This window comes from Pseudomonas sp. PD9R (genome assembly GCF_019200975.1).
In the GTDB taxonomy this organism is placed as follows: domain Bacteria; phylum Pseudomonadota; class Gammaproteobacteria; order Pseudomonadales; family Pseudomonadaceae; genus Aquipseudomonas.
In genome coordinates, this window is sequence record NZ_JAHTMR010000003.1 from 171,851 (window position 1) to 402,536 (window position 230,686).

The window sequence follows — 230,686 nt, forward strand, 5'->3', positions numbered from 1 at the left end:
CCGGTGATCGTGGTCCAGGCCAGCTTGCCTGGCGCCAGCCCGGAAGTCATGGCGTCAACCGTGGCCACGCCGCTTGAGCGCTCCTTCGGTGCCATCGCCGGGGTCAACACCATGAGCAGCCGCTCCAGCCAGGGCTCGACCCGGGTGATCCTGCAATTCGACCTCGACCGTGACATCAACGGTGCAGCGCGGGAGGTGCAGGCGGCGATCAACGCTTCGCGCAACCTGCTGCCCAGCGGCATGCGCAGTATGCCGACCTACAAAAAGGTCAACCCGTCCCAGGCGCCGATCATGGTGCTGTCGCTGACGTCGGATGTGCTGGAAAAAGGCCAGCTCTACGATTTGGCTTCGACGATTTTGTCCCAGAGCCTGTCGCAGGTGCAGGGCGTCGGTGAAGTGCAGATCGGCGGCAGTTCCTTGCCGGCGGTGCGCATCGAACTCGAACCCCAGGCGCTCAATCAGTACGGAGTAGCGCTGGATGACGTGCGCAACACCATCGCCAACGCAAACGTGCGCCGCCCTAAAGGTTCGGTCGAAGATGACCAGCGGCTGTGGCAGGTGCAGGCCAACGATCAACTGGAAAAAGCCAAGGACTACGAGTCGCTGATCATCCACTACAACGGCGGCGCGGCCCTGCGCCTGAAGGACGTGGCCAAGGTCAGCGACGGTGTTGAAGACCGCTACAACAGCGGCTTCTTCAATGATGACGCGGCAGTGCTGCTGGTGATTAACCGGCAGGCCGGCGCCAACATCATTGAGACGGTCAATGAGATCAAGGCCCAGTTGCCGGCGTTGCAGGCAGTACTGCCGGCCAGCGTCAAACTGAACCTGGCGATGGACCGCTCGCCAGTGATCAAGGCCACGCTGCACGAAGCGGAGATGACCCTGCTGATCGCCGTGGCCCTGGTGATTCTGGTGGTGTTCCTGTTTCTCGGTAACTTCCGCGCGTCACTGATTCCGACCCTGGCGGTGCCGGTGTCGCTGGTTGGCACCTTTGCGGTGATGTACCTGTACGGATTTTCGTTGAACAACCTGTCGTTGATGGCACTGATCCTGGCCACGGGCTTGGTGGTCGATGATGCCATCGTGGTGCTGGAGAACATTTCCAGGCACATCGACGAAGGTGTGCCGCCGATGAAGGCCGCTTACCTCGGCGCCCAGGAAGTTGGTTTTACCTTGCTGTCGATGAACGTTTCGCTGGTGGCGGTGTTCCTGTCGATCCTGTTCATGGGCGGGATTATCGAAAGCCTGTTTCGTGAGTTTTCGATCACTTTGGCAGCCTCCATCGTGGTCTCGCTGGTGGTCTCGCTGACGCTCACCCCAATGCTCTGCGCCCGCTGGCTCAAGCCGCACACGCCGGGCGAGGAAAATCGCCTGCAACGCTGGAGTCAGGGGGCTAACGAATGGTTGGTCGGCAAGTACGCGACCAGCCTCGACTGGGTGCTGCGTCATCGTCGCTTGACCTTGCTCAGCCTGATCGTAACGGTTGGCGTCAACGTTGCCCTGTATGTGGTGGTGCCGAAGACGTTCCTGCCGCAGCAGGACACTGGCCAGCTCATCGGTTTCGTACGTGGTGATGACGGCCTGTCGTTCAGCGTGATGCAGCCGAAAATGGAAATTTTCCGCCGCGCCGTGCTCAAGGACGAAGCAGTGGAAAGCGTCGCCGGCTTCATCGGCGGCACCAACGGCACCAATAACGCGTTCATGCTGGTGCGCTTGAAGCCGATCAAGGAACGCAACCTGTCCGCGCAAAAAGTCATCGAACGTTTGCGCAAGGAAATGCCCAAGGTGCCCGGCGCGCAATTGATGCTGATGGCCGACCAGGACCTGCAATTCGGCGGTGGCCGTGAGCAGACCACCTCCCAGTATTCCTACATCCTGCAAAGCGCTGATCTTGGCGAGCTGCGCGAGTGGTATCCGAAAGTGGTCACGGCGCTGAAGGCCTTGCCGGAACTGACGGCGATTGATGCCCGGGAAGGTCGCGGCGCGCAACAAGTGACGCTGATCGTCGATCGCGATCAGGCCAAGCGCCTGGGTGTCGACATGGACATGGTGACGGCGGTACTCAACAACGCCTACAGCCAGCGGCAGATTTCGACCATTTATGACAGCCTCAACCAGTATCAAGTGGTGATGGAGGTCAACCCGAAATACGCCCAGGACCCGATCACCCTTAAACAAGTGCAGGTGATTACCTCCACGGGTGCGCGAATTCCTCTGTCGACCATCGCTCACTACGAAAATAGCCTGGAAGACGATCGGGTCAGTCACGAAGGCCAGTTTGCCTCCGAAAGCATCTCCTTCGACATGGCCGAAGGGGTCACGGTGGAGCAGGGCACGGCGGCCATCGAGCGGGCGATTGCCATGCTCGGGATGCCGGAAGACGTGATCGTGAAGATGGCCGGCACCGCGGACGCCTTTGCCGCCACCCAGAAGAGCCAGCCGTTCATGATTCTCGGCGCGCTGGTGGCGGTGTATCTGGTGTTGGGTGTGCTGTATGAAAGCTACATTCATCCGCTGACCATTCTTTCGACCTTGCCTTCGGCCGGGGTCGGAGCGCTGTTGTCGATCTACGCGCTGGGCGGCGAGTTCAGCCTGATCTCGTTGCTGGGCCTGTTCCTGCTGATCGGCGTGGTGAAGAAAAACGCCATTCTGATGATCGACCTGGCGTTGCAACTTGAACGCCAGCAAGGCATGGCACCGCTGGAATCGATCCGTAACGCCTGTTTGCAACGTTTGCGGCCGATCCTGATGACGACGCTGGCGGCGATCCTCGGTGCCGTGCCGTTGCTGCTAAGCCGTGCCGAAGGAGCGGAAATGCGCCAACCGCTGGGCCTGACCATCATCGGCGGGCTGATCTTCAGCCAGGTGCTGACCCTTTACACCACCCCGGTGGTTTATCTCTATCTCGACAAGCTGCGCCATCGCTTCAACCACTGGCGTGGGGTGCGCACCGATGCTGCTCTGGAAACTCCGCTATGACTGACCGTTCGCTTTTCAATCTGGCTGCACCGATCATCACGGCCCGAGGCTCACGCTTGTTGAGCTTGTCGCTGTGCGTGGCGATGCTCAGTGCCTGCGCTGTCGGCCCCGACTACCAGCGCCCGCAAACCGCTGCGCCGGTGCAGTACAAGGAAGCGACAGGCTGGCGTCAGGCCAACCCGAGCGATTCCCTGGCGCGCGGTGCGTGGTGGGAGCTGTATGGCGATCAACAGCTCAATGGCCTGATCGAGAAACTTAACAGCTCCAACCAGACAGTCGCCCAGTCCGAAGCCCAGTACCGTCAGGCCCAGGCACTGGTCCGCAGCGCCCGGGGCGCGTTTTTCCCGACGGTGGACCTGACTGTCGGAAAGAACCGTTCCAGCCAGGGCACTGGCAGCAGCAGCTCAAGCCTGACCAGTTCTTCCAGTGGTATTCGCGACACCTATACCGCTCAGGCCGGCGTCAGTTGGGAAGCGGATGTCTGGGGCAAACTGCGCCGAGGCCTCGAAGCGGATACCGCCAACGCCGAAGCAGGCTATGCCGATCTCGCGGCGATGCGTTTGAGCCAGCAGTCGGAACTGGTGCAGAACTACCTGCAATTGCGCGTGATCGATGAGCAGAAACGCTTGTTGGAGGCGACGGTCGAGGCCTATCAGCGCTCGCTGAAAATGACCGAAAACCAATACCGCGCCGGCGTCTCCGGCAAGGACGCGGTGGCTCAGGCACAGACGCAGCTCAAGAGCACCGAGGCGGACATGGTCGATCTGATCTGGCAGCGCGCCCAGTTCGAACACGCCATCGCCGTGCTGATCGGGCAGCCGCCGGCCGAGTTTAGCCTGGCGGAAATTCGCAACATCCCGACGCTGCCGCAGGTGCCATTGAGCCTCCCGTCGCAGTTGCTGGAGCGTCGTCCGGACATTGCCTCCGCCGAGCGTTCGGTTATGGCCGCCAACGCCAACATTGGCGTGGCCAAAGCCGCTTATTATCCGGACCTGACGCTGAGCATGAATGGCGGTTACAGCAGCAGCACGTATTCCAACTGGATCAGCCTGCCGAACCGCTTCTGGTCGGTCGGCCCGCAATTGGCCATGACCCTGTTCGACGGTGGCCAGCGCTCGGCGGAAGTCGATCGCAGCGAAGCGGCCTACGACGAAACCGTGGCCAAATACCGCCAGACCGTACTCGACGGTTTCCGGGAAGTGGAAGACTACCTGGTGCAACTCAAGGTGCTGGAAAACGAAGCCGGTGTGCGACAGCAAGCCCTGGATGCGGCGCGTGAATCCTTGCGTTTGACCCAGAACCAGTACAAGGCGGGGTTGATCGCTTATCTCGATGTGGTCGTGGTGCAGGCCACGGCGCTGAGCAACGAACGTACTGCGTTGAACCTGTTGCAGAGCCGCTTGATTGCCAGCGTGCAGTTGATTGCCGCGTTGGGTGGTGGCTGGGACGGCCAACTCGAAGTAAGCAACAACTGACACTCCCCATGTAGGAGCTGTCGAGTAAAACGAGGCTGCGATCCTTTGATCTTGTTCTTCAAAAATCAAAATCAAAAGATCGCAGCCTCGTTTTACTCGACAGCTCCTACAGGTCTTATGGGCTGAGTTAGAGCGGTTTACGGCCGATCAAACGAGCGTTTCATCGGCTTGATGGCCCTTTGCTAATTTTGTGAGTGCGTTCTCATTTGGAATCAGTACAATCGCCGGATTTGCCCTGCCGAGAATGAATGCCATTAACGGGGGGAACTCGCGAGAAGTCTCATGCTCATCGGTAGCTATTCCCCCACGCTGGTTATCATCTCGCTTTGTGTGGCGATTCTCGCCTCATACACCGCGCTCGACCTGACCGGTCGCATTGCCACCGCAAAGGGGCGGGCCGTGCATTTGTGGACGGCGGGCGGCGCTTTTGCGATGGGTATCGGCGTGTGGTCGATGCATTTCATTGGCATGCTTGCGTTCAAATTGTCCATTGATCTGGGTTACGACATCACCCTTACAACGCTGTCACTGTTAATCGGCATTCTGTCTTGCGGTTTTGCCCTGTGGCTGGTCAGCCAACCGCAATTGCCGGCGTGGCAACTGGCTTTCGGTGCGCTGGTGATGGGCGCCGGGATCAGTGCCATGCATTACACCGGCATGGCCGCCATGCGCATGCAGCCCGGTATTGATTACGACCCGACGCTGTTCAGCGCGTCGTTGCTCATTGCGGTAGGCGCCTCCGGTGCAGCGTTGTGGATCGCATTCCACTTGCGTCAGCACACGCCTTATGTGCGCCTGATCCGTGGCGGCGCGGCGGTCATTATGGGCATCGCCATCGTAGGGATGCATTACACCGGCATGGCGGCTGCACGCTTTCCGGATGGCAGCTTTTGCGGCGCCGCCGTCGACGGTCTGAACGGCAAGGGCCTGGACAACCTCGTGTTGATCACCACCCTGGCGGTGTTGAGCATTGCCTTGTTGACCTCGATTCTCGATGCACGCCTCGAAGCTCGCACTGCAAGCCTTGCCCAGTCCCTGACCGAGGCCAACCGCGAACTCACCCAATTGGCGCTGCACGACACCCTGACCGGCCTGCCGAACCGCGTGCTGCTGGCCGATCGCATCGACCAGGCGATGTCCAGGGTTGACGCCGATGGCAATTGTTTTGCGTTGATGTTCATCGACCTGGACGGGTTCAAACCAGTCAACGATGCGTTCGGTCACCACATGGGCGACCTGTTGTTGCGCGAAGTCAGCCTGCGACTGCGCGAGGATCTGCGTAACCAGGACACCCTGGCGCGGATCGGCGGCGATGAATTCGTGCTGCTGGTGCAACTGAGCGAGCCGAATGATGCCCTGAGCCTGGCAGCGCGACAGGTCGGGTTGATCGCTCGTTCGTTCCGGGTGGCCGAACATGATCTGCAGATTTCGGCCAGCGTCGGCATTGCGCTGTATCCGGGCAACGGCCAGACCGCCCATGAATTGCTGATGAACGCCGACGCGGCGATGTATTCCGCCAAAGGCGCGGGCAAAAATGGCTACCGCTTTTTCGATGCGTCGATGAACAGCAATGCGCGCAAGCAACTGCAACTGCTGCAAGACTTGCGCAATGCCGTGGACCATCAAGAGTTCAGCCTGTATTACCAGCCGAAGTTCGACGCCAGCAACGGTCGCCCGGTCGGCGCCGAGGCATTGTTGCGCTGGGAACACCCGACCCAGGGCATGTTGCTGCCGGACAAGTTTATCGAGCTGGCGGAAAAAACCGGGCTGATCATTCCGATTGGCGAGTGGGTGCTCAACGAAGCCTGCCGCCAAATGCGCGAGTGGTACGTGCTCGGCTATACCGACTGGCGCATCGCGGTCAACCTTTCGGCCTTGCAGTTCTGCCATGCCGGTTTGGTGCAGAGCGTCGCCAAGGCACTGGCCACACACCATTTGCCGGCCAACAGCCTGACCCTTGAAATCACTGAAACCACCGCCATGAGCGACGCCGATGCGAGCATGACGGTGCTGCAGGAACTGTCGGAAATGGGCGTCGATTTGTCCATTGATGACTTTGGAACCGGCTATTCAAGCCTGATGTACCTCAAGCGACTACCTGCCAATGAATTGAAGATCGACCGTGGGTTTGTTCGCGATCTGGAGCGTGACAGCGATGACGCGGCCATCGTTTCCGCCATCGTCGCGCTGGGTCAGGCGCTGGGCCTGCGGATCGTTGCCGAAGGCGTGGAAACCGGTTCGCAGCAAGACTTCCTGACCCAACTCGGTTGCGACTCGTTGCAGGGTTATCTGCTCGGTCACCCGCTGCCGGCTGAGCGTTTCATGGTGGAAATTCACCGCTCGGAGCAATTGGCGCTCGCCTGAAAAACCTTTGTGGCGAGGGAGCTTGCTCCCGTTGGGCTGCGAAGCGGCCCCTGCGATCTAAGTCGACACCGCGTCGCATGAGGCATGACGACTGCTTCGCAGCCGAGCGGGAGCGAGCTCCCTCGCCACATTGACTGACGACAGTCCCATGCAAAAACCGAAAATGGCGGTTATTCTTCCCCCGGACCGCTTACGCTTGAAACGGGGAAAGCTTGCATGGACAAAGTCATCGTCATCACCGGCGGCAGTCGCGGCATCGGCGCCGCCACAGCCCTGTTGGCCGCCGAACAAGGCTATCGGATCTGCATCAACTATCAGGCCGATGAACAAGCGGCGCAAAGTGTGCTGGACCAAGTCCGCGCCCTCGGTGCGCAAGCCATCGCCGTGCGCGCCGACGTCAGCATCGAAGATGAAGTGATCGCGCTGTTCCACCGAGTGGACACCGAACTCGGCCGCGTCACCGCACTGGTGAACAACGCCGGCACCGTCGGGCAGAAGTCGCGGGTCGACGAAATGTCCGAATTCCGCATTCTCAAAATCCTCAAGACCAACGTCCTGGCACCCGTTCTGTGTGCCAAACACGCGATCCTGCGCATGTCGCCCAAACACGGCGGGCAGGGTGGCAGCATCGTCAACGTCTCTTCGGTAGCCTCGCGACTGGGTTCGCCCAACGAGTACGTCGACTACGCCGCCTCCAAGGGCGCGCTCGATAGCTTCACCATCGGCCTGTCCAAGGAAGTGGCGGGCGAAGGCATCCGCGTCAACGCTGTGCGCCCCGGCTACATCTACACCGACTTTCACGCATTGAGCGGCGATCCGGACCGGGTCAGCAAGCTGGAGTCGGCCATTCCGATGGCTCGCGGTGGGCGGCCGGATGAAGTGGCCGAAGCGATTATCTGGTTGCTGTCGGACAAGGCGTCGTATGCGACGGGGACGTTTGTGGATTTGGGTGGTGGGCGGTAATTGAAGTCTTCAGGGTGACCATCCTGTTATTTGTGACAGTAGACGCGACTGACGAGCGCGCCTAGATTGGCGTTGAGCCGCGCAACCTGAATGCTGCGTGCGCAAAGGCCTTGCAAGGATGGGCGCCCCGCACATGGACACTCATACACCGTCGATCAACGTTGTTGAGCCTCGCGGGTTGGCCATTCGTGCCGTGGCTTATCACCGGTGCGCGGCCGGGGATCCTCTTGAAGCGCGAGTGACGCATCAGCATCACGATGCGGCCGGTCGGCTTATTCGCCAGCGCGATCCACGATTGTTTGCGTTGGCGCAGTTTGATCCATCGGTGCCGGCGAATCTGTCCACGGTTTTCAGCCTGTCGGATCAGGCGCTCTGCACTGACAGTGTCGATGCGGGGTGGCAGCTTGGTTTGTTCGGTGCCGCTGGGCAGGCGCTTGAGGCGTGGGATCAGCGCGGTTGGCATCGTCGTACCGAACATGATGCGTTGTTGCGACCGCTAACGGTGTTTGAGCGAGGTGCTGGGGATTCGGAACGCTGTGCCGAGCGGATCAGTTGGGGCGGTGCCGGACACGATGACCTTCAGCACAATCGCTGTGGCCAACTGACGCGACACGACGATCCAGCGGGTAGTCGGTTGATTGCCGAGTACGGGCTGTCAGCGGCGGTGCTGGTTGAAGTGCGACATTTCCTGAGCAGTCTTGATCCGCCTGACTGGCCTGTAGCCGAAGCTGATCGTGACGATTTGCTGGAGCCAAACGATGGCGCACAGTCTTCCTGGCACTTCTTGGCTTCCGGCGAAGTTTCGCATTCGACGGATGCCAAAGGTCATACCCAACATTTCGTCTACGACCGCGCCGGTCTACTGCACTCTGTTGGGTTGCAACGCGCCGGCCAGCCCACTGCCGACACGCTGGTCAATGCCGTCGAATACAACGCCTTCGGCCAAGTGGAACAGGAACTGGCCGGCAACGGCATGCGCACCACCAGCGCTTATGACTCCGCCAATGGGCATCTGACGTTCCTCGGTACACAAGGCCCCGACCAAAGTTTCCTGCAGAAGCTCAGCTACGACTACGACCCGGCCGGCAACATCACCGCTATCACCGATGCTGCATTACCCATCCAGTATTTCGCCAACCAACGCATCGACCCGGTGCGGCGCTTCGTCTACGACACGCTGTATCAATTGATCAGCACCACCGGCTGGGAAACCGCCAAGCCCTCATTAGGTCCCGCATTGCCCGAATGGCAGGCGTTTGGCCCGCCGGACGCCAGCCGCTGGTGCAACTACAACGAAACCTATCACTACGACGCAGCGGGCAATTTGCTGGAACGCATCCACCACGGCGCGCTGGACGACACCTTGAACATGCGAGTAGCGCCGCACAGCAATCGCAGCGTCAAGGATCAACCGGGGCGGGTGCTGGATGAATTGTTCGACGCCCGCGGCAATCTGCTGGAACTGCAACCCGGTCAAGGCTTGCAGTGGAACGGGCGCAACCAATTGGCAGAAGTCACTCAAGTCGCCCGCCTCAACAGGGCCGCCGACGTGGAGCGCTATGGCTACGACGCCGAAGGCAATCGCCTGCGAAAGTGGCGCACCGTAGCGGCTAAATCCGTCACCCACACCGCTGAGGTGCGCTACCTGCCGGGCATCGAGTTGCACAGTAACAGCGCCACCGGGGAGCAGTTACAAGTCATCAGTGTTCAGGCCGGCCGCTGCACGGTGCGCCTATTGCATTGGGACAGTCCACCGCCCACGGGGTTGGAAAACGATCAACTGCGTTACTGCTTCGACGACCACCTGGGGTCGAGTGCTTTCGAGGTGGATGCCCGGGCGAAAACCATCAGCCAGGAAGTGTTCTACGCCTTCGGCGGTACGGCGTGGCTCGCGGGGCGGCATGAGGTGGAAAGCAGTTATAAGACCATTCGGTATTCAGGGAAAGAACGGGATGCGACGGGGCTTTATTACTATGGGGCGCGGTATTACGCGCCATGGTTGCAGCGCTGGTTGAATCCGGATCCGGCGGGGGATGTGGATGGGTTGAATTTATATCGGTTTGTGAGGAATAGTCCGGTTAAGTTTTTTGATCGACAAGGCTACTTCCCAGTATTAAGGAGTTATCTCGATTTTCGACTTGAAAGGCGCTTGGGAATTCGTCAAATAGTGCTCTGGCGGGGAATGAAAGATATAGAAAGGAATGCGCCTGAGATGGCGAAGGTTTTAAACGAAAGTATTGTAATGGCTAAGTCCGCAATAAAGGGAGCATTTGAAAGCATTTCCAATCAAAATTTCAATGCGCGAACATATAAGGCTTATTTTGGGTTGTTTCAGTCAGGTGATAGGGATGAGCTAAAAGAACGGTATCAGAGAATATTACTTAACCTTGATAGATTAGAATCGAAACCATCTAAGATTGTCACTTTTCGGGATGCAGGGGGAACTTATGAAAGGGTAAACGCGTTTATTAATAATTTAGATCGTAGACATAAAATTTATATAAATGAAAGACATCTGTTAGGTCGGTCAGTCGCGGAGTTGGCGCAAACTTTAATTCATGAAGCAAGCCATCAAAGTAGAGATGGTTATTCGTTGGATTATTATTATATTGTCCCTAGTAGTGCTGAAAGAGCCAGGGCAAAGTTAAAATTTGGTGGGGGTGGAGATGTAGTGTTCAGTGTGGCGATGGAGAGGAATTCAAAAAAAATGTTATCGGGCAACGCCGAGGATATTGATTTGCCAGAAGCCTCGGAAGATTTTATTCTAGAAGCACGTGGTGCTAATCCTGCAAATGCTTTGCATAAATATAATAACAATCCTGCGCTTCGCAGTCGGATGGCTCGAAACAATGCGGACAGTCTTTCTGGCTTCGCTATGTCTTCGATGATAATGTCCAATTGGTCCAAAAACGACCGTAATGCGCGTTCGTGAAAAGTTTATTTCAGTATATTTATTAAAACGACCGCACAATCCGCCCCAACGTCTCCATCGCCTTCTCCGAACCCTCATCCCACGGCCCCCCATAATTCAACCGAATACAATTCCTGAATCTTTGCGTCGGCGAAAATATCGGGCCCGGCGCAATGCTGATTCCCTGTGCCAACGCCATCTGAAACAACTTCAACGAATCCATTTGCTCTGGCAATTCCAGCCATAAAAAGTACCCACCTGCTGGCTGACTGACGCGTGTCTGCGCCGGAAAGTGGCGGGCAATGGCTGCGAGCATGGCGCTTTGCTGGTCTTCCAGCGCGTGGCGCAATTTGCGCAGGTGCCGATCGTAGCCGCCGTGTTGCAGGTAATCAGCAATGGCGGCCTGGGCCGGCATCGAGGCGCATAACGAAGTCATCAGTTTCAGCCGTTCGATTTTCTGCGCATAACGCCCTGCGGCAACCCAGCCGATGCGATAGCCGGGCGCAAGACTTTTGGCGAACGAGCCGCAATGCATCACCAAGCCTTCGGTGTCGAAGGCCTTGGCCGGTTTCGGTGCCTGCTGGCCGTAATACAACTCGGCGTAGACATCGTCTTCGATCAGCGGCACTTGGTGGGTGCGTAGCAATTCCACCAGTTCCTGTTTCTTCGCCTCGGGCATGGTTGAGCCCATGGGGTTCTGGAAACTGGTCATGCACCAGCAGGCCTTGATCGGGTGGCGTTCAAGGGTTTGCGCCAACACGCCGAGGTCGATGCCATCGCGCGGATGCACCGGGATTTCCACGGCTTTGAGTTTCAAGCGTTCGAGTATTTGCAGGCAGGCGTAGAACGCTGGGGCTTCGATGGCCACCAGATCGCCGGGTTGGGTGACCGCTTGCAGGCACAGGTTCAGAGCTTCCAGTGCGCCGTTGGTGATCAGCAGTTCTTCCATGGGCAACATCAGCCCGCCGACCATGTAGCGCAGGGCGATTTGCCGACGCAGTTGCGGGTTGCCCGGCGACATGTCGGTGACCACCATGCGCGGGTCCATCTCGCGGCTGGCACTGGCCAGTGAGCGGGATAGCCGTTGCAGCGGGAACAGGGTAGGGCTCGGGAACGCCGAGCCGAAGGGCACGGTGTTCGGGTCTTTGATCGAGTCGAGCACCGAGAACACCAGTTCGCTGACGTCGACTTCGGTGGACTCGTTGACCTGGCTACTGATGACCGGCTCGGAAAAGGGACGCGGTGCATGGGCGTTGACGAAATAGCCGGAGCGCGGCCGGGCGCGGATCAAGCCGCGACGTTCGAGCAGGTAATAGGCCTGAAACACCGTGGACGGGCTGACGCCGTAGGTCTGGCTGGCGTAGCGCACTGACGGTACGCGTTGGCCGGGACCAAGGACGCCGGAGCGGATCAGTTCAGCGATGTCGTCGGCGAATTTTTCGTAGCGTTTCATCGATTGCCCGATTTGCTGTCATTTATTGAAGAATGGGTAAAAAGTCAGACCGTCAAGATCGCAGCCTTCGGCAGCTCCTACAGTGGATCGGCGTACCCATTTAGGCGCTGCCGAAGGCTGCGATCTTTCAGGCTCTGCATCTTAAAGGCTCAACGATTCATTGGCGCAACAAACCGGCTCTTCGCCACGCTGTAGATATCAGGCTCATCGCTGTCGGCGACTTTGAAACTGATACTTTGCGAACTGCTGCTCGGCCGTTCAGTGGTCATCGCCACCGACACCGGCACATCGACAATCTCACCCGGTGCCAGGGTCAGTTCAGTCTTGCCTTGCAACTGGAAGCCGTCGCTGTCGAGCAAGGTGACGCGGTAGTCCTGGCGTTGCTGAGTCTTGTTAATGACCTTCAGGCTGTAGATGTTTTCGATCTGCCCCTGACTGTTCTCGCGGAACAGACCACGGTCTTTGCTCACGTCCAGTGACACCATTGGCCGTTCGACCAAGGCCAACACCAGTGCGCCGATCATCACCAGCAGCACGGCGCTGTAGCCGATCAATCGGGGCCGCAGCAGGTGCGTCTTGCCACCTTGCAACTGATGCTCCGAGGTATAGCTGATCAGCCCGCGAGCGTAGCCCATCTTGTCCATGATCGAATCACAAGCATCGATGCATGCAGCGCAGCCGATGCATTCCATTTGCAAACCGTCGCGGATGTCGATGCCGGTCGGGCAGACCTGCACGCAGAGCTGGCAGTCGATGCAATCGCCCAAACCGACTTCGGCGGGTTTGACCTCACGTTTGCGCGGGCCACGGTTTTCGCCGCGGGCCACGTCGTAGGAAATGGTCAGGGTGTCTTTGTCGAACATCACGCTCTGGAACCGCGCATACGGGCACATGTGCATGCACACCGCTTCACGCAGCCAGCCGGCATTGATGTAAGTGGCGCCGGTGAAAAACAGTACCCAGAACAGGCTGGTGCCGCTCATTTGCAGGGTCAGCAGTTCTTCGGCCAAGGGCCTGATCGGAGTGAAATAGCCAACAAAAGTCAGGCCGGTCAGTAGGCTGATGGACAGCCACAGGGTGTGCTTGGCCGAGCGACGCATCAGCTTGTTCAAGCCCCAGGGCGCGGCTTGCAGCTTGATGCGCTGGTTGCGTTCACCTTCGGTGATTTTCTCGCACCACATGAAAATCCAGGTCCAGGAACTCTGCGGGCAGGTGTAACCGCACCATACGCGGCCGGCGAACACGGTGATCGCAAACAGGCCGAATGCGGCGATGATCAACAGCGCCGAGAGCAGGATGAAATCCTGCGGCCAGAAGGTTGCGCCGAAGATGTGGAATTTGCTTTCGCCAAGGTCCCAAAGCACCGCCTGACGGCCGCCCCAATTCAACCACACCGTGCCGAAAAACAGCAAAAACAGAAACCCCGCGCCGCTCATGCGCAGGGTGCGGAACAAACCGGTGAAGCTGCGGGTGTGGATCAGGTTGTCGCTGGATTTGACCTTCATCTTTGGACGTGAAGGTTCAAAGGTCTCTACGGTTCGGACGGGGATTCTTTCGCTCATGGTCTTTCGCTCATCAGCCTCCATCAGGCATGAGCACTATGAGCGGCGATCTGTTTGCATAACAGACTCAGGTCTTGCAATAAAAACCGGATCAGATGCGCTGTGCGGCGACCCTGCGACAAGTTGAAGCACCTGCTGTGGCAGCCCGCAGACGGCTATAACAGACGCCTGCGGTCGGCGTCAGTCAAATCACCGAATCACTGTCAGTGGCCTTCAGATGCTTACGGCCATCGACCGCGCCTGCTACGGTCAATGCGTCGGCTTCTGCTTCGGTGATGTAAACGCGCTGGCCGTTGAGTTCCACGGCCGACATGGCTTTGGCCGAGTCGGTGATGATGGTGACGTCGGGGCACAGGCGAATTTCTTCGCCATTTTCGGTGGTGAAAAAACAGGTCTGGTTCTCGATGCGCACAGTCATAGCGTGATCCTTTTTATCAACGGGTACTTGAGCGTTAGGGCATTCGTTTCGGCCATCGTTCTGTGCAACCGATTAATGGTCGGCGCGGTCCATCCTCCATAGCCCTTTACAAGGACAACCGCATGAACGCCTGGTGGCATGAAGTCTGGATGACCCTGCAAGCCGAGTTCGCCGATATCGGCGACGCCGCGCAGTTGACGCGCATTACCGTGCGCCTGTTGATTGCGGCGATCCTGGGCGGGATTCTCGGTTTCGAGCGCGAGCACAAGGGCAAGGCTGCGGGTGTACGCACCCACATGCTGGTCGCGCTCGGTGCGGCGCTGTTTGTGTTGGTGCCGCAGATGTCCGGCTCCCAGGCGGATGCCATGAGCCGGGTGGTGCAGGGTGTGATCGCCGGGATCGGCTTCCTCGGTGCAGGCACCATTCTGAAAAATCATGAAGGCGACGAAGGTCACGTCAAGGGCCTGACCACCGCCGCCGGGTTGTGGATGACCGCTGCCATCGGCGTTTCGGCCGGGTTGGGTCGGGAAGCGACCGCGGTGTTCAGCACCTTGCTGGCGTTGGCGATTTTCAGCGTAATGCCGAGGATTGTGAAACTGCTCGATAAAGACCGTGCCCCCCTGTAGGAGCTGTCGAGTGCAACGAGGCTGCGATCTGTTGATTTTGATCTTTACAGAATCGCCGAGGCGTCACAGATCAGGAGCAGGATCAAAGGATCGCAGCCTCGTTGCACTCGGCAGCTCCTACAGGGTTTTGGTCAGGGATGGACGATCGATTTTCAGCATGATGCTGAGTTTTGTGAAACCGCTCCATAAAGACCGTGCCCCCCTGTAGGAGCTGTCGAGTGCAACGAGGCTGCGATCTGTTGATTTTGATCTTTATAGAGTCGCCGAGGCGTCATCGATCAGGAGCAGGATCAAAGGATCGCAGCCTCGTTGCACTCGGCAGCTCCTACAGGGTTTTGGTCAGGGATGGACGATCGATTTTCAGCATGATGCTGAGTTTTATGAAACCGCTCCATAAAGACCGCGATCCCCTGTAGGAGCTGTCGAGTGCAACGAGGCTGCGATCTGTTGAATTTGATCTTTACAGAGTCGCCGAGGCGTCACAGATCAGGAGCAGGATCAAAGGATCGCAGCTTCGTTGCACTCGGCAGCTCCTACAGGGCATTGGGTCAGGGATTGACGATTACCGGCGGCATGGTCGTCGGTGGTTCTTCTCGTGGCGGTGGCTGGGTGCCCGGCGGCTCTTGCTCGGGTACGGGTTGCGGGTCGGTCGGCGGTATCACCGGGTTGTCGATATTCGGATCAGGCGTTTCACCCGGGAAAGGATTGGTCATTGTTCAAGCCTCCAGTGGCACATGGCGTGAGTCGTGCTTAAGTTGGTTGACCACTGCGCAACGGATTTGATTCCAGCCAATTGCCGATGAACTTTTCCCAGCACCTATCGCTCGGAACCTAAGTGAGTTCATTGGGATGACAACCAGACACAAGAGCGTCCTTGGGGCGTTAAGGAGAGATGCTCGATGACTGCTGAAAAGCCGACTGAGTTGAGCTACAACCCGCACATGCCGCTGTCACAGGCTCTGTTGCTGCCGCGTATCGTGATCGAAAACACCATGCCGATCCTCGAAGGCGGGCAGTTCGCCGTCAAGGCTGTGGTCGGCCAAGACGTAGTGGTGACGAGCAAGGTGTTTGCCGACGGTCATGACAAACTCGCCGTGCGGGTGCGCTGGCATGCCGATGGCGATGAGGTCTGGCAAAGTGAAGTCATGACCGACCTGGGCAACAACGGCTGGCAGGGCCGCTTTCGTGTGTTGGATCAGGGCCGGTATGTGTTCTGTATCGAAGCCTGGATCGATCAGTTCGCCAGCTTCCGTTACGAGCTGGAAAAAAAACACAACGCCGCCGTACCCGTCAGCCTGGAATTACAGGAAGGTCGGCTTCACGTGCAGCAAGCTGCCGAACGCACCGAGGGCCAACTCAGCGAACAGCTGGCAGCGTTGCACCATGAATTGTCCGGGCTGCTCGAAACCGAGCAGGTCGCGCTGTTTCTGCACCAGCGTAGCGCCGAGTTGATGGCCCAGGCCGATCACCGCGCTTACCTGAGCCTGAGCCCCGAGTACCCGTTGGATGTCGAGCGGGAACTGGCGCAGTTCGCCAGTTGGTATGAATTGTTTCCGCGTTCGATCACCGACAATCCCGCCCGTCACGGCACCTTCAATGACGTGCATTCACGGTTGGCGATGATTCAGGACATGGGTTTCGACGTGTTGTACTTCCCGCCGATCCACCCGATCGGACGCAGCTATCGCAAAGGCCCAAACAATTCCCTGACGGCCGGGCCGAACGATCCCGGCAGCCCCTACGCCATTGGCAGCGAAGAGGGCGGTCACGAAGCGATACATTCCGAGTTGGGCAGCCGCGAGGACTTCCGCCGTCTGGTGGTGGCGGCGGCCGGGCACGGGCTGGAAATCGCTCTTGACTTCGCCATCCAGTGTTCCCAGGATCACCCTTGGCTCAAACAGCATCCGGGCTGGTTCAACTGGCGCCCGGACGGCACCATCAAATACGCCGAGAATCCGCCGAAAAAATATCAGGACATCGTCAACGTCGACTTCTATGCCGTCGAGGCGATTCCCAGTCTGTGGACCGAGCTGCGCGACATCGTCGTCGGATGGGTCGAGGAGGGCGTGAAAATCTTTCGCGTCGACAACCCGCACACTAAACCACTGCCGTTCTGGCAATGGCTGATCGCCGACGTTCGTGCGCTGTACCCCGAAGTGATCTTCCTTGCCGAAGCCTTTACCACGCCAGCGATGATGGCGCGGCTGGGCAAGGTCGGTTATTCCCAGAGCTACACCTACTTCACCTGGCGCAACACCAAGCAGGAACTGGCGACCTACTTCACGGAGCTCAATGAATCGCCGTGGCGCGAGTGCTACCGGCCGAATTTCTTCGTCAACACACCGGACATCAACCCGGCGTTCCTGCATGAATCCGGGCGCCCCGGCTTTCTCATTCGTGCGGCGCTCGCGACCATGGGCTCGGGCCTGTGGGGCATGTATTCCGGATTCGAGTTGTGCGAATCGGCGCCGGTGCCGGGCAAAGAGGAATACCTCGACTCCGAGAAGTACGAGCTCCGCCCACGGGACTTCACCGCACCGGGGAACATCATTGCCGAGATCGCCCAGCTCAACCGCATCCGCCGCCAAAACCCGGCGCTGCACAGCCATCTGGGACTGAAGGTCTACAACGCCTGGAACGACAACATTCTGTACTTCGGCAAGCGCAGCGCCGATGGCAGCAATTTCATTCTGGTCGCCGTCAACCTTGATCCGCATCACCCGCAGGAAGCGAATTTCGAATTGCCGTTATGGGAAATGGGCCTGCCCGATGATGCCAGCACCCAGGGCGAAGACTTGATGAACGGTCATCGCTGGACCTGGCACGGCAAGTACCAGTTCATGCGGATCGACCCGGCGTATCAACCGTTCGGGATCTGGCGCATTACCACATCTTGAAATGATCCCCCTGTAGGAGCTGCCGAAGGCTCGGGCCGCGTTCGGACGATCTTTTGATCTTGATCTTTGCAATTTGTGATTCAGCAAAAAACAAGATCAAAAGATCGCAGCCTGCGGCAGCTCCTACCAGGGGATCGGCGAATCAACAGGAGTTTCAAATGGCGAAGAAACCCAAGGCAGCCACTTTCATCAAGGACCCGCTCTGGTACAAGGATGCGGTGATTTATCAAGTTCACGTCAAATCCTATTTCGACTCCAACAACGACGGGATCGGTGATTTTCCCGGCCTGATCGCCAAACTCGATTACATTGCCGACTTAGGCGTCAACACCATCTGGCTCCTGCCGTTCTACCCCTCGCCACGCCGCGACGACGGTTATGACATCGCCGAGTACCGTGGCGTCCACAGCGACTACGGGACCATGGCCGACGCCAAACGCTTTATCGCCGAGGCGCACGAACGCGGATTGCGGGTGATCACCGAACTGGTCATCAATCACACTTCCGACCAGCACGCGTGGTTCCAGCGTGCGCGCAAGGCCAAGAAAGGTTCGGCGGCCCGGGATTTCTACGTGTGGTCCGATGACGATCAAAAGTACGACGGCACCCGCATCATTTTTCTCGACACCGAAAAGTCCAATTGGACCTGGGACCCGGTCGCCGGCCAGTACTTCTGGCACCGTTTCTATTCCCACCAGCCGGACCTTAATTTCGATAACCCGCAAGTCATGAAAGCCGTGCTATCGGTGATGCGTTACTGGCTGGACATGGGCATTGACGGTCTGCGCCTCGACGCCATCCCGTACCTGATCGAGCGCGATGGCACCAACAACGAAAACCTGCCCGAGACCCACGACGTACTCAAACAGATCCGCGCCGAAATCGACGCCAATTACCCGGACCGCATGCTGCTGGCCGAGGCCAATCAATGGCCGGAAGACACGCAGCTGTATTTCGGCGACACCGATAAAAAAGGCCTGAACGGTGACGAATGCCACATGGCGTTCCACTTTCCGCTGATGCCGCGCATGTACATGGCGTTGGCCCAGGAAGATCGCTTCCCGATCACCGACATCCTGCGCCAGACCCCGGAGATTCCTGCCAATTGCCAATGGGCGATTTTCCTGCGCAATCACGATGAATTGACCCTTGAAATGGTCACCGACAAAGAGCGCGACTACCTGTGGAATTACTACGCGGCCGACCGTCGAGCGCGGATCAACCTGGGGATTCGCCGGCGTCTGGCGCCATTAGTGGAGCGCGACCGGCGACGCGTAGAACTGCTCAACAGCCTGTTGCTGTCGATGCCGGGTACGCCGACCTTGTACTACGGCGATGAAATCGGCATGGGCGATAACATTTATCTCGGCGATCGCGACGGCGTGCGCACGCCGATGCAATGGTCCATCGACCGCAATGGCGGCTTCTCCCGTGCCGATCCGGCCAGTCTGGTGTTGCCGCCGATCATGGACCCGCAATACGGCTACCTGTCCGTCAACGTCGAAACCCAGGCCGGCGACCCGCATTCGCTGCTGAACTGGACCCGGCGCATGCTCGCGGTGCGCAAGCAGTCCAAGGCTTTCGGGCGCGGCACGCTGAAAATGCTGTCGCCGAGCAATCGACGGATTCTGGCCTACACCCGCGAATTCACCGGGGCGGACGGCAAGCACGAAATCATCCTGTGCGTGGCCAACGTGTCCCGCAGCGCGCAAGCCGCCGAGTTGGACCTGTCGGCCTATGTCGGCATGGTGCCGGTGGAAATGCTCGGCGGTAATGCGTTCCCACCCATCGGCCAGTTGAATTTCCTTCTGACCCTGGCACCTTACGGCTTCTATTGGTTCGGTCTCGCCGCAGAAAACCAGATGCCGAGTTGGCACGTGGAACCGGCGCAGAGCCTGCCGGACTTCACCACCCTGGTGCTGAAAAAACGCATGGAAGAACTGCTCGAAGCGCCGTCTCGCGCCATGCTGGAGCAGGGCATCTTGCCCAACTGGCTACAGAACCGCCGCTGGTTTGCCGGCAAGGATGCGGCCATCGAACAAATTCATCTGGCCTACGGTGTGCGCTTTGGCGATGCGCAGCACCCGGTATTGTTGAGTGAAATCGAAGTCACCAGCGGCGGCCAGACCAGCCGTTATCAACTGCCGTTCGGCTTCATTGCCGAAGACCAGGTCGGTACGGCGTTGCCGCAGCAACTGGCGCTGTCACGGGTCCGCCGTGGGCCTCAGGTCGGTTTGATCACTGATGCATTCAGCCTCGAAGCCTTTATCCGCGCGGTCTTGAAGGGCATGCAGAACAACACCGTGTTGCCTTCGGACGGTGGCGAAATCCGCTTCGAACAGACCGACGAATTGGCCAGGTTGGGCCTCACGGCGGAATCGGAAGTGCGTTACCTGTCCGCCGAGCAATCGAACAGCTCAGTGGTGATTGGCAACAGTCTGGTGCTGAAACTGATCCGTAAAGTCGCCTCGGGTGTGCACCCGGAGCTGGAAATGAGCGCCTTTTTGACCCGCGCCGATTTCCGCAACATCTCGCCGCTGCTGGGCGCCGTGGTTCGAAAGGATGCCGCTGGCGAAGACAATTTGTTGATGATCGCCCAAGGCTACTTGAGCAATCAGGGCGATGCCTGGGAATGGACGCAAAACAATCTGGAACGGGCGCTGCGTGATGAGTTGGCGGACGCCATGTCCGAGCAGGAACAACACTACAACGCCCTCGGCGAATTGAAAGATTTCGCTGCCATGCTAGGTCAGCGCCTGGGGGAAATGCATCAGGTGCTGGCAGTGCCGGGCAACAATCCGGACTTTGATCCGCAAATCACCACACAAAAAGATGCGCTGAGCTCGGCCAAGGACGTCACGGCGCAAATCGAGCACGCGTTGAAACTGCTCAAGCAGCATCAAAATGAACTGAACCCGTCGGACAAAAATCTGGTCAGCCAATTACTGGACAACAAAAAAGCCATCCTCAGTCATGTGCAAACCTTGGGCAAACAGACGGCGGGTGGCTTGCGGATTCGTGTGCACGGCGACTTGCACCTGGGGCAGGTGCTTGTGATCAAGGGTGATGCCTACCTGATCGACTTCGAAGGTGAACCGGCGCGACCGCTGCATGAGCGCCGGGGCAAACACAGTCCGTATAAAGATGTGAGCGGCGTTTTGCGATCTTTCGACTACGCTGCGGCCATGGCCATTAACGTGCACAACGTTGATAACACTGCAGAAGCTCGCGCGGCTCGGCAACGGGTTTCCGATCGCTACCTGAGTGAGGCGCGCGCGGCATTCGTCGACGCTTATCGGCTGGCGGCAGCTAGTCTTGGCCATGCATGGCAAGATCCTGAAGGCGAAGACGCCGCACTGGCGTTATTCGGCCTGGAGAAGGCAGCGTATGAAGTGGCCTATGAGGCAGAGAATCGCCCCGCCTGGCTAACCGTGCCGTTGCACGGTTTGTACGGGTTATTGAATGGGCTCAAACCCTTTTCCGATCTTGGTGGAGAGTAGTCATGAGTTTCTCGAACAGGGAACAGGGTCATCATCATAAAGAAGCGCTGCTGCCCAGGGCGCGGGATATCGATGCGCTGGTACGGGCCGAGCATCACGACCCTTTTGCAATACTCGGCCCCCACGACGATGGTGCCGGCGGGCAGTTCATTCGGGCATATTTGCCGGACGCCTTGAGCGTGCAAGTCGTCGCCAAGGACTCCGGGGAAGAACTCGGCAATCTTGAAGCGACCCAGACGCCGGGGTTGTTCGTCGGCCATTTCGACCGGGCACAGCCGTATCTGTTGCGCACGCGCTGGGCCGGCGGCGAGCAGATCGCCGAAGACCCGTACAGCTTTGGCCCACTGCTCGGCGATATGGATTTGTACCTGTTCGCGGAAGGCAATCACCGCGATTTGAGCAGCGCCTTGGGCGCGCAATTGAAAAACGTGGATGGCGTCGACGGCGTGCGCTTTGCCGTGTGGGCACCGAATGCCAGGCGGGTGTCGGTCGTCGGCGACTTCAACGTCTGGGACGGTCGTCGCCACCCGATGCGTCTGCGCCATCCCACCGGCGTCTGGGAGTTGTTCATCCCGCGCCTGCAAGCGGGGGAGGCCTACAAGTACGAAATCCTCGGCAAGCAAGGGATCCTGCCATTGAAGGCTGACCCGATGGCGCTGGCTACGGCGCTGCCGCCAGACACCGCTTCAAAGGTGGCGTCACCGCTCAAGATCGACTGGCAGGATCAGGCGTGGATGCAGTCTCGTGGCGATCGTCATAGCCCGGCAGCACCGCTGTCTATCTACGAGCTGCACGCCGGTTCGTGGCAATGTGAGTTGGACGACCTCGGCGAAGTGGCCCGTCAGTACACTTGGCCTGAGTTGGCCGAACGGCTGATTCCCTATGTGAAAGACCTAGGCTTCACCCATATCGAACTGATGCCAATCATGGAGCACCCGTTCGGTGGTTCGTGGGGCTATCAATTGCTTTCGCAATTCGCCACCAGCGCCCGATATGGCACCGGCGACGAGTTCGCAGCCTTCGTCAACGCCTGCCACCAGGCCGAAATCGGCGTGATCCTCGATTGGGTGCCGGCGCATTTCCCGACAGATACCCACGGTTTGGCACAATTCGACGGCACCGCGCTCTACGAATATGGCAACCCGCAGGAAGGCTTTCATCAGGATTGGGACACGCTGATCTACAACCTCGGACGCACCGAAGTGCACGGCTACATGCTGGCCTCGGCGCTGCACTGGCTCAAGCATTTCCACGTCGATGGTCTGCGGGTGGATGCCGTGGCGTCGATGCTGTATCGCGACTATTCGCGCAAGGCCGGCGAATGGATTCCGAACCGCCATGGCGGTCGGGAAAACCTCGAAGCCATCGACTTCCTCCGTCATTTGAACGACGTGGTAGCGCTGGAAGCACCGGGCGCACTGGTGATTGCCGAAGAGTCCACTGCGTGGCCGGGTGTCAGCCAAAGCACGCAACAGGGCGGTCTGGGCTTCGCCTACAAGTGGAACATGGGCTGGATGCACGATTCGCTGCATTACATCCAGCAGGACCCGGTGTACCGCGCCCATCACCACAACGAGCTGAGTTTCGGCCTGGTCTATGCCTGGTCCGAGCGTTTCATTCTGCCAATCTCCCACGACGAAGTGGTGCACGGCAAGCATTCACTGATCGACAAAATGCCCGGCGACCGCTGGCAGAAATTCGCCAACCTGCGCGCCTACTTGAGTTTTATGTGGGCGCATCCGGGCAAAAAACTGTTGTTCATGGGCTGTGAGTTCGGCCAATGGCGCGAGTGGAACCACGACCAGCAACTGGACTGGTACTTGCTGCAGTACTCCGAGCATAAAGGTGTGCAGAAACTGGTCGGTGATCTCAATCGCCTGTACCGCGAAGAGCCGGCGCTGCACGAGCAGGACGATGTGCCGCAGGGTTTCCAGTGGCTGATTGGCGATGATGCGATCAACAGCGTTTACGCGTGGTTGCGCTGGAGCAAGGATGGACGCCCGGTGTTGGTGGTGGCGAATTTCACCCCGGTACCGCGTGAGGCTTATCGCATCGGCGTGCCGTTTGCCGGACGCTGGACCGAGGTGCTGAACAGTGATTCGGCGACGTATGCCGGTTCCAATTACGGGAACAGTGGCGGGGCGTTTACCGAGGAGGCACCGAGCCACGGGCAGGCGTTGTCGCTGGTGCTGAATTTGCCACCGTTGGCGGTGTTGATGTTGCGGCCGGAGGGCTAATCCGAAACCGCCTTCGCGGGCAAGCCTCGCTCCTACCGTTCTGAAGCGCTCATAAATGCTGTGACCGCCTCCGAACTGTAGGAGCGAGGCTTGGCCGCGAAGACGTCAAGCCGGCAATGCAATCTTACTTCTACATTTTCGCTGCTTCCCTGCAACTAATGTTTTGCCGAAATCTTTAATGAGGCAAGGGGATTCGATGGCCTTCATACCCTCGTAACTCTTTGAGATGGATTACATTGGCTTGTTCGTCGATCTTGGTCACCTTAAAATCTGCATGGGGTGAAAATACAGAACCTTTTATAACGGAAAGACCACCGTTCATGCTGGCGGCGCTAAATCCCGTAATAATAAAAAGACCGCTTTCTTTTGTTGATCTGAAGTCATCGGTAACTGATTGGTCTAGCGCTGCTGACAGAAAACTCAGGGAGTGAAGGACAGAACTATTATCTTTGGCTGTTTTATATCCTTCCAGTGCTGACTTCGTTAGCCTGCCTGCTCGATAGTATATTCTCGATGAAGGATTTGACTGATGATAAAGTTGATAACTTACCTTGTCGGCATCATCAAGCCTGAAGGTTGCTGCTGAAGCCTTGATATCCTGTTTTAATTGTGTTCCGCTTTTCCCTTCAAAGTTGCTGATGTCATGCCTCTCTTTTAACTCCCTCATAACCTCTGATTCATTTATATATATTTCTTTCTTGTTTCTCATGGCGTTGTTGATCATTTCTGAGCCGTGAGTTGTTGTGTAAAAGTTGATGAATTTTTTAATGTCATATTTACTTTTAGGTCTTGTGATATTTTTTTGAGGTAGGTGGATTGGTTTTTCTGAAAATTTTTTAATCTGTTCTGCTGCGAGTTCTTTTTTTGCGTCAAAGTGTTGTCGGGCTCTTTGCACTGCAAGTTCAATAATTTCCGGGGCGTAATTCTGATCAAGTAACGAATCTAGTATGTCGGACATGGCTTTCTTTGGGTCATCCCAATATACGGAGCCGAAATCTGTTGTATGTATTATTTCTCTCGCCAGATCTCCTTCAGGTGACAAACCGTCGAAGTCGTACAACGCGATTGGATTATTTCTCACCATGCGAAAAAAATTGAGCCCATCAATAGCCCCGGCCGGATCCGGATTAATCCACCGCTGCAACCACGGCGCGTAATACCTGAACCCATAGTAATAAAGCCCTGTCGCATCCCGCTCCTTACCCGAATAACGTATCGTTTTGTACTTCGCTTCAGTCGCCGACCGTGCGGCGTAGCAGGCGGTGTCGCCAAACGGGTAATACCATTCCTGGCTGATCAGGTCCGCATTCTGGTCCAGTTCCAACGTGCTGGACTTCAGGTGATCGTTGAGGTTGTAACGCACTTGATCGTTGAGGATCTCATCGGGTGGTTTGGCGACCCAATGCAGCACTTGCACGGTGTTACTGCCCGCGCTGGCGTTGATCACATGAAGAATTTCCCCAGTGCCATGGCTGCGGATTTCTATGCCGGGCAGGTAACGCACTTCGCTGATCAGCGTGCGGGCGTTGGTTTGGTTCGTGCGGATTTTGCGAACGCGTTGGCCGCTGCCGTCGTAGATATTCGTTTGGCAGTCGTTCGCGCCGTCATCTCGCTCTATGGGATATACAGCGCAGAGCTGATTACGCAGATCCCAACTCAACGACTGGCCGGCCTGCAGTTCACGCAAGTTACCATTGGCGTCGAAACCCGCCAGCAGTTCCGCTTCGGTGGGTGGCCGGCCATCGCGCTCGGGCAGGCATCGGTTGCTGTAGCGAGCACGGCTCAGCGTGCGGCCATGGGCCTGGGTGCCGACGTGCACCAAGTCCAGTAGGTTGCCGCCCGCGTCGTAGTAATAGGTCTGGCTGTAATTTGCGAGCTGGTTGGGGTCGAGGGGCAGGGGATAGACGTCTGATAGCGCGGGACCATTCCGACCTGCTTTGGCTTCCCAACCTGTCGCGTGGATTAATTGGTCGAGGGTGTCGTAGCTGTAAGTCTTGATCGGTTCGATGCGCTGGTTGCTGAAGTAGCGGATGGCTTGCGCGGCATCTTCGATGCTCAGGACATTGCCAACGGCGTCGTAGCGGTAGTTCAGGTCTTGCAGCGGTTGGCCATCGGCTTTGTGCGCGCTCAACTGGGTTAGTCGACCATTGGCAGGATCGTAACGGTGGCGGGTGATAACCCCGTTGCCGGCGGTTTCCGTTTCGATCTGATCGGACGGGTTGTACTCGATATTGTTGACCAACAGCTTTTCGACCTGCCCGGCACTGGCGAGAGTCAGTCGAGTATTTTTCAATTCACCAGCCACGGTGTAGGCGAAGGATTGGCGGTTACCGAACGCATCGATCTGATGGAGCAATTCGCCACTGGGCGCGTAATCCTGCAAGGTGCTGGCACCCTCGCCGGGTTCGAGCAAGGCATCTTGTTCGACCGTAGCGGTTGGCCAGTCCGGCGCATGGGTGTCACGCAAAAAGTGCCGGGTCTGCTTCAGCCGCGCTCCACCCAGCCCAAGATCGACCAGATGCAGCGTACCCGCCGGGTCATCCTTTCGAACCAATTGGCCGCAGAGGTTACGCAGGGCAGCGTCATCATCAACACCGGCATAGGAGAACCGCTCCAATACATGTTCCGCGACGCCCAGGCCACGTTCGCGCACAGCCGTCGGACGCAGCAACTCGTCGTATTCGGTAGATGAGTGACTACCACGCCCGTCCCAGCGTTCGATGATTTGCGCGGCAGCACCCAGCAACGCCACACGCCAACCAGCATCCACGCTGTCACTCGCCAGCGGCACGCCGGACAGGCTGAAAACCTGGCTCAGGTTGGCCGGCACCGACGCGTCGGTCCGGGCCAGGTCAAACAGATACGGATCCCGACTGGCCACGGGACGGCCGGCGGCGTCGAAACGTTGATGCGTGACTCGCACGTCAGCAGAGTCGGCCGATTGCCGCCGATGGAACTGCATCGTCCTGACAACCAATCCACGCGGGTCCGCCACCTGAAGTGTCGGCGTGCCGCGATGAACGTTATCTGCTGGCATCGAAGGCATTAGCAATGACCCCGGTCGAGAACGAGTGCCCATCACAATGCACGACCTTCAGTGCCCTGAATACTGGCAAAACTGTCAGGTCACGGCAGTGTTTTACCAGCGCATCCGCACCCCTAGGCTGCCGATCAAGCCGTTCAAATCATTGTCATCCACATCACTGCTGTAATCGGCGCTGACGTACAGGCTTACGGCGGGCGTCACTCGGGCCACCAGGCCCAGACCCAGTTCGACGGTGGAAGAATTTCGGCTGCTGCTGATCTTGTCGACCTGATCGAGGGTCACGGTATTGCCGGTGTACACCGTGTGCCACAAGTTGGTCCGTACATAGGGTTCGACGGGCAGGCCGTTGAGGTCGTAACTGCCTTTCAATTTGGCGCCGACCCGGCCACTCCATGCCGTCAAGTCAGTGGATGAGGCATTGCCCGAACCTGCATAGGGGGTGTCCAGGGTGATCCGTTGATTGATCAACTGCGCCTGGGGTTCAACCACCCAGTTTTCGCTCACGCCGATGGGGAAGCCACCTTCGACCGACACGGTCATCGCGGTGCCTTCGGTGGCTTGTCGGGCACCTTGTTCGTTACGGCTGAAACCGCTGACTCGACCTCCGCTGGCCGTCAGGTCCACGTGCCAGCCTTGTGCGCCGGTCAGGCTCCAGTAGGCGCCGAGGCTTTGGCCTTGCAGATTGAGGGTGTCGCTGTTCGGGTCAGACAGGGCGCGATTGTTCAGCAAGCCGTTGCTGTTGCCCTGAATCTGACTGGTGCCGCCGATCAGGCCGACCCGTTGGGTTTGACCGTTGCCGCTTTGCAGGGTCAGGATCGCCGGGCTTTTGAGTTCGCCTGAGCCGGGGATGGAAAAACCTTCGGCTTGAAAATCGGTTTGTGCCTGGCGCGAAGCCCGCCCATACAGTTGGTCCCAGGCAGAAGGTGCGGCTTCTTCGGTGGTCAGGCTTGAACTTCGCAGGTCGGGCGTGGTGCTGAAACGATGGGGATACGAGGCGGCGAGGGCGGGCAAAGTGAGCGCCGGGATGTCCTGGCTATACCAGGGCGTCGTTTCTTCCTCGGCCGGTGAGGCCTGCACTTCCATGGAAGAGCACAGCAGGAGTGAACTCGAGACAGTGCAAAAAGTGACTTTAATCTCTTGTTGGGTGAATGAGGTTTTCATGGGGGTCTACCTTGCAATCGCATGCCGTACTCGCTCTGGCGTCTCTCCTACCCCGAATGAGGGGCGACCGAATGGGTGGGGGCAAGCCGGGGGCCGCCCGTGTTAGCGGGTGTCTTGGGGGCTTGCCCCTGATTGTGTTTCCGGGGGTAGTACCGTGAAGTCAAGAAGACCCGTGCCACTGCGTCAAGAAAATGGCCGATAAATGGTAGGGCTATTTTAGTAGTTATAAGTGGCTGATTTTTTGAACTTCTCTAAGTTCTTGTTTATTGGAAAAAACATCCGGAAGCTCAGGAGCTAGAGCCTTTGCTCGGTATTACCAGCTGACCCTGAGGCCCAGATTACCGGTCATTCCCCGCTGCTGGTTGCTGTCGATATTGCTGCTGTAATCGGCGCTGGCATACACGCTGACAGAAGGCGCAAGGGTCAACACGGCGCCGATACCCAGATCGGCATAAGAGGATTTTTGTTCAGTATCAATATCGGTGGCTCTGGCAAATGTGACCGTATCGGTGCCGGAAAAGGTGTGCCACAGGTTGGCGCGCAAATAGGGTTCAAATGGCAGGCCACTGACGTCGTAGCGCCCTTTGAGTCGGGCACCTAGCCGGCCGGTCCAGGCGGGATCGGAATCGAAAGACACTTGTGAAATGCCATCGTCCTGGCTGTCCAGGTAAACGTTCTGATGGATCACCTGCGCCTGGGGCTCGATCACCCAGTTGCCTGTCAGTGCGACGGGATAGCCGGCTTCCGCCGAGAGGGTGACGACGTGCCCTTGATTGTCGAGTTTGATGCCACGGTCAGAATGACTGTCACCGTCCAGCCAGGTGTACATGGCAACCGTGTCGACGTACCCGCCCAAGGGATCTGTCAGTGTCCAATAGATACCGAGGCTGTCGCCCTCAAGTTCGACTTTGCCCGCTTGCTTGCCTTCGAAACCCTGGTTGAAACCGTCAACATCGCCTTTCAAACGGCTGTGGCCGACAAAAAATCCAGTGCGCTGGGTTTGGCCTCCGGAGGTTTGTGAGCCGTACAAATCGTTGCCCACCTGAAACCCGTCGAGCGAGCCGTCGAGGCGTGGCGTCACAGTACCGGCCCAGGTCTGGTCGAAGTTTTTTCCATAGACGCGGCCCCAGCCCGCACCGAACGACCCGGTCTCGGTCAACAGGCGCTGATCGCCCTGGCGATCGTGGAACGTGCCGAGTGCGGTCAAGGTCAGTTGCGCAGCCGCAGGTGGCAATACCGACCAGGTCGGCACTTCCGGGCGGTACAGGGGAATCGGTGCGGCACCGGGTTGGACGACGGGTAACGACGGTGTTCCGAAAGCCGCCACCGGCAAGGCCACCAAAGGCACCAGAATGGGCGGCAAGGTTGGATCAGGGTTGGGCACCGCCACCAGCGGCGGTACAACGACGGACGAACGCAAGTACCAGCTGTTTTCGCTACCCGGGGTAACGCCGCCCTTGAAAAAGTAGTAGTCGTAGGCACCGGCCGACACTGGGGTTTTTAGGGTAAAGGCACTGTTGTCGCTGGTTGCCGTGCCTTGGGCCTGTACCAGCTGGATGCCGTTCTGCTCGGTCAATGCCCCAAGACCGCCCACGTTGCTGACGGTAATCGCGGTATTGCCGGACAAAATCCCGTTGTTGACGACCAGTTTGTCGCTGGGGGAGCCGTCCGTGCCCAGTGCACTTTGCAAAAACAGTTGCCCGTTATTGCCCGAATAGTTGCCCTGTACCGTCAGGGTATCGCTGGTGCTGGTAGTACCGCTGCTCAGGTCAATCACACCCGCGTTATTAAGAGTAGTGAGCCGGCCAGCGGTGAAAGGCGTGATGCTGCCTTGCGTCGAAGTCAGTACGCTGCTGCCATCGATGTTGAAAATGCCGGTGCCGGTGCCGCTGTCACCGAGAACGAAATTGCCCGCAAGATTGAACTGCGAACCGTTGCTCAAATTGACCGTTTCCCAATTGATGTAACGGTCGGGACCGGCGGAGGAAGTGTGATCGAAAGTCAGCAGGTCGTTGCCTGTGCCGCCATTGATGCTCGGGGTCTGGGCGAGGGTGCTTTCACTGAGATTGCGCAAGGTTGCACTGTCGTTACCGTCCTCCATCAGGACCGCGGAGCGGATAATGCCACCGCCGTCCCATACAAAGGTGTCGTTGCCAGTGCTGGTGCGGATCTCGCCGACAATCTCGCCACCGGTAACGGTGATACTGTCGTTGCCGCCGCTGACGCTGATGTTGCCGCCAATCCTGCCGCCGGAAACGATGATGGTGTCGGTGCCGAAACCGGTGACCAGGTTGCCGTCGATGAGCCCGCCGGACATGTCGAACCGGTTGTTGTCGAGCTTCATGTCGACCCGACCGATCTGGCCGCCGCTCATTCTGGCCGTGTCGCCGTCCTCGAATGCACCGACGATCCTGCCACCGCTCATCTGGAAGAAGTCGCGGCTATCACCCTGAGCCAGGGATGCGATGGTCCCGCCGCTCATGGTGAAGTTATCGATGCCATTGCCCTGGCTGACTGCGCCGGTAATCTGGCCAGCGCTGATGTTGAGGGTATCGGCACCATCGCCCTGATCGACCGCGCCATTGATGCGGCCGGAATTCATGAAGATCGTGTCTCGGCCTGCACCGAACGTCACATTGCCATTGATCGAGCCAGTGCCATTGGGCGGGAAGGTCAGATTGTTGTTACCCGCCAGGTCGGTCAGTGGCCCGTTACTGGCGCTGTCGCACACGAAGTTGTCGTCACCGGCGGTGGGAGTGAGGGTGCAGGCAGCTTGGGAAATTTGAGGCCAGCTCACACAAAGCCAGATAGAAAAGGCGCAGGCGCTGTAACGGTACTTGGGTAGATCATTTGAGAAGCTCATGCATGTCTCCCGCGTTGGGGTCGGCATCCGATCGGCCACTGATTGAACGTGACGAGACATCGGATGCACCGGCAGCGTAAGTTGCGAGACAGCATCAGGAAGGTAATCAACCTTCAGGCAACGGCGGCTACTGTGGGTTGCAGGTCTGTTCGGTTATCGAAACCGACGTGGGCACCGTAACAATAGGTTGGGAATGTTGCTACTGTCAGAAATAACAGTTGAGGCAAAGACGGTTTCAATGTCGGGATAAGTTGTCAATGAAAAACGTTTTAACCAAAGCGGGGCGCGGCTGAACTGTTGAGTGTTTAAGTTCGTGTGCATCAGCTAACTCATAGGCGTGAGAGATGATCGCCGTGTTCGTATTTTTACTATTGATATAACTTGACTCGTTATATTCTGATAATTCCTCTATTGAGGGTTCGACATAAATGTCGAAGGTATTATCGGCTTGCATTATTTTGATAACTTTGAGTCCGAAGGTGTTCAGGATTTCTTTTGTCGATTTTCCATTTTGTGTTTTTTCCATGAATATATTCTTTAGCTCTTCTGAACCACTGTCCAAGTTTCTGGTTAAACGACGTGTCTCTCGGTTGTCAACCGCCCACCTGCGTATTATGGAAGGTAGATGCCCAGAAAAGCCTGCCGACTTCGAAACCATACTGTATTGATGAATCGTGACGTCACTCGCAAAAAAATCAGTTTTCTTTGATCCGTCCGGGTGTTGTGAATTGCGATAGTTATCTTCAAAAGTCCAGACATCTCGCTCATATATGTTGGTAAAGCTATCGGCTCTGAGGACTGAGGCCTGCGATTTTGCAACTGATTGGATTTCATTCTTTAAATCCAGCATGTGTATTAGTTGGTTTTTAGTCCGGTTGAGCCGTGCTTTAGATGTCTCGTCGCGCGAATTAAGGCGTTGGCTTAAGTTTGGATCAAAATATGAAGTTTTAGACTTGCTGGTGCGCTCGTCAATTGGCGTACGCCCCAATCCATCCTCATCAAAAAAACCCACCGGATTATTCTTCACCATCAAATACCGGTTCAACCCATCCACATCCCCCGCAGGGTCCGGACACATCCACCGCTGCAACCACGGTGCGTAATATCGATATCCATAGTAATAAAGCCCCGTCGCGTCGCGTTCCTTGCCCGAATAACGATGGGTCTTGAACGTTGTTTCCAACGCATTCCTGCCTGCCCACCACGCCGTACCGCCGAACGCGTAATAACCCTCCTGACTCAATAATCCAGCCTTGTCATCCAGCTCCAGGGTACAAGAACCGAGCAGATCGCTGAGGCTGAAGCGCAACTGATCATTGATGACCTCCTTGGGTGGCGCTGTTTGCCAGTGCAGCAGCCGAACTCGGTTGCGTCCTGCCTCGGCAGTGATCACATGGCGCTCTTCACCGCCCGCGCTGTCGAAGTGGATCTCCAGTCCCGGCAGATAGCGGGTATCGGTGCGCAAGGTGCGCCTGCCGGTTTGGGTGATGCGTACTTTGCGCAGGCGCTGTCCGCGACGGCCGTAGCGGTAGCACTCATGATCATCCGGCCCGTCCTCGCGCTTGACCATCGTGACCAAACCTAACTGCTGGCGACCATCCCAACTGACAGCCTGCCCAGGCTGCAACTGAAGCTGGTTGCCGCAGGCGTCGAAGCCTTTGGTGATGTCTTCTTCGTCAGGCAGCGAGCCATCCTCGCGCTGAGCGAGGCTGCGGTTGTGGGTGCTTGAAATCTTCATGCTGAAGTTCGGTGCGCCGCTGTGGTGGCGGGAAAGCAAATTACCCGCAGCGTCGTAATCGAAGGTCTGGGTGTAATGGGTCAGAAGATTCGGGTCCAGCGGCATCGGTCGCATGGTCGGGAGTGCGGGGCCGTAACTGGGCGTGAAGACTTGTCTGCCGCTGGCTTCGACCAGTTGATAAAGACTGTCGTAGCGGTAGCGGTTGATCGGATCGATGCGCTGATTGTTGAAGTGGCGGACAGATTGCGCCGTGTCTTCGAGACGAATGATGTTGCCGACTGGATCGTATTCGTAACGCAGATCCTGCAGCGGCGGGCTACTGGGCGAAGCGCTCAAGAGCTGCACCGGACGGCCATCATCGGCTGCATAAACAACATTGGTAAGCACACCATTGCCGGCCGTTTCAGTTTCGATTTGACCCGCGGCATTGTATTGAATGTCGCTGATCAGCAAGCGCGGTTCCGACATCGTTCCGGCCAGTTGCAGCCGAGACTCCCTGAGCTGGCCCGCCACCGTATAAACGAATGTGCGTTGATTGCCTTTGGCGTCGGTCTGGTTGAGCAGTTCGCCTGTGGTGGTGCGGCGTTCGCTTGATACAAATCCCTCGCCGTCTTCCAGCAACGCCTCACGCAGTTGAAAGTCGAGAGGCCAATCCGGTGTTTCCAGGCTGTTCAGATACCGGCGGATGTCGACCAAAGGCACACCGTTCAAATCGTATTCCGTCAGCCGCTGACTGCCAGCGCCATCATCGTATTGCACAAGGCGACCGCACTGGTTGTGAGCCGCGTACTCGTCGCTGGCGGTTGCGTAGGTAAAACGCTCGATCACCAAAGAGGATTCATTAGCCATCTGTTCGACAATCGCGATCGGCCGCTGAAGCGGGTCAAATTCGGTCTGATGCTGAGTTCCGCGACTGTCCCAGCTGAAGCGCAAGGCCTGCGCCTCAGTCAGGCAATTCAGCTGCCAACCGGCGTCGACGCTGTCGCTCAGAAGCGTCTGGCCGGACAGCCCAAAAGTCGTCACAAGGTTCGGTTTTTGCGCGTGGTCCCAGAGTCGCGGGTCCCAATGGGCCACTAAACGCCCGGCAGCATCGAAGAGTTGACGGGTAATCCGCATCTCGGCGACGTGCTCGACACGCTGTCGACAGTAAGCCACGTTCCGAACGGCGAGCCCGCGAGGATCTGACACCGCCAATGTGGGGGTGAAGCTGTCGTGAAACGCTCGGGAGATCATCTCGGTCCGTCGTAACCCAGTTCAGTGTAGGCCGAGCATGACTTTGATTCAGAGCGCCGGATACTGTAAGAACTACCAGATCTGACCGGATTACAGATGCACTTCCACCGCCAACGGCAGATGATCCGACAAGTGCGTCCAGGGCTTGTGCCCGAGGATTTTCGGTTCATGGCTGCTGGCGTTGCGCAGATAAATCCGGTCCAGGCGCAATAACGGAAACCGTGCCGGGTAGGTTTTGGCGGGGCGGCCGAGGTGCCGTTCGAAGGCTTCATGCAGGTAATCGCGGCGGGCGAGGGCGGCGTTGCCTTGGAGCTGCCAGTCGTTGAAATCGCCGGCGATAATCACCGGCGCGCCTTCGGGCAGGGATTCAAGTAGCTGGCAGAGCAACTGCAACTGCAGTTGGCGATGGCTTTCCAGCAAACTCAGGTGAACGCAGATCGCATGGACTTCGGCGTGGCCGGGAACGTCGAGTATGCAATGCAACAGCCCACGGCGTTCCGGGCCGGTGATCGAGACATCGAGGTTGCGGTGTTCACGGATCGGGTACTTCGACAGCAGTGCGTTGCCATGGTGACCGTCGGGATAGACCGCGTTGCGACCGTAGGCAAAGTCGCTCCACATGCTGTCAGCGAGGAATTCGTATTGAGAGGTTTGTGGCCATTGGTTATAGCGCGAAGAATGTCGCTCATGTTCGCCGACGACTTCCTGCAAAAACACCAGATCCGCCGACGTGCTGCGTACCGCTTCACGCAGTTCCGGGAGGATGAAACGTCGATTGAGCGCGGTAAATCCCTTGTGGGTGTTGACCGTCAGCACACGCAATCGATGAATGGCCGGTGGTGTGTTCAACGGCACTGATTCGACCGTCCGGCGTTTGGGATCGCTGATCACTTTCACTCCTCTGAATCCGAGTTGCTTATGCATGCGACTGATGGGGCGGCGGGCAGTTCAGAGTGATTCGTCGTGATGCTAAAAGATCGCAGCCTGCGGCAGCTCCTACAGGTGTACGCCATTCAAATGTAGGAGCTGCCGAAGGCTGCGATCTTTTGATCTGCTCAGACAAAAACGATTTCATAGGGCAGGCGCATTCGCTCCAGCAGCACCTTGGGCAGCAGCGGTGCGATGCCCAGGGCCGGCTCGCCATCGAGCTGGCTGGCATAGGCGTGGGTGGCGTGGCTTTTGCGCGCGACCGTCCAGCTGTCCAGACGGACTTTGCGGGCGCGATGCCAAGGGATCAAAACGTGTTCACGCGTCGGCCAGTGCCAGGCCCAGACCGGGACTTCGTTGAACGTTGCCCCAGCGATAGTCGCCGCATTGGCGCTGGCGCGGCCGACAGCGTCATGGTCGGGGGTGCCGTCCTCGCACCAGGTGCTGAACACCACATCGCCGGGGCGCAGGTAGCGGGCGAGGAATTGTGTCAACTCAAGCTCCTGCTCGGCCAAGGCGTTGTCGGTGAAGCCACCACGAATCCATTTCAGGCTGTGCATCGGCAACCCGAGCCGACGCAAGGCCTCGACGCTTTCCTGGGAACGAAACACGCTGAGGCGTTTTTCCGACCATTGTTGTGTTCCCGGTTGAGTGCCGCTGCCGTCGGTCACGGAGATCAATTGCAAGGGGTGGCCCATGGTGCTGAGCAATTGCAGCAGGCCACCGCACATCACCACCTCATCGCCGGGATGCGCAGAAATCACCACCGCACGTGAGCCAGACGGGACCAAAGACTGAGTGCCAATGACGGGAATATTGTCCAGCTGCGGAGCGTTGTTCCAGATTTGCCCTGGCAGGCCGGTTTCACTGAGGGAAACAGGTTTCATGAGATGACGTCCTTGTTTCGTTTCACGAGCCGTGAAGGCTGGTTGATAGCAATGCGCGGCCATCCGAACCCTGGATGGCCGCGCATCAAGTATTGCTCATGAAAAGGTATCCGTCGCGTCCGGGATTGATCCGGGGCGATATTTCATCTGCCGTGTGTCCGGCTCATCTCAATCCTCTTCCTCATGCTGCAATTCGAACAGCAGCAGTGAACGCCCGGTGACCGAATACTCATGGCCGAACTCGAAGCGTTCCTGGCCGCGAATCGCCGGTTGATTGGTGTCGATCATGCAGGTCCAGAAACCACCATCGGGCACTTCCGGCAGCGTGAAATTGACAATGTCGTGATGGGCATTGACCACCAGCAACAGGGTGGCGTCGGCACCTTTGCGGCGGATGCCGGTCTCCTGGGCGCGGCCATCGAGCAGCATGCCAAGGCACCGATTGTGCGCATCATGCCAGTGCTCGGTGGTCATCTCGCTGCCATCCGCCGCCAGCCAGGTAACGTCCTTGACGCCGATGTCCTCGTTGTAATTGCCAACCAGGAAGCGCCCGCGACGCAGGATCGGGTAAGCCAGGCGTAACTTGATCAAGCGCTTGACGAACTTCAGCAGCGCCTTGCCGTCCTCGCTCAAATCCCAGTTCACCCAACCGATTTCGCTGTCCTGGCAATAGGCATTGTTATTGCCGTCCTGGGTGCGGGCGAATTCGTCGCCCGCCACCAACATCGGCGTGCCTTGGGCCAGCAGCAAGGTGGCGAAGAAATTACGCATCTGCCGGTGGCGCAGGGCATTGATCTCGGGATCGTCGGTGGGGCCTTCGACGCCATGGTTCCACGACAGGTTGTTGTTGCTGCCGTCCTGATTGTTCTCGTCGTTGGCTTCGTTGTGTTTGTCGTTGTACGACACCAGGTCGTTGAGGGTGAAACCGTCGTGGGCGGTGATGAAGTTCACCGATGAGTAGGGCCGCCGACCGCGCTGGTTGAACATCTCGCCGGAAGCGGTCATGCGACTGGCGAAGTCAGCGATTTGCCCATCGTCGCCTTTCCAGAACGCACGCACGGTGTCACGAAATTTGTCGTTCCATTCCACCCAGCCCGGCGGGAAGTTGCCGACCTGATAACCGCCGGGGCCACAGTCCCAGGGTTCGGCGATCATCTTCACCTGGCGCAGCACCGGGTCCTGACGGCAGGCCACGAGAAAGCTGTGACGCTCGTCGAAGCCATCGTGGTAGCGCCCGAGAATGGTTGCCAGGTCGAAGCGGAATCCGTCCACGTGCATCTCCGAGGCCCAATAGCGCAGGGAGTCGGTGACCATTTGCAGCACGCAAGGGTGGCTCAGGTCCAGTGTGTTGCCGGTGCCGGAATCATTGATATAGAAGCGCTTGTCGTCGGGCATCAAGCGGTAATACGAGGCGTTGTCGATGCCGCGCATGGACAGAGTCGGGCCTTGTTCGTTGCCTTCGGCGGTGTGGTTGTAGACCACGTCGAGGATCACTTCGAGGTTGGCTTCGTGCAGGTGCGCGACCATCTCCTTGAACTCGGCGATCTTGCCGCTGGCCAGGTAGCGCGGATCGGGAGCAAAAAACGCAATGCTGTTGTAGCCCCAGTAATTGGTCATGCCTTTGTGCAGCAAATGCTGGTCATTGACGAACGCGTGGATCGGCAGCAACTCCACGGTCGACACGCCGAGTTTGCGGATATGTTCCAACACGTCATCGACCATCAACCCGGCAAAGGTGCCGCGCACGTTTTCGGGGACGGAGGGATGACGCATGCTGATGCCGCGCACGTGGGTTTCATAAATGATCGTTTTGTCCCACGGCACGCTGACGCGGTGATCGTGACCCCAGGTGTGCGCCGGATCGATCACTTTGCACTTGGGCACGAAAGGCGCGCTGTCGCGCTCATCGAAGCTCAGGTCGGCATCGGGGTGGCCAATGGTGTAGCCGAACAACGCCTCGGACCATTTCAACTTGCCGACCAATTGTTTGGCGTAGGGATCAATCAGCAATTTGTTGTGGTTGAAGCGATGACCGCTGGCCGGGTCGTAAGGACCGTAGACGCGATAACCGTAAATCAGCCCCGGATGGGCGTCGGGCAAGTAACCATGGTAGATCTCGTCGGTGTACTCCGGCAGTTCGATGCGCTCCAGTTCCACCTCGCCGGCATCATCGAAAATGCACAGTTCGACCTTGGTGGCATTGGCGGAAAACAAGGCGAAGTTGACCCCCAGACCATCCCAGGTCGCCCCCAGCGGAAAGGGCAGACCTTCACGGATTCGCGACGGTTCGGTGTGCGGTGCCGGGGTGTCTTTCTTTGGACGGGTCATAAGTACTCCTGAAACGGGGGCAAACTCACACTGCTCTTTGTAGGAGCGAGCTTGCTCGCGATGGGCGTTAACGCAAACGCGTGTTTTCTGGATAAACGAGTCACCCTCAGGTCTTTCGCGAGCAAGCTCGCGCCTACGAAGAGCAGTTTCGTTTTTTGCGCGGGCAAGCCTCTCCTCTGTGGCGAGGGGCTCGCCACGAGGTCAATCAGGACATCCGGAGAAACGTCAGACGGCTGGCGGCTTGCGCGCCGCACGAGGCTTTTTCTCGGCAGCTTTTTCCCCAGGCGGAATCACCGTCGAAGCAGCAGCAGGCTTGGCTTTGGATTTGGGTTTTGCCGCGACGGCGGCCTTGCCATCGAGACCTTTGCCATTGAGCGCCTTGCCGTCGGCGGCTTTGCTCGCGGCGACCTTGCTACCAGCGGCTTTCGCCGGTTTTTTCGGTGTCAGGGCTTCGGCTTCGGCCAGTTTGCGCGCCATCTCCCAGTGGCGAGCTTCCTGACCCTCGGGTTGTCCTTCTGACTCCCAGATCTGATAGGCAAATTCGCGTATGCGTTTATCTTCGGTACTCATCGCAATGCTCCTGAACTGAACTCAAGTGTCGGTAGTTTGGATAAAGAGATTGACCGGGAAGTCCCCCAGCGCGGCGCTGATCATCAGCTCCCTGTGTTTTGTGACTGCGACGCTTGAAAAAAGTCCCTTCAGATTTTCCTCTGCGGTCACGAATGGCAAATTGATCCTCGTATCGCCCCACAGCGGCGCGTTTACCTGTGGTTCAGCACTGTTTTCCAGCAGCGGCGCACAGCGGATCGGTACGATCACGATGGCGCGTTTTCCCTTCCACTCACGGACAAATCCCAGCACCCGATGTGCCTGGCTGCCGACGATTTCCAGGGCCTGATAAGTCCCTCGACGGAACAGCTCGACATGTTCGACACGCAGGTTCAAGGTCTGCGCAATCAGGGCCTGCTTGATGCGCCCGTCACGCCAGTTCGCCAACAGGTCCGGCAGATTCACCGTTTGCTGCAAAGCCTGTTGGCGGCTGGCGTAGTCCACTGGCCGACGGTTGTCCGGATCGACCAGGGTAAAGTCCCAAAAGTCGTTGCCCTGATACAGGTCCGGCACCCCCGGCACGGTCATGCGCAGCAAGGTTTGCGCCAATCCGTTGAGTGCTCCGGGTACGGCAATTGTCCGGACCGCCTTGTCGAGCGCCCTGCGCAGCAGGTCACCTTCGGGGCCCAGCAGCAGACGCTGGATAAAGACTTCGGTCGCCTGTTCATACGCTTCGTTTGGCGCACTCCAGCTGCTCTGAAGCTTGGCTTCGCGCAAGGCTTTGCGTTGCCACTGCCACAGACGTTCAGCGTAAGCCTCCAGGGCCGGCCGGTCATCGCTGCGCAGTTCCAACGGCCAACTGCCGAGGATTGCCTGATACAGAATCAACTCATCACCGGCTGACGGCAGATGAACTTCGTTGCGTACCGGGCGAGCGAGGGCGCGCCAAAGGCCGATCTGTTCGACGTACCACTGACTGCATTCGCTCAACACCGCCAGGCGCGCGCGGGTGTCTTCGCCACGCTTGTGATCGTGGGTCGCGGTGGCGAGCAAGTTGTCCGGAAATTCGGCAAGGCGCTGCGCACAGGCCGCGTGAAAGTCTTCAACCGGTGCACTGAATTGCTCGGTGCTGAAGCCGACGTCATTGCGCGACAGCAGCACCGCCGAGCGATAGAACGCGGTGTCTTCCACGGCCTTCGCCGCTGCCGGTGAAGTGAGCTGCTGAAAGCGCACGCAGGCATGCTTGAGCCGTTTGCGCACACGCCCCACCGGGCGTTTGCGCCAGGGCTCGCCGCCCAGCCAGCCAGCCAGGCAATCGAGCACTGGCCAGTCCGCTTCGCCGAGGGTTTGCCGGGCGCCTTCCATGGCCTGCTGGAAAAAAATATCGTCTTGCGCCGAACGCCCGAGCGGGCTGATGTAAGTGCGGTACACCGGGAAATGCACGATCAGTTCCTGCAACGCCCGGCGGATCGCGCCGAGGGTCAGGTCGCGGGTCATCAGGTCGTCACGGGCCACTTGCAGCAGGGCCTGGGCAACACTTTCAAAATCCCCGGCCAGGGAACCATTGAGAATCTGCTGCCGGGCCAATTGTGCTTCCTGGCGGAAGTCGGCGGGGCGTTCGCTGTGCCGGCGCCAGATTTCGCCCAGTGCCTGTTCACCGTCGGGATCGTGTTGCAGCAGCGACAACTGGTTCATGAATTCATAGCCGGTGGTGCCATCCACCGACCAGTCGCGGTGTAGGGTTTCGCCTTCTCCGAGGATCTTCTCCACGAAGATCGGCAAGTGCCGGCCGGGTGACAGGCTGTCGACCCGGCGGCGCAATTTGCGGCAGTAACCCCGTGGGTCGGCGAGACCGTCGATATGGTCGATGCGCAGGCCGTCGATCAGCCCTTCGGCCACCAGTTGGAAAATTTTCGCGTGGGTGGCTTCAAACACCGCTGGCCGTTCGACCCGCAGGCCGCCCAGTTCATTGACATCGAAAAAACGTCGCCAGTTGATGTCGTCTGCGGCGGTGCGCCAACTGGCGAGGCGATAGCTCTGGCGCTCCAGCAGATTGTGCAAGCGCTGGAAACTTTCGCGGGTGAGCGGGTCGTAGGCTTTCAGGTTGTGTTCGATAACCTGCCGCATGGCCGGATCGCGGACCAATTCGCGCAGCTCGTTTTGCAGCGGCACCGCCAGGCTGTGGGCATCGGTCTGATAGCTCAATGTGTTGAAGCGGTCTGCCAGGGATTTAAGCTGCTCGGCATCTGCCTTGAGCAACTCGCCGTAGTTCATCGGGCAAATCGGAAAGTGATGATCGTAATGTTCGACAAAAAACGCACCGCGCTGTGCATCGAAACGCAGGGCCAGCGTGCCGTCCTGCAAGGCAATGCCGTAGTCGCTGCCGAGGAACGGCAATAGCAACTGACCTTCCATCAATGGATCGGGTGAATGCCATTGAATATCGAAGAACTCGCCGTAAGGGCTCAGGCGCCCCCATTCCAGCAAATCCAGCCACCAGGGATTGTCGCCACCGCCGACCGCCATGTGGTTGGAGACGATATCGAGGATCAGCCCCATGCCCTGAGCGCGCAAGGCACTGACCAAACGGCGCAGCGCCGCTTCGCCGCCCAATTCCGGGTTGACTGTGGTCGGGTCCACCACGTCATAACCATGCATCGAACCGGCGCGGGCGCTCAGTAGCGGCGAGGCGTAGACATGGCTGATGCCGAGGCGGGCGAAGTACGGCACCAACGGCACCGCATCGTCCAGGGTGAAGCCCTTATGAAATTGCAACCGCAGGGTGGCTCGCAGTGGCTGCGATGGCAGTTGACTCATTGGTCACGCTCTGCCGCCTGGAGTCGCGCGCAGGCGAGCAGTTCCAGGCGTCGGGCGGCGTCCGGGTCATCGAGCAGCGCTTCACTGTAACCGGGCAGTCGTCGCGACCAGTTGGGGTGGGTGTCGACGGTGCCAGGCAAGTTGGCCTGTTGTTCAATGCCCAGGGCATCTTCCAGCGGCAATAACACCAATGGCGCACGGGTATGGCCGAGGAAGCGCACGCTGGCGTCGAGCACCTGATCAGTTTCGTGGGATTCCTCGCGGAAGTTTTGCGGGTCCTGGCTCAGTGTCCGGCGCAGGCCTTCGCGCTCCCGTTCGCGGTGCTGGCGCCACTCGATTTCGCCGTTGGCATCGATGAGGTTCAGGCGCGCGTTCCAGTCGATGTCGCGGCCATGCCACCAGCCATTGAGGGTCGGCAAGTCGTGGGTGCTGGTGGTCGCCAATGCGTTGTCCGGCCAGTCGAGAATGGGTTTGAAGTGGGTGTTGTCCTGTTCAAACAGCAGCACCCGCATGCCCAGCATGGAGCGGGCGATGAGTTTTTCTCGCAGGCCGTCCGGCACCGTGCCGAGGTCTTCACCGAGGACGATGGCCTGGTGGCGATGGGATTCCAGGGTCAGCAGTCGCAACAGGTCATCCACCGGGTAATACAGGTACGCACCGTCGGCGGGCGGTGCGCCGTTGGGGATCACCCACAGGCGTTGCAGGCCCATGACGTGATCGATGCGCAGGCCACCCGCGTGGGCGAAGTTGGCCCGCAGCATTTCAATGAAGGCGCGATAGCCGTTGCGTACCAACCCTTCGGGAGAAAACGCGGAAATCCCCCAGCCTTGGCCGGTGCGGTTAAGAATATCCGGCGGCGCACCGACGGTGAGGGCGGCAAGCAATTCGTCCTGACGACTCCAGGCCTGGCTCCCGCCGCCATCGGCCCCCACGGCCAAATCAGCGATAAGGCCAATGCTCATCCCGCTGCTGCGAGCGGCAGCTTGCGCGCGTTCCAGGCAACGGCTGATCAGCCACTGGCAGAAAGCGAAGAAGCCGATACGTCCGGCGTTCTCTTCGGCAAATTCAGCCAGCGCGGCGCTGCGCGGGTTGCGCCATTGTTCGGGCCACTGGCGCCAGTCGAGGTGGTCACCCGTGGCGGCACGGGCTTCCTGGATGGCTTCGAACCGGCAATGGTTTTCCAGCGCCTCACCCCCAGCGTGGCGAAAGCTGCTGAAGTCGGCATGCAAAGGGTGTTCGCCCTGCACGAAACCTTCGTACAGCGCCTGCAGCAGTCGATGCTTGGCTTCGGCGGCTTCGGGCCAATTGATTAATGGGAGCTGCTCCAGATCGTTCAACTCGGCGCTCAGGCCAGTGGCGTCGATAGCGGTACGCATCGCACGCTCACCGAGGATCGCTCCCGGCGCACAGTACAAACTATTGAGAAACAGGCGACTTGACGGGGAATAAGGGCTGTAGCGCTGGGTGTCGCTGGCGAACATGGCGTGCAGCGGGCTGATCGCCAGTGCTTCGGCACCGCGTTCGCCGGCAACCCGGGCCAGGTCTTCCAGCGCCTGGGTATCGCCGAACCCACCATCGCCGTTACGCCGCAGGGCGTACAGCTGAACACTCAGGCCCCAGGCGCGAGGAATCGGACTGTCCACGGCATCGCCCACGCTGTAACAACGGGCCGGGGCCACGGCGAGGGTAAAGGTTTGGCCGTCAATGCTGACGTGTTGGTAACCCACCGGAATCAGCCCCGGCAAAACCGCCTCGGCATCCAGTTTGAGGTTGAGCCGAGAGCCGTCTTCGAGGTGTATCTCGCAGGGTGTTTGTGGCTCGAAGTAATGCGCCAGGTTGAGACCGACGCCAACGTCGGCGGTGATCAGCGGCGGCAGGTGCCGGGTTTGTTGTGCCTGCTGCAATTCTTGCAGGCTGGCATCGATTTCCTGAGCACTGCCGGCCGGGTGCCCGAGGCCGGTAAGGACGTTGCGCAGGACCGAGGGCGCGACTTTTTGCGGGCGTCCATTGGCGTCGATCCAGTCGACTGCGAGGCCAGCCCGGCTGGCCAGAATTTCCAGTTGCGCATCGCTCATTGGCGCTCTCCATCAAGGGGTAGCAAAGGGGCTGCGGCCGTGAGGCTGACAAGCGCGCAATACGGGTCCAGGGTGCCTTGGTCGAGCCGATGGGCTGACTGTGGCGGGTATTGGAACAGCAGAGAAGTACCCGTCGGCAGACTGTGGAGTACCGGCGCAGCACTAAGGTTCAGGTCGATGCGCAGATGACTGCCATCGCCCAATCGCCAGGAGGCGCTTACCGCACCCACGGCCAGTACCTCGGCGCCCAGCGCTTGGGTGCCGGGCAGATGCGGGATGATGTGCCGATGGCGGATTTTCAGCAGTCGTCGATAAAGATCCGTGGTTGACGAAGCGCTGTTCGCTGGCAGCACTGGTCGGGATGCTTCGAATGTTTGCGGAGCATTAGGATCGGGAATCTGTTCGCGTTTATGCGGATCAGTAAACGCACTGAACGCGGCAAATTCGTTCCGCCGGCCTTCGCGTACCAATTTCGCCAGCTCGCCGTGGTGGCTGGTGAAAAACAGGAACGGTTGTTCGGCGGCGAATTCGTCGCCCATGAACATCAGTGGGATCATCGGCGACAGCAGCAACAGCACAGAGGCGGCGTGTAACGCTTGCGGGTGAGCGAGTTGATGCAGGCGCTCGCCGAAAGCGCGATTGCCGATCTGGTCGTGGTTTTGCAGAAACAGTACGAAAGCGCTGGGGGGCAGGTGGCCGCTGGGCTCGCCACGCGGCTTGCCATGGCGATTGATATGGCCCTGAAATACGAAGCCCTGACTCAAGCAGCGGGCCAATTGTTCGGTCGGGTTTTGCGCGTAATCGGCGTAGTAGGCATCGGTTTCGCCGGTCAGCAGTACGTGCAGGGCGTTGTGGCCGTCGTCGTTCCACTGCCCGTCGTAACCTTGTTCCAGCAGGCTGGCCTGGTTGTGTTCGTTCTCGACCATCAACCACACATGCCGCGCCGGATCGGTCTGCTGGCGTACGCGTTGCGCCAGTTCCTGGAGAAAGTTAGGGTCTTCGATGGCGTGCACAGCGTCCAGGCGCAAACCGTCGAATCGATACTCCAATAACCACATCAATGCGTTGTCGATGAAAAAGTCGCACACCTCGCGTCGCCGGAAATCAATGGCCGCCCCCCAAGGCGTGTGCACGTCCTCGCGAAAGAAGCCTTTGGCATAGCGATGCAGGTAATTGCCGTCCGGGCCGAAGTGGTTGTAGACCACGTCGAGAATCACCGCCAGACCATGACCATGGGCGGTGTCGATCAGGTGCTTGAGTTGTTCGGGCGAACCATAGGAAGCCTGAGGCGCGTAGGTTAAAACGCCGTCATAGCCCCAATTACGTTCGCCGGGAAACTGTGCCAACGGCATCAGTTCAATCGCGGTCACACCCAATTCAACCAGGCGCGCCAGATGCTGCTCGACTGCCACAAAGCCGTCGAGCGCACCGACGTGCAACTCGTAAATCACCGCCTCATTCCACGGACGCCCCAGCCAGGTGCTGTGTTGCCATCGATAGGCGAGCGGATCGACCACCACACTGTGCTGGTCAATATCACCGGCCTGGGCACGGGAGGCCGGGTCGGGGACTTCCAGTTCGCCGTCGATGTTGTAGCGATATTTCGTGCCCGCCGGGCAGCGGGTGGTGATCACGAACCAGCCATCGGCCAGAGGCAGCAACGGCAAGGATTGTCCATTTTCCAGTTCGACACTGACGTAAAACGCATCTGGCGCCCACAACGCAAATCGCGTGTGTTCTGCGTCCAGCATAATTGCGCCGTGGGGCCAGGTCTCAAGGGTCCGTAACGGCATCTTTAAGGCCTCATTTACTGTTTGTGCGATTTCCCCAATGCTTTGGCCACAAGCTGTTCGTAGAGTTCGGCGTAGGGTTCGACGGCCTTGCACCAGTTGAATGGCGCCGCCATGGCCCGGCAGCGCATGGCATGCAGCAAACCAGGGAAAGCGAACACTTTGAAGGCGCGGCTCAGCGCTTCCTGATAACTCTCGACGGTGGATTCATCGAACAGGAAACCGGTCACGCCGTTTTCAATGGTGTCGGCCAGACCACCGGTATTGCGCGCTACCGGCAGCGAGCCGAAACGCTGGGCGTACATCTGGCTCAAGCCACAAGGTTCATAACGCGACGGCATCAGCAGGAAGTCGCTGCCGGCAAACATGCGTCGGGCGTCAGTTTCGTTGAAGCCGATGCGAACGCCGATCTGCCCCGGAAAGCGCAGCGCCAGTTCGCGCATGGCTTGCTCTTCTTCCGGCTCGCCACGACCGATGATCGCGATCTGGCCACCGGATTTGACGATGTATTCAGAGACCGCTTCGGTCAGGTCCAGGCCTTTCTGATAGACCAGTCGCGAGACCACAGCGAACAATGGGCCTTCAGAATCTTCCAGGCCGAAGAGTTCGCGCACGTGGGCGGCATTGACCGCTTTACCTTCCCAATCGCCAATCTCGAACGGGCGGAACAGGTGCGAGTCAGTCGCGGCGTCCCAGCTTTCATCGATGCCATTGGGGATGCCGCTGAGCAGGCCTTGCTGGGTCTTGGCGGCAAGAAAACCGTCCAGCCCGCAGCCGAAATCCGGCGTGGTGATTTCTTGGGCGTAGGTCGCGCTGACCGTGGTGATGTGGCTCGAATAAGCCATGCCGGCCTTGAGGAACGACATCTTGCCGTAGAACTCCATGCCTTCCTGTTGCAGCGCGTGATGGGGAATGCCCAGTTCAGGGCAGGAGCCCAGGCTGGTCACGCCTTGGTATGCCAGGTTATGGATGGTGAACAGCGTCGGTGTGCGCTGCCCGCGCCAATGCATGTAGGCGGGCGCGAGGCCGGCGGGCCAGTCATGGGCGTGCACCAGGTCCGGGCACCAGTGAATTTGGGCGAGATTGGCGGCGATATCGGCGGCGGCCAGGCCCAGGCGGGCGAAACGAATGTGATTGTCCGGCCAGTCGCGACCGTTGTTGGCACCGTAAGGCGAACCTTCGCGCTCGTAGAGTTCAGGGCAGATCAATACATAAATAACCAGACCGTCGGGCATGTCCATGCGCCCGATCTTGCACGGTGGCAGCGCGGCGTGGCCACCCAACTCACCGATGATATGAATTGGATTTTCGCTGTGCAGCACCTGCGGATAACCGGGGATCAGCACACGCACATCATGCAGGTGTGCCATGGCCCGCGGCAGCGCAGCGGAAACGTCACCCAGACCGCCGGTTTTCACCAGGTCGGCAATTTCCGAGGTTACAAACAAGACTCTTTTCTTGTTCGGATTCTGGCTGGCAACCGGTGTCAGCGTCTTGGTGCCGGGAACGCTGATCGATTGGGCACTGGGAGCACTCACGACGCTCGATTCGCCGACATGCTGATGAGCACGCTCTCCCTGAACATCTAAAGCCGCACTGATCATATGAATCTCCCGTGTTGTTGATCTAATTCTTAGGTCTGGCAAACGGTATTTCGTGGCCAATCCCTGTGGCCGCGCACAAAAGCGCTACGCATTGGTAAGCAAGCGCTGCCCAAATGCGCTGGAGCAGAATGGGTGAATTAACCATTGCAAAGATTGCACCAGTCGCAACGTACCTGCCTTTCAGTCGACCGATCGCTGGAGGCAAAAGTTTCGACTTTTTTCCCACTTTGTGACCGACCGGTTTCGACCCGCGAAAATCAGTCTAGGCCAGAACTTAGAGCGGTAAAGCCCGGATGGCAAAATTGTTCGACAATCGGTTTAAAGAGGTACGGACGTGCCGGATTGAGGGGCAAACGCACCGACGAAGTGCAGTTTTTTTTGCGGAATTGGCATGAAATGAAGCAGAACTGTCACATCAGTGTGCGTAGGGGAACAGTTGTGTTGCACCATTGCGGTGCATGATTGTAAGAGGTCTCCTGTAGGAGCTGCCGAAGGCTGCGATCTTTTGATCTGGGTTTTAAGATCAAAAGATCGCAGCCTTCAGCAGCTCCTACCCCCCAGGTCCGACGCAAGGGCAGGATCGGTAAGGGCGAACAGGTTTCAGCTCAATAGGCGAATCGGCGCACCTTCGGACCAGGCCCGAATATCCTCGATCATCTGCGAGAAAAACAGCTGGTAGTTCTGCTGACTGACATACCCGACATGCGGTGTCGCCAATACATTCTTAAGCGTCCTGAACGGATGCTGTGGCGGCAATGGCTCGACGTCGAACACATCCAGCGCCGCACCCGCCAACCGCCGTTTCTGCAAGGCCTTGATCAGCGCCGCCTCATCGACAATCGGCCCGCGCGCCGTGTTGACCAGCAGCGCCGAAGGCTTCATCCAGCCCAACGCCTCGGCGTTCACCAGACCTCGGGAGCGATCGCTGAGCACCAGATGCACCGATAACACATCGGCCTGTTCAAACAGTTCTTGCTTGCTGACATAGGTCACGCCAAATTCCCCGGCTCGTTCTGCCGTGAGGTTTTCACTCCAGGCGATCACGCGCATGCCGAACACCTGACCGAATTGCGCTACACGCTGGCCGATACTGCCCAGGCCGAGGATCGCCAGGGTCTTGCCATGCAAATCGCCCCCCAGGCCCTGTTGCCATTCACCAGCACGCAAAGCATTGGCTTCGACGACCAGGTTGCGGGTGGCGGCCATGATCAGTGCCCAGGTCAGTTCGGGGGCGGCGTGTTTGTAGCTGTCGGTGCCGCACACCTGAATGCCCAGTGCAGCGGCGGCTTTCAGGTCAAGCGCGGCGTTGCGCATGCCACCGGTGACCAGCAACTTCAGTTTCGGTAGCTGGCGAAGCAGGTGCTCATCAAAGCGTGTGCGCTCGCGCATTACGCAGATCACCTCGAACCCGCTAAGGCGGCTTGCCAAGGTTTCATTGTCGGCAGGGTAGTCATGAATAAAACTCACCTGGCCAAGGTCTTCCAGCACTGACCAGTCGACCACGCCCCGCGCCACATCCTGCCAATCGTCAATTACTGCAATCTGCACCGCCATACGCCTTACCTCATTAATGCACGGGATTGGTTGTGTTCAGCCAGTCGAGCAGGGCCTTGTGAAACTCCGCCGGCTCTTCCATCTGCGGCGCGTGGCCCATACCGGGGAATTCGACCAGGGTCGACCGGGGAATCAGTTTTGCCACTTGCTTGCCGAGTACATCGTAATGCCCGAGTTTGGCCTTGACCTCGGGCGACGCGATATCACTGCCGATGGCCGTGGTGTCGGACGTGCCGATCAGCAACAGGGTCGGCATCTTCAGGTTCTGGAACTCGTAGAACACTGGTTGGGTGAAGATCATGTCGTAGATCAATGCCGAATTCCACGCGACTTGTGTATGCCCCGGGCCCTTGTTCAGGCCGGCGAGCATGTCCACCCAGCGTTCGAACTCGGGTTTCCAGCGGCCGCCATAGTAGGTGTTGCGTTCGTAATTGCGGATGCCTTCGGCATTGAGCTTCAGTTCCCGCTCGTACCATTGGTCAACCGTGCGATAAGGCACGCCGAGTGCCTTCCAGTCTTCCAGGCCGATGGGGTTGACCAGTGCCAGTTGCTCGACTTGTTCGGGGTATTGCAGTGCATAGCGGGTGGCGAGCATGCCGCCGGTCGAGTGACCGAGGATGCTGGCTTTCTGAATGCCGAGGGCTTTGAGCAATTGCTGGGTGTTGCTGGCCAGTTGCTGGAAGCTGTACTGATAGTGCTCCGGTTTGCTGGAGGTGCAGAAGCCGATCTGGTCTGGAGCGATCACCCGATAACCGGCGTCGCTCAGGGCTTTGATTGATGTGTCCCAAGTCGCAGCGCAAAAGTTCTTGCCATGCATCAGCACTACGCTGCGCCCGTTGGCCTTGCCATGGGCGGCGACGTCCATGTAACCCATTTGCAGGGATTTACCCTGGGACTCGAAGGCAAAATGCTTGACCGTGTAAGGGTATTCGAACCCTTGTAGCTCAGGACCGTAGGTCGGGGTTTCGGCGGCGATGACGGGCAGGGCCGCCGTCAGCAATAGACCGGGCAACCAGCGGGAGAGGGTGGGCGACATGGGAGAACTCCGAAGGAAATCCGCCGATGCTGGATCGGCATGATTAGGGCGACATTAAACAGGCAGTTGCCATCGTCGTTGGTTCAACTCATCCAGCCCAGAGTGATCAGGGCCAGCACCCCATAGCGGGCGCCTTTTGCAAGCGTCACGATCAACAAGAAGCGCCCCAGCGGCTCGCGCATGACGCCGGCCACCAGGGTCAGCGGATCACCGATCACCGGCAGCCAACTGAGTAGCAGCGACCAATGGCCGTAACGCTGGTAGTGCCGTCGGGCTGTTTGCAGATGAGCTGGGCTGACCGGAAACCAGCGTCGGTCGCGGAATCGCTCGACGGCGCGCCCCAGCCACCAGTTCACCACTGAACCGAGTACGTTGCCCAGTGTCGCCACGGCCAGCAATGCCCACAGCCAATAGCGGTCGCTGAGCAAGAGGCCCACCAACACCGCTTCGGATTGCAAGGGAAGTAATGTTGCAGCACCGAAGGCTGCCAGGAACAACCCAACATAGGCGCCGAAAATCAATGCGCCGGGTAGTCCGCCACCACCACATCCGTGCCGTCTTTTTGCAGGCCGATCACTTGGTAGGCATCGCTCATGCCGTCCATCTCCATGCCGGGCGAACCCATCGGCATGCCGGGGGCAGCGACGCCCAGCAGATCATCGCGCTTGCTCAGCGCCAGCACCTGATCGGCTGGCACATGACCTTCGACGAATTTGCCGTTGATCAACGCGGTGTGGCACGACGCCAGACGCGGTGGCACGCCGTGCTGTTGCTTGAATTCGCTCATGTTGGCTTCGACATGGTCCTCGACCTTGAAGCCGTTGGCCTCCAGATGACTGATCCATTTTTTGCAGCAACCGCAATTGGCATCACGGTGAACTTCGATCGGGATCAGATCGGCGGCCTGAGCCAGGGACGAAATCAACAGGGCGCTCAAGGCAGCCAGACGCAGGTGGGTTCGCATGTGGGATGGGTCTCTTCGTGCGGAAAAAAGGGGCATTCTGACCGGATTTTCTTGCGGGGCATTCCCAGTGTGTTTCGAATTAATACAAAGGTGGAGCCCCATCATCGTAGATCAAAACTGTCAGGCTGCTGATGACAGCATTACAACGCTGTCATGTTCGTTGTGGTGCTCCGATATTAATAAGCAAATCAAAACTTACGGGTGCTCTTAATTGGTTGTCTCGATCAGGCGTAGGAAAGGTCTGTAGGTCAATTAAGTAAAGTGCCTGATTGTCGGCTTTTCAATTGTAAGTTGCTGGAAATACTTGTTGGTGAGGGTGGGCAAAAATCCAATCGCGCTCAACGCGGAGAAGATGGATAAGCTGAAACTGTACAAGCCCCTCAAGGGTTTCGACCCTGCGAATGTGACGGTCAAGTCACTCGGCAATCTCAGTGTGTTATTGAAAGATCGAGGGCTAATTAGTGATGTGACTGCGCTGACGCTGACAAATGCCGGTGACAAGTTCGACCGGTTCGGTATTCCGACTGATCCGGAAGCCACGTTCAATGCGCTTGAGTATTTTGCGATGCAGTTGGATAACATCCAAAAAAACGACATAAAAGGTAACAAGTATGCCAGCTACTTGATTCCCGAGTTTAAAAAAGCAATTCATGTATTGCAGAACGTGGAAACTTACGGCAAATACGGTCCCAGACCGCCGCCGATCGAGAGCAATATTTCTGAAAAGGCCTGATATCAGATTGTGCGCTGGCCCGTACGGAAAACCGTACGGGCCAGCCAGCAGCTTTGTTCCTGACTAAACCTCCAAAGAATACGCATTGTTCGCGTGCTGTTCGGGCGTTCGGCTGCCCGATAAATAAAGGGCGTTATCGATGCTGGTAGTAACCGGGTCCGCCATGGTCGTAGTAATGGTCATGGTGCCAGCCACCGTGGGGGAACACGATGCAGCCACTCAGGGACAGCAGGGCCAGCAGGGGAATCAGCAGTGTGATTCGACGCAACATTTGAAAATCCTCATGGTTAACGCCGCTATGAAGCTAAAACTCTTCATCGGCTGTAACATGAGACCCCGTTTGCTGCGACGCATCCCCGAAACACGGTAGGGGCTTGGCATGCATTCGGATACAAAGCGGATACATTTTTTTCAGCTTCAGGCTTACATTTCAGGAAATGCCAATGACTCAGTCGCAACGTTTGAAATACTCGATTCTGATCTCCCTGGTGGTGCTGGGGATCATGTTTGGCCTTTCGTATTTGCAGAGCACCGGCGTCATCAGCGAAAAGCTGTTCCAGTACATCGCCATTGGCGTTGCGGTGATCGTGGTGGTCATCAATGGCGTGATGCGGCGCAAGGTCAAGCCCTGAGCCGATTGCCCTGCGTTTGATTATTCGTGGCGCAGAGCGGCGGCGGCCCGTGGATGCAGGCTATAGCTTTTGTCCGGATTGAGAACAATCACGCCTTCACTGCATAAGCGTTTCAACACTTCGCGCACACTCAGGAAGGACAGGGGAATATCCAGTTCGAGCAATTGCGTGTGCACTCCACGCACGCCCAGGCTGCGGTCGCTTTCGGCGGCCGTCAGCAAGGCGTCGATGACTTTCAGGCGAATCAGGCTGGTGCGCAGGCCGAAGCTTTTAAGGAGGAATCGGATCCGCTCGTTTCCGTGGCGTTCGGTACGCTGGTCGAAGACACCGACCCCAATGGAAGTGCCCGTTGGCGCGTTGCTACCGTCCGATGGCAGTTGCGAGTTGTACATTGCAAAACTCCTTTTCCGAGCCTGATCAGGAAAAATTGGGCGCTCTTAGGTAACTAGACGTATGAGCCGCTCAAATCATGAAGTTTCAAATGTAGAAATTTCGTCGTCATTGCGTCACCAACCTGTAAGACCCCCGCAGAGACACGTTCCAATCGCCTAAATTTTTGTCGTTTGCTTCGTTCCTAAAAGGATGCGCAGTGCCTGTCAGTACGCAGAACTGTGACCATCGTTTTTTTGATCAGGAGCGAGTGTGATTATTTCCAGCCAGTTAACCAGGTTGAGCCTGGCGGGTATGGTGCTAGGGCTGAGTCTTGCAGCGAATGCACGCAGCACGCCTGAGCAGGCGAGTGCCGATATTCGCCGGACCAGTTTCGGCGTGCCGCATATTCGAGCTGAAAACGAACGTGGACTCGGCTACGGAATCGGTTATGCCTACGCGCAGGATAACCTCTGTTTGCTGGCCAACGAGATCGTCACGGTGAACGGTCAACGCTCGCGGTTTTTCGGTCCGGACCAGTTCACGGTTGAAGAGCGCGAGAATCTGGTCAGCGATCTGTTTTTCAATTGGCTGAACACGCCGCAGGCCGTCGCCGGTTTCTGGCAGGCGCAAACCCCTGAGGTGCGTGAACTTATTGATGGCTATGTGGCCGGCTTTAATCGTTCGTTGACCGAGCGCCGCGCTGGGGGCTTGCCGCCACAATGTCAGGGTGAATGGGTGCGGGACATCACCTCGATGGACCTGGTCAAATTGACCCGCCGGCTGTTGGTCGAAGGTGGCATTGGGCAGTTTGCCGAAGCCTTGGCAGGCGCAACGCCGCCGGCTGCCGTCGCTGGCGTGGAGGGCCAACAGGCGTCGTTCCAGGTTGCGGCCTCGCGCATGCAGCGCTTTGCCCTCGACCGCGGCAGCAATGCGGTGGCGGTGGGCGCTGATCGCTCTTTCAACGGTCGCGGCATGTTGCTGGCCAATCCACATTTTCCGTGGGTCGGCGGCATGCGTTTCTATCAGATGCACTTGACCATCCCCGGCAAACTGGACGTGATGGGGGCTGCATTGCCAGGCCTGCCAATGATCAACATCGGCTTCAATCAGCACTTGGCCTGGACCCATACCGTGGATTCGTCCAAGCATTTCACCCTTTATCGCCTGCAACTGGACCCCAAGGACTCCACCCGATACCTGCTGGATGGCAAGTCCTTGCCCCTGCACAAACAAACCCTGACGGTCGATGTGAAGCAGCCGGACGGTTCGGTGAAAGCAGTTTCTCATGTGGTGTACAGCTCGCAATTTGGCCCAGTGGTGCAGTGGCCCGGCAAGCTGGATTGGGACAATCAGTTTGCCTACAGCCTGCGCGACGCCAACCTGGAAAACGATCGGGTGTTGCAACAGTGGTACGCCATGAACCGCGCCGGCAGTCTTGAGGAACTTCAGGCCAGCGTGCACAAGATCCAGGGCATTCCGTGGGTCAACACACTGGCGGCGGATGATCAGGGGCAAACGCTGTACATGAACCTGTCGGTGGTGCCGAACGTGAACGCGGACAAACTGGCTCAGTGCAGTGATCCGCGGATTGGCTTGCAGATGATCGTCCTCGACGGTTCCAACAGCGCCTGCGCCTGGGACATCGACCCGCAAGCCGCGCAAAAAGGTATTTTTGCGGCGGACAAGTTGCCGCAACTGCTGCGTAAGGATTTTGTGCAGCATTCCAATGATTCGGCGTGGATGGCCAATCCGGCGAATCCGCTCACCGGTTTTTCGCCGTTGATCAGTCAGGACAGCCAACCCTTGGGCTTGCGCTCGCGCTTTGCTCTGGACCGTCTCAGTACACTGGCCAAGGCCGGCCCGGTTACGGCGGTGGATTTGCAACATATGGTGATGGATGACCAGGTGTATCAAGCGGCGCAAGTGATGCCGGACCTGCTGCAATTCTGCGCGGCTGATTTGGGCGCGGATGCGAAAACCCTTGCGCCGCTGTGCGCCAGTCTCAAGGCTTGGGATCGTAAAGCCAATCTCGACAGTGGGCTGGGATTCGTGCACTTCCAGAACGTCATGGAACCGTTGGAGCAGGCGCCGGATGTCTGGCGGGTTGCGTTCGATCCAAAAGACCCGCAACACACTCCGCGTGGTCTCGCAGTCGATCACCTGGAAGTGGCGGCGGCGCTTCGCCAGGCGATGTTGGCGTCGGTAGAGCAGGTCAATGCTTCCGGGCTGAAGAATGACAGCCGCTGGGGTGATATTCAGGTAGTCAGCAGTGGTGGGCAACAAACGCCGATTCACGGCGGGCCGGGTACGCTGGGGGTTTACAACGCTATCCAGAGCGTGCCGAGAACCGACGGCAAGCGCGAAGTGGTCAGTGGCACCAGCTATTTGCAGGTGGTGACTTTCGATGACAAGGGGCCGCAGGCCAAAGGGGTGTTGGCGTTCTCGTTATCCAGTGATCCGTCCTCGAAATACGCGAGCGATCAGACGTTGGCATTTTCCAGGAAGCAACTGAATGTGTTGCCGTTCACCGAGCAGCAGATCACCTCCGATCCGCAATACCAGGTCCGGACAATCCGCGAACAGGACAAAAGGGCCGGGACGGTGGCTGCGCAGTAAATTCAATGTGGGATCGAGTCGGCTCTCGCGGGCGGATTGTAAGGTGACATTGATGTTGGATGGGCTGGCGCTATCGCGGGCAAGCCTCGCTCCTACAGGTAATGCTGTTCAGTTAAGCAACCTGTGGCGAGGGAGTGTTGGTCCTTAGGTGAACAGCATTAGGGTCCTACAGGGAAGTTGTTCGGGATATGAATGAAGGCCGCACCCCGCAAGGGTTGCGGCCTTCAGCTTTTAGGGGCTTGTTGCGGGATGGAGTTGAGGACAGGGTTGCCGTCCTTGTTGCGGGTCAGGTAGACCGGCAGGACTTTGGGCAGGGACGCCACCAAAGTGTTGAGTTCTTTGATGTTGTAGATACCGCCGATGCGGATCGCGCCGGTGCTGTTGTCCGCGACCATCAACGGGGTTTTCAAGTATCGATTGATCAACGGCAGGGCATCGCGCAACGCCAGATCATCAAGTACCAGTTTGCCGTTGAGCCAGGCCAGCGAATTGTCGTTGTCATAGGTCTGACTGATCCGTGGAATGTAATCACCATGACCATAGCTCGCCTGCATCGCAGGGCCGAGTCTCAAACCATCCCCCGGCAAGTCATCATTGCTGCTGACCAGTACCGAGCCTTCAATCAGGTTCACTTTTACCTGGTCTTCATACATCCAGACGTTGAACTTGGTGCCAGTCACGCGAATCTTGCCTTCGGCGGCCTTGACGACAAACGGATGGGTGGTGTCGTGGCTGACACTGAAGAAGGCCTCGCCTTTTTTCAGGGTGACGCGGCGCTGATCTTTGTAATTGCTGAATGTCAGCTCACTGCCCAGGTTCAGTTCGACCTGGCTGCCATCCTGCAAGGTGACCTGGTGAACATTGTCCGTCGCCTCGAAATGCTGGTACGAATTCGGCAGCCAACCCAGGTTCCAGCCGCTATAGGCGGCCAATGGCAACGCCAGTGCACAGACGGCCGCGGCCATGCCGAAGGTGCGCCAAGGTGTCCGGACCTTTGCTTGAACCATCGGGACAACAACGGGTTCGGGACGCGGCAAGTCCCCGGCGACATCCCAGATTTCCAACATCGCCTCATATTCGGATGCGTGCAACGGGTGAACATCCAGCCACTGTTCGAACGCCTGACGCTCCTCGACCGTGCAGTCATCGGCGTGCAAGCGCATGCACCAGTGCGCGGCTGCATCGGTGACGGCGTCATATTCGGTTTGCGAGAGAGAATTGTCGGTCATTGACTCATCCTGATTTCCTGCATTCTAACCTTGAGGGAAGTCTGCGAGAACATCGGTCATGGCAATTACCCATCAAAGTGTACTTATTTTCACTTCAAGGCTTTGAGAAAGCCTGATTGTGCCGGGCAGTATCCACAAACGGAGTGAAAAAATGGTGATGCGCAGCCCACCGGATCTGCGCATTTTTGTCGGGTTCAAGGTTGTGAAGTGGCCATGGTGGGCACCGGGTCCAGTTGCCGTCCCATTTCGCAGATCAGAAACGCAATCGAATCGGCATTGCGCAAAATAATGTCAATTCTCGTGTCAGGGTTCAGCGGGTTGAAAAATGCTTCGCGCGCAGCCTCCATGGTCTGGGCCCCGGCAACCTTCAGGATTTCCTCACCCACGTGATAAGCGCCTGGAATCGAGTCAAGGCTGATCCATGATTGCAATGTGTTATTCCAGCGGGCGAACAATTCCTCCCTAGGCGTCCCAAGGGATAATGCCTCGCGCTGGAAATCCAGTTGGTTTTGTTTCATGGCGTGGCCGTAACCGGTGATAGGCGTGACGAGGTCGCTAAAAGGGCGTCTTGCTTCCAGTGATGCAATATCCACGGCCTTCGAAAAAAGATGAGCGAACTCGTGAATCAGCGTCGCGGCTTGGCTGTGGCCATCGACATTGAACGGTTCAGTCAGGCAGGACTTGTACCAATCGAGTTGTTGATCGAAGAACCTTTCGGTGAAATGCACCGTCTTGCGTAAATCCTTCTCCACAACGAATGCGATCAGATCGGCGTTCTGGTATTTGTTCGAGCCTACGACAAAGCGTTCGGTGTTCATCAAGTCTTCGTCTGGATCCACCAGTGCCGTGCAGATCGGAACAATGGCCTGTTTGATTTTGTCGAGCAGCCTGTCATCGACCCGACCGACATCAAAAAAACGCTTCAGGAAGGTATCCACCCGCGTACCGGGGGCAAGGTGCCTGGCCTGCGCCAGGTTATGCAGGCTGTTGAGCGCGTAATACCGCGCCATATCGATGGCCTGCACAATCATGCGGGCCTTTTCCGGGTGGTTGGTGCGGATGTCTTCCATGCCCCGTGCTTCGATATTCAATACTCGACTGACTTCGTAGCTGGTCGCATATTCATTGTGCATTTTCGTCAGGGCTTTTCCGAAGTGCACCGTGTGTACGTCCGGGTCGATGACCATTTGCTGGTCTGGGGTTTTAAGCAGGAAAGGCCCGTCCTGCCTGGCATTGAGTATTTGCCAGACGGCACCTGGTTTGGCCACGCGGTAGACCTTCCCTGCGATGGGGGCGTACTGGTGTTTGCTGATCGGTTCTACAAAAGTGCCATCGAGCGGATTTTTTGTCAGGTCTTTCAGAGCCACGGTTTGCACTTCGAAGGGTTGTAATGACGTGCGTGCCGGCGCTATCGGGCGCACGTGCGACCATTGCGGAGCGACCGCGGGGCGTGCGACAGGCGCCACATCGTCAGTAACCTGTGCCGTGCCGGCCGAGGCCTCAAGGGATAAGCGCCCCATCGTCACCATTTGCACCGTGCCGGCAATAAAGTCCTGCAAAGCCCGCATCCAGTGGTGGTCCTGCAGTGCTTCAGCGGAGCTTTCGAAGTCCTTGAAGCTTCGCCACAAAAATTGCGCATAGGCCAGTTTGCCCGGCAAGACGCGGGCAATCAGCTGGATCCCGGAGCTGCACAAATGTTTGACCGCCTCCCAGTCGGATTGACCGGTAATCTGCGATTGACTGCCAAGCATTTGCCCAAGGACGCTGACATTGTCGACGAACAACTGGCCAAGGAAGTTGCCGTCGATGGGGGACGACGCCAGCGTGATTTCACTCTGTTGCCCGACGGTAGTCTTGAACAAGTTGCTGAATACCGACCGTTGATTCTCGGGCAATCTTCGTACAATCAGGTCCTGCAATGGCCCTGGTACGTTGATCGCCGCAACAACGTTGGCCTCATTCTCGAACTCGCGGAACACGGAACCTGCGGAGTATGGCGCATAGAGGATTTGCGGCCCGGTATGCCCGACACCGGGGCCGATCAGATACAAACCGAGGGTTTTGACGGCGGCGGCCCCCGCAGTCTTGATCAGCTCAAGTGGCCTGACAATGGCGTGGGCATCTTTCACCGTCCCCCGAGCGATGGCGTCCGGCATATCCAGCACCTGCCAGATGAGGTCGAATGCGCCGGCGGACAGACGTTGCTGCAGTTTCAGTGCATGTGCGTGTTGTAACAATTGCCACGGTAACTGACGGACGAAACGCAGCTTTCGACTGTCAGCGTCGGCGCCGGAGTTGGTCAACGTATCTGTCAGTACCTTTGCATAGTCACGCTCGATATTCAGCGACTGCAACAGTTGCCGGACGGCCTCTTGGTTCAAGCGCTCCGGCAGGGGCTGTTGCGACGTTGATGCAATGCTGAACCCCGTACCTTGGGCAAGGTTAATGTGGTTCAGGGCAAATTCGGTCAGGGTTTGAGTCGATCCGGCCAGGGCCAGGTTGGGGGTGATTTCGATCTGGTCGGGGTCAGCCCGCGTCTCGGAGAAGCGGCTGCCAAGCAGCGATTTCAGTCGTTCGTGGACATAGGACGACAGCGTTTGTAGGCCGTGCAAGTAATCTTTGTCGTCGACGACGCTGTTGCGAAATTGCTCAAGTAATTCGATGTGCAACTGTTGTTCGTCAACGGGGGCCATGCTGAGCCAGGCGGGCAATGCTTGCTGTCGGGAAATTGCCCTGGCGATCCATGTGGCTCTGCGCAAATTGGTATCGATGACGGTTTTTGCCAGTGTTTTAAGTGCTTTGTGCTGTTTCGCTGGCGCAAGTTGCAAGGCGCGCAGGTGTTCGCAAGTGCTCAGAAAATGGTCAATGGATGATTGCGTGAGGTGCTGTAGAACATTGCCTTCAATCAATCGTAATGAGCTGAGCGAATAGATCGAGTGGAATTGGCGCTGGCCCCGGTTAAGGTTTTCCAGGAGCATCAGGCGTTTGCGGGGATCGAGCAGGCGTCGATTCAGTTCCTGTTTTACCCGTTCGACCGTATCAAAAATTTCCAGCCCCGCCGCAGGCGTCCATAGAATAGCTCGACCTGAATGCTGGATGTCGAGCCCGCCACGCTCGGTCACTAGCACGCAATTGGCCAAGGGCACTACATCGGTCTGCCCGGAACATTCAAGCATCAAGGCGTAGGCGTCGGCCCGAAAACCGTTGAGTGCGAGACGACTTTTACGGTCTGCCTGGTCGGGGTTGAACACGCTGTGGACGATGGCCTGCTCGACCGTTTGTAACGTAGCGTCGAGAACACGCAGGCTGGCTTCACCCCGTATCCCCACGGAAAGGGCGTGTGCCAATCGGGGTTTCATCTCTTGCAGATAAACGCGTTGCAGGGCCAGCGAGGAAACTGGCTGGGCTGCGAAGTCTGCGCGGACCAGGGCTTCGACATCGCGGAAGGTTTTCACGAACGCTGCCGCGGTGTCTGCCCGGACGATGGAAGGCTGTTGATTGCCAGTCAGCACAGGCCGGGTGGTCCAGCGTCCTTGAGCGTCAAGCGTCAGCAAGCGTTCGCTGAGCATCGAGCGTATATCCAGCGCTTTATCGAACAAGGCATGGATATCCACAATGCCGTCGCTTTGGCGGAAAACCTGCAGGGCATATTCGATGTTTTGCAGTTGTTTGGTGATGATCGCCTCGAACAATGTGCTGAAAATCGGGCCTGAAATGACCTCGCCGGAGACATGCGGCTGGGCAAACCCGATGAACCGGTTGCGTTCATCCAGATTCAGTAATCCGTAGAGTTCATCCTCATGACCTGAGGCATTGAACTTGCTCAATAACGTAGCTTTGAGGTCCTGATAGTCCTTCAAAACCTGTAGTCCCAGAGTCGGGGTATAGAGGCAGGCGTCGGAGTGGCTGATCATCAATGAGCCCGCCAGCTCCACGTAATTGGCCTGGTATTCCCACAGGCGCACGGTTTCCAGCGTCGGCGGTCGAGAAATGCCCGACGTCGGCTGAATCATCTGGTGCAAAACCTGGCTTTGTTCCGGGCTGATGATCTCGGCCTCTCGCTTGAGCAGGATGTCGGCCCGTGCCTGTTCACGGATGGCTCGCGCGAAAAACTCACGTCGGGTTACCCCGTCGGCACTGGGCGCATTCCAATAGCGCTCAAGTTGCCCCGATAGAAGGCTGATCAATTTTCCGGAGGCGGTTTTGACGCCAGCCTCCCAATGCTGCTGATCGGTGCTTGCCGGCGTTTTTTGGGGGTGGAAAAATTCAGGTTGTTCTCCGATTGGCCACCGTTGATCGCGGTAGTGCGCCAGTACCGCATCGCGCAACGAAGTGGAATTAATCCAGCGGCGAACCGGGCTGGCCTCCTGGTCGGTGGTGGACGAGGCGTAAAAATTGACGCGGGTCCGGATTTGATCCAGTTCCGCAAATGTCGGTTGCAGCACCTCATTAAGCGTCGAATCGAGTAGCGACGTGAGCGTCGGCAGCGCGAGTAATTCGACAAGCATGGCCTGGTCGTTCAGTCGCTGGTTGTGGGCGATGACCGTGCTCTGGTCGTCGAATACGTCGCCCGCGATAGGCTGGAACGACACTTGAAGGTTGAGGGCCATTGTCAGTGCCTTGCGCTGGGCCAACGACAGGAAGGCTATCAAGTCGCTGTTCTCTGTCACGCTTTTAAGTTGCAGTACAAGGTGGTCGGCCAGGGCTGAGCGGCTGTAAATCTTCTGAATGCCGGTATAGGGGGTGTAGAGAATCACCCCGTTGTTTTCCGGGGCAGGGCTCAACACGAAACTGCCGGCCAAAGGGAAGGGGTCGTGGCCTGCGATCTTGAGCAGGATTTTTTCGGCGAGCATTGGCGGGCTCTGTTGACTGCGCAATGTTTGGCTAGCCAGCTGCAGGTGGCTGAGCCATTCGAATTCCTTGCGCGTCAGCCCGTGAATTTTGCCAAGTTCGGCCCATAAGCCGGGAGAGTTCAGGGCTTCGGGGAAAAACAGTGGTGCAGGAGAAGTAGGCATCGTCATGTCTCGTTCTGGACGCGGCGAGGTACGCCGGTGAGTGATGCCTGGAGACTAAAAGGCGCTGCCGGGGTGCAGGTGGTAGATAGTTAACGCACGGGCCGCTGCTGTTCGTGCCAGCGGGCGTTATCGAAGGGTTGACAGGGCGCTTGCTGAGCGTTGTTAATCGACGGTCTTCGTACGCTGTTGCCCCCTCCAATAATTAGTCTGGAGCTTCAGATGTCTGCGTCTCACGATCATGTGTCTACTGTTGTCTCGCAAAACCTGTCCTTTGAAGAGCTGACAGCCTTGCTTGAGAAGATTTTCCTGCGCCACGGCACCTCGGCCGATGTGGCTCGTGTACTCGCACAAAACTGCGCCGGAGCCGAACGCGACGGCGCGCACAGTCACGGGGTGTTCCGAATTCCGGGGTATGTCTCGACGCTGCAGAGCGGATGGGTGAACGGCCAAGCCGTGCCGGTGGTGGAGGATGTGGCTTCAGGGTTCGTCCGGGTCGACGCCGGAAATGGTTTTGCGCAACCGGCCCTTGCTGCTGCACGGGCACTGCTGGTGGAAAAGGCCCGCAGTGCCGGAATCGCGGTGCTGGCGATCCGTAACTCGCACCATTTCGCCGCGTTGTGGCCAGACGTCGAACCCTTCGCCTATGACGGTCTGGTGGCGCTGAGTGTGGTCAACAGCATGACGTGTGTCGTGCCCCACGGCGCTGATCGGCCGTTGTTCGGTACCAACCCGATTGCTTTCGCCGCCCCTCGGGCCGACGGCGAACCCATTGTCTTTGACCTGGCCACCAGCGCCATTGCCCATGGCGACGTGCAGATCGCCGCGCGCAAAGGCGAGCGTTTGGCGCCGGGCATGGGCGTGGACGGCCTCGGCCAGCCCACCCAGGACCCAAAGGCGATCCTCGAAGGTGGCGCATTGCTGCCGTTCGGCGGGCACAAAGGTTCGGCGTTGTCGATGATGGTGGAGTTGCTGGCGGCAGCATTGACCGGGGGTAATTTTTCCTTCGAGTTCGACTGGAAAAACCATCCCGGCGCCAAGACGCCATGGACGGGGCAATTGCTGATCGTGATCGATCCGAGCAAAGCGGCGGGGCAGAGTTTTGCCGAGCGCAGCCAGGAACTGGTGCGGCAGATGCATGGCGTGGGATTGAAACGGTTGCCGGGTGATCGGCGTCACCACCAGCGTGCCAAGTCGCAAGCCAACGGCATTGCGCTCGATGCCCAGGCACTGGCGAACCTGCGAGAACTAGCAGGAATTTGAACCTGTAGGAGCTGTCGAGTGAAACGAGGCTGCGATCTATTGCCTTTGATTTTTTAAAACCAGGATCAAAAGATCGCAGCCTTTGGCAACTCCTACATGGATCGTTTAGCGCTTGGCCAGCAGCAACCCGACCACCAAACCAAACCCGGCGGAGACCGCCACGGTTTGCCACGGATGACCGCCAATATAGGTTTCGGTGGCGTCAACCGCAGGCTTGGCCCGATCACGTACACCGGTCACCGAGTCCCGGGCCTGCTGAAGTTTCTGGGCAATCTGCCCGCGAAGTGTCTCCGCTTCCTCACCGACCAGTGAGGCACTGCTTTTCAACAGTTTTTCCGACTCTTCGATCAGGGCCGTCAGCTCGCTGAAAGCCTGGTCCTTGATTTGATCTTCGGCGATTTGCGCGGCGGTTTTCCGGGCCATTGAAGTACTCCTTGCAGGTAAGTGGACAGTGAACAATGGAGTGCGCCGCGATTGAAAAAGTTGCAGCGATTTTGCGTGCAGTCTCAATCCCGAAGAAAATCCAGCGCAGGACGTTTCGTCCTACAGTGTAAGATGTCGCCTATTTTACGCAGCAGGAAATCCCCATGAGCTTCAATCTGGCCGACAGATCCCTTGCCGAGCGCGCAGCGCTTGAAGATGAGAAATCCCGACTGTTCGAACTCTGGCAAAACAACCTGGGCAAAGCCAAGGGCGAGGCCGCACGGTTGTTTGGCGAACGCGCCAAGCGCAAAGGCAAATGGGCCGAGTGGGTCCGCGCCGAGCTGGACGGCATGTCGCCGCCGGAGTTCTCGAACATGGTACGCAGTGAAGTCAATCGACTGATGGCGGCCAAATAACACACGCCCCCTGTAGGAACTGTCGAGTGAAACGAGGCTGCGATCTTTTGATCTTACAAAACCAGGATCAAAAGATCGCAGCCCGCGGCAGCTCCTACAGGGGGTATGCGTCAGGGAGGTGGGAGAAACACGCCACAATCGCTTCGCGCACTGTCAGCACCACCGGATCGAGCTGGGTGCTGGTACGCCAGCCCAGCTCAATCGGGTAACGCGGCAACGCCAGAGGGCAGGGAAGCAGCGTCAGTCCGCTGAGTGCCGCGATACTTTGGGCCGCGTGGGCCGGAATGGTCGCTACGGCCTGACTACCCTTGAGCAAATGCGGCAACGCTGCAAAGTGGGTGGTCGAGGCACAGACCCGTCGGCTCAACCCCACCGCCGCCAAGCCCTCGTCAGTGATCCCGATAAAGCCGCCCGACGACACCAGAATGTGCTCGCGGGCGACGAACTCCTCAAGGCTGATCGCTTGTTGCCCTTCGGCCAGACTGAGCGGATCGACCAGACACAAATAACTTCCCTCACCCAGCACCTGTCGACTGAGCAGGCGTTCGGCAAACCCGCCGGCGGTAATCGCCAGATCGATGCTGCGCTCCATCAAGGCCTGGGCCACGATCTGGCTGTGGGTCTGAAGAAAGATCAGCCTCAACTTGGGCGCGCAACGCGCTATTTCTTCGATCAAGCGCCGGCCATACGCAATCTCGAAATCATCGGACATACCCACCGTCACCGAGCGCCCTTCGTAGTGGTTGGCCGTCGGGTCGACCATCGCCAGGCTCTGCCGACATTTGTTCAGCGCATCACTGATCACCGGTTTCAACTGATTGGCCTTGAGCGTGGGCGCCAGACCGCGACCGGTACGTACGAACAGTTGGTCGCCGTAGACTTCGCGTAATCGTCGCAACGCCGCACTGACCGCCGATTGCGTCACACCGAGGCGCAGGGCCGCGCGGCTGGCGCTGGACTCTTCGTGCAGGGCTTCGAAGACTTTCAGCAGGTTGAGATCAATGTTTGCGATAGTCATACGGTTCATATCATTCAGCAGTAAATGGGGCTTTATTCATGATTGCGTGACGCTGGAGAATGAGCAACACCTGATGCAAACGGAGTTACCGTGATGCCCAAGTCAATCGTTGCTGCACTGCAAATCGGTGCCTTGCCCGGCGGCAAGGCCGAGACCCTGGAGCAGATCCTGTCGTATGAAAACGCGATCACCGAATCCGGCGCAGGGCTGGTTGTCATGCCTGAAGCGCTGCTCGGCGGTTATCCAAAGGGGGAGGGGTTTGGGACTCAACTGGGGTATCGATTACCGGAGGGGCGCGAAGCCTTTGCCCGCTATTTTGCCAATGCCATTGACGTGCCTGGCGTGGAGACAGAGGCGCTGGCGGGTTTGTCGGCGCGTACGGGCGCCAATCTGGTCATTGGCGTGATTGAACGGGCGGGCAGCACGTTGTACTGCACGGCCCTGTATTTCGATCCGCAGGCCGGGCTGGTGGCCAAGCATCGCAAACTGATGCCCACCGGCACCGAGCGCTTGATTTGGGGCAAAGGCGATGGCTCGACGCTGCCGGTGATCGATAGCCAGGTCGGGCGGATTGGCGCGGTGGTGTGCTGGGAAAACATGATGCCGCTGCTGCGCACCGCGATGTACGCCAAGGGCGTGGAGGTGTGGTGCGCGCCGACGGTGGACGAGCGCGAGATGTGGCAAGTCAGCATGCGCCATATCGCCCATGAAGGGCGCTGCTTTGTGGTCAGTGCCTGTCAGGTTCAGGATTCGCCGCAGGCTTTGGGTGTCGAGATTGCCAACTGGCCGGTGGAGCGGCCGCTGATTGCCGGCGGCAGTGTGATCGTCGGGCCGATGGGTGACATTCTGGCCGGACCGCTGCGTGACGTGGCGGGTTTGCTCACGGCTGAAATCGACACCGACGACCTGATCCGCGCCCGTTACGACTACGACGTGGTCGGGCACTACGCGCGCCCGGATGTGTTTGAGCTGACGGTGGATGAGCGCGCCAAACCGGGCGTGAAATTCACCTTGTAGGAGCTGCCGCAGACTGCGATCTTTTGATCTTGCTTGTAAAAACCAAGGTCAAAAGATCGCAGCCAGCGACAGCTCCTACAGGGTTGTTATCTTACCGGCTGCCAGTCATCGGCCCCGGCAGGCTGAGCTTGCCACTGTCCACGAAGCGTTTGGTGCCAAACAACCCGCCACCCAGTTTGCCGCGTAAAACGTAGGGCAGATTGTTCAGCGATGGCGTTTCAACCAAACCAAGGGTCTGGCGCAGTACCGAGAACGCCGACACGCTCACCGGTACGCTCAGCACGGTATCGGAAAAACGCCCGATCGAGCCCGTCTGATCGCTGACGCCGGAGGCGAAAGGTTGGCCATTGATGTCCAGGTCCAGCGCCACACCGTTGTAATTGACGTTCATGCCATTGGGGTTTTGCACGCGGATTTTCACCGCAAACCGTACTTCCATCCCCTGGCCTTGCAATGGCTCGACGCCGACGACGTTGACACTCAACGGGTCGCTATTGGGAAACGAGCTACAGGCGCTCAGCCCGAATAACAGCAGGGAAAGGAGGACCGCATGGAGGCTGCGCATGGACGTGCTCTCGTTGGGAAAGGGGCTGAACCGCCGTGGCTCAGCCCTTGAGCACGATTTAGCGGTTCAACTGTGCGACACCCGCAGGTGTTTTGGGTTCACCCTTGCTGGGAACATCCGGATTTTGCATCACTTGCAGCACCGAGGCTTCGGGGTCGAACTCGTCTTCTTCCAGCTCGATGAATTCTTCGGGAAGGAAGATATTCAAAACGATAGCGCACAGCGCGCCAACGGTGATGGGCGATTCGAAAATGTTGTGCAGCGCCTTGGGCAGTTCACGCAAGACTTCCGGCACCGCCGCCACACCCAGGCCCATGCCGAGAGAGATTGCCACGATCAACATGTTGCGCCGATGCAGCCCGGCTTCGGCGAGGATCTTGATCCCGGCCACGGCCACGGTGCCGAACATCACCAGTTCGGCACCACCAAGCACCGGTTTGGGCATCAGTTGCAGCACCGCGCCGATCATCGGAAACAACCCCAGCACCACCAACAGACCGGCAATGAAAAACGCGACGTAACGGCTGGCGACGCCGGTGAGCTGAATCACGCCGTTGTTTTGCGCGAAGGTCACCATTGGCATGCTGTTGAAGACGGCAGCCATGGCCGAGTTGAGGCCGTCGGCCAACAGCCCGGACTTGATCCGGCGGATGTACACCGGCCCTTTGACCGGTTGCCGGGAAATCATCGAGTTGGCGGTCAAGTCGCCCGCCGCTTCCAGGGGCGACACCAGGAAAATCACCGCTACCGGCACGAACGCCACCCAGTCGAACGAGAACCCGTACTTGAACGGCACCGGCACGCTCATCAACGGCACGGCGGGCATGCTGGAGAAGTCGACGTTGCCCATCAGCCAGGCCACGACATAGCCAAGGGTCAGGCCTATGACAATTGCTCCGAGGCGCAGGAACGGTACGTCTACCCGGTTCAGCACCACAATAGTCCCGAGCGCCAGTGCCGCCAAGCCCAAGTGGCTCGCCGCACCAAGATCGGTCGCGCCGAAACCACCGGCGATATCCGTCATGGCGACCTTGATCAGCGACAGGCCCATCAGCGTAATAATCGTGCCGGTAACCACTGGGGTGATCAACATCCGCAGTTTGCCGATGAACTGACTCAGTACCACCTCGATGAACGCCGCGAAGAAGCACACGCCGAAGATGGTCGAGAGGATTTCATCAGTGCCGCCACCTCGGGCCTTGACCATGAAACCGGCGCTGAGGATGACGCTGATGAACGAGAAACTGGTGCCTTGCAGGCACAGCAGGCCGGAGCCGATGGGACCGAAGCGCCGCGCCTGAACGAAGGTGCCCAGGCCCGAGACGAATAGGGCCATGCTGATCAGGTAAGGGATTTCACTCTGCAAACCCAGGGCGCTGCCCATGATCAGTGTCGGAGTGATGATGCCGACGAAACTGGCGAGCACGTGTTGCAGGGCCGCGAAGAGTGTGGCGGTCAGGTGCGGGCGGTCGTTGAGGCCGTAGATCAGGTCGGATCGGGGCTGGGTTTTTGCTGGTTCAGATGAGGTCACGAGGAAAGCGCCAGGGGCCAGGTCGAAAAATGGAGGCGCAGGATGCCAGAAAGATCAAAAGATCGCAGCCTGCGGCAGCTCCACAGGAAATCGCGGTTCAAAATGTAGGAGCTGCCGCAGGCTGCGATCTTTTGATCTTCAAACAAACGCCGACAACAAATCCTCTTCAAACGCCTTCTGCGCATCCCCCGGCACCTGCGCGCGATGTCGGGCCAGATGAAACGCCACATCGAAACTCATGCCCTCGTGACGCACCACTCGCAGCAACCCCTTGTCTTCCCAGCTACGGGCAAAATGACTGGGCAGATACCCGACATGTTTGCCGGACAGAATGAAGGCGAGGGTCCCTTCGACCTGTTCCGAGCGCGCCGAACACAACTTTCCTTGAAAAGGCTCGTCGCTGCGCAGGAAGCGGTAAGGGTGATCGACCCGGTCGCAGGCTTGCAGCGCCTCGTCGTCCGGGGCGTCATTGGTGAACAGCGGATGGCCAGGCGCGCAATATAAATGCTGGGTTTCGGTAAATAGTTCGCGGTAGTCAAATGCGCTTTGCACCTGCGAGAAATAACCGATGGCCAAGTCCAGCCGCTGTTGCAGCAGCAGGCGCTCCATTTCGCCGGGCATGGCGCTGATCAACTCGATGCGCACTGATTCGTCGCGCTCGCGAAAACGCCGGATCGCCCCGGCGACTTGTTGAAGCACCGATTGATCCAGCGCTTCGGACAAACCCAGGCGCACTTCACCGATCAAGCGCCCGGCCACACCGTTGGATTGATGGCGGAACGCTTCAATGGACTCGAACAGGCTGCGTGTTGCGCTGAGCAGTTGCTCGCCCTTGGGTGTAATGCTGAATCCGCTCTTGCCGCGACTGCACAAGCGATAACCGAGGCGGGTTTCCAGCTTGGCCATTTGCTGGCTGATGCTGGACTGGCTCAAGCCCAGTTCCCCCTGTGCCGCGCTGAAACCGCCGCACTCCACAACGCTGACGAACAGGCGCAGCAGTTGCAAGTCCAGATCATGCAGTTGACCGAGCATCAAACATTACTCCTGCGTAATGTCAGGTTAATAATCTTTATATTTTATCAATGTATCCGACGACGCATTCTGCAACCACTTCCTCTGGTCAGGTGTTCGTCATGGCTCCCTCGTTCAAGCTGTGTTTACCCGCGCTGTTCCTCGCCATGGCCGCCTCGGCCCAGGCCGAGGAAAAAGTCGTCAACCTCTACAGTTGGGCCGACTACGTCGCTCCGGAAACCTTGCAGCGTTTTGAGCAGGAAACCGGCATCCACGTGCGCTACGACACTTTCGATGCGCCGGAGGTGCTGGAAACCAAACTGCTTACCGGTGGCAGCGGCTATGACGTGGTGGTGCCTTCGTCCAGCGTTCTGGCCCGAGGTCTGGCGGCGGGGGCGCTAAAAGCGATTCCCCACGAAGGCCTGAAGGGTTACGCCAACCTTGACCCGGACCTGCTGGAGAAACTCTCGGCCGTCGACCCCGGCAATCAATATGGCGTGCCGTACACCTGGGGCACCCTTGGGTTGGGGATGAATGTCGAGGCGGTGCAGAAGCGCTTGCCGAACGTGCCGCTCAATAGCCTGGATCTGCTGTTTAAACCGGAATACGCCAGCAAACTGAAGGATTGCGGCATTGCGATTATTGATTCGCCGCAGGAAGTAATCGGCCTGGCGCTGCACTATCTGGGGAAAGATCCTTACAGCAGCGACAAGAACGATCTCGACGCGGCCCAAGCGCTGCTGCATCAACTGCAGCCTTCGGTGCTGTACGTCGCCAGCGGACGTCAGATCAACGACCTGGCCAATGGCAGCGTCTGCCTGGCGTTGGCTTACAACGGTGATGCGAGCATGGCCGCCGATCAGGCGCGCAAGGCCAACAAGCCTTACGAAATCGCCTACCGGATTCCCAAGGAGGGCACGATCGTATGGCAAGACAACCTGGCGATTCCCAAGGATGCGCCGCACCCCGAAGCCGCCCGCCAGTTCATCGAGTTCATGTTGCGTCCAGAGTCCGTCGCGGCGCTCACCAACACCTTGTTTTTTGCCACCGCCAACCAGGCCGCCACACCGCTGGTGGACGAAGCGGTGCGCACCGATCCGGACATCTACCCACCTGCCGACATCCGTGACCGTTTGTACGCCGACCGCAGCATGAGCCTCAAGGACATGCGCCAGCGCACCCGCGTGTGGACCACTTTCCGTAGCCGCCAATAATAAGGAACCTTCAATAATGGACGTCCCAGCGCAGAACGACCAAGCCATCACCCGTGACAGCCTTTATGGCACTGCCGCCGAAAGCACCTACGCCGGTATCACCAGTTTCATGCGTCGTCGCTACAGCCGAGACTTGCGCGGTGTTGACGTAGCGGTCAGCGGTGTCCCGTTCGACACCGCCACCAGCAACCGCCCGGGCGCACGATTCGGGCCACGGGGCATTCGTGCCGCGTCCACCGGAATCGCGTGGGAACGCCACTGGCCCTGGACGTTCGACCCGTTTGATCATCTGGCGGTGGTCGATTTCGGTGATTGCGACTTCGACTACGGTTCGCCGCTGTCGACACCGGAAACCATCGAAGCGCATGCCGAGCACATCCTCAACGCCGGTAGCGCGATGCTTACCTTTGGTGGCGATCACTTCATCACCTATCCGCTGCTCAAGGCTCATGCCCGCAAGCACGGTGCGCTGTCGCTGATCCACTTCGACGCGCACAGCGACACCTGGCCGGACGAAGAGGGCAAACGTATCGACCACGGCACGATGTTCTGGCATGCAGCCAAGGAAGGTTTGGTCGACCCGTCGCGCTCGGTGCAGATCGGTTTGCGCACCACCAACGACGATCACCAGGGTTTTCAGGTACTGGACGCACGGCAGGTGCATCGGCGTGGGGTGGATGCGATCGTCGAAGCCATTCGAGCTCGGGTCGGCGATAACCCGGTGTACCTGACGTTCGATATCGACTGTCTTGACCCGGCATTCGCACCGGGCACCGGGACGCCAGTGTGCGGCGGTTTGAGTACGGTGCAGGCCCTGGAGATCCTTGGCGGTTTGCGCGGGATCAATCTGGTGGGCATGGACGTAGTGGAAGTGGCGCCGGCCTATGACAATGCGGACATTACTTCACTGGCGGCGGCAACGTTGGCGATGGAGATGCTGTGTCTTTATGCGGCCAAGCATAAGGTTGACCGGTAACCAAGATTTGCGGTGTCTGTCGTAACGCCTTCGCGGGCAAGCCTCGCTCCTACAGGGACCGCATTTTTCCTGTAGGAGCGAGGCTTGCCCGCGAAGCTTTTTCAGGCGACGGGGATGATTGGCAGATCCAGTGTCTGACCACCACTAAACCGCGCAAACGAGCCGCTGATGGATTCGTGAGGCACACCTTTGGCCACATCGCTGACACCATCAAGTCGCGCCAACTGCTCAGCATTCAATTGCACATTCAACGCGCCCAAAGTCGCATCCAGTTGCGCGCGGGTGCGCGAGCCGAGAATCGGGATCAACGCGGTGGTCGAACGTTTGGCCTTTTCTCGCAGCCAGGCAATGGCTACGTGGGTCGGGCTGGCTTCCAGTTCTGCGGCAACGGTCAACAAAGTGTCGAGCAGGGCGGTTTCACGCTGGCTTTTCTCGGCGTGAATCAACATGCCGAGTTTGGCGGCGCGGTTGTCGCCATCGTTGCTGCGGTACTTGCCGGTGAGAAATCCACCACCCAACGGTGACCACAAGGTTGCAGCAAGGCCCAGCGCTTCAGCCATGGGCAATTGTTCGCGTTCGGCTGTGCGCTCGGCCAAGCTGTATTCGACCTGGATCGCCGCAATCGGCGCGAAGCCGCGTACTTCGGCTAGCAGGTCAGCGCGTGCGATGCGCCAGGCCGGGAAGTTCGACAGCCCGGCGTAATGGATCTTGCCGGCCCGCACCAGGTCGTCGAAACCGCGCAAGATCTCTTCCATCGGCGTCACGCCATCGCTCATGTGCGCCCAGAACAAGTCGAGGTGATCGGTTTTCAGTCGTTTCAGGCTCTCTTCGACAGCGCGCACCATGTTCTTGCGATTGTTGCCGGTGTGGGAAATGCCCGCGGCGGGTGTAGTACCCAAGGTGTATTTGCTGGCGACCACTAAACGATCACGTTCCGCGGCGATAAATTCGCTGAGCATGACTTCTGATTGGCCAGCCTGATAGCCGTTGGCGGTGTCGATGAAGTTACCGCCTGCCTCCAGATACCCATCAAAAATGCCCTTTGCTTCGTCACGCTCGGCACCATGGCCCCAACCGGTACCGAAATTACCGGCGCCCAACGCCAGTTCGGAAACCCGCAAACCGGTTTTGCGACCGAATACTTTGTAGTGCATGGGATGACTCCTGAAGATGGCGATTATTAGATGACTAGCAACATGTATTTAATATGATGTTAGTCATATAGGCCGTCAAGGTACTTTTTACTTCTGACATTTCACTGAAGAGGCGGCCGACGGATGGCATACTGCCGTGCATGAATGTCGACTCTCCGCTCAGCGCCTGGCAACACGCCATCGAACAAAAGGGTTTCGTCCAGGACGAAGCTCAGGAACATGCCGTCTGGGCCTTGCAAAAGTGCCACGAAGCCTTGCACGAAGGGCGTACGCCAATTACCGGTGTGTACCTCTGGGGGCCGGTCGGGCGCGGTAAAACCTGGTTGATGGACCAGTTTTACCAACACCTGCGAGTGCCGGCCCGGCGTCAGCACTTTCACCATTTCATGGGGTGGGTGCATCAGCGCTCGTTCCAGCTCACCGGCACTGCCGATCCGCTGAAGGCACTGGCGCGCGAGCTGAGCGAAGAGGTGCGCGTGCTGTGTTTTGATGAGCTGTTCGTCAATGACATCGGTGACGCGATCATTCTCGGGCGTTTGTTCCAGGTGATGTTCGAACAGGGCGTGGTGGTGGTCTGCACCTCAAATCTGCCGCCCGATCAGCTCTACGCCGACGGCTTTAATCGCGATCGCTTTATGCCGGCCATTGCGGCAATCAAACAGCACATGCAGGTGGTGGCGGTGGACGGCGGGGAAGATCATCGCTTGCATCCGGGGCAGGGCTTGCAGCGTTACTGGGTGGCCACGCCCGGGAAACCCAGCGCTCTGGGTGAGGTGTTCCAGGCACTGACTGTCGGCCAAGCGGTTTCAACCGATCCGATCCAGGTGGGTTATCGCTCGCTCGATGTGGTGCAGGCCAGCCAAAGCGTGCTGTGGTGTCGCTACGCCGATCTCTGTGAACAGCCCTTTGCTGCCATGGATTTCATGGCCCTGTGCGACACCTTCGGCGCTATTCTGTTGAGTGACGTGCCCAACCTCAGCGCGCAAAAGCGCGCAGGGCGCATCGCCCGTGGCACTGAAGACGGCGTGGAGCGAGTGGTCGCCGGCGACCGCGAGTTGCCGCAATTGTCAGTGCATGACGACGGCGTGCGGCGTTTCATCGCCCTGGTGGACGAGTGCTACGACCGCAAAGTGCCGCTGTACCTCGAAGCGCAGGTGCCTATGGACTCGCTCTACACCGAGGGCTATCTGGAATTTCCGTTCCGCCGCACCCTCAGTCGCCTGCAGGAAATGCAGCTGCAACGTTTCGCCGAGGCGTGAGATTCAGGAGGCGTGAAGATGAATCAACCTCTGTCACACCATTTATTGACCATGGCTTACCAGAACGCCTGGGCCAATCACCGCCTGGCCAAGGCCTGGTGTCAGTTGAGCCCCGAGGAACTGGCGGCACCGCGGGTCAGTTTCTTTCCAAGCCTGCGCGCGACCCTCAACCACATCCTGACCTGCGACTGGTTTTACGTGGATGCCCTTGAGCGCGAGCTGCGTGGCGATGATCCGCATCCAGACTGCTTTGTGTTCTTCAAGGACGACGAACCGTTCAGCCATGGCAGTGACCTGAGACGTGAACAATCCCATGTGGATCAGCGCTTGATCGCCTACTGCGAGCAAATGCGCGACGCGGATCTGGCGAAGATCGTGACTATCGCCCGGGACACGCCACAACACGACAGTCGCTTGCGCATGATGTCGCACCTTTTCGAGCACCAGCTCCATCACCGTGGGCAGGTACACGCAATGCTCAGCGATACGTCGGTCAAACCGCCGCAATTGGATGAGTTTTTCTGTGCTGGCGAATCTGGCTTGCGGGCTGAAGATTTTGCCGAGTTGGGGTGGACTGAGGCGCTGATTTGGGGCCATTAAGCAGCCTTCGGCAGATCCTGCTTTATTCCGTGCCGGAGCTGGCGAAGGCTGCGATCTTTTGATTTTCAAGGGTTGTCGCCGCAACCGGGCTCACGATATGGTCGCCCGGGTTAATTTAATGTGATTGGGGATGGAAATGGATTCCGCAGAAATTCTTGTACTTCAGGCCAGCTACACCAATGCGGTGCATGCCGAGGCGATTGGCCTGGTGTTGAACAGTTATGCCGAAGACCCGATGGGAGGTGGTCATTCGTTGCCTGCCAGCGTGCTGGAACACCTCCCGGGCGAGCTGGCCAAGCGTCCTCATGCGTTCAGCGTGCTGGCGTTTGTCGGCGGTGAACCGGCCGGGCTGGTCAATTGCTTTGAAGGGTTCTCGACGTTCGCCTGCCGGCCGCTTGTCAACGTGCACGATGTGGCGGTGGTACCAAAATTTCGCGGTTTGGGGCTGAGCCAGAGAATGCTGCAAAAGGTCGAGGAAATCGCCCGTCAGCGCGGCTGCTGCAAAATCACCCTGGAAGTGCTGGAGGGCAATGCAGTGGCCCAGGCGTCCTATGGCAAGTTCGGCTTTGCCCCCGGCGAGTTCGACCCCGCGCACGGGCGCATGATGTTCTGGATCAAGGCGCTTTAATCCAGGCGAAAAAAGGGCGTCCATCAGGACGCCCAACAGTAATCTCTGACTGAAGAGCAAACAGTCAGAGGTGTAACAATCACTTCGGTCTATAAGATTCGGTCATTTGTGCGGTTTGATCGTCCGGAACCCGCAGTTCTTTCGCCTGCCCTGGCGTGATGGTGCCCAGCGCCACTTGTTGGTTGTAGTGCAGGGTTTCGTAGTAGTAGCGCATGCGTTCAGCCCCCCCTTCAGCAAAAGCGCTGGCCGAGCCTAACGTCATCAGTACGGCGAGGATCAATGTAGAACTTTTCATGGTGTGCCTCCTACTTGCAGCTGTCGGATGCCTTTCGTCCATGAACCAATGAATCAAAGTCGAACGCACATTATCCGCCGATTCCGTAAATTGGGAATCAGTAAGCACTAGAGTTTCCAAACCGGGCGCAACGTATCACCGCATAGCTTTCAGGCAGTCAGAAACGCCTGTGGGAGCGAGGCTGTTCGCGATAGCGTCCTTACATTCAACACGTATGTTGACTGAGAGGTCGTCATCGCGAGCAAGCTCGCTCCCACAGGGTTGGACAGGGTTATTGCTGAACGACGTTCGGCACGGCCTTGGGCTTCATCAGGCTGAAGTCGATCAGTGGTCGCACCTGACGCTCGTACGGGTTGCCGATCATCAATGGCAATGGCTTGAAGCTGTCGCTGACCAGGCTCTTGCTGCGATCCAGTTCATCGAAACTCAGCCCGGCCAGGTCGGCCCAGGTATGGATCAAATGGGAGCTGCTGTACGGTCGCGCCAGATCAGCGGCGAAACTCCAGTCATGGGTTTCACGCCATTTCGGTGAGGCCCAGGCCATGAACGGGATGGTGTACATCGGTGCCGTTGGCTTGTTTTCGTTGCGTCCGAGGGTGTCATGGCCAACGGAATCGAAAACGTCCTCACCATGGTCAGAAAGGTACAGCAGGAAACCGTTCGGATCCGACTTGGCGTAATCCTTGATCAGGCTCGACACCACGAAGTCGTTGTACAGCACCGCGTTGTCGTAGCTGTTGTAGGTTGGCAGTTGATCATCACGCACGCCTGCCGGAACGCCGGTGCGGTCCTTGAACTTGTCGAAGGTCGAAGGGTAGCGGTACTGGTAGCTCATGTGCGTACCCAGCAAGTGCACGACGATCAGCTTGCGCGGTGCCGCGTCGGCCAGGGCCTTGTTGAACGGCTCGATCACATCGCCATCGTACTGGGCGGCATTCTGGTTGCGGTTGTTGTTCAGGTACACCTGCTCGTCGGCCTGTTCGGAGAAGGTCGTCAGCATCGTGTTGCGCTTGGTCATGGTCTGCTGGTTGGTGATCCAGAAGGTCTTGTATCCAGCCTGTTTCATCATGCTGACCAGCGATGGCGTCGACAGGTACAGGTCCGGGCTTTCTTCGTCAGCGAAGGTCAGTACCTGCTGCAACGCTTCGATCGTGTAGGGGCGTGGCGTGATGACGTTGTTGAAGACCGCCAATTGATCCTTGAGCTTGTCCAGTTCCGGGGTGGTTTCCCGAGGATAGCCGTACAGGCTCATGCGCTGACGGTTGGTAGACTCGCCAATTACCAGGACCAAAGTCGCCGGCTGGTTGGCCATCGAGTCCTTGAGATTGTGCAATGGCGGGATCTTGCTGGCGCTATTGAGCATATCTTGCATGCCGGCCAGGGTTTCCAGGTAACGGTGATAGGCCACGGCCATTTGCCAAGGCACCGCAGGCTCGATGCGGGTTTCGAATTTGTCGAAACCTTCGGCGAAACTGCCGGTACGTGCAGTCTGTTTGATCAGCGGATAACCGACCACCGCCACCAGAATGGCAGTTGCAGCCACCAGTGCCTGACCTCGCGGCAGGTACACCGGGCGCAAACGCGTCCAGAGGTAATAGGCAAAGGCCGTGTGGGCGAGGAATGCGAACACCATCCACCAGGCAAAGTACTGGGTCATGTACTCGCCGGCTTCAGAAATGTTCGACTCGAACATGATGAAGATGACGCTTTGGGAAAATTCCTGCTGATAGATGAAGAAGTAACCCAGGCTGGCCATCGAGCAGGCCCACAGCACCACGCCGATTACCGCGGCCATGACGCGCGTTTGTCGGGGAAACAACAGCACCGGCGCAAGCCAGATGGCGCTCATCACAAACGCCTGACGAAACCCGGTAAAACCGGAGGTGCCTGTCAGTTGGATCAGCAGTTGGGTGATACCGGAAAAATACCAGAAGAACAGGAACAGCCAGAGAAATCCTGCCCAATCGAAACCTTTCGCAGACGTATCGCTGCGTTTAAACCAAGCCATTCCACGCTCCAGCCAAGATTACTTCCAACGTCAGCCACCGCAGTTGCCGACGAACGGAGGGCGCACGGAAACCGCGGCCACAAAACCATCGAGTATCACCAAGCGAATGTGAAAAATTCGTGAGCTGCCAGGAATTGGCAAGGAGCTATGGCAGGTCGGAAGCAGTGGCAGTGCTGCTTCCGATTCAAGCGAGGGAGTCAGGCGTGAGGGGCACGTTGGGTAACGGGTAAGGGGTGTTGGCCCTGGACCAGCAAGAGCAGTTGCGCCAGCTCCTGTTTCAATTGATCGCGCTCGTCTTTCAACTGACGCAACTCATCGCGACGAATAGTGACGTAAAGGGTTTGTGCTGGCAGTGCGGTGTGTACTGTGCCCATTGCTCACCTCGCAAATGGCGTGTCTCAACTGTAGATCCGCCCGGAAATCAGCGGCTGACCTACTATCGGCGCCAATTTTGATTTCTTTTGCCCTCGAAGGGAACTTTTTTATTTTTCACGGTCGTTGTGTCTTCGGACTGATTCCCGACGTTATCAATCAGGATCGGGCACAATGCCCGGAAACTTCAGCCCGACGCTCTGGACTAACCTCATGAGTCGCGTTGGGCTATAACCATTGACACACTTTATTTGTAGTAGGGAGCATCAGCACATGCAACTCGGGATTATTGGACTGGGCCGCATGGGCGGCAATATTTCGCGGCGCCTGATGCTCAACGGACATACCACCGTTGTGTACGACCGCAATACCGACTTCGTCAAAACCTTGAGTGACGAAGGCGCCACGGGCGTTGCCGATTTGCCGGCCCTGGTCGCCGGCCTGGCCAAACCACGAGCGGTGTGGGTCATGTTGCCGGCAGGCGCACCGACCGAAGACACCATCGACACCCTGAGCACTTTGCTCGAAGCCGGCGATACCATCATTGACGGCGGCAACACCTTCTATAAGGACGACATTCGCCGGGCGAAAATCCTCGCGGAAAAAGGCCTGCACTACATCGACGTCGGCACCTCCGGTGGCGTCTGGGGCCTGGAGCGCGGTTACTGCATGATGATCGGCGGCGATGCCGAGACCGTTAAGCGTCTCGATCCGTTGTTCGAGAGCCTGGCACCGGGTCTGGGCGACATTCCGCGCACCAAGGACCGCAAATCCGACGATCATCGTGCCGAGCATGGGTACATTCATGCCGGCCCTGCGGGCGCCGGGCATTTCGTGAAGATGATCCACAACGGCATCGAATACGGAATGATGCAGGCCTTCGCCGAAGGCTTCGACATCCTGAAGACCAAGGCGAGCACCAATCTGCCGGAAGACCAGCGTTTTGACTTGAACGTCGCCGACATTGCCGAAGTCTGGCGTCGTGGCAGCGTTGTGTCCTCGTGGTTGCTCGACCTGACTGCCGACGCCCTGGCCAGCGATCCGAAGCTCGACGGTTACTCCGGCTCTGTGGCCGACAGCGGCGAAGGGCGCTGGACCATCGAAGCCGCCATGGAACAATCGGTGCCGGTGCCGGTGCTGTCGAACTCGCTGTTCTCCCGCTACCGTTCCCGTGGTCAGGGCACCTTTGGCGACAAGATCCTCTCCGCCCAGCGTTTCGGCTTCGGCGGCCATGTGGAGACTCCGAAAAAATGACTCATGTGATCCGCAGAAAATCCAAGGCTGAACCCGCGCCACCGACCACGCTGTTTCTGTTCGGCGCCCATGGTGATCTGGTCAAGCGCCTGCTAATGCCGGCGCTGTACAACCTCAAGCGCGACGGTTTACTCGGGGATGGACTGCGGATCGTCGGCGTTGACCACAACGCCATCAGCGATGAAGGCTTCGCGAAAAAACTCGAAGACTTCATTCGCAGCGAGGTGGCCGGCAAAGTGGGCAAGGGCGATCAGTCCCTTGACCCGGATTTGTGGGCCAAACTCGCCAAAGGCATCAGCTACGTCCAGGGCGACTTCCTGGACGACAGCACTTATTCAGCGCTGGCGGCAAAAATCGCCGCCAGCGGCACCGGCAATGCGGTGTTCTACCTGGCCACCGCGCCACGCTTTTTCAGTGAAGTGGTACGCCGGCTCGGTGCCGCCGGTCTGCTGCAAGAAACACCGGAAGAATTCAGGAGGGTGGTGATCGAGAAGCCCTTTGGTTCCGACCTGCATACCGCCGAAGCTTTGAACTCGTGCTTGCTCAAGGTGATGTCGGAAAACCAGATTTACCGGATCGACCATTATCTGGGTAAGGAAACCGTGCAGAATATTTTGATCAGCCGGTTCTCCAACAGCCTGTTCGAAGCGTTCTGGAACAACCATTACATCGACCACGTGCAGATCACCGCCGCCGAAACCGTCGGCGTGGAAACCCGTGGCAGTTTCTATGAAAACACCGGTGCCCTGAGAGACATGGTGCCCAATCACCTGTTTCAACTGCTGGCGATGGTGGCCATGGAACCACCGGCCGCCTTCGGCGCTGATGCGGTTCGTGGCGAGAAAGCCAAGGTCGTCGGTGCGATCCGGCCATGGTCAGTCGAAGAAGCCCGGGCCAATTCGGTTCGCGGTCAATACACCGCTGGCGAGGTCGATGGCAAACCACTGCCAGGGTATCGCCAGGAAGACAAGGTCGCGCCGGACAGCACCACCGAAACCTATGTGGCGCTCAAGGTCATGATCGACAATTGGCGCTGGGTCGGCGTGCCGTTTTACCTGCGCACCGGCAAACGCATGAGCGTGCGCGACACCGAAATCGTCATCTGCTTCAAACCGGCACCGTATGCGCAGTTCCGTGATACCGAGGTCGATGCGCTTGCGCCGACGTATCTGCGAATCCAGATTCAGCCTAATGAAGGCATGTGGTTCGATCTGTTGGCCAAACGGCCCGGCCCGGCGCTGAAGATGGAAAACATCGAGCTGGGTTTTGCCTACAAGGATTTCTTTGAAATGCAGCCGTCCACCGGCTACGAAACCCTGATCTACGATTGCCTCACCGGCGATCAGACGCTGTTCCAGCGCGCCGACAACATCGAGAACGGCTGGCGTGCGGTGCAGCCGTTCCTCGATGCTTGGCAGCAGGACTCCTCGGTGCAGAGTTATGCCGCGGGTGAAAACGGACCGCCGGACGCCGAAGAGTTGCTGACCCGCGACGGCCGCGTCTGGCACGGCCTCGGATGAGTGGCGTGACGCAGCATCCTATCCGTTTTCTGCTTAGCGACATGGACGGCACTTTGCTGCTGCCCGATCACAGCCTCAGCCAGCGCACCCTCGAAGCAGTTCGTTCGTTGCGCGAGGCCGGTGTACTGTTCAGTCTTGCCACCGGTCGCCCACCCAAAGCCATGCTGCAGATGATCGAGGCCCTGGGCGTCGACGTGCCGACGGCCGCCTTCAATGGCGGCACGATCGTCAATCCGGACGGCAGCTTGCTGGTTGCGCATTATTTGCCCGCCACGGCCGCACTGACTACGTTGACGCTGTTTGCCGATCAGCCGGGCATTGAGATTTGGGTGTTCAGCGGTGGCGACTGGCTGCTGAAGGACCCGGGCGGGCCGATGGTGCCGCGCGAGCAGCATGGCCTGGGATATCCGCCAGTGAAGGTCGAGAGCTTCGAACCGTTTATGGAGCGCATCGACAAGATTGTCGCTGCGAGCGCCAACACTGAGTTGCTGATTGAGCTTGAGGCGCAGTTGCTGCCTCTGGTGGATGGTCAGGCCCAGGTTTCGCGATCGCAACCGGTGTATCTGGACGTGACCGCGATGCAAGCCAACAAGGGCGAAGCGCTGGCGACACTGGCGGCGTTTCTCGGAGTACCGCTGGAGCAGACGGCAGCAATGGGCGACGGTGGCAATGACCCGGCGATGTTCCATCGCGCTGGATTTTCGATTGCCATGGGGCAGGCGGAAGAGGCGGTGAAACAGCAGGCCGATGTGGTGACCGGAGCCAATACCGAGGAGGGTGCGGCTCAGGCAATTGAACGATACATCCTGAACCGCTGAACCGCTGAACCGCTGAACCGCTGAACTACTAAACTGCTGAATTGCTGAACCCTGTAGGAGCTGCCGCAGGCTGCGATCTGTTGATCTTGCTTTTAAAAATCAGAAGATCGCAGCCTGCGGCAGCTCCTACAGGGGCACGTGTTATAGCCAGTAACTCACCGCATACCAGCCCAGCACCCCCATCACCACCGTATACGGCAACGCCATCCACACCATCCGTCCATAGGACAGGCGAATCAGCGGTGCAATCGCCGAGGTCAGCAGGAACAGGAACGCAGCCTGGCCATTGGGCGTTGCCACGCTCGGCAAGTTAGTGCCGGTGTTGATCGCAATGGCCAGCGTCTCGAAATGCTCACGGTTCATGTGCCCGGAAATGAACGCTTGCTTAACTTCAGTGATGTAGATGGTCGCCACAAACACGTTATCGCTGATAGCCGAGAGCAACCCGTTGGCGATGAACAACATCCCCGGTTGTTGATCGGCCGGCAGCGCCAGTACCCATTGGATCAAGGGTGTGAACAGTTGTTGATCGTGAATGACCGCGACCACGGCAAAAAACACCACCAGCAGCGCCGTGAATGGCATCGCGTCCTTGAATGCACTGCCGAGACGGTGTTCGTCAGTGATACCGGTAAACGCGGTAATCAGCACGATCACCATCAAGCCGATCAATCCCACTTCCGCCACATGAAACGCCAGCCCGGCAATCAGGATCAGTGCGGCCACGCCTTGCACAATGAGTGCTGCGCGCTGGCGCGAAGTCCGTTCGGCGTTGTCTTCGGCGGCGTAATTGGCCAGCACGGCGCGGACGTTGTCCGGCAGTAGCGTGCCATAACCAAACCAGCGCAGTTTCTCCAGCAGGACGCAGGTCACCAGGCCGGCCACCAGTACCGGCAGCGAAACCGGCGCGACTTTCAGAAAGAACTCAGAGAAGTGCCAGCCCATTTCATGGCCGATCAATAGGTTCTGCGGCTCGCCCACCAACGTGCAAACGCCACCCAGGGCTGTGCCCACCGCGCCGTGCATCAGCAGGCTGCGTAGAAACGCGCGGAATTGATCGAGGTCACTATGATGGAGCGTAGGCAGGTGCTGATCATCGTTGAATTCGCTGTCCTGGCGCGGGTCGGTGCCCGAGGCAACCCGGTGATACACCGAATAGAACCCGACGGCCGCACTGATGATCACGGCGGTCACGGTCAAGGCATCGAGAAAGGCCGAGAGAAATGCCGACAAAAAGCAGAACATCAGCGCCAGCAGTGCCTTTGAGCGAACCCCAAGCAGCAGTCGCGAGAACAGGAACAGCAGCAGGTCTTTCATGAAGTAGATGCCCGCCACCATGAACATCAGCAGCAGGATCACTGGAAAGTTGTGCAACAGTTCGTCATAGAGCGCTTGTGGCGTGGTCATTTTCAGCAACAGCGCTTCGACCAGTAACAAGCCGCCAGGCATCAGCGGATAACACTTGAGCGCCATGGCCAGGGTGAAAATGAATTCCAGTACCAATAACCAACCGGCCGCCACTGGACCTGCCGTCCATAGCACCAGGGCGTTGAGTATCAGGAAGCCGACAATACAGGCCTTGTACCAACGGGGAGAGTTGCCGAGAAAATTATGCGCGAAGGCCTGGGCCATAGAGCCGGACATTGGCTACTCCTTATATTAAGAAGCGCGCAACTTGCCGTAAGCCGGTGGGAAGATCAAGCTCGGGAACAATTCATTGGACTAAGCCAAGTAACGCGCGACGACAGCCCGATAGTTGCCATCCATCGAATAGCCGCCTACGACGATGTTTCCATTGTCCTGCACCGCGACGGAAGTTGCCGTGTCCAGACTGTGACCCAGACGGGTACGAACCCAGCCACTGCCATTGCCGAAGTGATGATCGAGCTGACCGTCAGGCAAGTATCGGCCCAGAATAAAGTCGGCCTCGATTCCGCCAATGGTTGCACCGGCCACCACTACGCTACCGCCGGGCTGCGCTTGGGCGGCGGTCCATTGGCAGCCGCTGCGACCGATTTCCAGCAATTGCGCCTGGCCGCCGTTGCAGTGGCTGTCCGATCGGCCATTGCTGTGTACCTTTAGCGCCAGGCAGTGCATCGGATCTCGGCTGCTGCCAAAACATTGCACGTCGCCATTGTCCTGCTGGACGATCTGGCTGACCTGAGCGCCAAGCCCCTGCGCCTTGAAGCTCATAAAGCCATCCAGGGCAAAACTGGTATCGAGCGTGCCGTCGGCGTGATAGCGCGCCAGCAGGCCTTCTTCGGGGAAGTTGATCGATCCGCCCACCAGAATCCGGCCGTCACGCTGCACCCTCAGGCTGCTGAGCCAGGTATTCATCAGCAAATGCCTGACCATCACGAAACCACGGCCATTGAAGGTCGTGTCCAGCGCACCCTTGGTATCGAGTCGAATGAGAAGGCCGGCATGATCGGCCAATTCGAAATGATGGTTGGTCACAAGCAGGATCCGACCATCTGCCTGAACCCCGACATCACAGGCCTCCGCGCCTGGCACGCCCGGGGGAAGCCAGGTATCGCGCACACCATGAGACAGGTTGCCCGGCAGGCGCACGACGCAGCGACCGTTGTCGCCAAAACGTTGAACGGCGCGACCCTGTTGGTCAAACAGCGCCACGGCGGGGAGGGTGCGATGTGCATTGTCGTAGTGCAGGCCCGCGACCAGGATGTTGCCATCCGCCAGCACGTGAACCTTGCCAGCCATGGCCTCGAAACCTTGTTCAAACTGCCCGATCACGCTGCCCTGATTGCCGAATGTCAGATCCGCCGAGCCGTCCTCCAGCAAACGAGCCAAACCAAAGCAGCTGCCACTTTGGGTTCCGACTTTTGCCGCCACCAGCAACCGGCCCTGCGGGTCTATCGCTACGCCGTTGGTCATACTCGAAATACTGCCGGCGAAATACACCTGGGTTCTGCCATGGGTGGCGAAGGTTGTATCGAGCCCTCCGGCATGATCGAGTGAGGAGGGAAAAGCCAAAACGGACTGGATTGACATGCACGCATCTCCTTGCGAGTCGTCCTGGTCCAGGAGGTGGGATGGCGACTGTATAAGGAGAATATTCAAAACCTGAATGATCAAATGCACAACTGTCATAACTAACAGGCGGAGAGTCGCTGTGTGCCACAACAGTGTCTTTTCGAACCACTGACAAGCCTGCAAAGTATTCAGGCGCGCGCAGGTTCAATTACATAAGTGTCATAAGTGCAGATGGAACTGTTCGGCCAACCAACTAACGACCGGGGAGGGCGCGGATTACTCCGGAGTAATCCGCAAAAAATATTAGTGTGGCATCGACCACGATTGAAGCTTGTAACCTTCCTGGCTCAGCTCTGCTCGTGCCTGTTCGAGCAGGCGTTCAAGTTGTGCTGGATCGGTGTAGGCACTGCTTGGGATGAGCGTGCGGCCTATACTGTTTTTGGTGCGATCGATAACGGTCAGGCTGAGTTCGCCATTGCCGTCCTGTGGCGCCCAGGCCACGCATTGAAAGGGCTGGAATGCGCGGTCAGCAATCAAAAGAGCTTCGTTGATACGGAGCGGGGCGTTCATAGGATGTTCTCTCTGTATGCCCAATCAAGTGACGTGCCGACGGTTGGGCTTACCGTTCGGCAGTTACTTGTACTGATGCCCGCAACCGGGGTTCGGGTCACACACAATCAAAAGAAATTTCAACTTTCTTTCATATACTCAATGGGAAGACTGAATCTGAAAGCTGAATGAAAGGTTTGGACTCGTTAGGTAACTGACAAAGTAGCTTCTTATAACTACTTAGGCGGTAGCCCTATAGTCAAACGGTACAAGCCGCTGTCAAATTCTTGCTAATGTTACAGCCAGGTCCGCCAAATGACTGTTTTTAATAAAATTTCTTAAATTTGGCGTCAAGGAATGGTCATGAGCGATGCACCTGCCTTACGACGTTTATTAGTGGTGGATCCCTGCGACGACTGCCATCGCCTGCTACCGGGATTACGCTCCGTGGGTTGGGACGTTGACAGCTGTACGCTGGAAAACGCCGCCGATCGAACCTGTGACGTAGGTTTGTTACGGTTGCAGCCCTATCATCTGGAACATCCGGATGCCGTCAAAGAGGTGATCAGCCACAGCGGTACCGAGTGGATCGCCGTGCTTAACCAGGAAGTTCTGCGACTACAGAATGTCGGGGACTTTGTCTGCGAGTGGTTTTTCGATTTTCATACCTTGCCGTTCGACGTCGCCAGGGTCCAGGTCACACTGGGTCGCGCCTTTGGCATGGCGCGCCTGCGCGGACAGGGCACGGTTCATATCGATCAGCCTGAACACGAACTGCTGGGCGACAGCAAGCCCATACGCGAATTACGCAAACTATTGAGCAAACTGGCGCCCACAGAGTCGCCCGTGTTGATTCGCGGTGAAAGCGGGACAGGTAAAGAACTGGTCGCGCGCACGCTGCATCGGCAATCCTTGCGGCACAGCAAACCCTTTGTCGCGATAAATTGTGGCGCGATTCCCGAGCACCTGATCCAGTCCGAACTGTTTGGCCACGAGAAGGGTGCCTTTACTGGCGCCCATCAACGCAAGGTCGGGCGGATTGAGGCGGCAAATGGCGGAACGCTGTTTCTCGATGAGATCGGTGACCTGCCGCTGGAACTGCAGGCGAACCTGTTGCGCTTTCTCCAGGAAAAGCACATTGAGCGGGTGGGTGGCAGTCAGCCGATTCCCGTGGATGTGCGGGTGTTGGCGGCGACCCATGTTGATCTTGAAGCCGCGATCGAGAAGAAACGCTTTCGCGAAGATCTGTACTATCGCTTGAACGTGTTACAGGTCGCGACCGCGCCCCTGCGTGAACGTAATGGCGATCTGTCGATGCTGGCCAACCACTTCTCCCATTTTTACAGCCACGAAACCGGCCGCCGTCCGCGCACCTTCAGCGAAGACGCCTTGATTGCCATGGGCAAGCATGACTGGCCGGGCAATGTTCGCGAGCTAGCCAACCGGGTGCGTCGCGGGTTGGTTCTGGCTGAAGGCCGGCAGATTGAAGCGCGAGATCTGGGGCTGATCAGCCATCAGTCCGTTACCGCGCCGATGGGCACGTTGGAAGACTACAAGCACCGTGCAGAGCGCCAGGCCTTGTGCGATGTACTTAACCGGCACAGCGACAATTTGAGCATCGCCGCCAAGGTGTTGGGGATATCCAGGCCCACCTTCTACCGGTTGTTGCACAAGCATCAGATCCGCTGAAAGCACGATCAAAAGATCGCAGCCTGCGGCAGCTCCTACAGGTAGGAGCTGCCGCAGGCTGCGATCTTTTGATGTTAAAAAGCCCCGGAAACGGGGCTTTGTCCTGGACGTTCAATTAGAAGTAGTACGGGAATTTCAGGCTGAAGGAAAAGTCTGGCGCGTCTTCGGTCAGGCCGATAGCGAGGTTGGGAACGATCGTCAGGTTGTCCGAGGCGGCCAGGGTCATGCCGATGTTGAAGTTGGCCGCGTTGTAATCGCTGTTGGAAATCGACTGCCAATCGCCACCGTCCGGTTTGATCTTGCTCTTGCGGGCGAACTGATCGGTGAACGAGAACGACATACTCATCTTCTCGTTCAAGGCGAATGCAATGCCGGCACCGACTTGCCAAGAGTCGCCAAGTTTCACATCCCCCTTCACCTTGGAGCCAACCTGTGGGCTGATGTCGCTGAAAGAGTCTTGTATGTTGTAGGTGTAGGCGAGGCTGCCGAACAGCACGGCCGGGTCAAAAGTCTTGACCAGCGAGAGACCCGGAGTGATCGACCAGACACCGTTGCCGGTAGGCAAGTCCTCGGGTACCGCGAGGTTATCGTTGTTCGGATCTTCTACCAGCTTGATGCCGTAAGGGTCTTTGCCGGTTGGTGCCTTGACGCGCAGTGTCGCGACCGCGTCGGGCAGGTTGGCCGACTCATCCAGAAACTTGTAAGCCACGCCAACGTTCACATCGCCGATGGTTGGGTCGCGGGTAACGGTTGCGTCTGATGTAACCGGGCCTGCGCCACCCGCGCCACCGGAGGAATACGTTGATTCGCGATAAACCACGGGGACGTTAATGTCGAACTGCCAACGTTGCGCCACGTTGTAACGGGCGGTCAGATCCAGTGTCCAGTTGTCGGCCTTGATGCGGTCGAGGTTGATGTTGCCGAGAAAAATCGAGTCCAGTGCCAGGAAGCCGTTGAGCGTCAATGCACGGGTGTCGTAATGCGTGTAGGTCAGGCCGGTTTCGACGCTGAACTTGCCGCCGCCGAAGAAACCGCTGGCTTCGTCATACAAGTTGGAAACGCTTTGCGCGGGCTCCGAATCATCCTTGAGCGATTGGCCGTATGAACTGCCTGTAGTTCCCGGTGCACCGGTGGCCACCGTCTGGCCACCCTTGGGCGTTTCCGCTGGGGATTTGGTCAGGCGTTTGGGAACGGGTGTAGCAGGTGCTTCTTCGACTTGGCGAACGCGTTGCTCCAGTACCATCAACGCGTTCTGCTGAGCTTCGTAACGCTGTTTCAACTCCATGAGTTCTTGTTTTAGTGCTTCGACCTGGGGGTCCGTTGCTGCGTAGAGCAATGTGGCCGGGGCCAGGCTAGTCAGACAAACGATAGTTCTTAGCGTTAAAGATCGGTGCATGGGTTAGCCGTCCCTTCTGACTACTTCTGATGAGACTGAGCGTAGATCAGAATCCGTTAGTGCGAAGACCTTTGAGCTGATCCAGGTTTCCGTTCAGCGCCCCGCCTGTTGGCCCGCCGTCACGCAGCACGACATTGAGTGATGTGAGGTTGCTGACCTGGTTCCCCCCGCCGAGTAACGTCGTGTTTTGCATCAGCCCACCGTCAGCAAGGCGTTGCATGGTACTGCCCTGATTGTTGTTGGCCACGATGTTGAGTTGCACACCGTTACCGGTCGACGACAAGCTGAGCGACCCCGCCCCATTGGAGCCAACCAGTGTAGAACCTGAGGCCAGTACCTGACCCTGCTGCTGCACATCTGGTGCCTGATTGGCTTTTGAGACGTTGATGCCCACGTTGTTGTAGGCAGTGTTATTGTCGCCGGCCGCACGCACGACCTGAGTGACGCCTACGGTGCTGTTGAGGCCGTTGCCGCCAGTGACGGTGCCGGTGCCGGTGCTGCTGCCTTGCTTGATGGTCGAGCTATTACCTGTTTTGTCGATCAACGACACATAGAACTGTGGCTTGATGGTCGATTGCTGTATTTGCATCGAGGAAGTGGCCCCGATCACTTCGCCGTTGGCATTTTGCCAGGTGCTGGTCATGACAATACCGAAACTGATGATTCGTCCCGGCATGACATAGCGGCCTCGCAGGCTCGACAGCTCCAGATCGTTCAGTTCAATGGGTTTGAAAGTCTGCGCATGGATCGGCAGGCTGGCGGCCAGACAAGCCACGGCGAGCCAGATTGGGGTCTTCATTGCATGCTCCCGGAGCTTCATGCTCCCTTGTTATTAGAAGAAGTCGCTTCGGATAAATCCGAAATCCATCAACTCTGCGTCCTGCACCGGGCTGAAGGTGTCGATGCGGTTCTTGGCGGTCAGCGGCATGGGTGGGTCGAGCAGCGCGTTGGTTTTGTCATAGCCCTGGCCGATGACGGCGAAGATGATGCCGTTCCAGCCTTTGACAAAATCTTCGAGTTTGAAACGTTTATGACCGAGTACCGGATCTCCGATGTAGACCCAGCCCTTTTGGACTTTCTGCATGACCACAAAGTGTTTGTAGCCGCGGATATCCATGAGCACCACAACCGGAATTCTGATGTCGTTCAACGTTTCCGGCGCGACCCGGTAGCCACGCGCCCGCATGCCGATACTTTCCACGTAGCGCTTCATGTCCAGCATCGAGAAGCCCTGGACGCGTACCAGATCCTGATCGGAATGTTCGAGCATTCCTTCGATAATCTGATGTTCAGTCACGTCCAGCCAATAGGCCTGACGCAAGATGGTCGCCAGCGCAGCTGCGCCGCAACTGAAGTCGGTTTTCTGTTGCACGAGGTCGGAAAATTTGCGCTCGCGTATGCTCTGGATCGGCTTATATATCACCGCGCCGCCCGGCAGGACGGAAAGCGGCATTTGGGCAGCCTCGATCACACCGGCCACGCATAGCAAAAATGCCAAGGCGATAATGCGCATGGTAGGACGCCTTCTATGTGCGTTGAAAAAGGCCCCCGTAAGGGGGCCTCCAGAGACAGCAATCAGAACGACTGGTTGGAAATGGCCAGCGAGTTGCTTTGTTGGTTGCCCACGCCAGCAGCTACGTTGACGCCGAGGTTGCCACTGCCACCATTCACCGAACCGCTCAGGGTTGCGGTGTTGGTCACAGGGTTTGCCCAGCCAGTTGGGGTCAGCACTTGATAAGAGTAAGTGTTGCTCAAATCAAATGAACTGCTTTCGCTGTAGCTCTTCGTTACGTCTTTCGTGGATGCGGACGATTTTTCGCCAGATTTGTCGTACGAGGAGTCATACGATTTTGTGAAAGACGAACTGTGCGACTTATCGTACGAAGAGTCGGTCGAGTTTGTGTTCGATGTGTCGACAGATGCATCGACCGATGCGTCTAGCGAAGCATTGAGCGATCCATTGGCACTCGAACTGCGGGTGTGGTCGCCATTGCCATTATTGAAGGTAGAACTTCTTGAAGCCGCCGCCGATGCTGCCAACGTGGCGTTCACACTGGCGCTCAAAGTAGCACTGCTGGAAGCGCTCGAATCCGTACTCGCGGAACCGTTGGCAGCAGAGGTTTTGGAACCGCTGGCGTCAAAGCTATTGGCACCACTCGCAGCCCAGTTGCTGGAAGCGCTCTTATCAACGCTCAAGTTGGAGTCTTTGTTGAAAGATGCACTCCCGCTTTTGGTTGTGGTGAACGACAGGGTATCCAGGCTGTAGGTCCGATCAGCGTTGTTATTCACTGTCAGGCCAGGACCGGTTTGTTCGGCAGAGGCGGTGGCTGATGCATTACCCAGCGGCGCACTGGAGTTGGCAATCGCCATGGTGTTTTTCTGTTGGTTAAGGTCGCCACCAGCAATGTTGATACCCATGTTGCCGCTAGCGCCACTGCCCGACCCACTCATAGTCGCCGAGTTGGTGGTGGAGTAGTTGTCGACCCGGTTGTTGTTGCTGTACTGAGTGACTCTGGCGGTAGCACTGGCAGTGCCGAACACGAAGCTATTGTCGATAGCCGCGTTGTCGGAGGCAGCGTTTGCGATGGCAGCCGCGTTGTCTTGTTGGTTGCCGGAGCCGCCCGCCACGTTGACGCCGACGTTGCCGCTGGCACCTGTACCAGAGCTACTCATCTCGGCTGAGTTCTGAGTGCCTTGGTTGAGGATGCGGTTGCCGGTACTGCTTTGCTTATCGTTGGCAGTGGCAGTCGCGCTGATAGGGATCATTTTTGGAGGAGGCGTTTGATTGCCACCGTTATGGTGGTGGTGATCGTTGTCCCGCCCGTCGTTAGCTTGTACAGCAACAGCCATGACCGCAGCAATTGCGAAAACCAGAGGCTTTAATGCCATCGAAGGTTTCATGGTGATTCTCCGTACTTATTTTAGGTTAAGTGTTGTTATTACCTGTTTGGGTCAATCCGCGACCCGTACGCTCACGGTGTTGGCCATTCGGTTTCCCACCCCGGCGCTCTGATTCAACTGAATTACCCCACGGCTACCGGTGAAAGCCTGGTCACTGGTCGTGACCTGGCGATAGCCTGGTGTCGAATCAGTCGGATCGGAGTTGTTGAGCAGCGCCACGTTCTGTTGCATGAGGACGCTGTCATCGATACTTTGCGGCTGCGCACTGATGCTGATATGCAGTGCGTTGGCTTGCTGGTTGCTGGCACCCGAGCTCTGATTGACACCCAGCACACCGTTGCCATGGCTGAAGGAGTCACCCTGGATGCTGGACCGGGCGTCGATCGCGGGGTCGACATGGGTGCGTAACCGTTGGCGGATTTGGGTGCTTGCGCTAGCTGAATTGCCGACGGCGATGGCCCGGGCATTAGCCTGTTGCTGTTGATCGCCGGCAGCCTGGTTGACGCCGAGGTTGCCCGAATACTGCGCGCCCGAATTGTCGATTTCGGCGTTATTGATGACGGGAGACTGAGCAAAGGTCGATGCACTGCAAAACATGGCAAGGATCAGCAGGGTACGATTCATCTTAACGGTCTCCCGTTATGATTTTCAGAGCACCCAAGCCTTGCTGGACGCTTGAATTGACCATGTTGGAAATACCGTTGCCACCATTTCCGGAACGGCCGGCGGGGAGGTTGGAAAGCTGATTTTGCGTGCTGATATTGCCGCCCAGATTGTTGTTTTGACTGACCAGGCGTGAGATGCCTGCACCACTGGCGACGTTGGCAAAGTCACCGTCATTCAACTCGTTCGTTTGATTCAGGATTTGTCTGGACGGGTTGGCATTGGCGGTTGTGGGATTAGGATCGGGAATGACTGGCGCTTGTACTGCGTTGCGCGGTTGGACATCACGTTTGATGATTATGATGCCGTTGTCAGCCTGAACAGGCAGGCAGACGCTTGAGCCTAGTGCGCATCCGGTCAGCAGAAGGCTATAGATACTTCTATAAAATTTCCCCACGGCGGCAATTCCTTCTGTAAGTGGAACGCTGGCCCTTATCAGCGTTGCGAAGGAAGAGAGCAGGAGGTGTGCCGTTTTTTGGTTATTTAATAAAATCAGAGGGTTACAGATTTTGTCCGGGAGCGCGTTATGTCAGCTGTTACAACCATAAGACAAACAGCAGGGCCGCCAACCGTCTAAATGGCTTGCGATGCTCTAGATCGCGGGTTGTGGGGGAGTGTTTCAGCGCCTTAACAAATGAGGGCGTTAAAAGGCGAGGGGTGCTGAAACGGGCCGTTTGGGACCGACAGGTTGTTTCAGGATTGGACACTTTTCACCCAAAACAGGGGGCGCACTGGGTAAAAAACCCCAAAATCAGGGGTTGGAGGCAAGCAATCCGGTCACCGCCTGAAATGCCTGAATTCGCCGTTCAGCCCAGTCACCCTGCAGGGTTTGCACAGATTGTGGGTGCTGTTGCAGCCACGCCAGGCACTTGTCGAAGAACACTTGGCGCTCTCTGAGTTCGGGTTGGCAACGTTGTCCATCATCCGTCCAATCGATATTTTCGGGCGACAACAGCAAATGCAAATCGTAGTGCCGCGCCAGCAACGCTTGCTCGATCCAGGCCGGGCAATCGCCAAACAATGTCTGGCTCCAAAGCATGTTGCTCAGCAAGTGAGTATCGAGGATCAGCAAGTGCGGGTGCCGGGCACGAGCTTCATCTTCCCAATCGAGTTGCCCCCGAGCGATTTCCGGGATATCGGCAAGGCAGGTTTCCCGTGGGTTCTGCTCAATGAACCAACGCACATACTCGTCCACCCGAACACCGCCGAAATGCTGCTGCAGTTCGGCCGCCAGCCAACTCTTGCCGCTGGATTCAGGGCCTGTGAGTACCAGGACTTTCATGTGCGCAACGCCGGGGCGGCGCGCCATTCACGCCAGCCTTGCACGGCAAGCAGCAAGAACAGCCCGTACAGGGCAGCCGTCAGGTACAGGCCTTTATAGAGGAACAGGCCGACAAAGATCACATCCACGGTGATCCAGAGTGGCCAGCATTGAACGCGCTTTTGCGCCATCCAGACCTGCGCCACCAAACTGAAACCGGTCAGCGCCGCATCGAGCCACGGTTGGGCTGCGTCCGTCCAGTGCGCCATGGCAGCCCCCAACAACAGGCTGCCGATCCCGCCGGCAATCAAACCGAATGTCACCGATTGTGCATCCAGTCGGCTGACCTCGCGTCCGTGCTGCGCGTCGCCCGCGCGGGTCCACTGCCACCAGCCGTAAATCTGCAAGGCGGCGTAGATCACTTGCAGCAACATGTCCGAGTACAGCTTTACCTCGAAAAAGATCCAGCTATATATAAGCACCATGACCAGACCGATCGGCCAGCACCAGGGGTTCTGTTTGACCGTCAACCAGACGGCAATGACACCGAGGGCGGCGGCAAACAGTTCAAGCCCGGACATGGAGGTTCCTTGGGGGGAGTCGAAGAGGGTGCGGATTGTAACCGCAGGCGGGTAATTTTAAGATCAAAAGATCGCAGCCTGCGGGTTCACACAAACCCATGTAGGCGCTGCCGCAGGCTGCGATCTTTTCGCATTACACCCGGAACTGCTTGAGTAGCCCGTTCAACTGTTCGCTCAACCCCTTCAACCGCACGCTCGCCGTACTGGACTGTTCAGCTGCGAGCGCCGTGCTGTGGGACAATCCGGCCGCTTGCGTGACGTTCTGATTGATGTCCTCTACCACATGGGCCTGCTGCAACGTTGCGCTGGCAATGGAGGCGTTCAAGCCGTTGAGGTTGCGCAATGCCTGGCCGATGGCATTGAGGCTCGCACTGGCCAGACCGGCCTGTTCAATGGTCAGCTGCGAGGCCCGACTGCTGTCACCAATCACTTTGACCGCCGCCTCGGAATGGCTTTGCAGCCGTTCGATCATTGTCTGGATTTCAGCCGTGGACTTCTGGGTGCGTTGGGCCAGCAGACGCACTTCGTCGGCTACCACCGCGAAACCACGCCCTTGCTCGCCGGCCCGGGCCGCTTCGATGGCGGCGTTGAGGGCCAGCAGGTTGGTTTGTTCGGCGATGGAGCGGATCACTTCAAGAACGCTGCCGATCTGGGTGCTTTCGGTGGCCAGTGTGCGGATCACTTCCACCGCCTGATTGATCGTGCACGACAAAGTGTCGATCTGTTGCAGGCTGCCGTCGATATTGACCTGGCCCTGTTGTGCCTGCGCTTCGGCGTTGCGCATTTCGCTGGCAGCGTGCTCGGCATTCTTCGCCACATCCTGCACACCATAGGTCACTTCATTGATGGCCGTGGCCACCAGTTCCATCTGTTGCGACTGCTGCTGGCTGCGCTGCTGAGCCTGGATGGCGTCGTTGCCCAATTCGCTTGACGACTGACCCAGCGCGCTCGCCGACACCTGCAATTCACCGATCACCAGACGCAGTTTGGTCGTAAAGGCATTGAAGTGCCGGGCCAATTGGGTGACTTCATCCTGGCCGCGGGTGTCGAGGCTGCGGGTCAAGTCACTTTCGCCACTGGCTATATTGGCCATCGCATTCACGGTCTCCTGAAGCGGGCGGACAATGCTGCGGGCGATCACGATCACCAGTGCTGCCATGAACAATGCGATCGCCAGACCAATAGATGAAGCTTTCCAGACCTGGCCATAGAACTCGGCTTGCATGTCATCGATGTACACGCCCGAGCCGATCACCCAGCCCCAGGGCTCGAACAGTTTAACGTAGGAGGTTTTTTCCACCGGCGCGCTGGCACCCGGTTTTGGCCAACGGTAATTGATGCTCCCGGCGCCTTTGCTCTTGGCAACCGCCACCATTTCATTGAATACCGCAAAACCGTCCGGGTCGCGAATGGCCGACAGGTTCTGGCCATCGAGCTTCGGGTTGGCCGGGTGCATGATCATCACCGGCGTCAGATCATTGATCCAGAAGTAGTCGTTCTGGTCATAACGCAAGCCACGAACGGCGGTCAGCGCCTGCTTCTGCGCGGCTTCGCGAGTGAGCGTGCCGGCGGTTTCCAGGTCGTGGTAGTAGGTGAGAATACCGCTGGCGGTTTGCACCACATGCTGGGTTTTCTGGGCCTTGGCGACGTACAGGTCGTCGTGAATCTGCTTGAGCATCAAGGTGCCCAAGGCCAATAGCATCATGACGGCCACGATCAAGATGAGCCACAAACGCCGGCTGATCGACATATTGCGCAAGCTGTTCATAACGCGCTACTCCAGTTTCTTATTCTTGGATTTACTTGGTCTTGCAATGAATAACCGCCAGCATCTTGCCAGGCCCGATAAGGCAGCAGCGCCAATCAGACTTGTCTGATAGGATTTCGGCCCCGCACGGAGAAACCTGAATCCAAATTGATTTTTTCACGGAAATTTCAGGGGTTTGTGTGGATCTTGTGCGGGCGGGATTTCAGCTACGCTAATCGCGATCAACGTTTTAAAAATACTAACGGGGCATGCACTGGTGCATAGCCTTTTGGGGGATTGATGGATCTTTGGACTGCCTTTCAGGCTTTGATTCTTGGTGTTGTAGAAGGGCTGACGGAGTTCTTGCCCATTTCCAGTACCGGGCACCAGATTATTGTTGCCGACTTGCTCGACTTCGGTGGCGAGCGTGCCATGGCGTTCAATATCATCATTCAGCTCGGGGCAATCCTGGCGGTGGTGTGGGAGTTTCGCCGCAAGATATTCGACGTGGTTGTCGGCTTGCCCACCCAGCCAAGTGCGCGTCGCTTTACCGCGAACCTGCTGATTGCCTTCCTGCCGGCCGTGGTATTGGGGGTGATTTTCGCCGACTTGATCCACCATTACCTGTTCAACCCGATCACCGTGGCCACGGCTTTGGTGGTGGGCGGCATCATCATGTTGTGGGCGGAACAGCGTCAGCATGAAGTGCACGCCGAAACCGTTGATGAAATCACCTGGAAAGACGCGCTGAAGGTCGGCTTCGCCCAGTGTCTGGCGATGATTCCGGGCACCTCGCGTTCCGGCTCGACAATCATCGGCGGCCTGTTGTTCGGTTTGTCGCGTAAAACCGCCACCGAGTTTTCGTTCTTCCTGGCGATGCCGACCATGGTGGGCGCTGCGGTTTACTCGGGCTACAAGTACCACAAGCTGTTCGTGGCGGCCGACTTCCCGGTGTTCGCCCTGGGCTTCGTCACCGCGTTCATCTTCGCGATGATTGCAGTCAAAGGCCTGCTCAAGTTCATCGCCAGCCACAGCTATGCGGCGTTCGCCTGGTATCGCATCGTATTCGGCTTGCTGATTCTGGCCACCTGGCAGTTTGGCTGGGTTGACTGGAGCGCTGCCAAGCCATGAGTGATGCCAGCGCGCGCAACGACCGAGGACGCAAATCCGGGGGAGAGGTCCAGCATCCACGCCTGAAATGGCAGGTGTTCGCGATCTTGTGCGCGCTGCCACTGTACGGTTCGATGTCGTTTTGGTTGCGTGGCGTCTCGGTGATTCCATTGGCCGCCTACGGCATCGTCAGCGTGCTGGCGTTTTTCCTGTACTGGAGTGACAAGCGCAAAGCGCGCGCCGACGATTGGCGAACACCGGAGAACGTGCTGCATGCGCTGGAGTTCGCCGGTGGCTGGCCGGGTGCGCTGCTGGCGCAGCAGGTATTTCGGCACAAAACCCGCAAAGTCTCATTTCAATTGGTCTTCTGGCTCATCGTGCTGCTGCACCAGGTATTCTGGATCGACATGCTGTTCCTTGGGGCACACCTGTTCGCGTTGTTCTGAAACCAGATCTATAGCAGCAGCCCGACCTGGGTGCGCTTGGGCAACTTGCTGACCACCAGCTGATGGGATCTGCGTAACAGACCTTGCAGTTCCTCGGTGCCCAGCGGGTAGGGCGTTGCCATGATGATCCACTGAGCCCTTGCCAGATACGGCGCAGGATGAATGCCCGGACGGTCGCAATGACCGAGAAACAAGTCCTTGTCGACCTTGAACGCCAGGGACGCGCCACGCAGGTTTTGCAGGGCGAACATTTTGTTCCCGGCAATCGAAAACACCCGCACACCACCCCATTTGTAGTCTTCCCGTGCACCGGGCAAGGCCAGGCAAAACGCCGCGACGTCGGCTTCGTTCATGCGTCCTGTCATATCAAACGATCCCCGCAGGCGTTGAATGTTTCGATCAAATGGTCAAGCCACGCACGCACGGCCGGCATCACGCCGCGTCGATGAGGGTAGACCGCTTGCAGCCAGCCGCCGGGCAACGACCACTCGGGCAGTAACTGCACCAGCGAGCCGTTTGCCAGTTCCTGTTCGCAATACATCATCGGCAACGTGGTAAAACCCTGGCCGGCGAGCGTGCAAGTCTTGCGCACGATAAAGTCGTCGATGCCCAGCCGCGCTTCAAGGGCCAGGTCGTATTTTTTTCCCTGACGATCAACCAGACTAATGTGCACCAGGCGATCGGGCTCCAGGGCGCCGAGCACCGGCAGGTTTTTCAGATCATCGGGGTGATTGATGACGAGGCCCTGAAGGAATGCGGGGCTGGCGACCATGAGCATTTGTGCCTGACGCAGGCGACGGGTGACCAGCAGCGGGTCTTCATCGCCCGGCTCGCGAACGCGCAATGCGACATCCACGCCTTCGGTTACCAAATCGACACGACGATTGACCAGCATCACCTCTAACTGGACTTGAGGGTATTTGTCCAGAAAGCTGCTGATCACCCCCGGCAGCATCTCGTGTGCCAAACCGACCGGGGAAGAGACCCGCAAGCGCCCTCGGGGCTCGCTGGACATGCTCGCCACAGCCTCGTCCGCCATTTCGGCTTCAAGCAACATGGCCTGGCAATGCCGCAGGTATCGCTCGCCCACGGCAGTCAACTTGAGCTGGCGGGTGGTGCGTTGCAGCAACCGCGCGCCCAGGCGTTCTTCCAGCTCGGCAATGCGCCGCGACAGCCGCGACTTGGGAATCCCCAGCAATCGCCCGGCAGCCGCAAATCCGCCGGCTTCCACGACCTTGGCGAAGTAATAGAGGTCATTCAAGTCTTGCATGGGCGCTTACTCAATCGTTCTATCAGTGGGACAAACTATCGCATTGTTGCAGGCTAATCATCTATTGGTTTCGTCTGTAGGATTGTCTCCATCAGATCGCCCTGGCGGCGATCCTCACCTGGAGATTCCACATGAAACTGCTGCATATCGATTCGAGCATTCTTGGTGACAACTCGGCTTCCCGTCAGCTGAGCAGCGAAGTGGTCAAAGCCTGGCAAACCGCCGAGCCATCCGCCGTAGTGACCTACCGCGACCTGGCTGCTGACGCTATCAGCCATTTCTCTTCGACCACGCTGGTTGCCGCTGGCACCACCGCTGAACTGCGCAACGCCGCGCAACAACACGAAGCCGAATTGAGCGCTTCGACTCTGGCCGAATTCCTCGCCGCTGATGCCGTGGTGATTGCAGCACCGATGTACAACTTCACCGTCCCGACTCAACTGAAAGCCTGGATCGACCGCATCGCTGTTGCCGGCAAAACCTTCCACTACACCGAAGCCGGCCCTGAAGGCCTGTGCGGTGGCAAGAAAGTGGTGATCGTTTCGACTTCCGGTGGCATGCACGCCGGTCAGGCTACTGGCGTTGCCCACGAAGAATACTTGAAGGTACTGTTCGGTTTCATTGGCATCACCGATATCGAGTTCGTCCGCGCTCACGGTCTGGCGTACGGTGACGACGTGCGTAACAAAGCGATGAGCGATGCTCACACGCAGATCAGCGAGCAGTTGTTCGCCGCCGCGTAAGGCTTGCGTAAAGACATCACGCCGTTCAGGCAAAGCCTCAAAAAACTCTGTATTCTGGATACGCAAGTACCAGCTACGGAGTTTTTTGTTTCTGGTCGTTTCAGATTGTGGCCCGAGTTATGCAGTCGAGGGTTACGTCTCTAGTCCGGTAACAAGGTGGGGCATCCCATGGTGCGTCTTTGTGCAACTTTACTGATCTGCCTGCTCAGCAGCCTGAATACAGTGCACGCCGCGCCTGCGCCGCATCCTCACTGGAGCGTCGGCTACCACGAGATGAGCTTTCTCGATCCGCTCGATTTGCAGCCGATGCGCGCCATCGCCTTCTATCCTTCGAGCGAAAAGGAACACTCCAGCAAGCTGGAGGGTTACACCGTCGAGGCTGGCGAGGACACTAAAGTCGCTATCGGTCGTTTTCCGATGTTGATGTTGTCCCACGGCAACACCGGAACCCCGCTGGCGCTGCACGACCTGGCCACTTCGCTGGCACGCAAAGGTTTTGTGGTAGTGGCCGTGATTCATCCCGGTGATAACTCCAAGGACCATAGTCGCCTCGGCACCCTGAGCAACCTGTATGGGCGGCCTATCCAGATTTCCGAAGCCATTACCGCGACGCTCGGCGACCGCATGCTGTCGCCGTTCGTCAATGCCGATCAGGTGGGCGTGATCGGTTATTCGGCGGGCGGGGAAACGGCATTGATTCTTTCCGGCGCAACCCCGGATCTGGATCGGCTGCGCCGTTACTGCCAGGAACGTCCGGACGATCGCGATGCCTGTAATACCCAGGGCGAATTGATCGTTGACCGTGACGACTTGCAGCCCGTGGCTGATCCGCGGGTCCATGCACTTCTGCTGATGGCGCCGCTGAGCCTGAAGTTCGGCCGCCACACCCTGGCCGATGTGCACGTGCCGGTGCTGCTTTACAGCGGTGACGGCGACAAACTTGTACCCATCGACAAGAACGCCGTCGCGCTCGCGCGCAAGCTGCCTGTTGCTCCGGATTTCAAACTATTGGCCGGGGCAGGGCACTTCGTGTTCATGGCACCGTGCAACGATGAGCAGATCGTCATCATGCCGGCGTTGTGCACCGATGCCGATGGTGTGGACCGTGAAGACATTCACCGTAACCTGATCTCGGAAGCCGGACGCTTCTTCTCCCGCACGCTGGGCAAGGTAACCCGGGCCGGAATGCAAACCGCCGATCAATAATTCCTTCCTGAAGGAGCTGCCGCAGGCTGCGATCTTTTGATTTTGCTTTTCAACAGCAAGATCAAAAGATCGCAGCCTTCGGCAGCGCCTACATGATTTCGGTGATTAGGCGATTGCGCGGTGTTTCAACAACAACGTCAGTCCCAAACCGGTTACCGACAACAACGCCGCGCAAAAGAAAATCCACGCATACCCAAGGTTCAGCGCGATAGCGCCCATCAATGGTCCGGCAATCGCCAATGCCAAATCAAAAAACACTGCATAAGCACTCAAGCCTGCGCCACGGCTGGAGTTGGGCACTTGCTTGATTGCCTCGACACCCAGCGCCGGGTAGACCAGCGACAAACCGAAACCGGTCAGGCCGGCCCCGATCAAGGCATAGCCGGTTGAAGGCGCGAACCACAGCAGCACCAGACCGATGGTTTCGATGGTCATGCAGGCAATGGCCGACGTGAAGCCACCGAACCGACTGATACTGGAAATGAACAACAGCCGCGCCAGAATAAAACACACACCGAAGACAGTCAGGCAGTAAGCCGCGCCGGTCCAGCCGCGATTGAGGTAGTACAGGGTAATAAAAGTGGTGAGGGTGCCATAGCCAATGGAGGCCAGGCTCAAGCTGGCACCGAACGGCGCAATGCGTCCGAACACCGCCCAGAACGGCAAACGCTCACCGCGGACCACTGGCACCGAGGGTTTGTTGCGGATAAGCACCAATGCCGCCAGGGCCAGCACAGACAGGGCGATACCCAGGCTCGCGAACCCCAACTGATCGACCATTACCACGCCCAGCGGCGCACCAATCGCAATCGCCCCATAGGAAGCAATGCCGTTCCACGAGATTGATCGAGCAGTATGTTCAACGCCTACCTGGCCCATGCACCAACTGATGGTGCCGACGCCGATCAAGCCTTGGGCGATCCCCAGCAACAAGCGCCCGGCAATCAGGATCAACAGGCTCAGCAGCGGGAAGTCTTGCAACAAGGTCGACAGCAGCGTCAGCACACCGCTCAAGACAATTCCGGACAAGCCGTAAATGATCGAGCGTTTAGTGCCGACGCTGTCTGACATGCGCCCGGCCATGGGCCGGCTGAGGAGGGTGGCGAGGTACTGCGAGCCAATGGTCAGCCCCGCGATAACGGCGCTGAACCCCAGTTGCTCATGGACATACCCTGGCAACACCGCAATCGGCAGGCCGATGCAGAGAAAAGCAATAAAGGTATAAAAGACGATGGAGACGATCTGCAGGGTGATCGCCATGGAGCTTTGCGGTGGCTGTTGCTGCGCAGACATGAGGGCTCGTTCGCGGGCGGCGGTGGGAGAACAGCATGATGGCGCGGGCGTGGAATAAAAGAAAGCAGGCTAACGATCAAAAGATCGCAGCCTTCGGCAGCTCCTGCATTTGAATGCGACCCCCTGTAGGCGCTGCCGAAGGCTGCGGTCTTTTGAACCATAAACATAAAAAAGCCCCGTCACACAGGACAGGGCTTTTCACTTGAAGCTTGCAGCTTAGGGCTCGAAGCTGCCCTTAGAACACCACACCCTGGCTACGCAGGTAATCATCATAGGTGCCGCTGAAGTCGGTCACGCCGTTCGGGCTCAGCTCAATGATGCGAGTGGCCAGGGACGATACGAACTCACGGTCGTGGCTGACGAAGATCAGCGTGCCCGGGTAGTTCTCCAGCGCCAGGTTCAACGCCTCGATGGATTCCATGTCCAAGTGGTTGGTCGGTTCGTCCATGATCAGCACGTTCGGCTTTTGCAGGATCAGCTTGCCGAACAGCATGCGACCTTGCTCACCACCGGAAATCACCTTGACCGACTTGAGAATCTCGTCGTTGGAGAACAGCATGCGACCCAGTGTGCCACGGATCATTTGCTCGCCCTGAGTCCACTGACCCATCCAGTCGAACAGCGTAACGTCATCTTCGAAGTCATGGGCGTGGTCCTGGGCGTAGTAGCCCAGTTCCGCAGCGTCGGTCCACTTCACGGTACCGGCATCCGGAGTCAGTTCGTTGACCAGGGTGCGCAGCAGGGTGGTTTTACCGATACCGTTCGGGCCGATGATCGCAACGCGTTCGCCAGCTTCAACCTGGAAGCTGAAGTCCTTGAACAGCGGCTTGCCGTCGAAGCCTTTGGCCATGCGCTCGACGATGACCGCCTGGCGGTGCAGCTTTTTGTTTTGATCAAAGCGGATGAACGGGCTGACACGGCTCGAAGGCTTGACCTCGGCCAACTGGATCTTGTCGATCGCCTTGGCGCGGGAAGTGGCCTGTTTGGCTTTCGAGGCGTTGGCCGAGAAGCGGCTGACGAACGATTGCAGTTCCGAAATCTGCGCTTTCTTCTTGGCGTTGTCCGACAGCAGTTGCTCGCGGGACTGGGTCGCCACGGTCATGTACTCGTCGTAGTTGCCCGGGAACAGGCGCAGCTCGCCGTAGTCCAGGTCAGCCATGTGGGTGCACACGCTGTTCAGGAAGTGACGGTCGTGAGAGATGATGATCATCAGGCTGGAGCGCTGGGTCAGCACGTTTTCCAGCCAGCGGATGGTGTTGATGTCCAAGTGGTTGGTCGGTTCGTCGAGCAACAGCACTTCAGGATCGGAGAACAGTGCCTGAGCCAGCAATACGCGCAGTTTCCAGCCTGGGGAAACTTCGCTCATCGGGCCGAAATGCTGCTCGATGCCGATACCCAGGCCCAGCAACAGCTCGCCGGCACGGGATTCGGCGGTGTAGCCGTCCATTTCAGCGAACTCGGTTTCCAGTTCGGCCACGGCCATGCCGTCTTCTTCGGTCATTTCCGGCAGCGAGTAGATGCGGTCGCGCTCGGCCTTGACCTTCCACAGCTCTTCATGACCCATGATCACGGTATCGATCACGGTGAATTCTTCGTAGGCGAACTGATCCTGGCGCAACTTACCCAGGCGCACGTTCGGCTCCAGCATGACCTGGCCGCCGGACGGGTCAAGGTCGCTACCGAGGATTTTCATGAAAGTCGACTTGCCGCAACCGTTGGCGCCGATCAGGCCGTAGCGGTTGCCCGCGCCGAATTTGACCGAAACGTTTTCGAATAGCGGCTTGGCGCCGAACTGCATCGTGATGTTAGCTGTAGAAATCAAAGGTTTTTCCTGCGAAGCATTCAGAGTAGCTAGGGTTGCGGCAGTACCGAATCAGTACCCGTTTCCGCTATTCGGATCACGGGAAATACATCCCGGTCAGAAGCGGAAGATCCATCTGGCAATAAGTGGACAGCAGCATATGAAGCGCTTGGCCCGAGTCGAAGTGCGCTGAGGCGGGGGATACCCGTCATCAACCAAGGGGGGCGCGTAAAGTTTGGCGGCGATTGTACTGGTCTGGCTCTTTAAACGATAGGGCAATAAGGCCACACCTACGCTTTGGCAGTATCAGCGGACAGATTTTCCCCCCGACAGGTTAACTATTGGTTACAAACTGTGGCTAGAATGCGACCTATCATCGGGTGTCGACATTCGGTATCGGCATCAAGGATGCGCCATCGGGACGGCTGTTTCGTATTCAGACGCTGCACAAGACCCGTGAGCCAGAGGTTGGCAGGGGGCGCAGTTTGTTCACTTCTGACGTGTGACGATTTCCGTGAAACTCATCATTGCCGCTATCTACGTTGTATCCATCGCATACGTTCACCTGCGGGGTCGCGTTCGTCACAAGCTGGGCCGCCAACTGAGCGATCATTCGACGTTTCTGGCGCCGGTCAATTGCTTCCTTTATGTGTTCTCGAAAATCCCCAACAAGCCGTACCTTAATCCGGCGGATTTTCCCGACCTGAGCCCGCTGCAGACGCACTGGGAAGAAATCCGCGCCGAGGGTCAGAACCTGCTGCGGGCCGGTGAGATCAAGCGCTCGAACCAATATGACGACGTTGGCTTCAACTCGTTCTTCAAAACCGGCTGGAAGCGCTTCTACCTCAAGTGGTACGGCGACAGTCACCCATCGGCAATGAAGCTCTGCCCGCGCACCACTGAACTGGTGCAGAGCGTCGGCTCAATCAAGGCCGCCATGTTCGCCGAGTTGCCGCCGGGCTCAAAACTGGTCCGACACCGCGACCCGTATGCCGGCAGCTACCGTTATCACTTGGGTCTGGAAACGCCCAATGATTCCGGCTGCTACATCAACGTCGATGGCGAGAACTATCACTGGCGTGACGGTGAAGCGGTGATGTTCGACGAGACCTACATTCATTACGCCGAAAACACTACCCAGCAGAACCGCATCATTCTGTTCTGCGATGTCGAGCGGCCCATGAAGTACCGATGGGCGGCCGCGTTCAATGGCTGGTTCAGTCGCAACGTGATGGCGGCGGCGGGCGCACCAAACGAAACGGGCGACAAAACCGGCGGCATCAATCGTCTGTTCAGCAAAATCTACAAGATTCGCCTGCGCGGCAAAGCGCTCAAAAAGCGCAATCGTGCTCGGTATTACATGGAGAAATGGGCGATTTTCGGCGGGTTGCTGGCAATCATTATCCTGATCTGAAAACGCCTTCGAGGGCGAGCCTCGCTCCTACAGCGGGCCAGGGGTGATGTAAATAATTCACTCACGCCGAATAACCCTGTGGGAGCGAGCCTGTTTGCAATGGAGCCAGGATATCCAACGCATTATTTGCTGGCTTTTTTTCTCGCTGCCGGCTTGCTTTCCGATTTGGGCTTGGCAGCCGCCTTGCTCGCGCCCTTGCCCCCAAGACTGCGCTTGAGCAGCTCCGTCAAATCAATCACATCCGCCGTCTTGCGCTCCTCCTCACCCGTGGCCGTTTCAACGTCCTCGATCTTGCCTTCATGGGCTTTCTTGTCGACCAACGCCATGATCTTGTCTTCGAATTCATCCCGATAATCTTCCGGCGACCACTCGACGCTCATGTCTTGCACCAGGCGTTTGGCCATGTCCAGTTCGCCCTTGGCCAGTTCGGCTTTGGTTACGTCCGGCCCGAGCGCCAGTTCGTCCAGGCTGCGCACCTCTGCCGGCCAGCGCAGTTTGACCAGCACCATGGCCGATTCCAGCGGCATTAGTGCAGCCAGGTATTGACGGGTATGCAACACCACGCGGGCCAACGCCACTTTGTTGGTTTTGGTCAGGGTTTCGCGCAATAGCGCATAAACCTTGCCGCCGCGTTTGTCCGGCGCCAGGTAGTAGGGCGTGTCAATGTTTTGCAACGGGATCTGCTCACTGTCGACGAAGGCAAAAATATCGATGGTCTGAGTCGACAGGGGATGCGCCGAACGGATTTCCTCTTCACTGAGCACCACGTACCGGCCCTTCTCGAACTGCACGCCTTTTACGATGTGCTCCTTGGTGACTTCTTTACCGGTGACCTTGTTAACGCGCTTGTAGCCAACCGGGTCCATGCTGCGGCTGTCGAGCCAGTCGAAATCCACCCCTTGGGAAGACGTCGCCGAGACCAGCGCCACAGGGATATGCACCAGCCCGAAACTGATCGCGCCTTTCCAGATTGCCCGTGCCATGGTCGTCTACTCGCGAGTGATGATCAGGTGACCCGTGGCTTCGGGCAAAAGTTTCAGCGGTCTGCAGCCGGCCCCGGCTGGGTGATCAACTTCGTGTTACATCTTGCCGGAGGTTTTGATTAACAAATTCGAACCCCGGGCGTAGCGTGCTATCGAAGACTCCATTCACCTTGAGGTCGAGAGGCGCCCCATGAACCGATGCATGCCAGCCGTCATCGCGTTGGCCGTCAGCTGCGTTCTGAGTCAACTGGCCCACGCTGGAACCTCGCCGTTGCAGATCGCCCAGAGCCTGCCGAACAGCGGCAACAATAATCCCTACAACAGCCCGATTCATCGGGCCAATCCAAACAGTATGCAGGGTACACAGCCCAGCGCCCCGGCAATCCGTGGACCGAACACCGTGCCGGTGCCGCGTCCGCCGACCCTCGACAATGGCGGCATCGGCAATCGCTATCCGCAGGATCGTACTGCTCCTGCCAGCCCACCGAAATTCATCCCTAATCCACCTCGTCGCGACCCGGATACCCGCGCTCAATGAAGGGCTGGGAAGCTGTCCTGTCGGCCGTTCTCATGACAAAAGGAATCGTGCATGTTACGTAAAACCCTTCTGGCCACGTGTTGCGCCAGCGCGTTATTGACCGTCACGCTGCCATCCTTTGCAGCGCCTACCCAGGACATGCAAAGCGAACAGGGCACACTCGAAGTGACGCCGATCGTGACAGGACTGGAGCATCCCTGGGCCTTGGCGTTTCTGCCTGATCGCCAGGGCATGCTGGTGACCGAACGGCCCGGCAACCTGCGACTGGTCACAGTCGATGGCAAACTGTCTGCACCGATCAACGGTGTCCCCAAGGTCTGGGCCAAGGGCCAGGGCGGTTTGCTGGATGTAGCGCTGTCGCCTGACTTCAAGCAAGACCGTACGGTCTATTTGTCCTTTGCCGAAGGGGGTGGTCAGGGCGACAAGGCGGGTACTGCCGTCGGTCGTGGGCAACTGTCCGACGACCTGGCGACCCTCAAGAATTTCCAGGTGATTTTCCGTCAGGAGCCGAAGCTCTCGGTCGGCAACCATTTTGGTTCGCGGCTGGTTTTCGACCGCAATGGCTACCTATTTATAACCCTGGGTGAAAACAACGACCGACCGACTGCCCAGGACCTCGACAAGCTACAAGGCAAGGTGGTGCGCATTTATCCAGACGGAAAGGTACCCGACGACAACCCCTTTGTCGGACAGAATGGCGTGCGCCCGGAGCTCTGGTCCTACGGCCATCGCAACCCGCAAGGTGCGGCGCTCAATCCCTGGAACGGCACGCTTTGGGAAAATGAGCATGGCCCCCAGGGTGGGGACGAGCTGAATATCATTGAGCGCGGCAAAAACTACGGTTGGCCGCTGGCCACCCACGGTATCAACTATTCCGGCCAACCGATCCCGGAAGCCAAGGGCAAAACCGCCGAAGGCACCGTCGGCCCCCATCATGTATGGGAAAAATCCCCCGGTCTCAGTGGCCTGGCGTTTTACGACGGCGATCGTTTCAAGGCCTGGCAGCACAACGCATTTATTGGTGCGCTGGTGTCGCGGGATTTGATCCGTTTGCAGTTCGACGGCGACCAGGTCGTGCATGAAGAGCGTTTGCTGGGTGAACTCAACAAACGCATTCGCGATGTGCGACAGGGGCCGGATGGATATTTGTATGTACTGACCGATGAGGATGATGGCGGCCTATACAAGGTTGGCTTGAAATAAAAGATCGCAGCCTGCGGCAGCTCCACAGGAATTCGCCGATCCATGTGGGAGCTGCCGCAGGCTGCGATCTTTTTAGCGGCCATACAAAATCACAGCCGCCCTCAATTTGCCCCGGCCAAAACTGCTCATTTTCTCAAACTCCGCATGACTGACGGGCAAGTGTTGGCAGTCCATCGGCTGGCGATGCTGGCTGTGATCAACATCGGGATCGTGCAGGTAGACGAACTCTTCATCGCAATCAGTAACGATCACCCAATGCGGTGATTTCGAACGGGTCAGGCGATAACTGCTGATCAGCACCAACGGCTGTCCGCCATGCTCCAGTAATCGCGGCAAATTCAGCGAGCCGCCGATTGCACATTCGACGTCACTGGCCTGCAACTGCGCCGTGAACTCGTCGTGCACCAGACGCATGACGTCTTTTTTATGCGCGTCACGTACGCCATCGAGGAACAACGGTCCGGCCATGCTCAATTGCAACTGCACCCGGAACCCGCGTCGCCAGGCCGCCAATGCCAGGCCTTGAGGGCTGCAGCCACCGTGGCCGGAAGTCATGAACACGGTAGTTGCCTCGCGCCAGATTTGCAGTTCTTCGCGACGCTCCAGCACTCGATCCCTTTGCAACGCGCCCATCGCCATCAGCAGACAGGCCGGGCCACAGGTGAAGTCAGTGGTTTGCGGGTAATACGGCACCCGAATATTGCGCGAGTCGCGATGCTGGAGGATGCGTTTCTCCAGTCGCAGCGCGTCGGCGTGATCCTGGTAATAGTCGTGAATCAGCGCAAAACGCCGGTATCCATTGCGTTCATACAGGGCGATGGCGGCCGGGTTGTCGATACGCACTTCCAGCCGCAGGTAAGCACAATCATGTTCCAGTGCGCAGGCTTCGATGCGCTCGAGCAATTGCTTGCCCAATCCGCTGCCACGGGCCTCGGTCGCGATCGCAATCGAATACAAACGCGCCAGTGACGTACCACGATGGAACAGCACCACGGCATACCCCACAAGATGCTCCCCACGCTGGGCCACCAGCAGTTGCCCGTTTGCGCGGTGGATCATCCATTGAAAGCTGCGACTGTTGAGCCGATCCGTGGTGAAACACTGTTGTTCAAGTTCAAGTAGTGCCGGTAAATCCTCAAGAACCGCCACGCGAAAAAACAGACTCATATGACCACCGTAAAAGTTGCGTAACGAAACGGGACTTTCGAGAAAGTTCGTGCTTAATAGGAAAGGTCTTGTTCTCCAACGGATCAATCACTATGTCAGCGGTACAAGGTCATTGGCGCGAAGTATCCGAGCAAACTTTGCCGGCAGCAATCACTTCTGCAACGTATTTAAATAACGCTTATTTGAATAAGGCAGATAGAACTTCCAGTCAGTTGATTATCATCGTCGAACGCAAGGAAGACTGGGCCTCTTACTTTCCCAGCGAAGACATTGTCACGGCTCAGGAGTACCTTGAGCAGACCCGCGACACCGATCAGGGCAAACGCGTCCAGGTGATCAACCTGTGCCGCAGCTACAAATACCTGGGCCACGGTTATTACTGCTCGCTGCTGGCCGAAGCCCGGGGACACAAGGTCATTCCGTCAGTGCGGACCATCAGCGAGCTGACCCGAAAGTCGCTGTATGGCCTGGCGCTGGATGACCTGGATAAAACCCTGGAAAAAGCCCTCAGTCATCATCTCTACAGCGACACCGAGGGTTTTACCCTGACGTTGTATTTCGGCAAAACCAATATCGAGCCGTTGCAGGACTTGGCACGACAACTGTTCGAAGTATTTGCTTGCCCGATTTTGTTAGTTGAGTTTCGCCGAACGAATGGCTGGCACATTGAAGGTATTAAATCCGGCGCGCTGCATAAGTTACGTGAGGATCAGGAAGATCAATTTGCCCACTCGCTTGATAGTTTCAGTCGCAAGATCTGGCGCATGCCGCGCTCAAAACGGCTGGCCCGATATGACTTGGCAATTTTGCACGATCCGCAAGAAGCACTGCCGCCGTCCAATGCCAAGGCGCTGGACAACTTCGTCCGGGTCGGCAAAACCCTGGGCATCGACGTCGAGTTGATCGAACGTAAGGATTACGCGCGAATTGCCGAGTACGACGCGTTACTGATCCGCGAAACCACCAGCGTCGACAACCACACCTACCGCTTCGCCAAGAAAGCCGAGAGCGAAGGCTTGGTGGTGATGGATGACCCGACGTCGATTCTGCGCTGTACCAACAAGGTGTATCTGACTGACCTGCTCAAGAGCCATCAACTGGGCATGCCCGTCACCGAAATCCTGTACAAGGAGCGACCGGAAGATTTCGAACGGGTCGGTGAGCGTCTGGGCTTTCCTTTGGTGCTGAAAATCCCGGATGGCTGTTTCTCCCGGGGCGTGATCAAGGTTGAAAGCCAACAAGCATTGCTCGACGCCACGTCCGAGTTGTTCGAACACTCGGTGCTGCTGCTGGCTCAGGAGTTTTTCTACACTGAGTACGACTGGCGCATCGGTGTGCTGAACCGCAAACCGATCTTTGCCTGTCAGTACTTCATGTCCAAGGGCCACTGGCAAATCTACAACCACAAGGCCAAGGGCCAGGACATCAACGGCGAATGCCGCACGCTGGCGGTTCATGAAGCGCCGCGGGCAGTGGTGGAACTGGCGGTGAAGACCGCGAACCTGATCGGCGATGGTTTGTATGGTGTCGATCTCAAGCAGTCCGGCGACAAGGTGGTGGTGATCGAGGTCAACGACAATCCGAACATGGACGCCGGGATCGAAGACGCCTATTTGCAGGATGATCTGTATTCACTGGTGCTGGAGGAGTTTGTCCGGCGCCTGGAGCTTAAACGTCGCGGCCAGGCCTGGTGAGCGCTCGATGATCAAGTGTTTTCAATTGAGCCACGGCGCGCTGCACCCTGTTGAGCGGCTGTACGCGGAGGTGATGCTGTTCAGCAACCCCGATGCGGGCGAGCGGGACCTGCTGCACAGCCATTTCAAACTGGACGACCATGCGCTGGCCTCGGCGCTCGACCCTGACGAGGTGTCGCGTATCGAGTTTCATCCGGACAACCTGTTCCTGATCTGGAAGCGCCCGGAAAAATACTCCGGCGCTGGCAGCCTGGCCTTTGAAGTGTCGTCCTGCGGCCTGCTGTTTTGCCCAGACCGCTTGCTGGTCATCGCCACCGATGACGCGCCCCTTCACGGTCTCGGCAAACGTCAGGCATTGAACACGCCACTGGATGTGCTGCTCGATCTGCTGTTCAACAACATCCATCACTATTTGGGTCACCTCAAGGTGATCAAACTGGTTGCCCGGGAGTTGCAGCAGAAATTCAATGCGTCGATGCAAAACCAGCACCTGATCCAGATGTTCAATCTCAGCGAAAGCCTGATCTATTACATCAATGCCATTCACAGCAATGGCGCGGTTCTGACACGGCTGCGCAATCACGCGCAAAAGGAGCACTTCGACGCCCACGCCATCGGCCTGATCGACGACTTGATCATCGAAAACGACCAGTGCTACAAACAGGCGGAAATCTACTCGACCGTGTTCTCCGGGCTCATCGACGCCCGGGGCAACCTGATGAACAACAGCATGAACAACCTGCTGCGCAAACTGACGCTGATCAACGTGGTGTTTTTGCCGCTGAACCTGATCGCCAGTATTGGCGGCATGTCCGAGTTCAGCATGATGACGGCGGGGACGCCGTGGTGGGTTTCGTATCCGTTGTTTTTGACGGCGATGATGGGTGGGGCAGGAGTGATGGTGCTGGGGCTCAAGCGATTGGCGAAGTGATCGCTACAACACCACGAAATCAGCATAAGCAGCTCAGTAGAAATTGGCCGTTGACTTGCCATCAATGCCCGGCTAATTTCGGGCCATGACTTCCATCGTATTGCGCTGCCAACCAAGCATTATTACCGCCATTCCTCATTTGGCGGGCTAGCTCACGACTGCAGCACCCAACCCGCCCTAGAGGCGGGTTTTCATTTTCTGTCTCCTGGGTTTTAACAGCATACGGTCCATGTAGGAGTTGCCGCAGGCTGCGATCTTTGGCTTTTGAAGATCAAGAGATCGCAGCCTGCGGCAGCTCCTACATGGACCGAGTACAACCGGAGACGATTATGAGCAGTACTGCCGAACAACAAACCCTGCTTGAGCATTACGTCAAAAAAATCCTCGCCGCGCCGGTCTACGAACTGGCCGTGTGCACGCCGTTGCAACTGGCGCCGGCGCTGTCCGAAGCGTTGGGCAATCAGATCCTGCTCAAACGCGAAGACCTGCAACCGACCTTTTCCTTCAAGATTCGCGGCGCCTTCAACAAACTGGTGCAACTGAGCGATGAGCAAAAGGCGCGCGGTGTCGTCACGGCTTCGGCGGGCAACCATGCTCAGGGCGTGGCATTGGCGGCACGGGAACTGGGGATCACCGCAACTATCGTCATGCCTGCCACCACACCGGAACTGAAGGTGCTCGGGGTGCGTAGTCGTGGCGCCGAGGCGCTGTTGCATGGGGAGAGTTTTCCGTTTGCCCTGGCCTATGCGCTAGACCTGGCGCAGCAGACCGGCAAGACTTTTGTCTCGCCTTTTGACGATCCTGAAGTGATCGCCGGGCAGGGCACGGTGGCCATGGAAATCCTTCGTCAACACCAAGGGCCGCTGGACGCGATCTTCGTGCCAGTGGGCGGTGGCGGCTTGATCGCCGGCATCGCGGCGTACGTCAAATACCTGCGGCCTGAAGTGCGCATCATCGGCGTCGAATCCGAACATTCCGCCTGTTTAAATGCAGCATTAAAGGCCGATGAGCGAGTGATCCTGCCTCACGTTGGCACCTTCGCTGATGGTGTGGCGGTGGCGCAGATTGGCGCCTATGGTTTCGAGGTGTGCCGGTTTTGCGTCGATGAAGTACTGACCGTCAGCAACGACGAACTGTGTGCCGCCATCAAGAATATCTACGACGATACCCGCTCGATCACCGAGCCTTCCGGTGCCCTGGCGGTGGCAGGCATCAAGAAATTCGTGGCGCAAACCGGCGCGCGTGGCCAGACCTTTGTGGCGATCGACTCGGGTGCCAATATCAATTTCGACAGTTTGCGGCATGTGGCCGAGCGCGCCGCGTTAAGCGGCGCCCTGGTGTGAAGGATGGGCGGGTTATTCCTGAACGGCTTTCTCGACCTTGCTCGACGCCGACCAGATCCGGTAGCGGACCTCGACGTCTTTGGGTACGTAAAGCACGATCGGCAGTTTGCTGTTGTAGCGCAACATGAAGCCGTCTCCCACCACTGGCACGAAGTCCTCTTTGCTCTTGCCGTCCGGGCAGGCCATCAGCGTGCTCATAGGCCCAATGACTTTTTCCAGCCGATAAAACGGATAGCCCCAACCCTCAAGGTTTTTCTCTTCGAGAATGCCGCCCAGACGCTGGCGATTGCAGTCGACTTTCAGGGTCTTGCCGGCCAGGACCTCGACCTGAAAGTCGTCCTCACGGGCTTGCGGGGCGAGGTGAATGACCTGGCGGGTGTAACCTTTTTCCGGTTTAGGAAAGGGGGCGACTTCTTCAAGCTTTGCTGCGTGCGCGACGCTCGACAGTGCAGCGACTATTAGCCCGACGGTCGTGTTAATGGTCAAACAACCCATGGTGCCTCCTTGCGTATGTGTGGGGTCAGCGGATACTGGATCGGCTCGCCTCTATTCTTGATGGCATCAGCCGCGTATGCAAACCGACGCAACAGTGTGCAAATTGCAAGGCCTGCCGAGGTGTTTTTCGCAAATTGCATGGGCGGTAATAACACTCGTTTGGCTAAACCCTTGATTTACCGATGAGCTGCGCAGCGAAATTCAAGGCATGTTTTATGCTGTAGCTGTTCTCAAGCTGACCGCGATTTCACATGAGTCAGCGCCGACAGTCGATTGGCAGTCTCACAAAGGAGAGGGTCGCCATGTTTCTTTCTGCCTTAGAACTTCGCAACATCATTGAAAGCAGTTTTTTACCAAAGCGGTGCCAGTGCACGCTGTCGCCGGACCTATCGATGACCGTAAAAGTGTACGCGGACGGTGAAACCGATCAGTTGGATCTATTGAAGACCGGCATAGACGCTCAGCGTCTGAATGGTTGTCGCGAGATTAACGATCTGATTGCCGAACTCCGTACCGACCTGCAACTTCAACACGCAGAAGTCGTTGAGCACCGCCACGTGATGGGTAAGTCGCTTTAGCCCACGGTTTCGAGCTCCGCCGACACGCGCCGGGTCTGGAAGAATGCCAGGCCCAGCGCTAGTTCAACGCCGACCGCAAGCAGAATCCCCGGACCGGCATGGCCATTGAGCCATTCGCCGAAGCCCAGTGTTGCCAGCCCCCAGCAGCCAACGACAAAGCCGTTGCTCAGCGCACGACGCGTAGGGGACTGGGCCTCGTTACGAACCAGATAAAACATCACGCTCAACGCCGCAAACAACACCGCTGTGCGTCGTGCAATCAATCCTGCGGCCAGTGAGTATTCGATGTCCCAGCTTGCCAACAACCTGTCAGGCATCAAGCCCCAGGCCAGCGCCAGCAGCAAACACAATAGGGCGGTGAATGACGACAACGTCCGAAACGACAACTGCATGGCGAATCCTTGCGGCAGTGGGGGGCGCTAGAGCATAGCCGCAGAACCCGCTCACGAATACCGCAAGGTGTTGTTTCAGACTTTTCAGTCAGTTCTGATAACTGCAGGCGTCGGAAAGTTTTCGATAGGCGAGTTCCGCAGGTTTGCCCGATTGATCATCGATGTATTTCATATGCGCCGTGACCACCTCACAATCCAGGGTGGCCGGTTCGGTCAGCGCGATGATCTTGCCCACGTGCAGCGGCATGCCGTAATGGTAGGAGGGTTCGACTTGAGACGTAGCGGTGTCGCTGGTCTGTGCAAAAGCTGAAAGCGGGGCACAGATCAAGGCAGCAGAAACGAGCAAGGTGCGCGAGTTCATGGGGCGATCTCCAGTGCGGTGCAAGTGAGCTCGACGTGGCGTCGAACCTGCCGCACTGGGCGTCAGAGAACTCTGAGGGCGTGCGGTCCAGTAGAGTGTTGGACTGCACGATTAAGCATTGGTTAAGCCGCCTGAACGCCACCTGTCGCCTGGCCACTACCGTTCGGCGGGGCAAGCCTGTGTAGGAGCTTTCGAAGGCTGCGATCTTTTGATCTTCGGAAGCAAAATCAAAAGATCGCAGCCTTCGGCAGCTCCTGCAGATAATGCGTCAGGACAACTGTTGGCGATACGGCAGATCCGGCCCGGTCTTGCTGCATGTCAGCGCCGCCGCTTGCACTGCAAACTGCAGCATCCTGTCGATCTGCTCGCGGCTCAACTGCTGCAAGCCTTCAACCGAATCCAGCTGCTGTTCGGTCAGCCAGGTGATCAACGCCGCCTGAAAGGTATCGCCAGCGCCCACGGTGTCGGCAATTTTCACCGAACAGGCGGGTACCGACCACGTGCCGTGAACTCGGCTAAACACCGTCGCGCCTTCGCCTCCTCGGGTCAGAAACACCAACTGACAGCGGTGTTGCAACCAGCCATCAATCACTCGTTCCGGGTCCTGTTCGGGATACAACAAACTCAAGTCTTCATCGCTGACCTTGATCAGATCGGCCAGTTCGACCAGAGCAGCAACCCGCGAGCGCCACAACTCGATGTTCGGTTCCGGATTAAGCCGCACGTTCGGATCGAGGCTGATCAGGCGTTTTCCGCTTTCCCGTCGAACCAGTTCCAGCAGCGTATCGGCAATAGGTTGCACTACCAGCGAAAACGAACCGATGTGCAAACCGCGTACTTCAGGCCCGAGTTGCGGAAGATGCTCCGGTTTCAGCTGTCGATCAGCGCAGCCTTCGCCACGGAAGCTGTAGTGAGGCGAGCCGTTGGCACCGACGGCGACCATCGCCAGGGTGGTGGGGGCCGCAAAATCCACCAGGTAGTCGCTGCGTACGCCTTCGTCGTGCAGCACTTGCGACAAGCGCCGGCCGAGGTAGTCCGTCGACAACCCGGCAAAGAGTGCCGCGTCCACGCCCAAACGGCGCAAACCCACCGCGACGTTGAACGGCGAACCGCCGGCAATCGCCTTGAAATTCACTTTTGAAGCCAGGCCGCTGGCGTCATCTTCACTGAAGAAATCGAACAGCGCTTCGCCACACACCAGATACATAGTTGTTCGCTCTTTAAAGGGTTGCGACATGCTGTTGATAGCGTTCATAGGTCTGCTGAAAAGCAGCCACGTTTGCTGCGATCGGCAAGGTTTCACTGGCCGGGTCGAGCTTGACGCAGCGCTCGCAAAGGTCGGCCAGACTGTCCTCGTGCCCGTTTGCCCAGGACTTGCACCACGCCGCCTGAATCGCCGCGCCCAGGGCGGCGGCTTCACTTTGTTCGGTGCAGATGACCTTCGTGTTCATGATGTCGGCGACGACCTGCCGCCACACCGGACTTTTCGAACCGCCGCCGATCAGGCAAATACTGCGGCTTTGTAAGCCATTGTGCTGTAACAGGTCCAGCCCATAACGCAAACCGAAGGTCGTGCCTTCGACCACGGCACGGCACAGATTGGCCTGAGTCAGGTTGGTCATGGTCAGCCCCAGCACGCTGCCGGTGGCATGGGGCAGGGCGGGCACGCGCTCACCATTGAGGAACGGCAACATGCACACGCCCTCGGCACCAATGGGCGCCTGGGCGACGAGGGCGTTGAAACACTCGATGTCCAGATCGAATAGTTCGCGGATCACCCCGGTGGCATTGGTCAGGTTCATGGTGCAGATCAACGGCAGCCAGCCACCACTGGAAGAGCAGAAAGTCGCGACGGCGCTATCCGCGCTGACTTTCGGCTGGTCGGCATAGGCATATACCGTGCCGGACGAACCGAGACTCATGGTGATCGCGCCGGGCTTGATATTGCCGGTGCCGATGGCGCCCATCATGTTGTCGCCACCACCGCTAGACACCAGCGCGTGCGGATTTAGGCCCAGTTGTTCAGCAATACTTGGCAGGAGGATGCCGACGGGTGCGTGAGCGTCGATCAACTCTGGCAGCGCAGCTTGCAGGCGTCCGCTGGCGTCGATGTCGCGTAACAACTGCAGATCCCACTGCCGGGTGCGCACATTGAAGTAGCCAGTGCCGGAAGCGTCGCCGTACTCGCTGCAACTGCGGCCGGTGAGCCAGAAGTTGAGATAGTCATGGGGCAGCAGGATGCGTGCGACGCGAGCGAAAATGTCAGGGTGCCGCTCTTTGGTCCATAACAACTTGGACACCGTGTAGCCGGGTGCGATGACCACGCCGAGGCGTTCGAGCGAACCTTTTTCGCCTCCCAGGTGTTTGAGCAGCCGATCATTTTCTTCAGTGGTTTCGGTATCGCACCAAAGTTTGGCCGGGCGCAGCACCTGGCCCTGATCATCAAGCAGCACCAAGCCATGTTGCTGGCCGGAAACCCCGATGCCGAGGATGTCCTGGCCATCGACATTGGCCGCCAGCAAGGCGCGACGGGTGGCGATGGCGAATGCGTCCAGCCATTGACCGACGTCCTGTTCGCGACGGCCGTTGGCACCGCTGATCATCGTGTGGGTGGCCGCCCCCTGACCGAGCACCTGACCGCTGAGCGCGTCGAGGATGATGGCTTTGGTGCCCTGAGTGCCGCAGTCGATGCCGAGGAATAGTTGTTGGTCTGCCATGGATACCCTTGGATCATTCAACATATAAGTCGCCTGTTATGCCGTCTTCGCGGGCAAGCCTCGCTCCTGCAGAGGTGGTGGCCGGTAAGTGAAAACCTGTAGGAGCGAGGCTTGCCCGCGAAGACGGCAGCAGTGTCACTGCTGAGCTCAAGCCAGAATCCGCTCCAAAGTCCGCGTCACCCCCACATCCCGCAAACTGTTACAGCACCATTCAAACGCTGCCACAAACTCTGGCGAACGCGAAATGGCCGTGCCAAAGATCTCCTCGACCTCCAGCAACCGTTGGGTAATCAGCACATCATCGGCCACCAATGCCTGACAGAACGCCGCACGCGGATCAGGGATCGAGTAGGTATCACCATTCTCGTCCACACCCTTCAAATACAACGCCCAAGCCGCCACGACCAAGGCTGCACGTTTGGTTTCCCGGCCATCGGCAATCAAGCGGTTAATGGTCGGAATCGTGAACTTGGGAAACTTCGACGAGCCATCCGAGCACACGCGCTCCAGTTGGTCGGCAATCGCCTGATTGGAGAAGCGCGCCACCAGGGTGTTTTTGTAGTCGGTCAGGTCGATCCCCGGCACAGGCGACAGTTGCGGGGTGACGTCCAGGTCCATGTAGGCGCGCATGTAACGCACGAACAAAGGGTCGTTCATGGTTTCGTGGACGAAACGATAGCCCTTCAAAAATCCAAGGTAAGTCAGCGCCAGATGACTGCCGTTGAGCAGTTTTATCTTCATCTCTTCATAAGGCGTCACGTCGTCGGTGAACTGCACGCCGACCTTTTCCCAGGCCGGGCGGCCATTGACGAATTTGTCTTCCAGCACCCACTGCACAAAGGGCTCGCAGACCACCGGCCAGGCGTCGTCCACCGCGTGTTTGTCGGCCAGTTGCAGACGATGTTCGATGCTGGTCATCGGCGTGATGCGGTCGACCATGGCGTTGGGGAAACTGACGTTGTGGTCGATCCAGTCGCGCAGATCGGCATCATGCAGCGCGGCGAAGGCCAGTAACGCTTTGCGGGTGACCGCGCCGTTATGCGGCAGGTTATCGCAGGACATCAGGGTGAATGCCGGCGTGCCCGTCGCCCGGCGCTTGGCCAATGCGGCGCAGAGAAAACCGAACACGGTTTTCGGCGCGTCCGGGTTCGCCAGGTCGTGCTGGATCTGTGGCAGATGGGCCATGAACTCGCCGTTGCTGTCATCGATGCAATAGCCGCCCTCGGTGATGGTCAGCGACACGATGCGAATCTCGGGGCTGGCCAGTTTGTCGATCAGCGCCTGGGCATCGTCTTCGGCCAGCAACATGTCGCGGATGGCACCGATGACCCGGACTTCGGTGTCGTCGGTGTCACCCAGTTCGAACAGGGTAAACAGGTAATCCTGTTCTTTCAGGTCGTTCCGGGCACGCCGGTCTTCGGCGCGCAAGCCGACGCCACAAATGGCCCAGTCCAAACCTTCGCCTGTGTTCATCAGTGCGTCGGTGTAATACGCCTGGTGAGCGCGGTGGAAGCCGCCGACGCCGATGTGGGCGATGCCTTGGCGAGTCTCGCTCAGGGCGTAGGCGGGCAGGATCACCTCGGGCGCGAGGCGGGTGAGGTTCTGTTGGTTAAGTTTCATCGCAGGTTCTCTAAATCAGGCGGCAACGCGCAGCGGGCGGGTCAGCGCCACGCCGTCGGCATCGAATAAATGGCAGTGTTCGGCGTCCAGGTGCAGGCTCAAGGATTCGCCGTAACGGCTTGCCAGGTCGCCGCGTACGCGCATGGTCAGGGCTTCGCCGGATGCGGTCCGCACGTGGCAGAAGGTGTCGCTGCCCAGGCGTTCGCTGACATCGGCAGTGACTTGCAAGGTGCAATCACCGGGTTTGGCCAGCTCCAGATGCTCAGGACGAATGCCCAGCGTGATCGCGCCGCCGACGCTCAGGTTGGCACCGCTCAACGGCAGGCTGATGCGGGTGCCGGCGTCCAGTTGCACTTCGCAAGCCTGGCCATCGACACGGGTGACTTTGCCTTTGAGGAAGCCCATTTTCGGGGTGCCGAGAAAACCGGCGACAAACAGATTGGCCGGTTGGTGATACAGGTCCAGCGGCGAGCCGACCTGCTCGATCTTGCCACCATTGAGCACTACAACTTTGTCGGCCATGGTCATGGCTTCGACCTGATCGTGGGTCACGTAGATCATCGTGGCTTGCAGTTCTTTGTGCAGCCGCAGCAGCTCCAGACGCATCTGTACCCGCAACGCCGCGTCGAGGTTGGACAGTGGTTCATCGAACAGGAAGATTTTCGGATTGCGCACGATGGCCCGGCCGATCGCCACGCGTTGACGCTGACCACCGGACAATTGCTTGGGTTTGCGTTCCAGCATCGGACCGAGTTCAAGAATGCGCGCCGCTTCGCCGACTTTCTTTTCGACTTCGGCCTTGGAAACGCCGGCCAGGTCGAGGGCGAACGACATGTTTTTACGCACGCTCATGTGCGGATACAAGGCGTAGGTCTGGAACACCATCGCGAGGTCGCGCTTGGCCGGGCTGACTTCGGTGATGTCGCGGCCATCGAGTTCGATGGTGCCGCCGCTGACTTCTTCCAGGCCGGCGATCAGTCGCAGCAGGGTGGATTTGCCGCAACCCGACGGGCCGACGAAGACCACGAACTCCTTGTCGCTCACTTCCAGGTCGATGCCTTTGATGATGGAAAAGCCTTCGAAGCCTTTTTGCAGATTCTTGATTTTCAGGTTGGCCATGAAGATGGGCCTCCGTTTGTTATTTTAGGATCAAAAGATCGCAGCCTGCGGCAGCTCCTACAGGGATCGCGATTGGCCGGCGATCCGTGGGCAATTGCCCATCGCGGGAACACTGGGTTCCATGTAGGAGCTGCCGAAGGCTGCGATCTTTTCTTTTGATTTTTCATTTCACGGCGCCAAACGACAGGCCGCGCACCAGTTGTTTCTGGCTGATCCAGCCGAAGATCAGGATCGGCGCACAAGCCAGGGTCGACACCGCCGACAACTTGGCCCAGAACAACCCTTCGGGACTTGAGTACGAGGCGATCAACGCAGTCAGCGGCGCGGCTTTGGATGAGGTCAGGTTCAGCGACCAGAACGCTTCGTTCCAGCACAGGATCAGCGACAGCAGCACGGTGGAGGCCAGGCCGCCCTTGGCGATCGGCAGCAGCACCCGGACCATTTCCTGCCACAAGGTGGCGCCATCAAGCCGCGCGGCTTCGAGGATGTCCTTGGGAATGTCCTTGAAGTAGGTGTAAATCATCCAGACCACAATCGGCAGGTTGATCAGGGTGTAGATCACGATCAACGCGATCCGCGTGTCGAGCAGGCCGAAACTCTTGGCCAGCAGGTAAATCGGCATCAGCACGCCCACCGGTGGCAGCATTTTGGTGGAGAGCATCCACAGCAGCGTGCCTTTGGTGCGTTGGGTTTCGTAGAACGCCATGGAGTACGCCGCCGGCACTGCAATCAGCAGGCACAGGGCGGTGGCGCTGAACGAGATCACCACCGAGTTCCAGGCAAAACTGAAGTAATCGCTGCGCTCGTTGATGTGCAGGTAGTTTTCCAGGGTCGGGGTGAAGATGAACTGCGGTGGCGTGGCGAACGCGTCGATTTCGGTTTTGAAACTGGTCAGCACCATCCAGAAAATCGGGAAGAAAATCAGGATCGCAATGGCCCAGGCCAGGGTGCCGAGCAGCAGGCTTTGCAGACGGCGGGATTGTTGAAGAGTCATGGCGCGGGCCTCAGGCTTTGTCTGTCAGGTTTTTGCCGATCATGCGCACCAGGACGATGGCCGCGATGTTGGCAATCACCACGGCAATCAAGCCACCCGCGGACGCCATGCCGACGTCGAACTGCACCAGCGCCTGGTTGTAGATCAGGTAGGCAAGGTTGGTCGAGGCGTAGCCGGGGCCGCCGTTGGTGGTGGTGAAGATTTCGGCGAACACCGAGAGCAGGAAGATCGTTTCGATCATCACCACCACCGCAATCGGCCGCGCCAGGTGCGGCAGGGTCAGGTGCCAGAAAATCGCGATCGGGCCGGCACCGTCGAGGCGGGCGGCTTCTTTCTGCTCCTGGTCGAGGGACTGCATGGCGGTCATCAGAATCAGGATTGCGAACGGCAGCCATTGCCACGACACAATTATGATGATCGACAGCAGCGGGTAGTGCGCCAGCCAGTCCACCGGTTGCGCGCCGAACAGTTTCCAGACGTAGGCGAGAATCCCCGACACCGGATGGAAAATCAGGTTCTTCCAGATCAACGCACCGACGGTGGGCATGATGAAAAACGGCGATATCAGCATGACCCGCACAATGCCGCGACCGAGGAACTCACTGGCTTCCAGCAAGGCGCTGATCAGCACACCGAAGACCACGCTGATCAGCAGCACGCTGCCCACCAGCAACAGGGTATTAGTGGCGCCGGGCAGGAAGCCCGAGTCCGTGAGGAAGTAGGTGAAGTTCTCCAGGCCGACAAATTCATTCTCGCCAGGATTGAGCAGGTTGTAGCGGATCATCGAGAAGTAGAGGGTCATGCCCAGCGGCACGATCATCCACAACAGCAGCAACGCCACCGAAGGGCTGACCAGAAACCAGCCGGGATTGGTCAACCGGCTTTTACGCTGCGGTTGGGGAATGTCCAGGTGAGCTTTGGCAGTTGAGATATTCATGGCATTAAACCGATTCATGCAGACCTATGAAGATCCAATGTAGGAGCGAGCCTGCTCGCGATAGCGGTGTGTCAGTCACCCACAATGTTGAATGGGCGGCCGTCATCGCGAGCAGGCTCGCTCCCACAAAGGGCAGGAGCGAGGTACGGGATTACTTGGGATAACCCGCGCGCTTCATCTCACGCTCGGTGGTTTGCTGTGCGGCAGCCAGGGCCTGGTCTACCGTGGTCTGACCGATCAGCGCTGCCGAGAACGACTTGCCAACCTGGGTGCCGATGCCCTGGAACTCAGGAATGGTCACCAACTGAATGCCGATGTACGGCACTGGCTTGAGTGTCGGTTTGCTCGGGTCAGCAGCTTTCAGTGATTCCAGCGTGACCTTGGCAAACGGTGCGGCGCTCATGTAGGCCTCGCTGTAGGTCGAAGCGCGGGTGCCGGGTGGCACGTTGGCGATGCCGTCTTTTTCCGCGACCAGCGCGCCGTACTCTTTGGAGGTCGCCCAGGCGCTGAAGGTTTTTGCCGCGTCCTTGGCCTTGGAGCTGGTTGGAATCGCCAGCGCCCAGGAATACAGCCAGGCCGAGCCTTTATCGGTGGTTTCGTGGGGTGCGTAGGTGAAGCCGACGTTGTCGCTGACTTTGCTTTGGGTCTTGTCGGTCACGAATGAACCGGCAACGCTGGCGTCGACCCAGATCGCGCATTTACCGCTGTTGAACAGTGCCAGGTTTTCGTTGAAACCATTGCTGGACGCGCCCGGCGGACCGGATTTTTTCATGGTGTCGACATAGAAATTCAGCGCGTTTTTCCACTCGGGACCGTTGAATTCCGGCTGCCATTTTTCATCGAACCAGCGCGCGCCATAAGCATTGGCGATGGTGGTAATCAACGCCATGTTCTCGCCCCAGCCGGCCTTGCCGCGCAGGCAGATACCGTACTGCTCTTTGTCCTTGTTGGTGAGTTTGCCGGCGAACTCGGCGATCTGCGTCCAGGTCGGGCGCTCGGGCATGGTCAGGCCGGCGTCCTTGAACAGGTCGGTGCGGTAATAGGTGATGGAGCTTTCGGCGTAAAACGGCAGCGCATACAGCGAACCCTTGACCGACAAGCCCTCACGCACGGACGGGAACACGTCGTCGAGGGCATAGCTGGCCGGCAAATCCTTCATCGGCTCCAGCCAACCTTTGGCACCCCAGAGTGCCGCTTCGTACATGCCGATGGTCAGCACGTCGAACTGCCCGCCCTGTGTCGCAATGTCGGTGGTGAGGCGCTGACGCAGGACGTTTTCTTCCAGTACCACCCAATTGAGCTTGATATCGGGATGCTCGGCCTCGAAGGTTTTCGAGAGCTTTTGCATGCGAATCATGTCGCTGTTGTTGACGGTGGCGATGGTCAGGGTCTGGGCGCCGAGGCTGACGCTGCTGAGGGTCATGCAGGTGAGGGCAAGCAGAGCTTTTACAGAAGGTTGCATCGTGCACTCCTTTTCTGCACCCGACGGGTTACAGAAGGACAGTTATTGTTTTTAATCTGCGTTGATTACAGCCCTCAATTGATGGCGATACAAATCTTTGGTCGCACTTGAATCGATACTATTTTGCACTGATGTTTGAGGTGGGATACGCAGGGAAAGGGTTTTCAGCGATTTGTCGGCATTGAATACGTATAGGTTTCAACGTCGTAAATCAAAAGATCGCAGCCTTCGGCAGTTCCTACAGGGGAATACATTCCAAATGTAGGAGCTGCCGCAGGCTGCGATCTTTTGATCTTGCTTTAACCGTGATTCTGCTCAGTCAACCGCTGCACCACCAAGCGCCGATAATGCGACGGCGTCATGCCCTTGAGCTGCTGAAATCGCCGGTTGAAGTTGGAAATATTGTTGAAGCCCGATTCAAAGCAAACGTCCGTCACCGGCTTGTCACCATCGGCTAGCAGCTCGCAGGACTTGCTGATGCGCAGGCGGTTGACGAACTCGATGAAGTTTCGCCCGGTGGCCTGTTTAAACACTCGACTGAAGTAAGTCGGCTTCATCCCCAGATGCTCGGCAACTTCCTCCAGCGGCAGTTCCCGGGCGTAATGAGCGAAGATGTAATCCACCGCACGGTTGGTGCGGTCGATGTTGTGCTCATCGGCCAATTGCGGCGTCGTTGCGCCGGACAGCAACTGATAATCGTCAGTGGCCGCCAGCAACTCCAGCAAAATGAAAAAATGCCCCAGGCGAGTCACGCCCTGGGTGTCGGCGATGCGCTGCATCAAGTCCATTGCCTGGCGAATCGTTTGCTTGCAACGGAACTCGATACCGTACTGCGCCCGCTCCAGCAGCGGCGCCAACGTCTTGAGCTCGGCGAACACCTGATAGCCGCTGTCGAACAAGTCGTCCGTGAAGTTGACCAGCATGTCGCGCTTGGGCACCACTTCGTCTTCGGCCACCTGGCTGATCCAGTTATGGGGCAGATTGGGGCCAGTGAGGAACAGGCTTTCAGGGTAGAAGTTACCGATGTAGTCGCCGATGAACACCTTGCCGGAGCTGGCGACTATCAGGTGCAGCTCGTATTCCTTGTGGAAATGCCAGCGCACCAGGGGGCAGGGGAAGCCGTGCTGGCGATAGATGATGGACAACCCGTTATGGTCATCCATCAGTTCGTAAGAAGGGTCGGTCACTCTGGCAGTACGGGTCATGTCGGCATACTTTTCTTGTTATCGCCCCTTGATCATGCCTCGTGCAGGGCGGAGCCGTAAACGGCCTTCATGCTGCTGGCGCTCCAACAGTAATGGACGATCTCGGACTCATCGAAAAAGTCGGTACTGATGATGCTGCACCGCGTGACCCAGTCTCGCGTAGTACTGAACCAGTCATTGATGTGGCGTTTTATGTGGCCGGGCCCGCCCAGCAACGAGTAGGTGGTCGCTGACAACGACCATAGAAATGTTTCGTAGGGAGCGTCTTTCAGCGTCCTGCCGATATGGCGCTGAAGTTCGGCAATGTCAGTAAATGTATCGTCGTGCCACTTGTGCGGAATGCGCGGCCAGAAGAATTCGCGGTCCATCTCCGCTGTTATCTGCGCGGCCATGACGATCCGGCGATGTCGGCTGGCGCGTTTGAGTTCTCCCACTGTTTTAAACCCTTCGGCGGGAAGGATGACGCGCAAACCGAGACGGCGCACCAGCCAGTCGCTGAGTTTTTTATGATCGAAGGTTTTGTCGCCATCGCCCAATTGATGAAAGTCCAGCACGATGAATTCGTCCGGGTTTCGATCGAGAAACAGCAACACCGCGTCGATCAACTCATCCAGTACGCGACGTGAACGAAAGCCATTGTGGTGAAAATAAAAGGCTGGCTCCGGGGTTTGCGTATAACCAAGACGAATGTCGAAGGCCCGGGCGCCATTGTCCAGTTGCCAGGCAAATGTATCGTTCTGACAAATAGTCCAGTTGGCGGACAGGGCTGCATGGTTGGGTGCTTGTTTGTCCATGCCGGCGTTATGAACGCCGGGCCAGACGATATCGGTGAGTTTCAATGTGTCGATGTCGAGGACTTTGCTCATCCAGGTTTGTTTGTCGAGCTGTCCTGTCGTGTTGTTCGCCATTACCGTTCCTTTCGCTGACGTTACCCCGTCCATGGGGCAACCGGTGTGAAGCCCGACATTAACCGGTCGGCATCAGCAAGGGCGGTACATATGTATCGCGTGACCGCTAGTTGAGGCGGTTCTTTGCCTCAATCCATTGCGCCATGTACTGAGTACTTTTGTGCTGATGATGGCGCAACATGCTGCCGGTAAAGTTATCCCGCCGGATTTGCGCCAGATGCAGCTGGCAGTGAATCAGTTTTTCGATCAAGGCCGGGCCGTGGGTCGACTGCTGGTAACGCTTGGCCAAAAGCGCCTGTGCCTGCAACTGCGCGCTCTGCCATTGCACCTTGTCGTTATAAAGTTGGACTGCTTGGTCGGCAAACTCGCGAGCCGTTCGGGTGATCGCCCCCGGCCAAACCTCGTCGCCGTGCATGGCTTCTGCGCCAATCGGCGTAGTGACGTTGGGCGTGCCGCAGAGCATGGCATCGACGATTTTGCCTTTGATTCCCGCACCGAACCGCAACGGCGCCAGGCACACCCGCGTCGACGACATGACCTGCAAGGCGTCTTCAGCCCAGTTCAGCACGTGAAATCCTTGGGCCGCATTGTGCAGGGCGGTGGCCTTGGGCGGTGTGTAAGCACCATAGATGTGCAACTGAGCGGCGGGCAACTGCGCACGAATCAATGGCCAGATAGTGGTTTTCAACCAGAGCACCGCATCCCAGTTGGGTGCATGGCGAAAGTTGCCGATATGCAGAAAGTGCGCCCGGTCTTCGAACGGGACCGGCGGGCTACTCGGCAGATCAACCATCAGCGGGCACCAATGCAACAGGTTGCGTGGCACCCCGAACTGCTCGACCAGCAGCTCGATTTCAACCTCGGAGATCATCAGGTTCAGGTCGCAACGATAAATCGCCGCGATTTCCCGTTTGGCCAGATCGGTCTCGGCCATGAATTGGAACTCTTCGAGCAAGGCGGGGGCAAACAGTTCGTTGAAGTCATTGGCATCGTCGCCGGCCTTCAAACGATTCTTCAGGCGCTGATGCCGGGCATCGCGCAAGCTTTGCAGGTCAGACGTTTCAAGCACTCGCACGGCGTCAGGGCAATGCTTCTCAACACGCCAACCGAACTGTTCTTCCATCATGAAACGATCGAATAGCACCACATCCGGGGCCAGTTCGCTGATGAAGGTGTCGAAGCTGCTGTTGTTCAGCTCGATGGGCACTTCCCGAATGCCTAGCACCGTCAGGTCTGCCCGGTGTTCACCGCTGGTGGCCGGGGTGCTGAAAGTGATGTCCCAACCCTGTTGCAGGAATGTCTCGAGGATTTGCATCATGTGCCCACCCGCTGCGGAAGAGCGGGGCTCGGGCCAGACGTAACCAATGACCAGGACTTTGGTTGCGCGGGGCTGACTCATTTACGGGATTTCCTTGAAACAGGCAGGAAGCGGGGGACAAAAGAGGGGCGGCATTAAACCATAGCGGGACTCAGGAACACTGAAGAATGCCTTTGACCTTATCCCGCAGTTGATCAATAGAGAACGGTTTGCCAATCACATGCATGCCTGCGGGCACATCAATGCTTTCGGCATAACCGCTGGCAAACAGGATCGGTAACGCCGGGCGTAGCGTCCGCGCCAGGGTAGCCAGCTCCCGTCCGTCCATCACCGGCAGGCCGACATCGGTCATCATCAAGTCGATGTGCTGTGCCTGATCGTTGAGAAATAACAGTGCCTGATCGCTGCCATCGGCCTCAAGTACGTTGAACTCCAATTCCTCCAGCACATCGACAATCAGCATGCGCACGATGGCATCGTCTTCGACGACCAGGATGATGGAGGCGTTGGCGGACATAGTGGATTTCTCGAAAAGTAATGACGGTTGCCAGTCGATCGAAATCGCCGGCCTCTTGCATGAGTAAGTGGCGACTCCCGACAAGTTCCCGACGGGCTATAAAAAGAGTAGTGCAAAGGATAACCGCTACTCGACGCGGGAGCAGCTGAATGTAGGACTTTGCGTAAAAACGCATCAGAAAAATGGATCAATGCGCCGGTTATGGGGCAAACTCCTTGGTTTTCACCAGTTCGACAAGGCTTAACTATGACTTCTGAGTCTTCGGTAGATGAGCAACGATTCCGCAAGCTCCTGAGCCGCAACATCAGCCTGCCGCTGGGTGTGGGCGTTATCAGCGCAGTGTTCTTCGTGTCGTTGATTACGTACCTGCTGTCGACGATCCAGTGGGTCGAACACACGGACCGGGTGATCAATAACGCCAATGAGGCGGTCAAGCTGACGGTTGACCTCGAAACGGGCATGCGCGGCTTTCTGCTCAGTGGTGACGAGAAATTTCTCGAACCCTATGAAACGGCCAAGCCGAGGATCGAGGTTGTTCTCGAAACCTTGCTCCAATTGACAGCTGACAACACGGCGCAGACCGACCGTCTGCACCGTCTGCAGGCCTTGCAGGATGAGTGGGCCGCTTACGCGCAAACCATGATCGACCTGCAGCGATCCAGCGGCGATTATCGCGGCGCAGTCAAAGCGGGGAAGGGCAAGCGCCTGACCGACGAGATCCGCAAGCAATTCGATGACGTGATCGACATGGAGCAGCAGTTGCGCGCCACGCGCAACGAGGAAGTGCGCCGCACCACGGTCTGGAGCATCGCCCTTTACCTGTTGTTTATCGCCGGCATCAGCAGCTTGCTGGCCTACGTCGGCCGGCGGGATCTGCTTAACCTCTCTAACAGCTACAGTGCCAACCTCGCCGCGCAACAAGCCAGTGCCCATCGCCTGGAGCAGCAAGCCTGGCTGCGCAATGGCCAGACCGAACTGGCCGAACAAGTGCTGGGGCAACTGAGCCTCAACTTGCTGGGGCGCAACATTTTGCAGTTCTGCGCGCAGTATCTGGGTTCTGCGGTGGCAGCGATTTATGTCCGGGAAGAGCACGGCGGCCTCAAGCGCGTGGCGTCTTACGGCTTCTCCCGTGAGCAGGAAGCACTGGATCAACAGATTTACAGCGAAGAAGGCATTGTCGGGCAGGTGGCGCACCAGGCCCGGCTGATTCGCCTCGACGATGTTCCAAGCGACTATTTCAAGGTCAGTTCCGGCCTTGGCGAGGGTCTGCCGCGCAGCGTGCTGGTGGTGCCGACCAGCGACGATGACCGGGTCAATGGCGTCATTGAACTGGGTTTCTTGCGGCCACTGACCGACCGCGATATCGAATTGCTCGAACTGATCGCCGGCAACATCGGCACTTCCATCGAGGCGGCGCGCTATCGCCAGCGCCTGCAGGAAGTGCTGGCCGAAACCCAGCAACTCAACGAAGAACTGCAAGTTCAGCAGGAAGAACTCAAGACGGCCAACGAAGAACTCGAAGAGCAGTCGCGGATTCTCAAGGAGTCCCAGGCGCACCTCGAAACCCAACAGGTCGAGTTGGAGCAGACCAACGAACAACTCGCCGAGCAGGCCGAAATTCTGGCTGAGCAACGCGACGCCATGGACCTGAAGAACACCGAACTCAATCAGGCCCAGAGCCAGCTCGAAGAGCGCGCCGAAGAGTTACAGCGTTCCAGCAAGTACAAATCCGAATTCCTTGCCAACATGTCCCACGAGTTGCGCACGCCGCTGAACAGCTCGTTGATCCTGGCCAAGTTGCTGGCGGAAAATCCCCAGGACAACCTCAGCGCCGAACAGGTCAAGTTCGCCGAGTCGATCTACTCTGCCGGCAATGACTTGCTCAACCTGATCAACGACATCCTCGATATCTCCAAAGTCGAGGCCGGCAAACTGGAAATCCGCCCGGAAACCACCAGCGTTGCGCGGCTGGTGGACGGCTTGCGCGGGATGTTCCAGCCATTGGCGACGGACAAACAACTGGATTTCCACGTCGAGTTGCAGGCCGGTGCGCCGACGATGATGTTTACTGACCGCCAGCGTCTGGAGCAGGTCATCAAGAACCTGTTGTCCAACGCCGTGAAGTTCACCGAAAAGGGCCGCGTCAGCCTGACCGTTGCCGCCGTGCCGAACAACGGCATTGCTTTCAGCATCAGCGATTCCGGGATCGGCATTGCCACTGATCAGCACGAAAGCATTTTCGAAGCGTTCCGCCAGGCCGACGGCACCACCAATCGGCGTTATGGCGGCACCGGGCTGGGGTTGTCGATTTCCCGCGATCTGGCGGCGCTGCTTGGCGGTTCCATCAGCGTCAGCAGCACGCCGGGGCAGGGCAGTGTGTTTACCCTGACATTGCCGCAGCAATATGTGGAACCGGGTGAAAACCCCGTAGAACCGATGCGCGCCTCGCCGGTAGCGGCCATACCCAACATCGCACCCGCCATACTGGCGCCGTTGCTCGCCGAAGACATTCCGCGTTTCGATGATGACCGCCAAAAAGCACCGTTCACCACGCGCTGCATTCTGGTGGTGGAGGACGAGCCGAACTTCGCGCATATCCTCTTCGACCTGGCGCATGAACTGGGTTATCACTGCCTGGTGGCCCACGGCGCTGATGAAGGTTACGACCTGGCCCGGCAATTCATTCCCGATGCGATCCTGCTGGACATGCGCCTGCCGGACCACTCCGGGTTGACCGTGCTGCAACGCCTCAAGGAACACGCGGAAACCCGGCATATACCGGTGCATGTGATTTCCGTCGAGGATCGGGTAGAAGCGGCGATGCACATGGGCGCCATCGGCTATGCCGTCAAGCCGACTACGCGTGAAGAACTCAAGGACGTGTTCGCACGCGTGGAAGCCAAGCTGACCCAGAAGGTCAAGCGTGTGCTGCTGGTCGAAGACGACGATTTGCAGCGCGACAGCATTTCCCGGCTGATCGGCGACGATGACATTGAAATTACCGCCGTCGGCCTGGCGCAGGATGCACTGAACCTGCTTCGCAACACCGTGTTCGACTGCATGATCATCGACCTCAAGCTGCCCGACATGCTCGGTAACGACCTGCTCAAACGCATGTCCACCGAGGAAATCTGCTCGTTCCCGCCGGTCATCGTTTATACCGGGCGAAACCTGACCCGCGACGAAGAAGCGGAACTGCGCAAGTATTCGCGCTCGATCATCATCAAGGGTGCACGCTCGCCTGAGCGATTGCTGGATGAAGTGACACTCTTTCTGCACAAAGTCGAATCGCGGTTGTCCCATGAACGGCAGAAGATGCTCAAGACCGCCCGCAGCCGCGACAAGGTGTTCGAGGGGCGCAAGGTGCTGCTGGTGGACGACGATGTACGCAACATTTTCGCTCTTACCAGCGCACTGGAGCAAAAAGGGGCAGTCGTGGTCATTGGCCGAAACGGTCGTGAAGCGATTGATCGATTGAATGAAGTGGAGGACATCGATCTGGTGTTGATGGACGTAATGATGCCGGAGATGGATGGCTTTGAAGCCACCATCGAAATCCGCAAGGACCCGCGCTGGCGCAAGCTGCCGATCATTGCAGTGACGGCCAAAGCCATGAAGGACGATCAGGAGCGCTGCCTGCAGGCGGGCGCCAACGATTACCTGGCCAAGCCCATCGACCTGGATCGCCTGTTTTCGTTGATTCGTGTGTGGTTACCGAAGATGGAACGTATTTAAGTGGAGCGCAATTTTTCCGTGGAGCGCAACAGCGAAATCGAGATGCGGTTGTTGATCGAGGCGATCTACCTCAAGTACAGCTACGATTTCCGCGATTACTCTGGTGCTTCGATCAAGCGCCGGGTGGCTCATGCGTTGAGCCAGTTCGAGTGCAGCACTATTTCGGCGTTGCAGGAAAAGGTGTTGCATGACCCGACGGCGTTCATGCAGCTGCTGCAACTGCTGACGATTCCAGTCAGTGAGATGTTCCGTGACCCCTCGCACTTCCTGGCGATCCGCAAGGAAGTGGTGCCGCTGCTCAAGACCTACCCATCGATCAAGATCTGGATCGCCGGTTGCAGCACCGGCGAAGAGGTCTATTCGATGGCGATTTTGCTGCGCGAAGAAGGCTTGCTTGATCGGACCATCATTTACGCCACCGACATCAATCCACGTTCGCTGGAAAAAGCCAAGCAAGGGATTTTCTCGATGGAGAATGTCCGGGCCTACACTGCTAATTACCAGCAGGCCGGTGGCCAATGCTCGTTCGCCGACTACTACACGGCGGCCTACGGCTACGCCATTTTCGACAAGTCATTGTGTGAAAACGTGACTTTTGCTGATCACAGCTTGGCAACCGACAGCGTTTTCTCAGAAACCCAATTAATTTCATGTCGTAACGTATTGATATATTTCAACAAAAAGCTTCAGGATCGTGCCTTCGGTTTGTTTCACGAATCGCTGTGCCACCGTGGTTTCCTGGTGCTGGGCAGTAAGGAGACTCCGGATTTTTCAGCCTTTGGCAATCAGTTCGAGCCACTGGTCAAACAGGAACGGATTTACCGCAAATCATGAGCAGTGCATCGGTTTTGCCTTCAATAGAAGCGATCGTCATTGGCGCGTCGGCCGGCGGGGTCGAAGCGCTGCTCCATATCCTCGGCCCACTGCGTGCAGGCTTCGTGTTGCCGATCATCGTGGTGCTGCACCTGCCGGACGAACGCCGCAGTCACTTGGCTGAGGTCTTCGCTCGACGGGTTGCCTTGCCTGTTTTGGAAGCCGGTGACAAAACCACGGTCGAAGCCGGAACACTGTATTTCGCCACGCCCGGTTATCACCTGTCGGTGGAACATGACCGCAGTTTTTCCTTGAGCCTCGAGCCGCGCGTGCACCATTCGCGGCCGGCCATCGATTACCTGTTCGAATCCGCCGCCGATGCCTACGGCCCAGGCCTGGCGGCGGTGTTGCTGACCGGCGCCAATCGCGATGGTGCAAGCGGCCTGGCCCACGTCAAGCAGCGGGGCGGCCTGACCATCGTGCAAGATCCGGATGAGGCGCAGGTCGCGACCATGCCCTTGGCGGCGCTGGACATTCACCAACCTGACCACATTCTCCCTATCCGCGGCATCGGCCGTCTGCTTGTCGAGCTGGAACGAATCGCATGTTAAGTAATATTCAGGCCAAACTGCTGATCGTCGACGATCTGCCGGAGAACCTGTTGGCGCTCGAAGCGCTGATCAAGCGTGAAGACCGCATCGTCTACAAGGCGTTGTCCGCCGACGAGGCGTTGTCGCTGTTGTTGCAGCATGAATTCGCCATGGCCATTCTCGACGTGCAAATGCCCGGCATGAATGGCTTTGAACTGGCCGAACTGATGCGCGGCACGGAAAAGACCAAGAACATTCCGATCGTGTTTGTCAGTGCCGCCGGTCGCGAGCTGAACTACGCATTCAAAGGCTATGAAAGCGGCGCCGTGGACTTCCTGCACAAACCGCTGGATATCCATGCGGTCAAGAGCAAGGTCAACGTGTTCGTGGAACTGTTCCGCCAGAGCAAGGCGATGAAGCAGCAAGTCGAAGAGCTGGAGCAGAGCCGTCGCGAGCAGGAAGCGCTGCTTCAGCGTTTGCAGAGTACCCAGCTTGAGCTGGAGCAGGCCGTGCGTATGCGCGATGACTTCATGTCTATCGTCGCCCACGAAGTACGCACGCCTCTCAACGGCCTGATCCTCGAAACCCAGTTACGCAAGATGCACCTGGCCCGGGACAACGCCTCGGCGTTTACCCTCGACAAGATGCACGCCATGGTTGATCGCGATGAACGGCAGATCAAAAGCCTGATCCGCCTGATCGAAGACATGCTCGACGTTTCGCGCATTCGTACCGGCAAACTGTCGATCCGCCCGACTCGTTTCGATCTGGCAGAGCGGGTACGAGTCCTGCTGCAAAATTTTGCCTCGCAGATCGACGCCGCCGAGTCTTCGGTGACGGTGGACGCCGAACAGCCGGTGGTCGGCAACTGGGACGAGTTTCGCATTGAACAGGTGATTTCCAATCTGCTGACCAATGCCTTGCGTTACGGCGCCAAGAGCCCGATCAGCGTGAAGGTGTACAGTGAGAGCGGTGAAGCACGAGTAGAAGTGCGTGATTGCGGGATCGGTATCAGCGAAGAAAACCAGCAACGGATTTTCCAGCAGTTCGAGCGGGTCACGGCCAAACACGCCGTCGCCGGGCTGGGTCTGGGATTGTTTATTTCCGAACAGATTGTCACCGCCCATGGCGGTACCATTACCGTCGAAAGCCGGATTGGCGAAGGCGCCCTGTTTCGCGTTTGTCTGCCGCTGTAGGAAAACAGCCCGATAAACGCAACCTCTGATCGACCCTGGGGTCGTATCAGCAGCTATTGACCGAACAAAGGCTTCCCATGAGTGAAGATGCACAAGACGTCGTATTGATCGTCGAAGATGACCCTTCGATTTTGATGGTGCTGGCCGCCTATTTGTCAGGGGAGGGTTACCGGGTATTGCAGGCTGAAAACGGCGAGCAAGCCTTCGAGATCCTCGCCAGCAAGCCGCACCTGGACATGATGATTACCGATTTCCGCCTGCCGGGCGGAATCTCCGGCGTGCAGATCGCCGAGCCCGCAGTGAAACTGCGACCGGAGCTCAAAGTGATTTTTATCAGCGGCTATGCCCAGGAAATCCGCGAGACCGACAGCCCGATCACGCGCACGGCACCGATTCTGGAAAAGCCGTTTGACCTGGATCGATTGCAAGAACTGATGCAAGACATGTTGTCCTGACGGCCCCATCCATGTAGGAGCTGCCGAGTAAAACGAGGCTGCGATCTTTTGATCTTGATCTTAAAAACCAAAATCAAAAGATCGCAGCCTTCGGCAGCTCCTACAGGGTTTTGGGAGCCTCAGACGCTGATCATCTCCCGCACCTTCGCCGTCAGCAGGTCGAAGGTGAACGGCTTGGTGATCATTTGCATGCCCGGGTCGAGGAAGCCACCGCGCACCGCCGCGTGCTCCGCATAGCCGGTGATGAACAGCACCTTCAGGCCGGGCCGGTACTGCCGGCCGATCTCCGCCAATTGCCGGCCATTCATGCCGGGAAGTCCGACGTCGCTGATCAATAGATCGATGCGCTGCGCAGAATCAAAAATAGGCACCGCGCCGTCGGCATCGCAGGCCTCGACGAAGGCATAACCCAAATCACTCAGTACCGTGCTCACTAGCACCCGCACGGCTGGATCATCCTCGACAATCAGCACTGTTTCACCGTTCTGCGCAAATAGCGGATGCTGGCTATCGATCGGGCGATCTTCCGGCAAATCACCCCCAAAGCGTGGCAGAAACAGGCTAACCGTGGTGCCTTCGCCCACTTGGCTTTGAATGGCGACATGGCCCCGGGATTGTTTGCTGAAACCATAGATCATCGACAACCCGAGCCCTGTGCCCTGGCCAATCGGCTTGGTGGTGAAAAACGGGTCGAATGCGCGGTTGATGGTGCTTTGCGGCATGCCGCAGCCATTGTCGGTGACGCTGAGTACCACGTAATCGCCTGGCTTGAGGTTGCTGTGGGCAGCGGTGAACTCGGCATCGAGGTGCCGGTTCGCGGTTCCCACCACGAGTTTGCCGCCATCAGGCATGGCATCCCTCGCGTTGATGACCAGATTGAGCAGGGCGCTTTCCAGTTGATTGGGGTCCGCCTCGGCCACCCACAATTGCTCACTGAGTTGCATGTCCAGGCGAATGCTTTCGTCGACGCTGCGTTGCAGCAGTTCGCCCATGGACACCACGAGGGTGTTCATTTCCACGGGTTTTGAATCCAGCGACTGGCGTCGGGAAAACGCCAAGAGCCGATGAGTCAGGCCCGCCGCACGATTCGCCGAAGTCACGCCGAGGTCGATCAGGCTATCGAGATCCTCGAATCGTCCACGGGCCAGACGCCGGCGCAGCAACTCCAGGCTGCCAATGATGCCGGTGAGCATGTTGTTGAAGTCGTGGGCGATGCCGCCGGTGAGTTGACCGACCGCTTCCATCTTTTGCGACTGCCGCAACACTTCTTCGTTATGGCGCAGTTGAGCGGTGCGTTCTTCGACCTGCTGTTCGAGGGTTTCCAGGGTGTTTTGCAGACGCAGTTCGCTTTGACTCAAATCGATCAGCCGATCCCTGGCTTCATACTGTCGTCGACGCCCGCGCAGGGCGGTGGTCACCAGGCTGATCAAGGTTTCCGGGTGAAATGGCCGTTCAAGGAACGTGACATTGCCCAGTTGCGGGCCAAAACGCGAAGCGGGGTTCTGTTCCGGGCCACCATGATGAGTCAGCAGTACGATGGGCAGGTCCGACCAGGCGGGCTGTTGCTCGATCATACCGAGCAACGGTTCCAGGTCGCTGCGCAACAACGCTTCGGATGAGATCAACAACACACCCGCGCCTTGTTCCAGTTCGCGGCAGAGTTCAAGCAGATCAGCAGTGATTACGCCGTCGTAACCCGCTTCCTTGAGCAACATCAATGCAATCTGGCTGTCACGCCCTAGCGGCGCGAGAACAATCGCGCGCTCGGACGTTGCCTCGTAGACCGTCACGGACCTTCATCCCCGAGCAATGGGTTGCTCGCACCCAGATAGGTGGGGACGCCGCGCAGTACACCCTGGAATGCATCCAGCGGTTCGCCGATGGTCATGCCCGATGCGCTGATGCGGTATTCACGGATGGTCGACTCATGGCTGCCGGTACGTTTCTTGATGATCGAAATCGCGCGGCGCACCTTGCCCAGTGCTTCGAAGTAGCGCAGCAGGATGACCGTGTCGGCCAGATAAGTGATGTCCACCGGGGCTTGCATATCGCCCACCAGTCCATGCTGGGCGACGGTCATGAAAGTCGCAGCGCCCTGGCGATTGAGGTACAGCAGCAGTTCATGCATATGCAGCACCAAAGCGTTCTCCTCAGGCATGGCGGCCTGATAACCGTTGATGCTGTCGATGACCACCGTTTTGATGTCGCCCTCATCGACGCAACGACGGACTCGATAGGAGAACTCGCCGGGGGACAGTTCGGCGGCATCTACTTGTTCGATCAACAAGTTGCCGGTGTCTTGCAACGCCTTAAGGTCAATGCCGATGTTCTTCATGCGCTCAAACAGCAGCCCCAGTTCTTCATCGAAGATGAACAGCGCGGCTTTTTCACCGCGGGCCACTGCGGCGGCGGCAAAGACCATCGAGATCAAGGATTTGCCAGTACCGGCTGGGCCGAGGATCAACGTACTGGAGCCGGTTTCGATTCCGCCGCCGAGCAGGGCATCCATTTCCTTGATGCCGCTGGTCAATTGCTGACGGATGTAGCGTCCTCGATGCTCGGCGGCCACCAGGCGTGGAAAGACATGCACGCCATCGCCCATGATGGTGAAGTCGTGAAAGCCGCCACGGTATTTCTGGCCGCGGTACTTCACCACCCGGATGCGGCGACGTTCGGCACCATAGTTCGGCGTCAGTTCTTCCAGGCGAATCACCCCGTGTGCCACGCTGTGCACGGTTTTATCGAGGGATTCGGTGGTCAGGTCATCCAGCAGTACAACGGTAGCGTCGTAGCGCACGAAGTAGTGCTTGATCGCAAGAATCTGTCGACGATAACGCAATGAGCTTTGCGCCAACAGGCGGATCTCTGACAGGCTGTCGAGCACCACGCGCGTCGGTTTGAACCGTTCGACCACTTCGAAAATCTGCTTGGTCGCCTCGCCGAGCTCAAGGTCCGAGGAATACAGCAGCGATTGCTGGTGTTCGGCGTTGAGCAGGCTTTCCGGCGGCGTCAGCTCGAAGATATGGATGTTTTCGCCCAACTCCCAGCCATGCGACCGCGCGCCCTGGCGCAGTTCGCGTTCAGTTTCGGACAGGGTGATGTACAACGAGCGCTCGCCGGCTCGCGCGCCGGCCAATAGAAAGTGCAATGCAACGGTGGTCTTGCCGGTGCCCGGCTCACCCTCCAGCAAAAACACGTGGCCGCGGGATAGCCCGCCATCGAGGATGTCATCCAGACCTTCGATACCGGTGGCGGCTTTTACGCTGATGAACTCGTTGGATATAGACAAAGAATGCCCTCTCATGACCAGGGGAACGAGGCAGCGGGCGCTAAGTGCCACTATGGGCTGCCTGTTTACTTGACCCTTGTCGATGACGAGCGTTCAACCTTTTTAAAGCAAAAGATCGCAACCTTCGGCAGCTCCTACAGATGGAACCTATTTCCCTGTAGGAGCTGCCGAAGGCTGCGATCTTTGCTTTTAAAGCCCCTGTTGAAGGGCTGGATCATCAGGATTGAGCTGTTCCAGCTGCGCCAGCAGAATCTGCACGTTCTGCAACTGACCGCTTTCTGTCCAGTAGTTGATCAACAAAACCCGCGCCTTGCGATCGTTCGGGTGGCGCTGGACGATCTCCTGCAACTGCTTTTGCGCCGCTTCCAGCTCCTGTTCACCATGCAGCGTGGTGGCCAGGTCATAACGGTAATCCTTGTTGTCGGGCTCCAGCTCCACGGCTTTCGACAGGCCGAGCAGGGCGAACTCACTCTGGCCATGGTGCAGCAACCAAAGCCCGAGGGCATGCTGCAAATACGCCGAATCAGGCTGTGCCTTCAATTGTTTGGCCAGCAGCTGCCGCGCCGCGTCGCTCTGGCCAAGCTTGTCCAGCACTTCAATTTGCATGACCAGTGCCGGCAGATTCTCGGGAGCAAGGCGCAAGGTGTTTTCAAGCGCCTGCTGCGCCTCCTTGAACTCGGCGTTGTGCAGGTGAAGTCGCGCCAGCTGATAGTGATTCTCGGCGCTTTCAGGCGCGCTTTTTAACACCTGCTCCCAGGCATCGATGGCCTGCTCCAGTGGCCCGAAATACAAACCGAGATCATCCGGCGACAATCCAAGCAATGCGTTGACGGCGGCTAACCGCACATTCTGGTCGCTGTCATCGAGCAACGGCCCCAGCAACAAACTGCGCTGGCCGCTGGGCACCAGCCCGCTGATGCTTTTGATCGCCGCAATGCGCACCTCGGGCGACTCGTGTTGCAGGTCTGCATCTGCCAGCTTCAGGGCCACGGAGCTTGGGTAGTTCGGCAGTTCGGCATGCAGCCATATGCGCCGTTTGGGAGAAAGGTCAGGGCGACCCAATTGTTGGTAAAGCACCCGCGCCGCGCCCGGCTGACCGGCGCGGGCCTGGGCCAGCGCTTCGCTGTAACCGCGTTTGATCGCTTCAGGCACCACCGGGGTCGTGCTGCGCAGGAACAACCAGGCGACAGCGATGACCAGCACGGCGCAGAGGCTGAAAAGCAGGTAACGGCGGGACTTGGGCATGCAGAATCCGGGAGCTGGCAAGCTTTTGCAAAGTCAGCAGCTTCGGTCAGGGCGGGCGCTGAGTCAAACCCTGACTCACTTTGATGGCTGCACTGTAGCCTGAACGGGATCGGCGAATTTGCCTACAGGTCGCATCGACACCGAAACCTGTCGAGACCCCGTACCGATGACTACGCTTGTGGGAGGTACCCCGACTGGCATTCCCATGCAAGCGCTCCTCCTATATTTCAAAGCGATCATCAACCCCGGCCCCGGCGTGTTGCTGTTCGCCTTGAGAACCATCGCGGCCGGGCTGTTGACGCTGTACCTGGCCTTCCTGTTCGATCTCGATCAGCCGAAGTGGTCGATCATGGCCGTGGTCATTGTCAGCCAGCCATTGGGTGGGATGGCCCTGGCTCGAAGTTTTGGTCAGGTCATTGGCACGACTTTGGGTGCGGTGGCGGCGGTGGTGATCATGGCGATCTTTCCCCAGGCGCCAGTGCCGTTCCTCATCACATTGTCGCTTTGGCTGGCGTTTTGTACCGCCGGCGGCACTTTGTTGCGCTACACCAGTTCCCAGGCGTTCGTACTCAGTGGCTATACGGCAGTGGTGGTCGGACTATTAGCGGTCCCTGATCAGGATGGCACCTTTTTACTGGCCGTGACCCGCGTGACCGAGACACTGCTGGCCGTAGCCTGCGTTTGTGTGGTCAGCCTGCTGACCGCGCGGCCGGAAGCCGTGGCCCGGGATTACTTCGCAAAAATCGATCAAGTGATCAAGCTGTTGGCCACTCATGCCGGCGCGGTCATTCGTACAGAGGAAAGCGAGGCCGATTTTCAACAACGGCAAATGCAGCTGTTGGGCCAGATCAGCGCACTGGAAGGCGTGCGCCGGCATTTGTACTACGATGCACCGCGATTGCGCAGCGCCAACGGTCTGGTGCAATTGCTCGGTAATCAATTGGTGCTGCTCACTGCACGTCTGACCGCCCTGCGGCATCAGCGGCAACTGTTGACCGAACGCTGGCAAGGCGATTTACCGGACGAAATCCTGCGTTTGCGTGCCGAGGAACTGGCTTTTCTCGATGAACTGGCGAAGCAGGGCCGAGCGCTGTCCAGCGAACAGCGCCACCATTTCACGGCATTGCGACTACGATTCGACGAATTGGCCTACCGGGCAGAACAACTGACCGAAATGCTGCCGGCCACCTTGCGTTCGCTGGCCTGGTCGTTGCGTTGGGAGCAGGCGCGGCTGTTGGAGCAACTTGAACAGATTCTGGACTTGAGTGATGCGATCCAGAACGGCCGCGCTGCCAGCAGCATCTACCGCGCGCAGGACAATCCGCTGCACCTGGACTTCACGTTGGCGGCAATGAATGCCATCCGTGCCTGGTGCGCCTTGATGGTGGCCGGTCTGATCTGGATCGAGACGGGTTGGGATGGTGCCCGGGGCGGAATGATCGTGGCCGGTATTCTCTGTTCGTTGATGGCGACTTTTCCTCGGCCGCTGCTGGCCGCCCAGAGCTACGCCCGAGGCTTGGGACTGGCGCTGGTGGTGTCGGCATTCCTGCAATTCATGTTGCTGCCGATGATCAGCAGTTTCGAGCTCCTCGCATTGTTACTGGCACCGCTGCTGTATGCCGTGGCCGTGGGGCTGTCCAGTCCGCCCACCACCGGGACCGGGATTGGCCTCGGACTTTCGACTTTTCTGCTGTTGGGGCCGCAAAACACCGGGCTGGGGCAAAACACTGCGATCCAGTGGTTTGAGTTTGCTGGCGCCTATGTCTGCGCCGCGACGTTGGCGTTGAGTGTGTATGCCCTGATCTTTCCCTTCAGGCCCGTGCTGCGGATACGCCGTTTGCATAAAGAGAATGGCGAGCAGGTCTACGCGTTGTTAAAGACTCCGGCCACCGATGAAAACCAGTTTGCCTTTGAAAGCCTGATGGTCGATCGCCTGACCATGATGTTGGGGTTATTGCCGGCCATTCAGGACAAGTCTTCGCGCGACCTGTTCGAGGTCAGCCTCGGCTGTATGGCGGTGGGGATCGCCTTGAACCAGCTCCGACAGCGAGCGCAGGACAACCCGCTGCTGAGCCCGGAGTTGCAGGCCCGGTTGTTCGCCACGGTACGGGAAACGGGAAGGCTGGTGGCGGGGCGACCCGGCATTGAAACGGATCACGTGCTCGCCAGCCTGCACACCTTGGGCGACGAACTGGACGACTTGCATTCAAGCGTCCATGACCAACTTTGGTCAGTCTTCCGCATGCGCGTGGCGCTGTTGATCGTGGTGTCGTTTCTGGAACGCCACCGTAGCTACTATGAACCTGCAACCTTGCAAGGAGCACCAGCACTTGCCCATTGATCTGGAAATAGGCGGCGTCTACCTGCCGCCAATCGCCCAGGCGCTACTGCTGGGTTTGCCAATTTTCCTGGCGCTGGACTGGGTCTTGCGGCGCCTCGGCGTGCTGCGGTTCGTCTGGCATGAAGCTTTGTTCGAGGGCGCGTTGTACGCCTGCGTGTGTGCGACGTTGATTCTGGTGATGGGAGCCTGATGCATTGAAGAAGATCCTTTCCCACCTCACGACGGTGGCCGTCGTCGTACTGGCCTTTGTGCTCGGCTGGTTTGCCTGGGAGCATTACACCCGCGCCCCCTGGACCCGTGACGCCCGGGTGCGTGCCGATGTGGTGACCTTATCCGCCGATGTCTCGGGGCGCATCGTCAGTCTGGGCGTGCAGGACAACCAGCATGTGGAAAAAGGCCAGTTGCTGCTGGAAATCGACCCGGCACGTTATGTCCTTGCGGTGGAGCACGCAAAGCGTGCCGTCGAAGTGGCAAAAGCCTCGCTGGGGCAATCGCAAGCGACCATTGTCGCTAGCCAGGCGCTGCTCAGGCAGCGCCAGAGCGAGGAGCAGCGAAGGCGTACGCTGAAGGAACGCTCGGCAATCTCCGGCGAAGAATGGGAGAAAGCCAGCACCGACGTATCGGTGGCGCAGGCGGACTTATTACGTAACGAGGCCAATCTGGTTCTGGCGCAGGCCAACGTGCAACTGGCCGTCGCTGCATTGGCCGAGTCGCAACACGATCTGGAGAGAACCCGGGTCGAGTCGCCAGTGACGGGTTACATCACCAACCTGCTGACCCGGCAGGGCGACTACGCGACAGCGGGTGGCCCGTTACTGGCGCTGGTGGACAGCGATTCGTTTTATGTCAGTGGCTACTTCGAGGAAACCAAGTTGCCGCGAATAGGGCAGGGTGACCGGGTAGACATTGAATTGATGAGCGGCGAAAAGTTTGGCGGCACCGTGCAAAGCATTGCCTTTGCCATTGCCGACCGGGAAAACCTGCCGGGTGGACGGCTGCTGGCCAACATCAACCCCAGCTACACCTGGGTCAAACTGGCGCAGCGGGTACCGGTGCGGATCGAGATCGACGCGGACTACGCCGGTAAAAACAACCTGCGGGCCGGGACCACAGCCACGGTCACCGTCGAGGAAAACCACCGCCAACAATAATGTAGGAGCTGTCGAGTGAAACGAGGCTGCGATCTTTTGATCTTGCTTATAAAAAACAAAGTCAAAAGATCGCAGCCTCGTTTTACTCGACAGCTCCTACAGGGATTTGTGTTGTGTTTTTGAAGGACAAAAAAACCCCGCGACCGAATGAGGCGCGGGGCAAAGAATTGGTTGGTTGCGGCCAACCAAAGGAGCTCTTTAAAACGCGATTACTTGCTGGCGACCGTTTCTGGCTGCCAGCCACCGCCAAGGGCCTTGTAGATCGCGACGATGCCGCGGTACAGATCCACTTCAGCCTGGGCCTGGGTGTCTTCGGCCGCCAGACGCTCACGTTGGGCATCAAGCAGGACCAGGAAATCCACCGTGCCTTCGCGGTAGCGGATCTCCGCCAGGTCGGCTGCCGAGCGGCTGGACTCGCTTTGACGAATCAGCGAGATCAAGCGTTGTTGGCGTTTGCCGTAATCGCTGAAGGCGTTTTCCGATTCTTCCAGGGCGAGCAACACTTGCTGCTCGTAGCTCGCCAGGGCACCTTCGGCATCAGCGTCGGCGCCGCGTAAACGGGCCTTCACGCTGCCCAGATCGAACGCCGCCCAGGTAATGCTTGGGCCGAGCGCCCAGGCATTGGCCGCCGAAGAACCAATCTGCGAACCACGCCCGGCGGTGAAACCGAGGAAGCCGCTGAGGCTGACGCGAGGGAACAAATCAGCCTTGGCCACACCGATACGCGCGGTGGCCGAAGCCAGTTTGCGTTCAGCGCTGAGAATGTCCGGACGCCGTTGCAGCAGTTCACCCGGATCACCGATAGGCAGGGCCTTGGCGATCGCCGGCAAGTCTTTTGGACTCAGGTCCACGGTCAACTTTTCCGGGCGCTCGCCCAGTAGTGTGGCAATACGGTTTTTCTGCCGAACCTGTTCGGCTTGCAACTGCGGCACGCTGGCTTCGACCGACGCCAGTCGTGCATCGGCGCGCTCCACGTCAAGCTGATCGCCAACGCCGGCGTCACGCAGACTGACGGTGATCTTGCGCGACTCCTGCTGGTTTTGCAGGTTGGCCAGGGCGATTTTTTCCCGCAGTTGCGCACCGCGCAGTTGTCCGTAGGAATCCACCAGTTCGGCAATCATGGTGACTTGCAGTTGGTACAGATCAGCCTCGATCGCTTGCTGTTCCGCGTTGGCCGATTCCAGGTTGCGCTGGATGCGGCCAAACAGGTCAATCTCCCAGGCCATGTCCAGGCCCAGGTCGTAACTTTCGATATTGACGCGGTCGGTGGTCTGGCCAGGAATCTGCGCCTTGCCCAGGTCACTGCTGACCCGGCTGGTGACGGTCGGCATGGCGTCATTGCTGACGTCGTCGCGAATGGCCCGTGCGGCTTTCCAGCGGGCGAAGGCCACGCGCAAATCACGGTTGCCTTTCAGGGACTCGGTCACCAACTGGTTGAGGGTCGGGTCTTCAAATTGCTGCCACCAGATGCCTTCGAAACGCGAGCGGTCAAAGTTCTTTTGGCCGGCAGCGCCATCGGTGGCGGCCGTGATGTTGGCCGCCTCCGTGGCTGGGGTCTTGTAGTCGGGGCCCACGGCACAGGCGCTCAGCGCCAGTACCAGCAGACTCGGCAGGAAGACTTTCAGACTCATTGATGCGACTCCTGTTGCGACAACAGTTTCTGGGCCTTGGCCAATTTGCGCGCATCACCGCGCTCGACAAAGTTACGAATCAGTACGTAGAACACCGGTGTCAGCAACAGACCGAAGAAGGTCACCCCGAGCATCCCGGAGAACACCGCCACACCCATGGCGTGACGCATTTCGGCACCGGCACCGCTGGAGAACACCAGCGGCACAACACCCATGATGAACGCGAAGGAGGTCATCAGGATCGGACGCAGACGCAGACGGCAAGCTTCGAGCACCGCCGCCAGCGGCTTCATGCCTTCTTGCTGTTTGTCCTTGGCAAACTCGACGATCAGAATCGCGTTCTTACAGGCAAGCCCCACCAGTACGATCAGGCCGATCTGGGTAAAGATGTTGTTGTCACCACCGGACGCAATCACCCCGGTAATGGCCGACAGCAAGGTCATCGGTACGATCAGGATCACCGCCAGTGGCAAGCTCCAGCTTTCGTACTGGGCCGCGAGCACCAGGAACGCCAGCAATACGCAGAGCGGGAACACGAACAGCGCGGTGTTGCCGGACAAAATCTGCTGGTACGTCAGGTCGGTCCACTCGTAGGTCATGCCGTTCGGAAGTTCTTCCTTGAGCAGTTTCTCGATGGCTTTTTCGGCCTGGCCGGAGCTGTAGCCAGGGGCTGCCGCACCGTTGATTTCAGCGGTAATGAAGCCGTTGTAGTGCATCACGCGGTCCGGGCCCGAGGTGTCGCTGACCTTGATGAAGGTCGCCAGCGGGATCATCTCGCCCTTGTTGTTACGCACTTTCAACTGGCCGATCTGGTCGGGTTCGAGGCGGAACTGTTGCTCGGCCTGAACGTTGACCTGATAAGTACGACCGAAGCGGTTGAAGTCGTTGGCATACAGCGAACCCAGGTAAATTTGCAGGGTGTCGAAGATGTCGCTGACGGCCACGCCGTGGGTCTTGGCTTTTTCCCGATCGATAGCGGCATCGACCTGCGGCACGTTCACGGTGTAGCTGGTGAACAGGCCTGCCAGTTCCGGCACGCTGTGACTTTTGGTGATGATGTTCATGGTTTGCTTGTACAGCTCGTCGTAGCCCAGGTTGCCCCGGTCTTCGATTTGCAGGCGGAAACCACCGATGGTCCCCAGGCCCTGTACCGGCGGCGGCGGGAAGATCGCGATGTAGGCACCCTGGATGTCCGCAAACTTGGCGTTCAACGCTGCCGCAATGGCACCCGCCGATTCGCTTGGGTCCGTGCGCTCGTCAAACGGCTTGAGTGGAGTAAACACGATGCCGGCATTGGGGCTGTTGGTGAAACCGTTGATCGACAGGCCAGGGAAGGCGACCGAGTTGGCGACGCCGGGTTGCTTGAGGGCAATCTCGGACATCTGCTTGATCACTTCTTCGGTGCGATCCAGACTGGCGGCGTCAGGCAGTTGAGCGAACGCGACCAGGTACTGCTTGTCTTGCGCCGGGACGAAACCGGTCGGGGTATTGGCGAAACCGAAGAACGTCAGCACCATCAGGCCTGCGTACAAGAGCAGGGCGATACCACTGCTGCGGATCACACGGGCAACGGTGCCGACATAACCATGGCTGGCCTTTTCAAAGAAGCGGTTGAACGGGCGGAACAACCAGCCACCGAAAATCTTGTCGAGAATTTTCGAGAACCGGTCTTTCGGCGCGTCATGGCCTTTGAGCAATACCGCCGCCAGCGCCGGTGACAAGGTCAGCGAGTTGAAAGCCGAAATCACAGTCGATATCGCAATGGTCAGGGCGAACTGTTTATAGAACTGACCTGTCAGCCCGGAAATGAATGCCGCCGGGATAAACACCGCACACAGCACCAATGCCGTGGCAATGATCGGCCCGGTCACTTCACGCATGGCGCGCTTGGTGGCCTCCACCGGGTTGAGCCCGAGTTCGATGTTCCGTTCGACGTTTTCCACTACCACGATCGCATCGTCGACCACGATACCGATCGCCAGTACCAGGCCGAACAGCGACAGGGCGTTCAACGAGAAGCCAAACAGGTGCATCACGGCAAACGTACCGATCAGCGAAACCGGCACCGCCACCAACGGAATGATCGAAGCGCGCCAGGTTTGCAGGAACAGGATGACTACCAGCACCACGAGGATCAGTGCTTCGAAGAGGGTGTGAACCACCGCTTCGATCGAGCCGCGCACGAAGATCGTCGGGTCATAAACGATGCTGAAATCCATGCCTTCCGGGAAGTTCTTCTTCAGTTCGGTCATTTTCGACCGCACTTCGTTGGAAATCTCGATGGCGTTGGAGCCAGGGCGCTGGAAGATCGGAATCGCTACCGCTGGCTGATTGTTCAGCAGCGAACGCAGGGCGTACTGACTGGAACCCAGTTCGACGCGAGCGATGTCCTTGAGGCGAGTGATTTCACCATTGTCGCCGGAGCGAATAATGATGTTCTCGAACTCTTCTTCGGAAACCAGACGACCCTGAGTGTTAACCGACAACTGGAACGCCGTGGCGTTTGGCGCAGGTGGCGCACCCAGCGCGCCGGCTGCGACCTGGCGGTTCTGTTCACGGATCGCGGTCACTACGTCGGTTGCAGTCAGATTGCGCGAAGCGGTCTTGTTCGGATCGAGCCACACCCGCAGCGAGTAATCGCCCATACCGAACAGCTGCACATCACCAACACCGCCCAAACGCGCCAACTCATCCTTGATGTTGAGCAGGGCATAGTTGGACAGGTAGAGCATGTCGTAGCGTTTGTCCGGCGAGGTCAAGTGCACAACCATCGTCAGGTCGGGCGACGCCTTGTCCACGGTGATACCGATGCGCGTCACTTCCTCGGGAAGTTTCGGCTCGGTACGGGTGACGCGGTTCTGTACCTGCACCTGTGCGTTGTCCAGGTCAGTGCCCAGCGCAAAAGTGATGGTCAGGGTGATCTTGCCGTCGGCGGTCGACTGCGAGGACATGTACAGCATGTTCTCGACGCCGGTGATGGCTTGCTCCAGCGGAGCGGCCACGGTTTCACCGATGACTTTAGGGTTGGCACCCGGGAAGTTGGCGCGGACCACAACGGTCGGCGGCACGACTTCCGGGTATTCGCTGATCGGTAACTGGAACAGCGAAATCGCGCCGGCGATCAGGATCAGCAGCGACAGTACCGCTGCGAAGATCGGCCGTGAAATGAAGAATTGGGAAAAATTCATCGGAGTCGTTATCCCTTAACCGCGTGGGGTCGCAGCAGCCAGTTTCACAACCGCGCCCGGCGCAACCTTGGCGGGCGCGACTTGAGGCAGGTTGCTGGCTTCCAGCGCTTGTCGTTGTTGGGCGAGGGCGGCGAGGGTTTGCTCGCTGGCCATCGGGACCACTTCAGGTGTCACTGGCGAACCAGGACGGACCCGTTGCAGCCCCTTGACGATGATGGTGTCGTCCTTGTTCAAACCACTGCGCACGATGCGCAGGCCTTCGATCTTCGGCCCCAACTCGACCGCGCGGTAGGCCGTTTTGTTGTCGGCATCCATCACCAGCACGAACTTCTTGCCCAGATCAGTGCCGACCGCTTCATCGTTGATCAGCATGGCGCTGTAAGTGCCGCTGCCCACCAGTTTCAAACGCGCGTAGAGGCCCGGGGTGTAGCTGCCATCGCTGTTGTCGAAGACGGCGCGACCACGGATGGTGCCGGTTTTCGGGTTGACCTGGTTGTCGACGAAATTCATCTGCCCGAGGTGCGGGTTGCCGTCTTCGTTGGACAGGCCCATGTACACCGGTGTGGCGGCGCCCCGTTTGCCCTGGCGGGCGAGTTGCGTGTACTTGAGGAACACACGTTCGTCGGCATCGAAGTAGGCATACACCTTGTCGGTGGAGACGACGCTGGTCAGTGGAGTGGTATCGGCGGTCACCAGGTTGCCGGCGGTGATTTCCGCACGGCTGACGCGACCACTGATAGGCGCGCTGACGCGGGTGAAGCTCAGGTTCAGTTTGGCCAGGTCCAGTTGCGCTTGAAGTGCCCCAACGGCGGCGCGGGCTTCTTGAGAAGCACTGGTGCGCGAATCGGCAAGTTCGGCAGAAATCGCATTGCTGGTACGCAGGCGCTCACCGCGCTGGGCTTCGTTCTCGCTGCGAGTGGCGTTGGCGCGGGCTTGGGCCACCAGCGCTTCGAGGCGGCGAACTTCAGCCTGGAACGGGCGAGGGTCGATCTGGAACAGCGTGTCGCCTTTCTTGACCAGTGCGCCTTCAGTGAAAGCCACTTCATCAATCTGACCGGAGACCCGTGGACGAATTTCTACAGTTTCCGGGGCTTCAAGGCGACCGGTGAATTCGTCCCATTCGTTGACGGGTTGCTCAAGCACCTTGGCCACACTGACCTTGGCAGCAGGTGGCGCGGCGGCAGTTTGCGGAGTCTTGCCGCAGGCGCTCATCACCAGTACGGCCAGCACGGCCAACGGGAAGCGCAAATGTTTGAGTGACTGTTCCATGGATGCATCCGCCAATGTATTGAGATTGGCGAATGATGCGCGGGGGGTGGGTATCGCACGAATCGAATGGGGCGAAGGTAACTATCATTCGGAATGATATAAGCCCGATGCCAGCCCTCTAGCGTGCGCCTTTGGTTAATGCGTGATCAATGAGGCTGATGACAATTGTGTGTTGCCTCGCTTGCAAAGATGCAAGATCAAAGATCGCAGTCTTTGGTAGCTCCTACGTTGATTGCGTAAACACCCTGTAGGAGCTGCCGAAGGCTGCGATCTTTAGATTTTCGGGTTATGCAAGACTGTCCGGGTCGCCGAAGAACATCTGAATTCGCGAGCGCAACCAACGCTCGCCCGGATCATTGTCCTGCGAACCGCGCCATGCCATGTGCAGCTCGAAACTGCGTACGGGCAACGGCGGGTCTTCAGCCCGCACACCGCCCGCCGCCGTCAGCGCATCGGCCGTGTAATCAGGCACGGTAGCGACGATGTCGGTGCCGGCCAGCAGCGTGCTCAGTCCATTGAACTGCGGTACGGCAAGCACGACATGACGTTTGCGCCCGAGTTTCTCCAGCTCTTCATCGATAAAACCACTCAAGTCGCCCGCAAACGACACCAGTGCGTGGGGGCGGGCGCAGTAGTCATCCAGGCTCAACGGTCCCGGCACGGTGTCGGCACGCAACAGTTTTGGCTGGCTACGGCGCAGCACTTTGCGCTTGGCATTGGCCGGCAAGTCGGTGGTGTAGCTGACGCCAATGGAAATTTCCCCCGAGGCCAACAACCCCGGCATCAGGATGTAGTTGACGCGCCGCACCACCAGCACGATCCCCGGCGACTCCGCGCGCAGGCGCTTGAGCAGCATTGGCAGCAAGGCGAACTCGACGTCGTCCGACAGTCCGATGCGGAACACCGCCGTACTGGTGGCCGGGTCGAAATCAGCCGCACGGCTGACAGCGGTGGAGATCGAATCCAGTGCCGGCGACAGCAGGGCGAAGATTTCCACGGCCCGGGCAGACGGTTCCATGCTGCGACCGGTGCGCACAAACAACGGATCATCGAACAGCCCGCGAAGGCGTGAGAGCGCCGCGCTGATGGCCGGCTGGCCGAGAAACAGCTTCTCTGCCGCGCGGGTCACGCTGCGTTCGTGCATTAGTGTTTCGAATACGATTAACAGGTTCAGGTCGACACGACGCAGGTCATTACGATTCATCTGGAGTCCTGGCAGGGTCATCAAACTTGACGTGAGCGGCCATATGAGAACAATGGCCAGCAAGAATATTACGGGGAAAGGCTGGTACTCTGCACCGAGTAATTCAGTTTTCCTACAAAGGCTGCTTCGGTTTCTTACGACATTTGACGATGTTGCCGCTGCTGCGGAATCAATGACAGGCATGTCGACTATTAATAGCCACTGATAGTCTTGGGTTAAAAGCCCAGCTAGAGTTCAGGGCATTAGAGGTTCATTTGGCGAGGTTTGCGATGTCCCGCACGATCCGTTTTCACAAGTTTGGTCCTGCCGAGGTGCTCAAATGCGAAGAGCATGCGGCGGCTTTGCCTGCACCAGGTGAAGTGCAGGTGCGCGTCGAAGCCATTGGCATAAGCTGGTATGACACCCTCTGGCGTCAGAACCTGGCCTCGTCCCATGCTCGTTTGCCTGCCGGCCTGGGCAGTGAAATGTCCGGTATCGTCACCGCGGTCGGTGAGGGTGTTGATGACATCGCGGTCGGCGACAAGGTCGCCAGCTTCCCGGCTCAAAGTCCGAACGACTATCCGGTCTACGGCGAACTGATCGTTCTGCCACGTACGGCACTGACCCGCTATCCGGACGTGCTCAGCCCGATCGAAGCGGCTGTGCACTACACGCCGCTGTTGATCGCCTATTTCGCCTATGTCGATCTGGCACGGGTCAAACCCGGGCAATTTGCCCTTGTCACCGACGCCAGTCACTGTGCCGGACCTTCGTTTGTACAACTGGGCAAGGCCTTGGGCATTCGGGTGATTGCCGCGACCAAGAGTGCAGACGAACGCGAATACCTGTTGAATCTCGGTGCCGAGAAAGTCATCGTCACTGAAGAGGAAGATCTGCTGATGCGGATCAACAAGATCACCGACAACCGCGGTGTAGATGCGGTGTTCGATGGTCTGGGCGGCCCGCAGATGTCGCTGCTTGGCGATGTGCTTGCACCCCGCGGTAGCCTGGTGTTGTACGGCCTTCAAGGCGGCAACCAGACACCGTTCCCGGCCTGCGCAGCGTTCCAGAAGAATATTCAGTTCTTCGTTCACTGCATCGGCAACTTCACCGGCAAGCCGGAGCTGGGCATTATTCAGGACCAGGTGGCGCTGCAACGTGCGTTGCGTGACATCAACCAGATGACTGCTGACCGCGTTCTGCTGCCGCTCAAGACTCGGGTCTTCCCGTTTGCCGAGTTTGTCGAAGCACACCGCTACATGGACGAATGCCCATGTCGTGAAAGGGTCGCGCTCGAGGTCGAGACGGCGTAACCCACGCCTCAAAAAAAATCCGTGCTTGCACGGATTTTTTGCTTTCAGCACTTTCCGACACGAGACGCCCATCGACCTGTCGATGGACCGGTTCAGCAACTGCACCGGTTTTTGCTCTCGATCTGTAGCTTCTAATCATCATCCAAGCCCTGATAATTGAATGATTACTTTCATCTCAAGGAATGAGTCATGGCAGGGTATCAGACCGATACGTTTCGAATCGCACCGTTGCTACTTACTCGACAAGTAGTGGGTTATTACTCAGTTGCCGAACAATCGCGGGCAACTTCTTTCTTTATTTCTTGTATTAAACGTCTGTGGGACGCTGTCGGACATTTCCTAGGATGGCGTGTGCAAAAGGATAAAGCCTTGCCGGGCGGGCCTTTCATCAGGGTCGAGTGCGCCTGCGGCGTTGGCGGCTGCCAAATCTTTCAAATATTGGCCTGAAAACTTAAGTGTTAGCATTTGGCAATTATGCCCAATAACTAAACCCTCTCCAGCCAGCTTTTTTGCGCGGTGCGTGCTGTTGTTTGCGCGGTTTCGATTTTATGAGCATCAGGTAAATAAAGATGACCAACATCCATGATCAAGCGATGAACTATGTCTACCAACAAGTGCTGCAACGCTTGCTGAGTTTTTTTTCCCGTGCCGAGCGCACTGCATTGCAGTTGTTGATCCAGCGCCTGGCAGTCGCTGCCGGAGGGATAGAGCAAATAGGCAACTACAAGGTGCTGGTGATCCAGTCCGGCTCCCGTGACAGCTGCTACAGCCTGGCGTTGCTGCGCGCCGCACAACTGACGATTGCCAGTCGGGCACCGGCAACGTTCCAGTTGCGGGTGGCAACCTTGCGTTTAAACGGCAGCAGTGCGGCGGCGCTGGAAAACATTCATCGCACCTACAGCGCCTTGTTCGTCTATGACGATCCACGGGTCGAAGTGCTGATGGTCGATAACAGGGAAGTCCTGCCGTTCGATCATGTCGCCCCCCTGTCCAAAACCGGTCGCGAGTCCAACCGCAGGAACCAGTTGATGATTGGCCATCGCCGTAGCTGGGACGAGCCGCTTGATCTGTGGGATGACGGTTATCTGGCCACCGGTGAATTCTATGGGCAGATCGCCCGCTGGAACAACGGGGTCGATGCCTGGGTCAGTGGCGACTCCTCTCGCCAACAGAAGCAGTTTATCGACGGATTCAAGCGCGCCGCCGCCAAGGCCGGCCTGGAGACGTCGAATCAGGTCGAACCGGGGTACAGCGGGTTGTTCGCGCTGCTCGACGAACTGGGCAGCGATTACTACCGGATGTTTTACGCCGAGCACGATCAGGAGCAATGGCGCCCGGCCGAACAGTTTGAAACCTGCCGGCGCACCACGTTTATAAACATTCACGACATGCTGGTCAGCAACCTGGAAGAACGCTGGCCGCTGCTCACCGAGTTTCTCGGGTTCCAGGCGGACGAGTTGACGACCCAACTCAGCGACAACGAATACGTCAGCCTTTCTATCTCGGCGCATGTTCGAGGGTTGCATGCCTGCTTCGTGCAGGGTCAAACCTACGAGTCGGGCGTCGCCCAATACCTGCAACGCGCACTGGTGATGATGCGCCGCAAGCAACTGCCGGAACGCTTGTGCGAACAAGCGATGGAGGCCTTCGGCTACCCTGCAGCGCTGGCCGAACAGCGCGCACGAACGACGGCAGAGGTCCAGCTCAGCCTTGGTTTGAGCGAGGCGCAACTCGTATGTCTGCTGTTTGCACCTTTTGTCGAAAAAGGCGCGGCGCTGGAGCGCTTCCTGCGCCAGTGCCACCCCGGCATGTTGGTGGCAATGCCCGATCTGCACCGGGCCATGCAGGGGCAGCCGGTCGCGGAGCAGATCATGCAATGGATGGTCGACGTCAGTGGGTTGCCTGTCAGACTGATCGGTGAGCTGTACCGAATGGGCCCGGTATCCATCAATGAGGGCAGGGTGGCAGACACGGATATACCAATCGAGGACGCCTATCACGACGTAATCGTGCCGGGTGAATGGTCCGCAGGTCGGTGAAAGTGAGCGACAGCCGCCTTTTCGGCCTATTCCCATGAAAGGACCACGTGAAACCGACTTTGCGTACCAGGCGGTGTACCGCTACCTGAACAGCCTGATCAGCGAGCACATCGGTGATACACGCGTACGCCTGCCATCGTTGCGCCAATTGGCGCAGCGCCTGAACGTTTCGATTTCGACCATTCAGTACGCTTACTCGCTGCTGGAAAAGGAAGGACGCGTGTACTCGGTGGCCAAGTCCGGTTACTACGCGTTGCCAGTGCCCGCCATCAGCTCGCTTTACAGCGGTAACGACCTGCTGGAAAGCGTCTATATCAACGCGCGACGCCCCGGCATGCTGGTCTTGAGTACCGATGAACCCGCATTGCTGCAACCACTCGACAGGCCGTTGTTGCTGCTGGAAAGAGAGCTGCTGCGCCAATATCCGCGCCAGCCACAATCGTCTCCACAACCTTGCGGTGAGCTGGAATTGCGCACGGCACTGGCCGCGCGTTACACCACTTCGCCCGTGCGCTGTTGGCACGCCGACGATGTTTATATCGGTGCCGATCTTCGCGGTGTGCTGGAGACATTGATCACCGTGTTGCGCCTCAAGGGCGCCACGGTGGTGGTCGAGTCGCCGTGCGACTGGGCGCTGTTGCGCTTGCTTCAGGAGGCAGACGTAAGGGTGATGGAATGGCCGGTCCGCAAAGAGGGTGATCTGGATCTCGAACATCTCAACGAGCTGCTTGAGGCCCAACCGGTGCAGGTGGTCATGGTTTCTTCCGGGCTGAATATGCCCCGGGGCAGCAGGGCGTCCGACGACAATCGGCAAGCCGTCGCGCAGCTATTGGAGCGGTACGATTGCCTGGTATTGGAAAACGACTGTTATGGCGAGCTGGAATTTGAATCCGAGGGTGTGCGTTTTCGCGATCTGCTGCCCCCGGAACGCTTGATGGTCTTTTCGTCGTTCGAAAAAACCATTGGCCCGGAGGCGCCTTACGGCTACCTGCTTTCACGCCACCTGAACGCTGAGTTTCAGCGACATTTTCTACTGCGCGCCTTTCGCCTTTCACCGATTCGCCAGAAAGCCATTGCCCGCTTGTACAGTAACGGACGTGTTGATCAGCATCTGCAAGTGCTGCGGCGACGGCTCAAGGACAGCAAGGTGCAAATGATCCAACTGCTGCAGGAGCGACTGGGGGATGCGTTGCAGTTTGTCGAGCCTCAAGGTGGCGCAACCATTTGGGTGCGCTCGCTGCGTCGGGTCGATGTGCGTCGGGTGTTCCAGCGCCTGCTCAAGCATCAGGTAGTGATTGCGCCGGGCGAACTGTTCAGCCTGCAGGGGTTGCACGGGCAACACCTGCGCTTGACGCACACCTTTGCTGGCGAACATGACCTCGCTGGCGCACTGGGCTTGCTGGGAGACGCCTTGCGCCTGGAAGCGATCGATTGAGCAGGGCCGCAAAACATCAGCCACACTCATGGATCGATCCCATCGCGCTATGGTCAAACTGCCAGTAAACTCCGCTCCTATCCCTGAACCACTCTATTCCAGAGGTTTTGCATGACACTCAGTCCTTTTGCGGGTAAACCGGCACCGGCAGAATTGTTGGTCGACATCCCGCGACTGGTAACGGCCTATTACACCGGCCAGCCTGATGCCGCCATTTCCACCCAGCGCGTAGCCTTTGGCACGTCCGGGCACCGAGGCAGCTCGTTCGACCTGAGTTTCAACGAATGGCACGTTCTGGCGATCAGCCAGGCGATCTGCCTGTACCGCGAAGCCCAAGGCATCGATGGCCCGTTGTTTGTCGGCATCGACACCCATGCGCTGTCCACGCCCGCCGGTGCCAGTGCACTGGAAGTGCTCGCTGCCAATGGCGTGACGGTGATGATCGCCGAAGGTGACGAATACACCCCGACCCCGGCCATTTCCCACGCGATTCTTTGCTACAACCGCGGCCGTACCTCGGGCCTGGCGGACGGCGTCGTCATCACGCCGTCCCACAACCCGCCGCAAAGCGGTGGTTACAAATACAACCCTACCAACGGTGGCCCGGCCGATACCCACATCACCAAGTGGATCGAAGCCAAGGCCAACGAACTGCTGAGCAACAAGCTGGCCGGTGTCAAACGCATCAGCTATGAACAAGCATTGAAGGCCAGCACGACCCACCGTCACGATTACCTGAATACCTATGTCGCCGATCTGATCAATGTGATTGATTTCGACGCCATTCGTGACGCCAAGCTGCGTCTGGGTGTCGATCCGCTGGGCGGAGCAGGGGTGCGCTACTGGTCGGCGATTGCCGAGCATTACAAGCTAGACCTGGACGTGGTGAACAAGCAGGTCGACTCGACCTTCCGCTTCATGACTGTGGACTGGGACGGCCAGATTCGAATGGACCCATCGTCCACCCACGCCATGCAAGGTCTGATCGGCCTGAAGGACCGATATGACGTGGCGTTCGGTTGCGACCCTGATCATGACCGCCACGGTATCGTCACCCCGTCCGGCGGCCTGCTGGCGCCGAACAACTACCTTGCGGTCTCGATCGACTATCTGTTCCAGAACCGTCCGCAATGGCGCGCTGATGCCGCCGTGGGCAAAACCGTGGTCAGCAGCGGCTTGATCGATCGCGTGGCCAAACGCCTCGGGCGTCGCCTGTACGAAGTGCCGGTCGGCTTCAAGTGGTTTGCCGACGGCTTGTTCGACGGTTCGCTGGGTTTTGGCGGGGAAGAAAGCGCTGGCGCTTCATTCCTGCGCAAGGACGGCGGTGTCTGGTGCACCGACAAGGACGGCCTGATTCCGGCCCTGTTGGCGGCCGAAATGACTGCGCGCACCGGTCGCGATCCGAGCCAGGCCTATCGGGCCCTGACCGACGAACTGGGCGAACCGTTCTCGGTGCGGGTCGACGCCAAGGCCAATCCGGAACAGAAAGCCTTGTTGAGCAAACTGTCGCCGGCACAGGTCACTTCGACCGAGTTGGCAGGGGAACCGATCCAGAGCATCCTCAGCCACGCACCAGGTAATGACCAGGCGATTGGCGGCCTGAAAGTCATGACCGAAAATGGCTGGTTTGCGGCGCGCCCGTCGGGTACCGAGGACATCTACAAGATTTATGCGGAAAGCTTTGTCAGCGACGACCACCTCAAGCAATTGGTGGCCGAGGCTCAGACGCTGGTGGATGGCGCTATTTCTGCGAAGTGATTGACGGCCTCTTCGCGGGCAAGCCTCGCTCCTGCAGTGCGTGGTGACATTCAATATCACGTTCGGCATAAAACCTGTAGGAGCGAGGCTTGCCCGCGAAGGCGGCATTGGCAACGCTGAAGAACTCGGGCCGATAAAAAAGGGCGACCACCACGGTCGCCCCTTTTTTGTCTGGCAATTACAACATCAAGCCAAGTCCACCAGAACGATTTCACTGTCTTCAATGGCCGTCACCCGCAACACCTGTTCCTGGGCAACTGCAACACCGTCACGAGCTTGTGCACGTAACCCGTTGACTTCAATCACCCCGGTGGCCGGTACCAGATAAGCACGACGACCGCTGTCCAGGTGGTACTCGGCGGTTTCGCCAGCCTTCAGATTTGCCGCTACCAATCGTGCATCGGCACGAATACGCAGGCTCTGATCGTCGCCAGCCTTACCGCTGGCCAGTGTCACAAAACCTTCGCGCTGACCTTGAGGGAATGGTTTGGCACCCCAGGACGGAGCCAGGCCGGACTCGTTCGGAATGATCCAGATCTGGAAAATCTTGGTTGGCGTGGCTTCCAGGTTGTATTCGCTGTGGGCGATCCCGGTGCCTGCGCTCATGACCTGAACATCGCCAGCCTCGGTGCGACCCTTGTTGCCCAGGTTGTCCTGGTGGGTAATTGCACCTTCACGCACGTAGGTGATGATTTCCATGTCCCGATGCGGGTGCTGCGGAAAACCGGTGCCGGGGGCGATCACGTCGTCGTTCCACACCCGCAGGTTGCCCCAGTTCATACGTTTGGGGTCGTGGTACTCGGCGAACGAAAAATGATGGTGGGCATCCAACCAGCCGTGGTGAGCGCCGCCGAGCGAGTTGAAAGGTCTGAGTTCAAGCATGATCGTCTCCTGAAAAGGTTCGTCATGGGGCGGAGTGCCTGAGCCACGAAGCGAGACCGGTGGTTGATGACGGGCATCATCCGCCAGGCAACAATCGATAAAAAGCGTAAAAAATGCCTCATAACAATCGAATTGGCTGATGTTAAATCACCTCGAAAGTTTCTCATCCAGCCTTCAGTTCATCGCATAAGCCAATGAGTCATAAGCATTTCACTAGAAGTCTGCGGTGAATAAAGACACCATAGCCCTCAACAGCCTCACACCCTGGAGTCCGTCCGCGTGCCGCAACACACCCCCGACCTTCCGCCTGAACTTCGCCCTTTGGCCGAGATGCCGCTGCTCAAGCGTCTGGCCGCCCGCTTCTTTGGTCATGGCCTGACGCGACTGCGTGCGCAGCATCGGGCGTCCTGGCTCCACGGCCAGGCCGACGGCTTCCGCAGCGGGCACATTGCCGGCGTGGATTACGGCTACAAGGAAGGCAAGCTCGAAGGGCTGGAAGAAGGCCGGCAGGTGTTGCTGATTCGCGACTCGCGCTCAACCGAACATCGTCCGCCCAATATCGACGATCATTTGTTCGATGATTGGCGCCTGCCGTTGAACGCCGAACTGAAAAAACGCATGAAGGCCGATGTTGCGCGACTGCTACCGCCGCACGCCCAGCCCAGCGCCGCCCAGTGGAAGATGATCTTCAGCGACACACCCTCGACGTCGGTGATCGCGGGTGCCGGCGCGGGCAAGTCAACGACCCTGGTGCTGCGGATAGTGCTGCTGGCGCATTATCTGGGCTTCGAGCTCAGTTCCATGACGGTGGTGACCTTCACCCGTGAGTCGCGAAAAGACTTCATCAACAAACTGATCGAACTGTTCGCGCTTTGGGGCCGAGTGATCAGCCTCAAGGAAGCGCGTGACCTGGTGCGCACTTTCCATTCGCGCATTCTGCCCATGGTGCGCAGCCTGCCGGGTTTCGAACGCTTACAAGCCTTTGAAAACCTCAGTCTGCGTGCGCAAAACGGCGATGAAGAGGCCGACAGCAATCCGTTCGACCTGCGTATCAATGATGCCCAACGCCAGCAGCTCAACGCCTGCTATCACGCCTTGCACACTCGCGATGAGCGTTTTCGCGAGCTGATCAAACCCTTGTCCCGCCATGCCTTGCAGCTTAAGGAGCTGGAGCGCGACCACCCGGACGTACAGAAGCGCATGGCCGTGACCGAGCTGGCCGCCAAGCGGGATGAAGAGTTGTGCGACGTCGTGGAAGACCTGTGGTTTCGAGCAGGCGCCTGGCCGATCAAAGGCATTGAGCCGAACAGGCAGGCTTTCGAAATCAACGGTTCGACCTTTCATAGCCACGGCTATATTCCGTCACTGGATGCCTGGGTTGTGCTGGGTTTCGATCCTCGGGAAAACCCGCAGGTCACCCGTCCAAACGCCAAGTTGACGGTGCGCGCAGAGTGGGCTGTAAAACGCACCCTGTTTCAAGCTTTCTGTCGTAAGCCTCTGATATGGCTAGATAATTACGAATCATCAAAACGTGTTCTCGCTTCGCTGGCCGGCGATGCCAGCGCCGGGCCTGGGTTTGATTACAAGGTCAAGGGTGAACTCGCCTCCGCGCCATTGCTGGATTGTTTTGTTGCCGCGGCCGGGTTTATCGAGAACCTTGGCCTGGACGTGCCGAATGCCGTAGGCCAGATGAATTTTGCCAAGGATGACCCGGACCGGTTTTTCTTCGAGGCATTGAGTCTGTACTGGCGAGCACTGGAAGATCATCTGCTTGATCAAAAACCACCGATCATGACCTATAACCGAATGTTCGCCCTATTCAGCGAGCATTCCCCGGAAAACCTCAAACTGCTGAGCGATGAGTTGCTACGGCCGATGTCGCACTTGATGATCGACGAGTTCCAGGATGTTTCTCCGCAGATTGTTTCGTGGATCCGCGCCAGCCTGGTCGAGATCCGCAGTCGTGGCCCGGCCATGCACGTTGGGCGAGGCGCCCAGCGCTCGTCATTGCTCTGTGTCGGAGATGACTGGCAGTCGATTTACGGTTGGCGCGGCAGTTCACCGAGCTATTTCATGGAGTTCAACAAGGAGTTTTCGTCGCCGAGCACCACCAAAGTCATGCTCAGCGACAACTACCGTAGCCACCAACACATCATCGACGCCGCCGAACACATCGTGCGTGCCGCGCCTGCGATCCCGGGCAAGAAGGCCAAGGCCAGTGGTGAAGCGAAGGCGATGTGGCCGGTCAATGTGCTGGATCGAGATGACCAGGGCATGGCCCAGCGCTTGATCGAACACTACCGCAAGGGCGATTCAATCTTGATGCTTTATCGAAAAAGCAGCGATAAGTTATTGATTGAAGAGCATATTCAGTCAGTAGTTAATGTTGATTCTAGCTTGCCGTATGAGTCCAGAAAGCTGAAACAACTGACTTATCACAGTGCGAAAGGCCTGCAGGCGGACGCGGTATTTCTACTCGGGGATTGCCAGCATCTGACCAGCTCACCGTACAAGAATCAGGTTTATCGCCTGGCAGGTCTGGGTAAGGCTGGCGACAGCGAACCCTACGACAATGCGCAGAAGGACGAAATTTTGCGACTGGCGTATGTAGGTATCACCCGGGCTGTGAGTCATTGTTACTGGTATGTCGATGGGCAGGATGCACAAGCGGTGAATATGCCCAAGGCTTCGGACCGGATCGGCAAGGGCAAGGCGTTTTTTGCCGATCATCGTGCCTGAATCTGAAAAGATCGCAGGCTGCGGCAGCTCCTACATGAATGCGTACCCTGTAGGAGCTGCAGAAGGCTGCGATCTTTTTATCTTGCGGCCAACAAAAAGCCCACCTAAGTGGGCTTTTTCAATTCTCTCGTCCTTCAGGCATAACTCCTGAGGGCCACCGGGGGAATGAATGTTTCAAGCTCATCCTCCACGGCTTCGATTATTCGCTCTACATCCGCCGCATTCATGACTGTCGCACAAGGAATACCGGCAATGGCGATCATGGTCTCGCCAGTGGCTCGATCAAACAGACGGGCGATCATGCTGCCCGGGGCATCCATGCTCGCCTCAAAACCCATGGGATGAAAATGCCAGCGCATCAGCTGACAGGCATTTGGAAACGTGACCTTACTGAACCCTTTATTCATATGTTGCCCGCCTTCTTCATCGAGCGCTTCCGTTAGCTCATGGTAGGAGGGAAGAACCTTCATTGGTTCAACCGGTGACAGACTTTAAAAGTAGCATCCAGATGTGAAAACCATGTGGATTTTTTCAGTCCGTTTGGCGATTGCTTTCGGTTTTATTGATCCAGCGCACGTCGCGGCTTACTTTCCGATAGAAGGCCGTCAATGCGTGGTCATTGAAGCGGCGGCAGAACTTGGGCAAGCTCGGGTTTTTTCGTCGAGACCTCTATGCACGCCGATGATGATGGCCCGCAACAAACCCAGGCCACGGGCGAGACGGTCATGCGCTATCACTTGCGCTGGAAACACCAGGACCTTGACGGGGTCATGGCGCTGTATCACCCGGATATTCAGTACAGCGACTTCTTCCAGAACCGCGTGATGGGCCTGGACGAGTTGCGCGAATACGTGCGCAGCAGCATGCCTCGGGATCCGGACGAAGCGCTGGAGCATTCGGACCGCATTCGCCTGGACGGCAACACTGCGTTCATTCAGTACCGCATCACGTTGCGCGGCGGTGAAGGGCTGGTGTCATTCCGCGCCAGCGAGGCAATCACCGTGCGGGACGGTCTGATCTGGCGGGTCAACGAATACGCTTCGCTAGTGCACGAGCAGCCAACCAGCAAAGCGGCCGGCCAACAGCGCCCGGCAGTCAGTCGACTGGGGCTGTCACCGCGCCAGTTGAGTTTCATGGCCGACGATCTTCAACAGTACTTCCAGCGCCAGCAACCCTATCTAGACCCTGAACTCGACCTGCAACGGGTGGCGAAGGAGTGCGGTTACAGCCGCAATCAGATTTCCTATCTGCTCAATCAGGTGTTGGGCCAGAGCTTCTATCGCTACGTCAACCAGGCACGCCTGCAACACCTGCTTAGCGCACTGGATAGCACCACGCCCCCGGTGCGCATCGACGAACTGGCCTTTGCCGCCGGTTTCAATTCGTTGTCAGCGTTCTACAGCTGTTTCCGCCAGCACACCGGCCAGTCGCCCAAGGCCTACGTCAAACAAATTTCTTTGCGTGCACGCGCGCAAGACAGCCTCTGAGCCCACGCACTAGGATCAACGCCATCGAAGTTTGAGTGGCGGAGTCTTGCATGCCAGCGTGGCGCACTATCAGTTTGTGGATGGACCAACTCGACGAGCCGTTACGCGCTCGTCCGGCGCTGGAACAGGATCTGGATATCGATGTGGCGATCATCGGCGCCGGGTACACCGGCCTGTGGACCGCGTACTACCTGAAACGTCAGGCCCCCGAGCTGAACATCGCCATCATTGAGGCGCAGACCGCCGGTTTTGGTGCCTCGGGGCGCAATGGCGGCTGGTTGATGGGCAATTTATTGGGCGAAGACCGGCTACTTGCCGATTTGTCACCCGAGCAGCGTCGAGCGTCTTACGACCTGCTGCACAGCATCCCCGACGAAGTGGAAGTTGTCCTCGAACGTGAAGGCATCGACTGCGATTATCGTAAAGGTGGCGTGCTGTACTGCGCCGCTCGTTACCCGGAGCAGGAGGCCAGTCTTCGACAGTATCTGGACTCGCTCTACAGCCAGGGCCTCAACGAAAACGATTACCGCTGGCTCAGCCCGGAGCAATTGGCGCAACAAATCCGCATCGCCAAACCTTATGGCGGTATTTACGCACCGCACGTGGCGACCCTGCACCCGGCCAAACTGGTGCGTGGTCTGGCGCGTACGGTTGAGCGCATGGGCGTCAGGATCTACGAAAACAGCCCTGTCACCCAATGGCAGTCGGGCAGCCTGCGCACGGCGAAAGCTTCGGTTCGCAGTCGATGGGTGGTGCCGGCGGTAGAGGGCTACGCGGGCACGCTGCCGCCGTTGGGGCGGTATCAGCTACCAGTGCAAAGTTTGATTGTCGCCACTGAACCGCTGTCTGCTGCCACTTGGGACGAGATTGGCCTGAGTCGCGGCCAGGCGTTTGGTGAAAGCAGTCGTCAGGTCACGTACGGCCAGCGCACCGCCGATAACCGATTGATCTTCGGTGCCCGGGGCGGCTACCAGTTTGCCGGCAAGCTGCGCCATCACTTCGACCTGACCACCAGCGAAGTGGAGCTGCGACGTTATTTGTTCGGTGAACTGTTCCCGCAACTCAAGAACGTGCAGATCACTCACGGATGGGGCGGCAACCTCGGCATGTCCCGGCGTTTCAAACCGCACATGCTGTGCGATCAGGCCAGCGGCATTGCCTTGTCCGGTGGTTACGGCGGGGAGGGTGTCGGGGCCAGCAATCTGGGCGGGCGAACCCTCGCCGACTTGATCCTGCAGCGCGATACCGAACTGGTTCATCAGCCGTGGGTCATTCCCCAGCGCGGGCTCGACGCGCTCAGGGCCTGGGAACCGGAACCCTGCCGCTGGCTCGGTTACAACGCGATCATTCGCAGCTTCGTCCACGAAGACCAGACCCTCGCCAACCCGGCCACCGCGCCCTGGCGGCGCAAGCTCGCCAGTGGGGTCGCGGGGTTCATGGAAGGTTTCATGCAGTAACCCGCGCATTCTCTATCTATAGGCTTCATCGACAGGTACTCCCATGAGCATCACGCAATTCAAGAACACCGCAACCTTGAAACTGGAAGAGTCGAACCCGGTCGCCGTGCCATTGGGCAAACCGGTGGCGGTGGCTTCGACCACCAGCGTCGAACGCGACGATGGCGTTGAAACCGGCGTCTGGGAATGCACCCCCGGCCGTTGGCGTCGGCAGATCGTCGCCCAGGAATTCTGTCACTTCATCCAAGGTCGCTGCACCTTCACACCCGACGACGGTGAAACCCTGCACATAGAAGCCGGCGATGCGCTGATGTTGCCAGCCAACAGCCTCGGTATCTGGGATATCCAGGAAACCGTGCGCAAGACCTACGTTTTGATTTCTTGAAATTAGAAAGCTGATCCCTTTGATTGCCTGCCAAAACAACAACACCTATTCAGGAATCGACTCATGATCCGAAAGACACTGACTCTGGCACCGCTGATGCTCGTCGCTTCAATCAGTCAGGCGGCCGACACCGTCAAAATCTACAACTGGTCGGATTACATCGCGCCGGATACCACCAAGAACTTCCAGAAAGAAAGCGGCATCGCTTTCACCTATGACGTCTACGACAGCAACGAAACCCTCGATGGCAAGCTGATGACCGGTAAATCCGGCTACGACGTGGTGTTTCCGTCGAACCATTTCATGGCGCGGCAGATTGAGGGCGGGGCGCTGAAGAAGCTCGACAAGACTCAGTTGCCAAACTGGAAGAACCTCAACCCGGTGTTGCTCAAGGCCTTGCAGACCAACGATCCGGGCAACGAACACGGCTTCCCGTACCTGTGGGGCAGCACCGGCATCGGCTACAACATCGCCAAAGTCAAAGCGGTGCTGGGCGACAACGCGCCCGTGGATTCCTGGGACCTGATCTTCAAGCCCGAAAACATGAAAAAGCTGCAGAAGTGCGGCGTGGCCATCCTCGACAACGGCCCGGAACTGCTGCCAGCCGCCCTGAATTACCTGGGACTGCCGCCTCACAGTAAAAATCCGGAAGACTACAAAAAGGCTGAAGCACTGTTGCTGAAAGTCCGGCCATATGTCAGCTACTTCCATTCATCGAAGTACACCAGCGACCTGGCTAACGGCGATATTTGCGTGGCGGTCGGTTTCTCCGGCGACATCCTTCAGGCGGAAAACCGTGCCAAGGAAGCCAAGAATGGCATCGACATCGGCTACTCGATTCCCAAGGAAGGCGCGGCGATCTGGTTTGACATGGTGGCCATGCCGGTCGACGCTCCGGACGAAAAAGCCGGTTATGCCTTCATGAATTACTTGCTGGCCCCTGAAGTCATGGCCAGCATCAGCAATTACGTGCATTACGCCAATGGCAACGAGCAGGCGGACAGCCTGATTGACCCGGCCATCAAGAACGACACCAAGGTCTATCCGAGCCCGGAAATGATGGGGAAACTGTTCGCGCTGGAAGCAATGCCGCTGAATATCGACCGGATTCGTACCCGGCTATGGAACAAGATTCGCACCGGTAGCTAAAGGGGGCGAGGGGGCTAACGGGACAGGACGTCCCGTTGCGTGCTCAACTGGCGGGCTCGGTCGTGCAACTCATTTCCGCTGAGCCCGGTATCTGGATAACGGCGTCGTTGCCGTTTTGCCGGAAGCTGTAGCTGCCCTTGTAATCCTTGCCTCTATATAAGGTTTCATAACTGCTCGGGACCTGATTAAGGAGGGCGGAAGTGTTTGCCCATTTCAGGTACACCACGCTCGGCTCGACCGTAAAGAAGCTGGCGGCAATCAGTCCGTTAAACCCCGCACAACGAAAAGCCACGGGGCCTTCGGTGAGTCTGCTTGGGTCCTTGGTCCTGGCAATCATTGAGCCCTGACGTAGTAAATGCGCGCGCTCGGCATAGCTGCGAACCGTGCATGCCTTGGGGTCTGATCCAGAGGCACACTGATTACGGGCGTCAATCCAGAATTGCTGATCGATTTCGACTTTGTTTCGAGGCGGGACTGAATGATCGTCCGTGAGCACCAGCAGATAAAGGCGTTCCAGTTCGATATCCATCTGCGCCAGTTGCGGGTCATGACAGATCAGCTTTTCGATGGACGCCTTGGCCTGGGCGCAATCGAAGCTGGTTTTGAAGAGGGGCGCAGCCTTTACAGCCTTTGCAGCACTTGCACCAATGCTCGTTGCCGCGCAGGCGCTGGCGACGAGAATGGAGGCCAAAAGGGGTGGGAGCATTTTCATTTCGGCTTCACCTGGATCATGACGTGATGCCTGCGCAATCAATCATTCGCATAGGGTGTATCGCAGTGTAAGGCAGTGCTTGAAACCTGCCACACCGTAGGGAAAAAAGGAGGCTTATCAGTCAACGATAACGCGCTATTCAATCTTCGCGACGAATTGTCGCCACATCGTTGGCATTGACTTTGACCTTGGCGCCGGAAATATCCTCGAATTCGAAGAAGCCGTCCTTGGTCTTGGTTTTCGGCATGTCCTTGGTTAAATACTGGGTGCCATTATGGAGGGTCACGACTGTCGGCGTCGAGCAACCAGCCAGTGCCATAAAAGCTACTACCGCTAGGGGCAGCCCCAGAGTCTTGATGTTCATAACCACCTCTCATACCTCAAAAAAAACCGCGCCCGCGTTGCAAATAACTGCACGTCTTACGCGGTTGGTGCCGCGCAACGGCAGAAAGTTCGATGCTGGCCGAAATTTACCCGCGCGTGCCTCCGCTTATCTTTTTCCATTTGCACTGGGCAGGGCGTTGCTGGTATCTGTACGCATAACCAGTACTCGTTCGCCATGGCCTTTCTTCCTGTGACTGCAAACCCGCTAGACGATCCGTTCTATTACCTGAACAACTTCATGCAAGTGCTTGAATGGCTTGAGCATCGTTACGCCGATGTACTGAGCCTTGAAGAACAGGACTTTATTCGCGACTTCAATCGCTTGCCGCGTGAGTCCAAGGCGCTGCTGGTCAGAATGGTCATGCGCAAGGGTATTCACTTCCGGGCCGGCAAACTGCATTACACCGAGATCGGCGACATCGCCTGCGCCGCCGCCCCCTTGCTGGAGTTAGGGTGGATTGATGAGCAATTGCCTTTGTCGGTCGAGGCGCTCTTTGATGTATTGCTCAAGGCCGAAATCCTGCACTGCCTTGGCAGTGCCATCGATCAGCCAAAGGGTAAGAAGACGGATTGGCTACCGGCATTGAGCGAGCGATTTCCTGAAACGCAAAGCTTCAGCGACTGGTGCCCGACATTGGACGATCGCTTGTTCAGCCTTACCATCATGGGCCTGTGCGACCGCCTGCGCTTGATGTTTTTCGGCAATCTCTATCAGGATTGGTCGGAGTTTGTGCTAGCCGATCTCGGCATATTTACCTACGAAAAAGTCGAATTTTGTGCCGAATCCCGGGGGTTGCGCAGCCGCGAAGACGTGGACGCCTGTATTTATCTTTACCAGTGCCAGCAACAGTTCGAAAGCGGTGAGGAACTGGCGGGCATTGTCGAGCGAATCAATGAACTGCCATTGAGTAATCCCTGGCTGCAAGGACGGCGGGACAAATTGCTGTTCCAGATCGCCCAGCATTGCGAACGCATCTCGGATTTCTCCACGGCGCTGGCCCTGTACCGCATCTGTGCGTATCCCGGCGCGCGGCTGAGGCTGATCCGCGTGCTCGAACGTTGCGGCGAATATGAATTGGCCCTGGACTTGGCTGCCCATGCCGGGCAATCACCGGAAAGCGCCGCCGAACACCAGCAATTGCTTCGTGTATTGCCCCGTTTGCGCCGAAAATTGGGTGGCCCTGCCATGAAACGCCCACCCCCTCGGGAAATGCAGCGCCTGGACCTGCAACTGCCTAGAACCGACCCTGTGTTGTCCGTGGAGTATTACGTTCAGGCGCACTTGTCGGAAGAGTTGGCGCCCGTGCATTACGTCGAAAACAGCCTGATCAACTCGCTGTTCGGCCTGCTGTGCTGGCCGGCGATCTTCGCGCCGTTGCCGGGGGCATTTTTCCACCCGTTCCAGCGCGGCCCGGTGGATCTGCTGAGCGAGGATTTCCAGGGTCGTCGCGCAGACTTGTTCCAGGCTTGCCTCGCGCAGTTGGACGATGGGCGTTACCTGCAAACCATCCGTGAACGCTATGTCGACAAATGGGGCGTGCAGTCGCCGTTCGTGTTTTGGGGCGCGCTCAGCGAAGAATTGCTGGAGCAGGCTCTCGACTGCTTGCCGGCCGAACACCTCAAGCATTGGTTTACCCGCCTGTTGCTGGACATCAAGGCCAATCGTGCCGGCATGCCGGACCTGATCCAGTTCTGGCCACAGCAAAAAACCTACCGGATGATCGAAGTCAAAGGTCCGGGTGATCGCCTGCAGGATAACCAGTTGCGCTGGCTGGAGTTTTGCCATGAACACCAGATGCCGATTGCCGTGTGTTACGTGCAATGGGCGGAGCAAACCGCTTGAGCTACAGCATCGCCGTGCGGGCGCTGTGTGAATTCACCGCCAAGGTCGGTGACCTCGACTTGCGCTTCACTCCGTCGCCGACCGCGCTGGAGGGCATTGTCGGGCATCGCACGGTGGCATCCCGGCGTAGCGAGGGCTACCAGAGCGAAGTCGCGCTCGAAGGCCTCTATCAAAGCCTGAAGGTAAAGGGCAGGGCGGATGGCTACGATCCCGCGCAAAACTGTCTGGAAGAAGTCAAAACCTACCGTGGCGATTTGAGCAAGCAACCCGCGAACCATCGACAGTTGCATTGGGCTCAAGCGAAAATCTACGGTTGGTTGATGTGTCAGAAACTGGAACTTGCGCAGATCAATCTGGCGTTGGTGTATTTCGACATCGTCAGCGAAAAGGAAACCTGCCTGGTTGAGGCCTTCAGCGCCGCGCAATTGAAGCCGTTCTTCGAAGAGCATTGCGCGCGATTTCTGCACTGGGCCGAGCAGGAAATGGCCCATCGCCAAGCGCGTAATCAAGCGGCGCAGCAGTTGGCGTTTCCCCATGCCGACTTTCGCCCGGGGCAGCGTCATCTGGCCGAGTCTGTGTTCAAGGCCGTGGCTACCGGCCGTTGCATGATGGCGCAGGCGCCGACGGGGATTGGCAAAACCGTCGGCACGCTGTTCCCGATGCTCAAGGCGCTGGCGCCGCAGCAGTTGGACAAGGTGTTCTTCCTCACCGCGAAAACCCCGGGACGCAAACTCGCCCTGGACGCCGCACAGGTGATCCTTGAGAGCGCCGCTGCACCGCCGTTGCGGATTCTGGAGATGATCGCCAGGGACAAGGCCTGCGAGCATCCGGACAAGGCGTGTCACGGCGAATCCTGCCCGTTGGCCCAGGGTTTCTATGACCGATTGCCAGCGGCACGCCAGGCCGCCAGTGAACTGAACCTGCTGGATCAGAGCGCAGTGCGCCAAGTGGCGCTGGAACACGCGATATGCCCGTATTACCTGAGTCAGGAGATGGCCCGCTGGGCTGACGTAGTGGTTGCCGACTACAACTACTATTTCGACTTCAGCGCCTTGCTGTTCGGCTTGGCCCAGGCCAATAACTGGAAAGTCGCGGTGTTGGTTGACGAAGCCCACAATCTGGTGGAACGAGGCCGTCAGATGTACAGCGCCACCCTCGATCAAGGCACCTTCAACGGCGTACGAAAAGCCGCCCCGGAAGCGTTGAAAAAGCCTTTGCAACGGGTCAATCGTGAGTGGAATGCCCTGCATAACCTGCAATTGGGTGCATACCAGGCGTATGACAAGGCCCCGGAAAAACTGCTCCAGGCGTTGTCATCCTGCAGCGCCAGCATCGGTGATTACCTGAACGATCATCCGCAAGGCCTGGACAGCGCGTTGCAGGGTTTCTATTTCGACATGCTGCAGTTCTGCCGGGTGGCCGAGCTCTTCGACGAGCAGTTTCTGTTCGACATCAGCAAACGCGACCTTGAACGCAAGCAAAACCTCTCGCAGTTGTGCCTGCGCAACGTCGTGCCTGCCGGTTTTATCGGTCCACGCCTGACGGCTGCGCGCAGCACCGTACTGTTTTCAGCGACCCTCAGCCCTCGCCACTACTACGCCGACTTGCTGGGTACGCCAGCCAATACGGTCTGCATCGACGTTGAATCGCCCTTTCATGCCGACCAGCTGCAAGTGCACATCGTCAACCAGATCTCCACCCGGTTCGTCCACCGCCAGGCATCCCTCGGGCCCATTGTCGAGCTGATCGCCAACCAGTTCAGTCAGCGTCCGGGCAACTACCTGGCCTTTTTTAGCAGTTTCGATTATCTGCAGCAAGTGGCGCAGTTGCTGGCCGAGCGGCACCCGCAGATCATTCTGTGGACCCAGTCGCGAGGCATGGCCGAAGCGCAGCGCCAGCAGTTTCTCGACCAATTTGCCGAAGGCGGACAAGGTGTCGGTTTTGCAGTGCTGGGCGGTGCGTTTGGCGAAGGCATCGATTTGCCAGGTGCGCGGTTGATTGGCGCGTTCATCGCCACCCTCGGGCTGGCACAACTCAATCCGGTCAACGAACAGTTAAAGCGGCGTATGGCCGCAATTTTCGGCGCGGGTTACGACTACACCTATCTGTTTCCCGGTGTGCAAAAGGTGGTGCAGGCTGCCGGTCGGGTGATTCGCACCCAACAGGACCAAGGGGTGGTGATGCTGATTGATGACCGGTTTGGCGAGAGCAAGGTCAAGCAACTGTTGCCGCGCTGGTGGTCAATTGCACCTGCGTTTTTTCGTTCTGGTGAGTAGGATTTATTACCTTAAAAAACATAGACATACCTTGATGCAAACGCCTGTTTGATCAATCGGCTAAAGCACACTTTATTCAAAGGGCAGGTTCGCATTTGCAGTCGCTTCTTTGATAAGGAAATCAGCTATGTCAGACATCACCGAATACGTTTATACCCCGCAGGACATCACCAAGGCGTTCGATGAAATCGCCATTAGCCTGTTCAGCAATATTAAAGTCGAGTCGACGCCGAAGTTGTTGGTGACGGCGGGGGTGGAGGGTTCAGGCAAGACTTACTTGCTGGAAAAGAGCCTTCTGCCGTCGGGTCGTTACGCCAATTACGTTCGACTGTACCTGCCCGAATACCGTGAAAAACATCCGCAGTACGCTGACATGATCAAACTCGGTGTTTTGCATGCCTACAAGCATACAGAGGCGTTTGTCCGTGAGCTCTGCGGGAAAATCTTTGCCAATGCGGTTGTACGCAAATGCAACATCATCATGGAGTGCGCATTCGACGATATCGGTTTTGCCGGCCTTGCGAAGTTCGCTCCGGGTTACCAACTGGAAGCCCATATCGTCGGCTGTAGCCATGCGTTCGCTCACTTGTCCAGCATCAAACGGGCCTTGAGCAGTCTGGAAAAGCAGGAGCTTGAAAGGTTCGTCAGCTATTCGGCGCTTGAGTCGAGCATCAGTAATGCACCAGCCGTGCTTGTTGCGTTCGAGACCATCGCGAAGACCATGAGCGGCTCACAGGTCTTTTTGTACGAGCGTGGGCTGGGTACGTTGAGCGAGCGAGTGTTACGGGCACATAGCCTCTACACCCTGGGTGTCGATGGCGAGCTGACAGTCACCTCAACGCTGGAGCCCTATGCCTACAGTGCTTACGACACCATTCTCACCCGGTATGTCTACTCGATGCCGGAGCGCGACGAGATGGTCAAGGCATGCCACCTGGCGCTGATCAAAACTGAAAGATTTGCCAAACAGGTCCCGGACTTTGTCTACAACGACCTGTACGGCTATATCATCAAGTACGTTTACCGCTGACACGAAGTCGAGCAAAGAGCTGTAGCTTGAGGTTCTTCGGCTTTCCAAATCAGCGGTTTGTCGCATACTCCACAGAAACAATGATGCCGAGGAATCAATGAGCGAAGATCGAAGCAAAGCCAATACCGTCGAGGACAAGCGTTTTCGCCTGTTGATCGATGCGGTGATTGACTATGCGATCTACATGATTGATCCCGACGGCATCATCACCAGTTGGAACACCGGCGCCCGGCGTTTCAAGGGGTATGAGGAGGCCGAGATACTCGGTGAGCATTTTTCGCGTTTCTACACCGACGAAGATCGCCGTGACGGTATGCCCCAACGGGCACTGGATACAGCGATTCGCGAAGGGCGATTCGAGGGGGAAGGCTGGCGCGTGCGCAAGGACGGCACGCATTTCTGGTCGCATGTAGTGATCGATCCGATTCACGATTCGGCGGGCAAGTTACTTGGGTTTGCCAAGATCACCCGTGATCTGACTGACCGGAAAATGGCCGAGGAAGTCCTCAAGCAAAGTGAGCAGCAATTTCGCTTGCTGGTGCAAAGCGTCACCGACTACGCGATTTACATGCTCTCCCCGGATGGGCGTGTCACCAACTGGAATATTGGCGCGCAGCGTATAAAAGGCTATTTGCCTGAAGAAGTCATCGGCCAGCATTTTTCGATGTTTTATACCGCTGAAGATAGGGATGCCGGCGAGCCGCAACGAACGTTGAGTGTGGCGACACGTGAGGGCCGATTCGAAAACAAGGGCTGGCGGATGCGCAAGGACGGTACGCGATTCCTCGCCCATGTCGTGGTGGACCCGATCTGGGGTGACACCGGGATCTTGCTCGGTTTCGCCAAGATCACCCGTGATATCACCGAAGCAACGCAAGCCCAGCAGGCGCTCGAGCAAACTCGCGAAGCGCTGTTCCAGGCGCAGAAAATGCAAGCCATCGGACAGCTCAGCGGGGGGATTGCCCACGATTTCAACAATTTGCTGACGGTTATCCTGGGCAATCTGGAGATTGTCCGCAAACGCATGGCCGATGACCCGAAAGTCGTCCGTTTGCTGGACAACGCCACCCAGGGCGCCATGCGCGGTGTCTCACTGACCCAGCGCATGCTGGCCTTTGCCCGACGTCAGGAACTCAAGTCCGAACCTGTCGAGATTCCGACATTGGTACAGGGAATTTCTGGATTGTTGCGCAGTTCGCTTGGGCCTTCAGTGGTGCTGGAAACCCGTTTTCCACCCCAGCTGGAGCCGGTGATGGCCGACGTCAATCAACTTGAGTTGGCTGTGTTGAACCTGGCAACCAACGCCCGTGATGCCATGCCCCATGGTGGAAGAATCGTCGTCAGCGCTCGAACGGAGGAAATCGCCAAGGGGGGCCGGCCTTCCATGGCTGCAGGTCGCTACGTATGCCTGAGCGTCACCGATACCGGGGAAGGCATGGATGAGGCCACACTGGCGTCAGCGATGGACCCGTTTTTCACCACTAAAGGGATTGGTAAAGGCACTGGCCTGGGGCTGTCGATGGTCCATGGGTTTATCGAGCAACTGGGCGGAAGATTTTTACTCAAGAGCCAGAAGGACAAAGGCACCATTGCAGAACTGTGGTTGCCCGTGGCCACGACAGGCTCGGTCGCTGCGCCTGTGGTCGATGAACCCGCCGCGCCGGAAGTCCCACGCTTGTGTGTCCTGGTGGTGGATGATGACAGCCTGGTGCTGACCAGCACCTGCCTGTTACTAGAAGACTTGGGCCATAGGGTGATCACGGCGACGTCCGGAGTCCAGGCGCTGGAACTGTTTGAGGGGCAGCAGGGCATTGACCTGGTCATCACCGACATGGCCATGCCCCAAATGAACGGTGCGCAACTGGCAGACGCTATCCGCACGCTCGACCCGAACGTGCCGATTGTCCTCGCCACGGGCTATGCCGAACGCCTCGAAGGCTTTGCGGCGGGATTGCCAAGGCTGTCGAAACCGTTTACCCAGCTCAATCTGGTGGAGATCATTGCTTCTGCAATGAAGTGAGTTGCCGGTTGTGTTGCTCATAACGGGCCAGCATCGGCTGGGTACTGATGCCGTGCAGCAGAATACTGAGCGCTACGACTGACAATGTGAGATCAGTGCACATAGTCGCTACCGACGCGCCGATGTCATGGTTCAAGGCGTAGAACAGGTAATAAAAACTACCGATGCCGCGAATCCCGAACCAGCCGATCAACAGCCGTTGCGGGCCGTTGAGCAGACTGCCCCACGGCATAAGCCCGACACAGAGAGGGCGAATGACGCAGAACAAGACCAACGCCACCACCAGCGCACGCCAGTCCCAGTGGCCGACCAACACCACCCCGAGCAAGGTCACCAGAAACACCTCCATGGCTCGCTCGACAAGACTGCCAAAGGACAGCATGTCGCCCATCATGATCCCCGCCGCGACTTGTGTGTCCTCCAGATTTTCCACATCGCCATGTACAGCAGCTTCCGGTTCGACATTCTGGTGACCGACCACCGGTTGCACCAAATGCTCTGCCGGAGTTTGCGAATCTCCGGTTGATTTGACTTCGGCACGGCGCAATCCAAGAGCCGCGGCAAATACTGAGAGAAAACCATAGCCATGAACCGATTCCGCCGCGACATAAGCCAGCGCAATCAAGGCGAAGGTCAGGTAATCATTGGGGGAGAGTGTGCTGTCGGCATTGCGGATACGCATCGACAAGGTCAAACGGCCAATCCCACGACCCATGCCATAGCCAATCAACAAACCTGCTGGCACTGCCCACAACAGACGCTTGAGCGCCCAGTCGTCGAGCCAGGCGCTGGATGAACCATCGCCTTGCTGCAGAAACAGCAAACCGAGGATGACAAATGGAAACGCGATGCCGTCATTCAGACCGGCTTCACCGGAGAGCCCGAAACGAACCGGGTCGGCATCCTTGGCGTCGTTGACTTGCACCAGTGACGCCAACACCGGATCAGTAGGCGCCAGGATTGCGCCGATCAGCAGCGACGGCGCCCACGCCAGTCCGAAAGCAAAATGCAGCAACAGGCATACGCCGGTGATGGTCAACAGCATCACCGGACCTGCCAAGCCGAATGCGACGCGCCACTTGCGATCCTTGAGTGGCAGCCGCAACTTGAGCCCACAGACAAACAACGAAAAAAGCACCGCGACTTCCGTCAGGTGCTCCATCCAGCCCGCTGCATCCTTTAGATCCAGCCTGAGCCAACCCAGGCCCGCCGGACCAATGGCCACCCCGAGCATCAAGCAAACGGCCGAGGTCGTCACCGGCATCCAGCGCAAATACGACGATGTGAGTGCCAGCGCCAGCAATACGGCACCCAGCACCGCCACCCAGATAGTGAAGCTCATGGCCTCGGGTCATCAACCGACAGTGGCGCGCAAGTATTCCGGCGTTAGCACGTTGAACCAGATCAGGATCATCCCCACAAGGATGCTGACCAGCACCAACAATCCGACACCCCACAGGCAGATGGAATTGAGCATGCCTTGTTCCTTGCGCTCGTGCATGAACGTTGGCAGACCTACGAATAGCAGAAAGGTCGAGTAGACCGACGCGGCTCCCAGCACCAGGATCGCCAGCCAGCGGCTTGGGTACAAACCAGCGATACCCGCCAGGAAAAACGGTGTGACGGTATAGGCTGCGAACCCGATGCACTGATTGACGGTGGGCCGGGCGTCAAAGGTGCGCGACATCCAGCGGATGAACAACCCCATCAGCGCTACGCCGACGAGCGTGCTCACATACAGCAACGCACACAATTGCAAGGCGCTGCGGCTACTGAGGCGCACGATTTCGTTTTCCGCCAGGCTCCAGCCAACGTAAGTGGTGCCGATGTACAGGCACACGGGGGGGATCAAGGCGAGCAGAATCAAATGGGCGAGGTAGTGACGTGGATGCGCTTCCTCTTCCTTGCGGATATCCGTCCACGCGAAGTTCGGTTGAGTGAACAGCTTGACGATAGGTGCGGACATGACGACCTCCAGATATCAAAAGGCCCGCCTGGGGAGGGCCTATGAAGGGTTGAGCGCTGGATTTGCCGGCGGGTTCCATTTTTCAGCAACTTTCAGACGTCAGAGGATCGGCTTGCCGCCAGTCACCCCATACCGCTGACCAGTGATGTAGCTGGCCTCATCCGAAGCGAGCAACACGTAGATCGGCGCGACTTCCACCGGCTGTCCCGGACGTCCGAGCGGGGTGTTGGCGCCGAAGTTCTGCACCGTTTCTTCAGACATGGTCGAGACGATCAGCGGCGTCCAGATAGGGCCAGGAGCCACACAGTTGACCCGAATCTGCTTCGGCCCAAGCAGTTGGCCAAGGCCGGCGGTGAAGTTGGCAATCGCGCCTTTAGTGGTGGCATAGGCGAGAAGGGTGGCATTGGGGAAATCCGAGTTGACCGAACTGGTGTTGATGATCGAACTGCCGGGTTTCATATGTTTCAGTGCAGCCTGACAAATCCTGAAGATGGCGGTGATGTTGACGTCGAAGGTCATGACCCATTCTTCGTCAGAAATGTCTTCGAGGTTGTCGTGGGTCATCTGAAACGCGGCGTTGTTGACCAATACATCGATGCGACCGAAGCGCTCGACGGTTTTCTCCACCAGCGCCTGGCAATGCACTTTGTGCGCGAGGTCGCCCGGCAGCAACAAGCATTGGCGCCCGGCCTGTTCAACCCAGCGCGCTGTTTCTTGTGCATCTTCCTGTTCATCAAGGTAGGCGATGGCCACATCGGCGCCTTCACGGGCGAAGGCGATTGCGACTGCACGGCCGATCCCGCTGTCGCCCCCGGTGATCAGGGCGATTTTGCCTGCAAGTCGACCTGAACCCTTGTAGCTCTGTTCGCCACAATCGGGATAGGGCTCCATTTTTCGCTGGGAGCCGGGGACGGGTTGGTGTTGTTTGGGGAAAGGAGGTTTTGGATAGTGGGCCATCATCTATCTCCGGTCTCAAGAAGGAGTCAAAGGGTTGACCCTGGTGTTTTGTCTTGAGTTCGGTTGGATTTCAGTAATCTCAACAGCACACAAATCCCCTGTAGGAGCCGCCGAAGGCTGCGATCTTTTGATTTTGATTGTTAAAAACAAGATCAAAAGATCGCAGCCTTCGGCGGCTCCTACAGGGGGTGTGGGGTTGATCAGGCCTTTAGGTTACGCAAGCTGCGTTCCATCCGTGCGATCCCTTCTTCCAACAATGACCGTGGGCAGCCGAAATTCAGGCGCACGAACTGTTGGCATTCATCGCCGAAATCCAGGCCGGCGCTCAAACCGACTTTGGCCTGTTCGAGGAAGAACTGTTGCGGGTTGTCCAGTTCCAGCGCCGTGCAGTCGAGCCACGCCAGGTAGGTGCTCTGCGGCACGTTCATGGTGATGCCGGGCAAGCGAGTGCGAACGGCCTCAACCAGGTAATCGCGGTTGCCTTCCAGATAGGCCTTGAGTGCGTTCAGCCATGGCGCGGCTTCGCTGTAGGCGACGCGGGTGGCTTCCAGGCCCAGCGGGTTGACGCTGTCGACCATGCCACAACGGGCGTGGTTGACCTTCTCACGCAAGTGCCGGTCCTGAATGATCATGAACGAGGTCTTCAGCCCGGCGACGTTGTAGGCCTTGCTGGCCGACATCAGCGTAATGGTGCGCTGGGCGATTTGCGGGCTCAGCGTTGCCATTGGAATGTGTTGACGACCGTCGAAGCACAGCTCGGCATGGATTTCGTCGGAGATGATCCAGGCGTCGTGTTCCAGGCAAATATCGGCGATGGCTTGCAGCTCGGTGCGGGGGAACGCCTTGCCCAATGGATTGTGCGGGTTACTCAGCAGCAGGGCGCCGCCCCCTTGCAAGGACTGGCTCAAAGTTGCCAGTGGCGTGGCATAAGTGCCGTCCGGTTGCGCGTCAAAGCTCAGTTCAACTTTGTTCAGGCCCCAATGGGCTGGCGCATGGCGCAGCGGCGGGTAGTTCGGAACCTGCACGACGACATTCTGTTGCGGCTGAACCAGTGCCTTCAGCGCCATGTTGAACCCAGACTCGACCCCCGGCAGGAAGATCAGTTCTTGTGGCTCGACACACCAGGCGTACTTGTTCCACAGGTCGGCAACGATCGCATCGCGCAGGTCGTCCGGGGCCACGCTGTAGCCGACCATTGGGTGTTCCAGACGCTTTTGCAGGGCCTGGATAATCATCGGCGGCGCGGCGAAGTCCATGTCGGCAACCCACATCGGCAACACGTCAGCCGGGTAGCGGCTCCATTTAGTACTGCCGGTGTTATGGCGGTCGAACACCTGATCAAAATCGAAAGTCATGCGCAATCTCAGCAAAGGCGTGGTTGAACGTGGAGCAATGATAAACGCCAGTCACTGTAGGAGCGAGCCTGCTCGCGATTGCGGCGTCACATAGGGCATTGATGTCGGCTGACCCACCGCTATCGCGAGCAGGCTCGCTCCTACAGGTTATGTGTCGAGCAGGCCGGATTTGCCCGACGGTCGGCTCTCATGGCGAATTCGACAGCCCTGTCTAAAATTGAAATGTCGGCAGCCACGCTGCCGTAACCGTGTTTGCTCAGAAAACTCCGGCAAAGTACCGGATCCTCACCTGATCAGGAGTGCACGATGGACCTCAACCGTCGTCAGTTCTTCAAGGTCGCCGGTATCGGCCTTGCAGGCTCGAGCCTTGGCGCGCTGGGCATGGCCCCAACGCCAGCCTTCGCCGAGCAGGTGCGTCACTTCAAGCTCACCCACACCCATGAAACCCGCAACACCTGCCCGTATTGCTCGGTCGGCTGTGGGTTGATCATGTACAGCCAGGGCGATGCAGCGAAGAATGTCGTGCAAAGCATCATTCACATCGAAGGTGACGCCGACCACCCGGTCAACCGTGGCACCCTGTGTCCCAAAGGCGCGGGCCTGCTGGATTTCATTCACAGCCCGGGTCGCTTGCTATATCCGCAAGTGCGCAAGCCGGGTAGCAGTGAATGGACGCGCATTTCCTGGGATCAAGCGCTGGATCGCGTCGCCGACCTGATGAAGGCCGACCGTGATGCCAACTTCATCGAAAAAAACGCTCAAGGCCAAACAGTGAACCGCTGGCTAACCACCGGTTTCCTTGCGGCATCGGCGGCGTCCAACGAAGCCGGCTACATCACTCACAAGGTGATTCGCAGCCTGGGCATGCTGGGGTTTGATAACCAGGCGCGTGTCTGACACGGCCCGACGGTGGCAAGTCTTGCCCCGACGTACGGCCGTGGTGCCATGACCAATACCTGGACCGATATCGCCAACGCGAATCTGGTTCTAGTGATGGGCGGCAACGCAGCAGAAGCGCACCCGTGCGGTTTCAAATGGGTGACCGAAGCCAAGGCGCATAACAAGGCGCGGCTGATCGTGGTCGACCCGCGATTCACCCGGACGGCCTCGGTGGCCGACTATTACGCACCGATTCGCACCGGCACTGACATCGCCTTCATGGGCGGGCTGATCAATTACCTGCTGACCGAGGATAAAATCCAGCACGAATACGTGCGCAACTACACCGACGTATCGTTCATCGTCAAAGCCGGCTATGGCTTCGAGGACGGGATTTTCAGCGGCTACGACGTCGCCAAGCGCACTTACACCGACAAGTCCGGCTGGGGTTATGAACTCGGCGAAGACGGCTTTGCCAAAGTCGACCCGACCCTGCAAGACCCGCGCTGCGTCTACCAACTCATGAAGACGCACTACAGCCGCTACAACATCGACCTGGCGAGCCAGATTTGCGGCATGCCGGTCGACGCGATGCAGAAAATCTGGGAAGAAATTGCCACCTGCTCGGCACCGGGCAAGACCATGACGATTCTCTATGCCCTGGGCTGGACCCAACATTCGATTGGCTCGCAGATCATTCGCAGCGCAGCCATGGTGCAACTGTTGTTGGGTAACGTCGGCATGCCGGGCGGGGGCGTGAATGCCTTGCGCGGGCATTCCAATATCCAGGGGCTGACGGACCTCGGCCTCTTATCCAATTCGCTGCCCGGCTACCTCACATTGCCCATCGACGCCGAGCAGGATTACAACGCCTTTATCGTCAAACGCACGCAAAAACCGCTGCGTCCGGGGCAGTTGTCCTACTGGCAGAATTACAGCAAGTTCCACGTCAGCCTGATGAAGTCCTGGTACGGCGCTAACGCCACGGCTGAAAACAATTGGGCTTACGACTATTTGCCGAAACTGGACATTGCCCAATACGACATCCTCAAAGTGTTCGATTTGATGGGCCAGGGCAAGGTCAACGGCTACATGTGCCAGGGCTTCAATCCTATCGCCGCGTTGCCCGACAAGAACCGCGTGATGGCGGCGCTCGCCAAGCTGAAATGGCTGGTGGTCATGGACCCGCTCGCCACGGAAACTTCGGAGTTCTGGCAAAAGGTCGGGCCGTATAACGACGTCAACAGCGCCGATATTCAAACCGAAGTCATTCGCCTGCCGACCACGTGTTTTGCCGAAGAAGACGGTTCGCTGGTCAACAGCAGCCGCTGGCTGCAATGGCACTGGAAAGGTGCGGATGGGCCGGGCGAAGCGCAAACGGACATTCGGATCATGGCCGAGCTGTTCCTGCGCTTGCGCCAGCGCTATCAGACCGAGGGTGGTGCTTATCCCGATCCGCTGCTCAAGTTGACATGGCCGTACAAAATCGCTGACGAACCCTCGCCGGAAGAACTGGCCAAGGAAATCAACGGCAGCGCCACCACCGATTTCACCGATGCCACGGGGGCGGCGGTCAAAGCCAATTCGCAATTGGCGGCGTTCAGTCAGCTCAAGGACGACGGCAGCACGGCCTCCGGTTGCTGGATTTTCTGCGGCAGCTGGACTGAAGCGGGCAACCAGATGGCCCGCCGCGACAACAGCGACCCGTATGGCATGCACCAACATCAGGGCTGGGCGTGGGCGTGGCCGGCGAACCGGCGGATTCTCTACAACCGTGCTTCGGCTGATACCCAAGGCAAGCCGTGGGACCCGAAAAAACGCCTGGTGTGGTGGAACGGCAAGGCCTGGGGCGGCACCGATGTGCCCGATTACAAGGCCGATGTACCGCCGGAAGCCGGGATGAACCCGTTCATCATGAACCCCGAAGGCGTGGCGCGGTTCTTCGCCGTCGACAAGATGAACGAAGGCCCGTTCCCCGAACACTACGAGCCGTTCGAAACGCCCATCGGCATCAACCCGCTGCACCCGCAAAACAAGAAAGCCACCAGCAACCCGGCGGCACGGATCTTTGATTCGGTGTGGGAAACCCTCGGTGTGGCCAAGGATTACCCCTACGCCGCCACCAGTTACCGGTTGACCGAGCATTTCCACTTCTGGAGCAAGCACTGCAAGCTCAATGCGATTGCCCAGCCCGAGCAGTTTGTCGAAATCGGTGAGGTGCTGGCCAAGGAGAAAGGCATCGTCGCCGGCGACCGGGTGCGGGTCAGCAGCAAACGTGGGCACATCGAAGCGGTGGCGGTGGTGACCAAGCGAATCCGGCCGTTGCAGGTCAACAATCAGGTGGTGCACCAGATCGGTATCCCGTTGCACTGGGGCTTCACCGGCCTTACGCGTCACGGTTACCTGACCAACACCCTGGTGCCGTTCCTCGGCGATGGCAACACACAGACCCCGGAATCCAAGTCATTCCTGGTCAACGTGGAGAAAATCTAAATGGCCAGCCAAGACATCATTGCCCGCTCGGCCACCACCACCGTGCCGCCCTCGGTACGCAACCAGGAGGAAGTCGCCAAGCTGATCGACACCACCAAGTGCATCGGCTGCAAGGCCTGCCAGGTCGCCTGCTCGGAATGGAACGAGCTGCGCGATGAGGTCGGGCACAACCTGGGCACCTACGACAACCCGCAGGATCTCAGCGCTGAAACCTGGACCCTGATGCGCTTCACCGAGCATGAAACCGATGCCGGCAACCTGGAATGGCTGATCCGCAAGGACGGCTGCATGCATTGTGCCGAACCCGGTTGCCTGGCGGCATGCCCCAGCCCCGGCGCGATCATCAAGCATGCCAACGGCATCGTCGATTTCGATCAGGACCACTGCATCGGTTGCGGCTACTGCATCACCGGTTGCCCATTCAACATTCCGCGCATTTCGCAAAAGGATCACAAGGCTTACAAATGCACGCTGTGTTCGGATCGTGTCGCAGTAGGGCTGGAACCAGCCTGCGTGAAAACCTGTCCGACCGGTGCAATCGTGTTCGGCACCAAGGAAGACATGAAGGAACACGCAGCCGAACGCATCGTCGATCTCAAAAGTCGCGGCTTCGACAACGCAGGCCTGTATGACCCCGCAGGTGTTGGCGGCACCCATGTTATGTACGTGTTGCACCACGCCGATACGCCGAAACTCTATGCCGGGTTGCCCAGCGATCCGGTCATCAGCCCGTTGGTGGGCCTGTGGAAAGGGGTGAGCAAACCCTTGGGCCTGTTGGCCATGGGCTTGGCGGTGATTGTCGCGTTCTTCCACTACGTGCGCGTCGGGCCACAAATCGTCGAGGAGGATGAACTGCCCCCGGCGCATGATCCGGCGGTGCATGAAGTCGATCCGTCCGTGCACACCTATGATCCTAAAGGGGGGAACCGGCCATGATCCGCAGACAGATCCTGCGTTACACCGCCAACCAGCGCACCAATCACTGGCTGGTGGCGATCCTGTTTTTCATGGCGGGGTTGTCCGGGCTGGCGCTGTTTCATCCGGCGTTGTTCTGGCTGAGCGACCTGTTCGGCGGCGGGCCGTGGACGCGCATCCTGCACCCGTTCATGGGCGTGTTGATGTTTCTGTTGTTCCTTGGCTTGGTGTTTCGTTTCTGGCGCGCCAATTACTTCATCGCCAACGATCGTTTGTGGCTGAAGCGCATCGACCGGGTCATCAAAAATGAAGAGGAGGGCGTGCCCCCCATCGGTAAATACAACCCGGGGCAAAAGCTGCTGTTCTGGACTTTACTGCTGTGCATGCTTGGGCTGCTGTTCACGGGGCTGGTGATCTGGCGCGCGTATTTCAGCGCGTATTTCGGCATCACCTTGATTCGTTGGGCGATGCTATTGCATGCATTGGCCGGGTTCGTTCTGATCCTGAGCATCATCGTGCACATCTATGCCGGCATCTGGATCAAGGGCTCGATCAGCGCCATGGTGCATGGCTGGGTCAGCCGGGCATGGGCGAAAAAACACCATGAACTCTGGTACCGCGAAGTGACGCGTGACGAACGTCCCGACCCGCCACTGAGCAAAAAAGGATAAGGATTTGGCCACGATTCTGGAGCCGGGCGAGATTGAAGCGGCGGCGACATCACCGCCGTTTCTGCATCTGCCACCGTATAACCTGTTTACCTTGCGTGCGCTGCGCCTGGAGCGTCTGGCCGAAGGGCATCCGTTGGCCGATTATTTGCTGCTGGCCGCCGGGTTGTGCCACGCGCAGCAGCGTCTGATGGATGATCCGCCCGAAGCGGCGTCGCCGGACCCGCTGCGTGTCCGCCAATGCCTGGAACACGGTTTGCCGCCGTTCGCTGCCGACAGTCTGGTGCGCGAAGACGCGTGGTTGGCGTATCTCAAAGCCCTGTTGCAGCGATACCGGAGCCCAACGCAATTGGTGGTGGCGAAAGCCGTGGAGACACTGCGCGATGCCGACGTCGGACAACTCAAGGCCTGGGCGATCGCCTTGGTCAGCGGTCAATTCGCCTTGCTTCCGGCAGCCCTTGTGCCATTTCTCGGTGCCGCGTTGCAGGCCGCGTGGAGTCATTGGTTGCTGACGACGCCAGACCTTGCCCTGAAACCCGGCAACAGCCTCAACCAGTGCCCGGCCTGCGGTTCACCGGCCATGGCCGGGGTGATCCGGCATCGCGGCAAATACAACGGCTTGCGCTATCTGGTGTGTTCTTTGTGTGCCTGCGAATGGCACGTGGTGCGGGTCAAGTGTGTGTATTGCGAACAAAGCAAAGGCCTGCAATACGTCAGTTTCGACAGCGACCGGCATGCCGCCGATAAGGCACCCTTGCGCGCGGAGACCTGCCCCGGTTGTCACAGTTATCTGAAACAGATTTATCTGGAATGCGACGCCGAAGGCGAAGCGTTGTCTGCCGATCTGAGCAGCCTGATGCTGGACATGCGCCTTGAACAGGAAGGCTTTCAGCGCCCGGCACCGAATCTGTTGCTGGCACCCGGAGGCGACTGAAGCGAACGTCTACACTCAGGCGGTCCACGTTTGCGGGAGCGCCTGATGTCCTCCAGATCGACCAGCCCGGTCATGCGGCTACCTTCCATCGACAGCTTGTTGCGCCACCCCGCTTGCCAGCCTCTGGCCGAGCGTTATGGGCGTGATGCCTTGCTCGGCGGCCTGCGGCAATTACTCGAGGATTTGCGCGAAGCCGTCCTGACAGGGCAACTCAGCGAAGTCGAACTGGCTCCTGAAGTACTGGCGGGCAGGGTGGGCGAACGTCTTTCCATCCAGCATCGCAGCAATGTGCGCCGTGTATTCAACCTGACCGGCACGGTGCTGCACACCAATCTGGGCCGCGCCCTGTTACCGGATGAGGCTGTCGACGCCGTGCAAATGGCGGCGCGTTATCCGCTGAATCTGGAGTTTGACCTGCACAGCGGCAAGCGCGGCGACCGTGATGATTTGATCGAAGGTTTGATCCGCGAATTGACCGGTGCCGAAGCGGTGACCGTGGTCAACAACAATGCCGCCGCCGTGTTGCTTACCCTCAATAGCCTCGGCGCGCGCAAGGAAGGCATCATTTCCCGGGGTGAGCTGATCGAAATCGGCGGCGCTTTTCGCATCCCGGACATCATGGCCCGCGCCGGGGTGAAGTTGCATGAAGTCGGCACCACCAACCGCACACATGCCCGCGACTACGAGGCCGCCATCGGCCCGCGCAGCGGATTGGTGATGCGCGTGCATGCGAGCAATTACAACATTCAAGGTTTCACCACCAGCGTGCCGACCGCAGAGTTGGCGCAACTGGCGCACGAGCACGGTTTGCCTCTGCTGGAAGACTTGGGCAGTGGCAGCCTGCTGGACCTCACACGTTGGGGGTTGCCCGCCGAACCGACGGTGCGCCAGGCGTTGCTCGATGGCGCGGACATTGTCACCTTCAGCGGCGACAAACTGCTCGGCGGCCCGCAGGCCGGGTTGATCGTCGGCCGCAAAGAGCTGATCACGCGAATCAAGAAAAACCCGCTGAAACGAGCGTTGCGGGTCGACAAGTTGACCCTGGCCGCCCTTGAAGCAGTGCTGGGCCTGTACCGCAATCCCGATCGTTTGGCCGAACGTTTGCCGAGCCTGCGTTTGTTGACGCGCGCACAAACCGAGATTTTCGCCCAGGCCGAACGCCTGCAACCGTCATTGGCGCGGGTGTTGGGCGATGCCTGGAACGTCAGCGCCGTGGCGGCGCTGGGCATGATCGGCAGCGGCAGCCAACCGGTGGCACGGTTGCCGAGCGCCGCATTGTGCTTGCGACCGAATACCTCGAAACGCTTGCGCGGTCGATGCCTGCATGGGCTGGAGGAATCCCTGCGCAACTTGCCGATTCCGGTGCTCGGTCGCATCGATGATGACGCCTTGTGGCTCGACCTGCGGCAACTCGACGACGAGCCAGCGTGGCTGGCGCAACTCGATCAGTTGCAGGACGAGGGTCGGGCAGGGTGATCGTGGGCACCGCTGGGCACATCGATCACGGCAAGACAGCCTTGCTCCAGGCCCTGACGGGTCAGGCCGGTGATCGACGCCGGGAAGAGCGCGAGCGGGGCATGACCATCGACCTCGGCTATCTCTATGCCGAGTTGGAACCGGGCGCGGACCTCACGGGGTTTATCGACGTGCCCGGTCATGAACGGTTCACCCACAACATGCTTGCCGGGGCGCAGGGCATTGATCTGGTGTTGCTGGTGGTGGCCTCCGATGACGGGGTGATGCCGCAGACCCGGGAACATCTGGCCATCGTCGAACTGCTGGGCATCCGGAGGGCGTTGGTGGCGATCAGCAAATGCGACCGCGTCGAAGCGTCTCGGGTGCAGGCCGTGCACGAGCAAATCACCAACTTGCTGGCACCCGGTCCCTACGCCGATGCGCCGCAAATTGCCCTGTCGAGCGTGACCGGGCAGGGCGTTGACACCTTGCGGCAAGCCTTGATCGATGCGCAGCGTGACGTGCTTCAACGCAGCCTCAGCGGCGGTTTTCGCCTGGCGATAGATCGGGCATTCAGTGTGGCGGGCGCGGGTATCGTGGTCACCGGCACGGCGGTGTCGGGGCAGGTGGCAGTGGGCGACACGTTGATGCTCGGTCCGCTCGGCAAACCCGTGCGGGTACGCGGCCTGCATGCGCAGAATCAAGCCACCGAAATCGCCATGACCGGGCAGCGCGTCGCGTTGAATATCAGTGCCGATCGCCTGGCACTGGAGCAGATTCATCGCGGTCAGTGGCTGTCGGCAGAGTGGCTTTATGCACCGACCCAACGACTGGACATCGACCTTCAGCTATTGCCCGGTGAACTCCGCGCCTTCGAACACTTTCAACCGGTGCATGTTCACATCGGTACGCAGGACCTGACCGGGCGCGTGGCTTTACTGGAAGGTTCCAGCCTGGCACCGGGCGAGAGGATGTTCGCGCAAATTCTGCTGAATTCAGCGGTACAGGCGGTGAAGGGCGACCCGGTGATCTTGCGCGACCAAAGCGCGCAACGCACCCTTGGCGGCGGTCGAGTGCTTGACCCATTTGCGCCGACCCGGCAACGGCGCAGCCCCGAGCGTTTGGCGCAGTTGCAGGCACTGAATAGCACCTCGCAACTGGAAGATGTCCTGCCGGCATTGTTGGCCAACAGCGAAACCGGGCTCGAACCGCAACGTCTGGAGCGTCAGTTCAATCACCCGCGTGCGACGTGGGCGCTGCCGGCCGATGTTCGCCTGATCGACACCCGCCAGGGCTCGCTGCTGTTCAGCGCGATCCGCTGGGAAGCTTTGAAAGTGCAGCTGCTGGAACACTTGGCGCGCTTCCATGCAATGGAGCCGGATCAAATGGGACCGGACCGGGACCGCTTGCGGCGCTTCGCCGGCAGCCCTCTCGACCGCCCGGCCTTCATCAGTTTGCTCGACGAATTACTGGCCGCTGGCACCATCGCTGCCAGTGGGCCGTGGCTGCATTTGCCCGATCACCAGGTGCGTCTGAGTGAAGACGATGAAAGCCTCTGGCGAAAATTGCAGCCGCGGTTCGAAGCCGCCGGTTTCGACCCACCTTGGGTACGCGAACTGGGTCATGACGAAACCGCCGTGCGAACGTTGCTGCGCAAAATGGCGCGGCTGGGGTTGTTGCACCAGGTGGTCCGCGACCTGTTTTACACCGACACGATGATTCGGCGATTGGCGGCTATGCTGTTGCAACTGGCCGAAGGCAACCCGGTGATTCAGGTGTCAGCGTTTCGCGATGCGCTGGGCCTGGGTCGCAAGCGCAGTATCCAGATACTCGAATACTTCGACCGGCTTGGCCTGACGCGGCGCGTTGGCGACAAACGCCAGATCCGCCTCGATAACGCTTTGGCTCAACAACAAGAGCCCTGATTTCAAGGAAGGTAATCGCGCCCGGTGGCGCGGCCGGGCTTCAAACCCGGTTGGGGACGGCATCCGTTCCCGGGCCGGTTCGACTCCGGCTACCTTCCGCCATTTTCCTTATCTTATGTAGCTGCCGCAGGCTGCGATCTTTTGATCTTAAAAAAAGATCAAAAGATGGCAGCCTGCGGCAGCTCCTAAAGGGACGTTTTTGATTAGAAGGGTCCGAAGTTCAACGGGTACTGGATGACTATATAAATCCGGTCGATGTCATCGCCTTCCTGAGCCGTATTCGCCCGGTGCGAGACGTGGGACACCTGCAGGGTCAAGTCCTTGGCCGCTCCAGACTGGACGACGTAGCGCAAGTCTATGTCGCGCTCCCAATGCTTTCCGCCGTCTCCTTGCTGCGGCACAAACTGCCCCGTCGAGGCATCGAACGGGTTGTAGGCACCACCCTGGGGGGCGTGGGTGCCGTCGATATGGCTGCCCCTGACATAACGGGTCATGAAGTTCAGGCCCGGTATGCCGAACGCGCCAAGATCGAGGTCGTAGCGGGCCTGCCACGAGCGCTCGCCAGCGCCGTTGAAGTCGGCGTACTTGATTGAGTTGGCCAGGTAAATCGAATCGCCACCGACAAAGTCGAACGGCGTATCGCCATCGACTTGTTGATACGCCACGGTAAAGCCATGCGCATCGACGGTGTATTTGCCCGACAAGCTGAACGCGGTGTTATCGATGGCGCCTGCCAGCGCCTGGCCGGTGTCCCGCGTATGGTAAACATTAGCGTCGAGAAACCATCGGGACTGCTTCAAATGCAGGTTGGCGTAGTACTGATGCCAGGTGTCGGTCAGCTCTGAGGCATACAGCGCGCCGCCGACAGGGCTCTGTGTGAACAGGTCAGCCCCCAGAAACGAGATGCCGCCCGCTACGGTGTTGGCCCCGTAACCGTAAAAATTGCCCTTGCCCGATGAACTGTCCTGATTCTTGAACGCCGTGAAGTGCCCGGCTTGCAGATTCACGTTATCGATTTCGCGGCTGTTCAACAGAAACCCCGTGGCGTACTCCGGTTGCAGGCGTTTGTCGGCGGTGTCGAATACCGGGGTTTCCACCATCATTTCGCCATAAGCCAGCGTCGTTCTGGAGGCACGGAGCTTGAGCGCGCCGCCACCGCTGGAGTAGTTATCCTCACTGCGGCCTTCAGCATCGAGCGGCAACAGCCCCGTCCCGGAATGGCCCTTGCCGCCATCCAGTTTCAATCCCAGGAAGGCGTGGGCATCCAGGCCAACACCCACCGTTCCCGGTGTGAATCCGGATGCAAAAGAGCTGATAAAGCCTTGAGCCCACTCTTGTTTGTAGTTCTTGCCACTGGGAGAAGGCGATCGGTAGTCGCTATTGATGTAGAAGTTTCGACTGAGCACATCAAGTGATGCAGCGTCGAAAAAACCTTGCGCGGGCTCATCAGCCAGGGCCGTTCCGGCTGTGCCGATGAACATCAGTGACAGCCACAATGGATACCGGCTGCCGTGGTAAAGCGAGAAAAACGTCATGGGTCAGGTACCAAGGGGGAGCGACTGCGCACTATTGGCAGTCGCTTTTTTTCCAGGCTTAGTGGCCTTCCGACGCACCAAACATGGTCTTGGCGTAGATCAACCCAAGACCGTAGCTGCCACCGTTGGCGATCGAGGTTTTCACGGTTTCGTCGTAAGTTTCGGTACGTGCCCAGTCACGCTGCAGTTCAAGCAGATACTGCAACGACGTCATAGGCCGGGCGCCGATCTGGATCATGCGCTGCAGGGCCATTTCGTGGGCTTCGGTGGTGACGTCGCCACAGGCATCGGCGATCACGTAGACCTCGAAACCCTGATCGATGGCCGACAGCGCCGGGCCAACGATACACACGGAGGTCCACAGGCCGGCCAGTACGATTTTCTGTTTGCCGAAGGCGTTCACTTCAACGGCAATGCGCTCGTCTTCCCAAGTGTTCATGCTGGTCCGGTCGATCACATTGTGTTCCGGGAACACCGACTTGATTTCGTCGAAGATCGGACCGGAAAAACTCTTCTCGGCAACCGTGGTGAGGATGGTCGAGACCTTGAAGCCGCGTGCAGCCTTGGCGACGAGGGCGGCGTTGTTGCGCAGCGTGACGGCGTCGATCGACTTGGTCGCGAAGGACATTTGCGACTGGTGATCGATCATGATCAACGTGTGGTCAGTCGGCGTCAGCAGGGTTTTGCCGGGTACAGCTTTTGCGATGGCCATGAGTCTGTCCTTACGGGTGAGTGAGGACGACAGGGTGGCGCAGATTCAGTCGCGGCGATTGAGTCGGTGTGCTGTGTTGGGCTGTTTTTTCCAGAGACGACGAACGGGCTCGTTGTCTACGCGGGCACTCGATCCCGAGCGTCGTTCTGTTGAAGCTGCGTTGATCCTTCGTGCTTTGTATTGAGCGTCTATGCTGGGCTAACTGATCCTGAACCTTTGCATCGATCTGCAAGGAGCATTCATGCTGCCCACGTCCATTTCCGCAAAGGCGTTGTCCCGCGGCCTGCTCGATGTACTGATCCGCGCCGGACTGATCCTGGTTCTGGTGCTGTTCTGCTTTGAGATCTTCAAGCCGTTTCGCGACTTGATGCTGTGGTCGCTGATTCTCGCGATCACCCTTTACCCGCTGCAACAAAAGCTCATGGGGCCGATGGGGAAAAAGGAAGGTTATACAGCGACGTTGATCGTGCTGGTGGCCATTGTGATCCTGATGGTCCCCGTCTACCTGTTGGGCGCCTCGTTTGCCGACTCGGTCGAGAGCGCCATGGCCCTGGTCAAGAACGAAGGCGTGCATATTCCGCCGCCGGATCCATCTGTTGCCGGTTGGCCGGTGGTGGGTAAGCCGCTGACGGCGCTCTGGCAGCAGGCCGCTACCGATCTTCCCGACCTGACCGCCAAGTACATTCCGCAAATCAAAGGCGTCAGCCTGGAGCTGCTCAGTAAACTGGCCGGCGTTGGCATGGGGTTCCTCACCTTTATCTTCGCGCTGATCATTGCCGGGATTTTCATGGCCCACGGTGAAGCGGGAAGCCAAAGCGCGGTGCAGATCGCGTCCCGACTCAATGGTCCGGAGAAAGGTCCGAAAATTGCCGAGCTATGCACCGCAACCATCCGCGCGGTGGCGCTTGGGGTGGTCGGCATTGCGTTCATTCAAACATTGTTGGTGGGCCTCGGTTTTGTCTTGAAAGGTGTGCCCGGCGCCGGACTGCTGGCATTGGCCGTGCTGTTGCTGGGCATCATGCAGTTGCCGGTGACGCTGATTACGGTGCCGGTGATCGCCTTTGTGTTCGCCACCGAGGGCGCTAGTACGGCGACCATCGTGTTTGCCATCTACGTGTTCATCGCGGGCCTGGTGGACAACGTACTCAAGCCCTTGCTGCTGGGGCGCGGTGTCGACGTGCCGATGCCAGTGGTGCTGATCGGTGCCCTGGGCGGTATGGTCACCAGCGGCATCCTCGGTTTATTCATTGGGCCTGTGGTGCTTGCGGTCGGCTATCAACTGTTCTGGCAGTGGGTACGGGATCGGCCGCAGGAAGAACCTCAACCATTGCCCTGAAACCTGTGATGTAAAGGAACCCAAGCATGCGCAGCAGGGCAATTACAGCGGTCGTTGGCGTTTTCTGTTTATTTTGCTCAGTGTTCCTGTGGGCCGAGGACGCACCCAAGGCCGCGGATGCTCCCGTCGAGCTCAAGGTCGCCAATCGCAGTGTCATGGTGTTCCGGGCCACGTTACTCGGTGAAGCGCCGGCGTTTCGGGTCACACGGGCCAAAGTGGTGATTCAGGAGGCACTGGATGACGCGGATAATCTGAACGTCACGCTCGACCCGATCCAGAACAGTTACCTGGTGTTGATAGGGGCCAAACGCGCCTTCATCGTGTCGCCCAAGGATGTCGACAGTGTTGGCACCGCTTCGGTGTTGCAGACGGCCGAACAGGCGGCAGGCAACCTGCGCCTGGTGGTCGCGGAAACCCAGGAAGCACGCAGCCTGAAGCTGATTCTCAGGGCGTTGGTCGCTGCGGCACTGGCCACCGCCATCTATCTCGCGTTGCTGTGGGGCATGGTTTACCTGCGACGCCGATTGCTGAAGAAACTCCCGGAGTTGATGCGTCGACATACACAGGCCTTGAGGGTAGGGCGCATCCAGTTGATCGATGCCAATTTCCTCTATCCACTGGCCAGCCGCGTGCTGTGGTTGCTGCGTTGGCTGGTGGTGTTGCTGCTGACGTACGAGTGGCTGGGCTTTGTCCTGTCGCGTTTCCCCTATACCCGACCGTGGGGTGAAAGCCTCAACAACTACTTGCTGGAAGTGGCCGGTTATCTGTTTCAAGGAATCGTCGGCGCGGTGCCAGGTTTGGGCGTAGCCCTGATGATTTTCTTCATTGCCCGGGGTGCCAGCGCCTTCAGCAAAGGCATATTGCGGCGTCTGGCCAGTCCCGGTGCATTCAACTGGCTGAATCAGGAAACCCTGCAACCGACCACGCGCCTGACCTCCCTGGCCATCTGGCTGTTCGCACTGGCCATGGCTTATCCCTACCTGCCGGGCGCGGGCACCGATGCGTTCAAGGGCTTGTCGGTGTTGATCGGCCTGATGATTTCGCTGGGGGCCACCAGCGTGGTCGGTCAGGCGGCGTCGGGTTTGATCCTGACGTACACGCGAACCCTGCGGCCGGGTGAGTTCGTGCGCATTGGCGAATACGAAGGCACGGTGACTGAGCTGGGAATGTTCACCACGCGCATCCGCACAGGTCTGGGCGAGGTGCTGACGCTGCCCAATTCGATGATCACCAACACGGTTACCAAGAACTATTCCCGAACCGTGCAGGGCGCCGGTTATGTGGTCGATACCGTGGTGACGATCGGCTACGACACGCCATGGCGCCAGGTCGAAGCCATGCTACTGGAAGCCGCCAAACGTACCGCCGGCATACTCGAAGACCCGGCACCGCAAGTGTTCCAGACTGCATTGTCAGACTTCTACCCGGAATACCGCCTGGTGGCACAAGCCATCCCCAGCTTGCCGCGTCCACGGGCAGTGTTGCTCAGCATGTTGCACGCCAATATCCAGGATGTGTTCAACGAGTACGGCGTACAAATCATGTCGCCGCACTACTTTGGTGATCCTCGGGAAGAGAAGTGGGTGCCGAGGGAAAAATGGTTTTCAGCGCCTGCGCAAGAGCCGAAAGAGCCTTGACGCGGGCCAATCCATACATCGAAGCCAAACGACCTTGGCACATTGCGCCTTACTGACTCCAGTTCGCCATCGGTAGTGGCGGACACTTAGGGGGCGATCTCTGACACGCCTTGATGATCCCAGGCACCGACAATCGGGTGAATTCCTCACACCTATGAAGCGGCGCGGAGATCGACGATGGCTATCAGTGTTTTTGATTTGTTCAAGATTGGAGTCGGCCCCTCCAGTTCCCATACTGTCGGCCCGATGCGTGCAGGGGCTATGTTTGTCGAAGCGTTGCGCGAACTGCAAATGCTGGCGCAGGTGCAGCGTATCGAGGTGCGATTGTTCGGTTCGCTGGCGGCCACGGGCATTGGGCATGGCACCGATAAAGCAGTGATCATGGGGTTAATGGGGGAGTGGCCGGATAAAGTCGACCCGCTGTTGATTGAGCCGCGCTTGCTGGACTTGCATGAGACGCAATGCCTGCTGTTGGCCGGCGAGTTCCGAGTGCCGTTTGTCTGGCAACGAGACATGCGTCTGCTGGATGAAAATCTTCCCTATCATCCCAATGCCATGACCTTGAGCGCGTACGCCGAGGATCAACTGCTGCTGTGCGAAACTTACTATTCCATCGGTGGTGGCTTCGTTGTAGATCAACAGCAAGCTGCCAGTGGTCAGCTTGATCAAGATCAGAGCGAACTGCCTTACGATTTCAGCACGGCTGCGCAAATGTTGAGCCAGTGCAAGACTCATGGGCTACGAATTTCCCAGCTGATGCTAGCGAACGAGCGAGTATGGCGAAGCGAAGAGGAGATCCGCCAGGGTCTGGCGCAGATCTGGCGGGCGATGCGTACCTGTGTGGACGCCGGACTCAAGCACGAAGGCGTCCTGCCCGGCGGGCTGAATGTGCAGCGTCGCGCGGCGCGCCTGCACCGCAGCCTGCTGGAAATCGGCAAACCCAATGTCATCGGATCGACCTTGAGCGCCATGGAGTGGGTGAACCTGTTTGCCTTGGCGGTCAACGAAGAAAACGCGGCCGGCGGGCGCATGGTCACCGCCCCCACAAACGGCGCGGCCGGGATTATTCCAGCGGTATTGCACTACTACATGAAATTGGCAGGTGCTCTCGGGCATGTCGGTCATGCACACTGATTTTGTTGTGCCTATGACCTCGATGGACGTTGCAGGTCAGGCCCACTGTGCTTGCGTAGCAAGCCCGAATAACTCTCGCAGACCACTGACCCCCAGCTTGCGGTATAGGCGTTTGACGTAAGTCGCAGCGCTGAGGGGCTTTACGCCCAGTTGCTCGGCAATCACTTCAACTTCGAGGCCGGTCATCATCAGGCGCAACAGTTCCTGTTCACGCAGGGTCAACTCAACGTGCTGTTGTCTTATCAGCCGCTCCGTCAGCAGCAGTGGCAGTTCGTTGGCTTGCAGGTAAGCCTGGTAATGCAGGCGCACCACCTGAATCAGCAACGGGGCGATGGTTTCCAGGTAGCCCATTTCCCGTTGGGAAAAATGTCCGTGCTCATGGCCGCGATAGAAGTTTATCGATAGCCAGCGATTGCTTTCACAGTGGGTCAGCAAGGCGACTCGCTCGGTGATCTGCGGTTGCTCGTAGCAGATCCGCCGATACTCGGTGTGGGTAATGTCGTCGATGGACTGGCGCTGCACGATGGTGCTTGCGTTCACCCCAGGGTTGTTCATGACCTGCTGGTTGCCATCCTGGCCAAAGAAGCGCTGGACGTATTTGCTGGATATCACCGGCAACGACACTTCCCGGGCCCGGTCCGCGAAGGAGAAAACCTGCGGGTTGCGGCGTTGCGGGTAGGCGAAGATCGTGCACTGCGCCAACGGCACACTGGGGCCAATCACCTGAAGCAAGTCGGCGGCGAGAAACCTGCTGCGGTTTTGGTCAACCCTCGCCAGCAGGTTGGCGACGTGAATCAGATTGAGGCTGTGGTCGCTGTTGCCAGGTCGCAACGTCCAGTACTGCATGACGAACTCCGGTAAGTGATTACGCCGCGCCGGGGGGGCGTGCTGCCAGTGGCAGGCGCAACGCCAGCAGGGCGCCGATGATCATCAGGATCGACGCATAGGCAAAACCTGAGCCGAAGCTGTGGGTCAGGTCTTTCAGCCAGCCGATGACCAACGGGTTAAGCGCCGAGCCGATATTGCCCACCGCATTGATCACGGCAATGCCTATCGCACGAGCACGCCAACTCAAGGCTTGGTCCGGCGTGGTCCAGAATATCGACATGGCGCTGTAAGAACCACTGGCAGCCATGCAAACACCGACCAGCTGCAGCGCTGCGTCAGTGGACACCCCGGTGAGTATCCAGCCGAACGCCGCCAACAGCATCGGGAGCACCAGGTGCCAGCGACGTTCGCGAGTGCGATCCGAGTGCAAGCCCCAGACGATCATCAGCACAATGGTGCAGATTTGCGGGATGGCCGCCAGCAAACCGATTTGCGCGTTACTGCCAGCGCTGTTGAAGCTTTTCACAATCAACGGGGTCCAGACCGCGATCATTGCCAAGGTGTTCACCAGGCAAAAGTACACCAGGCAGAACAGCGCAATACGTGGCGACAACAGTTCGTTCAACACGCTGCGAGGCGGCGTGGCAGCGGTTGCATTGGCCTTGTCGTGGTCGGTATCAAGGGCTTGCTCCAGCAGCGCCAGTTCCTCTTTATCCAGCCATTTGGCATGCTGGGGGCGGTCATCCAGATAATAAAAAACAACGAACCCCATCAATACCGAAGGCAGGCCCTCGAGCAGAAACAGCCATTGCCAGCCTTTCAGGCCCCACACGCCATCCAAACCCAAAATAACCCCTGACAGGGCCGAGCTGAAACCGGCGGTGAAGGGCATCGCGATCATGAACAGGGCGTTGGCCCGAGCACGGTAGGCAGCAGGGAACCAGAAGGTCAGGTAAAGCAACACGCCGGGCAGAAAGCCGGCTTCGGTAATCCCCACCAGCATGCGCAGCAAGTACAGGGAATGGGCGTCCGTGGCGAACAGTGTGCAGGTGGAGGCTACACCCCAGGCAATCATCAGGCTGCCGATCCAGCGCCGGGCACCGATCTTGGCCAGGGCGATGTTGCTGGGAATGCCACAGGCGATGTAGGCGATATAGAAAACGGTTGAGGCCAAACCAAACTGTGTTCCAGTGAGGCCAAGATCTTCCATCATGGTCAGGCCGGCAAAGCCGATATTGATGCGATCCAGGAACGACAGCACGAAGCAGGCAAACAAGAAAATGATCAGTCGTCTGGAGACTTTATTGCAGACACTTTGATAGCGGTCGCGAGCGTGCGCGGCCGCCGTGATGGCTGCACGGGTGGCGTGGGTCGGAGTCATCGGGGACTTCCTGTTTTATTGTTATAGGGACGTTGGCGGCCTGTTGCGACAGGCCCGCTGAGCGCTACAGGTCGAGCAATGCCGCGCGGGTTAATTGGTTGAATTGCTCGGTATCGCCAAGCGCTTCGGCGCTGAGCAGCGCCAGTTTCACCAGGAATTTTTCACGTTGGCTTTCCGGTGCCTGGTCGATGGCGTCGGCGAGTTGGTCGTAAACATTTTCCAGGTCGGTAATGGTCAGTTTTTTCGGGGTCATGGTCTTGTCCTCACTCATTGCCCAAGGCTGTTTCGATGGACTTGTGTAACGCCGATCCGCTGAGTTGCTGCCAGCGCGCGCAGACGTGTTGGTCCGGGCGTGCCAGATAAGCCGTGCCAGGCATCGCGCCATATTTGTCGTGCAGGTGGGCATTTCGATCATCAATACATTCATCGGCACCGCTGACGTCGGTTTGCTGTTGGCCTGCGATAGCGATGATCTGCAATGGCACACCCTGTTCGCGCAAGGTCCGGATGACGGTCTGAATCTCCATCGGTATTTCAGCATCGTCGGTGAAGTACAGAAGACAGAACGATGCGCCGAGCTTGTCGAAGAGGAACTGCTCATCGCCCAGTTTCACATTCAAAAGCGGAGCCCCTTGGCGCGGACCGTTCTCAAAACCGAGGTTGTCGTCGTCCTTGCAGTTGAGAGGCGAGTCGACGTAGTCGTGCGGGCGGGAAGTGCGCCAATGGTAGAGCGGGCGGACGAAGGCCTGGGTCAGCGACAGTGACAGTACGGCGTCGCGCACCAGGCAATGCCCCGGCGTTGGCGGGGTCATGAAGCGCGTGCTTTTGCCCGCTTCGGCGATGATCTCGCGGGCGGCACTTACGCGCTCTGAACTGTAGGACTGAAGCAGGCGAGGGCGGGCCAGTCCCTTGATGGTCAGGGCCAGCTTCCAGCCCAGATCATGGCAATCCTGGAACCCGGTATTAGCGCCGCGCACGCCAAAAATCGGCAGCAGGTGCGCCGCATCACCGGTGAAAATCACCCGGTCATGGATATAGTCCGGCAGGGTCAATGCCCTTGCCGAATAGACTGAACACCAATCCAGTTCCCACTGTGGATTTTCCACGCCGACGATGGCCAGTTGCGCATTGATTCGCTCACGCAGGGACTCCGGCGACAAAGCCTGGGCCGGTGTTTCATCGCGCGGCAACTGATAGTCGATTCGCCAGATATTTCCGGGTTCGCGGTGCATCAGCACCGTGTTTCCAGGGTTCCAGTGCGGGTCGAAGTAGGCCAGTCGTTCGGTTGGCAAATCGAGGTCGATTTTTATATCGGCGATCACGAAGCGACCTTCGTAGGCAGCGCCTTCGAGCTTCAAACCGAGCAGGCTGCGAATCGCAGAGCGCGCGCCATCGGCCGCCACCACCCAATTGGCCTCCAGCAAGTAACTGCCGGCCGGGGTATCGATTTCCAGGGTCGCGTACTCGTCGGCCTGGGTCAGTTTTTCGACCTTGTTGCCCCAACGTATCTCGGTCAGCGGATTGGCCTGGCAGGCGTCGACCAGAAATTGCTCCAGACGCGGCTGCTGCAAGTTGGTCATCGGCGGGTAGCGATCATCCGGGTCGTGGGGCGCTTCCATGCGAAAGACCCGCTGGTTGCGATAGAAAGAGTTGCCGAAACGCCAACCCAAACCGGCTTCGGTCACACGCTCAGCAACACCGATCTGCTGAAGAATCTCCAGCGAGCGGCGAGTGAAGACGATGGCGCGGCTGCCTTCGCTGACTTGCCGTTCGGACTCAAGCACGATCGACGGAATGCCGTAGCGAGCCAGATCCAGTGCGGCGGTCAGGCCGATAGGGCCGGCGCCGACAATGACCACTGGTCGACGCTCAACCTGGCTTGCACCCACGCTGGCTGTATGAGCAGGAAAAACCTGGTAATCGAAATAGATAGAACGGCGTGGCTCGGCGAGCGGTGTGTGCATCGCGATGCGTCTCCGGTTTTTTTGATTGTTGGCCCGATCAGGGTTCGGAAGTGAGGCCAACTCTAAAGCCAGAATTGCAAAGCGATGTCCCCTGAAGGGGACAAGATGAAAGAGGCATCAAGTCAAATACCCACCACAAAGGGGCGGTGCGCTGATGGGGGGAACTTGCAAGCAGGATGCAATGTATCTGCCATGGACAGCTCGCAATTCAATCCCGAGCAATCTTGTCATTTGCCAAGGCTTAGGGCAGGGTCGATACCACTGACATCTCTGCCAAAGGAGTTACCCCATGTCGAAGCTATATCCCAGTATCGATCCCGAGGGATTGGTCGAATACTCAGTGGTCTACACCGACCGCTCGCTCAACCACATGTCGCAGTCATTTCAAGGCGTGATGAAGAATATTTCCACGACCCTGAAACAGGTCTACAACGCCCAGGCTGTTGCGGTGGTTCCGGGCAGCGGTACATTTGGCATGGAGGCGGTGGCGCGACAGTTTGCCACCGACCAGCAATGCCTGGTGATACGCAACGGCTGGTTCAGTTATCGCTGGAGCCAGATCCTTGAGATGGGCAACATCCCGTCGGCCACTACGGTGTTGAAAGCCCGACCGGTCGAAGCGGGTCGCCAGGCGGCCTACGCTCCACCCCCTCTGGACGAAGTGCTGGCAGCCATTCAGGCGCAGAAGCCGCAGATTGTCTTCGCCCCCCACGTTGAAACCTCATCAGGGATTATCCTGCCCGACGAGTACCTGCGGGCCGTCGGCGACGCCGTGCACGCGGTGGGTGGCCTGTTCGTGCTGGACTGCATCGCCTCAGGCACGCTTTGGGTTGATATGCAGAAATGCTCAGTCGACCTGCTGATCAGCGCACCGCAGAAAGGCTGGAGCGCTTCCCCTTGCTGCGCCCTGGTGATGCTCAGCTCTTTGGCCCTCGAGCGCATCGAACAGACGCAGAGCAGCAGCTTCGCCTGCGACCTGAAAAAGTGGCTTCAGATCATGCAGGCCTACGAACAGGGCGGGCATGCCTACCATGCGACCATGCCCAGCGATTCCCTCGCGCGGTTTAACGAAGTGATGAAAGAGACGCAAGCCTACGGTTTCGAAAAGGTCCGCGACGAACAACAGGCGCTGGGCGACCTTGTGCGCGCAATGTTGACCGGCAAAGGCATCAAAAGCGTGGCCGCAGTCGGGTTTCAGGCCCCTGGCGTAGTGGTGAGCTACACCGATGACGCTGACATCAAGAACGGTAAGAAATTTGCCAGCCACGGCCTACAGATCGCCGCCGGAGTGCCATTGCAATGCGACGAGCCGGCCGACTTCCAGACCTTCCGCATCGGTCTGTTCGGACTCGAAAAGCTGCACAATATTGAGCGCACGGTCAGCACGCTCGAGCAGGCACTGGACGAGGTGATGGTTAACTAAGCGCTCAACTTGCCCGCAGCACATACCGGCCTCGTGAATTCCGGCACCCCGCCCTGGGCACTGCCGGCCCATGGCGCTGATCCTCGACGAGTATGACGCTGGTCGTCCGGACGTCATGTGCGCGTGTGACGGTGGGGCTGGTAATGCGCAAGTAACATGACTTTTTTTCATGTTCAGTAGTCGCGTTGATGCGCCGTCTACACTCAGGCCTATCGGACACATCTACCACAACTGGCAAAATTGCCAGAATGGTTATCGGGTCCTGCCATCGCGCATACATTCCGAGAGCCATTCAATGAAACTGAATCACGCTCTGCTCAGGGACAATAACAATGCGGATTTGCTGCGCCTCGTCGCTGCATGTGCGGTCATCTGGGGGCATGCTTACGCTCTTGTTCCCGGATCCGCGACGACAGAGCCTATCGGGCGTTTGCTTGGATTTGACTATTCAGGATCGCTGGCCGTTGAATTCTTCTTTTTCTTAAGCGGCATTCTTGTAACGAATAGCTGGATAAACAATAGTTCACCACTTGATTTTATACTGGCGCGGTTTTTTCGGGTGTTCCCAGCCATCTTCGTTAGCGCGGCCGTTTGCATCTTACTGCTCGGACCGATGCTCACCACACTGCCGCTGAATAGTTATTTTTCTGACAGTTCCATTTTCACAGAAATATTTCGGCACCCCTATGTCCAATATTCATTGCCGGGTGTGTTTGAACATACCAACTTCCCGCTGACCAATGGATCTATTTGGACGATCCGATATGAACTTATTATGTATGCCATGCTGCTGGCAGCAGGGCTCTGCGGGGTATTCCGTCACAGGCTCTTCGCGACGGTGGTTCTCATTGCAATACTTGTAACTTCAATGTTCTTTCCAGAAGAAATTAAACTGGTTGGTCTGATGAACATAGATATCGGTGGTCGCCTCCCAGCCTTTTTTGTCTTTGGTGCTCTCCTTGCGCTTTACAAGGACCAGGCAAGTATCAATATCCGTGTCGTTTTCGGTTTGATCCTCTTCGCCTGGATATTTCGGCATGGGTCGGCGTTCCAGTTAGTGTTTTATCCGGCATTTTTGATTACTGCGCTTTGGCTGATGACCACCGAGCCAATCAAGGCATTACGCCTTCCGGGCGACTTCTCGTATGGTATTTATGTCTTCGGATGGCCAATACAAAAGGTTATAGCCGCCGAATTCCCGAGTTTCAGCATTCATGAAAATCAGGCTGTGACGATCGCTGCTACCTTTGCGTTGGCCAGTATTTCCTGGTACCTAATTGAAAAACCCTGTATCCGGTTTGGGCGCCAGTTAAGTCAGTATTTTGCAGCGTATAGGAACAGCCACGAAACCAATTCAGAGGCGACGCTAGCGACTGGTCGTAGGCCCAGGGAATAATTGCTGGCATGTGAGTTGTAACTGCGCCAAGAGGAAGATAGTGTTTTCTACAGGGCGCATTCTCAGGGCGGAGTGCTTGAGCGGATGTCTGCTTCTGGCCGATTCTGTTGAAAAAGTCGAAATTTCAGACTGGAAGACATTAAGGTTGGCCGTCACTTCAGAATCTATTCACCAAGCTGGGTGGTTTTTGGGTTCTGCGTTGATCTTTGCAGCTTGGTCAGTGGGTTAATTTGAGGGTTTTTGCTGATTCCGGGCGTACCTATCCCGTGGCCGGCGGCCCTTGTGAGGTCAGTTTTGCCAGTCTTCTTAAATTCTGTACCGCAGCGGCCAAGGTAAATTCGTCGTTTGCACCGGTCATTCCTCGTAGCCTTAATCGATCCAGCTTCAGGATTCGTTTGAGGTGAGCGAACAACATTTCGACCTTTTTGCGCTCATGGCGAGAGCACTCGTATTGCGGTGTTGCGGCAATTCGCCGAGCAACATTGCGTGCCGCCTCATGGACGCTACGGGCGATTTTTCGGAACGAGGTGTTTGGACAGAAGCGCTCTCTCATCGAGCATTTAGAGCAGTCTGTTTGCCGGGATCGAAAGATGATGGTGTCGGCTTTCGTGATATGTGAGCGCTGGTTCTTGAAGGCCCGCCACTCGCTACGCAGGGCGTGCCCCGTGGGGCAACGATATTCCTGCACTTCTTCATCCCATTGAAAATCACTGATCGAGAGGCTCTCGTTCTTACGCTCGGTTTTGTCCCAAACCGGCACATGCGGCTCGATGTCTTTTTCGTCGACCATCCAGGCCAACATCGGTGCGGTTCCATAAGCGGTATCGCCGATGAGTCGATCCGGCTTGATTTCGAAGTGCTCTTCGACCCGCTCAATCATGGTCTTGGTGCTCTCGACCTCGGCGGTTCGATGAGCTGGCGTCGGTTCCACATCCATGATCACGCCATGCTCGACATCAATCAGGTAGTTCGTCGAGTAAGCGAAGAACGCCGGGCCTCCTGGCGCTGCGGTCCAACGAGAAAGCGGATCAGTCAGCGACAGGCGCTTGGGCAGTGCTTCGGCCAAAGCTTCTTCATCCAGCGCTTCAAGGTACTCACGGACGGCGCGAGTACTAAGCGACGGATCGCTCCAATTGATCTCTTCATTTCCGGGTACGCCACGTTGCCGACTGGCGTCCGCCTTGATGATGCTGGCGTCCACAGCAAAACCTTCGCCCTTGACCAGACCTGCGTCCATGCAGCGACGCAGCACTTCGTTGAACAGCCAGCGAAACAAGCTGTCGCGAAAACGACCGTGCCGATTCTTGGAAAACGTAGAGTGATTGGGGACTTCGTCTTCGAGGCTCAACCGACAGAACCAGCGATATGCCAGGTTCAAATGAGCCTCTTCGCACAACCTGCGTTGGGAGCGAATGCCGTAGCAGTAGCCCACGATCAGCAGGCGAATCATCAGTTCAGGATCAATCGAAGGACGCCCGATTGGGCTATAAAAGTCGGCGAGATAATGGCGTAGATCGCTTAGATCGAGGCATCGATCAATGTTGCGCAGGAGGTGATTGGCTGGGATGTGATCTTCAATGTTGAACGAGTAAAACAGTCTCTCTTGCCCACTCGACAATTGTCCCATCTTACTGCGAATCTCCCCGCTGGCCGATGACCTGATTTTGCCGCAGTGATCCTACGGAATAAAGTCTGTCGGATTGTGCTCAGCAATTTCAGGGACTAGTCAGCGGGCTAATCAGAAATAAAGTCTGTCCTGGACATGCCAAGCTATTGGTTAAGAATAGTTTTCCAATGCTCCGACACTTATGTTGTGCACATCAACCTTGTGCAAGTTGCTCAGCCGAGCAGGCGAGAATTGGGCCTGAAAGGACGCGAAACAAAACACGACCCCGGCCCTCGTTTCGCTGATGAGCCTACCTTCAGGCTGCCACGCTGATAGCTCGGGGCCGAATACAGCCGACAGAACAACACACGATGACGACTGCACAGATTCCCGGCGTGCCGATAAGCAGAAAGCCCAAGATAGTGGTTACGCGGCCATTTTCGGTTAATATTTTCTGAGTGTTCGGCGCGTATTTTAAGAAAATCTTGGCTCGGTTAAAAAAATCTAGCCAACGACAGGGGAAAAAATGGGAAATCTAGTGGGTTACGCCCATTTGATCAATGCGATGGGGCTGAAGGCTATCGGGGTTAAGAAGCCTGCACTCGTTCAACCCGTCACCCGCATTGAGCGGATCAACGGCGCGCTTGCAGTGCCGCAGGCGGTTGCACCGGAGGCTGGGGATTTTCTCGCCCACATCATCTTTGCGCTCAAACATGAGGGCGTCAATCTCTCTATTTTGGCGCAGGCTCTGCCTCGCATTGAAGGTCAATTCCTTGTCGAGGCCATAACCCAATCTCCCAGCAGTGGCTATCTGCGCAAAGTCTGCTTCCTCTGGGAAGTCTACTCCGGCGCTTTACTGGACTACACGGACAAGCCTCGGGGCCCCGGCGTCCTCCTTTTTGATCCAGAGCGGTACATCACTGGCCCATCGGTGCGAAACAACCGCTGGCGCGTGGACTTCAATGGGCTGGGGACGCTCCAATATTGCGCGACGGTAGAGCGCACTCCTGAGGTCCAAGCCCTGCTTGAATACGACATTCTAGGGCGTTCGAAAGAGTTCATTGCTTCCTTGCCTAAGGAAATGATGGATCGCGCCATCAACTGGGCGTACCTCAGCGAGACAGATTCCTCATTTGCGATTGAAAAGGAAGCACCAAGCCAGCAGAAGTCAGAGCGTTTCGTTCAGTTGCTGCGCCAGGCACATGACCGCCAGGCGCTTACCGAAGAGTACTTGGTCTCTCTGCAAAACAATGCAATTTCCCAACCGCTTGAATGGGCGGTGGCCTTCCGGCATGAACAAAACCACCTGACCAACTCCTTTCGAGGAGCGGCTGGGGTCACCTATATTCCCCCACCTCCAGACCTTTGCCGGGATCTGATGTTCGAACTCATGGCCTTCGCAAACCGTGCACCGTTGGAGCTTGACCCGCTGGTGGCCGCCGGCATTGCCTCATTCGGGTTCGTTCTCTTGCATCCCTTCATGGATGGGAATGGCCGACTGTCGCGCTTCTTGATACACCAGGCATTGTGCTGCAGCGGTGCGCTGGAGAACGGTTTGTTACTCCCTGTCTCCGTGGCCATGAAGCGAGAGGAGCAACGCTACCTTGAAGCTCTGCAGAGCTTCTCGAAACCTGCCCGGCAATTCTGGGACGTTCGTTGGATCGATGCCGACAACATGTCGCTTAACTTCACCGGCGACCCAAGCCTCTATCGCTACTGGGATGCGACTGAATGTGTGGCCTTCACGCTGGAAATGGCCAAGCGGGCATTGGAAATTGAACTGAGGGAAGAAACCGAGTATCTGCAACGATACGACACGTTGCTCAAGGTGGTTAATGACAACTACGACGTGCGCGGCAGCCTCTTGAGCAAGCTGATAATGCAGTGCTTAGACCAGAATGGGGTCGTATCAAAGGGCCGGCGAAAGCAATACAACGGCTATATCCAAGAGGAGGTTTTCGACTTCCTAGAAGGTCACGCCCAGGCCCTTCTGGCAGAAGCCTACGCAGAGCCGGACGACTAATAGTCTAGCGACCGGGGCGGTTGAATGACCGGTGGCAGATCCCTTGGGTGAAGCCATGTCCATCTCAATACCGCCATCTCCACTAGCTATTAGGCGACCCAACCTTTCAAGCTCCTCAGCTTTGAAAAGGCCCAAAGCGTGCGGTCGCTCACCCACGTGACCATCACTGGAATACCTCAAGTCTGTAACAGGCGCTGATCAAAGCAATCAGCAGCCTGCGACAGACTCCATTTATTCCCGACAGACTTTATTTCATAGCTCAAGCAGGCCAGGCAGGATATCTACTTTTTCAACAGAATCGGCCGATTGTAGTCCTTCGCGATAGGCAGAATCGGCTGTGGATTGCAACAAACTCAACACCGCGTCATCGCGTCCCAGTGAGCGAGTGGTTACACATAAATTACACTGTTTCTGACTGTGGTTTTTGTATAGTTTATGGGTGGATACTCGCAGTGATTTTGAAAATACCACCACAATAACTGACCTTCAGCCTGTATAAGGGTTTTTCCGAAGATGGAGAAGTCACTAAATGAAATACTGATTGGCCCGTAATGGTTGATGATGTGTTCGAATTTCAGCTTGTTGGCTTCGGAGGTTGCATGTAATTTAGCGTGTGGATAGTATCTTTTGCTAAAATTGTGCTTGGTCTGGCCAATATATAAGATATTGCTCTCGCCCTTTAGGCGGCTGATATTTCTATCGCATCGCAATACATATACTATGTTTTTAGCTTTTTTGGCAGGCGTAGACCCATAGACACTTCGAAAGTTTTCCTCTGAAACTATGGTTATCTTGTCTGGTAGCGTAATAAACTCATCGATGGTTTTGTAGAAGTTGCTTTTGTCGAATACCATCAGCGCTCTCAATTGGTGTATAGCTATGATTATGCGACATTAATGTCGCATTCAAACGCGACGGGTTGCCGCAAAAAAATCATCGCCATCTTTAATAGGGTGTCCAACGTCCGGTTTTAGCCGTTTTTTTGCCTGTCGCGAAGGACGGCAACTGACCGAGGCTGTGTGAAAACGCACGAATCGTTTTGCAGTCTGCGTTGCTGCGTAAAATCTCCCGGCGTTTGGATGGTCAGCAGACCTGATATTTACCTAGGAACGCGATTTTCGTTCTGATGCTGACGGCCGAACGTGCTCTAAAACGTTTTCACACAACCTGGGCCCAAAGCGGACACCTCTGAAGACCCTGCCAAGAGGACTTCAATAAGGAGCACCAATCTTACAATGTGACTTCATGAAAAGTATGATCAAGGGGGCACTCGGGCCCCATCAATCACTCGTTACGACAAGCCGCACCTGAATTCATCACGTCTCTCATGAAGCTTTCCGGGGGAGCAACCATCGGGTCGTTTAGCTTTTTCATCTGATCCGGCGTGTATTTTTCCTCAAGTTTTTCGAAAGCGCATGAGCAAATCGATTTCGAAACACCGCTTTGAACACATCCGGCTAAAAATTGCCCTCTGGCTTCTTTGTTTGGGTCCGAACAACCAGCGAGAAACAAAACAGTGAAAAAGGTAAATAAAATTCTTGGATGCACTTTCTTTTTACTCCGCTTCACTTGAGGACTAGGGAACATCCCAAAGCTACGCCTATCCCCAAGCCAATCACCTGCGGACCACAAACCCAGAACACTTTGATCCAGATGAGATGAAAAAAGCCACCGGAGGTGTATACACTCGTAGGCTGAGCAAACCTACGTAGAGCATCACCGATAAGGGCGCCGCCTAATCCAAATATCGAACCTAAAATCACGGCAAAAAACTTAGCGAAAAAACCTGCTCTTAAAACATAAGCAGAGTTATTGAATGTACACATCAAAATGGCAAGAACTACTGCGGCAATTCCCCACCATAACACTGACTGGCTAACCGCAAATCCATTAACCTGACCCTCTCCGTTGGTCGACCCGCTTTCATTGCTTTCCATTAGCGTAGCTCCGTTTAATCGTTTTATTGGCGCCAGACTTCCGTGCGCTGGCGGATGATGCCATTGTGATATCGCGTTTGCATTATTTTTAGGAAAAATTTCTGCATTGCGTAGAAAACGTATGTAGGCGACTGCTCCTGGCCGATTGCGGCCTGTCGCGAAGGGAAGAAAACGACTGATTCCTGGCCTATCGTGTGTGTGGTCGAATGAAGGTTCGTAGAAAGAACAGGGCCGACAGTTGCCTGTCATTAATGGCGGGTTCGTAACTGGCAACCTCCATCTATCGTTTCAAAGTGTTGGTTCCTGCGCGTCTTCTACACTGACGAAGCCTGCTCGTAACCCGCGGATCACGACCGCGGGCCCGCTGGCTTTTGCACGTTTGTCGGTAACGCCTTCCAGCTTTTGCGAGTTGACGCAGGCGCTGATGAGCATCCTGCAACCCCACACAATTTCAAGTACGAGGGGAACCCGCCTTGAACGCAATTACGACCAAAGATGGCACCGAGATTTTCTACAAGGATTGGGGTCCGAAAGACGCGACGTCCATCGTGTTTCACCACGGCTGGCCATTGAGCGCAGACGACTGGGACAACCAGATGATGTTCTTTCTGCTCAAAGGTTATCGGGTTATCGCGCACGACCGCCGAGGGCACGGGCGCTCGACCCAGACGTGTGAAGGCAACGAAATGGACACTTATACCGCTGACGTCATTGAGCTGACCGATGCGCTCGACCTCAAGGATGCGATCCATGTCGGCCATTCGACCGGTGGTGGTGAAGTCGCACGCTACGCCGCGCGAGCCAAACCGGGGCGCGTTGCCAAGGCCGTGCTGATCAGCGCGGTCCCGCCCATCATGGTCAAATCGGAAAAGAATCCCGGCGGGTTACCCCTTGAAGTGTTCGACGGGTTCCGCTCGGCATTGGTCGCCAGCCGCGCGCAGTTTTACGTGGACGTGCCGGCAGGGCCGTTCTACGGTTTTAATCGGCCCGGGGCCAAGGTCTCGCAAGGCGTCATCGACAACTGGTGGCGTCAAGGCATGATGGGCGGTGCAAAAGCTCATTACGACTGCATCAAGGCGTTTTCCGAGACCGATTTCACCGAAGATTTGAAGGCGATTCAGGTGCCGACGCTGGTCATGCATGGCGAGGACGACCAGATCGTGCCGTTTGCAGACTCTGCGCCGCTTTCGGCCAAACTCTTGAAGCATCCCACGCTCAAGACGTACCCGGGCTTTCCTCATGGAATGCCGACAACCAACGCGGATCAGATAAATGCGGATTTGTTGGCGTTTATTCGCGGTTGAGCGCTGCGATGTGAAGACGGCTATTCTAGATAAAGGGACCGATTTATTTTCGAAGAAAATAGATCGGTCCCTTTTTTACACCCGCTCTCGTGGAGGCGTTGAGCGACTGGTTTTCGCCGAAAAGCTGCCTGTCAGCGGGCGCAGAAGACGACCCAAAGCAGACGGTCAGCACTCGATGTAAAAGGGGAGAGCACTTTGTCATGGCGTCGGATAACTACCCGGCAAGAGTATGTTGTGATTGCTGGTTGATGTCGTTGTAACCACAAAACCTACGCTGGTGCCCAAGAAACCAAGTCCGATTCAAACATCGCCCAGGGGCATCAAAGCGCTCTATAGATCTCGGAAACTACCTGCTTCGTTGCGTCTTCGATCGTTCCTTCATTACGGCATAAAACCCAGCCGTGATCTGCAACCGCTCGCTCGAACGCCTTGGTACAAGCGACCTGTTCTTCCAGCCTGTGGATCACAGTACTGCTCAGCCCACGCCGTCGTGCCGCTGCCCTTGCCCATGAAATATCGGGGGCGGTGACAACCCCGACATGCAGGTCTGGCACTCGCACGTTTCGATCAATGTTTAACTGTAGAATTTCTGCAAACGGGATAACCCGGCGAAACGCGGCATCAGACGGGTACCATCGATCAATCAGGATGATGCTGCCTGGTGGCTGTTTAGCCAGCACGTGCTGGGAAATCCACGCACGGCTATCAGCAAATCGCTCACAAACCCCCAACTCCAAATCCCGGGTGGGATTTCTGACGAACTTGTTAACGAGGGCCATTGTTTCACCCCTATAGGGATCGCTTTTTTTCTCGCAAAGTCGGATCACCTTTTTGTTGTCTGCCCTTAGTGCTTTCGTAACTGCCTCCAACAGTGTGGTTTTACCAGTGCCCTTGGGCCCATCTAGAGAAACAAACATTGAATTACCCCTGATTTCCTGCGCGCTGAACGACCGCATTTGGCCGACTGTGGACTGTCATGGAGGGCGGCTCGAGACCATAGGCTCAACCGATCGACGCGCCAGATTGCCTCAATCATACAGCGGCTTTTTCATGGTTTAGTGCTACCCGTGTGCGGCGATTTATGCCACGGATAACCCTTTGCGCTGAGTTGGAAGGCGTAATCGAACAGGCGCTTCATATATTCGCCATCGAATTTCCGATCATGGGCAAAGTCAAAGTCGGAGCCAATGTACGCAAGATTGAAGTCCGCTCCATCCTGCTGCGCCATACGATAGATTCGCTCCAGGTCGCTGATCCCCTGAGTTTGAATCAATGCACTGATGGCTCGGCCGCCGATGCTCAATGTACGGCGCTTCGTCCCGGACCACTGCGGCTCAAGTGATCCGTTTCGAATAACGTAGAAATGACGGTCGCGTCGTAACGGCGCTCCGGTCGATTTGCTCAAAGCCATTATGGTGCTGGGTGGGTAAAGAAACACTTGAGTGATTACGCCACCGTCCACATGCATTTCCTGAAACTGTTTGCCGTCCACCTCCACATCGATCATGACGGGTGAAACTGCGCCGGGAATACTCATTGAGGCGAGCATGATGTTTCTGAAGAGGTCGAGCGCTCCCGGTGCCTGGCTGGAGGCAATGGCCCCCATGTTCCAGGTGACTGGCCGCCCTGAATCAAGGTCAGTTGTGCCGATCAGCAGAATTCGCCCTTTGGCGTACTCCAGCGCGACAGCCGCAAGAATCTCCACCGTGATGTATTTTGCAATGAGCCGCGACAGTGGCTTGCTGTCCGCTATACCGTCGCTGGCGAAACGGGTTAGTACATTTCGCGAATGAAAAATGTCTTTTGGACCAATTTCATTGGAGACAAACCGGATTACGCCATCGTATTCAGACCCCAGGTAAGCGAACGGGGCGACCAAGGCACCTGCGCTGATGCCTGTGACGACCTTGAACAGGGGGCGGTTCCCATATCGGGTCCATCCAGTAATCAGTCCCGCTGCAAATGCACCTGCATCGCCACCGCCGGAAACTGCCAGCATATGTGCCAGCGGCAGGAAATCGTTCGGTATTCCAACCTCGGCAAGCCTTTGGCTCTCACGCTTGTTGGACTGAACTGCATCCTCAAAGAAAGGAGTCGGGTCGTGATCCAGTCTGTAGCGAGCGTTGGGAATGTCCGGAATGACGGCTTTATCCGTTAAGGATGGCGGTACTGCGTCTCGGCGTGGCAGACACGCTTGAAGAAACAGGTCCAGAGAGGCACCAGGTCTGAGTGGGAAGGATTTCAAATCGACTCCTCCGGCGGTGCCGGTCGGCAGTAAAGGCGTTCCTCGTGAACGAGAAATTCCTTGCCTGTAGTGCCCGAAATGACTGCGCAAGAATCGCCGGCGAGCCTAGCTATCGCCGAGAGTTTTGATCACGGCAGATAAATCTGACAGATGATGTCCTTGAGCGTAGTGACATACAGCTTGATGCGCACAGACCAAACGTCAGCTCGTGGACGATAGCGGCTTGTCTTGACGGACGGAAATCAACCCAAAGCCGCCGCTTATCGAGCGGAATGCTGTCCACTAAGGGCGGACGTTGCACCTGTGGCGAGGGAGCTTGCTCCCGCTGGACTGCGCAGCAGTCCTATTCTTTTCAGGGATAAGGGGCCACTTCGCGCCCCAGCGGGAGCAAGCTCCCTCGCCACAGGTTATTTACTGCTCGCCCTATCTCTTAAGTGAACAGCATTACGCTCATCGAGCGGCGCTTTCATTTCAGGTGAACACTTTTCGCCTCATGGGAAAAGCAGATTGGTTTGCAGAGTATTAGAGCTGGGCAAATCCCCCATCCACGAACATTTCTGAGCCCGTGATGAAACTGCTGTCGTCCGATAGCAGAAAAAGCGCTGCCTTGGCGATTTCTTCAGATCGGGCAAGTCGCCCCAGGGGAATGGTCGACGCCATCCGGTTCTTGATATGAGCGATCTGCTCGGCGGGTACTCCCGGCGAGTTGAACGCGGCTGTATCAGTGGGACCGGGACTGATCGCGTTGACACGAATGGCGCGAGACTTGAGATCATTTGCCCATGATCGTGCAAATGATCGAATCGCCGCCTTGGACGCACCGTAAATGCTTCTCGCCGGGTTTCCCTTTGACGCAGCAACGGACGCCATTAGCAGTATCGAAGCGCCATCCGACACCAGTGGCAAGGCGCCTTGAACTGTAAACAAGGTGCCGCGCACGTTCACATCAAAGATACGGTTGTATTGCTCGATCTCTATTGCACCCAGCGGCGCGCTGGCTTGCACAGCCGCATTGGCAAACACCATATCCAGACGACCTTTCTCTTCAGTTATCACGTTGAACAGCCGATTCAGGTCTCCAAGGTTACCGATGTCACCCTGGACACCCGTCACATTCCGGCCAATCAAACGCACCGCTTCATCCAAATTGTCTTGACGACGTCCAGTAATGAACACGTACGCGCCTTGTTCAACCAGCAAGCGTGCTGTCGCCAAACCAATCCCTGAAGTGGCACCGGTGACGAGTGCAATTTTTCCTTCGAGTTTTTTCATGCTGCATTCCCCAAAAATTTCAGCCGGGTCATCGGCGTGCGTCGGCGACTAGACGTTGTAGCCGCCGTCGGCATCGATGATGGTGCCGGTGATGTAAGACGCGGCAGGGCTGGCGAGAAAGAGGATCGGTGCGACGACTTCTTCCAGTCGACCGAATCTTGGGAAGCACAAGCGCTCGACCAAGGGCGCCAGAGCGTCCCGCAGATGCACGTTGAGGTCGGTTTTCATGAACCCGGCGTGCACGACATTGACGGTGATGTTGCGCTCGGCAAGGTCTCGGGCGACGCCTCGGGAATAGCCATCGATGGCTGCGCGCATCGCCGCCAGATCCGCGATACCTGACATGCCCGGGCGGTTGCCGAGGTTAGAGCCGATCATGACGATCCGGCCATGGTCGCTAAGCGCTTTGGATGCTGCCCGTACGGTGGCCATGAAGCCCGAAAGCGTAACGGCCCAGAAGCGCTCGAACGCTACGGCGTCGCGGGCAGGATCGTCGACTCTGCCGAACTGATCGATGGAGGCGTTGTTGATGAGGATATCGACACGGCCGAATTTGGCCATGACCCGATCAATGAGGGATTGCGCGGCGTGGGCGTCGGCCTGGTCCGCTTGAAATGCTTCGCCCCGCACGCCTTGAGCGGTTATGCACTCGATCACGTCGCGTGCCTGCGCTTCGGCAAACACGTAACTGATGGCAACGTCGGCACCTTGCTCGGCCAAGGCCTTAGCGGTCGCTGCGCCTAAACCGCGTGACCCGCCGGTTACCAGGGCGACTTTTCCGGTCAATATTTTTTGCATGCTGAATCCCGTAATGGCTGAAGACATTCGTTGATGAGTCTTGAGCCAAATTAACCGGGAGAGGCACGGGCGATAATTACCTATGCCGCGATAAAACCTATCGATAGGCGGAATAAATCAGCACGACGTGCATGCTGTCGGCCGAGATCAACCAGCATTTGCTCAGTGCTTTCAGCTGAACCGCTGTGTGCCATCTGACTAAGTCGGATCTACCCGAGGCTTAGGAGCATGGCGAGTTGGCGACCGTTTTCAGGTTTTCCCTGGTTGCCGCAATGATCTCATCTGCAAGTTGCGGATCTGTAGCTCTGGTCGCCCTGGCCATGGCGACGCTGCCAATCATGCTGCACATGAAAAATAGGGCGTTGCGACGAGCTGCTTCATCTACAGAGTCAGCGGCGAGCACTTCCTGGAGTAGGCCGACCATATTCTCGAAGCCGTGGGTAAAGGTGTCCTTGATGGCGTCGTCCTGACTTTTTATTTCACAGGTGTACGCGGCCATCGGACAGCCTTCAGCGATGGCCTCGACATGCGCGGACGAAACATAAGCATCGATCAGGGTTTCCAGATCATTGCCCGCAGAACCCAACATGGCTCGCCATGAGTCGTGACCTTTAGCTAGTGATTGCCGGCAAGCCGCTTCGACTAACAAGTTCTTGGATTTGAAATGTCCGTAAAAACCGCCTTGTGTAAGCCCGGCTTCCTCACTGATTTGCGCAACGCCAGTAGCGGCGAAGCCCTGTTTCTGGAACAGACTGGAAGCCGCAGCGACGAGCGCATCACGGTTGTAGGCGTTTTGCTCTTTTGACACCTTCATGTCATTACTCCTGAACTACACTCATCCATTTATTGTGATCGCTCTCAATGGGGGTGGCGTCTATTGAGGGTGATCACTATGATAGATGCCCGGCATGGACAATTAAACCCTACGTTGCAGGTACTCCAGCATGAAAGCCATTCAGATCAACGCATACGGCGACCCCCTTGAAGGTCTTGAATTGGTTGATGTTGCGGAGCCGCATCCGCCGGGGCCGGGCGAGGTATTGATTGGCGTCGAATTTGCGCCGGTCAACCACAATGATTTGCTGTTGTTCGGCGGCAATTTTCCGGTCCATCCACCATTACCAAGTCTCGTCGGCAATGAAGCCGTGGGCATCGTCTTAAGCGTCGGTACGGGCGTTGAAAACGTCCAGATCGGGGATCGCGTAACACCACCGCTTTACAGTTTCACCTGGCGAGAACGCATGGTCATTCCTGCAGCGGATCTCGTCGCGCTGCCTACTGACGTGGATATTCAGCAGCTCGCGATGCTGCGTATCAATCCGCCGACGGCAGCACTTTTACTGAGCGAATTTACAGAATTGAAACCGGGTGATTGGGTGGTGCAGAACTGCGCGAACTCGGGAGTGGGCAGAGCGGTGATCGCCATCGCGAAGGGACGGGGGTTTCGCACGGTCAACTTTGTGCGACGCCAGGAACAGGTCGCAGAAGTCGAGGCGGCGGGTGGCGACATTGTATTGGTCGACGAAAACAATGCGACCGAGGGCGTCCAGGCGTTGGTTGGCGACGGTGTTGTGCGATTGGCGCTGGACGGAATCAGCGGGGTGGCGACTGCCCGGTTGGTCAGCGCGTTATCGTCGGGTGGTTCGCTGGTTAATTACGCACAAATGAGCGGTGATATGTCCGCCCCTGGCGATTACCGGCCGCTGATGAGAAAGAGCATCACCCTGCACAATTTTTATCAGAACAAACCAGCGTTCCGGGTGAAAGTGCCGGAAATACTGCGTGAAGTGATTGGGCTGGTTTCTGCCGGAAAGCTCAAGGTGCCTGTGTCTGCGGTCTATCCGTTGGCGTCGTTCAAAGAAGCGATTATTCATACCCAAAAAGGCGGAAAGGTGCTGTTGGCAATCAACGGCGCGCAGTGAAGTTTGAACGAAGTATTGAAACGGGCGCTCATGTTTGAGCGCCCGGTCAACAGATCAGAAGGTGATGCCAAACGCGGAAAATGCGCTGTCCATACGGTGGTCGAGCAACTGCTTGGTTTCTTTCCAGGCGGGCACCTCATCCAGCAGGCGCTGTTGCCAGGCCATGATGTTGGGGAACTCAGCGTAGGGCAGTTTGGTTCTCGCCATTTGTGAGAAGGGCGCTGCGATATCGAAGTCAGCCAGCGTTACCTGGTTGCCAACGATGAATTTTTTGTCTTCAAGATGCTTGTCGAGCACGGCGGCGTTGGCACGGATGTTATTGAAGATGAACTCGACCATGGTCGGGTCCTCTTTCACGCCCATCACGCGTTTGCCAATGCGTTCATTGAACAGGTAGGACGAAAAAACGCGCCAGTGTTCGGCCGCCCAGAACATCCATTTGATTGTTTCGTAACGCGCGTCACCCTTCGGCAGGAGCGGTGAGTCGAACTTCTCGGCCAGGTAAAGATTGATAGCCGAGGCTTCCGAGATGACGGTATCGCCCTCCACCAGTACCGGCACACGACCCGCAGGATTAATTGTCAAAAACTCCGGGGCTTGGCTTTCGCCTTCCAAGAGATCCACCGGAATATGTTCGAACTCAATACCCATGTGTTTTGCTGCGGTCAAAACCCGGCGGAAACTGCCGGAACCGGTGTCTCCGTAAATGCTGATTGTCATACTGACTCCATGAAACGTGGTGTTGAGGAATGGCGCGGAGTCAGACTAACTTAGGTGTTAAGAGGCGATAATTACCTTGGCAGCGATAAAATTTATCGATGCCAGCAATATATAAACGTCAGCCGTACCGGCGTGTGAGGGGCAGTGTGGACAGGTTTTCAGCTTTAGAGATTTTTGTCAGGGTCGTTGAAATTGGCAGCTTTTCGAAGACGGCAACTGAGCTGGCAATCAGTCAATCGACGGTCAGTAAAAACATCACAGATCTGGAAAAACAACTCCAGGCCAAGCTGCTTTCGCGAACGACTAGACGACTGTCCTTAACGGAAGCAGGGGAAGGATTCTACGAGCAAGCCAAGTTGATACTCGAACAGTATTCCATGGCGCTGGGCGATGCTGTGAATGTCAGGCAAACACCTTCCGGCACGTTGCGTATGGCCACTCCGATCCTGTTGGGGCGCAAGCAACTTACGCCGCTGTTGCCGCGCTTTTTCGAGCGATACCCGGATATCGTGGTCGAGCATTATCTGAGTGATTCGGAGACTGACCTGATACGCGATGGCGTCGATGTTTCCATCCGCGTCGGCGAGATGAAAGACAGCTCGCATCAAGCGCGAAAACTGGGTGTTTTGCAGCCCATCACCGTCGCCTCACCAGACTTTTTGCAGAAGTACCCGGCGATTACTCATCCTCGTGACCTGGCTTCTGTTCCTTGTCTGATCTACCTGCGCCATCCGGCGCCGTTTGAGTGGTCATTTATCTCGGCAACCGGGGAGGCCGTTACAGTCGACGTCAATGGCCCTTATCGGGTCAATGTGTTCGAAGCGCTATGCGAGGCTGCGATTGCTGGACTTGGAATTTTGCAGGCACCGTTGTCGGCGTGTGGGGCAGACCTTGAGGCCGGGCGTCTGGTCAGGCTGCTTCCTGACTATGACGCCGGTTTCGTTCCCATCTACGCGGTGATGCCATCCTCATCCTGGATCCCGCAAAAGACCCGCGTGATGGTGGATTTTCTGGTCGAGGAATTCCAGCGCAACCCATGGCTCAATGGCTCGGATCAAGACGTCGGCATGTGAGGAAACGCTTGCATGGCAACCTGAACGATCTCTAGTAGTTGCTCGGACGTCGCGCCATCTCTGGCCTGCACGGCCAAACCTCGGGCCAGTACGTTGAAGTAACCCGCCAACGCTTTCACATCAGTATCTGCGGGCACATCGCCTTCCTCGATACCGCGCAGAATTCTCGCTTCCATCACCTGCCGGGCCACCGCTCTGTGCGCGGTCATCATTTCACGAACCGAATGCAGCGCCGGGGGGACGTGCACGCACGCCACGGAAATCATGCAGCCCGACGGCAGATCCTCTCGGGTGAACTCGGTCGCTGTTGCTTCCATCAGTCGTTTGAAGGCGGTACGTGTATCAGTCGGGTCGCTCAAGATACCGATGAACCACTCACCCGATGCTTCCAGATAGGCATTGGTCGCTTCGGCGTAGAGCTGCTCTTTACTGCCAAACGAGTTGTAGAAGCTGGACGGGCTGATCCCCATGGCCGCGACCAGGCTATCGAAGGACGTGCCTTCATAACCCGACTCCCAGAACAATTTCATTGCTTGATGCACAGCAGTCACTCGATCGAATGTCGAGGGTCGGCCACGGCTGCGTTTTTTGGCTTCGGATATTTTTGGTTCCATCGCTCCAATATTCCTTGACGAGGGGATTTCTATCACCCTAGTATTGCATATCGGAGTGATCACTCCAAAAAAAATATTTATCCCGGTTAAACGCAATGATGACGAGGGCGTCTTGATGAAAATTGGAATGCTGGGTGCGGGCAGTGTGGCGTTGTCCGTTGCCCGGCACGCGATTGAACAGGGTCATGAAGTGCTGTTGAGCAACCGCAGCGGTACAAGCAAATTGGCTGATGCGCTGCTTGAGTTGGGGCCTAGGGCATCCGTGGTGACCTTCGCCGAAGCCGCCGCCGCGCCGGTGGCCGAGTTGGCACGGGGCGCCCGAGTCGTCAAAGCGTTCAACAACATCATCATGACCAACTTCAACGCTGGCCCTGTCCGCGACCAGGCCCGCAGGGTGCTGTTCGTCTCGGGTGACGACAGCGATGCCAAGGCATTCGTGACCGAGTTCATCAACAAGATGGGCTTTCGCACCATCGACCTCGGTGGGCTAAAGGAAGGCGGGAAAATGCAACAAGCCGGCGGCCCTCTGGGCGGGCATGACTTCTGATCTCCCAATAAACGTTCTTTCTTTCTAAACAAACTATCCTGTTGGAGTACCAAACCATGATTGACGAAAACGGCCCACACTATTTCATCGCCTTCCAAACCCCAGGCCCGAAATGGGTTCAGGGCGTCAAATACAATGAGCAACCTGAGTTCATGGATCATGTGAACTACATGATCGAATTGCACCAGAAGGGTTTGATCGTGCTCAGCGGCCCGTTCATGGAAAAGGCTGGCGGTCTCAACGGCGTATTGGCAGATGGCGGCATGACGATCTTTAAGGCCGCAGACCTTGATGAGGCCGTCAAAATCGGTACGGACGATCCCACGGTGAAGTCCGGCTTTCTCAACGTCGAAGTGAAGATGATGTGGGTGCCGTTCCATACCTGATCGGTAAGGACTGCTCTCGATTCCCCCTTTTCCTCTGGAGTACCGAATCATGATTGACGAAAACGGCCCACACTATTTTGTCGCCTTTCAAACGCCTGGCCCGAACTGGGTCCAAGGCGTGAAATACAACGAACAACCCGGGTTCATGGACCATGTTGGCTACATGATCGAAATGCAGGAAAAAGGCCTGACGGTGCTCAGCGGCCCGTTCATGGAGAAAGCCGGTGGCCTCAATGGCGTGTTGGCAGACGGCGGCATGACGATTTTCAAGGCGGCGGACCTCGAAGAAGCCACCCGGGTCGGCACTGAAGATCCGTCGGTAAAGTCAGGCTTGCTCAACGTCGAGGTGAAGATGATGTGGGTGCCGTTTCACACCTGATTGATAGATTGCGACCGATGAAGTCTGTTCGCACTACCGTCGTGCGGACAGGCTTTCAAATTGCTGCGTTATCCAATCGATAAACACTCGCGTGCGAGCGCTCATGTGGCGGTTGGGTGGATAGACCAAGTGAAAGGGGTAGTCCGGAGGTTGCCAGTCTTCCAGCACGGCGATGAGCCTGCCGTCTTCAAGGTAGGGGCGCAGCTTCCACTCGAAACTGTAAAGCAGGCCAATTCCCGTGAGCCCTGCAGCCAGATGGGCGTTGCTTTCGTTAACGGTCAACAGCGTAGGCACTTCGATGTGCAGCGCCTCACCATCTTTATTAAATACCAGCGGCGTCGACCTTCCGGAAGACGTCGATTGATAGTTGATCACCACATGCCCTGTGCTCAAATCACTCGGGTGCAAGGGAATACCGTGGCGTTGCAGATACGCCGGCGTTGCGGCCGTTACCCACGGTGATGAGCCCAATGGGCGCGCCACCATGGAAAGATCATTCACCACGCCACTTCTGACGGCGCAATCGGCTCGTTCGCGGATCAGATGCGCCGCTCGGTCCCCCACGCTGATTTCAATTTCAATGGCGGGATATTTTGCGTAGAAGTCGGGCAGGCGAGGAATGATGACATTGCTCGCGACCCACGCGCTGGCATCGACGTGAACAAGGCCGTGAAGTTCGGCTGCCACACTGTCAAAAGAGCCATCGATTTCTCTCAATTCATTTAACCAGCGCGTGGTCCGCTCATAGTAAGCCGCGCCCTCTGGGGTGACCTGCACGCTACGTGTAGATCTTTTCAGCAGCTTCACTTTGAGATGCGCTTCCAGATCGCCGATCAGTTTACTGACCGTTGTCTTCGGCATGCCCAGTGATTTCGCTGCCTTGGTGAATCCGGCGAGTTCAACCACCTGCACGAACACCCTGATTGCATTGAGCTGATCCACGGGTCTCTCCTCATCAACATTCCACACCCAACCTTCAGGTTCGGACGCGGGTCGCGGTGGCCTCGCAGACGTCCTCGACAGCACCACGGTCGAGAAACAGAAACACTACCCCGGCAGTCAGAGTCGTAATAGCGGTCAGTATTAGTAGCAACGTTTTGAACGCTGCATCATAACTTTGGGCCAGCGTGCCAGCGGCTATATTCGGCAAGAACTGTACAGCTCCAGCCACATCCCCGGTAATCATGTGTTGGGCGGCATTTGCGGTGTCGGTGATGGCCTGGGAACTCAGCGAACCAAGGTGATGTGCCGTCAGAGCTGACAGCAGCGCAGTGACCAGGGCCAGGGCGATGCCTTCACCCGCGACACGGGTCGTGCTGAATATTCCGGTGGCCATGCCGGCTCGCTCCTTGGGCACGACACTCACCGCCAGACCATCCATCAACCCCCAAGGGAAGCTGATGCCGACCCCAATCACCAGCATCGGCCAGGTCAGTTGGTCTGCGGTGCTTCCCAACGGCAGGTGACTAAGCCAGTAAAGTCCGCCTGCCGAGACCAGCAAACCTGTACCACACAGTGTAGAGGGTGAGAGCCAGCGAGTGAGGTAACCCGCCACGATAGGCAGAACCAGGAGGGGGCCGGACAAGGCGATCATCAGGAAACCGGCATCCATCTCGCTCATGCCTTCGATCCCGACGAAACGAACGGGCAGCAACACGAGCAGCACGACAAACGCATAAGCAGGTGCTGCGGCCAGCAGCTGAACACCGACAAATCGAGGGAAGCGAAAGAGCGTCAGGTCGAGCATCGGTTGCGCGACTCGACGTTCAATCAGGATGAAGGCCAGCAACGACAACAGGGCCATGACCAACAGCGCCAGTACCAGCGGATCGATCAAGCCACTTTCCGGCACCTTAAGAATGGCAAATGTAAATACGCCCAGGGCCACCGTGAAGGTGATCGCACCAGCCCAGTCAATGCCAACGGCCGCCGGATTGCGCGATTCTGCCATGTACCGTGCGCCGAGCAGTAATGCCACGACTGCCAGCACGGTGATCATCCAGAAAATCACGTGCCAGCCGAACATTTCAATGATCAGCCCGGCGGCGATGGGGCCAAAGGCAAGCCCGATACCGAAACTGCTGCCGACGAAGCTGAATGCGCGAATCCTCGCGGGGCCGTCGAACACTTGGGCCAGGGCTGACATACCGCCGGAAAACACCGCCGCAGCGGCCACGCCTTGGAGGGCGCGCATCCCGTCGAACACCAACATGTTGGATACCACCGTCAGGGCCGCCGAAGACACCGCAAAGCCAATCACACCGCCGATAAAAACCCGCTTGCGACCAAAGCTGTCCGACAGTGCGCCCGCCAGCATCAGCAGGCTGCCGAACGTCAGCATGAAGGCGTTAGTAATCCAGTTGACCTCCAAGGGCGTTGCATTCAAATCCCGTCCGATAACGGGCAGTGCGATGGCGGCGGCCGTGAAATTGAGCGGCATGGTGACGGCCGCTATACAGACGGCCAGAAGAACCACCGTTCGCTCGAAGGCACCGTAGGTGTGAGGTTTCATAGAGTGTGATCCTGAAGTGGGGAGCAGGGTGCCAGGAACGGATTCGGGCTATTGCCCTGTGCGGACTGAATGTTTGAGAATCATAAATCGTCGTTAAACTTGCTAAAAATGATGATTTATCCGTTCATAGCGGAAATAAACGCTCGAATGTGAGGGTGAGATGGATCGAATTACCGGGCTTCTGCCTTTCGTCAAAACGGCCGAACTCGGCAGTTTTGTCGCCGCTGGCCGCGCATTGGGTTTATCGGCATCCGCCGTGGGTAAAAGCGTGACGCGCCTGGAGCAGCAGGTGGGTGTCCGGCTGTTTCAACGCACCACTCGCAGCCTCAGCCTGACCGACGAGGGCCGCCAGTTTCACGAGCGTTGCCGACGTATTCTCGAAGACTTCGAGGACGCCCAGGCTGCGTTGACACATTCAACCGAGATTCCCAGAGGTCGTTTGCGTATCACGCTGCCCATTGCCAGTTATCAACTGTTCCGGGCAGCATTCTTGGACTTCATGTCGTGTTATCCGGAAATTGAAATGGACATCGATTTCAGCGATCAGATGGTGGACTTGATCAACGAAGGAATGGATATCGCCATACGCGGCGGTGAACTTCCGGACTCACTGCTGATGCGCCGTTCTTTGCCCCCGGTGCAGTTGCTGGTGTGTGCATCGCCAACCTATCTCGAACGTCACGGTGCGCCTCAGGTGCCACATGACTTGGCTGATCATGCAGGCGTGAGGTTCCGCTACTTTCAAAATGGGAAACTCCAGGACTGGCCCCTGCGGCGCAAGGCCGGGGAGGTAGAGCTTCGTACGCGGACGACCCTTATCTGTAACAACATGAATATGGTCCACGGTGCGCTGGTCAACGGATTCGGAGTGGGCGTGATACCGGATTTTCTCGCCCGTGAAGCGCTGGCGGATGGATCGCTGCGGTGCATATTGCTGGATCATCTGGCGCCACCCAACCCCATGAGTATGGTCTGGCCCTCCAGTCGACAACTGTCCCGAAAAATCCGGGTGTTTGTCGATTTCATCAGTGCTCGTCTTGCGCAGGAAATGTCGGCGGTCACGGTTTCCATCGCTGAGAGCGTCGAGCGCTCAACCGCCGACACGACGTCGGCGATTGACGGCTCTGTCAGTTGAAAGGTTAGCGCCTGGTCAGCCCTGTCGCGGCAATTACAGCTACCGCGATCAGACACGACGCCCCTCCCAATTGAAGGGTACTGACGATACCCTGCGCATCGAACACCGTGCCTCCGAGCAGGGCGCCGAGGGAAATGGCCAACTGAAAAAACGTGACCAGCATGGCCTGTCCCGACTCCTGCGCCTGCGGCAAAGCTTCCAGCATCCAACCGGTCATCGATAGGGGGACCAGGCCAAACGCTGCGCCCCAGACCAGGCTCGCAACGCCCGCAGTGATCAGGCCGCCATCGAGCCATCCTTCGCCGACCAGCACAGAGGTGAACAGCACGCCTGCGATCACTGCCGCCGCCAGAAGGGCGACAGCCCGGGCATTCCTCGCGACGAGCCGCCCAGCAACCAGCGTTCCGACGAAGCCTGCCGTTCCATAGATCAGCAAAAGGCTGACCACCGCGTCCCCCGTGAGCCCGAACAATTGCTGGAACATGGGCCGCAGATAGGTGTATCCCGCGAAGTGGCCGGCCACCACAAAAAACGTGACCACTAGCCCCAGCCGCGCGCTCAGGCGAGTGAAAGGTTCAAGCAATTCACGAGGGCTGATGGCTCGTGCCGCAGGCAGGGCGGGCAGCACCTTCAATTGCAAGACCAGTACCGCACCCGCCAACACCGCAGAGACCGCAAATGCAATTCGCCAACCTGCAAAGTTTCCCAACAGGGCGCCCGCAGGCACGCCGGCCACTGTGGCCACCGAGATACCCGCGAGGATGTAAGACATCGCCTTGGGCTGCATCGCACTGGGCACCAGATGCCCGGTTGCACTCGGTGCGAAGGTCCAGAATCCGCCCACGCACAGACCCAGCAATACGCGAGCGAAGAGCATGGTCGCCAGGTTTGGAGCGAGTGCGGCGAACACATTCGACAGCACCAGCAGCGCCGATAAAACCAACAGCACTGCTCGGCGATCAAGACGACCTGAGGCCGTCAATAGTACTGGCCCTGCCAGTGCGGCGCTCACCCCCGGAAGAGTGACCATCAAGCCTGCCGTTCCCTCACTGACATTCAGACTGGCGGCAATATTGGTCAGTAAGCCAACCGGAAGAAACTCGCAGGTGACTGAGGCGAAGGTACTGATCGCTAACGATCCCACCGCCAGCCATGCCGGTGCAGCCACTGATGTTTCGGCACCGATTTGATGTCCAGCTGAACTCATTTTTCATGACTCCGATCAGGCCGTGGCCTCCAGGGCTTCGGCGTGGTATTCGGCGTAATCCAGATACCCTTCAAGGCCGCCCTGATAGAAATAGTCGACGCGCGGGGCGGTCAGTGGATAACCGTGACGCATACGGTTCACCAGATCCGGGTTAGCCACGAAGGACGTACCAAATGCCACAAGGTCAACGGTACCGTCGGCCAGAAGTGCTTCGCCGGACTGTTGCGAGTAGCCGCCACTGACCATAACGGTGCCGCGATAGTGCTTGCGCAGGAACCCGGCGATGTCATTGAACTCGGCAGCAGCGGTGCCCCGTGGCTGGTTGGGAAAGCCCCACCCATGCACAAAGGCCAGGTCAAAGTCATTGAGGCGATTTACGAGATGGGCGTACGTCGTAACGCTGTCCTGATTGGCCGTTACCACGCCTGATATAACGCCGGGGCTGAGTTTGACAGCGACTTTTTTCGGACCCCATTCAGCAACGCATGCCGCAACGATTTCGAGCAGAAAGCGTGAGCGATTCTCCGGTGAGCCGCCGTAGGCGTCGGTGCGCTGGTTGGTCGCCGAGTTGAAAAACTCCGGGATCAGATAAAGATACGCACCATGAATTTCGAATCCATCAAAACCTGCGCGGCGCGCGTTGGCGCTGGCCTTGGCGTAATCGGCCACGGTTTGACGAATATCCTCCAGGGTCATTTCCCGTGGCGTCACGGTTGTTTGGAAACCATTGTTGGTAAACGCCATTTCTTGCGGGTTGATCGCCGAGGGCCCGGCAGGTAGCTCGCCGCCCAGATGGTCGGGATGCGACACCGCGCCCAGATGGCCGGCCTGGAAGAAAATCTTGCCGCCCTTGGCATGCACCGCATCGGTGATTTTGCGCCAGCCTGCAACTTGCTCTTCGGTGTATATCGCTGGCACGTTGAAGAAGCCGATGGACTCAGGGTTGACCCAACTGCCCTCAGTGAGGATAAGGCCGGCCTCTGCGCGTTGGCTGTAATACTCGACCATTGATTCATTGGGCACCAGGCCAGGGTTGTCCGCCCGGCAGCGGCTTAACGATGACATGACGATGCGGTTTTTCAGGTGCAAATCACCCAGCGCAAAGGGCTCGAATAGGAGGTCAGACATTCAAAAAATCTCGGGTAATCAAAACAAAACGCGGCGAATACGCCGCTTGGCAAATCAGAAATACTCAGACCAATCGGTAGGGCTTCAATGCCTTGCGAAGCTCTTCGACGAAGGAGCCAGGTTTTTCCAGGGCTGCAAAATGTCCACCGGCCGGAACTTCATTCCAGTAGGTCAATTTGGAGTAGGTTTGATCGCCCCAGCTCTTGGGGGGCGTGAAAATGTCGCCCTTGAAAATACTCACGGCGACCGGGCCTGCCAGCTCGAAGCGGACGAAGTCCTTGTTGAAGCTTTCCTTGTAAAGGCGAGCGGACGATGCAGCGGTGTCTGTCACCCAGTACAGCATGATGTTGTCGAGCATCTTGTCGACCGCGATGGCGTCGGCAGGGTCGCCTCTGTTATCGGTCCAGGCTTGAAACTTTTCATAGATCCACATCGCCTGCCCAATCGGCGAGTCAGCCAGTCCGTAGCCGAGCGTTTGCGGCCGCGAGCCTTGTATGGACGCATAGCCGGAGAGATCGGCACCGTAATGGATGAGTTGATTCAGCGCTGCCTGCTCGGCAGGCGTGTAACCGCCAGCGCCCGGTGGCGGCGGTGGGAACAGAATCGGCAGATTCAGGTGGATCGCAGCCAGACCTTGTGGCTGCTGCTTTGACATCCAGCTGGCAACACCTGCTCCCAGGTCCCCGCCCTGTGCAACGTAATGGGCGTAACCGAGCCGTTTCATCAGCATGTCCCACGCCTGAGCAATGCGAGGTAGGCCCCAGCCGGCGGTCGTTGGTTTGTCGGAAAAACCATAACCGGGCATCGATGGAATCACCACATGAAACGCGTCGGCTACCGTCCCACCGTGGGCGGTCGGATTGACCAATGGATCAATGGTATCGAGGAACTCGACAACCGAGCCAGGCCAGCCGTGAGTCAGGATCATCGGCAATGCATTGGCGTGCCGTGACTTCACATGAATGAAGTGGATGCCCAGACCGTCGATGCTGGTGCGGAATTGAGGGAAGGCATTGAGTCGCTTTTCCAGCCGAGTCATGTCGTACTGGCGTCGCCAGTAATCGGTGAGAGCCTTGGCTTTGGCCAGCGGAACCCCTTGGCTCCAATCTGCGGTAGTGCCCGCATCCGGCCAACGGACGGTAGTCAGGCGCTGGCGCAAATCGACGATTACCGAGGGATCAAGCTTGACGCGAAAAGGCGTTATGCCGTTGCCCACCGGAGTGTTTTCGATAGCTGATGCGTTGACGGCTAGGGGGAGGCCGCTGGCTGCCAGCGCAATGCCGGAGGCCGCACCCGCTATCAGGTGGCGTCGAGATAATGTGAAGCCGGGAAGATCGTTATGTGCATCTGGCATCGCGTGAATCCTGTTGGGTTATGGAGGGGGAGGCTGCCGCGAGGGCAGCCGGGGCTCGTACCGTTAGGCGCCGTAGCCACCATCCACGCTGAATACACTGCCGTTAACAAAGCTCGCCGAAGGGCTCACCAGGAAAGCCACGGCGGCTGCGATTTCGTCGGGCCGGCCAAAGCGACCCAGTGCATTGGCACCTTTCTGCCAACCGGAGAACGGGCCGTCTTGAGGGTTCATATCGGTGTTGATAGAGCCCACGCGGATGATGTTCACAGTGATGCCGCGAGGGCCCAGTTCACGGGCAGCACCTTTTGAGTAACCCTCGATTGCGGCTTTGGTCGCGGCATAATCCGCCAACCCTGGCACGCCCACGAGCGAGGCGAGGCCGGAGGACATCGAAACAATGCGTCCGCCGTCAGTCATCACTCGGGACGCTTCACGGATACCGGTGATGACACCGCTCAAGTTGATGGCAACTTGACGGTCGAAACGCTCGGTCTCCAGTGTTTCGATAATCGATCCTGTCTCGAAAACACCGGCGTTGTTGACGAGGATGTCCAGCTTTCCAAATGTCGACACCACGTTGTTGATCAGCGCGACGACTTGAGCTTCATCAGCTTGATCAGCCTTGAAAGCGTGGGCTTTTCCGCCTGCCGCTTCGATGGCGCTAACCACTTCCTGGGCCTTTTGCGCGTTGGCGGTGAAGCTGATAGCAACCGTCGCACCCAGTTCGGCGAGTTGCTTGGCGACCGCTGCGCCAATGCCGCGCGCACCGCCAGTCACCAGCGCAACCTTGCCTTGCAGATTCAAAAGTGTGTTTGTCATCGTCGTAGCCTCAAAGAATGATTGAATACCTGAGTAGCTCTTCAGGTTTGGGATCACTCTATCGGGGCTAGATATTTCGAGAAGTCAGCTAATCGGGGAATCACTGTCCATGGAGATGGACAGTGATTTTTGATTGCGGAGTTTAAGAGCGGTCATTCAACGTACCAGGACGCGTTTTCTGTTTGACAGTATTCTTGGTAGTGGCAATTTTATGCTTTTTCCAGATTGTACTTATTAAAACTTACTCGCCTATGCTATCGCTGCCCCAAGTCTATTCTGCTTTGCGCGGTATGTTTTACTCATGTGGTGTTGAGATTGGATTTCGGCTTGATGTAGTCCGCGTCCAAACGACTGTGTAAGAATTTGCAGAGTGTTAAGCAGGTTTAAGCATTAATTATTCAACTGCGATGCGTCGTCTGCTGATGAAAAATCAATGGTGCAATATTGCACTATTGTGTATCCGGTTCTTTGTGTCAGCGTGGCATAGTACTTGCGAGGTCTATCGTGACCGTGACCGGTTGTCGTTAGCTGGCGCGTTATTCAATCGCCCGGGTTAGATACTATTGCGCACGATATTTGCCAAAATCAAGATCTAGTATCGTATTGGAACCATCGGTTATGCGCGTCGTTTGGTAGGCATACTGCGCAGTGAAAGGACTATGCTTATCGTGATAAGGCATTTGCAAAATCGGAGGTCCTCATGGGTGAAGTCTTTCATGATCATAAGCGTGTAGCGGCAGCAATAGCGACCGTTGTCGATGCTGTAGGGCAGCAGGGCTTTTATGCCATCGTGCTGGAGACGCTGGGACAATATATTGACTGTGAGCGTTGGCTGGCTATCAAGTACAGCAGGTTTTCTGCCCCCGAGTTCATTGTCAACACGTCTTTGAGCAGCGAGGCAGTTGAGCAATACATGAGTCACCTCTACAGGATCGACCCTCTGCTTCGGTTAGTGACTGAAGATCGCGTGCCCTCTGTCGTCACGTTTTCACTCATGCAAAGCGAGGATGATTCCAACGTTTATTACGATGAAATCTTCAAGTCGGGGCAGATTCTAGACGAGCTGACGCTGATGCTGCCCGTCATCGGTGGGGGTTATCTGGGCTTCTGCTTCGACCGCGAGTACACCCTGTTCAATGAGGATGAAATCGCGTTTTTCACCGCCCTGTACCCGATCATCGTCGCTGCGCATGCCGCGCACATGCGAACGGAGTTTCTGGAGGGGCTCGGGGCCTTGTTCGGGAATGGAAAGGTCGGTGTTCTCACGGTAGGCAGTGATAACAGGATTATCTACCAAAACCCCGCCTGGCAAGCCTTGGCCGGTCATGCCTTCGGAAACGAAACGTTGAAATTCATATTGAGTCAGCCTGAACTGATCGCAGTTCATGTTGAGGGCTTGATTGCCCACTGGGAATATTCCAAGAATGTATCCGCTTCTGCTACGAGTGTTAGAGCAGTATTTCTCGAACAGAAAAGCGAAGGGTATATACAAACGGATGTAAAAGAGTTCTTCGAACAATTCTATGCTACTTATCACCTTAGCCCGCGCGAGCGACAACTGGTCGAAAAAACGTTACGCGGGTATTCCATGCCCGTGATCGCAGAAAAACTTGATCTTAGTCTGGGCACGGTCAGAAATTATAAGCAGCGGTTGTACGCCAAACTCGATATCACCAGTGAACGGGAAATATTTTCTTTGTTCATGATGCACATGTTTGGACAATCATAACGGTAGCTAGTGCAGATTAGCACTATTGGTACAGTCGGTAACGAGCGCTAACATCGCCTTCAAGGCTCGGCACGCATCCTCGCAACAACGGTCAATCAGCGGCCGGCCTACAACGATAACAATATGAACTTGAAGACTCGCGGAATACGCGAGCGGCGGGAGTATGCCCATGAACAGCACATCGGTTGGCAAGGACAATTGTCAGGAAAAGGGTCATCACCTCCAGCGTGAACTTAACTTTTCCTCCACATTTTCCCTGGCCTTTGCCTTCATATCGCCCATTGTGGCGCTTTACTCCATCTTCGGAATCGGCATTTTAACGGTTGGTCCTGCCTTCTGGTGGGGGTTGGTGGTGGCCATGGCAGGGCAACTGTTAGTGGCGTTGGTCTTCGCCATGCTGGTATCGCGATTTCCGTATGAGGGCAGTATTTATCAGTGGTCCAAGTACCTGCTCGGCAGCCGCTTTGGCTGGTTTGCGGGCTGGACGTATATCTGCACGCTGCCGATCACCATTGCAACGGTAGCCTTTGGCGGCGCGGGATTCGTGGCGCAGCTGTTCGGCATCGATGCGACCGACAAGATGATCAGTGTGCCGATTGCCCTGTTTCTCATCGCATTCGCCACGTGGGGTAATACCCAAGGGCGAAAGATTTTTTCGACCATCGTCTGGCTGTGCATTGGTGCCGAAGTGATCGGTTCAGTCGGCATCGGCGTGCTGTTGCTGGTGGAGTTCAAAGTTAACGCGCTGTCCATCCTGATTCCCAACGCTCAGGTGTTTGCCTGGCCGGAACCCGGTATCTCCGGCTTTTTCTCGTCGAAAGTAGCGCTCGCCATCGCCTACTGCGGTTGGGCATTCGTGGGCTTTGAAAGCGCCGGTGCCGTTGCTGAGGAAGTCAAAGATCCTGAACGAGCGGTACCCAAGGCGATGCTGTTTTGCCTGCTGTCGGTTGGCGCGGTGGTGGCATTCTCGGCGTTTTCGCTGATTTTGGCTTTGCCCACGTTGGAATTCCCTGCGGGAAGCGACCCTGTCACGGTGACGCTGATCACTCATTTAGGGCAGATTGCTTACAAAGGCATGCTGGTGCTGTTCATCATCGGGTTTCTAGCGTGCATGCTTGGCATTCAGGCTTCGGTATCGCGGGTCATCTGGGCGTTCGCTCGGGACAGAACCATTCCTTGCTCGGATTTCCTGCGACAGTTGAGTGGGGACGACAAATTGCCTACGCGCGCTTTTCTGTTAACGGGCGGGTTATCGGCACTGTTATTCATGTTGTCTTTTACCAATATTTATCCGCTGTTATTGGCGTTCAGTATTGCCGGATTCTATCTCGCCTTTGCATTTCCGCTGGTGGGTGCTTGTATAAGTGTATTGAAAGGCGACTGGCGAGAGGGGCCGTTCTCTCTTGGTATCTTGAGTATTCCCACCATCTTCGCGGCAACCGGTTGGACTCTATTTGAAGCGGTCAATATTTCGTGGCCTCGTTATCCGGAACTTTCGTGGTACGAAAACTGGGCGGTGCCGATCATGATTGTTTTCCTGGCGATGGCAGGTTGGGTTATTTATTCGAAATGGGCCGCACCTTCTTGTACGCACTCTACGTTACACGCTGCCGTCGCGGATAACGAATAAATCTGGTGAGCCGGTGATGCGTATACATAAAAACATGGACAGCGAAAGATTTCTGATACTTCGCGCTCGACTGGATAATGGATTACGGAAACTACTGACATACTCAAGTCCCTCACTGGAGAACCTGTATAACGCCATGGCTTACGGCGTATTTGAACCGGGTAAATGTTTGCGGCCAATACTCGCTTACAGTGCGTGTGAAGCCATGGGAGGGCAGCTTGACGCTGCGGACGGTGTCGCTTGCGCGGTGGAGCTGATGCACGCCTATTCCTTGATACACGACGATCTACCGGCACTGGACGACGCGCTCGTTCGTCGAGGGAAGCCGGCGTTGCATGTGGCCTACGGTGAGAGCACGGCCTTGATCGCGGGGGATGCCTTGCAGGCACTGGCGTTCGAATCGTTGGCGCAACCATCAGCGTTGAGCGCCGGGATTCGGCTGCAAATGGTGGCGGTCATGGCCAGGGCGGCTGGCCCTTCTGGTCTTGCAGGCGGCCAGTTTCTCGATATGGCGTTGGCCGGTGCCCGACCCTCGCTGGAGCAAGTCGCCGAAATGCAGCGTTTGAAAACCGGCGCATTGATCGAGGCTAGCGTCGTGCTGGGCGCAATGGCGAGTGGCGCAGCTTTGGAAACGAATCGCTTCGTGGCCTTGAGAAAATACGCCGAACAGATCGGTAGAGCCTTTCAAGTGTGCGACGACATTCTGGATGTCGTCGGCGATCGGGTTGCCCTGGGGAAAGCCGTTCGCGCGGACCAGCACGCTAACAAGTCAACCGCTGTTTCTTCATTGGGATTGGAAGGGGCACGGCATCATGCCTGGCAACTTCTACTGGGGGCGTTAACGGCGCTGGACGCATTTGGCCCGGAAGCCGATGCACTTCGACAACTTGCATATGTTGTTGTGGAACGAGACCTCTAGCGATACGAACTTTCGTTCCGCTGTTAATTTAATAACGATAGCAATAGTGCAGATTTGCAGTATTTGAATTCTCCTGTCATGGGTTGAATATAACGACTACGACGCTCGAACGCTGATCAGTTTTCGGCGCACATATGTATAAAAACAAAGAATGAGGTAATCGTAATGACAATCGAAAGAATGAATTACCCTGACGGTTATTTTCCAGTGGATGAATATGAGGGGCGCTGGAAAAAAGTGGAAGATGAAATGCGCCGGCAGAGTTATGAACTTGCCATTGTCTGGGGCAAGACAGCCGGCCATTATGAGCGGGCCATGGAAACACTTTGGTTGACCAACTTCTGGTCGGAACACTCTGGCCAGGAACCGGATTCTCCAATCTGGAACGCACGAGGTTTCTGCTGTGTGATATTGGAGCCTGGAAAGAAACCTGAACTGCATGCCGACGTGGCGACCGTGCGCCGTCGGATGGTGCGCTGCGGCGATTATTTCTTCAGTGACGACCCGATCAGCAGCGTCGCCAAGGCTCTGAACGCGCGCAAGCCGCATCGCAGCGTTGTGTTCGTCGGGTCCGACAATCTGCCAATGAAGTACGCCAGGCAGCTCGCGGAACAGACGCCCGATATCCAGTACGAGTATGACGATAACCTGATCCGCCGCTGCCGCCGGATCAAGAGCCCACGAGAACTGGACATGTTTCGCGAAGCGGGGCAGATGGTCTCCAGCGCCTTGTACCGCGTGTGTGACAGCCTTTATGCGGGCAAGACTGCGGCAGAGGCGGCGGCAGAGGGCGCTTATGAACTTACGCGTCGTGGGGGAGGCTGGCTGCGGATTCCAGTGAACTTCGGCAACGACGAGGACAGTCAATTCTTCGAGCGTGACCCCATGTACGGGTATTCCATGGGCGCGCCGAGCAAGGGCGATATGGTCAGGACCTGGATCTATGGGCCCACGCATCAGGGGTACTGGCTCGATCCAGGACGCTCATTGGTTTGCGGCGGCAAGCCCACACCGGAGCAGCGCTCGCTGCTGGTCGACTCTTACGCCATCACGGAGGCGGTGATGAACTCCGTGAAACACGGTGTCCGGGTACTCGACGTGGTGGGCGAGGCCGAGCGTGTGCAGGCACGCGTGGCCGAAGAAGAGGATCTGGCCGCCAAGCAATGGCCTTACTTTGGCCACGGCAACGGCTCCATGTGGGAACACCCGATCATCAACCGGGACTCGGTCACGGCAGACGATATTTTCGAAGAAGGGATGGTCGCCTCCGGGGAGTCCTTCATGACACGAAAAGGTGTCGGCAGCGTTGGGTGGGAGCAGAACTTCATCGTCACCCGGACCGGAATCGAGTTGCTGACGACGACCCCCGTTTTCTGGTTCTGATCGACAGTCGCATTGTTTGACGTTTCAGGGCACCGCTCCCATCGACCCAGGTGCGATGCCCTTTTTTATGGAGGCTTCCATGAACATTTTGCTGGCACAACTGCCCATCGCGGACGCACAGGTCGATATCAACCTGAGCAACATGCTGTCAATGATCCGCAATGCTCCGATCGATACGGATTTAATCGTGTTTCCGGAGACGACGCTCTCAGGTTTTCCCACCAAGGATGAGATTGGCACCGTTGGGCTGACGACCCGTGACAAGCCCATCCGGCTGATTCGGGAGGCGGCACGCAATAGCAATACCGCCATCGCTTTTGGTTTTTGCGAGGTGGCTGACGGGCGGGCGTATAACAGCGCGATGTTGGTCGATGGATCGGGGCGCATCGCCCTCAAATACCGCAAGACTCATCTCTGGCCCGATACGGATTGGGGCGTTTTCGATGCCGGCTCGCAGTACGCGGTGTGTGAAATTGCCTCGTTACGCGTAGGCGTGCTCATCTGCTATGACATCGAGTTTCCGGAGACCGCCCGCTCGTTGGCCCTATTGGACGCCGACCTCATCCTCGTGCTGGATGGCAACATGGAGCCCTACGGCCCCGTACACCGACGCGCCGTGATCAGCCGCGCCATGGAAAACCAATGCTTTGCCGTTTTGGTGAACCGCGTTGGTGAAGGCAAGGGCTTGTCGTTTCCTGGCGAGAGTGTCGCGGTCGATCCGTTCGGAAATGTGTTGGTCGAATCCATTGATGGACATCCTGTCCGTGCCACGCTGGAACGCGGGCGGATTGAAGAAAGCCGAAAAAATTATCGCTATTTGCGCGACCGCCGTGCCACGCCACTGGGCGTCGAACGGGCCACTAGCGAAGACGGCGTCGTCAACGCCGTCAGCGTCATTCCTGGGTAAAACAGACATTCGCGTGTGATTGCTTCTGGCCGTTCTCAATGGAATGGCAGGCCGCTACGCACGCAGCTCAGATAAAGCCTGGTTGGTGTGTCAATTATGTGGTGACGCCGTGATGCTGATTGGGAGGAGTGGCGAGACTTACGAATGGAAGCGGATCAGGCTTATTTACGTGCGGTGGCTGGGGTGGACTACCACTGAGTTGCTCGTCCGAAAATACCTTCTAAACATCGTCGGTACGCTAGCCTCGGTGCTCACCTTGGGTAAAGCGCTTTATGGACGATCCTTGCGATGAAATCCACAGAAATCATAGCAAGTGATCGCAAAGGCGTTTTTACACACCCCAGACCGATTGCTGCCCTCATCAACAGGCAGCTACCGGCACTCAACCACCACCATCCAGCACTCGGAGACCGATCAGCTCTCCTGACCCGCTGCCTGCAAATGCGTGCGATGCGTACGCCTGAACAGCAACAACATGATCACCCCACCCATCGCCACGATGGCCGCCGCCACACGCAGTGCCATCCCCAAGTCACCGGTTGCCGTGGTGATGTACCCCAGCAGCGAAGGGCCGATGGCGCCGCCCAGTGCGCCAATGCTGCTGACAATGGCGATGCCGGCAGCCGCCGCGCCACGGGACAGGACCTCTGGCGGGATTGACCAGAACACTGACAGGCTGGCGAAATGCCCGGCCGAGGCGATGCTCAGCAACAGGATCGAGAACAGCGGATTGCCTTCGGCAGTGCGCAGCAGGGCCAGGCTCAGGGCAGCGGCGAACAGTGGCAGCGCGTAGTGCCAGCGACGCTCGCCGGAGCGGTCGGAATGGCGGCCGACCCAGAGCATGGCGGCAATCCCCACCAGTGCCGGTATCGCAGCCAGGAAGCCGACGTGCATGACGTCAGTGATGCCGCTGTTGTGGATGATCGTCGGTGAGAAGAACGCGATGGTGTTGGCCAGCACATAGCTGCACAGCGAGATCAACCCCAGCACCAGCAGCTTGGGTTCCTGCAAGGCCAGGCGCAGCGAGCTGTGATGAGCGGATGGCGCATGCGCTTGCTGTTCAAGCTGCAAGTCCTGCTCGACCTGTTGTTTTTGTTGGTCGCTGAGCCATTTCGCATTCGCCGGGCGATCATCCAGCCAGATGAACGCAACCACCCCCAGGATCATCGCCGGCAAGCCTTCAAGCAGAAACATCCACTGCCAGCCCTTGAGCCCCATGTACCCGGAAAAGAAGCTCATGATCCAGCCGGACAACGGCGAACCGATAAGCCCGGCGATGGGCACACCGACGAAAAACAGCGAGGTGATTCGCCCGCGTCGGCTGGCCGGATACCAGTAGGAAAGGTACAGAATGATCCCCGGGAAAAACCCGGCTTCTGCCACGCCCAACAGCACGCGCAAGGTATAGAACTGCCACGGTGTCTGCACGAACATGGTCAGCGTCGATACGAGCCCCCATAGCAGCATGATCCTGAGCAGCGTCTTGCGCGCACCAATGCGGGCCAGCAGCAGATTGCTCGGGACTTCGAACAGCAGGAAGCCGACGAAAAACAGACCGGCGCCCAGCCCGAATACCGCCGCGCTGAAACCCAGGTCATTGCTGAACTGCAGCTTGGCGATGCCAATGTTGACCCGGTCGATGTAGTTGACGATGTAGCACAGCAACAGCAGCGGCATGATCCGCCAGGTGATGCGTCGATAAACCGCCGGGTCATTGCCCGGGGACGAGGAAGATTGCATGGGAACTCCTGTCTTGTTTTTGTTAGGTGAAGCCGATGCCGTGCAGTTGTCTGAAATCCCTGCTGAG

The 230,686-nt window shown here is 57.8% G+C and carries 180 protein-coding genes, 1 tRNA gene and 3 pseudogenes (1 of these 184 only partly in view); 81 read left to right on the top strand and 103 right to left on the bottom strand.

Features of this window, described 5'->3' with window-relative positions; all coding sequences use genetic code 11:
* From KUF73_RS08450 to KUF73_RS08470, 5 genes are all read left to right on the top strand, one after another.
* Window positions 1-2,982 carry the 3' portion of an efflux RND transporter permease subunit gene (locus tag KUF73_RS08450; protein ID WP_218437583.1) on the top strand. 126 nt of this gene lie to the left of the window's left edge, so the window shows 2,982 of its 3,108 coding nt (coding positions 127-3,108); its start codon lies beyond the left edge, outside the window; its stop codon occupies window positions 2,980-2,982.
* A complete protein-coding gene (locus KUF73_RS08455) occupies window positions 2,979-4,457 on the top strand; it encodes an efflux transporter outer membrane subunit (RefSeq protein ID WP_218437584.1) in 1,479 nt (492 codons plus the stop codon). Before KUF73_RS08450 ends, KUF73_RS08455 begins: the two co-directional genes overlap by 4 nt.
* A gap of 282 nt (window positions 4,458-4,739) precedes the next feature.
* Window positions 4,740-6,821, top strand: a complete 2,082-nt coding sequence (locus KUF73_RS08460) for a bifunctional diguanylate cyclase/phosphodiesterase (protein ID WP_218437585.1) — start codon at window positions 4,740-4,742, stop codon at window positions 6,819-6,821.
* A gap of 216 nt (window positions 6,822-7,037) precedes the next feature.
* A complete protein-coding gene (locus KUF73_RS08465) occupies window positions 7,038-7,784 on the top strand; it encodes an SDR family oxidoreductase (protein ID WP_218437586.1) in 747 nt (248 codons plus the stop codon).
* Between the two features lie 133 nt (window positions 7,785-7,917).
* The gene (locus KUF73_RS08470) at window positions 7,918-10,716 is read left to right on the top strand and encodes an RHS repeat-associated core domain-containing protein (RefSeq protein ID WP_218437587.1); all 2,799 of its coding nucleotides are present in this window, start codon (window positions 7,918-7,920) and stop codon (window positions 10,714-10,716) included.
* Window positions 10,717-10,738: 22 nt separating this feature from the next.
* Here KUF73_RS08470 and mapR read toward each other — a convergent pair whose 3' ends face one another.
* From mapR to KUF73_RS08485, 3 genes are all read right to left on the bottom strand, one after another.
* Entirely contained in the window at window positions 10,739-12,148 is a 1,410-nt protein-coding gene (gene mapR, locus KUF73_RS08475; protein WP_218437588.1) for a GntR family transcriptional regulator MpaR, read from the bottom strand.
* A gap of 149 nt (window positions 12,149-12,297) precedes the next feature.
* Window positions 12,298-13,710: a cytochrome c oxidase accessory protein CcoG gene (gene ccoG / locus KUF73_RS08480; RefSeq protein WP_218437589.1), complete on the bottom strand. Its 1,413-nt coding sequence runs from the start codon at window positions 13,708-13,710 to the stop codon at window positions 12,298-12,300.
* Between the two features lie 184 nt (window positions 13,711-13,894).
* On the bottom strand, window positions 13,895-14,128 hold the full coding sequence (locus KUF73_RS08485) for a DUF3203 family protein (protein WP_218437590.1): 234 nt from the start codon (window positions 14,126-14,128) through the stop codon (window positions 13,895-13,897).
* A gap of 122 nt (window positions 14,129-14,250) precedes the next feature.
* Between KUF73_RS08485 and KUF73_RS08490 the strand changes: the two genes are divergently transcribed.
* Window positions 14,251-14,754, top strand: coding sequence for an MgtC/SapB family protein (locus KUF73_RS08490; RefSeq protein WP_218437591.1), 504 nt, complete (start codon window positions 14,251-14,253; stop codon window positions 14,752-14,754).
* Between the two features lie 548 nt (window positions 14,755-15,302).
* Here KUF73_RS08490 and KUF73_RS08495 read toward each other — a convergent pair.
* Entirely contained in the window at window positions 15,303-15,467 is a 165-nt protein-coding gene (locus KUF73_RS08495) for a hypothetical protein (RefSeq protein WP_218437592.1), read from the bottom strand.
* A 186-nt stretch (window positions 15,468-15,653) separates the two neighbouring features.
* Between KUF73_RS08495 and KUF73_RS08500 the strand changes: the two genes are divergently transcribed.
* The 3 genes from KUF73_RS08500 to glgB all read left to right on the top strand — a co-directional run bounded on the left by KUF73_RS08500 (window position 15,654) and on the right by glgB (window position 23,388).
* Window positions 15,654-17,651, top strand: coding sequence for an alpha-1,4-glucan--maltose-1-phosphate maltosyltransferase (locus tag KUF73_RS08500; protein ID WP_218437593.1), 1,998 nt, complete (start codon window positions 15,654-15,656; stop codon window positions 17,649-17,651).
* Window positions 17,652-17,809: 158 nt separating this feature from the next.
* Window positions 17,810-21,151, top strand: a complete 3,342-nt coding sequence (treS, locus tag KUF73_RS08505) for a maltose alpha-D-glucosyltransferase (protein ID WP_218437594.1) — start codon at window positions 17,810-17,812, stop codon at window positions 21,149-21,151.
* A gap of 2 nt (window positions 21,152-21,153) precedes the next feature.
* Window positions 21,154-23,388 (top strand): 1,4-alpha-glucan branching protein GlgB, encoded by a 2,235-nt coding sequence (glgB, locus tag KUF73_RS08510; protein WP_218437595.1) that lies wholly within the window; start codon window positions 21,154-21,156, stop codon window positions 23,386-23,388.
* Between the two features lie 175 nt (window positions 23,389-23,563).
* Here the strand turns inward: glgB and KUF73_RS08515 are convergent, their stop codons facing one another.
* The 16 genes from KUF73_RS08515 to KUF73_RS08590 form a co-directional block, all read right to left on the bottom strand.
* Entirely contained in the window at window positions 23,564-26,434 is a 2,871-nt protein-coding gene (locus tag KUF73_RS08515) for an RHS repeat domain-containing protein (protein WP_256345507.1), read from the bottom strand.
* A gap of 93 nt (window positions 26,435-26,527) precedes the next feature.
* The gene (locus KUF73_RS08520; protein ID WP_218437596.1) at window positions 26,528-27,595 is read right to left on the bottom strand and encodes an autotransporter outer membrane beta-barrel domain-containing protein; all 1,068 of its coding nucleotides are present in this window, start codon (window positions 27,593-27,595) and stop codon (window positions 26,528-26,530) included.
* Between the two features lie 313 nt (window positions 27,596-27,908).
* Complete coding sequence (locus KUF73_RS08525) at window positions 27,909-30,458, bottom strand: autotransporter outer membrane beta-barrel domain-containing protein (RefSeq protein WP_218437597.1); 2,550 nt, start codon at window positions 30,456-30,458, stop codon at window positions 27,909-27,911.
* A gap of 235 nt (window positions 30,459-30,693) precedes the next feature.
* Entirely contained in the window at window positions 30,694-33,312 is a 2,619-nt protein-coding gene (locus KUF73_RS08530) for an RHS repeat domain-containing protein (RefSeq protein ID WP_256345509.1), read from the bottom strand.
* A 207-nt stretch (window positions 33,313-33,519) separates the two neighbouring features.
* Window positions 33,520-34,320, bottom strand: coding sequence for an endonuclease/exonuclease/phosphatase family protein (locus KUF73_RS08535; RefSeq protein WP_218437599.1), 801 nt, complete (start codon window positions 34,318-34,320; stop codon window positions 33,520-33,522).
* A gap of 164 nt (window positions 34,321-34,484) precedes the next feature.
* On the bottom strand, window positions 34,485-35,243 hold the full coding sequence (locus KUF73_RS08540; RefSeq protein WP_218437600.1) for a PIG-L deacetylase family protein: 759 nt from the start codon (window positions 35,241-35,243) through the stop codon (window positions 34,485-34,487).
* Between the two features lie 168 nt (window positions 35,244-35,411).
* On the bottom strand, window positions 35,412-37,571 hold the full coding sequence (gene glgX, locus KUF73_RS08545) for a glycogen debranching protein GlgX (protein ID WP_218437601.1): 2,160 nt from the start codon (window positions 37,569-37,571) through the stop codon (window positions 35,412-35,414).
* A gap of 225 nt (window positions 37,572-37,796) precedes the next feature.
* On the bottom strand, window positions 37,797-38,141 hold the full coding sequence (locus tag KUF73_RS08550) for a DUF2934 domain-containing protein (protein ID WP_218437602.1): 345 nt from the start codon (window positions 38,139-38,141) through the stop codon (window positions 37,797-37,799).
* A gap of 21 nt (window positions 38,142-38,162) precedes the next feature.
* Window positions 38,163-40,937 (bottom strand): malto-oligosyltrehalose synthase, encoded by a 2,775-nt coding sequence (locus tag KUF73_RS08555; protein ID WP_218437603.1) that lies wholly within the window; start codon window positions 40,935-40,937, stop codon window positions 38,163-38,165.
* A complete protein-coding gene (gene malQ, locus KUF73_RS08560; protein WP_218437604.1) occupies window positions 40,934-43,012 on the bottom strand; it encodes a 4-alpha-glucanotransferase in 2,079 nt (692 codons plus the stop codon). The genes KUF73_RS08555 and malQ overlap by 4 nt, the downstream gene beginning before the upstream one ends.
* Window positions 43,009-44,805, bottom strand: coding sequence for a malto-oligosyltrehalose trehalohydrolase (gene treZ / locus KUF73_RS08565; protein ID WP_218437605.1), 1,797 nt, complete (start codon window positions 44,803-44,805; stop codon window positions 43,009-43,011). Before treZ ends, malQ begins: the two co-directional genes overlap by 4 nt.
* 14 nt (window positions 44,806-44,819) lie before the next feature.
* A complete protein-coding gene (gene glgA, locus KUF73_RS08570) occupies window positions 44,820-46,406 on the bottom strand; it encodes a glycogen synthase GlgA (RefSeq protein WP_218437606.1) in 1,587 nt (528 codons plus the stop codon).
* 600 nt (window positions 46,407-47,006) lie between these two features.
* The gene (locus KUF73_RS08575; protein WP_218437607.1) at window positions 47,007-47,960 is read right to left on the bottom strand and encodes a D-2-hydroxyacid dehydrogenase family protein; all 954 of its coding nucleotides are present in this window, start codon (window positions 47,958-47,960) and stop codon (window positions 47,007-47,009) included.
* A gap of 13 nt (window positions 47,961-47,973) precedes the next feature.
* The gene (locus KUF73_RS08580; protein WP_218437608.1) at window positions 47,974-48,996 is read right to left on the bottom strand and encodes an alpha/beta fold hydrolase; all 1,023 of its coding nucleotides are present in this window, start codon (window positions 48,994-48,996) and stop codon (window positions 47,974-47,976) included.
* A gap of 83 nt (window positions 48,997-49,079) precedes the next feature.
* Window positions 49,080-49,514 (bottom strand): YqaA family protein, encoded by a 435-nt coding sequence (locus KUF73_RS08585; protein ID WP_218437905.1) that lies wholly within the window; start codon window positions 49,512-49,514, stop codon window positions 49,080-49,082.
* Entirely contained in the window at window positions 49,514-49,960 is a 447-nt protein-coding gene (locus KUF73_RS08590) for a DUF411 domain-containing protein (RefSeq protein WP_218437609.1), read from the bottom strand. The genes KUF73_RS08585 and KUF73_RS08590 overlap by 1 nt, the downstream gene beginning before the upstream one ends.
* Before the next feature lie 298 nt (window positions 49,961-50,258).
* Here KUF73_RS08590 and KUF73_RS08595 point away from each other — a divergent pair.
* Window positions 50,259-50,693 (top strand): annotated as a pseudogene (locus KUF73_RS08595) (hypothetical protein); the annotation flags it as partial.
* A 133-nt stretch (window positions 50,694-50,826) separates the two neighbouring features.
* On the opposite strand, the gene KUF73_RS08600 reads toward KUF73_RS08595, so the two are convergent.
* Window positions 50,827-50,964, bottom strand: coding sequence for a hypothetical protein (locus KUF73_RS08600; RefSeq protein ID WP_218437610.1), 138 nt, complete (start codon window positions 50,962-50,964; stop codon window positions 50,827-50,829).
* Window positions 50,965-51,136: 172 nt separating this feature from the next.
* Between KUF73_RS08600 and KUF73_RS08605 the strand changes: the two genes are divergently transcribed.
* A complete protein-coding gene (locus tag KUF73_RS08605) occupies window positions 51,137-51,325 on the top strand; it encodes a hypothetical protein (RefSeq protein WP_047528508.1) in 189 nt (62 codons plus the stop codon).
* 20 nt (window positions 51,326-51,345) lie between these two features.
* Here the strand turns inward: KUF73_RS08605 and KUF73_RS08610 are convergent, their stop codons facing one another.
* On the bottom strand, window positions 51,346-51,717 hold the full coding sequence (locus KUF73_RS08610) for a fe2+ zn2+ uptake regulation protein (protein ID WP_218437611.1): 372 nt from the start codon (window positions 51,715-51,717) through the stop codon (window positions 51,346-51,348).
* A gap of 250 nt (window positions 51,718-51,967) precedes the next feature.
* On the opposite strand from KUF73_RS08610, the gene KUF73_RS08615 reads away from it, so the two are divergent.
* Window positions 51,968-54,313 carry an acylase gene (locus KUF73_RS08615; RefSeq protein ID WP_218437612.1) on the top strand — a complete coding sequence of 782 codons (2,346 nt, stop codon included), beginning with the start codon at window positions 51,968-51,970 and terminating at the stop codon, window positions 54,311-54,313.
* Window positions 54,314-54,537: 224 nt separating this feature from the next.
* Here KUF73_RS08615 and KUF73_RS08620 read toward each other — a convergent pair whose 3' ends face one another.
* Window positions 54,538-55,542: a FecR family protein gene (locus KUF73_RS08620; RefSeq protein ID WP_218437613.1), complete on the bottom strand. Its 1,005-nt coding sequence runs from the start codon at window positions 55,540-55,542 to the stop codon at window positions 54,538-54,540.
* Between the two features lie 194 nt (window positions 55,543-55,736).
* Complete coding sequence (locus tag KUF73_RS08625) at window positions 55,737-60,557, bottom strand: dermonecrotic toxin domain-containing protein (RefSeq protein ID WP_218437614.1); 4,821 nt, start codon at window positions 60,555-60,557, stop codon at window positions 55,737-55,739.
* 219 nt (window positions 60,558-60,776) lie between these two features.
* On the opposite strand from KUF73_RS08625, the gene KUF73_RS08630 reads away from it, so the two are divergent.
* Window positions 60,777-61,817: an Ldh family oxidoreductase gene (locus tag KUF73_RS08630; protein ID WP_218437615.1), complete on the top strand. Its 1,041-nt coding sequence runs from the start codon at window positions 60,777-60,779 to the stop codon at window positions 61,815-61,817.
* 105 nt (window positions 61,818-61,922) lie between these two features.
* Here KUF73_RS08630 and KUF73_RS08635 read toward each other — a convergent pair whose 3' ends face one another.
* Window positions 61,923-62,240, bottom strand: a complete 318-nt coding sequence (locus KUF73_RS08635) for a YqjD family protein (RefSeq protein ID WP_218437616.1) — start codon at window positions 62,238-62,240, stop codon at window positions 61,923-61,925.
* A 164-nt stretch (window positions 62,241-62,404) separates the two neighbouring features.
* Between KUF73_RS08635 and KUF73_RS08640 the strand changes: the two genes are divergently transcribed.
* A complete protein-coding gene (locus KUF73_RS08640; protein ID WP_218437617.1) occupies window positions 62,405-62,656 on the top strand; it encodes a hypothetical protein in 252 nt (83 codons plus the stop codon).
* A 94-nt stretch (window positions 62,657-62,750) separates the two neighbouring features.
* On the opposite strand, the gene KUF73_RS08645 is transcribed toward KUF73_RS08640, so the two are convergent.
* Window positions 62,751-63,683: a LysR family transcriptional regulator gene (locus KUF73_RS08645; protein ID WP_218437618.1), complete on the bottom strand. Its 933-nt coding sequence runs from the start codon at window positions 63,681-63,683 to the stop codon at window positions 62,751-62,753.
* Window positions 63,684-63,767: 84 nt separating this feature from the next.
* Between KUF73_RS08645 and KUF73_RS08650 the strand changes: the two genes are divergently transcribed.
* Window positions 63,768-64,691, top strand: coding sequence for a carbon-nitrogen hydrolase family protein (locus KUF73_RS08650; RefSeq protein WP_218437619.1), 924 nt, complete (start codon window positions 63,768-63,770; stop codon window positions 64,689-64,691).
* 91 nt (window positions 64,692-64,782) lie between these two features.
* Here the strand turns inward: KUF73_RS08650 and KUF73_RS08655 are convergent, their stop codons facing one another.
* The 3 genes from KUF73_RS08655 to KUF73_RS08665 form a co-directional block, all read right to left on the bottom strand.
* Entirely contained in the window at window positions 64,783-65,256 is a 474-nt protein-coding gene (locus KUF73_RS08655) for an LEA type 2 family protein (RefSeq protein ID WP_218437620.1), read from the bottom strand.
* 58 nt (window positions 65,257-65,314) lie between these two features.
* On the bottom strand, window positions 65,315-66,787 hold the full coding sequence (locus tag KUF73_RS08660) for a nucleobase:cation symporter-2 family protein (RefSeq protein ID WP_218437621.1): 1,473 nt from the start codon (window positions 66,785-66,787) through the stop codon (window positions 65,315-65,317).
* A gap of 138 nt (window positions 66,788-66,925) precedes the next feature.
* On the bottom strand, window positions 66,926-67,819 hold the full coding sequence (locus tag KUF73_RS08665; RefSeq protein ID WP_218437622.1) for a LysR family transcriptional regulator: 894 nt from the start codon (window positions 67,817-67,819) through the stop codon (window positions 66,926-66,928).
* A gap of 101 nt (window positions 67,820-67,920) precedes the next feature.
* On the opposite strand from KUF73_RS08665, the gene KUF73_RS08670 reads away from it, so the two are divergent.
* On the top strand, window positions 67,921-69,012 hold the full coding sequence (locus KUF73_RS08670) for a polyamine ABC transporter substrate-binding protein (protein WP_218437623.1): 1,092 nt from the start codon (window positions 67,921-67,923) through the stop codon (window positions 69,010-69,012).
* A gap of 16 nt (window positions 69,013-69,028) precedes the next feature.
* Window positions 69,029-69,988: an agmatinase gene (gene speB, locus KUF73_RS08675; RefSeq protein ID WP_218437624.1), complete on the top strand. Its 960-nt coding sequence runs from the start codon at window positions 69,029-69,031 to the stop codon at window positions 69,986-69,988.
* 101 nt (window positions 69,989-70,089) lie between these two features.
* Here speB and KUF73_RS08680 read toward each other — a convergent pair whose 3' ends face one another.
* Window positions 70,090-71,142: an aldo/keto reductase gene (locus tag KUF73_RS08680; protein ID WP_218437625.1), complete on the bottom strand. Its 1,053-nt coding sequence runs from the start codon at window positions 71,140-71,142 to the stop codon at window positions 70,090-70,092.
* Between the two features lie 140 nt (window positions 71,143-71,282).
* Between KUF73_RS08680 and zapE the strand changes: the two genes are divergently transcribed.
* From zapE to KUF73_RS08695, 3 genes are all read left to right on the top strand, one after another.
* Complete coding sequence (zapE, locus tag KUF73_RS08685) at window positions 71,283-72,401, top strand: cell division protein ZapE (RefSeq protein ID WP_218437626.1); 1,119 nt, start codon at window positions 71,283-71,285, stop codon at window positions 72,399-72,401.
* Window positions 72,402-72,419: 18 nt separating this feature from the next.
* Window positions 72,420-73,001 carry a DinB family protein gene (locus tag KUF73_RS08690; RefSeq protein WP_218437627.1) on the top strand — a complete coding sequence of 194 codons (582 nt, stop codon included), beginning with the start codon at window positions 72,420-72,422 and terminating at the stop codon, window positions 72,999-73,001.
* A gap of 136 nt (window positions 73,002-73,137) precedes the next feature.
* The gene (locus tag KUF73_RS08695) at window positions 73,138-73,629 is read left to right on the top strand and encodes a GNAT family N-acetyltransferase (RefSeq protein ID WP_218437628.1); all 492 of its coding nucleotides are present in this window, start codon (window positions 73,138-73,140) and stop codon (window positions 73,627-73,629) included.
* Window positions 73,630-73,708: 79 nt separating this feature from the next.
* Here the strand turns inward: KUF73_RS08695 and KUF73_RS08700 are convergent, their stop codons facing one another.
* The 3 genes from KUF73_RS08700 to KUF73_RS08710 all read right to left on the bottom strand — a co-directional run bounded on the left by KUF73_RS08700 (window position 73,709) and on the right by KUF73_RS08710 (window position 76,306).
* Window positions 73,709-73,924, bottom strand: coding sequence for a hypothetical protein (locus KUF73_RS08700; RefSeq protein WP_218437629.1), 216 nt, complete (start codon window positions 73,922-73,924; stop codon window positions 73,709-73,711).
* Window positions 73,925-74,195: 271 nt separating this feature from the next.
* A complete protein-coding gene (locus KUF73_RS08705; protein WP_218437630.1) occupies window positions 74,196-75,932 on the bottom strand; it encodes a phosphoethanolamine transferase CptA in 1,737 nt (578 codons plus the stop codon).
* Between the two features lie 197 nt (window positions 75,933-76,129).
* A complete protein-coding gene (locus tag KUF73_RS08710) occupies window positions 76,130-76,306 on the bottom strand; it encodes a DUF6026 family protein (RefSeq protein WP_218437631.1) in 177 nt (58 codons plus the stop codon).
* 271 nt (window positions 76,307-76,577) lie between these two features.
* Here KUF73_RS08710 and gnd point away from each other — a divergent pair, with 271 nt between their 5' ends.
* The 3 genes from gnd to KUF73_RS08725 are packed head-to-tail and all read left to right on the top strand — an operon-like array spanning window position 76,578 to window position 79,896.
* A complete protein-coding gene (gene gnd / locus KUF73_RS08715) occupies window positions 76,578-77,558 on the top strand; it encodes a phosphogluconate dehydrogenase (NAD(+)-dependent, decarboxylating) (RefSeq protein WP_218437632.1) in 981 nt (326 codons plus the stop codon).
* On the top strand, window positions 77,555-79,078 hold the full coding sequence (zwf, locus tag KUF73_RS08720) for a glucose-6-phosphate dehydrogenase (protein WP_218437633.1): 1,524 nt from the start codon (window positions 77,555-77,557) through the stop codon (window positions 79,076-79,078). Before gnd ends, zwf begins: the two co-directional genes overlap by 4 nt.
* Complete coding sequence (locus KUF73_RS08725) at window positions 79,075-79,896, top strand: HAD family hydrolase (protein ID WP_218437634.1); 822 nt, start codon at window positions 79,075-79,077, stop codon at window positions 79,894-79,896. Before zwf ends, KUF73_RS08725 begins: the two co-directional genes overlap by 4 nt.
* Before the next feature lie 141 nt (window positions 79,897-80,037).
* On the opposite strand, the gene nhaB is transcribed toward KUF73_RS08725, so the two are convergent.
* The 3 genes from nhaB to KUF73_RS08740 all read right to left on the bottom strand — a co-directional run bounded on the left by nhaB (window position 80,038) and on the right by KUF73_RS08740 (window position 83,460).
* Window positions 80,038-81,540 (bottom strand): sodium/proton antiporter NhaB, encoded by a 1,503-nt coding sequence (nhaB, locus tag KUF73_RS08730; protein WP_218437635.1) that lies wholly within the window; start codon window positions 81,538-81,540, stop codon window positions 80,038-80,040.
* 78 nt (window positions 81,541-81,618) lie between these two features.
* Window positions 81,619-82,908, bottom strand: a complete 1,290-nt coding sequence (locus KUF73_RS08735; protein WP_218437636.1) for a hypothetical protein — start codon at window positions 82,906-82,908, stop codon at window positions 81,619-81,621.
* A 285-nt stretch (window positions 82,909-83,193) separates the two neighbouring features.
* Entirely contained in the window at window positions 83,194-83,460 is a 267-nt protein-coding gene (locus KUF73_RS08740; protein ID WP_218437637.1) for a hypothetical protein, read from the bottom strand.
* Between the two features lie 342 nt (window positions 83,461-83,802).
* Between KUF73_RS08740 and KUF73_RS08745 the strand changes: the two genes are divergently transcribed.
* A complete protein-coding gene (locus KUF73_RS08745; RefSeq protein ID WP_218437638.1) occupies window positions 83,803-85,128 on the top strand; it encodes a sigma-54 dependent transcriptional regulator in 1,326 nt (441 codons plus the stop codon).
* A 115-nt stretch (window positions 85,129-85,243) separates the two neighbouring features.
* On the opposite strand, the gene KUF73_RS08750 is transcribed toward KUF73_RS08745, so the two are convergent.
* The 10 genes and pseudogenes from KUF73_RS08750 to KUF73_RS31650 all read right to left on the bottom strand — a co-directional run.
* On the bottom strand, window positions 85,244-86,524 hold the full coding sequence (locus tag KUF73_RS08750) for a hypothetical protein (protein ID WP_218437639.1): 1,281 nt from the start codon (window positions 86,522-86,524) through the stop codon (window positions 85,244-85,246).
* A gap of 46 nt (window positions 86,525-86,570) precedes the next feature.
* Window positions 86,571-87,323: a hypothetical protein gene (locus tag KUF73_RS08755; RefSeq protein ID WP_218437640.1), complete on the bottom strand. Its 753-nt coding sequence runs from the start codon at window positions 87,321-87,323 to the stop codon at window positions 86,571-86,573.
* A 33-nt stretch (window positions 87,324-87,356) separates the two neighbouring features.
* Window positions 87,357-88,037 carry a C39 family peptidase gene (locus KUF73_RS08760; RefSeq protein WP_218437641.1) on the bottom strand — a complete coding sequence of 227 codons (681 nt, stop codon included), beginning with the start codon at window positions 88,035-88,037 and terminating at the stop codon, window positions 87,357-87,359.
* Window positions 88,038-88,099: 62 nt separating this feature from the next.
* A complete protein-coding gene (locus tag KUF73_RS08765) occupies window positions 88,100-89,425 on the bottom strand; it encodes a heme utilization protein (protein WP_218437642.1) in 1,326 nt (441 codons plus the stop codon).
* A gap of 51 nt (window positions 89,426-89,476) precedes the next feature.
* Complete coding sequence (locus tag KUF73_RS08770) at window positions 89,477-90,049, bottom strand: adhesin (RefSeq protein WP_218437643.1); 573 nt, start codon at window positions 90,047-90,049, stop codon at window positions 89,477-89,479.
* Window position 90,050: 1 nt separating this feature from the next.
* Entirely contained in the window at window positions 90,051-90,485 is a 435-nt protein-coding gene (locus tag KUF73_RS08775) for a hypothetical protein (protein ID WP_218437644.1), read from the bottom strand.
* Window positions 90,486-90,839: 354 nt separating this feature from the next.
* On the bottom strand, window positions 90,840-91,370 hold the full coding sequence (locus KUF73_RS08780; RefSeq protein WP_218437906.1) for an AAA family ATPase: 531 nt from the start codon (window positions 91,368-91,370) through the stop codon (window positions 90,840-90,842).
* A complete protein-coding gene (pnuC, locus tag KUF73_RS08785; RefSeq protein ID WP_218437645.1) occupies window positions 91,367-91,930 on the bottom strand; it encodes a nicotinamide riboside transporter PnuC in 564 nt (187 codons plus the stop codon). Before pnuC ends, KUF73_RS08780 begins: the two co-directional genes overlap by 4 nt.
* Window positions 91,931-92,063: 133 nt before the next feature.
* Window positions 92,064-92,798, bottom strand: a complete 735-nt coding sequence (locus tag KUF73_RS31645; protein WP_371135437.1) for a methyl-accepting chemotaxis protein — start codon at window positions 92,796-92,798, stop codon at window positions 92,064-92,066.
* A gap of 123 nt (window positions 92,799-92,921) precedes the next feature.
* Window positions 92,922-93,698 (bottom strand): annotated as a pseudogene (locus KUF73_RS31650) (cache domain-containing protein); the annotation flags it as partial.
* A gap of 279 nt (window positions 93,699-93,977) precedes the next feature.
* Between KUF73_RS31650 and KUF73_RS08795 the strand changes: the two are divergent.
* Together KUF73_RS08795 and KUF73_RS08800 are read left to right on the top strand one after the other, a co-directional pair.
* Window positions 93,978-94,808, top strand: a complete 831-nt coding sequence (locus KUF73_RS08795) for an undecaprenyl-diphosphate phosphatase (RefSeq protein ID WP_218437647.1) — start codon at window positions 93,978-93,980, stop codon at window positions 94,806-94,808.
* On the top strand, window positions 94,805-95,233 hold the full coding sequence (locus KUF73_RS08800) for a DUF1294 domain-containing protein (RefSeq protein WP_218437648.1): 429 nt from the start codon (window positions 94,805-94,807) through the stop codon (window positions 95,231-95,233). Before KUF73_RS08795 ends, KUF73_RS08800 begins: the two co-directional genes overlap by 4 nt.
* Before the next feature lie 8 nt (window positions 95,234-95,241).
* Here the strand turns inward: KUF73_RS08800 and KUF73_RS08805 are convergent, their stop codons facing one another.
* Both KUF73_RS08805 and KUF73_RS08810 read right to left on the bottom strand, forming a co-directional pair.
* Entirely contained in the window at window positions 95,242-95,586 is a 345-nt protein-coding gene (locus KUF73_RS08805) for an MmcQ/YjbR family DNA-binding protein (RefSeq protein WP_218437649.1), read from the bottom strand.
* 8 nt (window positions 95,587-95,594) lie between these two features.
* Window positions 95,595-96,503, bottom strand: coding sequence for a LysR substrate-binding domain-containing protein (locus KUF73_RS08810; RefSeq protein ID WP_218437650.1), 909 nt, complete (start codon window positions 96,501-96,503; stop codon window positions 95,595-95,597).
* Between the two features lie 131 nt (window positions 96,504-96,634).
* Here KUF73_RS08810 and KUF73_RS08815 point away from each other — a divergent pair, with 131 nt between their 5' ends.
* The gene (locus tag KUF73_RS08815) at window positions 96,635-97,246 is read left to right on the top strand and encodes an FMN-dependent NADH-azoreductase (RefSeq protein WP_218437651.1); all 612 of its coding nucleotides are present in this window, start codon (window positions 96,635-96,637) and stop codon (window positions 97,244-97,246) included.
* Window positions 97,247-97,414: 168 nt separating this feature from the next.
* Window positions 97,415-98,452, top strand: coding sequence for a dienelactone hydrolase (locus tag KUF73_RS08820; protein WP_218437652.1), 1,038 nt, complete (start codon window positions 97,415-97,417; stop codon window positions 98,450-98,452).
* A 105-nt stretch (window positions 98,453-98,557) separates the two neighbouring features.
* Here KUF73_RS08820 and KUF73_RS08825 read toward each other — a convergent pair whose 3' ends face one another.
* Both KUF73_RS08825 and KUF73_RS08830 read right to left on the bottom strand, forming a co-directional pair.
* Window positions 98,558-99,745: an MFS transporter gene (locus KUF73_RS08825; protein ID WP_218437653.1), complete on the bottom strand. Its 1,188-nt coding sequence runs from the start codon at window positions 99,743-99,745 to the stop codon at window positions 98,558-98,560.
* Between the two features lie 235 nt (window positions 99,746-99,980).
* Window positions 99,981-101,567, bottom strand: a complete 1,587-nt coding sequence (locus KUF73_RS08830; protein WP_218437654.1) for an ABC-F family ATPase — start codon at window positions 101,565-101,567, stop codon at window positions 99,981-99,983.
* A gap of 493 nt (window positions 101,568-102,060) precedes the next feature.
* On the opposite strand from KUF73_RS08830, the gene lpxO reads away from it, so the two are divergent.
* On the top strand, window positions 102,061-102,960 hold the full coding sequence (gene lpxO / locus KUF73_RS08835; RefSeq protein WP_218437655.1) for a lipid A hydroxylase LpxO: 900 nt from the start codon (window positions 102,061-102,063) through the stop codon (window positions 102,958-102,960).
* 122 nt (window positions 102,961-103,082) lie between these two features.
* On the opposite strand, the gene KUF73_RS08840 is transcribed toward lpxO, so the two are convergent.
* Window positions 103,083-103,943, bottom strand: a complete 861-nt coding sequence (locus tag KUF73_RS08840; protein ID WP_218437656.1) for a Ku protein — start codon at window positions 103,941-103,943, stop codon at window positions 103,083-103,085.
* A gap of 190 nt (window positions 103,944-104,133) precedes the next feature.
* Here KUF73_RS08840 and KUF73_RS08845 point away from each other — a divergent pair, with 190 nt between their 5' ends.
* Window positions 104,134-104,481 (top strand): hypothetical protein, encoded by a 348-nt coding sequence (locus KUF73_RS08845; RefSeq protein WP_218437657.1) that lies wholly within the window; start codon window positions 104,134-104,136, stop codon window positions 104,479-104,481.
* Window positions 104,482-104,532: 51 nt separating this feature from the next.
* The gene (locus tag KUF73_RS08850) at window positions 104,533-105,684 is read left to right on the top strand and encodes a PQQ-dependent sugar dehydrogenase (RefSeq protein ID WP_218437658.1); all 1,152 of its coding nucleotides are present in this window, start codon (window positions 104,533-104,535) and stop codon (window positions 105,682-105,684) included.
* A 72-nt stretch (window positions 105,685-105,756) separates the two neighbouring features.
* On the opposite strand, the gene rimI is transcribed toward KUF73_RS08850, so the two are convergent.
* Window positions 105,757-106,851 (bottom strand): ribosomal protein S18-alanine N-acetyltransferase, encoded by a 1,095-nt coding sequence (gene rimI, locus KUF73_RS08855; RefSeq protein WP_218437659.1) that lies wholly within the window; start codon window positions 106,849-106,851, stop codon window positions 105,757-105,759.
* Window positions 106,852-106,943: 92 nt separating this feature from the next.
* Here rimI and KUF73_RS08860 point away from each other — a divergent pair, with 92 nt between their 5' ends.
* The 3 genes from KUF73_RS08860 (at window position 106,944) to ilvA (ending at window position 110,819) form a co-directional block, all read left to right on the top strand.
* Window positions 106,944-108,545 (top strand): RimK family protein, encoded by a 1,602-nt coding sequence (locus tag KUF73_RS08860; protein WP_256345514.1) that lies wholly within the window; start codon window positions 106,944-106,946, stop codon window positions 108,543-108,545.
* Window positions 108,546-108,552: 7 nt separating this feature from the next.
* Window positions 108,553-109,476 (top strand): magnesium transporter CorA family protein, encoded by a 924-nt coding sequence (locus KUF73_RS08865; RefSeq protein ID WP_218437661.1) that lies wholly within the window; start codon window positions 108,553-108,555, stop codon window positions 109,474-109,476.
* A 329-nt stretch (window positions 109,477-109,805) separates the two neighbouring features.
* A complete protein-coding gene (gene ilvA / locus KUF73_RS08870) occupies window positions 109,806-110,819 on the top strand; it encodes a threonine ammonia-lyase, biosynthetic (RefSeq protein ID WP_218437662.1) in 1,014 nt (337 codons plus the stop codon).
* Window positions 110,820-110,831: 12 nt separating this feature from the next.
* Here the strand turns inward: ilvA and eco are convergent, their stop codons facing one another.
* The gene (gene eco / locus KUF73_RS08875) at window positions 110,832-111,314 is read right to left on the bottom strand and encodes a serine protease inhibitor ecotin (protein ID WP_218437663.1); all 483 of its coding nucleotides are present in this window, start codon (window positions 111,312-111,314) and stop codon (window positions 110,832-110,834) included.
* 302 nt (window positions 111,315-111,616) lie between these two features.
* On the opposite strand from eco, the gene KUF73_RS08880 reads away from it, so the two are divergent.
* Window positions 111,617-111,892: a DUF1652 domain-containing protein gene (locus tag KUF73_RS08880; RefSeq protein ID WP_218437664.1), complete on the top strand. Its 276-nt coding sequence runs from the start codon at window positions 111,617-111,619 to the stop codon at window positions 111,890-111,892.
* Here KUF73_RS08880 and KUF73_RS08885 read toward each other — a convergent pair.
* The 13 genes from KUF73_RS08885 to KUF73_RS08945 form a co-directional block, all read right to left on the bottom strand.
* Window positions 111,889-112,284: a hypothetical protein gene (locus KUF73_RS08885; protein WP_218437665.1), complete on the bottom strand. Its 396-nt coding sequence runs from the start codon at window positions 112,282-112,284 to the stop codon at window positions 111,889-111,891. The two genes, KUF73_RS08880 and KUF73_RS08885, sit on opposite strands and share 4 nt — an antisense overlap.
* Window positions 112,285-112,372: 88 nt before the next feature.
* A complete protein-coding gene (locus tag KUF73_RS08890; RefSeq protein WP_218437666.1) occupies window positions 112,373-112,645 on the bottom strand; it encodes a DUF2790 domain-containing protein in 273 nt (90 codons plus the stop codon).
* Between the two features lie 268 nt (window positions 112,646-112,913).
* Complete coding sequence (locus KUF73_RS08895; RefSeq protein ID WP_218437667.1) at window positions 112,914-113,852, bottom strand: carbohydrate kinase; 939 nt, start codon at window positions 113,850-113,852, stop codon at window positions 112,914-112,916.
* Window positions 113,853-113,865: 13 nt separating this feature from the next.
* Window positions 113,866-115,362 (bottom strand): xylulokinase, encoded by a 1,497-nt coding sequence (xylB, locus tag KUF73_RS08900; RefSeq protein ID WP_218437668.1) that lies wholly within the window; start codon window positions 115,360-115,362, stop codon window positions 113,866-113,868.
* Window positions 115,363-115,509: 147 nt separating this feature from the next.
* Window positions 115,510-116,982, bottom strand: a complete 1,473-nt coding sequence (locus KUF73_RS08905; protein WP_218437669.1) for a mannitol dehydrogenase family protein — start codon at window positions 116,980-116,982, stop codon at window positions 115,510-115,512.
* A gap of 15 nt (window positions 116,983-116,997) precedes the next feature.
* On the bottom strand, window positions 116,998-118,101 hold the full coding sequence (locus KUF73_RS08910; RefSeq protein WP_218437670.1) for an ABC transporter ATP-binding protein: 1,104 nt from the start codon (window positions 118,099-118,101) through the stop codon (window positions 116,998-117,000).
* A 163-nt stretch (window positions 118,102-118,264) separates the two neighbouring features.
* Window positions 118,265-119,095 (bottom strand): carbohydrate ABC transporter permease, encoded by an 831-nt coding sequence (locus tag KUF73_RS08915; RefSeq protein WP_007936731.1) that lies wholly within the window; start codon window positions 119,093-119,095, stop codon window positions 118,265-118,267.
* 10 nt (window positions 119,096-119,105) lie between these two features.
* Window positions 119,106-120,032, bottom strand: a complete 927-nt coding sequence (locus KUF73_RS08920; protein ID WP_218437671.1) for a carbohydrate ABC transporter permease — start codon at window positions 120,030-120,032, stop codon at window positions 119,106-119,108.
* Window positions 120,033-120,183: 151 nt separating this feature from the next.
* Window positions 120,184-121,494 (bottom strand): sugar ABC transporter substrate-binding protein, encoded by a 1,311-nt coding sequence (locus KUF73_RS08925; protein WP_218437672.1) that lies wholly within the window; start codon window positions 121,492-121,494, stop codon window positions 120,184-120,186.
* Between the two features lie 299 nt (window positions 121,495-121,793).
* Complete coding sequence (locus KUF73_RS08930; RefSeq protein ID WP_218437673.1) at window positions 121,794-122,699, bottom strand: AraC family transcriptional regulator; 906 nt, start codon at window positions 122,697-122,699, stop codon at window positions 121,794-121,796.
* Window positions 122,700-122,731: 32 nt separating this feature from the next.
* Window positions 122,732-123,607 (bottom strand): phospholipase, encoded by an 876-nt coding sequence (locus tag KUF73_RS08935; protein ID WP_218437674.1) that lies wholly within the window; start codon window positions 123,605-123,607, stop codon window positions 122,732-122,734.
* Between the two features lie 106 nt (window positions 123,608-123,713).
* Window positions 123,714-125,006 carry a glycosyltransferase gene (locus KUF73_RS08940; RefSeq protein ID WP_218437675.1) on the bottom strand — a complete coding sequence of 431 codons (1,293 nt, stop codon included), beginning with the start codon at window positions 125,004-125,006 and terminating at the stop codon, window positions 123,714-123,716.
* 70 nt (window positions 125,007-125,076) lie between these two features.
* Window positions 125,077-125,442 (bottom strand): response regulator, encoded by a 366-nt coding sequence (locus KUF73_RS08945; protein WP_218437676.1) that lies wholly within the window; start codon window positions 125,440-125,442, stop codon window positions 125,077-125,079.
* A 246-nt stretch (window positions 125,443-125,688) separates the two neighbouring features.
* On the opposite strand from KUF73_RS08945, the gene KUF73_RS08950 reads away from it, so the two are divergent.
* The 5 genes from KUF73_RS08950 to KUF73_RS08970 all read left to right on the top strand — a co-directional run bounded on the left by KUF73_RS08950 (window position 125,689) and on the right by KUF73_RS08970 (window position 132,231).
* Window positions 125,689-129,177, top strand: a complete 3,489-nt coding sequence (locus KUF73_RS08950; protein ID WP_218437677.1) for a response regulator — start codon at window positions 125,689-125,691, stop codon at window positions 129,175-129,177.
* Window positions 129,178-130,011 (top strand): protein-glutamate O-methyltransferase CheR, encoded by an 834-nt coding sequence (locus KUF73_RS08955; protein ID WP_218437678.1) that lies wholly within the window; start codon window positions 129,178-129,180, stop codon window positions 130,009-130,011.
* The gene (locus KUF73_RS08960) at window positions 130,008-130,601 is read left to right on the top strand and encodes a chemotaxis protein CheB (protein ID WP_218437679.1); all 594 of its coding nucleotides are present in this window, start codon (window positions 130,008-130,010) and stop codon (window positions 130,599-130,601) included. The genes KUF73_RS08955 and KUF73_RS08960 overlap by 4 nt, the downstream gene beginning before the upstream one ends.
* Entirely contained in the window at window positions 130,595-131,776 is a 1,182-nt protein-coding gene (locus KUF73_RS08965; RefSeq protein ID WP_218437680.1) for a hybrid sensor histidine kinase/response regulator, read from the top strand. Before KUF73_RS08960 ends, KUF73_RS08965 begins: the two co-directional genes overlap by 7 nt.
* Window positions 131,777-131,853: 77 nt before the next feature.
* A complete protein-coding gene (locus KUF73_RS08970) occupies window positions 131,854-132,231 on the top strand; it encodes a response regulator (RefSeq protein WP_218437681.1) in 378 nt (125 codons plus the stop codon).
* Window positions 132,232-132,350: 119 nt separating this feature from the next.
* On the opposite strand, the gene KUF73_RS08975 is transcribed toward KUF73_RS08970, so the two are convergent.
* From KUF73_RS08975 to KUF73_RS08985, 3 genes are all read right to left on the bottom strand, one after another.
* A complete protein-coding gene (locus tag KUF73_RS08975; protein ID WP_218437682.1) occupies window positions 132,351-134,021 on the bottom strand; it encodes a response regulator in 1,671 nt (556 codons plus the stop codon).
* Complete coding sequence (locus KUF73_RS08980) at window positions 134,018-135,520, bottom strand: ATPase domain-containing protein (RefSeq protein ID WP_218437683.1); 1,503 nt, start codon at window positions 135,518-135,520, stop codon at window positions 134,018-134,020. The genes KUF73_RS08975 and KUF73_RS08980 overlap by 4 nt, the downstream gene beginning before the upstream one ends.
* 189 nt (window positions 135,521-135,709) lie before the next feature.
* A complete protein-coding gene (locus KUF73_RS08985) occupies window positions 135,710-136,765 on the bottom strand; it encodes a tetratricopeptide repeat protein (RefSeq protein WP_218437684.1) in 1,056 nt (351 codons plus the stop codon).
* Between the two features lie 205 nt (window positions 136,766-136,970).
* On the opposite strand from KUF73_RS08985, the gene KUF73_RS08990 reads away from it, so the two are divergent.
* Genes KUF73_RS08990 through KUF73_RS09000 form a run of 3 tightly spaced genes read left to right on the top strand, consistent with a single transcriptional unit; the run spans window position 136,971 to window position 140,257 of the window.
* Entirely contained in the window at window positions 136,971-139,106 is a 2,136-nt protein-coding gene (locus tag KUF73_RS08990) for an FUSC family protein (RefSeq protein ID WP_218437685.1), read from the top strand.
* Complete coding sequence (locus KUF73_RS08995; protein ID WP_218437686.1) at window positions 139,096-139,296, top strand: DUF1656 domain-containing protein; 201 nt, start codon at window positions 139,096-139,098, stop codon at window positions 139,294-139,296. The genes KUF73_RS08990 and KUF73_RS08995 overlap by 11 nt, the downstream gene beginning before the upstream one ends.
* Window positions 139,297-139,300: 4 nt before the next feature.
* Window positions 139,301-140,257, top strand: a complete 957-nt coding sequence (locus tag KUF73_RS09000; RefSeq protein WP_218437687.1) for an HlyD family secretion protein — start codon at window positions 139,301-139,303, stop codon at window positions 140,255-140,257.
* A gap of 209 nt (window positions 140,258-140,466) precedes the next feature.
* On the opposite strand, the gene KUF73_RS09005 is transcribed toward KUF73_RS09000, so the two are convergent.
* The 4 genes from KUF73_RS09005 to KUF73_RS09020 all read right to left on the bottom strand — a co-directional run bounded on the left by KUF73_RS09005 (window position 140,467) and on the right by KUF73_RS09020 (window position 147,549).
* Entirely contained in the window at window positions 140,467-141,888 is a 1,422-nt protein-coding gene (locus tag KUF73_RS09005) for an efflux transporter outer membrane subunit (RefSeq protein ID WP_218437688.1), read from the bottom strand.
* A complete protein-coding gene (locus KUF73_RS09010; protein WP_218437689.1) occupies window positions 141,885-145,076 on the bottom strand; it encodes an efflux RND transporter permease subunit in 3,192 nt (1,063 codons plus the stop codon). The genes KUF73_RS09005 and KUF73_RS09010 overlap by 4 nt, the downstream gene beginning before the upstream one ends.
* Window positions 145,077-145,091: 15 nt before the next feature.
* Window positions 145,092-146,345: a multidrug efflux RND transporter periplasmic adaptor subunit MexE gene (gene mexE / locus KUF73_RS09015; protein WP_218437690.1), complete on the bottom strand. Its 1,254-nt coding sequence runs from the start codon at window positions 146,343-146,345 to the stop codon at window positions 145,092-145,094.
* A 286-nt stretch (window positions 146,346-146,631) separates the two neighbouring features.
* Window positions 146,632-147,549, bottom strand: coding sequence for a LysR family transcriptional regulator (locus KUF73_RS09020; RefSeq protein ID WP_247257114.1), 918 nt, complete (start codon window positions 147,547-147,549; stop codon window positions 146,632-146,634).
* A 269-nt stretch (window positions 147,550-147,818) separates the two neighbouring features.
* Here KUF73_RS09020 and KUF73_RS09025 point away from each other — a divergent pair, with 269 nt between their 5' ends.
* From KUF73_RS09025 to pgm, 4 genes are all read left to right on the top strand, one after another.
* Window positions 147,819-148,841, top strand: coding sequence for a zinc-dependent alcohol dehydrogenase family protein (locus tag KUF73_RS09025; RefSeq protein WP_218437691.1), 1,023 nt, complete (start codon window positions 147,819-147,821; stop codon window positions 148,839-148,841).
* 569 nt (window positions 148,842-149,410) lie between these two features.
* Window positions 149,411-150,880: a hypothetical protein gene (locus KUF73_RS09030; RefSeq protein ID WP_256345518.1), complete on the top strand. Its 1,470-nt coding sequence runs from the start codon at window positions 149,411-149,413 to the stop codon at window positions 150,878-150,880.
* Window positions 150,881-150,914: 34 nt separating this feature from the next.
* The gene (locus tag KUF73_RS09035; protein ID WP_218437692.1) at window positions 150,915-152,315 is read left to right on the top strand and encodes a PLP-dependent aminotransferase family protein; all 1,401 of its coding nucleotides are present in this window, start codon (window positions 150,915-150,917) and stop codon (window positions 152,313-152,315) included.
* A 111-nt stretch (window positions 152,316-152,426) separates the two neighbouring features.
* Window positions 152,427-154,073 (top strand): phosphoglucomutase (alpha-D-glucose-1,6-bisphosphate-dependent), encoded by a 1,647-nt coding sequence (gene pgm, locus KUF73_RS09040; protein ID WP_218437693.1) that lies wholly within the window; start codon window positions 152,427-152,429, stop codon window positions 154,071-154,073.
* Window positions 154,074-154,259: 186 nt separating this feature from the next.
* Here pgm and KUF73_RS09045 read toward each other — a convergent pair whose 3' ends face one another.
* Window positions 154,260-154,955 (bottom strand): pirin family protein, encoded by a 696-nt coding sequence (locus tag KUF73_RS09045; RefSeq protein ID WP_218437694.1) that lies wholly within the window; start codon window positions 154,953-154,955, stop codon window positions 154,260-154,262.
* 279 nt (window positions 154,956-155,234) lie between these two features.
* Here KUF73_RS09045 and KUF73_RS09050 point away from each other — a divergent pair, with 279 nt between their 5' ends.
* Window positions 155,235-157,694: a UvrD-helicase domain-containing protein gene (locus tag KUF73_RS09050; RefSeq protein WP_218437695.1), complete on the top strand. Its 2,460-nt coding sequence runs from the start codon at window positions 155,235-155,237 to the stop codon at window positions 157,692-157,694.
* 134 nt (window positions 157,695-157,828) lie between these two features.
* On the opposite strand, the gene KUF73_RS09055 is transcribed toward KUF73_RS09050, so the two are convergent.
* The gene (locus KUF73_RS09055) at window positions 157,829-158,101 is read right to left on the bottom strand and encodes a DUF1652 domain-containing protein (RefSeq protein WP_047538622.1); all 273 of its coding nucleotides are present in this window, start codon (window positions 158,099-158,101) and stop codon (window positions 157,829-157,831) included.
* 264 nt (window positions 158,102-158,365) lie between these two features.
* Between KUF73_RS09055 and KUF73_RS09060 the strand changes: the two genes are divergently transcribed.
* The 4 genes from KUF73_RS09060 to KUF73_RS09075 all read left to right on the top strand — a co-directional run bounded on the left by KUF73_RS09060 (window position 158,366) and on the right by KUF73_RS09075 (window position 162,172).
* Window positions 158,366-159,181 carry an AraC family transcriptional regulator gene (locus KUF73_RS09060; protein WP_218437696.1) on the top strand — a complete coding sequence of 272 codons (816 nt, stop codon included), beginning with the start codon at window positions 158,366-158,368 and terminating at the stop codon, window positions 159,179-159,181.
* A gap of 50 nt (window positions 159,182-159,231) precedes the next feature.
* The gene (locus tag KUF73_RS09065) at window positions 159,232-160,638 is read left to right on the top strand and encodes an FAD-binding oxidoreductase (RefSeq protein WP_218437697.1); all 1,407 of its coding nucleotides are present in this window, start codon (window positions 159,232-159,234) and stop codon (window positions 160,636-160,638) included.
* 43 nt (window positions 160,639-160,681) lie between these two features.
* Complete coding sequence (locus KUF73_RS09070; RefSeq protein ID WP_218437698.1) at window positions 160,682-161,023, top strand: cupin domain-containing protein; 342 nt, start codon at window positions 160,682-160,684, stop codon at window positions 161,021-161,023.
* Window positions 161,024-161,086: 63 nt separating this feature from the next.
* Window positions 161,087-162,172, top strand: a complete 1,086-nt coding sequence (locus KUF73_RS09075; protein WP_218437699.1) for a polyamine ABC transporter substrate-binding protein — start codon at window positions 161,087-161,089, stop codon at window positions 162,170-162,172.
* Window positions 162,173-162,215: 43 nt separating this feature from the next.
* Here KUF73_RS09075 and KUF73_RS09080 read toward each other — a convergent pair whose 3' ends face one another.
* A complete protein-coding gene (locus tag KUF73_RS09080; protein WP_218437907.1) occupies window positions 162,216-162,884 on the bottom strand; it encodes a lysozyme inhibitor LprI family protein in 669 nt (222 codons plus the stop codon).
* 139 nt (window positions 162,885-163,023) lie between these two features.
* Window positions 163,024-163,248 carry a YgdI/YgdR family lipoprotein gene (locus tag KUF73_RS09085; RefSeq protein WP_218437700.1) on the bottom strand — a complete coding sequence of 75 codons (225 nt, stop codon included), beginning with the start codon at window positions 163,246-163,248 and terminating at the stop codon, window positions 163,024-163,026.
* Window positions 163,249-163,443: 195 nt separating this feature from the next.
* Here KUF73_RS09085 and KUF73_RS09090 point away from each other — a divergent pair, with 195 nt between their 5' ends.
* The 4 genes from KUF73_RS09090 (at window position 163,444) to KUF73_RS09105 (ending at window position 170,437) form a co-directional block, all read left to right on the top strand.
* Window positions 163,444-165,111 carry a VRR-NUC domain-containing protein gene (locus KUF73_RS09090; RefSeq protein ID WP_218437701.1) on the top strand — a complete coding sequence of 556 codons (1,668 nt, stop codon included), beginning with the start codon at window positions 163,444-163,446 and terminating at the stop codon, window positions 165,109-165,111.
* Complete coding sequence (locus KUF73_RS09095) at window positions 165,108-167,387, top strand: ATP-dependent DNA helicase (RefSeq protein WP_218437702.1); 2,280 nt, start codon at window positions 165,108-165,110, stop codon at window positions 167,385-167,387. The genes KUF73_RS09090 and KUF73_RS09095 overlap by 4 nt, the downstream gene beginning before the upstream one ends.
* A gap of 127 nt (window positions 167,388-167,514) precedes the next feature.
* Complete coding sequence (locus KUF73_RS09100) at window positions 167,515-168,417, top strand: zeta toxin family protein (protein ID WP_218437703.1); 903 nt, start codon at window positions 167,515-167,517, stop codon at window positions 168,415-168,417.
* 97 nt (window positions 168,418-168,514) lie between these two features.
* On the top strand, window positions 168,515-170,437 hold the full coding sequence (locus KUF73_RS09105; protein ID WP_218437704.1) for a PAS domain-containing sensor histidine kinase: 1,923 nt from the start codon (window positions 168,515-168,517) through the stop codon (window positions 170,435-170,437).
* Here the strand turns inward: KUF73_RS09105 and KUF73_RS09110 are convergent.
* From KUF73_RS09110 to KUF73_RS09125, 4 genes are all read right to left on the bottom strand, one after another.
* On the bottom strand, window positions 170,415-171,779 hold the full coding sequence (locus KUF73_RS09110; protein ID WP_218437705.1) for a sodium:proton antiporter: 1,365 nt from the start codon (window positions 171,777-171,779) through the stop codon (window positions 170,415-170,417). The two genes, KUF73_RS09105 and KUF73_RS09110, sit on opposite strands and share 23 nt — an antisense overlap.
* Before the next feature lie 12 nt (window positions 171,780-171,791).
* On the bottom strand, window positions 171,792-172,403 hold the full coding sequence (locus KUF73_RS09115; RefSeq protein WP_218437706.1) for a Yip1 family protein: 612 nt from the start codon (window positions 172,401-172,403) through the stop codon (window positions 171,792-171,794).
* Window positions 172,404-172,502: 99 nt separating this feature from the next.
* A complete protein-coding gene (locus KUF73_RS09120; RefSeq protein ID WP_218437707.1) occupies window positions 172,503-173,360 on the bottom strand; it encodes an SDR family oxidoreductase in 858 nt (285 codons plus the stop codon).
* Between the two features lie 200 nt (window positions 173,361-173,560).
* Window positions 173,561-174,715 (bottom strand): MalY/PatB family protein, encoded by a 1,155-nt coding sequence (locus KUF73_RS09125; RefSeq protein ID WP_218437708.1) that lies wholly within the window; start codon window positions 174,713-174,715, stop codon window positions 173,561-173,563.
* 306 nt (window positions 174,716-175,021) lie between these two features.
* On the opposite strand from KUF73_RS09125, the gene fdnG reads away from it, so the two are divergent.
* From fdnG to KUF73_RS09160, 7 genes are all read left to right on the top strand, one after another.
* Window positions 175,022-178,087, top strand: a complete 3,066-nt coding sequence (fdnG, locus tag KUF73_RS09130; protein WP_218437709.1) for a formate dehydrogenase-N subunit alpha — start codon at window positions 175,022-175,024, stop codon at window positions 178,085-178,087.
* The gene (gene fdxH, locus KUF73_RS09135; RefSeq protein WP_218437710.1) at window positions 178,088-179,023 is read left to right on the top strand and encodes a formate dehydrogenase subunit beta; all 936 of its coding nucleotides are present in this window, start codon (window positions 178,088-178,090) and stop codon (window positions 179,021-179,023) included.
* Window positions 179,020-179,673: a formate dehydrogenase subunit gamma gene (locus KUF73_RS09140; RefSeq protein WP_218437711.1), complete on the top strand. Its 654-nt coding sequence runs from the start codon at window positions 179,020-179,022 to the stop codon at window positions 179,671-179,673. The genes fdxH and KUF73_RS09140 overlap by 4 nt, the downstream gene beginning before the upstream one ends.
* A gap of 4 nt (window positions 179,674-179,677) precedes the next feature.
* Window positions 179,678-180,604, top strand: a complete 927-nt coding sequence (fdhE, locus tag KUF73_RS09145) for a formate dehydrogenase accessory protein FdhE (RefSeq protein ID WP_218437712.1) — start codon at window positions 179,678-179,680, stop codon at window positions 180,602-180,604.
* A gap of 45 nt (window positions 180,605-180,649) precedes the next feature.
* Window positions 180,650-182,080, top strand: coding sequence for an L-seryl-tRNA(Sec) selenium transferase (gene selA, locus KUF73_RS09150; protein WP_218437713.1), 1,431 nt, complete (start codon window positions 180,650-180,652; stop codon window positions 182,078-182,080).
* Complete coding sequence (gene selB, locus KUF73_RS09155; RefSeq protein WP_218437714.1) at window positions 182,077-183,984, top strand: selenocysteine-specific translation elongation factor; 1,908 nt, start codon at window positions 182,077-182,079, stop codon at window positions 183,982-183,984. The genes selA and selB overlap by 4 nt, the downstream gene beginning before the upstream one ends.
* Window positions 183,985-183,990: 6 nt before the next feature.
* Window positions 183,991-184,086: transfer RNA gene (locus KUF73_RS09160), tRNA-Sec, on the top strand.
* A 101-nt stretch (window positions 184,087-184,187) separates the two neighbouring features.
* Here the strand turns inward: KUF73_RS09160 and KUF73_RS09165 are convergent.
* Window positions 184,188-185,465: an OprD family porin gene (locus tag KUF73_RS09165; protein ID WP_256345539.1), complete on the bottom strand. Its 1,278-nt coding sequence runs from the start codon at window positions 185,463-185,465 to the stop codon at window positions 184,188-184,190.
* A 112-nt stretch (window positions 185,466-185,577) separates the two neighbouring features.
* Window positions 185,578-186,231 (bottom strand): hydrolase, encoded by a 654-nt coding sequence (locus tag KUF73_RS09170; RefSeq protein ID WP_218437716.1) that lies wholly within the window; start codon window positions 186,229-186,231, stop codon window positions 185,578-185,580.
* Window positions 186,232-186,472: 241 nt separating this feature from the next.
* Between KUF73_RS09170 and KUF73_RS09175 the strand changes: the two genes are divergently transcribed.
* The 3 genes and pseudogenes from KUF73_RS09175 to KUF73_RS09185 form a co-directional block, all read left to right on the top strand.
* The gene (locus tag KUF73_RS09175; protein ID WP_218437717.1) at window positions 186,473-187,567 is read left to right on the top strand and encodes an AI-2E family transporter; all 1,095 of its coding nucleotides are present in this window, start codon (window positions 186,473-186,475) and stop codon (window positions 187,565-187,567) included.
* A gap of 26 nt (window positions 187,568-187,593) precedes the next feature.
* Window positions 187,594-189,204 (top strand): mechanosensitive ion channel family protein, encoded by a 1,611-nt coding sequence (locus KUF73_RS09180; RefSeq protein ID WP_218437718.1) that lies wholly within the window; start codon window positions 187,594-187,596, stop codon window positions 189,202-189,204.
* Window positions 189,205-189,381: 177 nt separating this feature from the next.
* A pseudogene (locus KUF73_RS09185) lies at window positions 189,382-190,299 on the top strand (L-serine ammonia-lyase); the annotation flags it as partial.
* A gap of 75 nt (window positions 190,300-190,374) precedes the next feature.
* Here KUF73_RS09185 and KUF73_RS09190 read toward each other — a convergent pair.
* The 4 genes from KUF73_RS09190 to KUF73_RS09205 all read right to left on the bottom strand — a co-directional run bounded on the left by KUF73_RS09190 (window position 190,375) and on the right by KUF73_RS09205 (window position 194,511).
* The gene (locus KUF73_RS09190; RefSeq protein ID WP_218437719.1) at window positions 190,375-191,184 is read right to left on the bottom strand and encodes a helix-turn-helix transcriptional regulator; all 810 of its coding nucleotides are present in this window, start codon (window positions 191,182-191,184) and stop codon (window positions 190,375-190,377) included.
* 19 nt (window positions 191,185-191,203) lie between these two features.
* Window positions 191,204-192,547, bottom strand: a complete 1,344-nt coding sequence (locus tag KUF73_RS09195; protein ID WP_218437720.1) for an MFS transporter — start codon at window positions 192,545-192,547, stop codon at window positions 191,204-191,206.
* A gap of 64 nt (window positions 192,548-192,611) precedes the next feature.
* Window positions 192,612-192,800: a DUF2783 domain-containing protein gene (locus tag KUF73_RS09200; protein ID WP_218437721.1), complete on the bottom strand. Its 189-nt coding sequence runs from the start codon at window positions 192,798-192,800 to the stop codon at window positions 192,612-192,614.
* A 10-nt stretch (window positions 192,801-192,810) separates the two neighbouring features.
* Window positions 192,811-194,511, bottom strand: a complete 1,701-nt coding sequence (locus KUF73_RS09205; RefSeq protein WP_218437722.1) for an FAD-dependent monooxygenase — start codon at window positions 194,509-194,511, stop codon at window positions 192,811-192,813.
* 289 nt (window positions 194,512-194,800) lie between these two features.
* On the opposite strand from KUF73_RS09205, the gene KUF73_RS09210 reads away from it, so the two are divergent.
* Together KUF73_RS09210 and KUF73_RS09215 are read left to right on the top strand one after the other, a co-directional pair.
* Entirely contained in the window at window positions 194,801-195,934 is a 1,134-nt protein-coding gene (locus KUF73_RS09210; RefSeq protein WP_218437723.1) for an aminotransferase class V-fold PLP-dependent enzyme, read from the top strand.
* A gap of 295 nt (window positions 195,935-196,229) precedes the next feature.
* Entirely contained in the window at window positions 196,230-197,330 is a 1,101-nt protein-coding gene (locus tag KUF73_RS09215) for an acyltransferase (protein ID WP_218437724.1), read from the top strand.
* A gap of 259 nt (window positions 197,331-197,589) precedes the next feature.
* Here KUF73_RS09215 and KUF73_RS09220 read toward each other — a convergent pair whose 3' ends face one another.
* Window positions 197,590-198,957, bottom strand: coding sequence for a transposase (locus KUF73_RS09220; protein ID WP_218437725.1), 1,368 nt, complete (start codon window positions 198,955-198,957; stop codon window positions 197,590-197,592).
* 505 nt (window positions 198,958-199,462) lie between these two features.
* Between KUF73_RS09220 and KUF73_RS09225 the strand changes: the two genes are divergently transcribed.
* Complete coding sequence (locus KUF73_RS09225; RefSeq protein ID WP_218437726.1) at window positions 199,463-200,959, top strand: Fic family protein; 1,497 nt, start codon at window positions 199,463-199,465, stop codon at window positions 200,957-200,959.
* A gap of 1,565 nt (window positions 200,960-202,524) precedes the next feature.
* On the opposite strand, the gene KUF73_RS09230 is transcribed toward KUF73_RS09225, so the two are convergent.
* The gene (locus KUF73_RS09230) at window positions 202,525-202,896 is read right to left on the bottom strand and encodes a hypothetical protein (RefSeq protein WP_218437727.1); all 372 of its coding nucleotides are present in this window, start codon (window positions 202,894-202,896) and stop codon (window positions 202,525-202,527) included.
* 473 nt (window positions 202,897-203,369) lie between these two features.
* On the opposite strand from KUF73_RS09230, the gene KUF73_RS09235 reads away from it, so the two are divergent.
* A complete protein-coding gene (locus KUF73_RS09235; RefSeq protein ID WP_218437728.1) occupies window positions 203,370-204,200 on the top strand; it encodes an alpha/beta fold hydrolase in 831 nt (276 codons plus the stop codon).
* Window positions 204,201-204,520: 320 nt separating this feature from the next.
* Here the strand turns inward: KUF73_RS09235 and KUF73_RS09240 are convergent, their stop codons facing one another.
* The 5 genes from KUF73_RS09240 to KUF73_RS09260 form a co-directional block, all read right to left on the bottom strand.
* The gene (locus KUF73_RS09240) at window positions 204,521-205,117 is read right to left on the bottom strand and encodes a dTMP kinase (RefSeq protein WP_218437729.1); all 597 of its coding nucleotides are present in this window, start codon (window positions 205,115-205,117) and stop codon (window positions 204,521-204,523) included.
* A 131-nt stretch (window positions 205,118-205,248) separates the two neighbouring features.
* Window positions 205,249-206,445 carry a patatin-like phospholipase family protein gene (locus KUF73_RS09245; protein WP_218437730.1) on the bottom strand — a complete coding sequence of 399 codons (1,197 nt, stop codon included), beginning with the start codon at window positions 206,443-206,445 and terminating at the stop codon, window positions 205,249-205,251.
* 522 nt (window positions 206,446-206,967) lie between these two features.
* Complete coding sequence (locus KUF73_RS09250; RefSeq protein ID WP_218437731.1) at window positions 206,968-207,717, bottom strand: SDR family NAD(P)-dependent oxidoreductase; 750 nt, start codon at window positions 207,715-207,717, stop codon at window positions 206,968-206,970.
* A gap of 48 nt (window positions 207,718-207,765) precedes the next feature.
* Window positions 207,766-208,515 (bottom strand): SDR family NAD(P)-dependent oxidoreductase, encoded by a 750-nt coding sequence (locus KUF73_RS09255; RefSeq protein WP_218437732.1) that lies wholly within the window; start codon window positions 208,513-208,515, stop codon window positions 207,766-207,768.
* 220 nt (window positions 208,516-208,735) lie between these two features.
* On the bottom strand, window positions 208,736-209,329 hold the full coding sequence (locus KUF73_RS09260) for a TetR/AcrR family transcriptional regulator (RefSeq protein WP_218437733.1): 594 nt from the start codon (window positions 209,327-209,329) through the stop codon (window positions 208,736-208,738).
* A 130-nt stretch (window positions 209,330-209,459) separates the two neighbouring features.
* On the opposite strand from KUF73_RS09260, the gene KUF73_RS09265 reads away from it, so the two are divergent.
* A complete protein-coding gene (locus KUF73_RS09265) occupies window positions 209,460-210,437 on the top strand; it encodes a zinc-dependent alcohol dehydrogenase family protein (protein WP_218437734.1) in 978 nt (325 codons plus the stop codon).
* Between the two features lie 54 nt (window positions 210,438-210,491).
* Here the strand turns inward: KUF73_RS09265 and KUF73_RS09270 are convergent, their stop codons facing one another.
* Window positions 210,492-211,157 carry a glutathione S-transferase family protein gene (locus KUF73_RS09270; RefSeq protein ID WP_218437735.1) on the bottom strand — a complete coding sequence of 222 codons (666 nt, stop codon included), beginning with the start codon at window positions 211,155-211,157 and terminating at the stop codon, window positions 210,492-210,494.
* Between the two features lie 146 nt (window positions 211,158-211,303).
* Between KUF73_RS09270 and KUF73_RS09275 the strand changes: the two genes are divergently transcribed.
* On the top strand, window positions 211,304-212,230 hold the full coding sequence (locus tag KUF73_RS09275; protein WP_218437736.1) for a LysR family transcriptional regulator: 927 nt from the start codon (window positions 211,304-211,306) through the stop codon (window positions 212,228-212,230).
* Here the strand turns inward: KUF73_RS09275 and KUF73_RS09280 are convergent.
* A complete protein-coding gene (locus tag KUF73_RS09280; RefSeq protein WP_218437737.1) occupies window positions 212,212-212,760 on the bottom strand; it encodes a TetR/AcrR family transcriptional regulator in 549 nt (182 codons plus the stop codon). The two genes, KUF73_RS09275 and KUF73_RS09280, sit on opposite strands and share 19 nt — an antisense overlap.
* Window positions 212,761-212,959: 199 nt before the next feature.
* Between KUF73_RS09280 and KUF73_RS09285 the strand changes: the two genes are divergently transcribed.
* The 3 genes from KUF73_RS09285 to KUF73_RS09295 are packed head-to-tail and all read left to right on the top strand — an operon-like array spanning window position 212,960 to window position 214,156.
* On the top strand, window positions 212,960-213,391 hold the full coding sequence (locus KUF73_RS09285; RefSeq protein ID WP_218437738.1) for an NADPH-dependent F420 reductase: 432 nt from the start codon (window positions 212,960-212,962) through the stop codon (window positions 213,389-213,391).
* A gap of 56 nt (window positions 213,392-213,447) precedes the next feature.
* Window positions 213,448-213,777, top strand: coding sequence for a YciI family protein (locus tag KUF73_RS09290; RefSeq protein ID WP_218437739.1), 330 nt, complete (start codon window positions 213,448-213,450; stop codon window positions 213,775-213,777).
* A 49-nt stretch (window positions 213,778-213,826) separates the two neighbouring features.
* On the top strand, window positions 213,827-214,156 hold the full coding sequence (locus KUF73_RS09295; protein WP_218437740.1) for a YciI family protein: 330 nt from the start codon (window positions 213,827-213,829) through the stop codon (window positions 214,154-214,156).
* A gap of 33 nt (window positions 214,157-214,189) precedes the next feature.
* Here KUF73_RS09295 and KUF73_RS09300 read toward each other — a convergent pair whose 3' ends face one another.
* Complete coding sequence (locus KUF73_RS09300) at window positions 214,190-215,098, bottom strand: LysR family transcriptional regulator (protein ID WP_218437741.1); 909 nt, start codon at window positions 215,096-215,098, stop codon at window positions 214,190-214,192.
* Between the two features lie 34 nt (window positions 215,099-215,132).
* Window positions 215,133-216,668: an MFS transporter gene (locus KUF73_RS09305; protein ID WP_218437742.1), complete on the bottom strand. Its 1,536-nt coding sequence runs from the start codon at window positions 216,666-216,668 to the stop codon at window positions 215,133-215,135.
* 160 nt (window positions 216,669-216,828) lie between these two features.
* On the opposite strand from KUF73_RS09305, the gene KUF73_RS09310 reads away from it, so the two are divergent.
* The gene (locus tag KUF73_RS09310; RefSeq protein ID WP_218437743.1) at window positions 216,829-217,803 is read left to right on the top strand and encodes a LysR family transcriptional regulator; all 975 of its coding nucleotides are present in this window, start codon (window positions 216,829-216,831) and stop codon (window positions 217,801-217,803) included.
* Between the two features lie 4 nt (window positions 217,804-217,807).
* Here the strand turns inward: KUF73_RS09310 and KUF73_RS09315 are convergent, their stop codons facing one another.
* The 4 genes from KUF73_RS09315 to KUF73_RS09330 all read right to left on the bottom strand — a co-directional run bounded on the left by KUF73_RS09315 (window position 217,808) and on the right by KUF73_RS09330 (window position 222,311).
* Window positions 217,808-219,010, bottom strand: a complete 1,203-nt coding sequence (locus KUF73_RS09315) for an MFS transporter (protein WP_218437744.1) — start codon at window positions 219,008-219,010, stop codon at window positions 217,808-217,810.
* A 15-nt stretch (window positions 219,011-219,025) separates the two neighbouring features.
* Complete coding sequence (locus KUF73_RS09320) at window positions 219,026-220,138, bottom strand: alkene reductase (RefSeq protein WP_218437745.1); 1,113 nt, start codon at window positions 220,136-220,138, stop codon at window positions 219,026-219,028.
* A 64-nt stretch (window positions 220,139-220,202) separates the two neighbouring features.
* Complete coding sequence (locus KUF73_RS09325; protein ID WP_218437746.1) at window positions 220,203-221,492, bottom strand: epoxide hydrolase family protein; 1,290 nt, start codon at window positions 221,490-221,492, stop codon at window positions 220,203-220,205.
* A gap of 63 nt (window positions 221,493-221,555) precedes the next feature.
* Entirely contained in the window at window positions 221,556-222,311 is a 756-nt protein-coding gene (locus tag KUF73_RS09330; protein ID WP_218437747.1) for an SDR family NAD(P)-dependent oxidoreductase, read from the bottom strand.
* A 700-nt stretch (window positions 222,312-223,011) separates the two neighbouring features.
* On the opposite strand from KUF73_RS09330, the gene KUF73_RS09335 reads away from it, so the two are divergent.
* From KUF73_RS09335 to KUF73_RS09355, 5 genes are all read left to right on the top strand, one after another.
* Entirely contained in the window at window positions 223,012-224,040 is a 1,029-nt protein-coding gene (locus tag KUF73_RS09335; RefSeq protein ID WP_218437748.1) for a helix-turn-helix transcriptional regulator, read from the top strand.
* Window positions 224,041-224,209: 169 nt separating this feature from the next.
* On the top strand, window positions 224,210-225,670 hold the full coding sequence (locus KUF73_RS09340) for an APC family permease (RefSeq protein WP_218437749.1): 1,461 nt from the start codon (window positions 224,210-224,212) through the stop codon (window positions 225,668-225,670).
* Between the two features lie 16 nt (window positions 225,671-225,686).
* Window positions 225,687-226,589 carry a polyprenyl synthetase family protein gene (locus KUF73_RS09345; RefSeq protein ID WP_256345525.1) on the top strand — a complete coding sequence of 301 codons (903 nt, stop codon included), beginning with the start codon at window positions 225,687-225,689 and terminating at the stop codon, window positions 226,587-226,589.
* Window positions 226,590-226,754: 165 nt separating this feature from the next.
* A complete protein-coding gene (locus tag KUF73_RS09350; RefSeq protein ID WP_218437750.1) occupies window positions 226,755-227,972 on the top strand; it encodes a Xaa-Pro peptidase family protein in 1,218 nt (405 codons plus the stop codon).
* Between the two features lie 79 nt (window positions 227,973-228,051).
* The gene (locus KUF73_RS09355) at window positions 228,052-228,879 is read left to right on the top strand and encodes a nitrilase-related carbon-nitrogen hydrolase (RefSeq protein ID WP_218437751.1); all 828 of its coding nucleotides are present in this window, start codon (window positions 228,052-228,054) and stop codon (window positions 228,877-228,879) included.
* 414 nt (window positions 228,880-229,293) lie between these two features.
* On the opposite strand, the gene KUF73_RS09360 is transcribed toward KUF73_RS09355, so the two are convergent.
* Window positions 229,294-230,619 carry an MFS transporter gene (locus KUF73_RS09360; protein ID WP_218437752.1) on the bottom strand — a complete coding sequence of 442 codons (1,326 nt, stop codon included), beginning with the start codon at window positions 230,617-230,619 and terminating at the stop codon, window positions 229,294-229,296.
* Window positions 230,620-230,686 lie beyond the last annotated feature (67 nt).

What these genes read in the sequence shown, in the direction of transcription:
- KUF73_RS08695 (WP_218437628.1), top strand. Translation starts at nt 73,138, where the DNA reads ATGGATTCCGCAGAAATTCTTGTACTTCAGGCCAGCTACACCAATGCG.
- KUF73_RS09165 (WP_256345539.1), bottom strand. Translation starts at nt 185,465, where the DNA reads ATGTTCATCGGCACAGCCGGAACGGCCCTGGCTGATGAGCCCGCGCAA.
- zapE (WP_218437626.1), top strand. Translation starts at nt 71,283, where the DNA reads ATGAATGTCGACTCTCCGCTCAGCGCCTGGCAACACGCCATCGAACAA.
- KUF73_RS08910 (WP_218437670.1), bottom strand. Translation starts at nt 118,101, where the DNA reads ATGGCCAACCTGAAAATCAAGAATCTGCAAAAAGGCTTCGAAGGCTTT.
- speB (WP_218437624.1), top strand. Translation starts at nt 69,029, where the DNA reads ATGGACGTCCCAGCGCAGAACGACCAAGCCATCACCCGTGACAGCCTT.
- KUF73_RS09060 (WP_218437696.1), top strand. Translation starts at nt 158,366, where the DNA reads ATGCACGCCGATGATGATGGCCCGCAACAAACCCAGGCCACGGGCGAG.
- KUF73_RS09020 (WP_247257114.1), bottom strand. Translation starts at nt 147,549, where the DNA reads ATGAATCGTAATGACCTGCGTCGTGTCGACCTGAACCTGTTAATCGTA.
- KUF73_RS09115 (WP_218437706.1), bottom strand. Translation starts at nt 172,403, where the DNA reads ATGTCCGCACCTATCGTCAAGCTGTTCACTCAACCGAACTTCGCGTGG.
- KUF73_RS08500 (WP_218437593.1), top strand. Translation starts at nt 15,654, where the DNA reads ATGACTGCTGAAAAGCCGACTGAGTTGAGCTACAACCCGCACATGCCG.
- KUF73_RS09305 (WP_218437742.1), bottom strand. Translation starts at nt 216,668, where the DNA reads ATGAAACCTCACACCTACGGTGCCTTCGAGCGAACGGTGGTTCTTCTG.
- fdxH (WP_218437710.1), top strand. Translation starts at nt 178,088, where the DNA reads ATGGCCAGCCAAGACATCATTGCCCGCTCGGCCACCACCACCGTGCCG.
- KUF73_RS09120 (WP_218437707.1), bottom strand. Translation starts at nt 173,360, where the DNA reads ATGGCCCACTATCCAAAACCTCCTTTCCCCAAACAACACCAACCCGTC.
- KUF73_RS08950 (WP_218437677.1), top strand. Translation starts at nt 125,689, where the DNA reads ATGACTTCTGAGTCTTCGGTAGATGAGCAACGATTCCGCAAGCTCCTG.
- treZ (WP_218437605.1), bottom strand. Translation starts at nt 44,805, where the DNA reads ATGCCGTTACGGACCCTTGAGACCTGGCCCCACGGCGCAATTATGCTG.
- KUF73_RS08840 (WP_218437656.1), bottom strand. Translation starts at nt 103,943, where the DNA reads ATGGCACGGGCAATCTGGAAAGGCGCGATCAGTTTCGGGCTGGTGCAT.
- KUF73_RS08930 (WP_218437673.1), bottom strand. Translation starts at nt 122,699, where the DNA reads ATGACCCGTACTGCCAGAGTGACCGACCCTTCTTACGAACTGATGGAT.
- KUF73_RS08805 (WP_218437649.1), bottom strand. Translation starts at nt 95,586, where the DNA reads ATGAACGAAGCCGACGTCGCGGCGTTTTGCCTGGCCTTGCCCGGTGCA.
- rimI (WP_218437659.1), bottom strand. Translation starts at nt 106,851, where the DNA reads ATGAGTCTGTTTTTTCGCGTGGCGGTTCTTGAGGATTTACCGGCACTA.
- KUF73_RS08690 (WP_218437627.1), top strand. Translation starts at nt 72,420, where the DNA reads ATGAATCAACCTCTGTCACACCATTTATTGACCATGGCTTACCAGAAC.
- KUF73_RS08960 (WP_218437679.1), top strand. Translation starts at nt 130,008, where the DNA reads ATGAGCAGTGCATCGGTTTTGCCTTCAATAGAAGCGATCGTCATTGGC.
- ccoG (WP_218437589.1), bottom strand. Translation starts at nt 13,710, where the DNA reads ATGAGCGAAAGAATCCCCGTCCGAACCGTAGAGACCTTTGAACCTTCA.
- KUF73_RS08915 (WP_007936731.1), bottom strand. Translation starts at nt 119,095, where the DNA reads ATGACTCTTCAACAATCCCGCCGTCTGCAAAGCCTGCTGCTCGGCACC.
- KUF73_RS08860 (WP_256345514.1), top strand. Translation starts at nt 106,944, where the DNA reads ATGTCAGCGGTACAAGGTCATTGGCGCGAAGTATCCGAGCAAACTTTG.
- KUF73_RS08825 (WP_218437653.1), bottom strand. Translation starts at nt 99,745, where the DNA reads ATGTCTGCGCAGCAACAGCCACCGCAAAGCTCCATGGCGATCACCCTG.
- KUF73_RS08665 (WP_218437622.1), bottom strand. Translation starts at nt 67,819, where the DNA reads ATGCTCGGTCAACTGCATGATCTGGACTTGCAACTGCTGCGCCTGTTC.
- KUF73_RS08800 (WP_218437648.1), top strand. Translation starts at nt 94,805, where the DNA reads ATGAGTGATGCCAGCGCGCGCAACGACCGAGGACGCAAATCCGGGGGA.
- KUF73_RS08865 (WP_218437661.1), top strand. Translation starts at nt 108,553, where the DNA reads ATGATCAAGTGTTTTCAATTGAGCCACGGCGCGCTGCACCCTGTTGAG.
- nhaB (WP_218437635.1), bottom strand. Translation starts at nt 81,540, where the DNA reads ATGTCCGGCTCTATGGCCCAGGCCTTCGCGCATAATTTTCTCGGCAAC.
- KUF73_RS08760 (WP_218437641.1), bottom strand. Translation starts at nt 88,037, where the DNA reads ATGCGCATTATCGCCTTGGCATTTTTGCTATGCGTGGCCGGTGTGATC.
- KUF73_RS08885 (WP_218437665.1), bottom strand. Translation starts at nt 112,284, where the DNA reads ATGCAGTTGTCGTTTCGGACGTTGTCGTCATTCACCGCCCTATTGTGT.
- KUF73_RS08750 (WP_218437639.1), bottom strand. Translation starts at nt 86,524, where the DNA reads ATGCACCGATCTTTAACGCTAAGAACTATCGTTTGTCTGACTAGCCTG.
- KUF73_RS08970 (WP_218437681.1), top strand. Translation starts at nt 131,854, where the DNA reads ATGAGTGAAGATGCACAAGACGTCGTATTGATCGTCGAAGATGACCCT.
- KUF73_RS08530 (WP_256345509.1), bottom strand. Translation starts at nt 33,312, where the DNA reads ATGCGGATTACCCGTCAACTCTTCGATGCTGCCGGGCGTTTAGTGGCC.
- KUF73_RS09070 (WP_218437698.1), top strand. Translation starts at nt 160,682, where the DNA reads ATGAGCATCACGCAATTCAAGAACACCGCAACCTTGAAACTGGAAGAG.
- KUF73_RS08780 (WP_218437906.1), bottom strand. Translation starts at nt 91,370, where the DNA reads ATGAAAGTCCTGGTACTCACAGGCCCTGAATCCAGCGGCAAGAGTTGG.
- KUF73_RS09335 (WP_218437748.1), top strand. Translation starts at nt 223,012, where the DNA reads ATGGGTGAAGTCTTTCATGATCATAAGCGTGTAGCGGCAGCAATAGCG.
- KUF73_RS08520 (WP_218437596.1), bottom strand. Translation starts at nt 27,595, where the DNA reads ATGAAAACCTCATTCACCCAACAAGAGATTAAAGTCACTTTTTGCACT.
- KUF73_RS09350 (WP_218437750.1), top strand. Translation starts at nt 226,755, where the DNA reads ATGACAATCGAAAGAATGAATTACCCTGACGGTTATTTTCCAGTGGAT.
- KUF73_RS08650 (WP_218437619.1), top strand. Translation starts at nt 63,768, where the DNA reads ATGCCCAAGTCAATCGTTGCTGCACTGCAAATCGGTGCCTTGCCCGGC.
- KUF73_RS09190 (WP_218437719.1), bottom strand. Translation starts at nt 191,184, where the DNA reads ATGCAGTACTGGACGTTGCGACCTGGCAACAGCGACCACAGCCTCAAT.
- KUF73_RS08895 (WP_218437667.1), bottom strand. Translation starts at nt 113,852, where the DNA reads ATGTATCTGGTGTGTGGCGAAGCGCTGTTCGATTTCTTCAGTGAAGAT.
- glgA (WP_218437606.1), bottom strand. Translation starts at nt 46,406, where the DNA reads ATGATCAGTGCGGCTTTAGATGTTCAGGGAGAGCGTGCTCATCAGCAT.
- KUF73_RS08680 (WP_218437625.1), bottom strand. Translation starts at nt 71,142, where the DNA reads ATGCACTACAAAGTATTCGGTCGCAAAACCGGTTTGCGGGTTTCCGAA.
- KUF73_RS08490 (WP_218437591.1), top strand. Translation starts at nt 14,251, where the DNA reads ATGAACGCCTGGTGGCATGAAGTCTGGATGACCCTGCAAGCCGAGTTC.
- KUF73_RS08470 (WP_218437587.1), top strand. Translation starts at nt 7,918, where the DNA reads ATGGACACTCATACACCGTCGATCAACGTTGTTGAGCCTCGCGGGTTG.
- KUF73_RS09230 (WP_218437727.1), bottom strand. Translation starts at nt 202,896, where the DNA reads ATGGAAAGCAATGAAAGCGGGTCGACCAACGGAGAGGGTCAGGTTAAT.
- KUF73_RS08940 (WP_218437675.1), bottom strand. Translation starts at nt 125,006, where the DNA reads ATGAGTCAGCCCCGCGCAACCAAAGTCCTGGTCATTGGTTACGTCTGG.
- KUF73_RS09270 (WP_218437735.1), bottom strand. Translation starts at nt 211,157, where the DNA reads ATGACAATCAGCATTTACGGAGACACCGGTTCCGGCAGTTTCCGCCGG.
- KUF73_RS08620 (WP_218437613.1), bottom strand. Translation starts at nt 55,542, where the DNA reads ATGACCGACAATTCTCTCTCGCAAACCGAATATGACGCCGTCACCGAT.
- KUF73_RS09125 (WP_218437708.1), bottom strand. Translation starts at nt 174,715, where the DNA reads ATGACTTTCGATTTTGATCAGGTGTTCGACCGCCATAACACCGGCAGT.
- KUF73_RS08925 (WP_218437672.1), bottom strand. Translation starts at nt 121,494, where the DNA reads ATGCAACCTTCTGTAAAAGCTCTGCTTGCCCTCACCTGCATGACCCTC.
- KUF73_RS08575 (WP_218437607.1), bottom strand. Translation starts at nt 47,960, where the DNA reads ATGGCGGTGCAGATTGCAGTAATTGACGATTGGCAGGATGTGGCGCGG.
- KUF73_RS09265 (WP_218437734.1), top strand. Translation starts at nt 209,460, where the DNA reads ATGAAAGCCATTCAGATCAACGCATACGGCGACCCCCTTGAAGGTCTT.
- KUF73_RS09005 (WP_218437688.1), bottom strand. Translation starts at nt 141,888, where the DNA reads ATGAGTCTGAAAGTCTTCCTGCCGAGTCTGCTGGTACTGGCGCTGAGC.
- zwf (WP_218437633.1), top strand. Translation starts at nt 77,555, where the DNA reads ATGACTCATGTGATCCGCAGAAAATCCAAGGCTGAACCCGCGCCACCG.
- KUF73_RS09195 (WP_218437720.1), bottom strand. Translation starts at nt 192,547, where the DNA reads ATGACTCCGACCCACGCCACCCGTGCAGCCATCACGGCGGCCGCGCAC.
- gnd (WP_218437632.1), top strand. Translation starts at nt 76,578, where the DNA reads ATGCAACTCGGGATTATTGGACTGGGCCGCATGGGCGGCAATATTTCG.
- KUF73_RS08725 (WP_218437634.1), top strand. Translation starts at nt 79,075, where the DNA reads ATGAGTGGCGTGACGCAGCATCCTATCCGTTTTCTGCTTAGCGACATG.
- KUF73_RS09085 (WP_218437700.1), bottom strand. Translation starts at nt 163,248, where the DNA reads ATGAACATCAAGACTCTGGGGCTGCCCCTAGCGGTAGTAGCTTTTATG.
- KUF73_RS08590 (WP_218437609.1), bottom strand. Translation starts at nt 49,960, where the DNA reads ATGCGAACCCACCTGCGTCTGGCTGCCTTGAGCGCCCTGTTGATTTCG.
- pgm (WP_218437693.1), top strand. Translation starts at nt 152,427, where the DNA reads ATGACACTCAGTCCTTTTGCGGGTAAACCGGCACCGGCAGAATTGTTG.
- KUF73_RS08655 (WP_218437620.1), bottom strand. Translation starts at nt 65,256, where the DNA reads ATGCGCAGCCTCCATGCGGTCCTCCTTTCCCTGCTGTTATTCGGGCTG.
- KUF73_RS08700 (WP_218437629.1), bottom strand. Translation starts at nt 73,924, where the DNA reads ATGAAAAGTTCTACATTGATCCTCGCCGTACTGATGACGTTAGGCTCG.
- ilvA (WP_218437662.1), top strand. Translation starts at nt 109,806, where the DNA reads ATGAGCAGTACTGCCGAACAACAAACCCTGCTTGAGCATTACGTCAAA.
- KUF73_RS09090 (WP_218437701.1), top strand. Translation starts at nt 163,444, where the DNA reads ATGGCCTTTCTTCCTGTGACTGCAAACCCGCTAGACGATCCGTTCTAT.
- KUF73_RS08645 (WP_218437618.1), bottom strand. Translation starts at nt 63,683, where the DNA reads ATGAACCGTATGACTATCGCAAACATTGATCTCAACCTGCTGAAAGTC.
- glgX (WP_218437601.1), bottom strand. Translation starts at nt 37,571, where the DNA reads ATGACCCGTCCAAAGAAAGACACCCCGGCACCGCACACCGAACCGTCG.
- KUF73_RS08640 (WP_218437617.1), top strand. Translation starts at nt 62,405, where the DNA reads ATGAGCTTCAATCTGGCCGACAGATCCCTTGCCGAGCGCGCAGCGCTT.
- eco (WP_218437663.1), bottom strand. Translation starts at nt 111,314, where the DNA reads ATGGGTTGTTTGACCATTAACACGACCGTCGGGCTAATAGTCGCTGCA.
- KUF73_RS08990 (WP_218437685.1), top strand. Translation starts at nt 136,971, where the DNA reads ATGCAAGCGCTCCTCCTATATTTCAAAGCGATCATCAACCCCGGCCCC.
- KUF73_RS09340 (WP_218437749.1), top strand. Translation starts at nt 224,210, where the DNA reads ATGAACAGCACATCGGTTGGCAAGGACAATTGTCAGGAAAAGGGTCAT.
- KUF73_RS09255 (WP_218437732.1), bottom strand. Translation starts at nt 208,515, where the DNA reads ATGCAAAAAATATTGACCGGAAAAGTCGCCCTGGTAACCGGCGGGTCA.
- KUF73_RS08745 (WP_218437638.1), top strand. Translation starts at nt 83,803, where the DNA reads ATGAGCGATGCACCTGCCTTACGACGTTTATTAGTGGTGGATCCCTGC.
- KUF73_RS08460 (WP_218437585.1), top strand. Translation starts at nt 4,740, where the DNA reads ATGCTCATCGGTAGCTATTCCCCCACGCTGGTTATCATCTCGCTTTGT.
- KUF73_RS08815 (WP_218437651.1), top strand. Translation starts at nt 96,635, where the DNA reads ATGAAACTGCTGCATATCGATTCGAGCATTCTTGGTGACAACTCGGCT.
- mexE (WP_218437690.1), bottom strand. Translation starts at nt 146,345, where the DNA reads ATGGAACAGTCACTCAAACATTTGCGCTTCCCGTTGGCCGTGCTGGCC.
- KUF73_RS08465 (WP_218437586.1), top strand. Translation starts at nt 7,038, where the DNA reads ATGGACAAAGTCATCGTCATCACCGGCGGCAGTCGCGGCATCGGCGCC.
- KUF73_RS09290 (WP_218437739.1), top strand. Translation starts at nt 213,448, where the DNA reads ATGATTGACGAAAACGGCCCACACTATTTCATCGCCTTCCAAACCCCA.
- KUF73_RS08820 (WP_218437652.1), top strand. Translation starts at nt 97,415, where the DNA reads ATGGTGCGTCTTTGTGCAACTTTACTGATCTGCCTGCTCAGCAGCCTG.
- KUF73_RS08985 (WP_218437684.1), bottom strand. Translation starts at nt 136,765, where the DNA reads ATGCCCAAGTCCCGCCGTTACCTGCTTTTCAGCCTCTGCGCCGTGCTG.
- KUF73_RS08810 (WP_218437650.1), bottom strand. Translation starts at nt 96,503, where the DNA reads ATGCAAGACTTGAATGACCTCTATTACTTCGCCAAGGTCGTGGAAGCC.
- KUF73_RS09220 (WP_218437725.1), bottom strand. Translation starts at nt 198,957, where the DNA reads ATGGGACAATTGTCGAGTGGGCAAGAGAGACTGTTTTACTCGTTCAAC.
- KUF73_RS08670 (WP_218437623.1), top strand. Translation starts at nt 67,921, where the DNA reads ATGGCTCCCTCGTTCAAGCTGTGTTTACCCGCGCTGTTCCTCGCCATG.
- KUF73_RS09240 (WP_218437729.1), bottom strand. Translation starts at nt 205,117, where the DNA reads ATGTTTGTTTCTCTAGATGGGCCCAAGGGCACTGGTAAAACCACACTG.
- KUF73_RS08580 (WP_218437608.1), bottom strand. Translation starts at nt 48,996, where the DNA reads ATGTCGCCCACCCTCTCCCGCTGGTTGCCCGGTCTATTGCTGACGGCG.
- KUF73_RS08905 (WP_218437669.1), bottom strand. Translation starts at nt 116,982, where the DNA reads ATGAAACTTAACCAACAGAACCTCACCCGCCTCGCGCCCGAGGTGATC.
- KUF73_RS09065 (WP_218437697.1), top strand. Translation starts at nt 159,232, where the DNA reads ATGCCAGCGTGGCGCACTATCAGTTTGTGGATGGACCAACTCGACGAG.
- KUF73_RS09180 (WP_218437718.1), top strand. Translation starts at nt 187,594, where the DNA reads ATGCGCAGCAGGGCAATTACAGCGGTCGTTGGCGTTTTCTGTTTATTT.
- KUF73_RS09055 (WP_047538622.1), bottom strand. Translation starts at nt 158,101, where the DNA reads ATGAATAAAGGGTTCAGTAAGGTCACGTTTCCAAATGCCTGTCAGCTG.
- KUF73_RS08735 (WP_218437636.1), bottom strand. Translation starts at nt 82,908, where the DNA reads ATGTCAATCCAGTCCGTTTTGGCTTTTCCCTCCTCACTCGATCATGCC.
- KUF73_RS09330 (WP_218437747.1), bottom strand. Translation starts at nt 222,311, where the DNA reads ATGACAAACACACTTTTGAATCTGCAAGGCAAGGTTGCGCTGGTGACT.
- KUF73_RS09315 (WP_218437744.1), bottom strand. Translation starts at nt 219,010, where the DNA reads ATGAGTTCAGCTGGACATCAAATCGGTGCCGAAACATCAGTGGCTGCA.
- KUF73_RS09080 (WP_218437907.1), bottom strand. Translation starts at nt 162,884, where the DNA reads ATGAAAATGCTCCCACCCCTTTTGGCCTCCATTCTCGTCGCCAGCGCC.
- KUF73_RS08845 (WP_218437657.1), top strand. Translation starts at nt 104,134, where the DNA reads ATGAACCGATGCATGCCAGCCGTCATCGCGTTGGCCGTCAGCTGCGTT.
- KUF73_RS08630 (WP_218437615.1), top strand. Translation starts at nt 60,777, where the DNA reads ATGTCTGCGTCTCACGATCATGTGTCTACTGTTGTCTCGCAAAACCTG.
- KUF73_RS08705 (WP_218437630.1), bottom strand. Translation starts at nt 75,932, where the DNA reads ATGGCTTGGTTTAAACGCAGCGATACGTCTGCGAAAGGTTTCGATTGG.
- KUF73_RS09175 (WP_218437717.1), top strand. Translation starts at nt 186,473, where the DNA reads ATGCTGCCCACGTCCATTTCCGCAAAGGCGTTGTCCCGCGGCCTGCTC.
- KUF73_RS08515 (WP_256345507.1), bottom strand. Translation starts at nt 26,434, where the DNA reads ATGCCTTCGATGCCAGCAGATAACGTTCATCGCGGCACGCCGACACTT.
- KUF73_RS09200 (WP_218437721.1), bottom strand. Translation starts at nt 192,800, where the DNA reads ATGACCCCGAAAAAACTGACCATTACCGACCTGGAAAATGTTTACGAC.
- KUF73_RS08880 (WP_218437664.1), top strand. Translation starts at nt 111,617, where the DNA reads ATGTTTCTTTCTGCCTTAGAACTTCGCAACATCATTGAAAGCAGTTTT.
- KUF73_RS09035 (WP_218437692.1), top strand. Translation starts at nt 150,915, where the DNA reads ATGAAAGGACCACGTGAAACCGACTTTGCGTACCAGGCGGTGTACCGC.
- KUF73_RS09325 (WP_218437746.1), bottom strand. Translation starts at nt 221,492, where the DNA reads ATGCCAGATGCACATAACGATCTTCCCGGCTTCACATTATCTCGACGC.
- KUF73_RS08890 (WP_218437666.1), bottom strand. Translation starts at nt 112,645, where the DNA reads ATGAACTCGCGCACCTTGCTCGTTTCTGCTGCCTTGATCTGTGCCCCG.
- KUF73_RS08625 (WP_218437614.1), bottom strand. Translation starts at nt 60,557, where the DNA reads ATGCCTACTTCTCCTGCACCACTGTTTTTCCCCGAAGCCCTGAACTCT.
- KUF73_RS09250 (WP_218437731.1), bottom strand. Translation starts at nt 207,717, where the DNA reads ATGAAAAAACTCGAAGGAAAAATTGCACTCGTCACCGGTGCCACTTCA.
- KUF73_RS08795 (WP_218437647.1), top strand. Translation starts at nt 93,978, where the DNA reads ATGGATCTTTGGACTGCCTTTCAGGCTTTGATTCTTGGTGTTGTAGAA.
- KUF73_RS09260 (WP_218437733.1), bottom strand. Translation starts at nt 209,329, where the DNA reads ATGAAGGTGTCAAAAGAGCAAAACGCCTACAACCGTGATGCGCTCGTC.
- KUF73_RS09295 (WP_218437740.1), top strand. Translation starts at nt 213,827, where the DNA reads ATGATTGACGAAAACGGCCCACACTATTTTGTCGCCTTTCAAACGCCT.
- KUF73_RS09360 (WP_218437752.1), bottom strand. Translation starts at nt 230,619, where the DNA reads ATGCAATCTTCCTCGTCCCCGGGCAATGACCCGGCGGTTTATCGACGC.
- KUF73_RS09010 (WP_218437689.1), bottom strand. Translation starts at nt 145,076, where the DNA reads ATGAATTTTTCCCAATTCTTCATTTCACGGCCGATCTTCGCAGCGGTA.
- KUF73_RS08765 (WP_218437642.1), bottom strand. Translation starts at nt 89,425, where the DNA reads ATGAAACCTTCGATGGCATTAAAGCCTCTGGTTTTCGCAATTGCTGCG.
- mapR (WP_218437588.1), bottom strand. Translation starts at nt 12,148, where the DNA reads ATGAAACGCTACGAAAAATTCGCCGACGACATCGCTGAACTGATCCGC.
- KUF73_RS08485 (WP_218437590.1), bottom strand. Translation starts at nt 14,128, where the DNA reads ATGACTGTGCGCATCGAGAACCAGACCTGTTTTTTCACCACCGAAAAT.
- pnuC (WP_218437645.1), bottom strand. Translation starts at nt 91,930, where the DNA reads ATGTCCGGGCTTGAACTGTTTGCCGCCGCCCTCGGTGTCATTGCCGTC.
- treS (WP_218437594.1), top strand. Translation starts at nt 17,810, where the DNA reads ATGGCGAAGAAACCCAAGGCAGCCACTTTCATCAAGGACCCGCTCTGG.
- KUF73_RS08525 (WP_218437597.1), bottom strand. Translation starts at nt 30,458, where the DNA reads ATGAGCTTCTCAAATGATCTACCCAAGTACCGTTACAGCGCCTGCGCC.
- xylB (WP_218437668.1), bottom strand. Translation starts at nt 115,362, where the DNA reads ATGGCAGACCAACAACTATTCCTCGGCATCGACTGCGGCACTCAGGGC.
- KUF73_RS09140 (WP_218437711.1), top strand. Translation starts at nt 179,020, where the DNA reads ATGATCCGCAGACAGATCCTGCGTTACACCGCCAACCAGCGCACCAAT.
- KUF73_RS08600 (WP_218437610.1), bottom strand. Translation starts at nt 50,964, where the DNA reads ATGTTGCGTCGAATCACACTGCTGATTCCCCTGCTGGCCCTGCTGTCC.
- KUF73_RS09355 (WP_218437751.1), top strand. Translation starts at nt 228,052, where the DNA reads ATGAACATTTTGCTGGCACAACTGCCCATCGCGGACGCACAGGTCGAT.
- KUF73_RS09025 (WP_218437691.1), top strand. Translation starts at nt 147,819, where the DNA reads ATGTCCCGCACGATCCGTTTTCACAAGTTTGGTCCTGCCGAGGTGCTC.
- KUF73_RS09110 (WP_218437705.1), bottom strand. Translation starts at nt 171,779, where the DNA reads ATGAGCTTCACTATCTGGGTGGCGGTGCTGGGTGCCGTATTGCTGGCG.
- KUF73_RS09280 (WP_218437737.1), bottom strand. Translation starts at nt 212,760, where the DNA reads ATGAAATTGTTCTGGGAGTCGGGTTATGAAGGCACGTCCTTCGATAGC.
- KUF73_RS08555 (WP_218437603.1), bottom strand. Translation starts at nt 40,937, where the DNA reads ATGAGTCAACTGCCATCGCAGCCACTGCGAGCCACCCTGCGGTTGCAA.
- KUF73_RS09105 (WP_218437704.1), top strand. Translation starts at nt 168,515, where the DNA reads ATGAGCGAAGATCGAAGCAAAGCCAATACCGTCGAGGACAAGCGTTTT.
- KUF73_RS08850 (WP_218437658.1), top strand. Translation starts at nt 104,533, where the DNA reads ATGTTACGTAAAACCCTTCTGGCCACGTGTTGCGCCAGCGCGTTATTG.
- KUF73_RS08540 (WP_218437600.1), bottom strand. Translation starts at nt 35,243, where the DNA reads ATGAAACCTGTTTCCCTCAGTGAAACCGGCCTGCCAGGGCAAATCTGG.
- KUF73_RS08935 (WP_218437674.1), bottom strand. Translation starts at nt 123,607, where the DNA reads ATGGCGAACAACACGACAGGACAGCTCGACAAACAAACCTGGATGAGC.
- malQ (WP_218437604.1), bottom strand. Translation starts at nt 43,012, where the DNA reads ATGAGCGATGCGCAACTGGAAATTCTGGCCAGCCGGGCTGGCCTCGCA.
- KUF73_RS08965 (WP_218437680.1), top strand. Translation starts at nt 130,595, where the DNA reads ATGTTAAGTAATATTCAGGCCAAACTGCTGATCGTCGACGATCTGCCG.
- KUF73_RS09075 (WP_218437699.1), top strand. Translation starts at nt 161,087, where the DNA reads ATGATCCGAAAGACACTGACTCTGGCACCGCTGATGCTCGTCGCTTCA.
- KUF73_RS08920 (WP_218437671.1), bottom strand. Translation starts at nt 120,032, where the DNA reads ATGAATATCTCAACTGCCAAAGCTCACCTGGACATTCCCCAACCGCAG.
- KUF73_RS08455 (WP_218437584.1), top strand. Translation starts at nt 2,979, where the DNA reads ATGACTGACCGTTCGCTTTTCAATCTGGCTGCACCGATCATCACGGCC.
- KUF73_RS08495 (WP_218437592.1), bottom strand. Translation starts at nt 15,467, where the DNA reads ATGACCAATCCTTTCCCGGGTGAAACGCCTGATCCGAATATCGACAAC.
- KUF73_RS09215 (WP_218437724.1), top strand. Translation starts at nt 196,230, where the DNA reads ATGAAACTGAATCACGCTCTGCTCAGGGACAATAACAATGCGGATTTG.
- selA (WP_218437713.1), top strand. Translation starts at nt 180,650, where the DNA reads ATGTCCTCCAGATCGACCAGCCCGGTCATGCGGCTACCTTCCATCGAC.
- KUF73_RS09345 (WP_256345525.1), top strand. Translation starts at nt 225,687, where the DNA reads ATGCGTATACATAAAAACATGGACAGCGAAAGATTTCTGATACTTCGC.
- KUF73_RS08635 (WP_218437616.1), bottom strand. Translation starts at nt 62,240, where the DNA reads ATGGCCCGGAAAACCGCCGCGCAAATCGCCGAAGATCAAATCAAGGAC.
- KUF73_RS09030 (WP_256345518.1), top strand. Translation starts at nt 149,411, where the DNA reads ATGACCAACATCCATGATCAAGCGATGAACTATGTCTACCAACAAGTG.
- KUF73_RS08610 (WP_218437611.1), bottom strand. Translation starts at nt 51,717, where the DNA reads ATGTACAACTCGCAACTGCCATCGGACGGTAGCAACGCGCCAACGGGC.
- KUF73_RS08945 (WP_218437676.1), bottom strand. Translation starts at nt 125,442, where the DNA reads ATGTCCGCCAACGCCTCCATCATCCTGGTCGTCGAAGACGATGCCATC.
- KUF73_RS08740 (WP_218437637.1), bottom strand. Translation starts at nt 83,460, where the DNA reads ATGAACGCCCCGCTCCGTATCAACGAAGCTCTTTTGATTGCTGACCGC.
- KUF73_RS09310 (WP_218437743.1), top strand. Translation starts at nt 216,829, where the DNA reads ATGGATCGAATTACCGGGCTTCTGCCTTTCGTCAAAACGGCCGAACTC.
- KUF73_RS09205 (WP_218437722.1), bottom strand. Translation starts at nt 194,511, where the DNA reads ATGCACACACCGCTCGCCGAGCCACGCCGTTCTATCTATTTCGATTAC.
- KUF73_RS09045 (WP_218437694.1), bottom strand. Translation starts at nt 154,955, where the DNA reads ATGCTTGAACTCAGACCTTTCAACTCGCTCGGCGGCGCTCACCACGGC.
- KUF73_RS08755 (WP_218437640.1), bottom strand. Translation starts at nt 87,323, where the DNA reads ATGAAGACCCCAATCTGGCTCGCCGTGGCTTGTCTGGCCGCCAGCCTG.
- KUF73_RS08710 (WP_218437631.1), bottom strand. Translation starts at nt 76,306, where the DNA reads ATGGGCACAGTACACACCGCACTGCCAGCACAAACCCTTTACGTCACT.
- KUF73_RS09285 (WP_218437738.1), top strand. Translation starts at nt 212,960, where the DNA reads ATGAAAATTGGAATGCTGGGTGCGGGCAGTGTGGCGTTGTCCGTTGCC.
- KUF73_RS09320 (WP_218437745.1), bottom strand. Translation starts at nt 220,138, where the DNA reads ATGTCTGACCTCCTATTCGAGCCCTTTGCGCTGGGTGATTTGCACCTG.
- KUF73_RS08605 (WP_047528508.1), top strand. Translation starts at nt 51,137, where the DNA reads ATGACTCAGTCGCAACGTTTGAAATACTCGATTCTGATCTCCCTGGTG.
- KUF73_RS09100 (WP_218437703.1), top strand. Translation starts at nt 167,515, where the DNA reads ATGTCAGACATCACCGAATACGTTTATACCCCGCAGGACATCACCAAG.
- KUF73_RS09225 (WP_218437726.1), top strand. Translation starts at nt 199,463, where the DNA reads ATGGGAAATCTAGTGGGTTACGCCCATTTGATCAATGCGATGGGGCTG.
- KUF73_RS08770 (WP_218437643.1), bottom strand. Translation starts at nt 90,049, where the DNA reads ATGAATCGTACCCTGCTGATCCTTGCCATGTTTTGCAGTGCATCGACC.
- glgB (WP_218437595.1), top strand. Translation starts at nt 21,154, where the DNA reads ATGAGTTTCTCGAACAGGGAACAGGGTCATCATCATAAAGAAGCGCTG.
- KUF73_RS31645 (WP_371135437.1), bottom strand. Translation starts at nt 92,798, where the DNA reads ATGGAACTGGTGGCCACGGCCATCAATGAAGTGACCTATGGTGTGCAG.
- KUF73_RS09170 (WP_218437716.1), bottom strand. Translation starts at nt 186,231, where the DNA reads ATGGCCATCGCAAAAGCTGTACCCGGCAAAACCCTGCTGACGCCGACT.
- KUF73_RS09210 (WP_218437723.1), top strand. Translation starts at nt 194,801, where the DNA reads ATGTCGAAGCTATATCCCAGTATCGATCCCGAGGGATTGGTCGAATAC.
- KUF73_RS08550 (WP_218437602.1), bottom strand. Translation starts at nt 38,141, where the DNA reads ATGAGTACCGAAGATAAACGCATACGCGAATTTGCCTATCAGATCTGG.